We start from the raw sequence: 203,748 nt of genomic DNA on the forward strand, positions 1-203,748 counted from the left end.
GCCAAGAATTATGCTGAAAACGCCTCGCTTCTGGTGGAGCGGGGGCGGCTGGAAGAGGTGACGGAGAACCTCAGGCGTATTTCAGGCCTCATCGACCGCATGGCGTCCATCAGCAAGCACCTCAGGAATTTCGCCCGCAAGCCCAACGAAAAAATGGCTGCGGTCAGTCTGGATACCGTGCTTCGTGACACGCTCGAAATCGTCGGCGCGCGGCTGAAGGCCGCCGATGCGGTTCTGGATGTCGATCTTGGTTTGGTGCCGCTTGCGGTGAAAGCCGGGCCGGTGCGGCTGCAGCAGGTGCTGGTCAACATCATCTCCAATGCCGCAGATGCGGTGGAAGGGCGCGAGGACCGCCGCATCGCTTTGAAAGCCGTGCTGAAGGGTCAGACGGTGTCGATTTTCATCCGCGACCGTGGTCCCGGCGTTCCGCCGGCAATTTCGGAACGCATCTTCGATCCCTTCTTCACCACCAAGGGTGTGGGGCGCGGCCTCGGTCTCGGCCTTTCCATCACCTACAATATCATCAAGGATTTTGGCGGCCAGCTGCGCGTCAGAAACCATGAAGACGGCGGGGCGGAATTCGAGATCGAATTGCCGGCAGCTGCCTATCGCGTGGAGGTGGCGGCGGAATGACCATGTCGCGCGTTCTGTTGATCGATGACGAGGAGGAGCTGCGCTTTTCCACCGCGCAGGCGCTGGAGCTTTCCGGTTTTGCCGTCACCATGCTGGCGAGCGCCGAACATGCGCTCGAACTCATCGGCTACAGCTTCGATGGCGTCGTGGTCAGCGATATCAGGATGCCCGGCATGGATGGCATGACGTTGTTGCAGAAGGTGCGGGAGCTTGATCCGGAAATACCTGTCATCCTGATGACCGGCCATGGCGATGTGCAGCTGGCTGTCAACGCCATGCGCAACGGTGCCTATGACTTCATCGAAAAGCCCTTCACCCCGCAATATCTCGCCGGCATCATAAAAAGGGCTAATGACAGGCGGGCGCTGGTGCTGGAAAACCGCCGCCTGAAGGCGGTGGCGGGCAAGCATGACGATCTCGAGACGCGTCTGCCCGGCCGAACCCAGATCATGGTCGATCTGCGTTACCGCATCCGCGCCATCGGTGCGACGGATGCCGACACGCTCATCGTTGGCGATACCGGCGCCGGCAAGGAGGTGGTGGCGCGGGCGCTTCACGATATCAGCGCCAGAGCCAACCGACCCTTCGTTGCCATCAATTGCGCCGCCCTGCCGCAAACGCTGATCGAAAGCGAGCTGTTCGGCCACGAGGCGGGCGCCTTTCCTGGCGCACTGCGCCCGCGCTACGGCAAGTTCGAGCACGCCCGCGGCGGCACCATCCTGCTGGATGAAATCGGCTCCATGCCGTTTGAATTACAGGGCCGGTTCCTGCGCGTGTTGCAGGAAAGGGTTATTACCCGCCTTGGCTCCAATGAGACAGTGGAACTCGATGTCCGCTTCATCGCCACCAGCAAGGTGGATCTGGAGCAGGAGGTTGCGGCCGGTCGGTTCCGCGCAGACCTTCTCTACCGCCTGAATGTGGCGACGCTTCTCGTCCCCTCCCTGTCGCAGCGCAGCGCCGACATTCCCTTGCTTTTCCTGCATCTGGTGCGGGAGGCCGCTGCCCGCTACGGGCGGGAAGACATGGAGGTTCCTCAGCAACTGCTCTCGGCGATCTCCCTGCGTGAATGGCCGGGCAATGTGCGGGAATTGCGCAATGCGGCGGACCGCTTCGTGCTCGGTCTGGAAAGCGATGTTGCCGAACCATCACTGCCGTTCCCGGACGATGGCAGGGCAGCACTTGCCGCGAAGGTCGCCGCTTATGAAAAGAGCCTGATTGCGCGCGCGATAGCCGTCCATGGCGGAAATCTGAAATCCGTCTATGAGGCGCTCGGTATCTCGCGCAAAACACTTTACGAAAAAATGCAGAAATACGAACTGCACCGTCATATGACCGAGGTGTAATGGGTGGATTTCCACCCATGGACGAGGCCTCATGGGTGGAAATCCACCCATTGCCATCAGTGATAGCGATAAAACCGCACCTCATTTGCAAGACCGCCATTGCTGAACGCTGATCCCGGATCGCAAATAGCTCACCCCGGCCGCCATAGAGGAGTATGCGCGGCTGAAGTGGCGAACATTTTCATCCGGGAGGAATCGATGAAAATACTGAAGACAGTTACCGGCCTTGCTGCCGCCGCTGCCGTTTCCCTTTTTGCGCTGTCCGCATCCGCTCAGAACTATCCAGAGCGCAACATCACCATGGTCGTGCCTTTTGCCGCCGGTGGTCCGACGGATACGGTTGCGCGTCTTGTCGCTGAATCCATGTCGAAGGATCTCGGTCAGCAGATCATCGTTGAAAATGTCGGCGGTGCGGGTGGCACACTGGGTGCAGGCCGCGTGGCGGCAGCCGATCCGGACGGCTACACCGTTCTCCTGCATCATATCGGCATGGCGACGAGCGCCACGCTCTATCGCAAGCTCGCCTATGACACGCTGAACGCGTTCGAATATGTCGGCCTGGTCACGGAAGTTCCGATGACCATCCTGTCGCGCAAGAACCTCGAGACCAAGGATCTCAAGGGTCTGATCGATTATGCCAAGGCGAACAAGGACAAGGTAACCGTCGCCAATGCCGGCATCGGCGCCGCTTCGCATCTGTGCGGCATGCTGTTCATGAGCGCCATTGAGACACCGCTCGTCACCGTTCCCTACAAGGGCACAGGCCCGGCCATGACCGACTTGCTCGGCGGCCAGGTTGACATCATGTGCGACCAGACCACCAACACCACCAAGCAGATCCAGGGCGGAACCGTGAAAGCCTATGCCGTGACCTCGGCCAAGCGGCTTGATGTGCTGCCGGATGTACCCACGGTCGCCGAAGCGGGCTTGCCGAAGCTTGAGGTCGGCATCTGGCACGGCATCTACACGCCCAAGGGCACGCCTGCTGAAATCAACGAAAAACTCTCCAAGTCGCTGCAGATCGCGCTGAAGGACAAGAATGTCGCGGCTCGTTTTGCCGAACTCGGCACCACGCCTTCGCCGGAAAGCGATGCGACGCCCGCCGCCCTGAAAACCAAGCTTGAAAGCGAAATCGCTCGCTGGAAGCCGGTGATCGAGTCCGCCGGCCAATATGCCGACTGATGGTCAAAGCAATTGCCGGCGGCACCACGCCGCCGGCTTTTTGCCATCGATTTAAAGCGCGGATCGGTGTGTCACCGGCCGCAATGGAGGGGCATCTTTCATGAAGTCGTTATTTAATGACCCTGCCGAGGCAGTCTGCGGGGCAATTTTCATGGGACTTGGCGTCTTTTTCGCCTTGCAGTCTTATGGGCTGGAGATCGGAACCGCCTTTCGCATGGGGCCGGGCTATTTCCCGCTCGTTCTGGCAATCATCCTGATCCTGCTCGGTGGCGTCATATTTCTGCGGTCGGCCCGCCCCGCCGGGGAAGGTATCGGAGCGATCGCCTGGCGAGGCATATTTTTCATCCTGCCCGCGCCGATCTTCTTCGGTTTCACTGTCCGGGGCCTTGGCTTTGTGCCGGCGCTTTTTTTCAGCGCCCTTATCGCGGCCTTCGCCTCCCACAAGATGAGCCCGCTCATGGCGGTCATTCTCTCCGCAGCCATCACGGTCTTTTCCGTCGCTGTTTTCAATTACGGTCTCGGCCTGCCGTTCCAGCGCTTCGGCCCCTGGCTTAAATTTTGAGGTGCTGCGATGGATTTGCTCGATAATCTTGCTCTCGGTTTCGTCACCGCCTCGTCGCTGGCAAACCTGTTCTTCTGCCTGATCGGCGTGCTGCTCGGCACCCTGATCGGCGTGCTGCCCGGCATCGGCGCGACGGCGACTATCGCCATGCTGCTGCCGATCACCTTCCAGCTCGAACCCGTCTCATCGCTGATCATGCTCGCCGGCATTTATTATGGCGCGCAATATGGCGGCTCCACCACGGCCATCCTGATCAATATGCCCGGCGAATCGTCTTCTGCCGTTACCGCCATCGATGGTTACCAGATGGCGCGCAAGGGCAAGGCGGGTGCTGCACTTGCGATCGCCGCCATCGGTTCGTTCTTTGCCGGCACGGTGTCCACCTTTCTCGTGGCAATCTTCGCCCCGCCTCTGACGGCGATAGCGCTGGAATTCGGTGCGGCGGAATATTTCTCGCTGATGGTCGTCGGCCTTGTTTCGTCGATCGCACTTGCCCATGGCTCCATCGTCAAGGCGCTGGCCATGGTGGTGCTCGGCCTGCTGCTTGGCCTGGTCGGCACGGATATCTATAGCGGCACGCCGCGCTTCACCCTCGGCATCCGTGAATATGCCGATGGCCTGAACTTCGTTGCGGTCGCTGTTGGCGTCTTCGGCATCGCTGAAATCTTGCGCAATCTCGAGAATGAACGCACCCGGTCGGTGCTGATTGCCAAGGTCAGCAGCCTGATGCCGTCGAAGGAGGATTTCAAGCGTATGATCGGCCCGGTGCTGCGCGGCACGGCCATCGGTTCCGCACTCGGCATCCTGCCGGGCGGCGGCGCAATCCTCGCTGCCTTTGCATCCTACACCGTGGAGAAACGCGTCTCCAAGAACCCGGAGGAATTCGGGCATGGCGCGGTTGCCGGTGTGGCCGGTCCGGAATCCGCCAACAATGCTGGCGCCCAGACCTCCTTCATCCCGCTGCTCACCCTTGGCATCCCCGCCAACCCGGTCATGGCGCTGATGATCGGTGCCATGATCATTCAGGGTATCGTGCCGGGCCCCAACGTCGCGACCGAGCAGCCAGCGCTGTTTTGGGGTATCATCGCGTCCATGTGGATCGGTAATCTGATGCTCGTCATCCTGAACCTGCCCTTGATCGGGCTGTGGGTGAAGCTGTTGACGGTGCCCTATTACGTGCTGTTCCCCATCATCATGGCCTTCTGCGCCATCGGGGTTTACAGCGTCAATTCCAACGTCTTCGATCTCTATGCCGTCGCCTTTTTCGGTTTCATCGGTTACGTTCTGGTGAAATTGCGCTGCGAGCCGGCACCGCTGCTTCTGGGTTTCGTGCTGGGCCCGCTGCTGGAAGAGAACCTGCGCCGCGCCATGATCCTGTCGCGTGGCGATCCGATGACCTTCGTCACGCGTCCGATCAGCGCCACCCTGCTTTTTATTGCGCTTGCGGTGTTGATCGTCGTCTTCCTGCCAAGCGTGAAGAAAAAGCGTGAAGAAGTCTTCGTCGAAGAGGACTGAGCAAAATCAGGAAAAATTCAGACGCCGGTGATAGAAACGTCGCCGGCGTTTTTCGTTGAGTCGATCAATATGACGAATCCGGTTCACGAAAGCGGCGTATGGTTGACTTGAAGCCCGTAAGGCACAAGGAAGGGCGGGAAAGAGAGGTCGATATGACGTCGGAAACCGAAAAACGGATCATCGCGCTTGAGGAAACGATCGCGCATCAGGCCAAGGCCGTGGAAGAACTGTCCGATCAGCTGGCGGAGCAGTGGAAGGTGGTGGAACAGACCCGCGCCAAGCTCGACCGCTTGACGGAGAGGTTTCTGAGCCTGGAGGAGCAATCGCTGGACGCGCCTGCAATCACCCGTCCGCCGCATTACTGACAGGGAAGACCCAATGAAAAAAGACACAGCCGCACTTGCCGCCGATATCGTGGCTTTCTGGAGGAAGGCTGGGCCTGACAAATGGTTCGACAAGGATGCCGCCTTCGACAACCACTTCCACGACCGTTTCCGCGACGCCCATTTTGCCGCCGCAAGGCGTGAGCTGGATGATTGGCTGGAGAAGGCGGAAAGCAGTCTGGCGCTGATGCTTCTGCTGGATCAGTTTCCGCGCAACTGCTTTCGCGGCACTGCGCATATGTATGCGACCGATCCGCTGGCGCGGTTATTCGCCGACGAGGCGATCCGCCGGGGCCACGATCAGGCGCTGGGCGAGGATTTGCGCGTCTTTTTTTATCTGCCCTTTTCTCATGCGGAAGACCTCAAGGATCAGGAGCGTGCCTGCACTCTCAACCAGCCGCTTGGCGGGCTTTATCTGCACCATGCCGAAGAGCATCGCGATATCGTCCAGCGCTTCGGCCGTTTTCCGCACCGCAACGACATATTGGTGCGGGAAACGACGCCGGAGGAACGGCTATATCTTGATGAAGGCGGTTTTTCCGGCTGAGCCCGAAATGAAAACGCCGCCTGTCCCGAAAGACGGCGGCGTTTGTCATGATGAGTAACGACGATAATCAGCCGTCGAAGAATTCCTTCATCCGGGCGAAGAAGCCGGTCGATTCCGGATTGTTCTCCTTGGAGGATAGCTGCTCGAACTCCTGCAACAGCTCGCGCTGACGTTTGCTGAGTTTCTGCGGCGTCTCGATCTGGATCTGGATATAGAGATCGCCCGTCTGCGCCGAACGCAGCACCGGCATGCCCTTACCCTTCAGACGGAACTGCTTGCCCGGCTGGGTGCCTTCCGGAACCGTGACGCGCGACTTGGTGCCGTCGAGCGTCGTGACATCGAAAGTGCCGCCAAGTGCCGCCGTGGTCATGGAAATCGGTACGGTGCAATAAAGATCGGCGCTGTCGCGCTGGAAGAACTCATGCGGCCGGACCGACAGGAAGATATAAAGATCGCCCGCCGGGCCACCGCGCATGCCGGCCTCACCTTCGCCCTGCAGGCGAATGCGGGTGCCATCCTCGATGCCCGAGGGAATGTTGACCGAGAGCGAACGCTCTTCCGTCACACGGCCCTGGCCGTGGCACTTGCCGCAGGGGTCGGAAATCGTCTGTCCACGACCATGGCAGGTCGGGCAGGTGCGCTCCACCGAGAAGAAGCCCTGCGCCGCGCGCACGCGGCCGGACCCCTGACAGGTGGCGCAGGTCTTGGGCTGCGTGCCGGGTTTGGCGCCCGAGCCGGAACAGACGTCGCAGGTGATCGAGGTCGGAACCCTGATCTGCGCCGTCTTGCCGGCAAAGGCTTCCTCCAGCGTGATTTCCATGTTGTAGCGAAGGTCGGCGCCGCGCTCACGCCCGCCGGAAGAGCGGCGTGCGCGTCCACCACCCATCATCTCGCCGAAAATGTCCTCGAAGATATCGGAGAAGCCGCCATTGGCGAAACCGCCGCCGCCCATGCCACCGCCGCCCATGCCGCCATTTTCAAATGCGGCGTGGCCGAAACGATCATAGGCCGCGCGCTTCTGCGGGTCCTTCAGCGTTTCGTATGCTTCGTTGATTTCCTTGAATTTCTGCTCGGATTCGGCGTTATCCGGGTTCTTGTCCGGATGGTATTTCATCGCGAGTTTGCGGAAGGCGCTTTTCAGCTCTTTTTCGTCCGCGGTCTTGCTGACGCCAAGTGTTTCGTAAAAGTCTGCTTTCGCCATTAAGATAACAAGCCCCGCAAATGGATTTCCGGCTGCACGTCGGCAGCCGGATGTCTTGCATATGGTGTGAGGAGTAGGGAAGCCACGCGATTATGCGGACTTCTTGTCGTCCTTGATTTCTTCATAGTCGGCATCGACGACGTCGTCCTTGCCGCCTTCAGAAGCGTCGCCGGCCTCGGCCTGCTGCGCTTCATAGATGGCCTGACCGAGCTTCATGGAGACTTCCATGAGGGTCTGGGTCTTCGCCTGAATGTCGTCGGCGTCAGGTTCGGAAGCTTCAACCGCCGTCTTCAGGCTGGCAATGGCGTCTTCGATGGCCTTGCGGTCCGTCTCGGAAACCTTGTCGCCATATTCCTTCACCGACTTCTCGGTGGAGTGAATGAGGCTTTCGGCCTGATTCTTGGCCTCGACACCCGCACGACGCTTCTTGTCGGCTTCGGCGTTGGCTTCAGCGTCCTTGACCATCTTTTCGATGTCGGCGTCGGAAAGACCACCGGAGGCCTGGATGCGGATCTGCTGTTCCTTACCCGTACCCTTGTCCTTGGCGGAAACCTGCACGATGCCGTTGGCGTCGATATCGAAGGTCACTTCGATCTGCGGAACGCCACGCGGCGACGGCGGCAGGCCGACGAGGTCGAACTGGCCGAGCAGCTTGTTATCCTGCGCCATTTCGCGCTCGCCCTGCGAAACGCGGATGGTCACGGCCGACTGGTTGTCTTCGGCGGTCGAGAAGGTCTGGCTCTTCTTGGTCGGGATTGTCGTGTTGCGATCGATCAGACGGGTGAAGACGCCACCGAGCGTTTCGATACCGAGCGACAGCGGGGTCACGTCGAGCAGCAGAACGTCCTTGACGTCGCCCTGCAGAACGCCGGCCTGAATAGCGGCGCCCATGGCGACCACTTCATCCGGGTTCACGCCCTTGTGCGGCTCCTTGCCGAACAGCTGCTTGACGACTTCCTGCACCTTCGGCATGCGGCTCATACCACCAACGAGAACGACTTCATCGATCTCGGAAGCGGAAACGCCGGCATCCTTCAGCGCTGCCTTGCACGGTGCGACCGTGCGCTGCACCAGATCGTCCACCAGGCTTTCGAACTTGGCGCGGGTCAGCTTCAGCGTCAGGTGCTTCGGACCGGAAGCATCGGCCGTGATGAACGGCAGGTTGATTTCGGTCTGCTGCGAGGACGAAAGTTCGATCTTTGCCTTTTCCGCAGCTTCCTTGAGGCGCTGCAGGGCGAGCTTGTCGTTCTTCAGGTCGATGCCCTGATCCTTCTTGAACTCGCCGGCCAGATATTCGACCAGACGCATGTCGAAGTCTTCACCACCAAGGAAGGTATCGCCGTTGGTGGACTTCACTTCGAAAACGCCGTCGCCGATTTCCAGAACGGAAATATCGAAGGTACCGCCGCCAAGGTCGTAAACGGCGATGGTCTTGCCGTCCTTCTTGTCGAGACCGTAAGCGAGTGCAGCTGCAGTCGGCTCGTTGATGATGCGCAGAACATCAAGGCCGGCGATGCGGCCGGCATCCTTGGTTGCCTGGCGCTGGGCGTCGTTGAAGTAGGCCGGAACGGTGATGACGGCCTTCTCGACCTTTTCGCCGAGATAGGATTCAGCCGTTTCCTTCATCTTCTGAAGGATCATCGCGGAAATCTGCGACGGGGAATAATTCTTGTCCTGCGCCTTCACCCACGCGTCGCCATTGTCGCCCTTGACGATTTCAAAGGGAACGAGGGCCTTGTCCTTTTCAACGGTCGGGTCTTCATAACGACGGCCGATGAGGCGCTTGACCGCAAACAGGGTATTGGTCGGGTTGGTGACCGCCTGGCGCTTGGCCGGCTGGCCGACAAGGCGTTCGCCATCGTCGGAAAATGCCACCATGGACGGCGTGGTGCGCGCGCCTTCCGCGTTTTCAATTACTTTCGTGTCCTTGCCGTCCATCACTGCGACGCAGGAATTGGTCGTGCCAAGGTCGATACCGATTACTTTTGCCATGCTCTTCTCTCCTTGAAGCGAGCCGTCGGAACCCCGTGAGGCATTCCATTGACAACTCCTTGACTTGGATTTGCAGTATTCGCTGCAGTTATGCGGCGTATATAAGGAGCGATTTTTCCTGCTGCAAGGCGCAAGAGAGGGGGAAGCGCAGCAAAAAAGCGCAAGAAACCCCTGTCTGTGCAGAAGCATAGCCATCAAGGCTTGCGGAAGCGGGAAAACGCGACTTGGACATTATGCTGTCCCGCCATCAGATGCGATGGCGGCGGCGGAGAACGAGGTTCGATTCCGAAGCGGGTTTGGACCGCTTTCGCGATTATGGGGCTTATGCTGTGCCGGAAGGGGGCTCACGCCTCGCGAGGCATTCTCTCCTTAATCATGCTGCAAATGGCGTCGATAACCGTCTGGTCAAGTGCGCGCGGCATGTCGTGTCCCATTCCCTTGATCGGCAGATAAATCGCGTCTGGAATCGAAAGCGCCGTATCATAACCGTAGGCCGGCGGGATCAAGGGATCATCCGTTCCATGAATGACGAGCGTCGGCACCGTGATCGTCGCCAGACGTGAGCGCCGGTCCCCAGCCACGGCCATGCCGGCGATCTGCCGTGCCACGCCACCGGGATCATGGTCACGATACACCTCTTCCAGCAAAAGGGAGCGATGGGCGTCTTCGTTGAACGGATAACCCATGCCCGCAATCCGGTGCGCGAAAGCAAGACGTACTGCCAGAAACCCTTCCTGATTAATGGCGGGATCAGGGGCCGGCCGCATCATCATCGCCATGACATCGGGTGCCGCCTGTGGCAGGGCAGGATTGCCGGTGCTCGACATGATCGAGGTCAGGGAAAGGACACGGTCAGCGTGATCGCTAGCAAGAATTTGTGCGATCATGCCGCCCATGGAGCGGCCGACGACATGAGCCCGCGCAATGCCGAGCGCGTCGAGAAGGCCGACGGCGTCCTTCGCCATATCGCTGAGCGAATAGGGGACGTCCGGCCGGCGTCCCGCCATCAATTCGGCCGCAAGGGTGCCGAAATCCGGTGTGGGAGAGGCGCTGAAATGGGTGGAATATCCGGTATCCCTATTGTCGAAGCGGATTACGCGATACCCTCTCGCGGCCAGGTCCTCGCAGAAAGGCTTCGTCCAACGGATCATCTGTGTTCCCAGTCCGGAAATCAGCAGGATCGCCTCATTCGCGGCATCGCCGAAACTGTCCCACGCAAGTTCGATGCCATTGGATTTTGCAATGTTCACGGCTGCCCTCCATCGGCAATCATTGGAACGGCTTTCGTGACGGTGGCGGGAGACAGGGAGCGCGTCACGAATACGCAGGATCGGTCGGGCCGAATGCGAGACGCAGGGCGTAAGTCCTGATATCTGCGGGCCATGAGGCGAGCCGTTCTTCCAGCGCGGGGCGATCATCCGCAAAAAGGGCGCGTGTCGCCTCTTCGTAACCGGGCAGATTTCCCGCGATCGCCTGCATGAATCGATACGCGGCCTCCTGCGCCGCTCGCCTTTGCTGGTGCGAATCCATTGCCTTCCGGGCCTCTTCCACCAGACGCCGTAGAGTGGCAGAAGCGCCGCCGGGCTGGCCTGCCAGCCATTCCCATTGCCGTGGCAGCAACGTCACTTCGCGGGCGACAACTCCGAGTTTCGGCCGGCCGCGGCTTTTCTGATCCCGATCTTCCTCCAAAAGCGTCGCGTCGGAGGTGTCGGCCCTCGGGCGATACCGTCCCGCCAATGTCTTGAGAGGCTGAGACAGCCGTTCAACGACGTCCTTATCGGTACCGCGCAGATCGAGATCGACGACACGGCCCGTCGCATCATCGAACACAAGCACGGCGTCGTCGGTCTCGCCTGATCGGCCAATTGCAATGGCCACTTCGGCCAAAGGGCCGGTGAACAGCAATTTATTGCCGGAAAATGCGGTGCAAGTTTTGCTCGAAGAATTGGACATGTCGCGCTCGCCGAAATGGATGCGCGCTTAATACCCGGGTAAAATACGATTCGTCAATTATACCCGGGTAAAATTAATGCCGTTCGAAAAAGCTCGTCCAGCGAAGGTGGAATTGGAATTTACCATGGTCAGGGATTGGCACGCCGCAGCGCGAGAAACCTGCGCTGACGATTGCCCGTGAACTCTTCGAGGCCGTTCCAGATTATGGCGATGTCCTGATAACGATCCGCGATACCAACGCGTCCCCCCGTCGATGCAGCTGATAGGGACGCGGAAAAGAGCGCAGCCAGCCATGGTGGGCGTCGCGCAGCTGCTCGGTGATTTTTGATGACGCGCGGTGAAATGGCGGACAGGGTGGGATTCGAACCCACGGTACGCTTTCACGCACACACGCGTTCCAGGCGTGCGCCTTAAACCACTCGGCCACCTGTCCTTTTTCAAATCTGCATGTTTTGAAGAATGCAAATCACTGGAACGGCGCGATATATACCGATGAATTCGCAGGGATCAACACGAATCTGACAGTTTTTTGAAATGTCGGCAATTTCCTGCGTTCCGATGCGATTGCAAAGCGGTTTTCCCGCCTTTATCGATGCATTATAGATTTCAAAACATGGCTGCCCGACCGGCGGCTCGTAAGCGAGGTGTCCCCGATGAAAGCTTTTTTGCGGTTTTTGAGCTTTCTTTTCCTCGTGGCGGCGGTTTTTCTGGGTGTGCTCGATTCGGTCCGCTCGGTTTCCACATCCTCGGTCAACATCACCGGCATCCTGTCCGTCTGGAACTATCTTCTTCCTGCCTCGCGCACCATGGTGGAAGCGGCCATGGCTCACTATATTCACCCTGAAGCGTGGCGCTTCGTTGAAAATGCCCTGTCGACGGTGCCGGCATTTGCCGTTTCCCTGGCGCTTTCCCTGCTTTGCTGGATGGCGGGTTACAGGAAACACAAGGCGATGAGGCGTTTGTCGGCCTGACTTTTGTCTGTTGAATTGGGCGCGCCCGCAGATGTGAACCATGAGAAGCGGCGGAACTGGCCGCATGGAGGACCGAATGTTCCTGTTCGATACGCTTTCAAAAAAGACGACGATGCCGACCGAAGAAACCGCTTTGCCCGGACGCGAAGAGGCGCTTGCGGTGCCGGAAAACCATTTCGTCAATGGCCGGCCTTTGAAAGGGCCTTATCCCGATGGTCTTGAAACCATTTATCTCGGCATGGGCTGCTTCTGGGGTGCGGAACGGCTATTCTGGAAAACGCCGGGCGTGTGGGTGACGGCGGTGGGTTATGCTGGCGGCTTTACCCGCAACCCGACATATCAGGAGACGACGACCGGCCAGACGGGCCACGCCGAAGTGGTCAAGGTTGTTTACGATCCGGCTGTCATCTCGCTCTCGGGCCTGCTCAAGATATTCTTCGAGGAGCATGATCCCACTCAGGGAATGCGGCAGGGCAACGATGTCGGCACGACCTATCGTTCCGCCATTTACGCAACGACGGAAGGCCAGTTGCAGCAGGCGCAGAAGGCGCGTGACGCTTTTCAGGACGCCCTGGAGGCGGCAGGCCATGGCGGCGCCATCACCACCGAGATCGGGCCGCTTGAAACATTTTATTACGCGGAAGACTATCATCAGCAATATCTTGCCAAGAACCCGGGTGGCTACTGCGGCCTAAGGGGAACAGGCGTAAGCTGCAATATCGACTAGATTTTTTGCAGCTTTGGCCGGTGGAAAGACTAAAAAAGCGCCAGATTAAAGTTTTTCCACCGGGTCAAAAAAACCGGATGAATTTTTCATTGAGCCATGCAAGGATATGGGCCAAGCACAGCCGGGGAAACGGCTGGCGGTTCCGCAGACATTCCCGGTCAACGGGTTTGCGGGAGGACCCTAATAATATCAATTGCAACAACAGGGCTGCACAATGAAAAAATCCCTTCTGACACTTTTTGCGCTTGCCGCAATGTCGGCTTCTGCGCTCGCGGCGGATATCAAGCCGGCGCTGGTCTATGGCACGGGCGGCAAGTTCGACAAGTCGTTTAACGAAGCCGCTGCGGCCGGCGCTGAAAAGTTCAAGGCAGAAACGGGCATCGAGTTCCGCGATTTTGAACCGACCAGCGACACGCAGGGCGAACAGGCCATCCGCAACTTCGCCAGCAAGGGCTTCAACCCGGTCGTCGCCGTGTCCTTCGCCTGGACCTCGGCCATGGAAAAGGTCGCGGCCGAATTCCCCGATACCAAGTTCGTCATCGTCGATTCCGTCGTCGAACTGCCGAATGTCCGCTCCGTCGTCTACAAGGAGCATGAAGGCTCTTATCTCGTCGGTCTTCTGGCCGGCATGGCCTCCAAGACCGGCAAGGTCGGCTTCATCGGCGGCATGGATATTCCGCTGATCCGTAAGTTCGCCTGTGGTTATGCGCAGGGCGCAAAGGCTGCCAACGACAAGATCGAAGTCTTCCAGAACATGACCGGCACCACGGGTGCTGCCTGGAACGATCCGGTGCGCGGCGGCGAACTCACCAAGAACCAGATCGACCAGGGTGCTGACGTGATTTACGCGGCAGCCGGCGCGACGGGTATCGGTGTGCTGCAGACTGCCGCCGACAACAAGAAGTTCTCGATCGGCGTCGATTCCAACCAGAACCACCTGCATCCCGGTTCGGTTCTGACCTCCATGGTCAAGCGCGTCGATCTGGCCGTCTACAATGCCTATAAGGATGCCAAGGACGACAAGTTCACCCCCGGCATCGTTGCGCTCGGCGTCAAGGAAGATGGCGTCGCCTACGCCCTCGACGACAACAACAAGGCCCTGATCACGCCAGAAATGACCGCCGCCGTGGACAAGGCGAAGGCCGATATCATCTCCGGCGCCGTCAAGGTTCATGACTATATGGCGGATAATTCCTGCCCGAAATGATATGATATGTAACGAGGGCGCATGATGTTTTTCATCTTGCGCCCTTTTCATATCCAGCCTTCGGAAAGGTTTCGGTTTGAGTATGGACCCTGCAATCGAACTGGTGGGCATCGACAAGAAATTCGGTGCCGTTCACGCCAACAAGAATATCAATCTGACCGTCGCCAAGGGCACGATCCACGGCATTATCGGGGAAAACGGTGCCGGGAAATCGACCCTGATGTCGATCCTCTACGGCTTTTACCAGGCGGACGCCGGCGAAATCCGGGTCAATGGTGCGCCGATCGTGATCCGCGACAGCCAGGCCGCGATCAATGCCGGCATCGGCATGGTGCATCAGCATTTCATGCTGGTGGAAAATTTCACCGTGCTGGAAAACGTCATGCTCGGGGCAGAGGGCGGCGCATCGCTCGCCAAGGGCCGGGCGGCGGCCCGCAAGGAATTGCAGCGCCTCGAGGACGATTACGGTCTGGAAGTCGATCCGGATGCGGTCATCGAGGAATTGCCGGTCGGCCTGCAACAGCGCGTCGAAATCCTCAAAGCCATGTATCGTGGCGCCGAAATCCTGATCCTCGATGAGCCGACCGGCGTTCTGACGCCGGCTGAGGCCGATCACCTTTTCAAGATTCTCGGCGTCCTGCGCGAGCAGGGCAAGACCGTCATCCTCATCACCCACAAGCTGCGCGAGATCATGGCGATCACGGATTCCGTCTCCGTCATGCGCCGCGGTGAAATGGTTGCGACCCGCAAGACCTCCGAAACCAGCGTCGAGGAACTGGCCGAACTGATGGTTGGCCGCCGCGTGCTGCTCAGGGTGGAAAAGGGCGAGACGACACCGGGCGATGTTCTGCTCTCCATCCGTAATCTCACTGTCAAGGACAGTCGCGGCGTCACCATGGTGGATGATGTCTCGCTCGATGTTCGCGCCGGTGAAATCGTCGGCATTGCCGGCGTGGCGGGCAATGGCCAGTCTGAACTGCTCGAGGCCATCGCCGGCATCCGCAAGCCCTATTCGGGCGAGATATGGGTGGATGGCCAGAAGGTGGATCGCCCCGATCCGGCCATTCTGCGCAGGCTCGGCCTCGCGCATATCCCGGAAGACCGCCACCATATGGGGCTGGTGCTGAAGTTCGAAGAATATGAAAACTCCATCCTCGGTTATCACCATGATGAGAGATACGGCAAAGGACCGTTCCTCAACCCCGAGGCCATCCGCAGGGATGCGGTCGAAAAGATCGAGAAATACGATATCCGCCCGCCGAACCCGCAGCTGAAGACCGCCAATTTTTCCGGCGGCAACCAGCAGAAGATCGTCGTTGCCCGCGAAATCGAACGTGACCCCAAGATGCTGATCATCGGCCAGCCGACCCGCGGCGTGGATATCGGCGCCATCGAATTCATCCATCGCCGCATCATTGAAATGCGCGATGCCGGTAAGGCGATTTTGCTGGTTTCGGTCGAACTCGATGAAATCCGTTCCCTTTCGGACCGGATCATGGTCATGTTCGCCGGGCGTGTCGTTGGAGAGAAAACGGCGGAAGCCGAAGAACAGACGCTGGGCCTGATGATGGCCGGCATCGCCGCATGAGGCATGAATGAGTACCGCTTCCGTACCCCTACCAAACTGGATCAGCTACGGCCTTTTGCCGTTGCTGAACGTCGTCACCGCCTTTCTGATTTCCGGCCTCGTTGTCTGGTCTATCGGTGAAAACCCGCTGGCAGCACTTCGTCTGCTCATTGAAGGCGCGCTCGGCCGTGGTGATGCCATCGGCTTCACGCTGTTTTACACGACGAGCTTCATCTTCACGGGCCTTTCCGTCGCAGTCGCCTTTCATGCCGGCCTATTCAACATCGGCTCGGAAGGTCAGGCCTATATTGGCGGGCTGGGTGCCGCGCTGGTGGCGCTGGTGCTTGATCGCTACGTGCCATGGTATGTGACGATGCCTTTCGCCGTCATCGGTGCGGCACTTTTCGGCGCGGCCTGGGCCTTCATTCCGGCCTGGCTGCAGGCCAAGCGCGGCAGCCACGTCGTTATCACCACCATCATGTTCAACTTCATCGCGGCTGCGCTGATGGTCTATCTGCTGGTGAATGTGCTGATCGTGCCCGGCAAGATGGCGCCGGAAACGCGCACCTTTCTGCCGGGTGGGCAATTGCCGAAGCTGGACTGGCTGATGGCGCTGTTCGGCCTCAAGCTTGGGCCGGCGCCGTTCAACGTCTCCTTCATCATCGCGCTGGTCATGTGTTTCCTCGTCTGGGTGCTCATCTGGCGCACCAAGCTCGGTTATGAGATGCGCACGCTCGGCATCAGCCCGTCGGCCGCTATCTATGCCGGCATTCCCTATGCACGCACCGTCATCATCGCCATGCTCATTTCCGGCGGCCTGGCGGGCATGATGGCGCTGAACCCGGTCATGGGGGCTTCCGCCCGTCTGCAGGTGGAATTCGTCGGCGGTGCAGGCTTCGTCGGCATCGCCGTGTCGCTGATGGGACGAAGCCATCCGCTCGGCATCATCTTCTCGGCATTGCTGTTCGGCATTCTCTATCAGGGCGGCGCTGACCTTTCCTTCGAGATGCCGAACATTACCCGCGAGATGATCGTGGTGATCCAGGGTCTGGTGATCCTGTTTGCCGGTGCGCTGGAATATATGTACCGGCCGGCGGTCGTCCGCATCTATCAGCGTTTGGCAAAGGGGTGAGCTGATATGGATTTTTTCGATATGCTGGTCAGCATCCTCGGCTCGACCGTCCGACTCACCATACCGCTTCTCTTCACCGCACTTGCCGGGCTTTTTTCCGAACGCGCCGGCGTGTTCGATATTGGGCTTGAAGGCAAGATGCTGGCGGCGGCCTTTGCCTCCGCCTGTGTCGCCTATCTCACGGCAGATCCATGGGCGGGTCTGCTGGCGGGCATCACCGTCTCCATCCTCTTTTCGTTGATCCATGGTTTCGCCGTCATCACCAATCGCGGCAACCAGATTGTGTCGGGCGTGGCGCTCAACTTCATCGCCGCCGGTCTGACGGTCGTTCTGGGGCAAGCCTGGTTCGGGCAGGGCGGCCGCACGCCGCAATTGCCGTCCGAAGGCCGCTTTGCGCCAATCATCCTGCCGGGTGCGGATGCGATGCGCGAAGTGCCTTTCATCGGCCCGCTTTATGCCAATGTCATTTCCGGCAACAATATCCTCACCTATCTCGCCTTTCTGGCGGTGCCGCTGTCCTGGTGGGTGCTTTACCGTACCCGTTTCGGCCTGCGTCTGCGCGCCGTGGGAGAAAACCCGGGCGCGGTGGATACGGCAGGCATTTCGGTGACATGGATGCGCTTTCGCGCCGTCATCGTCGCCGGTTTCCTCTGCGGTTTCTCAGGCGCCTATCTCGCCGTTGCGCAATCGGCGGCCTTCATCGCCAACATGTCGGCCGGCAAGGGCTATATCGCGCTTGCAGCGCTGATCTTCGCCAAATGGAAGCCGGTGCCGGTCATGTTCGCCTGCCTGCTCTTCGGTTTTCTGGATGCCTTCGCCAACTTCATGCAGGGCAAATCCGTGCCCGGTATCGGCGAGGTGCCGGTGCAGATATTCCAGGCCATGCCCTATATTCTGACCTGCATCCTGCTTGCCGGTTTCATCGGCGTCGCCAAGCCCCCCAAGGCCGGTGGCGTTGCCTATGCGAAGGAGCGTTAAATCCATGTCCTCCAACCCGACATCTCATGCGTTGTTCGAGGCAGCGGTTGAGGCCATGGCCTTTGCCCATGCGCCCTATTCGAAATTTCCGGTCGGCGCGGCCATCCGCGCCGACGATGGAAAAATCTACAAGGGCGCCAATATCGAAAACATCTCCTTCCCGCAGGGCTGGTGCGCGGAGCCTTCCGCCATCAGCGCCATGATCATGGGCGGAGCAAAGAAGATCAGCGAAATTGCCGTCATCGCCGAAAAGCTTGCTCTTTGCCCACCTTGCGGTGGCTGCCGGCAGAAGATTGCCGAATTCGCGACGCCGGAGACGAAAATCTATCTCTGTGACGAAACCGGCGTCCAGAAGGTCATGACCATGGAAGAGCTCTTGCCTGCCAGCTTCAAGACCGAGTTACCCTGATGACGGACACCCTGATCGATATTCTGGTGGAGCGCCTGAACGGCCTGATGCCGCGTGTCGCCATCGTCCTCGGCTCGGGCCTCGGTTCGCTGGTTGAAGAAGTCAGCGATCCGGTCCGGGTACCCTATGCCGAGCTTCCCGGTTTTCCCGCAAGCGGCGTTTCCGGCCATGCGGGCGAGCTGGTGGCCGGTTATCTCGGCGGCGAGCCTGTCATGATGCTTTCCGGCCGGGTGCATTTTTATGAAAAGGGCGATCCGGCGGCCATGCGGGTCGTCATCGAAGCGCTGGCCGGTCTCGGCGTGCAGTCGCTTATCCTCACCAATTCGGCAGGTTCGGTCAGGCAAGATATGCCGCCCGGCTCGGTCATGCAGATTACCGATCACATCAACTATTCCGGCATGAACCCGCTGATCGGCGAGGAAAGCGATCGCCGCTTCGTCGGCATGACCACCGCTTATGATCCTGATCTGATGATTGCCATGCGCAACGCCGCCATCCGTGCGACGGTGCCTTTGTTCGGCGGTGTCTATATGTGGTTTTCCGGCCCGAGCTTCGAAACGCCGGCGGAAATCCGCATGGCGCGGCTGCTGGGGGCGGATGCTGTTGGCATGTCCACCGTGCCGGAAGTCATCCTTGCGCGCTTTTTCGGGATGCGCGTCGCCGCCGCATCGGTTATTACCAATTACGGTGCCGGCATGACCGGCGCGGAACTGAGCCATGAAGAAACCAAGGATATGGCTCCCGTGGGCGGCAAGAGGCTTGCCGCTGTCTTGAAGGAAATGATCGCAGGAGGAGCGTGACCATGGAACTCCAGCGTCCGCGCGAAGCGGCTGCCCTCACCCTGTCCTTGCTGGACCTGACCAATCTCAAGGAAGACTGCACGCCCGAGCAGATCGCCGCTCTGTGCCAGCGGGCGCATACGGAATACGGCAATACGGCCGCGATCTGCATCTGGCCGCGTTTCGTGGCGCAGGCCCGTGCTGCTTTCGGAAAAGACCATGCTATCCGCATCGCCACGGTCGTCAATTTTCCTTCGGGCGATCTCGACATCGCGACCGTGGTTGCGGAAACCGAGGCGGCAATCCGCGACGGCGCTGACGAAATCGATCTCGTCATTCCCTATCGCAAATTCATAGCAGGCGATGAAACGGCGGTTTCCGGCATGGTGGCCGCCGTGCGCAAGGCCTGCGTTGCACCCGTGATGCTCAAGGTCATTCTTGAAACCGGCGAGTTGAAGGACAAGGCGCTGATCCGTCGCGCATCCGAACTCGCCATTGCCGAAGGGGCCGATTTCATCAAGACCTCAACCGGCAAGGTCGCGATCAACGCCACGCTGGAGGCAGCCGACATCATGTTGCAGGCGATCCGCGACAGCCGGCAGAAGGTGGGTTTCAAGCCCGCCGGCGGTATCGGCACGGTGGAGGACGCCACGCTTTACCTCAGGTTGGCGGAAACCATCATGGCGCCCAACTGGGCCATGCCGTCCACCTTCCGGTTTGGCGCCTCGGGTGTTCTCGATGATGTGTTGAACGTGCTGGCCGGCGGTGAGCCCGCCAAGGCCGCCAGCGGGTATTGAGCTTGATCCCGCAGGAAATCATCCGCCGCAAACGCGATGGCCTGTCACTTGAGCCTCGTGAGATTGCCGCTTTCATAGAGGCGCTTTCGAAAGATGGCATCTCGGAAGGCCAGGCGGCTGCCTTTGCCATGGCGGTGTTCTTTCGCGGCATGAGCCGGGATGAGATGGTGGCGCTGACGCTCGCGATGCGCGACAGCGGCGATATCCTCTCATGGAGCGATCTCGGCAGGCCGGTGGCGGACAAGCACTCCACCGGCGGTGTTGGCGATAATGTCTCCCTGATGCTCGCCCCCATCGTTGCCGCCTGTGGTCTCGCCGTGCCGATGATTTCCGGCAGGGGCCTTGGCCATACCGGCGGCACACTGGACAAGCTGGAAGCGATTCCCGGTTACAATGTCATGCCGGACGAGGCGTTGTTTCGCCGGACGGTAAAGACGGTCGGCTGCGCCATCATCGGCCAGACGGGCGATCTCGCCCCCGCCGATAAACGCCTTTATGCCATTCGCGATGTGACCGCCACGGTCGATTCCATACCGTTGATCACCGCTTCCATCCTGTCGAAAAAGCTTGCAGCCGGGCTGCAAACGCTGGTTCTGGATGTGAAGGTCGGCAGCGGTGCTTTCATGCAGAGCGTCGAGGATGCCCGCAATCTGGCCCGCGCGCTGGTCGATGTGGCGAATGGCGCAGGCCTGCCGACAACGGCGCTGATAACCGACATGAACCAGCCGCTTGGCGATGCCGCCGGCAACGCGGTCGAAATCATCAATTGTCTGGATTTTCTGGCCGGTCGCAAGGCCGGCACCCGTCTTGAAAAGGTGGTCCTGTCGTTTGCGGCGGAAATGCTGGTGCAGGCGAAAAAGGCGGCCACGCTGGAGGAAGGAGAGGCGCTGGCGTCAGCTGCGCTCTCCTCCGGTCGGGCGCTGGAAATCTTTGCACGGATGGCTTCGGCACTGGGCGGTCCATTGGACTTCGTTGAGCACCCGTCCCGCTATCTGCCGTCTGCTCCGGTCATTCTTCCGGTTCTGGCGGAGCGTAGCGGCTTGCTCGCCTCCTGCGCCACGCGTGATCTTGGCATGGTTGTCGTCGAGCTCGGTGGCGGCAGAAAAAAGCCATCGGACACGATCGATCCTTCCGTCGGTATTTCGGATATCCTGCCGCTCGGTGCGAAAGTGGAAAAGGGCGAGCCGATCGCCATTGTCCACGCCGCTTCCAGCGACGACGCAGAACGTGCGGTGAAAAGGGTAGCGGCCTGCTACGGAATTGCCGACAGCTTGCCAGAGATCGATGCGCCCATTCTCGAGCGGGTCACCTGACCAGCCGCATCTCGCCGCCCGATACCTTGAAAGACGATAGTTGTTTGAGGAAGCTCATGCCGATCAGCATGTTACCGAGCGCATTGTCCTTCAGCACCATGGCGTCGACATTCTGCACCCGGATAGCGCCGATCTCCACCCGGTCGAGCTTCACATAGGCTGCCATGGTCTGGCCATTGGCCGTTGAAATCGCGTATTTAAAATCGAGGCTGTTGACGCCGTAACCGAGCCGGCGCGCAATCGTCTCGTTGATGGCGACCATGGAAGCGCCGGTATCGACAAGTCCGTCGAAGGATTTGCCGTTGATGCGGAAGGTGGCGTTGAAGTGGCCGCGGGCATCCGCTTTCAGATTGACACCGCCAAGGGAGACGGACTCCGGTTTGGCTGCTTCGGGTCTGGCTTCCGCTTTCTCAATGCTTGCTTCCGGGCGCGGCTGAAATTTTTCCACCAGCGCCGGAATTTGCGTGGCACCGACCGAAAGGCCAACAAGCAGAAAAATCGCGCGCGTCAGCAAGCCTTTGCTCCTCCAGGGGCAGGTTATTCTTGCCCAGAATAGACGGAAAACATGCTGAAACCTTAAAAGAAAAAGCCATTCGCCGCTGGTGGAGGCGGCGAATGGCTCAAACGGTTAAGCAATGATGAACGGGTTTATTTGGTGCCGTACATGCGGTCGCCGGCATCGCCGAGACCGGGAACGATATAACCCTTCTCGTTCAGATGGCTGTCGATCGCGGCGGTGTAGATATGCACATCGGGATGCGCTTCGCGGAAGTTCTTGATACCCTCAGGTGCCGCCAGCAGACACAGGAAGCGGATATTCTTCGCACCGCGTTCCTTCAGCTTTTCCACCGCGGCGATGGAGGAATTGCCGGTTGCCAGCATCGGATCGACAACGATGATCAGGCGCGCATCGAGACTTTCTGGAGCCTTGAAGTAATATTCGACAGCTTCCAGCGTGTCATGATCGCGATAAACGCCGATATGGGACACACGCGCCGAAGGCACGAGTTCAAGCATGCCTTCCAGCAGGCCGTTGCCGGCGCGCAGGATGGAGGCGAAAACCAGCTTCTTGCCTTCGAGCACGGGGGCCTCGATGGTTTCGAGCGGCGTATCGATGGTTTCCATCGTCATTTCAAGGTCGCGCGTCACTTCATAGCAGAGCAGCGTTGAAATTTCCCTGAGCAGGCGGCGGAAGCCGGCCGTGGAAGTTTCCTTCTTGCGCATGATGGTAAGTTTGTGCCGCACCAGCGGATGTTCGATGACTGTGACGCCGTCCATGAAACTGGCCTTCCTTTTTATCTTATGCCCTGTAATTCACCGAAAGTGCGTTTTTCGCAAGCCTTCTTCGCGGTTTTACCCCCGCGAACCGCAGCGTCAGGCGCCATCGAGTTTCGCAAGCAGTCGCGCGCGTGTTTCCTCGTCCACGAAGGCGCATTCCAGTGCGGTCCGTGTCATACGGTTGATCTCGGCATCGCTGAAGCCGAACTCATCCGCAGCCAGCGCATATTCCCGCGCAAGCGAGGTAAAGAAGAATGGCGGGTCGTCGGAACTGATGCACACACGCACTCCGGCATCGCTGAGAGCTTTCAGCGGGTGGCTGGCAAAATCAGGATAGACGTTGAGCGCGATATTCGAGCCGGGGCAGACTTCCAGAACCGTTCCCACCTCGGCCAGCCGGGCGACAAGACCGGCATCTTCGATGGCGCGCACGCCATGGCCAATACGCGCAGGCTTGACGAGGTCGAGCGCGTCGGCAACGCTTTCCGGGCCGCAAACCTCACCGGCATGGATGGTCAGCCCGAGGCCCGCATCGCGGGCAATGTCGAAGGCGCGGGCATAGTCTGCAACCCGCCCCATGCGCTCTTCGCCGGCCATGTTGAATCCGGTCACCAGCGGGTGCCGGGCGCGGGCCGCATATTCGGCCGCCGCGATCACCCGGTCAGGACCGAAATGCCGCTCGCCGGTGACGATGATGCGGGTTTCGATGCCGGTTTTTTCCTTTGCGACGCGGATGCCTTCGGCAATGCCGGCCAGATAGGCGTCGGCACCGAGCCCGATGCGGTCGCCATGATCGGGCGAAATGATCAGCTCGCTATAGATCGTATTGGCTTCGGCAAGTTCGGTCAGATAGGTTTCAGTCAGGACGGCGTAATCCTCATCCGTCTTGAACACCTGCGCCACCGCGTCATAACAACGGATGAATTCGGCGAAATCCGACCAGACATATTGGCCGTCCCGCAGAAAACCGCTGGTGTCGATGCCGTATTTCTCCGCCTGTTTCGCGACGAGGGCGGGCGGGGCCGCACCTTCGAGGTGGCAGTGAATTTCCGCTTTCAGCAAATGCGATGTCAAATGAAGCTCCTGCCGTGAGAACCGGCCTCGATGCCAAGATGGTGGGCGATGCTTTCGCCTATATCGGCGTAGCTTGAACGGATGCCGACGTCGCGCGAGCGGATGCCCGGTCCGAATGCCATGATCGGCACCCTTTCGCGTGTATGGTCCGTGCCCCGCCATGTGGGGTCGCAACCGTGGTCGGCGGTGAGAAGGGCGATATCTCCCGGTTTCATCTTGCGATGGATTTCGGGAATACGGGCGTCGAAAGCCTCAAGGGCGGCGGCATAACCGGCAACGTCGCGGCGATGGCCATAAAGCATGTCGAAATCGACGAAATTGGTGAAGACGAGATCGCCATTTTCGGCTTCATCGATGGCCTGCAACGTCGCATCCATCAGAGCACTGTTGCCATTTGCCTTGATGATGCGCGAGACGCCCTGATGGGCGTAGATGTCGCCGATCTTGCCGATGGCATGCACCTTGCGCTCCGCCTCCACCAGCCGGTCAAGCAGGGTCGGCTCGGGCGGCAGAACGGAGAAGTCGCGGCGGTTGCCGGTGCGTTCGAAGGTGGCGGCGGTCTCGCCGATGAAGGGGCGCGCAATAACACGGCCGATATTGAGCGGATCGAGCAGCTTGCGCACCGTCTCGCAGAGCGAGATGAGCCGCTCCAGACCGAAATGCGTTTCGTGCGCGGCGATCTGGAAAACGGAATCGGATGAGGTGTAGCAGATCGGTTTGCCGCTTCTGATATGGTCTTCGCCGAGCTCGGCGATGATCTCGGTGCCGGAAGCATGGCAATTGCCGAGAATGCCGGGGATATCGCCTTCCCTGCAGATCGCTTCCACCAGTTCCGGCGAAAAGGCCTCGCCCTCCGTCGGGAAATATCCCCAGTCGAAGGTTACGGGCGTCCCGGCGATCTCCCAGTGGCCGGACGGGGTATCCTTGCCTTTTGAGATCTCGCTGGCGGAACCGTGCAGGCCGAAAATGCGCTCCGGCGGTTCCATGCCGGCGGGAATGTCGCCGCTTGCCTGCCGCGCGATCTCCAGCAGGCCGAGCGAACACATGTTCGGCAGTTTCAGCGGGCCGGAGCGAAGCCCCGCTTTGTCGGCAGCGCCTGCTGCACAGAATTCCGCGATATGGCCGAGTGTGTTTGCGCCAAGATCGCCATAACGCTCCGCGTCGGGGGCGCCGCCGACGCCAAAGGAATCCAGAACGAGAAGAAATGCTCTTGCCATAACTCACCGAAACAAAATGCGCCGACGGGCAATGTCAGGCCGAACTGTCGTTATAGATCAGCAAAACGTGAAGAAGAAAGTGATTTTATGAACCATCCGGTAAAACCGGCTGCTCAATCCTTGTCCCGTTTCGGTTTCGGTGCATTGAGATTGCGCAGAACGTACCAGCCGGCAGCAACCACCATGGCCGCCAGAATATACCACGTTATGGCATAGGACAGGTGGTTATTGGGGAAGGTCAGCATGGTTTTGCCGCCGATCGGCAGGCCGCCCGGATTTGGCGTCGCATCGGCATCAATGTAAAACGGTGCCACGTTGGAAAGGCCGGATGCCTGCGATATCTGCGGGATGTTACGGGAGTACCAGCGGCCATTTGCCGGATCGTTGGTTCGAAGGAAAAGCCCGCCGGTTTCCGGCGCACGCATCAATCCGACGATCTCGACATTTCCGGCGGGTTCGCCTTCCCGTCTGGAGGATGGGTCCCGTTTGTCGGAAGGCACGAAGCCGCGATTGACGATAACGCTTGAACCGTCTTCGCGTCTGAGCGGCGTCATCACCCAGTAGCCGGGGCCGAGATCGCTGACCGTATAGACCTGAACTTGCCTGTCGTTGAGGAAGGTGCCGGATAGTTTCACGCGGCGATATTCATAGCCTGCGGGATCGGCAAGGGCCGGCCACTCGGCGGCGGCAGGGGCCTCGACAGGGACCGCATGGGCGCGGGCCTCGATGCGTTGGATGAGATCGAGCTTCCAGGAAAGACGTTTGACCTGCCATGTTCCGAGTGCCAGCAGAGAGCCTGTCAGGACGATGGTTAAAAACAGGACGACGATTGCCGCGGGGCGGATACGGCGCTTCTGCAGGGCGGTTGTCGATGGATCGGTCATGATTTTACAGTCCTTGCAAGGCCATGCGGCTTGCCGCGGCAGCGCTTTCGGCCGCAGGCATCCGGTCTTCCAGCAAATAACCCCATAAATCGCACCACGTTTGATGGGGTTATGTGTTGGTGCGTTAGCCGGCCCGCCGGAAACCCGGCAGGCCGTTGATTTATGCTGCTCAGGGCAGGTTTTTCACATCTTCGATGTGCAGCGGCATCATGTTCTTGTTCATGTTGTACATGACCCAGAGCGAGCCGGAGAGCGTGATCAGGAGCACCACGACGGTGAAGATCAGCGCCATGAAGGTCCAGCCGCCTTCGGACTTGGTGTCCATGTGCAGGAAGTAGATCATGTGCACGAAGATCTGGATGACGCCGAGACCCATGATCGCGATGACCAGCAGGGTCTTGTTTTCAAGAACGTCGCCCATGACCAGCCAGAAGGGGATCGCTGTCAGGATAACCGACAGGACGAAGCCGATCATATAGCTCTTGAAGGTGCCGTGGCTCGCGCCATCATGGTGATGGTCGTCGCCATGCGCGTCGTGGTGTGCGTGTGCTTCGGAACTCATCAAAGAACTCCCATGAGATAGACGAAGGAGAAGACGCCGATCCAGATGACGTCAAGGAAGTGCCAGAACATCGAAAGGCACATCAGGCGACGCTTGTTTGCCGCGATCAGGCCGTGCTTGGAGACCTGGAACATCAGCGTGACGAGCCAGATGATACCGAAGGTGACGTGCAGGCCGTGCGTACCGACCAGCGCGAAGAAGGCTGACAGGAACGCCGAACGCTGCGGACCGGCGCCTTCCGCGATCAGGTGATGGAACTCGTAAAGTTCCACGGCGAGGAAGGCGAGGCCGAACAGGCCGGTGACACCAAGCCATACCAGTGTCGACTTCACCTTCTTCTTTTCCATTTCCAGCATGGCAAAGCCGTAGGTGATGGAGGAGAAGAGCAGGAAGCCGGTATTGATCGCCACCAGCTTGAGATCGAACAGGTCGGCGCCCGAAGGGCCGGCCGCATAGTTGCGGCCGACAACGGCATAGGTGGCAAACAGGGTCGCGAAGATGAGGCAGTCGCTCATCAGGTAGAGCCAGAAGCCCAGCGAGGTGCCGTTCTCCGGGTGGTGGTCTTCCTTCAGGTAGAAGACCGGTGGTTCAGCGCCGTCGACGCTTTGTGCAGGTGCATGAGCCATATTCGTTACGCCTGTTCAGCAAGCAGCTTCGTACGTTCCGCCTCGACTGTCGAAACATCGGAAGCCGGAATGTAGTAATCGCGGTTGTAGTTGAAGGTATGGGCGATCGAGACCGCGATGATGGCGAGCATGGACAGAGCCGCCAGCCACCAGATGTGCCACACCAACGCAAAGCCGAGCACCACGCTGATGGCGCTGATGATCACGCCCGCACCAGTATTCTTCGGCATATGGATCGGGATGTAACCTTCAAGCGGACGGACATAACCGCGCTTCTTCATATCCGCCCACGCGTCGACGTCATGGACGACCGGCGTGAAGGCGAAGTTGTAGGCCGGCGGCGGCGACGAGGTCGACCATTCCAGCGTACGCCCATGATAGGGATCGCCGGTAACGTCGCGGAGCTGATCGCGCTTGAGGAAGCTGACGATGAGCTGGATGACGAAGGAGGCGATGCCGAGCGCGATCAGGAAGGCGCCGAAGGCCGCGATCACGAACCAGATCTGCAGCGAATTGTCCTCGAACTGGCTGATGCGGCGGGTCACGCCCATCAGGCCGAGAATGTAAAGCGGCATGAAGGCGAAATAGAAGCCGATGAACCAGAACCAGAAGGACAGCTTGCCCCAGAAAGGATCGAGGCGGTAACCGAAGGCCTTCGGGAACCAGTAGACGATACCCGCGAGCACACCGAACACAACGCCGCCGATGATGGTGTTGTGGAAGTGGGCGATGAGGAACAGCGAGTTGTGCAGCACGAAGTCCGCCGGCGGAACGGCAAGAAGAACGCCGGTCATGCCGCCGATGACAAAGGTGATCATGAAGCCGATCGTCCACAGCATCGGCACATCGAACTTGATGCGGCCCTTATACATGGTGAAGAGCCAGTTGAAGATCTTGGCACCCGTCGGGATCGAGATGATCATCGTGGTGATGCCGAAGAAAGCGTTCACGCTTGCGCCGGAACCCATGGTGAAGAAGTGGTGCAGCCACACGACATAAGCGAGGATGGTGATGACGCCCGTGGCGTAGACCATCGAGGCATAACCGAAAAGGCGCTTGTTGGAGAAGGTCGAGACGATTTCCGAGAAGACGCCGAAAGCCGGCAGCACCAGAATGTAGACTTCGGGATGGCCCCAGATCCAGATGAGGTTGACATACATCATCGGATTGCCGCCGAGATCGTTGGTGAAGAAGTTCGTGCCAACGTAGCGGTCGAGGGTGAGAAGCGCGAGCGTGCCGGTCAGGATCGGGAACGAGGCCACGATCAGGATGTTCGAACACAGCGACGTCCAGACGAAGATCGGCAGGCGCATCATGGTCATGCCCGGCGCGCGCATCTTGATGATCGTCACGATCAGGTTGATGCCTGAGAGTGTCGTTCCCACACCGGCGATCTGCAGACCCCAGATGTAATAGTCCACCCCGACGCCCGGACTGCCATCGATGCCAGAAAGCGGCGGATAGGCGAGCCAGCCGGTCTGCGCATATTCACCCACGAACAGCGAGATCATGGTGATGACGGCGCCGGCCGTGGTCATCCAGAAGGAGAAGTTGTTGAGGAAGGGGAACGAAACGTCGCGTGCGCCGATCTGCAGCGGCACGACGAAGTTCATCAGACCCGTGATCATCGGCATGGCCATGAAGAAGATCATGATGACGCCGTGGGCCGTGAAGATCTGGTCGTAATGGTGCGGCGGAAGGTAACCTTCCGATCCGCCGGAGGCGATCGCCTGCTGGACGCGCATCATGATGGCATCGGCGAAACCGCGCAAAAGCATGACCAGCGCCAGGATGATGTACATGATACCGATCTTCTTGTGATCGATGCTCGTGAACCATTCATTCCAGAGATAGCCCCAGAGGCGGAAATAGGTGAGGGCGCCGACGACGGCGATACCGCCCAGAGCCACGGCCGCGAAGGTCGCGACGAGAATGGGCTCGTGAAGCGGGATGGACTCCCATGTCAGCTTCCCGAACAGGAACGACGTTTGATCGGAATTGACGATCATTTTTAGCCTCTTGCGATTCTAAGACATAAGATCGGCGCAGCCATTGGCCGCGCCGCATAATGCCGGGACGTATCCGTCAGCCAGCGACTTGTTTCGTTTCCGGCAGCGCCGCAGGCTCGAAAGTCTGACCTTCGATCGCAGCCGGAGTGGATTGGGGACCGCTGGCAACGCCATAGGGCGCAAGCGGCGTGCAGACGACGGAGTTCAGCGCCTTGGCGATGTCGATGCCTTCCTTGCCGCCGCCGCCCTTGGCGTCGATATGCATCATGTCGCGCATGCAGAGCTTGTTGGGCTCGACACAGCGGTTGAGGATGGCGCTGTAGAGTTCCGGATCGACGGAGGCGAAATACTGAACCGGCTCACGCTCCGACGGCTTGGCGAATTCGAGATATTCCTGACGGCCGAAGCCCTTGCCGCCTTCCTTCGCCTTCGCCACCCACTGGTCGAAGCCCTGCTGGCTCAGGCCATGGAACTTGAAGCGCATATGGGAGAAGCCGGGGCCGGAGAAGTTGGCCGAGAAGCCGTCATAGACGCCTTCCTTGTTGATGACGGCGTGCAGCTTGGTCTGCATGCCGCCCATGGCGTAGATCTGGCCGGCAAGTGCGGGAACGAAGAAGGAGTTCATCGCCGTCGTGCCGGTGATCTTGAAGTTGATCGGGACATCGACCGGAGCGGCGAATTCATTGACACTGCCAATGCCCAGTTCGGGATAGAAGAACAGCCACTTCCAGTCCATGGCCACCACTTCGACCGTGATCGGCTTGGTCTCGGCGGTGACCTGGCGGTTCTCGTCGATACGCTCCAGCGGACGATAAGGGTCGAGACGGTGGGTGGAAATCCAGGTGACCGTGCCGAGCATCAGGATGATGGCGACCGGGGCCGACCAGATCACCATTTCAAGGCGCGTCGAGTGATGCCACTCGGGATCGTAATCCTCCGCCTTTGCCGATTCGCGGTACTTCCATGCGAAGAACAGCGTCAGGACGATGACCGGAACGATGATAAGCAGCATCAGAACCGTGGACGTGATGATGAGGTCGCGCTGCTGGATGGCGATGTCACCCGAAGGATTCATCACCACGAGGTTGCAGCCGCTGAGCAGCAACAGTGCCGGGATTGCCAGAAGGGCGGACGGGAGTTTTTTGATCATGCGCACGTTCTTTGGACTCGTACAGTTTGGATTATGCCGCGATTAATTGCCGAACATCATTTTTGAAATGAGGTATATTGTCGCGGTGCAGCGAAACCTTCGCGATGCACCATGTGCGGGCAGAGCTGCGTTTGAAGACGGAGCGGGTGCATTATCGCATAGCGAGCTTCCCGGGCAAGCCTTTCTTGCCAAACTTCAATTGACGTTACGGAGGGTGCGTGTGACAATCCGTCGCATCGTAACGCAACGGAAGAGGAGCCGGCGCGTTACAGGAAATGGTTCGTCCATGACGCAGGAGGAATATTATGAGTTATAGCAATGCTGCTCCATCTTTTGGGCAGGCGCCGGAAGCAAACGGTCATGGAACCGATCCGGTCAAGGTCGATCCGGATCGCATCACAATTGCGGTCATTCTTGCGAGAATGACTGAGTTTTTCGACTTCTTTATCTACGCCATTGCCTCCGCGCTCGTTTTTCCGCACGTTTTCTTCTCCTTCGTCGACCCGCTGACGGCTACACTTTATTCCTTTGCAGTCTTCTCTCTGGCCTTTATCGCAAGGCCGATCGGCTCGCTGATCTTCCTCCAGATCGACCGAAAGTTCGGCCGTGCCGTCAAGCTGATGGCCGCGCTGTTCACGCTCTGTGGTTCAACGATGGCGATCAGCTTTCTTCCCTCCTATGCGGAAGCCGGCGTGCTTGCCCCCTGTCTTCTGGCGGTGTTCCGCATCGGTCAGGGCCTCGGTCTTGGCGGCGCATGGGATGGTCTCGTCTCATTGCTCGCCATGAATGCACCGCCGAAGCAACGCGGCTGGTACGCCATGATGCCGCAGATCGGCGCGGCGATGGGCTTCGGTCTCGCAAGCGCGTTCTTCATCGTTTTCGTCACACAGCTTTCCAATGCGGAATTCCTCGCCTGGGGCTGGCGTTTCCCCTTCTTCGTGGCGCTGGCGCTCAACGTTCTCGCGCTCTTTGCCCGCCTGCGCATGATCGTGACGCCGGAATTCCAGGCCATGCTTGAACAGCACGAGCTGGAGCCGCGCCCCATGTTCAAGATGTTGCGCTCGCAGTTTCCGGTCGTGGTCACAGGTGCATTCGTGCCGCTGGCAAGCTTCGCGCTCTTCCATCTGGTCACGGTTTTCCCGCTGAGCTGGGTTTCCCTCAACACCACCCAGCGTGTTTCGGACTTCCTGTTCGTGCAGTTTGTCAGCGCCATCATCGCCGGTGGCATGATCGTGGTTTCAGGCATTCTGGCCGACAGGATCGGCCGGCGGAAGCTTCTGGCTGTCGCAGCAGTGCTGATCGGTCTGTTCAGCCTTGTTGCACCCGTCCTTCTGAGTTCGGGTGATATCGGCCGCTATCTCTTCGTGTTGATCGGCTTTTCGCTGCTTGGTCTGTCCTTCGGTCAGGCGGGCGGTGCGCTCGCTTCCCGCTTCAGCCGCGAATACCGTTATACCGGCGCATCCCTCACCTCGGATATTTCCTGGCTGATCGGTGCCGGTTTCGCCCCGCTTGTCGCACTTGGATTTTCGTCCAAATTCGGACTGTTTGCGGTCGGAATTTACCTGATGTCCGGTGCGGTCTGTACCCTGGTCGCGCTTTGGTTCAGCCGCACGCTGGACATGCCGTCGGAGTGAACAGGGCAATTTAACAACCTCTGCAGCCATTGCGCCGCGGAATCCTGTCGGATTTCGCGGCGTTTTTGTTTTTTTATTGCGCCGGATCGATTTTAATCTTGACTCGGTCCTTCATGAAATATTATGTAAGCAATACTGACGTAATTCAGTGTGTCTCATTGCCGGAAATGCCGGCCTTCAGGGAACGCGATGCGAACGACGACGATCATTATTTGCGAAAAAGCGGCCATCGCCGCCAAGCCGTTTGACGGCCGCAAAACGACCGTTCGCGCCATTAAACGCCGATAAGCAGAAGAATGAGGAGCAGCCAGGTCGCCTGCGGCTCCGCCCGCAGAGTGCCGGCTGACGCGCCGGGTTTCGGGAAAGAGGGCGATGCCGCGCGAAATGCGCAACGAGAGGAGAGTGCCTTGAGTGTGACGGAGCAAAAATTCGGCCTTTATGATGCGGCTTTTGAAAAAAGCAGCTGTGGCGTCGGTTTCATCACCCGCAAGGACGGCGTGCAGACGCATGATGTGCTGAAGCGCGGTCACGAGGCGCTCTGTGCCGTGCCGCATCGCGGCGGCATGTCGGCGGAAGGTGTCGGCGATGGTGCCGGCGTGTCGCTGGATTTGTCGCTCTCCTTCTTTCGGGAATTGACCGGTGAGGCCGGCTTGCAGGCCGGTCGCTTCGGCGTCGGCAATTTTTTCCTGCCGCAGAATCCCGCTTTCCACGGTGAGGCGGTCGGTATCATCGCAAACGCCCTCAAGGAGCAGGGGTTTTCGGTCCTGCTTGCCCGCGATGTACCGGTGAATGACGCGGCCATCCGTCCTGCCGCGATCCCCTACCAGTTGCCAATCCGCCAATGGGTCTTTTCGGCTCCGGCCGAATGCGCAACCCTCGCCGAATTCGACTGGCGCATCCACAAGGCGCTGCTGGCCATTGAGTCGCTTGCCTATACCGTACCGGAACTTGCCGGCTTTTATCCGTTGTCACTCAGCGCCCGCACGCAGGTTCTGAAAGGGCGTCTGAACTCGCATGAGGTCATGCCCTATTTCTGTGACCTTACCGATCCGCGCCATGAAGTGCATACGATGTATTTCCACACGCGGTTTTCCACCAATACCGATCCGCACCCCTCCATGGCGCAGCCCTTCCGCCTGATGGCGCATAATGGCGAACTCAATACCGACAAGAAGAACCGGCTGTCGGAAGCGGCCGTGGCGCTGGCGAAGAATGCCAGCATCATCCGGCCGAAGGGCCAGTCGGATAGCTGCCGTCTGGATCAGACCCTGCAGGCACGGGTAATGGAAGACGGTCTCGACCTCGTCACCGCCGTGGTCTCGATGATGCCGCCAGCCTGGGAAAATGACGATACCCTGTCACCGGCCGTGAAGGCGATGCTGGAATATTTCTCGCTTTATGAGGAAAAGAATGACGGCCCGGCCGCGCTGATCTTCGGCGATGGCACCATCATCGGCGCGCGGCTTGATCGCCTCGGCCTGCGCCCGCTGCGCACCGTCGAGACGCAAGATTATCTCTGCGTCATGTCGGAGGCCGGGCAGATCGCGTTTCCGGCGGAAAGCGTCATCCGCCGCGGCCGCATCGAGGCGGGCGGCATGCTTTATTACGATCACGCCGAGCGTCGTGCTTTTTCCACGGTCGAGGCGCTGGAGCTTCTGGCTTCGCAGCGGGACTATTCCTCGCTGCTATCTGCAGCGCGCGTGATGCTTGGTGATCTGCCGGAGGTGCCCGCCGACAAGCAGGGCTCGCCGCTGCGTTACAACGGCGATCTGGAACGCCACCAGCGTTATGTTGCCTATTCGCATAATCAGGAAAGCTTCAAGTTCCTGATGGACCCGATGCTGGCCTCCGGCGCGGAAAAGATTTCGGCGATGGGTTACGGCAATGCCATCAATGCGCTTTCCGATCAGGAAGGCGGCGTCGCGAAGTATTTTTCACAGCGTTTCGCGCAGGTCACCAATCCGCCGCTCGACAGTATTCGTGAGGCCGATGGCATGACGTTGCGTGTCGCCCTCGGTGCGAAGCCGAACAGCGGCGCGAAGAAGGCCCGCCAGATCGTCGTGCGCTCTCCGATCCTGACCCATCTCGATATGCTGCGTATTCGCGAACAGTCGGAGACGCCCCTTCGCCGTTTCGAAATGCTCTATTCGCCGGTCTTCGATGTTGCGGAGGCCAATGAAACGGCCCTGCGGCAGGCAATTGATGGTCTCTGCGATGAGGTTGTGGCTTTCGCAGCAGAGGAAGGCGGCATCGCCGTCATCACCGACCGGCATGTCTCGGCTGGCCGCGCCGCTCTGCCGATGATCATGGTCGTTTCCGCCATCAATCAGCGGCTGATCGAGGAAGGTCTGCGGCTGCGCATTTCCCTGATCGTGGAAAGTGGCCAGTTTTCTTCCTCGCATCACATAGCAGCCGGCCTCGGCTTCGGCGCTTCTGCCGTCTATCCGCTTGGCGTGCAGTTCCGCGCCGAGGAGAAATTCGGTGCTGATGCCGACAAGGCCTTCAAGCGTTTTGCCAAGGCGGCGGAAAAGTCGCTGATGAAGACCATGGGCAAGGTCGGCCTGTGCACGGCGGAAAGCTATATCGGCGGCGAGTTCTTCGAGCCAAACTTCCTTGATACCAATGATGCGGTGCTGAAGCGCTATTTCCCGAATGTGAAGACCCCGGTTGGCGGCGTCAACTTCGCCGTCATCGCGCAGGCCGTGGCGGACTGGCACCGCAAGGCGCTGTCCGTGAAGGGCGAAAACGACATTCCGCTGCTCGGTCTCTTCAAGGAGCGCGCGGAAGGCGCCGGCCATTCCTATGGCACGACGGCGGTGCGCGGTTTCGTGGATATGACGGAGGAAAAGATCGGTTTCGACAAGGGAACCGAAAACGAGGAGGCGTTGCGCCTGCTGCCGCTCAACCGGCTGGAAGATGCCTTCGGTCTCAACGATGCCGCCTATTATCACAACAGCTTCGACCGGCTGACCCCTGACGCCATCGACAAATTCGAGGTGACGCCCGGTTACCGCGCTTTCGCCCGCATGATGGCAGAGGAAAGGGCGCGCCGCCCCGCCGCCCTGCGCGATGTTCTGGAATTGCCGGCCGACGTCACATTCGCCGGTTCCGCAGAAGAATTCCGACGGGAAATGGGCCGTTTTTCCCGACAGGGCAATAACAGCTTCATGGTGCGCGGATTGCGTTGCGAAGAGGCGGGAGACGGCGCATTCCGGCTGCAGCTGACCGGCCCGCATGGTCATGAGCTTGCCCGGCTTGCCGCACTCGGCCAGTCGCTGCTCGACCGTTTCGGTGCGGATATTCCCGGCCACTGGCTGGAAGGTGGCGCGCTCATGGTTCAGGCGAAGGGCGAAGCCTCCGCCTATCTCTCGCTTATCCGCACCGCGCCGGAAAGCATTCCGCTCGATGCCGTTCAGAAGGCGAGCGAGATCACCAGGACCCTCGCATCGGGCGCCATGAGCCATGGCGCGCTGGTTGCCGCGGCCCATGAGGCGGTTGCCCATGGCACCAACATGGTCGGCGGCATGTCGAATTCGGGCGAGGGCGGCGAGCATATTTCCCGTTATGGCACCATCCGTGCCTCGCGCATCAAGCAGTTCGCCTCCGGCCGTTTCGGCGTCTGGGCCGGTTATCTTGCCGATCCGATGCTGGAGGAAATCGAGATCAAGATCGGCCAAGGCGCAAAGCCGGGTGAGGGCGGGCAGTTGCCGTCTCCCAAGGTGACGGTGGAAATCGCTGCCGCACGCGGCGGCACGCCGGGCGTCGAGCTTGTCTCGCCGCCGCCGCATCACGATACCTATTCGATCGAGGATCTGGCCCAGCTCATCCATGACGCCAAGGCAGCGCGCGTGCGCGTCATCGTCAAGCTAGTCTCGTCGGAAGGCATCGGCACGATTGCGGTCGGCGTTGCCAAGGCGGGTGCGGATGTCATCAATGTCGCCGGCAATACCGGCGGCACGGGTGCGGCGGCCGTCACCAGCCTCAAATATACCGGCCGTGCGGCGGAAATCGGCATTGCCGAGGTGCATCAGGCGCTTTGCGCCACCGGCCTGCGCGCCAAGGTGCTGCTGCGTTGCTCCGGCGCGCACCAGACGGCGAGCGACGTGGTGAAGTCAGCACTCCTCGGCGGCGACAGCTTCGAATTCGGCACGACGGCGCTGATGATGCTGAAATGCGTCATGGCCAAGAACTGCAACATCAAGTGCCCGGCCGGTCTCACCACCAATCAGGAGGCCTTCAACGGTGATCCCCGCGCGCTGGCGCAATATCTCATGAACATTGCCCATGAAACGCGCGAGATTTTGGCCGGGCTTGGGGTTGCCTCGCTGCGCGAGGCACGCGGCCGTTCCGACCTTCTTCATCTCCTCGATCATCCAGCGAGCGTCGGCCAGCTTGACCTCCGGGCAATGCTTGCCGTGGTCGAAGAGGTGAAGATCGACAGCCCCGTCTATATGGAAAAGGACTTTGCACTGGACGATGCCTTCATCGAACTCGTGCGCTCGGCCCTGGTCGACAGCAGGCGCGAGAACATCGAGCTTGGCGGCAATCGTTTCCTCAACAATTGCAACAAGAGCGTTGGTGGCCAGCTCGCCGTCGATATCGAGCGTATGCTGAACCATGAGCTTTCCGATGAAGAGGCGGATGCGCTGCCGGCCGTGAAGCGGGACAGCCGCGGCCGCCGGTTCCTGGAGGCGGGTTCGGTGCGCATCGACACCTCCGGTTCCGCCGGGCAGTCTTTCGGCGCTTTCTGTAATGACGGCATGGTCATGGTCCATACCGGCACCTGCAATGACGGCGTCGGCAAAAGCGCCTGCGGCGGCACCATCGTCGTGCGCTCCCCCGGCGGCGGTTCGGAAGAGGCGGGCGGCAATGTGCTGGTCGGCAATTTCGCGCTGTTCGGCGCCACCGGCGGCCGCACCTTCGTGGAAGGGCAGGCGGGCGACCGTTTTGCCGTGCGTAACTCCGGAGCCACCGCCGTGGTCGAAGGCGTGGGTGATTTCGCCTGCGAATACATGACCAACGGCGCGGTGCTGAACCTGGGCAGCTTCGGCAAGGGTTTCGGCAACGGCATGAGCGGCGGCTTTGTTTATCAATATGATCCCTATGGCGATTTGCCGAAGAAGGTCAGCCATGATTCCATCCTGCTCGGCGCGATCACGGGAGGGGATGAGCAGGCCGCGATTCACAATCAGGCAGTCCACCAGCTTCTGACCTTGCATGTCGCGGAGACCGGCTCGGCCAAGGCGACATGGCTGTTGGAAAACTGGGAAAGTGAACAGCATAATTTCGTCTACGGCATGCCGCGTGCCCTGCTGCTTTATCAGGACAGCGATGAGATCCTCAAAGCCAAGCCCCGCAAGGAGTTGCTGGAGGAACTTGCATCCGCGCTTGCCGCCCACCAGCTGCGCAAGTTCAAGCTCGCCTATCGCGACCGCAAGGCCGTCCTGAACGGAACGGTGCCCGGTTATGGCGAGACGGATACGGAAGACATGTATGCGCTGCTCAACAATTATACCGTGTTGAGCATGGCGCAGGCCATCGCTTTGCAGCGGCTGCCGCTGGCCTCGGGCCCTTCCGATCCCGCCATCGAAAAAGCCGTGCGCAATCTCATCCTCACGGAAGATTATGCGCTGATGCAACGGCTGCTGAAATATGCCCGCGAGGCGCTTTCAGACCATAGCGATGAACAGCTTGCGGTGATGATCGCCGCCAAGCGGCTTGACGACTACAAGCAGGCGCTGGCGCGCCGGAACATCTGGTCGGTGGACAGCCCCGGCACCTACGGCTGGATCATTCAGCAGAACCGGAAAAACATCGAGAAGATCGGCCGACTGCCGGGCTTTGAGGAGCTTTTCGCAGCCCGCGCCATTCCCGACCTTGCCACCGCATCCAGCCACAGGGCAGCATGATGAAGATACCTTACATTCCGCAGGACGCGCCCTTCAGCGGTGATCAGCGCGCATGGCTTTCCGGTTTTCTGGCGGGGCTCCATTCCCGCGCCGCCATCGGTCTGGAGGCATCGGTTGCCGCCGCTGCTCCCAGGGCGGCCACCAGCGTGCTGAATATTCTTTTCGGCACCCAGACTGGCAATGCCGAGGCGCTGGCGATGGATATTGCCGCCGCCGCCCGCGCGCAGGGCATGCAGCCGGTGGTGACGGCACTTGATGATGTCTCGATGGACGGTCTCGGCGCCATGAAGCGGGTCATCGTCGTCACCTCGACCTATGGCGAAGGTGAAATGCCCGACAACGCCCAGCTTTTCTGGGAAGCGCTCGCCGCTGACAGTGCGCCGCGTCTGGACGAGATGAATTTTGCCGTCCTCGCGCTCGGCGATACCGGTTATGACGGCTTCTGCCAGGCGGGCAAGCTCATCGATACGCGGTTCGAACAACTCGGCGGCAAGCGCATGAAGACGCGTATCGACTGCGATATCGACTTCGAGGACGCCGCCGCTGCATGGATCGGTGAGGCCCTGCCGCTTGCGCTCGCCGTCGATGGCGGCAATCCGGCCTCAACCACCCTTCCTGTCACCGAGTCGGCGGCAAGAGCAAAACAGGGCTGGAACCGCAAGAACCCCTATTCGGCCCGGGTGAACGTTAATCGCCTTCTTTCTGGCCCCGCCTCGTCCAAGGAAATTCGTCACTATGAATTCGATCTCGGCGAAAGCGGTCTGGACTATGAGGCGGGGGATGCTCTGGGCGTCGTTCCCCTCAACGACCCGAAACTGGTCGAAGCGCTGATCGATCGGTTCGACGTAACAGCGGATGGCGAAGTCGCCGGCCTCGACCGGCCGATTGGCGATGCGCTTCTGAATATGTTCGAGATTTCGACACCCTCGCGTGAGCTGGTTGCCGAAATCGGCAAGCGCGCAGGACATGACGAACTCAGCCACATTCTCGCAAACGGAGACAGGGAGCAGCTGGCCGCCTTTCTCTGGAGCAAGGATATTCTCGACCTCATCAATCTCGGCGGAAAGCCGCTATTTGATGTTGCCGAATTCGTGACTTTCCTGAAACCGTTGCAGCATCGCGCCTATTCCATCTCCTCCAGCCCCCTCGTCGCGGAAAACAGCGTGCATTTGACCATCGCCAGCGTGCGTTATCGCGCTGACGGCCGGGAGCGCGGCGGCGTGTGCTCCACCTATCTCGCCGACCGGGTGGAAGCGGGCCAGAATAGCGGAATTTTCGTCTCGCCGAACAAGGCGTTTCGTGTGCCCCAGGATAATGACGCGCCTATGATCATGGTGGGACCAGGCACGGGTATCGCGCCTTTCCGGGCATTTTTGCAGGAACGGCAGGCGAGGGGCGCAAAGGGCAGGAACTGGCTGTTCTTTGGCGATCAGCACCGGCAGTCGGATTTCATCTATGAAGATGAACTTGGCGACATGAGCCGCGATGGCGTGCTGACCCGTCTCGATCTCGCTTTTTCACGCGATCAGGCGGAAAAGATCTACGTCCAGACCCGCATGCAACAGAACGGCAAGGCGCTCTATCAATGGCTTGAAGAGGGTGGCTATTTCTACGTTTGCGGTGACGCAACCCGCATGGCGAAGGATGTCGACGACGCCTTGCACCGGATCGTTATTGACGAGGCCGGCATCTCGGCGGAAGCGGCAAGTGAGTATGTAAACCGGCTGAAGCGCGAAAAGCGCTATCTGCGTGATGTCTATTAAAGGCAGGCGATGATGTGGGAATCACCTCCCCGCTCCAGATGCCTCAGCAATTGGAGCAGGTGGTCTCCGCGTCGCGCTGCTTGAAGAAGTAATCGCGCCCGATCGTGATCGACTTTACACCGGAGGAGGAGATGTCGGTCATGAACATCAGCAATTCATGCGGGATGGAAAGCTCGACGTGGATGAGGAAGCTGTTCTCTATCAGCAGGCGAGTTGGAACCGTTACAGTCGATCCAACGGCATAAGGCCTCTGATCTTTCTCATTCCAGGACCAGGCGATTTTCGCCTGTTTCTGCTTGTCGATCGTGATACCGCTGATTTTCAGCTGCAGACCTTTGGTGCTGTAAGGCGCAAAGACAGCTGCCGCGACGTTCTGCATGTTCTTGAGATAGGTCTTGTCGACGGAGCCCGTTTTCGAGATCAGATCGTTGATTGTGGCGGCGGCGCTGCTTGACCGCTTAAAGGTATTGTAGCCGAGCGTGAGCTCGAAGGACGTCACATACAGCGCGAGCAATATCGGGAAAAGGATAGCAAATTCCACAGCACCCACGCCGCGGCGATCTTTTGCGAAGCGTGTAATGAGCGCGATGAAACGCAGTTTGCCGTTCGTGACGGCAGACGCCAACCCTGCCATTATGAGCCCCCGCTTGTGGTGTATTTCTCGTTCATGAAAGCATCGGTCGCGACAATGAGGAAATGCGAGGGCATCGATCCGTCAGCCGGGCGTATTTTGGTAAGATATGGCCGGATGATGTCGGCGATAACGCGCCAGCGATAATAGACGCGCAGCATGTTGATCGTTTCCGGACCGCCCGGCTTGAAGCCAAATTGCGAGGTGTCCAGATCGTAATATTGGCCGTAGGGCTTCAGGGGTATCGTGGTTGGAATATCCTTGAAGGCGGTAAAGGAGCGAAGGTCGATATAGAGCTTCTGTTCCTGTTTGATCTCATCTGCCGAGCAGGTGATCATCACTGAAACTTCATTGCAGAAACTCTTGCGAAAATCCTCTTTCGAAATTGAACTGCTGATCTGCCCGGTACGCAAACGCCGCGCCATGTTCTCCGTGGCATTAACGACAACCTGTTCCGCCATCATGGCGATGAAGGTCTCGATGATTGCAAATACAACGAGGAAATAGGGAATCGCGAGGATCGCGAATTCGATGGCCGCTGTCCCGTCGCGCGAGACGCCGAATTTTTCCAGCAATGGCTTCAGTCTGGCCAGTCGCATATGGTTGTTTCGATCTCTAGAATATGCGCCAGGCGCAACCGTTGAATTTGTTGCGGACCATAACCAGCCGGTATTTACATTCAGTTACCTCGATATTTTATACTTTATTGATTCACAAAAGTGGCACAGTCTATAAATGCAAAAGGCCCGGCATATTGCCGGGCCTTTATTGAACATAGAAAAATGGCAGCTTATTCAGCGTCCGCTTTCGACAGAACCTCAAGGGTGGGCGTCGAGGTGATGTTGTAGCCGCAATCCACGTAATGGCATTCGCCGGTAACCCCGCGCGACATGCCTGACAGCAGGTAAAGCGCCGATCCGCCGATATCATCAATATCTGCCGTCCGCCGTAGCGGCGCATTTTTCTGGTTCCAGGCGTAGATCGCACGCGCATCGGAAATGCCGGCACCCGCCAGCGTGCGGACCGGGCCGGCCGAGATGGCGTTGACGCGAATGTCACGCGGGCCGTAATCGGCGGCTAGATAGCGAACGGACGCCTCAAGTGCCGCCTTGGCGACGCCCATGACATTGTAGTTCGGGATAACGCGCTGCGAACCGTTATAGGTCAGCGTCAGCATGGATCCGCCATTCGTCATCAGTTCTGCGGCGCGTTTGGCGATTTCCGTGAACGAGAAACAGGAGATGACCATGGTGCGGCTGAAATTCTCACGGGTCGTATCCGCGTAAAGACCTTTCAGCTCGTTCTTGTCGGAAAAGCCGATGGCGTGCACGACGAAATCGAGCGAGCCCCATTTTTCGCGGATCGTCGCAAACAGGGCGTCGACCGAGGCGATATCTTCGACATCGCAAGGCACGATGAAGTCGGAGCCGAGCTCGGCGGCCAGCGGCTTCACACGCTTGCCAAGCGCCTCGCCCTGATAGGTGAAGGCCAGTTCCGCGCCCTGTGCCGCAAGCGCCTTGGAAATGCCCCAGGCGATGGAGTGATTGTTTGCGACGCCCATGATGAGGCCGCGTTTACCCTGCATGATGCCGTTCATGGGCAATTATCCGTTATGACGCTGGAAGACGAGCGTGGCGTTGGTGCCGCCGAAGCCGAAGGAATTGGAAAGGATGGTGTCGATCTTGGCGTTATCGATGCGGCTGCGAACGATCGGAACGCCCGCAAATTCCGGATCGAGTTCGGAAATATGCGCGCTTTCGCCGATGAAGCGTTCCTGCATCATCAACAGGCCGTAGATCGATTCCTGAACGCCGGCAGCACCCAGCGAGTGGCCGGTGAGCGACTTGGTCGACTGGATATGCGGGATTTTGTCACCAAAGACTTCCCGGATCGCGCCGATTTCCTTGCTGTCGCCAACCGGCGTCGAGGTGCCGTGGGTATTGATGTAGTCGATATCGCCCTTGACGGTGGAAAGGGCCTGACGCATGCAGCGGATCGCGCCCTCACCGGAAGGAGCCACCATGTCGTAACCGTCCGATGTGGCGCCGTAGCCGACGATCTCGGCGTAAATCTTCGCACCACGCGCCTTGGCATGTTCCAGTTCTTCAAGAACCAGCACGCCAGCGCCGCCAGCGATGACGAAACCGTCACGGTTGACGTCATAGGCGCGCGAGGCGACGCCGGGCGTTTCGTTATATTTGGACGACATGGCACCCATGGCATCGAAGAGGTTGGACATCGACCAGTCCAGATCCTCATGGCCGCCCGCGAACATCACGTCCTGCTTGCCCCACTGGATCATTTCGGCGGCGTTGCCGATGCAATGCGCCGAGGTCGAGCAGGCAGACGAGATGGAATAGTTGACGCCGTGAATCTTGAACCAGGTGGCAAGCGTCGCCGAGGCGGTCGAGGACATGGCCTTCGGCACGGCGAAGGGGCCGATGCGCTTCGGGCTGTTGTTCTTGAGCGTGATATCGGCTGCTTCGACGATGGTGCGGGTGGAAGGACCACCGGAGCCCATGATGATGCCGGTGCGCTCATTGCCGCTGATGTCGCTCTCTTCCAGACCGGAATCGGCGATCGCCTGCTTCATCGCGACATGGTTCCAGGCACCGCCCTGCGACAGGAAGCGCATGGCGCGGCGGTCGACCAGTTCCGTCGGGTCGAGAGACGGCTTGCCCCAGACCTGGCATTTGAAACCGTGTTCGGCAAAATCCGGCGAAAATGAAATGCCGGATTTGGCATTGCGCAGCGATGCGGTGACTTCAGCGGCATCACCGCCGATGGAAGAAACAATACCGAGGCCGGTGACAACAACTCGTCTCATGAAAGGGACCTTTTCTTAAGATTTCGGCTGGACGACCGAAGCCGCCCGGCTTTTGCCAGGACTTATTCCGTCTGCTTCAGGCGGTCTTTTCCTTCGATAGCCCTACACGAAGGTCAGTCGCTTGATAAATGGTTTCTCCATCCGCCTTCAGCCATCCGTCTGCGGTTCCAAGCACAAGACGACCGCGCATCACGCGCTTGAAGTCGATGCCATATTGCAGGAGCTTCGTGTTCGGGCGGACCATGCCCTTGAACTTTACTTCGCCGGTCGACAGCGCCATGCCGCGGCCCTCTTCACCCAGCCAGCCGAGGAAGAAGCCGGTCAGCTGCCACATGCCGTCAAGGCCAAGGCAGCCCGGCATGATCGGGTTGCCCTGAAAGTGGCAGGGGAAATACCAGTCGTCGGGGCTCACATCATATTCGGCACGGATGAAACCCTTGTCGAAAGCGCCGCCGGTTTCGGAGATTTCGGTGATGCGGTGAACCATGAGCATGGGGGGCAATGGAAGCTGGGCATTTCCCGGACCGAACAATTCGCCGCGACCGCAGGAAAGGATCTCCTCATAATTGTAACTTGATTGCCTCGTTGCCATACCGCTTTCACTTCCCCAATTACTGGTGTTGATTGACTTCACTAGAGCAAGTTAGGTTCAAAATGAAGCGCTGCAAGGGCAGAGGCCGCTAAGCCCCCATATCTTTGTCTTCGAACCTTCTTTGCAGAAGTCATTACCTCAATATGCCGTCCGCATACAGGAACCATCCGGCAGGAACCAGAGGAAATTTGCAGGAATGGCCGGTTTGCGGCCATTTGCGACACACGACGGCGCTGAAACTATTGAAAGCATTCGCTGCAAAAGATATATGCTAATGCAATTGGCAAGTTTCACCCCTGTGCTTGGAATGGGATTGCATGGCATTTGACGCCACATTGGATATCGGAACGAGGCTGCGGCGCTCGGGGCTGCGGCCCACGCGCCAGCGCGTGGCGTTGGGCGATCTTCTTTTCGCAAAGGGCGACCGGCACCTGACGGTCGAGGAACTGCATGACGAGGCGGTCACCGCCGGCGTGCCGGTTTCTCTTGCCACAGTCTATAATACGCTGCATCAGTTCACCGAAGCCGGCCTGATCCGCGTTCTGGCTGTCGAGGGTGCGCGCACCTATTTCGATACGAACGTGTCCGACCACCACCATTTCTTTGTTGAGGGCGAGAACGAGGTTCTCGATATCCCCGTCAACAATCTCCAGATCGGCAATCTGCCTGAGGCGCCCGAAGGCATGGAAATTGCCCATGTGGACGTGGTCATCCGCCTTCGCCGCAAGCGCAGCTGAGGCCTTGGCCGGAAAAATTGATTAGAAATGGCGCCTTCCGGGCGCCATTTTTGTTTCAGGCCTTTGCCGCCTCATTTCAATATATCTTCCGGCCGTCTGCCGGGTTTGGCCTTGTAGGGCGGAAAGGTCCATCCGAAAATTAATGCGCCGGAGCGGACGCCAAACGCCGTCAGCACGCCAATGCCTGAGGCGACATAAAGCGGCGCGCCGAGGAAATAAGCGCCGGTGAAGATGGAAGAGCCCAAAAGGGCACAGGTGATATAGACTTCCGGGCGCAGCAGCACGGATGGCTCCCCGGCGAGAATATCACGCAGGACCCCGCCGAACGTCGCCGTCAGAACTCCGGTGACGATGGCCACGGTTGCCGAGCCGCTTGCGGCCAGCCCCTTGGCCGCTCCCATGACGCAATAGGCGGAGAGGCCGATGGCGTCGAGCCAGATCAGCACCCGGTAACGGGATTCGAAAAGATGTGCGGTGAAGAAGAGCAGAACCGCAACTGAGACACAGACGAGAATATAGGTCGGGTTCACTACCCAGAAGACCGGCGCCCTGCCTAGCACGAGATCGCGCACCGTTCCGCCGCCGATCCCTGTCGCGGCTGCGAAAAACAGGAAGCCGATCAGGTCGAGCTGCTTGCGCGAAGCGGCCAATGCGCCGGTTGCGGCAAAGACGGCGACGCCAGCATAATCGAGAAAACCCAGCAGTGTCATGAAAAGGTTCCCCCCGGAAACACGGGCTGCGAACACGTCAGTGTCGCGCAAGCACTAAACTCTAGGCTGGCCGCCCGGATGATCGCAACATCCATAACCGAAACGGATGCAAAGGAAAATGCCGTGCGAATCGCTCTCGTTGCCGCTCTTCAGGCGCTGGTCCTTTTGATGTTTCCGGCGGCGCTGTCGGCACAGCAGCAGCTGGTGAACGATCCCGAGATTTATGAGAAGGACCATTTCCGCAAGGAGTGCAAGGTTGCGGCCTTCGGCGACGATTTCGTCACGCGGCTGGATATCAATAATGACGGCCTGATGGATGCGGTCGTCAATCACGGTGTTCTGGATTGCGATGGTGAAAAAGGTCGCAGCTGCGACGACGAGGGATGCCCCTATAATTTCTACGTTCAGGTGAAAGAGGGCGGTTATCTGATGATCGCCACAGCCCGCATCTACGGCTACGATTTCATCAAGCGTTTCGGCAACATGGTCTTCGGGCTGAAGATGCACCCGCGGTATTGCGAGCGCACGGACAAGGAACCTTGCCTGATGACGGTGCGGGTGCGCGGCACGAAGTTCGTCACCATTTCGCGCAAGTAACGGCGAAGCCGGTGGCGGCAAGGGCGGTCACGGCACGATGCGCCTGATTTTGACCCTCTGATTATAGCGGTGACGAAGAGAGCGCGGAATGACGAGGGTAGCAGTCGCGACGGCAAAAACCGTTGCCGCCACCACCCACAGGGCATCCGACTGGAGTGTGGAACCCAGCACCGCGCCGCAGATCGCCCCGCATATCATGCCAAGCCACGGTACGATTTGAACACCCCAATCGAGGCTCCGCTCGCCCAGGAGAAAACGGCCGATGCCGCGGCCGAAGCGGGAAAGAGCACCGGTCACATAGGTAAGGCCGATCGGTAGCCCCTCAATATGCTCGACGGCGGCATTGACCATGCCCATGGCGAAAACGACGAGATAAAACTGCGCGAGGGCGGCCTCATTGCGCAACAGCGCTGCAATTGCCATCAGTGCCCCCACGCCCATGAGAACGGCAAAGATGCGCCGGTCGAACTTATGGGCGACCACAATGCCCCCGGCATTGCCCGCCACGAAGGCAACGATTGCGAAAAGCAGTTTCACGGCATGGGAGTATGTGCCGGCCTCCATCGAGACGGCGGCGCGCGTGGTGTTGCCGGTCATGAACGAGACGAAATCTCCGGAAATATAAAGACCCACGGCATCCGTCATGCCGGCGATGAAGGAAATGGCGGCCACCAGCGCGATGCCGGTTCCGGTGCGTCTTGCCCTGATGATGCTGCGACGTCTTTGTCTGGTCATGGAAGGCTCGATATGAAAAGCGACGGCCGATACGCCGTACCGTGCTACCTATGTCTAGAATGCCGGGAGGCCCGTTTGCAATCTTTCCTGATGCGTTACCAGTCGCGCCATTTTGTCTAGACAAGTATAAAATCCCTGCCTACCATGCCTCAAATAAAGCGATAAAAAATGTCGCACAAAAATAAATCAAAATGGGGTTCAGATCATGAAAAAAACGTGGGTTCTCGCCACAATCGCAGCGCTTGCTTCATCCGCTTCCGCCTATGCGGAAACGTCGGTGACCATTGGCATGTCCGGCTGGACCGGCTTTGCGCCGCTGACACTTGCCAAGCAGGCGGGCATTTTTGAAAAGAACGGCCTGAGGGTCGATATCAAGAAAATTCCACAGGCCAGCCGGCATCTGGCTCTCGCTTCCGGCGACATTCAGTGTGCCGCGACCACGGTCGAGACATGGATCGCGTGGAATGCCAATGGCGTGAAATCCACCCAGATATTCCAGATGGATAAATCGCACGGCGCCGATGGTATTGCGGTGCGCAGTGACGTTTCGAAAGTCGCGGACCTGAAGGGCAAGACGGTTGCCGCTTCCGCGCCGGGCACGTCCCCCTATTTCTTCCTTGCCTGGATACTCAAGGAAAACGGCCTCACCCTGAAGGACGTCAAGGTCGTCAACCTTGAGCCGGGACCGGCCGCGCAGGCATTTGTGGCTGGCCAGAACGATGCGGCCATGACCTATGAGCCCTATCTGTCCACCGTGCGCGCCGCCCCCGACAAGGGAAAAATCCTCGCCACGACGCTCGAATATCCCGCCGTTATGGATACGTTCGGTTGCACACCGGATTTCCTGAAGGCCAATCCGCAGGCGGCGAAAGCCCTGGCGGACAGCTATTTCCAGGCGCTCGACCTCATCAAGGCCGAGCCTGAGAAGTCCTATGCGACGATGGGCGCGGATGTGAAGCAGGCAGGAGAGGCATTCGCAGCCTCGGCAAAGTTCCTCGAATGGCAGGACAAGGCCGCCAACCAGAAGTTCTTCGAGGGCGAATTCAAGACCTTCTCCGAAAAATCGGCCGATCTGCTGCTGGAAATCGGCGTGATAAAGTCGAAACCGGATCTTTCGACCCTCGCGGATACATCCTTCATCAAATAGCAGAAAAAAGGCGGCCACATTTCGGTAGGGAATGTTGCCGCCAAAGTTAAGCGAGAGCGTCGATTGTGCGTCACGAAAGGCGCAGGGCGCTGCGATGGCGCGGCGAAAATGCCGCGCCGGTTTTCCGGACAGGCGACAGATGCAACCTCTTCAACCCATAAGGAACAGTACGAGGATTATCCTCGGCATCCTGTTCTTCGTGCTGTTTTTTTCCGCCTGGGGCTTTGCCACGCTGGGCGGTTTCGTGTCGCCAACCTTTCTGGCCGACCCCATTACCATGCTGAAGGATGGCATCTATCTGCTCACCGATCAGGGGTTTGCCAGCGATATCGGCATGACGATCTGGCGCGTGGTGGGCGGTTTCGTGCTGGCATCGCTCGTTGCCGTGCCGGTCGGCATCGCCATGGGGGCGTACAAACCCATTGAGGCGTTGCTCGAGCCTTTCGTCTCCTTCGCGCGCTATCTGCCGGCTTCCGCTTTCGTACCGCTCCTCATTCTCTGGGCCGGCATCGGCGAGATGCAGAAGCTGCTGGTGATCTTCATCGGCGCGGTGTTCCAGATCATCCTGATGGTGGCCGTGGCTGTCGCCGGCACGCGGCGTGATCTGGTGGAGGCGGCCTATACGCTTGGCGCGAAAGACCGGGGTGTGGTGCGCCGTGTTCTCATTCCCGCCAATGCGCCCGATATTGCCGAAATCCTCCGTCTCGTTCTCGGCTGGGCCTGGACCTACGTTATCGTTGCGGAATTGATCGGCGCCTCCTCGGGCATCGGTTATATGATCATCAACAGCCAGGCGCTGATGGCGACCGGGCAGATCATCTTCGGTATTATCGTCATCGGCATTATCGGTCTTATTTCGGACTTCGCGTTCAAATCGCTGAACCGGAAGCTTTTCGCCTGGAGGCTTGCCTGATGAGCGAACTCGTTATTAGGGGCGTCAGCCGCACCTTTCCGGGTGTGCAGGGCGGGCAGCCGACGCTGGCCCTCCAGCCCACCGATCTGGAAATCCCCCGCAATGATTTCGTCACAATCCTCGGCCCGTCGGGATGCGGAAAATCGACCCTGCTGCGCATCATCGCCGGTCTCGACCGCCCGACGACGGGCGAAGTGCTGCTGTCCGGCAAAGCGGTAACGGGGCCGGGGGCGGATCGCGGCATGGTGTTCCAGTCCTATACGCTATTTCCCTGGCTGACGATCCGCGAAAACGTCGCCTTTGGCCTGCGTGAACGCGGCGTTGCCGAGAAGGAAAAATGGGAGATCGTCGACAGCTATATCGACAAGGTCGGCCTGCGCGGTTTCGAGAACCATTGGCCGAAACAATTGTCCGGCGGCATGCAGCAAAGAACGGCCATCGCCCGTGCCTTGGCCAACGGCCCGAAAATCCTGCTGCTCGATGAACCTTTCGGCGCTCTCGACAACCAGACGCGCGGGCTGATGCAGGAATTGCTGCTCGGCATCTGGGAGCGGGAGCAGAAGACGGTCATTTTTGTGACCCATGACATTGAGGAGGCGGTGTTCATGGCGTCGCGTGTGGTGACCATGTCCGCAAGGCCGGGTCGCATCAAGTCGATCACGCCGGTCGACCTGCCGCATCCGCGTCACTACACCGTCAAGGCCAGCCCGGAATTTTCCGAGCTGCGTGCGAAGTTGACGGAGGAAATTCGCAGTGAGGCGATTGCCGCCGCTGCCCATGGATAGTTGACCCATCAAAACGGGAGGATGGAAGCATCGGGATGAGGAGCACAGGCGCCGATCTTCAGGAAAAATCGCTGCACGAGCGCATCCGCAATGATGTCGAGCGTCATATCATGTCGGGCGAGTGGCCGCCGGGATACCGCATTCCCTTCGAACACGAGATGACCCGTCAATATGCCTGTTCTCGCATGACGGTGAACAAGGCTCTCGGCGAATTGGTGCAGCGCGGACTGATCGAAAGACGCCGCCGTCTCGGCACCTTCGTTCGCCAGCCCCATGCGCAATCGGCCGTTCTGGAAATTCACGATATCGAGCGGGAGGTGCAGACGCTGGGTCTGGTCTATGGTTACCGTCTCGACAAACGACGGCTGCGCCCTGCGGGGGAAGAAGACGGCGCATCCATGGCGCTTGCCGCGGACGCCCGGGTTCTGGAACTTACCTGCACGCATTTCGCCGGCGGTATTCCCTTTTGCCTTGAGGAACGCATCATCAATGTCACCGCCGTTCCGGAAGCGGAATCTGCCGATTTTTCGCAGATCGGCCCGGGAACCTGGCTGCTGAAGATGGTTCCATGGAGCGCTGCCGAACATCGCATCAGCGCCGTTTCCGCCGACCGTAAAAATGCGGCAGCGCTCGGCATAACCTCCGGTGCGGCATGTCTGGTCATCCATCGCCGCACCTGGCATGGGGCGGACTACGTCACCAGCGTCCGGGTGACCTATCCCGGTGACCGCCACGCCCTCGTGGCGCAATTTTCGCCCTCTCAAAACGCCTGAGGGCGCTCCGACGGTCAATTTTTTGTAAAGAAGAGTTTACGGGTGGTCTTTTGACAATATAATAGTTGTCAAAAGAACTCAGGTTTATTATCGGAACGTCAAGCTTTCACGACGGTATCCGTTCATGACCCCGGTTTTCAGGAACCGGTCAATCTGCGGATGAGTTCATCGACGGAAATCCGGGATAAAAATTATGTCAGCTGAGACCTCAACTTCTTCCGCGTCCTTCACCAAGGCAAACAAAACACGGCACATCTCACTTGCCATGACGGTCACCTTGCTGGCCGGCTTGAGTGCCGGAGCGGTTTTTGCTCAGTCGGCATCTGACACCCAGACACAGTCCGCCCCGGGAACGGAAACGGTTCAGCCTGCGCAGCAGCCGGCGGAAACGCCGAGCGCTCCGGCAATCCAGCCGGCACCGCCTTCCGCTGCTACACCGGAGCAGCCAGCCGCTGCCGCGCCTGCGCCGCTGCAGCCTGCGCCTGCCGCAGGTAACTCCGCGCCGGCGGCTGAAGGTCTCGCACCACAGCCGACACAGACTGAACAGCCCGCACCTACGAACGCAACAGCCGCGCCGAACGAAGTCTCGACGCCGGTTGAACCCGTAAGTGCCGAGCCTGCGAGTGCTGAACATCGTGCGGACATTCCGCACAACCTGTCCCCCTGGGGCATGTTCATGGCGGCGGACTGGGTCGTGAAGGGTGTCATGATCGGTCTTGCCTTCGCATCGCTCGTCACCTGGACAGTATGGGTTGCGAAGTCGATCGAACTTGCCGGTGCCCGCGTACGCGCCGGTTCGACGCTTAAGGTCATCCGCCGGGCAAAGACCCTGAACGAGGCGACTGAGGCCGTCGAAAAGAAGGGCGGGCCGGCAGCGCTGATGTTGCGCATGGCGACCCACGAAATGCAGCTTTCCGATGCGGTGGTCGAACATACGGATGGCGGCGGTATCAAGGAGCGTGTCTCTTCGGCGCTGTCGCGTATTGAAACCCATGCCGGTCGCCGCATGTCACGCGGAACGGGCGTTCTCGCGACCATCGGTTCCACCGCTCCCTTCGTCGGCCTGTTCGGCACTGTCTGGGGCATCATGAACTCTTTCATCAGCATTTCGGAATCGCAGACGACCAACCTTGCCGTTGTTGCGCCGGGCATTGCCGAGGCGCTGCTCGCCACCGCCATCGGTCTCGTCGCCGCCATTCCGGCCGTGGTGATCTATAACGTCTTCGCCCGCTCGATCACCGGTTACCGCCATCTGCTGGCGGATGCAGCAGCCGGCGTGGAACGCCTCGTCAGCCGCGACCTCGATTTCCGCCGTATTCCGCCGGGCAGCGCCAGCAAGCCAGCAGTATCGCTGGTTGGACGGTGATCGGTCATGGCTGGCGGTATTCGCGAAAATAGCGGAGACGATCTCTCCGAAAACCACGAGATCAATGTCACGCCCTTCATCGACGTGATGCTGGTTCTGCTGATCATCTTCATGGTCGCCGCGCCGCTGGCGACCGTGGATGTGAATGTCGATCTGCCCGCCTCCACGGCCAAGCCGGCGGAGCGTCCGGAGGAGCCGCTCTATCTGACGGTCAAGGACGATCTCTCACTCAATCTCGGTAATGACGCGGTTGCCCGCGAAGCCTTGGCGGCCGCCATCGACAGGCAGACCGGCGGCAAGAAGGACACGCGTATTTTCCTGCGTGCCGACAAGGCCGTCGACTACGGCCACTTCATGGAAATCATGAACCTGCTGAGAGATGCCGGTTATCTGAAGATCGCCCTGGTGGGACTGGAAAACGCGGCTGCGGCGTCGCAGCCCGCCGCTGCTGGCCAACCCGTGGCGCCGGCAGCGCAGGGAACCGCGCCATGACTGAAAACGGCTACCCGCAGGCCCGGCATTCCCGTCTCGGGGAAGTGACGCTGTGGTCCGCCGCGGCGCTGCTCATGCTGGGCGTTCATGCCGGTTTTGCCTATTATCTGATGCAGGAGTCCGAGGAGCAGGAAGCCGGCGGGCCGCCGCCTGCCGCGATCATGATCGAAATGGCGGCGATACCGGAAGCCGTCAAGACGGAAGAAACGACGCCGGCGCAGGATGTCGAAGACGCCGAAGAGGTAAAGAGCGACAGCAGCGAACCGGTGGAGGAAGCCGCCCCGGAAGAGCCGCCGCCACCGGAGCCCGTTGCTGAAACGCCGCCACCACCGCCGGAGCCGGTGCAGCCGCCTGAGCCGCCGGTCGAGGAGATCGTCGAACCGCAGGAAATTCCCGAACCCGTGGAACCCATCGATCCCGTTCAGGAGCAGATGATGGCGGAACTCGAAAATGTCGAGGTTCCCTTGCCAGTCGTAAGGCCTCCGCCGCCACCCGTCGAAAAGAAGGTGGAAAAGAAAGAGCCGGAAGAGAAAAAGAAGGTCGAGCGCCAGCGCCCCAAACCGCAGCAGGCATCGGAATTGCGCGAAACCGCAAAGGCGGAAGCCCAGCAGTCCGATCGGACGGCGGCATCACGCAGCAATGCCGGTTTCTTCTCGTCCTCGTCCATGTCAAATGCCGACTGGGGTGCGAAAGTGCGCTCGGCGATGCAACGGCGACTGGTTCGCTCGGCTGGAAAATCGGGAATGACCATTACGGTTTCGTTCAAGATTGATAGCGGCGGATCCGTCGGCGGTGCGAGGATTGTTTCATCCACCGGCGACTCGGCGATGGACCAGAAGCTTCTGGCCGTCATACAAAAGGCGTCCGTCTCGCCGCCCCCTCCAGGCGCAAATACGAGTTTTACCTTGCCGATTCTTTTCAAGTAGGCTGGAACTGAACGATTATCTCAGGCATCCCAGCTCCGGAAAGGATGGGATGCCTGATTTATTTTCCATGTTGATTTGCAGCGGTCCTATGCCGCAAAGTAGGACCAATCCGTCCCATCGCATGCAAGCCAACAGGAATCACGAAAATCATGAAATTCTCAATCGCAGAGGCGGAGGATCTCGTATCCTCTATCTTTGAGCGCAATGGCGTTCTGCCGCAAAACGCCCGCTCGGTGGCAAAGGCGCTCGTCGCCTCCGAGGCGGCCGGTCAAGGCGGTCACGGTTTTCGTCGTATCCCTGTTTATATTCGCCAGGCGCGGGTTGGAAAGGTCGATGGCAAGGCGCGTCCCGTAGCGGCGCGGGTAAAGCCGGGCGTCCTGTCAGTCGACGCCAATCACGGCTATGCCTATCCGGCGATCGATTGCGCCCTTGAGGAATTGCCTGACATGGTCCGGCAGCAGGGCATCGCGCTTGCCGCGATCCACCGTTCCCATCATGCGGGTGTCATGGCGCTGACGGTCGAGCGGCTCGCCGAAATGGGCTTTGTCGCGCTCATGTTCGCCAATGCGCCGGCATCCATGGCGCCCTGGGGCGGCAGCAAACCGCTTTATGGAACCAATCCAATCGCCTTCGCCACCCCCGTCGGCGGCGCCGATCCGCTGGTGATCGATCTGGCCCTGTCCAAGGTCGCACGCGGAAAGATCATGGCGGCCCGCCAGAAGGGTGAAACCATCCCCGGCGACTGGGCTCTGGACCGAAACGGCCGGCCTACGACCGATCCCGAAGAGGCCATAGAGGGAACCATGGTGCCCGCAGGCGAGGCTAAGGGCGCTGCCTTGGCGCTGATGGTGGAGATCATGGCAGCAGCGATTACCGGCGGAAACTTCGCATTCGAGGCGTCTTCCCTTCTGGATGACAAGGGTGCTCCGCCGTCGCTCGGCCACACGATCATCGCCATAGATCCGGTATCGTCGGGCGGTGCCGCTTTTACTAAGCGACTGGCGCTCATCGCTGGCGAAATAGAAAAGCAGGAGAATGTGCGTCTGCCCGGCCGGCGCAGCCAGGGCGTTCGCAGGCAGGCTCTGGAAAGCGGGATCGTCGTCGAAAGCGATATTCTCGCTGAAATCCGGTCGCTTTGACGACCCGAAAAATAAAAACCCGGCAGACCGAGTGATCCGCCGGGCAAACCGTTTATGGCTGCTTTGCAATGCGTCGATGTGGTTCGGAAATCATTTCCGAACCACCTCTGGTCCGCCATCCTTCCATTGAAAGGAAGGATTCTGACGCAGAAAGCCGCTCATCCGGTTTTGGCTTACGGGAAGGGGACGATTTCGCGTAAGCTGTCGTAGCGGGTCATGGGCGCCGGTCGGCCTTGGTCCGGCGGCGATTAGGCATCCTGTTCGATTAGGCCGCGCAGCAGCGCGATGCTGACCGCATTCAGCAGATTGGCAGCACCCAGCCTCTGGCGCACCCGCTCCAGCGTATCCTTTACGTCCGCTTCGTCCGCACCGGTCATCAAGGCGACGTGTGAGGGATGTTTGCCCCGTGCCACCAGCCCCAGATACTGTCGTTCACGGTCCGAAAGGACGATTTCACGTGTTTGGCGATGTTCATGCGGCGTTTTCGAAGACATGTTCTTTCAGCCTCAAAAGAGATCGACCTTCCCGCAGCACGATCAGGGTCTGTTATAGTTCCAATCCCTTAAACCGGCCGGCAAACCGCTGCGTCTGCTCTTGAACAGCAACGCCAATCTCGGCCAGGAGTTTCGTCAGGCATCAGGAATTCTGCAATAAATGGTCACTTGCGCACCAGCCGGTCCCGGCATCATCCCTTGGCAATGGAAAACTGCTCCATTATTTCTCCAAGGGACCGGAATCGGTTCCTTTAGAGAACAATAAAAAATTCAAAGCTTTGGAATGTTTTCGTTATACCCGAAGGGACACGCGGCGCTCTATTAGGCGATATCCCATATCAAGAGAATAACATCTCGCGCCAAGTTCTGCGTCTTTATTGTTATGTTTCGATACAGAAGCCGATAAACATCGATATATTTTACAAATTTATTTAATGATTACGAAACATTGATGCAGAAAACGGGTCTTATCTGGTGGAATGATGCGCGTGTTTTCTGCGAATATCCGTCGGCGTTGCCCCGAACCAGCGGGAAACGGAGCGCGAAAACGCCCCCGGCGTTGAATAACCGAGCCTGTAGCTGATGTCGGAGACCGGAAGGTCGCTTTCCACGAGAAGCTTGAAGCCGGCATTTTTGCGAATGGCGTCCTTTATCTCGTTGAGATTGGTTCCAAGCTCGGCAAGCCGCCGCTGAAAACTACGCTCCGACAGGTTGAAATAGGGTGCGATTTCGCCGAGCGACAGTTCCGCATCAGAGAGCCGCACCTGCATGTATCGTTTCACCTGATCGATGAAATGTGTTGCATCCGCCGATGTTTCCGGCCGCAGCATCCGGCACTGCAAGTTCATCAGCTCGAACAGCCGCTCATCCGCATTCGGATTGACGACATCGAGAAGCGATGTTGGAAGGCGCATGGTATGGATAGGCTGGGAAAAGCTGACGCGTCTGGTCATTTTTTCTTTAAATAGCTGAATATTATTCGGTTTCTGCCGTTCCAGACCGATCTCTATCTGGTTGATCCGCTCCCCTAGAATATCGCGAAGGCGCTGGATCAGAATAGCAAGGGATAAATCCACATATTGATCGCGCTTGGCAATTACCGGCGCAAAGGACCATGACAGGGTAACCTGCGCGGCATCCGCCACCATGGTGAAGTTGCTGTTATTGGTCGCGTAATAAACGTGATCCTGAAGAAACCGCAGAAAGGCCCGCACCGTCGGCGCGCTGATCAGGCCATATCCGAATGCGCCGGACGCGCCGGCTGGAAAGGTGGAAGCGCATTGCAGACCGAAGGCATCGTCACCGGAGATCAGTGCGCAGGTCTCCAGCAGGCGGCACAATCTGTCGAGGCTGATACGCTCCGTGAGGCTGTCGAACGTGGCGGGATTTATATCGAGAGCCTTGCAGATGGGGGTGATATCAATGCCCCGCGACCGCGCATAATTGCCGACGCCAGCGGCAAGACCGGCCACCACAGTTATCTCGTCGCTGACCCTCTTGTCGGGCATCCCTCGCCTTGGCGTACCATGTTTGGAAATTGTCGCCTGATGGTAAGCTTTGTAAGGCCTCTTGTCGAGCGGTTAGGCCGGGGGATTTTAGAGGCGGGCAGGGCGGGCGTTCTGCTCTAGCACCTGCATGATGGTTTTCCCCGCATCTTCGATGGCACCACTATTGTCCACCGTCGTTACGTCGAAATCCCCGGCGACCGCAAGCGAGCTGCGTTCCAGCCGCAGGAGGATTTCCTCCCGGCTTTCCCGCCCGCGCTGCTCCAGCCGCCGCGCCAGCACCTCCGGCCGTGCAACGATGTTCACCACCTTGAGGCGTGAAAAGGCGGCGCCAAAATGGGGTAACGCCGAGCGCGAGCCGTTAGCGATCACCACCTCTCCCGCATTGAGATGGTGATGGACGGCGGCTGGAATGCCGTATTTCAGCCCATGCGCCTGCCAGGAGACCGCAAAGGCGCCCTCATCCTGTAAGCGGTTGAACTCGGTCATGGACACGGCATCGTGGTTTTCGCCGCCCGCATCGCCGCTACGGGTAATGACCCGGCGGGTAAAGTGGAAGCCCGGCCGTCCGCACAATTGTGCCGCCGCATACTCCATCAGCGTGTCCTTGCCGGCCCCGCTCGGGCCGACAATCACGATCATGGTTCCGGGCGTTGCGCCGGCCCGCCGATTATCCTGTTCGCCACCGGTCATGCGACACGTTTGCCCTGACGCCAGACGGAACGGGCAACGGGGACGCCGTCTTCGCGGTGAACCCTGACGAGATCGGCCCGCAATCCCGACGCTATGCGGCCGCGGTCATGCAGGCCCACCGTTCGTGCCGGTGTAGCGGTGACCATGCGGAGCGCTTCCGGCAGGGTGATGGCTTCCACCTGGTCGGCGAGCAGGAACGGCGCGTAAAGCAGGCTGAACGGCACATAGTCGGAAGAAAGAACATCCAGCACGCCGAGCTCGGCGAGATCGCGCGCAGCGATGTTGCCGGAATGGGACTTGCCACGGACGATGTTCGGCGCACCCATCAGCACGCTCATGCCGGCACTGTGCGAGGCTTTTGCCGCCTCGACGCTGGTGGGGAATTCCGCCAGTTTCACGCCGTGTCCAATCGCTTCGCCCACATGGGCTTCGGTTGCGTCGTCGTGGCTTGCAACGGTTATGCCGCGCGCCGCGCAACGGGCGGCGAGATAGTCCCGGTGCTTGGCGGAAAATTCCGCCGATGCTTCCTGCCGCCGTCTGACAAATTCGGCGAAGGCCTCGTCGCTCAGTCCGCGCTTTTTCTGATAATAGAAGATGTATTGATCCATCGACTGGAACTGGCGCTGTCCCGGGGAGTGATCCATCATCGAAATCAGCCGCACGCGCGGATCGGTTTCGAAATCTTCGAAATGCTGCAGCACATCGGCGGAGGCGACTTCGCAGCGCAGGTGTAGCATGTGGTCTGCCCGCAGGCGGTTCTGATCGGCCGCAGCTTCGATAGCGTCGGCCATTTCCCGCATTTCGCCCTTCTTGAAGCCGCCATCTTCGTCGGAACCAAGCCGCAGGCAGTCGAACACCGTGGTGATGCCGGACGACGCCACCTGTGCATCATGAGCCTGAATGGCCGCGATCTTGTCCCAAAGCACGCCGGGGCGCGGCGAATAATGCTGTTCCAGATGGTCGGTGTGCAGCTCCACCAGACCGGGGATGAGGAAGTCGCCTTCGAGATCCTCTCCGGTTTTGGAGGCGCCTTCGCTGATATCGGCAATTTTGCCGTCACGGATCAGAACGGAACCCAGAATAATATCGTCTTCCAGAACGATACGGGCGTTGGAAAGGGCGTGCTCGGTCATTGGGTCGCATCTTTCTTTGGCTGCTGGCCAAGCGGGTGCCAGCGATGAACGGTAAAGGGCGCGCCACGCGTTTCTTCAATGAACAAAGCGAGGCCGGAAATGTGGAGGGGCTGATCTGTAAATTCGGCGAATTTCGCCGTGAGAATCTCATGCATGGCGGGCTGATCGCCCTCATCGATGCGGCCGGTCAAAGTCATGTGAAAACGGAAGTCATCCATGACATGCGGATAACCCCAGAGCGACAGGTTCTGCCGCTGGCTTTCCGTCAGCATTTGTGGCCGCCGCCGGGCAATATCGGTCTCGGACAGGGGCGCGCGAAACCGGTCGAAATGGTCAACGATCTCTGCGGCAAAATCCTGCAACGGCTGATGGATGCGGTCAGGGACCAGCGCAAAAAACGGTCCGAGTGCACCGACGACAATGCGCGGAACATCGAAGGCAGACTGGCTGGCGGCAAAGTCTTCCAGAGCGGTGATGAGGTCTGCCTCGCTGTATTTTTCAGCAAGCTCAAAAGGGGCCTTCAGCGTGGCGTGGAAACCGTAACGGCGTGGCTCTTCCGTCATTTCCGCATAGCTGTCGTGGTCGTCATGCAGAGTGCCGGAAAACGCATCCCGCCCAAGCCAGCGCGATGCTGCTTCGGTTAGCGGATGATCTTTAGCCGGAGAAAAATAGATGGCGTAGCGCACGGTAAGCACTCTTCAGTGTCATGGAAAACCAAGGATGAAAAGCTATTTGGCGTGACTCGCCCGCTTCCCGCAAGGTCAGGAGTGCGAGGTAATCGCTTTCCGTGACAGAATGATGATGCAGCCGGAAAAAACTGCATTCGAAATGCAGTCAGGCTCCAGAATACCGTGAAGATGCGCCACGATGTGAAGGCGTTTGCACGGCAAGAAAATTTGCTTCTGTGCCGGGTGAAAGCGGGAGGGCGAAAGCCGTGTGGCTTTCGCGTAAAATCCCGCTTCGGTGATGCGACTAGTGCTGCGTTTTCCCAATCAGGCGCGAGCGCAGGGAGTTCGAAATATGGTCGAACAGGAAAACAACGAACAGGATGAGCAGGACCATATAGGCGACCTTGTCCCAGTCGGCATTGGTGCCCATCGCTTCCAGGAGTTTCAGGCCGATACCGCCGGCGCCGACTGCGCCGATGATCGTGGCTGAGCGGGTATTGCTTTCCCAGAAATAAAGCGACTGTGAAATGAAGACTGGCAGGACCTGTGGAAGCACGCCGAAACGATTGACGGCAATCGGCGATGCACCGACCGACTTGACGCCTTCGCGCTGCTTGTCGTCCACATTTTCCAGCGCCTCGGCATAGACCTTGCCGAGCGCACCCGTATCGGTGAAAAAGATCGCGGCGATGCCGGGGATCGGTCCCGGGCCGAAGCTGCGGGTGAAGAACAGCGCCCAGATCAGCATGTCGATCGAGCGCAGGAAGTCGAACAGGCGCTTCATGCCCCAATTCGCCGCCTTGTTGGCGGTGATATTGCGCGCAGCGATGAAGGCGAGCGGCAGGGCAACGAGCGTACCGAACAGCGTGCCCACAAAGGCCATGACCAGTGTCTGCATCAGCTTGGAGAAGATATCGGCGTGCTGCCAGACGCTGTTGTCAAGGAAATCGTCGGCCATATGGCCGATATTGGAACGCTCCGGATCGAGCCTCTCTCCCCACAATGCCAGGGCAGCCAGTTCGCCGTAACCCTTGCCCCAGAATTCCGACTTGGTATCGAACAGGAAATTCGCCCATCCGAGAAAACGCCGCTGCACATAGACCTGGCTGGTGCGGATTTCCGCCTGACCGGCAAAACCGTAATGCACCAGAACCTTGTTGCCGTCCTGCTGGATTTCTTGCGGCAGACCTTCAGGCGCACGGGCCGCCTCACCATTGATGATGACGGGATAGTTCTTGCCGTCGACATAGACGTCCACCCGGGTTGGGGTGACATCGAGGCGATTTTCCGTACCCGCATAGATCACGCTATAACCGCCATCCGGCAGCGGCTGCAGCCAGTCGATCTTTGCACCGGCGGGATATTGCCCGCGGCTCGACCATTGTGCATCCACCTTGCCATCTTCGAAACGCAGCCGCGGCTGTGCCCGCCAGGAATACCAGTCCTGAATATAGCTGGAGGCGCGATCCCAACGACCCTGCGCGAAGGTCGGCCCGACATTGAAAAAGAAAAAGCAGGCGATGAGATAAACAACGACGGCGACAATGCCGGCGAGCAGACCGTATCGCTGCATGAAACCGCGATTGAACACTGCGGGATGTGCGGCTGTCAGCCTCTCGCGGTCAGCGGTGTTGAGAATGAAGCTGGACGACATCAGGCCGCTCCCCGTCCGAATTCAAAGGATTGATGACCAATCAGCCTGCGGCGCAGCCAGCCGGAAAACTGGTCGACGGCGATGATGGTGATCAGTAGCAGGATGATGATGGCATAGGTCTTGGAAGCATGATCGTTACCGATCGAAAGCCGGAAGACCTCGCCAATGCCGCCGCCGCCGACGGCGCCGATGATGGTGGAGGCGCGCACGTTGATTTCGGCGCGCAGCAGTGCGTAGGAAACGAAATTGGGCAGAACCTGCGGCACGATGGCGAAGCGTACCCGCTCCAGCCAGTTGGCTCCGGATGCGCGCAGGCCCTCATCCGGCTTCATGTCGGCATTCTCCACCACTTCGAAGAACAGCTTGCCCAAAGCGCCGATCGTGTGGACGGAAATTGCGATAATCGCTGCGATCGGCCCGATCGAGAGAATGGCGGTCAGCAATCCGGCGACGACGATCTCCGGAAAGGCGCGCAGCACTTCCATCACCCGGCGCACGACCCAGCGCACGACCCCCGAACCGACAAGATTGGTGGAAGCGAAGAAGCACAGCACGAAGGCGAAGCCTGTGCCAATGATCGTCGAGACCAGCGCGATATTGAGGGTAATGATCAGCTGATAGATGAAATGCGGTATGTAGAAACTGTCGGTGACGTAGACACGATCCGCAACATAGTTGTATTTCATCGAGCCGTTATCATAGGGCGACGGCAGGTCGAACATCGCCCGGAAGATTTCAAGCGGACTGTCCGGCACGAAAGTTTTCAGGAAGTCGAAAAAATACGGCAGCCGCTCGAAGAACTTGCCGGAATTCGCCTCATTGGCGAAATTCAGCGATGCCCCGAGAATGATCAGAAAGACCACGAGCGAAATGACGGTATAAATCCGTCGCGTCGCAAGCTGCTGTTGATAGTGACGCATGACCGTTTTGGACGATGCGCTCAATCCCTCGCGCGTGAGGGTACCAGGTTGCAGTGTGGTCGCCATGCCGCTTTTCCCTTATTGGCAAAAGCGGCGATGCCGCCAGGCACCGCCGCTTCCGGAACATGATGTCAGGATCAGCCGCCGATAACGGACTTACGGGCGTCGATGATCGTCTGGTAGAAGGACGGATCGACCTTGATGTAGGCAGTGTTCTTGCCCTGGGTATAACCCTGGAAGCAGGCGAGGTCCTTCTTCGGCAGTTCCATGAAGAAGGTCTCGACCTTCTGCTTCATGCTGTCGCCGATCTTGTTGGCAACGAGAAGCGGACCGTTCGGGATGAGCGGGGACTTCCAGACTTCGACGATATCGTCCATGTCGAGGTTGCCCTTCTTGACCATCTGATAGAGGTTGCCGGCCGTATAGCCTTCTTCCCACTTGCCGACGCCCGAACCGAAGGTGGTGCCGACATCAAACTTCTTGTCGAGAACGGCGAGAACCAGGTTTTCATGACCGCCACCGAAGCCGGTTTCGGCGAAATATTCCTTGACCGGAACGCCGGTTTCCTTGGGGATCGCCACGTTCGGGATGAGGAAGCCGGAGGTGGAGTCAGGATCGGCGAAGCCGATCTTCTTGCCCTTGGCGTCGGCCAGCGTCTTGATGCCGCTGTCCTTGCGGGCAACCATGATCGTGTAATAACCGGTCGAACCGTCGGCGCCGGCCGTGGTCAGGATCGGATCGACGGCCTTCGGATCGGCAAGAGCGATCTTGGCGTAGGAGGAGGCGCCCATGGAGGCGATGTCGATGGTGCCGCCAAGCAGGCCCTGGATCACGCCGTTATAATCCGGCGATGGGAAAACCTGAACTTCGGAAACGCCGGTCGCAGCCTTGAGGCCATCGGCAACGCACTTCGTGTTGCGGATCTGGTCAGCTTCGTTTTCGGAACCGTCGAGACCGATACGCAGGACCTTGACGTCCTGAGCCATGGCGGAACCGGCCAGAACGCCAAGGGCGACTGCCGAAAGAAGGATTTTCTTCAACATGGACTTTCTCCTGTTTCCCGGCGAGCCGGAGTTTGTTGTGAAGTATCGGCCCTTGACGCGGGCGCAAACGATGCTGAGCGGTTCCTCAGAGCCCGGCGAGAGCGAGCGGTTCGGGACCGGCAGATTGCTGCACCGGCCGCGCGGCAAGCTGCGCGCCGGGAATATTGATGCTGGTCGAGGTCATGGTCTCGTCGATGCCGGCGCCGTGCGAATCCGTACCGTAAATCTCCGTGACAGCTGCTGCCGTCAGCTCCGCCGGCGTTCCGTCGAAAACGACGCGGCCCTGCGACATGCCGATGATGCGTTCGCAATAATTGCGCGCCGTATCCAGCGTATGCAGGTTGGTGATGACGGTGATGCCTTCGCGCTCGTTGATGTCGCGCAGCGCGTCCATCACGATCTTGGCGTTCAGCGGGTCGAGGGAAGCGATCGGCTCATCGGCCAGAACCATCTTCGGAGATTGCATCAGCGCACGGGCGATGGCGACGCGCTGCTGCTGGCCGCCGGAAAGCGTGCCCGCCGCCTGCATGGCCACATGTTCGATGCCGAGCCGCTCCAATGCCGCAATCGCCATCAGGCGCTCTTCATCCGTGAAGATGTTGAAGAGGCTGAGCAGTGTCGAACGATGGTTGAGGCGGCCGAGCATGACATTGGTAAGCACGTCGAGGCGCGGCACCAGATTGAACTGCTGGAAGATCATGGCGCAGTCGCGCTGCCAGTTGCGGAGCGCCGCACCCTTCAGCGCCGAGACTTCCGCGCCGTTGAAATGAATGGAACCCGAGGAGGGGTCGACGAGGCGGTTGATCATGCGCAGCAGCGTCGATTTTCCGGCACCCGAACGGCCGATCACGCCAACCATCTGGCCTTGCGGTATCTCGACATTCACGGCATCGACCGCAGTGTGGTTGCCGAAACGGCGCGTGACTTGCTTCAGGTGAAAGCTCATTTCCCCGTCCAATCTTCTTGTTACGGGGTTCGACCTAACAGGGGTCCGTGAAGTGTGGATGTCAGTTTGATGAATAAAATATTACAGAATTCGCAGATGAGACATCCGAGTGTTCGCCGACAAACCTTCCCGGAGAGTTTTCAGAGGATTGAAACTCTTCCCGGCAGCCTCGTTCCTCAAAACGCCACCGCGCAGATCCCGGAATATGCTTCCGGAATCTGCGATTGCTTCGGTTCTGGATGGAGTTTAGCCGGCGTATTTTGCGACGAAATCCTCTGCCGCTAGTGTCCGGAAATCATCGAGCGCGCCGCGCAGCGTTGCGTGGTCCCAGTCCCACCATTTCAGAGCGTCCATGCGGCTTCCGAGCTCCGCCGGGAAACGCTCCCGGATCAGCCGGGCGGGAACGCCGCCAACGATGGTATAGGGTGCCACATCTTTAGAAACGACTGCACCGGCCCCGATCACCGCGCCGTTCCCGACAGTGACGCCGGGCAGGATGGTCGCGCCATGGCCGATCCAGACATCGTGGCCGATCACCACCCGCTTGGCGCGGCGGGCCGCGAAGAAGTCCTTTTCATCCTCGGCATCGTCCCAGTAGCTGCGGGCGCGATAGGTGAAATGATGCAGCGTCGCCCGCGACATCGGATGATTGGTGGCGTTGATGCGCACGGAAGCGGCGATGTTGACAAATTTGCCGATGCTTGCGCACCAGATCGCGCCATCCTGCATGACATAGGAATAATCGCCCATCTCCACTTCCTCGATGCGGCAGCGCTCCGAAATTTCGGTATAGCGGCCGATCGATGAGCTGGTGACGCGGGCACTTTCGTGGATGACGGGTTCGAGACCGACCTTGACGCTCATGCCGCTGCCTTCCGGGGAGAAAATTGCGAGACATCAAGAATGCGGTCGGCCACGGCTTCCCGCACTTCCTCGTCATGAAAAATGCCAAGCAGCGCCATGCCCTTCGTCTTTTTCTCGACGATCATGTCAACGACCACGCGCCGATTTGTGGCGTCGAGCGAGGCTGTCGGCTCGTCGAGAAGCAGGATTGCATGATCGGTGATGAAGCCGCGGGCAATATTCACGCGCTGCTGCTCGCCGCCCGAAAACGTCGCCGGCGGGAGTGACCAAAGTTCCCGCGGCAGGTTGAGCTTCGAAAGCAGCATGGCTGCATGATCGCGGGCTTCATCGGCGGCAACCTTGCGTGCCAGAAGCGGTTCGGCAACGACATCGATGGCAGCGACACGCGGCACGGTGCGCAGGAACTGGCTGACATAACCGATGGTGCGGTGGCGGATCTCGAGGATCGTGCGCGGCGAAGCATTGCCGATGTCGACGACCTGGTCCTCATGACGGATGAGAATCTGCCCGCTGTCGATGGCATAATTGCCATAGAGCATTTTCAGGATCGAGCTTTTGCCGATGCCGGACGGGCCGCCGAGCACGACGCATTCGCCGCCGCAAACGGAGAAACTCACATCGCGGACAACGGGCAATTCGATACCGTCGCGAAGATGCATGGTGAAGCTTTTGAAGACTTCCGAAACGATAAGAGGCGTCGGCATGGCGTCAAACCTGCAGAATAGAGGAAACAAGCAATTGCGTATAGGGCTCGCGCGGATCGTCCAGCACCCGGTCGGTCAGGCCGTGCTCAATGACGTCGCCGCCCTTCATCACCATCATACGGTGGGAAAGCAGCCGCGCGACGGCCAGATCATGGGTGACGACGACGACGGCAAGACCGAGATCGTTGACGAGACCGCGGACCAGATCGAGCAATCGCGCCTGCACGGAAACATCGAGGCCCCCGGTCGGCTCATCCATGAAGACGAGACGTGGAGAGGTGACGAGGTTGCGGGCGATCTGCAGGCGCTGGCGCATGCCGCCGGAAAAGGCGCGCGGCTGATCGTCAATGCGGTCGGTGCCGATTTCCACCCGCTCCAGCCATTCGCTGGCCGATTGCCTTATGTTGCCGTAATGCCGGTTGCCGACGGCCATCAGCCGCTCGCCGACATTGGCGCCGGCCGAAACCGCCATGCGCAGCCCGTCCGCCGGGTTCTGGTGCACGAAGCCCCAGTCGGTCCGCATCAGGAAACGCCGTTCGGCCTCGCCCATATGATAGAGGTCACGCACCGAGCCGTCGCGCATGCGATATTCCACGCTGCCCGCCGTCGGCATCAGCCGGGTGGAAATGCAGTTGAGGAGCGTGGTCTTGCCGGAACCGGATTCGCCGACAATGGCCAGAACCTCGCCTGGATAAAGCTCGAAGGAGACGTTGCGGCAACCGGCCCGCTCGCCGTAATATTTGGAAACGTCCCTGACTTTCAGAAGCGGTGCGTCGCTCATTCTGCGGCCTCCTTCACATCCGCCAGCAGGTGGCCTTTATGGCCATGGGCGCGGCGGTCCTCGCAATGGTCGGTATCGGAGCAGACGAACATCCGCCCGCCCTTATCATCAAGCACCACCTCGTCAAGATAGACATTCTCCGCGCCGCACAGCGCGCAGGGTTTGTCAAAGCGCTGGATTTCGAAGGGATGATCTTCGAAATCGAGGCTGACGACGTCCGTATAGGGCGGCACGGCATAGATGCGCTTCTCACGTCCGGCGCCGAAAAGCTGGAGGGCGTCCGAGAGGTGCATTTTCGGATTGTCGAATTTCGGGGTAGGCGATGGATCCATCACATAACGCCCGGCAACCTTCACCGGATAGGCATAGGTGGTGGAGATGCGGCCGTTGCGGGCGATATCCTCGTAAAGCTTGACGTGCATCAGGCCATATTCCTCCAGCGCGTGCATGACGCGCGTTTCGGTCTCGCGCGGCTCAAGGAAGCGTAAAGGCTCGGGAATGGGAACCTGATAGACGAGGACCTGACCCGAATGCAGTTCTTCTTCCGGAATGCGGTGCCGCGTCTGGATGATGGTTGCATCCTTGGTGCGGGTGGTAACGGCAACATTCGCCACCTTCTGGAAGAAGGCGCGGATGGAAACCGCATTGGTCGTGTCGTCGGCGCCCTGGTCGATGACCTTCAGCACATCCTCTGGACCGAGGATGGAGGCGGTCACCTGCACGCCGCCGGTGCCCCAGCCATAGGGCATGGGCATTTCGCGGGAAGCGAAGGGCACCTGATAACCGGGAATGGCGATGGCCTTCAGGATCGCCCGGCGGATCATGCGTTTGGTCTGTTCGTCCAGATAGGCGAAGTTGTAGGCAGCCAGCCCGTCGTCGAATGAAACTTCTTTAAGCATTGCGCGTTAACCTTGCGAAAAAAGGAGTACAAGCTCATGGAGATTGGAATTCTTGCAGCCGTGTTCTTTGCTGTCTTTGCAGCATCGACCGTCTTTTGCGCCCTCTGGTTTGGCGAGCACGGCAGCCGCTGAGCTATTCGGCTGCATCACCCATCCATTCCGCGCCATTGGAATTGATTGCGTCGAAATCGGCGCGCATTTTCCTCACCAGACCGAGTTCGGCCTGGAAATCCACGTAATGCGGCAGTTTCAGATGTTCGACGAAACCCGTCGCCTGCACGTTGTCGGCGTGTGAAATGACGAATTCCTCGTCCTGCGCGGGGGCCACGACGTCCTCGCCGAATTCGCCTGCCCGCAGCGCGCGGTCGACCAGCGACATGGCCATGGCCTTGCGCTCGCTCTGGCCGAACACCAGACCGTAGCCACGGGTGAATTGCGGCGGCGCTTTTGCCGAACCCTTGAACTGGTTGACCATCTGGCATTCGGTGACCTGTATGTCGCCCAGCGAGACGGCAAAGCCGAGTTCCGGCACGTCCAGTTCAATCTCCACTTCACCGATGCGTATTTCACCGACAAAGGGGTGCGTGCGGCCATAACCGCGCTGTGTTGAATAAGCGAGCGCCAGAAGGAAACCCTCATCACCACGCGCCAACGATTGCAGGCGCAGGTCACGCGGCATTGGAAACTCCATCGGCTCCCGCGTCAGATCGCCGGCAATATGATCATCAGGCATATCGCCGTCGGTCTCTATCAGTCCCTCTTGCGCCAGAATGTCGGAGACGCGCATGACATATTCCGGCTCGCCTTCACGCCGGGCAGCGGTTTCGACGGTCTCGTCCTCGAGAAGAGAGGGGTCAAGCAGGCGGTGGGTGTAATCGAAGGTCGGCCCCAGCAATTGCCCGCCCGGCAAATCCTTGTAGGTCGCGGAAACGCGCCGGTGCACCGTCATCTCAGCGGTATCGACCGGAACCGAATAACCGAAACGTGGCAGCGTCGTGCGGTAGGCGCGCAGCAGAAAGATGGCCTCGATCATGTCGCCGCGGGCCTGCTTGACCGCGAGGGCTGCAAGCGACTGATCGTAAAGAGACGCTTCCGCCATAACCCGGTCGACGGCGAGCGAAAGCTGCGAAACGATCTGCGACACTGTCATCGCGGGCAGGTCGCGGTCTCCGCGCCGCTTGTCGGCAAGAAGCCGGTGGGCGTTGGCAATGGCGGTTTCCCCGCCTTTGACAGCAACATACATCTTATGCCTCCACGGGTTGGATGCGCGTCGTGCGCGGCAGGCAGACAAATCTGTCGGCGGATGTCAGGATGACGTCGACGCCGCGCGGGAAAATGGCATTGTTCTCCGCCCACAGCCGCGGGAATATGTCCGGCAGGCCGGTGGGGCTGATGATGTTGACGTGGCGGATACCGGGGCCGGAGAGCAGCAATTCCCGCCCGCCATCCAGGCCAGGCAACTCGATGATGAGCGTGGTGGAGCGGTCCGGATATTCCTGACTTCCCTGGGCGAAGAGACCGAAGGAAGCTATGGCGCTGCCCGCTTCGATGACGGCGAAATGCGCCGCATTTTTTTCATCCGTCGCGACCGCGCCGGTATGAAATGCAACCCAACCGGGGACGGTGGTTTTTCGTAGCGCGCCGCTCAGCCACACCGGCGTATCGTGATCGCAGAGCGCCAGCAGAACCGCGCCGGTGGCGGGGGCGAGAGGCGATGGCGGGGCGACCGCGGTTTCGATTGTCTGCGGCGTGCCCGGCCGGGCCATGCCATCCATGAGTTTCTTGAAAATCCGTTGGGAATCGAAGACGGCGTCGGAGAAGCCGCCCGTCAATGCTTCGGCCTTGACGCTCATCAATCTTCTCCTCGAACCATGGTGAAGAAATCGACCCGTGTTGCGGCGGTTTCTTTTGTTTTCCTGTCCTTCTCCTCGATCAGTCGTTTCTCGACCGGTGAAAGAAGCTCGGTCTCGACAAAGCCGCGGGTCGGGCTTTCCTGCCAGAGCGCATCGAAAACGGCGGCGTACCAGGCCTTCTTGCGGCCGGTGCCGAGAACATGCGCGTGACCGACGGTGCCCGAGGCAAGCTTGACGGTTGCCCGGGTAACGGTCGTCTCACCCAGATTGAAGGGCGCGCCGCCGCCGCCGATACGGCCTTTGACCATGACGAGGCCGGTTTCCGGCCCACGCACATTTTCCGTCCGGGGGCTTTCATCCTGCCGGTTCCAGACGGTTTCAAGTTCCTGAACCGTGGCGCGGGCAAGAAGCGCCGCCACCCGCTTTTTGTCTGCATGCAAATCTGCAGTTTCGTGAATCATCGCTTGACCTCTAATGTCTATTGATATAGACAACTATACAATATAAGGTACATTTAACGTTAGTGAATGACAAGCGTGTGACATGGGCCCTTCGGCAGCGATGAAAAGAAAGAACGGCGTGGCGCTCTGGCGGCAGATCGCCGACAGGATCAGAGGCGAGATCGCGGCGGGCGATCACGATGAAACCGGCATGTTGCCGCCGGAAATGACGCTGGCTGAAAAATTCGGCGTCAACCGCCATACCGTCCGAAGCGCCATTGCCGCACTCGCCAGCGAAGGCATCCTCGAGCCGGTGCAGGGGCGCGGCACGATAATCGCCCGCAAGGAGCGCCTGAGTTTTCCGATCTCACGGCGCACGCGATTTACGGCGGGGATCGCCGATCAGGTCAAGGAAATGGAAGCGCTGCTTCTGTCCCACACGACCGAGCCGGCAAATGCCGATCTGGCCACACGGCTGCAACTACCGGCCGGTGCGCCGCTCATACGTCTCGAAACGCTGCGCAAGGCGGATAACCGGCCGGTGTCCCGCTCAACCACATGGTTTCCGGCCGATCGTTTCGCCGGAATAGGCGAGGCCTACCAGAAGAGCGGCTCGATTACCGCTGCCTTCAATATGCTGGGCGTGGCGGATTACGTGCGTATTTCCACCGTCATTTCCGCCAGCCATGCGGACACGCAGGATCTGGCCGATCTGGAACTGTCGCCGGGCGCAATCCTGCTCGTCACCCAGGCGCTGAATGCCGATATGGATGGCGTGCCGGTACAATATGCCATCAGCCGCTTCTCGGCTGATACGGTCGAATTCACGGTTGAAAATTAAGGTGCAGGCTTATTCCGGCTGCGAAAGCCCCAGCACATCCAGCATGGAATAAAAGCCCGGCTTTTTGTCTAAGGCCCAAAGTGCCGCGACAATTGCCCCGCGTGCGAAGATGGAGCGGTCACCGGCGTAGTGGGAGAGCTCGACGCGCTCTCCCTCGCCAGCGAAAATGACAGAATGTTCGCCGATCACCGAACCGCCACGCAGCGTGGCAAAACCGATGGTGCCCGCCTCACGCGCGCCCGTATGCCCGTCGCGTACGCGCACCGAGGAGGCGGTGAGATCGACCTTGCGGCCCGCCGCCGCCGCCTCGCCGAGCAGAAGGGCGGTGCCCGAGGGCGCATCCACCTTATGTTTGTGGTGCATTTCAAGGATTTCGACATCCCAGTTCTGCGCATCCAGCGCCTGCGCCGCCTGCTGCGTTAAAACGCTGAGCAGGTTGACGCCGAGGCTCATATTGCCCGACTTGACGATGCGGGCATGGCGCGACGCCGCCTTGAATTTTTCCTCGTCTTCCGCCGAGCAACCCGTGGTGCCGATGATATGCACGATGCGGGCCTGTGCGGCGAGGCCGGCAAAGGTGAGGCTGGTTGCCGGCGAGGTGAAATCGATCACCCCTTCCGCATGCAGAAATGCCTGCAGCGGATCGCTGGTGATTTCGACGCCGATCGGGCCGAGACCGGCGATTTCGCCCGCATCGCGGCCGACAAAGGCAGAGCCCTCGCGCGCGACGGCGGCGTGCAACTGGACGCCGGGCGTCTGGTGAATAAGGCGGATCAGCGCCTGTCCCATGCGGCCCGCCGCGCCGACCACCACCAGTTTCATGCCGCTGCTGCCCATGCTTTTACTCACTTTTCATGTCGGGCGGATCGAGACCCGCCGGTATCGGACGATTGATGTTGCCGCGGTGACGTTAAAGACCGTCCGGCCGCTTCGCAAGCATCACATCAAATGGTCGACCGCTGGAAACGCGATCACGCCCTCCAGCGTCGTCCATCGAGTGAAAGGCCGAAATCGGAAGGCGTTCTCGCATAGGTTGCCAGCCCGGAAAGGGCAGCCTGCGGATGGGTGACGACGAAGGTGGGGATGGTCCGCATCAGCGCGCTGTGCGGCGCCTTGTCCTCGAACGCGGCCCGGAATTCAGGGCTTTTCAGCGCCGGAATGATTTTCTGCGAAATGCCGCCGGCCAGATAGACGCCGCCCTTGGCCATGAAGATCAAGGCCAGATCGCCAGCCAGGCGGCCGAGATAGGTGCTGAAAAGCGAAAGCGTTTCTTTCGCCTGCGCATTCTGGCCGGAAAGCCCGTGAGAGGTGATGTCGGCCGGATCGGAAAAGACGGGGTCTATGCCATCGGCTTTGCAGACGGCGCGATAAAGATTGACAAGTCCACGCCCGCACAGGATCTGCTCGCCGGCGACACGGCCCTCAATGGTTTCAATATGCGGAAAAACCGCATAGTCACGCGCGCTTCTGGGGCCGATGTCGACATGGCCGCCTTCACCCGGTACCGGGAACCACATGTGGCGGGCGTAAACCAGCCCGGCGACGCCAAGGCCCGTGCCCGGCCCAAGAACCACACGCGACGCCAGCACGTCTTTTTTGCCGGCGCCGATGGGCTCGCGATTGTCATCGTCGAGCGCTGCAATCGCCAGAGCCTGCGCTTCGAAGTCGTTGATGACGATGACATCCTTCAGGCCGAGTTTCGCCAGCATATCCTTCGGCTTCACGACCCAATGGCAATTGGTCAGCGGAATTTCGTCGCCTTCGATGGGGCCAGCAATCGCAAGGATGGTCGAGACCGGCTGCAGCGAGGTCTTGTCCAGAACCGCCTGCTGAATGGCGTCGTCAATCGTCGGATATTCCGCTGTTTTCACGGTGGTGAGGTGCACGGGTTCCGCAAAGGAATCGATCAGAATGGAAAAGCGGGCATTGGTGCCGCCGATGTCGCCAAGCAGGATCGGAAAGGACAGATATTCGGTATCGGACGTCTTCGGCATTACCTGTTCCATGTTGGCGCGTCATTCGGCGAGGTTGAAGTCGATGAGGTTTTCTGCGGTGGCGCGGTTGAGCGCCATGGGAATATCGTAAACCGTGGCAAGCCGGGTCAGTGCCTTCACATCCACATCATGCGGCATCGCCGTCAGCGGGTCGGTGAAGAAGATCAGCATATCCACCTCGCCGGTCGCAATCATCGCGCCGATCTGCTGGTCGCCGCCGAGTGGGCCGCTCTTGAGGCGAATGACATCGAGCCCCGGACAGGCTTCCTGAACCCGCCCGCCGGTCGTGCCGGTGGCGACGATCTTGAATCCGGCCAGCGCCTTTTGATGGTGACGTGCGAAATCCGCCATATCGTCTTTTTTCTCGTCGTGAGCGATGAGTGCGATACAGCGTTGCCCTGCCATGTCCCCAGCCTGTTCCCGGTAAAGAATTAAATCGATTTGAAGCCTTCTATAACAGCTTGCAGCCATTTGAAAAGGGAAGCTGTTGAATGCCGCATTTCTGTATCAGTTCAATGTCGGACGCTGGGTCGGAAGCGGAATATCTGAAGGCGGCTGAATGGCCGGAGCATTCTGGATGACCTGTTCGACGCTCTGTTGCCGCACGGCCTGGGCCGGGGAATAGGCCTGGGCGGCAAAACCCTCCGGATTGGCGGAAGGAGCGGCAGCCACGGCAGCGCAGGCCGATGGCAGGTCGGAAACCATGACGGGGCGGGGTTTAACCGGCTTGGCGTTGGGATCCTTTTTCGGAGGCGCCCAAGGCTCCTTGCTGAACCACCAGGCCAGCGACTTGTCGCAGCCATCACCCTTGCCCACGGCCGCCTGCGGTTTGCAGTTGGGCGCGCCGGGCGGGCATTCGAGCCTGACGTGGAAATGCTCGTCGTGACCGTAAATCGGCCTGATCTTGCCCATGAAAGTGCGGTCGCCCGTCCAGGTCTGGCAGAGTTTCTGCTTGATCGCCGGGTTGACGAAAATCCGCTCCACCTGCGGATAGCTTGCGGCCATCATCACCAGCCGGGCATTGAGCGGTGACCATTTGCGGTCGTCCACCGTCAGAAACTTGCTTTTGTCCAGCATGGATACGAAAGGCACCGTTTCACGCTGCTCCACGCTCAGCCGGGGCGTGGGCATCGGCCGCCACCAGATATCGACATCGAGACCGATCTGGTGCGAGGCATGGCCTGTCAGCATCGGCCCGCCGCGCGGCTGGGAAATATCGCCCAGCAGCAGCCCCGGCCAGCCGATTTTCTGGGCGTCCTGCGAAAATTGCTCGAGGAAGGAAATCAGCTGCGGCTGTCCCCAGCGCCGGTTGCGGGAAAGGCGCATGGCCTGCCAGCCTGGACCATCCGTCGGCATGGCGATCGCGCCGGACTGGCATCCCTTGGCATAGGAGCCGATCGGCTGCGAGCTCGCGGCGGAAGGCAGAGCCATGTGGCCAAACACTTCTTTTGCGGGCCTGTCTTCAGCCGATACGGTTTGAACCTGCAGCTGCACCGCGGAAACAACCGAAATCGCCAGCATGGCCGCCTTGAAAACTCTGGATGATCCCGCCGTCATATAGTCGTGCCCGTCCGATCAGATGATTCTCTTCTCCTCAAGATAAACTGGAACGGGATTTTGTTGAAACCATGTTTCGACCGCTGGCGCCAAAGCATGAGGATAAAGACGCCGATAAAGAGCTTGTGAGGCGGCGCATCTGTTTTTTGCCAATCTTTGTTTTATGCTCTCTCCAACAAACACGAAAACAGGGACATTCCCCCAATGATATTGGCACCACTGAAATCCCGCTGCCTCATCGCTCTTGCGGCATCCGCCCTGCTGATACCGGCGGCGGCCTCCGCACAATCGGCCGATGTATGGCGAAAGGGGATTTCGACGGTCGGGGAACTGAAACATCCCGATGGCTTCGATCATTTCGACTATGTGAACACCAAGGCGCCGAAAGGGGGCATCCTTCGCCTGTCGACGGCGGGCACCTTCGATACGCTCAATCCGCTGCTCGCCAAGGGCGAGGCGGCGACCGGCCTTTCTCTTGTTTTCGATACATTGATGAAATCGACGGAAGAGGAGCTGTCGGCCTCCTACGGTCTTCTGGCCGAGGGCGTGAGCTATCCGAACGATATTTCGAAAGCCACCTTCCGGCTGCGCGCCGAAGCGAAATGGGCCGATGGCAAGCAGGTGACGCCGGAGGATGTCGTCTTCAGCTTCGAAAAGGCCAAGGATCTGAGCCCGCAGCTTGCGACCTATTACACCCACGTCACCAAGGCGGAGGTGAGTGGCGAAAGGGACATTACCTTCACTTTCGATGAAAAGAACAATCGCGAATTGCCGCAGATTGTCGGGCAATTGCTGATCGTTCCCAAGCACTGGTGGGAAGCCGCCGGCCCGGATGGCAAGCCGCGCGACATATCGCGTGGCACGCTGGAGCCGGTGATGGGTTCCGGCCCCTACAAGATTGCCTCAGTCTCTCCCGGCTCGACAATTACTTATGAACGCCGCGACGACTACTGGGGCAAGGACGTCAACGTGAATGTCGGGCTGAACAATTTCAAAACCATCGCCTACACCTTCTTCGCCGATCAGGATGTCGAATTCCAGGCCTTCAAGTCCGGCACCGTTGATTTCCGGCAGGAAGCCTCCTCCAGCCGCTGGGTCACGGGTTATGATTTCCCAGCCGTTAAGGAAGGCCGCGTCAAGAAGGAAGAACTGCCGAATATCTATCGTTCCGTCGGCATCATGCAGGCCTTTGTGCCGAACCTGCGCCGCGAAAAATTCCAGAACCCGAACCTGCGCAAGGCACTCAACTACGCTTTCGATTTCGAGGAGCTGAACCGAACGCTGGCTTACGGCCAGTTCCAGCGCATCAACAGCTTCTTCATGGGCAGCGAGCTGGCCTCTTCCGGCCTGCCCACCGGGCGAGAGCTGGAAATTCTTCAGGAACTGAAGGATCAGGTTCCGCCGGAGGTCTTCACGACAGAATATCGCAACCCCGTGGCAGGCGATCCCGCCAAGCAGCGCGACAATCTGCGCGAGGCGGTTAGGCTGATGAAGGAAGCCGGTTACGAGCTGCGCGGCAACCGCATGGTCAATGCGAAAACCGGACAGCCGCTCGATATGGAGTTTCTGATCGATTCCGCCGGCATGGAAAGAACCATCCTGCCCTATGTCCAGAACCTCAAGAAGATTGGCATCAACGCGACGATCCGCACAGTCGACGCCTCGCAATATACCAACCGCACCCGCAGCTTCGATTATGACGTCATCGTCAAGCTCTGGGCGACTTCCGCCAACCCCGGAAACGAACAGGCGGATTTCTGGGGCTCGGCCGCCGCCGACCGGCAAGGGTCCAACAATATTGCCGGCATCAAGAACCCCGCCGTCGATGCGTTGGTCAGGAAGGTCATATTTGCGCCCAACCGGGATGAACAGGTCGCCGCCGCACGCGCGCTCGACCGGGTACTTCTGGCAAACAGCTACGTCATACCGCAATTCTACCGTGGTGAGATGTTCATCGCTTACTGGAATACGCTCATCCGTCCGGAAAACCTGCCCCAATATGGTGTCGGTTTTCCGGAAGCATGGTGGTCCAGCCAGGCCGCGAACTGACGCTGGCCTTGCTTTCGTGCCGAAGGCTTGATTCACATAGGGCGAGACGAATCGCTTAAAGCGCAGGCAGCGCTTTCAGGAAAGGACCGGGTTTGACAGAAACGAAAACCGCTGACGTATCGGCCGGGAGCAGAGGCTGATGGGCGCCTATATCCTCAGACGTCTGGCGCTGATGATCCCGACCATCATCGGCATTATGGGCATTTCGTTTCTCGTCATCCAGTTCGCGCCGGGCGGGCCGGTGGAACAGGTCGTCGCGCAATTGACCGGGCAGGGCGACAGCGCCTCCGACCGGCTCTCGGGCGGCGGCGATCTCATGGGCCAGTCCGGCGGTTTCGATGACAGCGGTTCGAAATATCGCGGCGCGCAGGGTCTCGATCCGGAACTGATCGCCAAGCTCGAAAAGCAGTTCGGTTTTGACAAGCCGCCGCTCACCCGTTTTCTCGAAATGATGTGGAATTATATCCGCTTCGATTTCGGCGACAGCTTCTTCCGCAATTCCTCCGTCATCGATCTCATCATCGACAAGCTGCCGGTGTCCGCATCGCTCGGCTTCTGGATTCTGATCATTTCCTACATCATCTCCATTCCGCTCGGCATCAAGAAAGCCGTGTCCGACGGCTCGACCTTCGATGTCTGGACCTCCGGCATCATCATCATCGGTTATGCCGTGCCGAGCTTCCTGTTCGGTATCCTGCTCATCGTCCTCTTTGCCGGTGGATCCTTCTTCGACTGGTTTCCGCTCCGCGGTCTGGTGTCGGATAATTTTGATCAGCTGAACTGGTGGCAGAAGATCATCGACTATTTCTGGCACCTGACCCTGCCGCTCATTGCGCTGTCGCTTTCGGCCTTTGCGACGACGACGCTGCTGACCAAGAACTCCTTCATCGACGAGATCAAGAAGCAATATGTCATCACCGCCCGCGCCAAGGGGCTCACGGAGCGCAAGGTTCTTTATGGTCATGTGTTCCGCAACGCGATGCTGATCGTGATCGCCGGTTTTCCGGGCGCCTTCATCTCGGCCTTCTTCACCGGATCGCTGCTGATCGAGAATATCTTCTCGCTCGATGGCCTTGGCCGCCTCGGTTATCTCTCGGTCGTCAACCGTGACTATCCGATCGTGTTCGGCACGCTCTTCATCTTCTCGTTGATGGGCCTCGTGGTCGGCCTCATTTCCGACCTTATCTATACATGGATCGATCCGCGCATTGATTTCGAGCGGAGGGACGTGTGATGACGCTTGCCCATACCGCCGCAGCCGAAACGATAGAAAAGCCGAAGCGCCCGTGGTTTTCGCCGACCACCAAGCGCCGCTGGCAGAATTTCAAGGCTAACCGGCGCGGTTATTGGTCCTTCTGGCTGTTCCTGATCCTGTTTTTCCTGAGCCTGATCGCGGAATTCATCGCCAATGACAAACCCGTCCTTGCCTCCTACAAGGGCGAGCTGCTGGTGCCCGTCATGGTGGATTATCCGGAGGAAAAATTCGGCGGCTTCCTTGCCCAGACCGATTACAAATCCTCCTTCATTCAGGACGAGATCAACGCCAATGGCTGGATGATCTGGCCGCCGATCCGTTATTCCTATCAGACGGTCAATTCCAATATTCCCCATTCGGCACCTACCGCGCCGTTCTGGCTGATGGACGAAAAAGACCGCTGCTCGGCCTATCCGCAAGGCAATGCCGATCCCGGCTGCACTCTCGGCAACCTCAACTGGCTCGGAACGGACAATCAGGCGCGCGATGTCACGGCGCGGATGATCTACGGTTTCCGTATTTCCGTGCTGTTCGGTCTGACGCTGACCATCGCGTCGGCCCTTGTCGGCGTCACCGCCGGCGCGATTCAGGGTTATTTCGGCGGCTGGACCGACCTGCTGTTGCAGCGTTTCATCGAAATCTGGTCGTCCATGCCAGTGCTTTATATCCTGCTCATCATCGCGGCCATCCTGCCGCCGGGTTTCTTCGTGCTGCTCGGCATCATGCTGCTCTTTTCATGGGTCGGCTTCGTCGGCATCGTGCGCGCCGAATTCCTGCGGGCCAGAAACTTCGAATACGTCCGCGCCGCCCGCGCCCTTGGCGTCGGCAACTGGACGATCATGTTCCGGCATCTTCTGCCCAACGCCATGGTGGCGACACTGACCTTCCTGCCTTTCATCCTCTCCGGTTCGATCACGACGCTCACCTCGCTCGATTTCCTCGGCTTCGGCATGCCGCCGGGATCGCCGTCGCTGGGCGAGATGATCGCGCAGGGCAAGAACAACCTTCAGGCCCCCTGGCTTGGCCTCACTGCGTTTTTCACCATGTCCATCATGCTCTCACTGTTGATTTTCGTCGGTGAAGCGGTGCGCGACGCCTTCGATCCACGCAAGACGTTCCGGTGATCGCCATGACGGAAACAAAGACCCAACCGCTTCTCTCCGTCCGCGATCTCTCCGTCGCTTTCCACCAGGGCGGCGCGACCAGCATAGCCGTTGATCACGTTTCTTTCGATCTGATGCCGGGTGAGGTCGTCGCCCTCGTTGGCGAGTCCGGTTCCGGCAAGTCCGTGACGGCGAACTCCATTCTCAAATTGCTGCCCTATCCGGCGGCAAGCCATCCATCGGGAAAAATCCTGTTCGACGGCAAGGACATGCTGACTTTGCCGGAACGCTCCCTGCGCGCGGTCCGCGGCAACGACGTCACCATGATTTTTCAGGAGCCGATGACTTCGCTCAATCCGCTCCACACCATCGAGCGGCAGATCGGCGAGATTCTGGAGCTGCATCAGGCAATCACCGGAGCGCTGGCGCGGGCGCGCACGCTGGAACTGCTGCTGCAGGTGGGTATCCGCGAACCGGAAAAGCGCCTGAAGGCCTATCCGCATGAATTGTCCGGCGGCCAGCGGCAGCGCGTGATGATTGCCATGGCGCTTGCCAACCGGCCGAAACTGCTGATCGCCGACGAACCGACGACGGCGCTCGACGTGACGGTTCAGGCCCAGATCCTCGAACTTCTGAGCGACCTCAAGACCAAGCACGGCATGTCCATGCTGTTCATCACCCACGATCTCGGCATTGTCCGCAAATTTGCCGACCGCGTCTGCGTCATGACCAAGGGCAAGATTGTCGAGACCGGCACCGTGGAGCAGGTTTTCAACGATCCGCAGCACGCCTATACCCGCCATCTTCTGGCGGCGGAGCCAAAGGGCGAGCCTCCCCATTCCGACGCCAGCAAACCCGTGGTCATGCAGGGCGACGATATCAAGGTCTGGTTCCCCATCAAGGCGGGGCTGATGCGCCGTGTGGTCGACCATGTGAAGGCGGTCGATGGCATCGATATTACCCTGCGCGCCGGGCAGACGGTTGGTGTGGTGGGCGAATCCGGTTCCGGCAAGACGACGCTCGGCCTGGCGCTCTCGCGGTTGATTGCGTCTGAAGGGCGTATCAGCTTCATCGGCCAGTCGATTGACCACTATTCCTATGAAATGATGAAGCCGCTCAGAAACCGGCTGCAGGTGGTGTTTCAGGATCCTTACGGTTCGCTCAGCCCGCGCATGTCGGTAGGCGAGATCGTCGCCGAGGGCTTGAAGGTGCATGAGCGGTCTCTGTCTGCCGACGAGCGCGATACGCGTGTCGCCACCGCGCTGGAAGAGGTCGGTCTCGACCCCGCGACGCGCTGGCGGTATCCGCACGAATTTTCCGGCGGCCAGCGCCAGCGCATCGCCATTGCCCGCGCCATGGTGCTTAAACCCCGTTTTGTCATGCTGGACGAGCCGACATCCGCGCTCGACATGAGCGTGCAGGCGCAGGTGGTCGATCTGCTGCGCGATCTTCAGGCCAAGCACGAACTCGCCTATCTCTTCATCAGCCACGACCTGAAGGTGGTGAAGGCGCTTGCCAACGATCTGATCGTCATGCGCCATGGCAAGGTGGTGGAGAGCGGCCCGGCGGCGAATATATTCGCTGATCCGCAGCAGGAATATACCAGGGCGTTGCTGGCGGCGGCCTTTAATATCGAGGCTGTCGAAACCAAAGCGGTAAGCCAGTAGGCGTGTCGCTATTTCTATTAAGGCAATGATTTTTCTGTTGCTTTGCAAAAAATGCCGACCCATGTTGCGCAGGACGTGACGCGGAAACGGATTGATTGCAATGGCAGCGGATGTGATCGTTTTGGGGGCGGGTATCATCGGGGTTTCGGTTGCCCTGCAACTGGCTCGCAGGGGCAAGTCGGTGGTGCTGGTGGACCGGCGCGGACCGGGTGAGGAAACTTCCTTCGGCAATGCCGGGCTTATCCAGAGAGAAGGCGTCGTTCCCTACGCCTTCCCGCAGGACCTTGCTCTGCTGTTGCGCTATTCCCTGAACAACAGCATCGATGCCCGTTATCACCTCTCCGCTTTGCCGAAGATCGCGCCCTTTCTCGGCCGTTACTGGTACAATTCCGCAGCCACGCGGCACGCAGCGATTGCCCGCGCCTATGCGCCGCTGATCGAGCATTCGGTTTCCGAACACAGCATTTTGATCGATGAGGCAAAGGCCGCCGATCTCATCGTCAAGAACGGCTGGATGGAGGCCTATAGAACCGCTGCAAGGCGGGATGCAGACTATGCCTTCGCCGAGCGTCTGGCGCGTGACCACGGTATTTCCCACACGAAACTCGGGGACGAAGAACTCGCGACTGCCGAACCGCATCTAAGCCGCGATTTCGTCGGTGGTCTGAAATGGGACGATCCCTGGTCGGTGCGTGATCCGCACGCGCTGACACTGGCCTATGTCAAACTGTTCGAAAGTCTCGGCGGAACCTTTGTGCGGGGCGATGCCTCCACCCTCAGCCAGACTGTCGCGGGCTGGACGGTGCGCACCGAAACCGGCGCGGTCGAGGCCGAACATGCCGTCGTCGCACTTGGCCCCTGGGCGGATACGGTGACGGAACGCCTGGGTTACCGCTTTCCGCTCGGTGTGAAGCGTGGCTATCACATGCACTATGCGCCGCAGGAGGGCACGAAGCTTAACAACTGGCTGATCGATGCGGAGCGTGGTTATTTTCTGGCGCCGATGCGAAAGGGTATCCGCTTGACGACGGGCGCGGAATTTGCCGAACGCGATGCGCCGAAATCTCCGGTGCAGATCGAGCGGGCGGAACGGGTGGCTCGCACGGTCTTTCCTCTTGGCGGCAGGCTGGATGCAGAACCGTGGATGGGTGCGCGCCCCTGCACGCCGGATATGATGCCGATCATCGGAAAGGCGCCAAGGCATAGGACATTGTGGCTCGCCTTCGGGCATGCCCATCACGGCCTCACACTCGGGCCCATCACCGGCCGCGTGCTGGCGGAAACCATGCTGGGGGAAACGCCTGTTATCGCCATCGACGCCTATCGCCCGGAAAGGTTCAATCCCTGATAGCCGAATCCGCTGGCCTTCCTGCGGCGGGCCACGTAACATGGGCTTATCCAAGGGGAAAAGGGGCAAGCGTCATCATGACGGCGAGGTTTCTCATCTATCAGCAGCAGGACGATTTTCGTTAGCGAAGCGCTTCCGCGCGCGAAACAGAAGAGAAACGGCCTGCTGGTGCATGATGGATGATATTGAAAACGCAAAGAAATTCTTCGCCGATAACCCCGATATCGAAATTCTCGAAGCTTTTGTCATAGATGCGAACGGCGTGCCGCGCGGCAAATGGATTCCGCGCGAAAGGGCCATCGACGTTCTTGAAAAGGGAATGGCGATCCCACGCTCCGTTTATGCGCTGGATATCTGGGGTCGCGATGTGCACGCCGCAGGCCTCGCCGAAGGCACGGGTGATCCGGATGGGTTCTGCTTTCCTGTTCCGGGCACGCTGTCGCGAGTGACGTGGCTCGGCCGGCCGACCGCGCAGGTCCTGCTTGCGATGAAGAACCCGGATGGAACAGGATTTTACGGCGACCCGCGCAATGTTCTGGCGCGGGTTCTGGAAGCATACAAAAAAGCCGGTCTCACGCCGGTCGTGGCGACGGAACTCGAATTTTACCTGATCGACCCGGTCCGCTCCGCGCTCGATCCCGTTCGTCCGCCGCATAGTCGCGAAGGCCGGTGGCATACCGGCCAGACACAGGTTCTGTCGATTTCCGAATTGCAGGATTTCGAGGACGTCTTCCACGATATCGCCACGGCCTGCCGGGCCCAGGGTGTGCTTGCCGATACGACACTGCGGGAAAACGGCCCAGGACAATATGAGATCAACCTCAATCATGTACCGGACGCGTTGCAGGCTGCAGATTTTGCCGTCTTCCTGAAGCGCATCGTCAAGGGTGTGGCGCGGCGGCATGATCTCGATGCCACCTTCATGGCCAAGCCTTACGGGTTGCAGGCCGGTAATGGCATGCATGTCCATTTTTCCGTCCTCGATAAGGACGGCAGGAATATCTACGCCGGAGAAAACGGCCCGTCGGATGCGCTGATGCATTCGGTTGGCGGCCTGTTGGAAAACATGGGGGAGAGCATGGCGATCTTCGCTCCCCATGCCAATTCATATCGTCGCCTGACGCCGAGCGAACATGCGCCCACCTACGCCTCCTGGGGCATCGACAACCGCTCGGCGGCGGTGCGCGTCATCGTCGCCAGCAAGGCCGCAACGCGTATCGAACACCGCGTGGCCGGCGCCGATACCAATCCCTATCTCGTCGTCGCGATGATCCTGAGCGCGGCACTTGCCGGCATGAAGGAAAAACGCCAGCCCGGCGGGGCGATTTCCGGCGACAGCCATGCCATCAATCACGAACCTTTGCCCACCAACTGGGACTACGCCCTGCAGCGTTTCACACGCTCCAGCTTCGCTTATGCGACGCTTGGCCAGCGCTATCGTACGCTGTTTTCCGCCTGCAAACAGCAGGAGCTTTCCGAATTTTCCCTGCGTGTAACCGACGTCGAATATGACGCCTATATCAGGACGGTGTGAGATGGCTGAGGTGACGAACATACCCAATCCCGGCCACACCTCCTCCTGGTATGCGGCCTCCGCCAATGTCAAATCCGTGCGGCCCTCGCTTGAGGGCGCACTGGAAGCGGATGTCTGCGTCATCGGCGGCGGCTTTACCGGCATTTCCGCCGCTCTCGAACTTTCCGAACGTGGCTATTCGGTCATCGTGCTGGAAGGCGTGCGGGTCGGTTTTGGCGCTTCGGGCCGCAATGGCGGCCAGATCGTCAATGGTTATAGCCGCGATCTCGAAACCATTGCCGGTCGCTACGGGCATGAAAAGGCGGTGAGGCTCGGTGAAATGTCGCTGGAAGGCGGCGCGATCATCCGCAGCCGCATCGCGAAATACGCCATCGATTGTGATCTTGTCGATGGCGGCTTCTTCGCAGCCTTTACGCCAAAACAGATTCGCGAGATGGAGGCCCATAAGGCCCATTGGGAAAAACACGGCCATGGCGGGCTTGAAATGGTCGCCAAGGCCGATGTCGGAAAATACGTGCAGACCGATCGTTATGCCGGCGGCATGATCGACCGTTTCGGCGGCCACATCCATCCGCTCAATCTGGTGCAGGGGGAAGCGGCGGCGGCCGAAAGTCTCGGTGCGCGCATATTCGAGAATTCGCGGGTTATTTCGGTGGAGCAGGGCGCAAATCCGGTTGTGCGCACGGCGACGGGCAGCGTGAAGGCGAAATATGTTCTCGTCTGCGGCAACGCCTATCTCGGCAAGTTGCTGCCGGAAATCGGTGACCGTATGATGCCGGTCTCAAGTCAGGTCATGGCGACGGAGCCGCTCGATGCCGACCTGATCGAGGAACTTCTGCCCGCAAATTATTGCGTGGAGGATGCGAATTACATTCTCGATTATTATCGCCGCACCTCCGACAATCGCCTGCTTTATGGCGGCGGTATCGGTTATGGCGGCAGCGATCCGGCGGATCTGACCGGCGTTATCCGCCCGAACATGCTGAAGACCTTCCCGCAACTTGAAAAGACGAAGATCGACTTCGCCTGGAGCGGCAATTTTGCGCTGACGCTGACGCGCATCCCGCATATGGGCAAGCTATCGGACTATGTCTATTTTTCACACGGCGACAGCGGCCACGGTGTCACCACCACGCATTTGCTGGGCAAGATACTGGGCGAGGCCGTTGCGGGCCACGCCGAGCGTTTCGATGTCTGGAGTTCCCTGCCGAACTATCCGTTCCCGGGCGGCAAGACCTTCCGTGTGCCGCTGACCGTGCTTGGTGCGTGGTGGTACGGCATGCGCGACAGGCTCGGATTTTAAAACGTCACCGCTTTCAAACCGGCAAGTGCGTTGTTCGCAATATCCTCAGGTGTGGCGTCGATGCTGACGGTCACGACACCCGGTTCGCCGGTCGGCACTTCCAGCGTGGCAAGCTGGGTCTGGAGCAGCGAGAGCGGCATGAAGTGGCCCTTGCGTTCGCCCATGCGCCCGCTGAGGAGTTCGAGGCTGCCATCCAAATAAACGAAAGCGAGCGGGCCGCCGGTAGCCTCGCGAAGGCGGTCGCGGTAGATTTTCTTGAGCGCCGAGCAGGAAACGACGACACCATTGTTTTCATAGCCCTTGCGCAATTCTGCGCCGATCACGTCCAGCCACGGCCAGCGATCGTCGTCGGTCAGCGGAATGCCGTCGGACATTTTATCGATATTGGATTTAGGGTGAAGCTTGTCGCCCTCAATAAAGGCAACGCCCAGTTTTTCCGCCAGTTCCTCTGCGACCGTGGTCTTGCCAGAGCCGCTCACTCCCATCACGACGATTGCCTGTGTCACCCGAACCTCGAATGTTTCTGTTTCGACGGTCAGCCCCTAACATGCGAGGCGGATGTCGGGAACATAAAAATGCAGTGGCTCCTCATGTCAGTGCCCGGTTTTGCGGGCCGCTGCTCTTTCCAGTGCAGAAAAGGCAGCGTGAATCAGGATCGCGAGTGCGGCAACGATCAACCCGCCCTGAAGGATAAAGGCGAGATTGTTGGATTGCAGGCCCGCAATAATGACTTCTCCGAGCGTGCGGGCCGCGACCGTCGAGCCTATGGTCGCGGTTGAAAGGCTGATGACTGCCGAAAGCCGGATGCCCGCAAGGATCGCCGGGAGGGCAAGAGGCAGTTCCACTTTGACAAGCCGTTGCCAGCCGGTCATGCCGCTGCCTCTGGCAGCATCCATCACGGCCGCCGGCAGGGTCGTCAGTCCCGTCAGCGTGTTTTCGAAAACCGGCAGCAGCGCATAGAGGAACAGTGCGATGAGCGTGGGTTTCTCGCCAAAACCGATCATCGGCACCGCGAGCGCCAGAACCGCCACCGGCGGAAAGGTCTGGCCTATGTTGACGATGCTGCGCGACAGCGGCAGAAAATCCGCTCCGAAGGGGCGGGTGACGAGAACCGCGAGCGCTCCGGCCACCAGCGTGGCAAGCCCCGTGGCAATCCCGACAATGGCGAGATGCGACAGTGTGAGTGAAAACAGGTCGGCCTGGGTGTAGATCGCCGGCGCATTGGCCTGCACGAGAGGGCGGAACAATGGCGCAAAGACCTGCGGCGTTGCGAGAAAGACGATTAGCGCCACTACCAGAAGGCCGGGGGCGAAAAACGAAGCGGCATTCTTCATGGGGTTCCGGCAGCACGCTGGAGGAGAACATCGCGCCGCACCCGGCCCGCCGGCTGGCCGTCGTCTTTCAGCACCGGAAGGGCATCGCAGCCCGCCCACAACATTGCCGACAGGGCATCGCGCTGGCTGGTATGCTCGTTCAGCGGTTTGCCTTCAGCGCTTCCCGGCTCCACGACCTCTGCAACGGACAGGACCGACAGCAGTTTCAGCGCGCGTTCGTTTTCGCCAATCATGGTACGCACGAAATCCGTTGCCGGTTTCAGCACCAGCTCGGCTGGCGGGCAATCCTGAACGATACGGCCCTTGTCCATCACGGCGATGCGGTTCGCCAGATGGAAGGCCTCATCCATATCATGGGTGACGAGAACGATGGTAACGCCGAGCTTTTTCTGGATATCGAGAAGATCGTTCTGCGCCTTGGCGCGGATCACCGGGTCCAGCGCACCGAAAGGTTCGTCCATCAGAAGAATGTTCGGCTCTGCCGCAAGCGCGCGTGCCACGCCGACGCGTTGCTGCTGCCCGCCCGAAAGCTCATGCGGAAAGCGGTCGGCATAAAGCGCCGGATCGAGCTGGAAGAGATGCATCAGCGCATCGATTTTCGCATTGATGCGCTTTCGGTCCCAGCCGATCAGCTGTGGAACGGTCGCGATATTCTCCGCCACGGTGCGATGCGGAAACAGACCATGGCCCTGAATGGCGTAGCCGATCTGACGGCGCAGCTTGTAGCCCGGAATAGTGCTCACATCCTCTCCGTCGATACGGATCGTGCCGGATGTCGGCTCCACCAGCCGGTTTATCATGCGCAGCAGGGTGGTTTTTCCCGACCCGGAAGTGCCGACGATGACGGTAACGGTGTGCGGCGCCACGGTCAGCGATACCTGATCGACCACGGCCGCATCGCCATATCGTTTCGTGATGGTGTCGATCTCGATCATGCCTTTTGCCTTCCGCCTGCGCTGAAGAGATTGCTGTCGATGATGGCATCGAGCGCGATCGCAGCGGCAAAGCCGATGAGAACGGTCGGCACGGTGCCAAGCAGCACGAGGTCCATCGCCGTCTGTCCGATGCCCTGAAACACGAAAACGCCAAATCCGCCGCCGCCGATCAATGCCGCGATGGTCGCAAGCCCGATATTCTGCACCAAAACGATGCGGATACCGGTGAGAATGACCGGCATGGCCAGCGGAAATTCCACCCGCAGCAGTCTTTGCACAGGTGTCATGCCAAGCCCGCGCGCGGCCTCCCGCACGGCCTGCGAGACGCCGGAAAGACCGACAACCGTGTTGGAAACGACCGGCAGCAGCGAATAGAGAAACAGCGCCACGAAGGCGGGCGCCATGCCGATGCCGGCGATGCCGATCTTCGCCGCGCCGGGCACATTGGCTGCGATCCATCCGAGTGGTGCAATCAGAAGACCGAAAAGGGCAATGGAGGGAATGGTCTGGACGATGTTGAGCGCGTTCAGCACACCGGCGCGCAACCGCTCGACCTTATAACAGAGAATGCCGAGCGGGATACCAGCCACGGTCGCTGCAACCAGCGAGCCGATGGCAAGCTCCACATGCCGTAGCGCCTCGGTCCAGAAGATATCCGCCCGGCCGGTATATTCCTTGATGATGGAGAGATCGTCCCAGAGGCCGCTTGTCAGAACCGCCGCGAGCGTCGCGATTGCCCCCAGCAACAGCAAAATCCGTATAGACGGTTTCGGCTGGAGACGTGCAATGCAATCAGTAGTGAGCAGCGCAAGCCCTGCAAACATCAGCCAGAAACCGCTGGCGGGCGAAACGCGGGCAAAACTGTTGCCTTCAGGCGTCAGCGCAGAGGCCGCCTGCCCGACGAAGATCGCCAGCACTGCCAGGCCAACCAGCGCGGCTGCGAGTTTCAGGCGCGTCGGAAACCGAAAAAAGGCGATGAAGGCGGCGACGAGAATGATGGCGGCGAGGAGGGTAGCAGCAGGGACCGGAAGGGCTTCGAAGATCGTGCGCGTTTCGCCCTGAATGATCCGGTTGGCGCGGAATGTCATGAAGGGGGATGCAAAAAGCGCGTAGAGAAGCAGGCACGAAATCAGCACGCCCACCTTGTCAGGCCATTTCGTCAAATTCCGCTCCCCCGGATCATAGGTTCGTACGGGATGGTGAAAACCGCGCATGGGTTTCCGCCATCCCGCTTCCCAAAGGCTGTTATTTGAGGAAACCGTTCTTCGTCAGGAAGTCGGCGGCAACTGCCTTGGCCTGTTCGCCACCCACCTGCACGCGGGCGTTCAGGTCCTGCAGGGTCGCGAGATCCAGCTTTTCGAATACGGGTTTCAGCAACTCCTCGATATTGGGATACTTTTTCAGCACCTCTTCGCGGATGATCGGTGCGGGCTGGTAGACGGGCTGCACATGCTTGTCGTCTTCAAGAACGACCAGACCGGATGGGGCGATGCCGCCATCGGTGCCATAGACCATGGCTGCATTGGCATTGTTCGTCTGATTGGCGGCAGCGGCGATGGTGGCCGCGGTATCGCCGCCGGACAGCGTGATCAGCTGATCCGGCTTCATGGTGAAGCCGTAGGTGGTCTGAAATGCCGGCAGGGCAGCAGCGGAATTGACGAATTCCGAGGAGGCGGCAAGAACCACCGCACCGCCACCAGCGATGTATTTTCCGAAATCCGACAGCGTTTTCAGATTGTTTTTGTCGGCGACATCCTTGCGAAGCGCAATCGCCCAGGTGTTGTTTGCGGGTGATGGCGTCAGCCAGACGATCTTGTTGGCGTCATAATCGAGCGTTTTCGCTTCCTCATAGCCCTTTGCGGCATCCTTCCAGAGTGGATCGTCCGCCTTGGAGAAAAAGAAGGCGGCATTGCCGGTATATTCCGGATAGATGTCGATCTCGCCCGCAGTGATCGCTTTTCTCACCACCGGGGTGGCGCCGAGCTGGATGCGATCCGTCGTCTGGATATTGTTTTTGTTCAGCACGGCAAGGATGATGTTGCCGAGAACGCCGCCCTCCGTGTCGATCTTCGACGACACGACCACCTGCGCCTGAGCGATGGAACCATAAAGTGCAAGCGCCAATCCGACGCCTGTCAACATCATCACGCGTTTCATGAAAATTCCTCCGGTGGGTCAGCCTGTCGAACACGCGAAAATTGCCGTCGCAATTGCGGAGAAACAGGAACGGCCAGAAGAACAAATGGTTGCAACACCACCAGCTTTTTTTGCGGGAATGGCAGGCGCGCTGGTCCCGCTCAGGTTTTGTCGTCCTGCTTGCGTGCGTCCTTGCCCATGACGAGCGGCATGAGGACGGACAGGAACAGAAGCCTCAGAACATGATGCGACCCGACATAGGCGGTATCGGCATGCATCATCACCGCCATGGCCGCCATGGTTTCAAGGCCGCCCGGCGAATAGGCGATCATCACGGCATTGAGCGGAACGCCGGTGATGCCGGAAATCATCCAGGCAATGCTTCCGGCGATCACCATCACGGCGATGGTGACGACGAAACCCGCCAGAAAGCCTTTCCGAACGTCCATCAGGGATACATTCGAAAAGCGCGTACCGATGAGACAGCCGATCAGCACATAGACCGGCAGGCTGAGCCAGGTCGGAACACCGCCCTCGGTGAGGCCGGTAATATGGGTGCCGATGGACACGGCAACACCGCCGAGCAGCAGGGCTGCCGGAAATTTCCATCGCAGGAAGAGCCATCCCATAGCAAGGGATGCGCCAATGGTCAGCGCCAGTGTGAAAAGACCCATCGGCGGGTTGACGATGAGCGGCTCCGTGCTGACGAGGTCGAAATATTCGACGATCAGCGGCACGGAAAGGGTGAGCGCCAGCACCCGCACGCTTTGCACGATACTGACCGTCGCAAGGTCACTTTTTGTCTCCGCGCCAAGGCTGATGATGTAGCTGAGGTGCCCGGGCGAAGCGCCGAGCATCGCCGTGGTGCGGTCGTATCCGAAGCCGTAATGCAGGATCCAGTAGGCGACATAAAGCATGATGACGACGGCGACGAGCACGACGACGAAGCTCAGGGGCCATGTTTTTGCAGCATCGATGACCGAAGGCGTGACGCTCGTTCCCATCGAAATGCCGACAACGACGAAACAGGCATTGCGGATGAAGGCGGGAATTCCGAGCCTCACGCCGGCCAGTCCCGTGATCGTCACGGCGAGTGCCGGGCCGGAAAGAAAGGGGGCCGGGATATTGAGGAGGCTGGCGACGAGCGCACCCATGCTGCCGACAAGCGCGGTAAGCGCAAATGTATGGAATTCAGGCTTGATGATCATTGCGACGCTGATGGGTTGCTTCAGAAAAGCTCGCGACCAAATGCGCCGCTTCGTCTTGCGACGTCAACATGCGGGGCCAAAAATATTATATTTCAAGAGCGATTTTATAAAAGAAAAGCCCGTGGCCTGCGGACACGGGCTTGGCGACTGCCGATAGGCAGGGACGATCAGGCAGCCGGCAGAGGAGCGGCAACTTTCGGCATTTCCGTATCGATCCCGAGCAGGAAGTTGATCTGCGGCCGTGCCTTGACGAGATCGTCGATCGAATATTCCGTCAACACGTCAAAGAAGGCATTGAGCGCCTTGCGAAGTGCTGAGTTCAGCCCGCAGCTGTCCACAAGCGGACATTCCACAGCGCCATCCTCGAAGCATTCCGCCATCGCAAAGCTGTCTTCCGTCACCTTCACCACGTCAAACAGGCTGATCTTTTCTGCAGGCTTGCCAAGACGCACGCCGCCATTGCGGCCGCGCACGGTTTCCACCAGGCCGGCCTTGTTGAGCGGCTGCAGAATTTTGAAAAGGAACAGCTCAGAGACGCCGTAAGCCCGTGCAATCTCCGGAATGCGGCTCAGCTTACCTTCATTCGCGGCGCAATACATCAACATGCGAACGGCATAGTTGGTCTGTTTGGTCAAACGCATGCTGGTCTCCTAACTCTCAATGTGGAGTTATATAGTCTCTTTTTCAGTTTAGAACAATTCCAGAAACTGAAAAAACTGGCATCCATCCGATATTTCTCGAACGGCCTTGTTGACCGGCCCGATGATTCATGAACAAACAAGTCAAGAATCTGAATGTAATGGAGGCATTCGTAATGGCAAGCTTGAAATCATGTTTTTCCGCTGCCGTTTTTTCCGGGTTGACGATGGTTCTGGCCGCGCCCGCCGCTTTTGCGGAGGGTGAGGTAAACGTCTATTCCTATCGACAGCCGGAGCTGATCCAGCCGTTGCTCGATGCCTTCACGAAAGAAACGGGCATAGAGACCAACGTTCTTTTCCTCGATAAGGGACTGGTGGAGCGCATTCAGGCCGAGGGGGTCAATTCGCCGGCCGATATTCTGCTGACGGTCGATATTGCCCGTCTCGTCGAGGCGAAGGAAGGCGGTGTCACGCAGCCGGTGCTGAACGATCCCGTCATCGAGAAGGATATTCCGGCCAATCTGCGCGATCCGCAGGGCGAATGGTTCGGCCTGACGACGCGTGGCCGGGTTGTTTATGCTTCCAGGGAACGGGTGACCCAGAAGGACATCACCTATGAGGAGCTCGCCGATCCGAAATGGAAGGGCAAGATCTGCATTCGCGACGGCCAGCATTCCTACAATATTGCGCTGATCGCCTCGATGATCGCCCACCACGGCGTTGATTATACCCGCACATGGCTGACCGGCCTGAAGAACAACCTGGCGCGCAAGCCTGACGGAACCGACCGCAGCCAGGCAAAATCGATCTTTTCAGGCGAGTGCGATATTGCGCTCGGCAATACCTATTATGTCGGCCTGATGCTGACCAACGACCGCGAGCCGGAAGAAAAGGAATGGGCGGGATCGGTGCGGGTGATCTTTCCCAATGCGGGTGATCGCGGCACGCATGTGAATATTTCCGGCATGGCGCTGACGAAATACGCGCCCAACAAGGACAATGCGCTGAAGCTGATGGAATTCCTCGCCTCGCGCGAAGCACAGGAAATCTATGCCAAGCAGGTCTTCGAATATCCGGTCCTGCCCGGCGCGGAGCCTTCCGATGTGGTGAAGGGCTTCGGCCCCATTAATCCGGACAAGCTGCCGCTGACGGATATCGCCGCCCATCGCAAACAGGCATCCGAGCTGGTGGATGAAGTCGGTTTCAACGACGGCCCAACCAATTGAGGCCTTTCTTCATGCCTGAGATCGGTTGAGGATCGGGATACCGGCGGGTCAATTTCCCGCCGGCTTTTCGTCCAGAGACGCATTGTAGTCGAGGATAGCCTTGCGCCTTTCCGGCGTACCGGGATGGGTGGACACGATGCTGGTGCCGCTCTTGTCGCCGAGTTTTTCCTCAAGAAGCGCAAAGAAACGCTCTATCGCGGTGGGATCCAACCCGGCCTTGCGCATCAATTCCACGGAGCGCTGGTCGGCCTGCCGTTCGGCGTCGCGCGAATGCGATAAAGCCAGAAGGCCGCCGCCCTGGGTGAGAATATCTTCCATGGCCGAACCGACATCGCCGGCAATCAGCATGACGAGACCGGCGACGCCGGCGGCGCGATAGAGCTGCCGCAGGCTGTGTTGATATTCGACATGGCCGATTTCATGCGCAAGAACCCCGATGATCATCTGCCTGTCGTCACCGGCCAGCTCCACCAGCTCATCCGTCAGAACAATGGTGCCGTCCGGAAGCGCAAAAGCATTGGGGCCGATATAGCCGCCTTCGCGAAAATTCAGCTTGTAGTCCTCGGGCGAGCCTTCAGCATGGGCGACGATCTTTGCGAAGTCTGAACGGATCGCGTCCTGTTCCGGCTGCGGCAGGGCGCTCGGAGAAAACACCGTCTTGTCGAAGGCCTGCAGCGTGCTGGCCGACATGACCTGCGGAACGATTGGCGGCGTGACGGCAACCGCCACTTCCACGAGGGCCGGAAGAGCAAGCTTGTAGGTACTGTAGGCGAGAAGAACGGCCGCGGCCGCGATGCCGACCAGCCGCGGGCGAAATTGTTCCAGCCAATGCACAAAGCCGGCACGTTTCGTGATGTGCCGGCCGAGCAGCCGGTCCACGCCATCATTGTCGCGTGTTTCAAAGAGCGAGCCGTCAGGAAAGTGCAGCTCGCGGGGAATGGCCCCGACCCGATGGCTGATCTCAACCGTATTTATCTCGGCCTGGGTTCTGACATGGTTGTCCCCGGCGTCGAGCACGAGAAGGACAGTGCCGCCAAGTTTTAACCTGGCGGCGCTCGAAAGGTTTGAGCGAGCGGCATGCCACTCGCCCGAAACGGTTTCTCCGGTATCAGAAACCAAATTCGAAACCTTCCATATCCATATATTCGGCGCTGACGGCCGCACCCGTCGCCTCCATGGAGGAGAGTACCTCGCCCACATCGCCGTTGAAACGGATTGCCGTGCGCTCGACGGTGTAACGCGCCTCGCGCACCGCCGCCCAAGGCCGCATCAGGCCGAAGGTGAAAACGGTGACGATCAGGTTGGAGATGACGATCCAGAGGTAACGGCCGCGGTGAAGGTCGCTGTGCAGGTCGTGCTTTCCGTCAAGCAACATGGACGAGATGACGACGTTGCGAACACCGGTGCGATAAACCACGCCGGCAAGGCCATAGACGAGAAATGCGCCAAAAAGACCGATATAGAGAGAGGCAAGCGCAGTCACCATGGCAGTCGTCTCATCTTCGAGCATCGCGCTGTTGGCGGCAAAGGCAGCAATGCCGAAGAAGCCGACCACGACGCTGCCGATCACCACCATGATGGCGGGAATGATCCAGACCCGGTAAAGCGCGCCGATCTTGGGATCGGCAGTGAACGGGCGATCACCATAACGCAGATTGCTGAAAATGTAGCGGTTCGCCCAACGGCTGGCCAGAGGCGCCAGAATGCCGAAGGAAAAGAGCGCGACCAGGCCGCCGAGCAGAATGGAAACGAAAGCCCCGCCGGCGGTACCGACGAAATCGAAGCGCACATTGCGATAGCTCGTCACCCGCGCATTAAAACGGATGCTGCGTGTGATCAGCCAGGGAAAGAAGATCATCAGCAGGATCAACGGCAGGAAGACCAGAAACGGATGGATGAGGCCAACAAGCTGCGAGATGACGATGAAGGCAAAGGCGATCAGGCGGCCCTTGAAGATTTGTCCGCCGGTGGCGTGATAACCGAAGGCGCGGCCGGCAAGCACGGTATTGCCGTTGAAGTAACGCTTGCGGCGCACCTTCGCCCAGGCGGAATAGATGCCGATGGTGATGATCGTCAGAAGGATATTGACGATCCAGATTCCGAAATATTCCTTCGCGTTTCCGGTGAAGGAGCCGCGTTCGATCCCGCGCTGATCCGCACGGACAGAGATGTCACTCATAAATAATCCCTCATGGCATGCCCCTCTCCGGGCAGATTGAGTTTGCAAGCTTCCCCGTTATTCGTCGGTTGGCAGCGTCCCCACGCCGCAACGGCACTCTTACGCGATAACAGCTTTAAGTGGAATTATTTTGACAGGAGAAAACTTGATTTTTCTAGTTATCTTTTTAATCAAAAAAGCCCCGCTGTGAAAACAGCGGGGCTTTTTAGCATTTCGGGGCGTGTCGGCTTATTTCATCGTCGGCATGACGAATTCAGCGCCCGATTTGATACCGGACGGCCAGCGCGAGGTGATCGTCTTGGTCTTCGTCCAGAACTTGATCGAATCCGTGCCGTGCTGGTTGAGGTCGCCGAAGCTCGAAGCCTTCCAGCCGCCGAAGGAGTGATAGGCAAGCGGAACCGGGATCGGAACGTTGATGCCGATCATGCCGATATTCACGCGGCTTGCGAAGTCGCGGGCGGCATCGCCGTCGCGGGTGTAGATCGCGACACCGTTGCCATATTCATGCTTCATCGGCAGTTCCAGCGCGTCTTCGTAGTTCTTGGCGCGAACGACGGAGAGAACGGGTCCGAAGATTTCCGTCTTGTAGATGTCCATATCAGGAGTGACGTGGTCAAACAGGCAGCCGCCGACGAAATAGCCGTCCTCATAGCCCTGCAGCTTGAAGTCGCGGCCATCGACCAGAAGCTTCGCGCCCTGTTCGACGCCGCTGTCGATCAGGCCCTTGACGCGCGTCTGCGCTTCTTTGGTGACGAGCGGGCCCATATCGGCCTTGTCGTCGGTATAGGGGCCGATCTTCAATGCTTCGATCTGGGGGATAAGTTTTTCAACGAGACGGTTTGCCGTCTCTTCGCCAACCGGAACCGCAACGGAAACGGCCATGCAGCGCTCGCCGGCCGAACCGTAACCCGCGCCCATCAGTGCGTTCACCGCCTGATCGAGATCGGCGTCCGGCATGATGATCATGTGGTTCTTCGCGCCGCCGAAGCACTGCGCGCGCTTGCCGTTCATGGCGGCTGTGCCGTAGACGTAGCGGGCGATCGGCGTCGAGCCGACGAAGGATACAGCGCCGATATCCGGATCGGTCAGGATGGCGTCGACAGCGCCCTTGTCGCCGTTGACGACGTTGAGAATACCAGCCGGAAGACCGGCCTCGATCATCAGTTCGGCAAGACGGATCGGCAGCGACGGGTCGCGCTCGGAAGGCTTGAGGATGAAGGCGTTACCGCAGGCAATCGCCGGCGCAAACATCCACATCGGGATCATGCCGGGGAAGTTGAACGGCGTAATGCCTGCGCCAATGCCGACCGGCTGGCGGATCGAATACATGTCGATGGCCGGGCCGGCGCCTTCGGTGAACTCACCCTTCTGCAGATGCGGAATGCCGCAGACGAATTCGCAGACTTCAAGGCCGCGCACGATATCGCCCTTGGAATCCTCGACGGTCTTGCCGTGCTCGCTGGAGAGCAGCACAGCCAGCTCGTTCATGTCGCGGTTCAGAAGTTCGACGAACTTGAAGAAAACGCGGGCGCGGCGCTGCGGGTTGGTGGCCGCCCACTTGGGCTGCGCCGCCTTGGCGCTTTCAACGGCGGCGCGCAGTTCGGCGTCGCTGGCAAGCGCAACGGTTGCCTGCACTTCGCCGGTGGCCGGGTTGTAGACATTCGATGTGCGGCCGCTGGTACCGGGCACATGCTTGCCGTTAATGAAATGACCGATTTCCTTCATGGGTTTTCCTCCAGAATGTGATGGCGCAGCATTACCTTTCGATTTGCACAAATCAATCGCCTGAAATAAGCATCCATTGTGCAAAAATAGACATAAAGAGGGTGCCGTGAACTGGGATGATGTGCGTTTGTTTCTAAGCGTTGCGCGAAGCGGCCAGTTTCTTTCGGCAGCGAGAAAGCTTGGCGTCAACCATGCCACCCTCAGCCGGCGCATTTCCGCACTGGAAGCGGCCATCGGCACGCAGCTGTTTTTGCGAAGCACCAATGGCTGCGAGCTGACGGAAGAAGGCCAGCGCCTTCTTGCCGGGGCCGAGCGCATGGAAACCGAAATGCTGAACGCCCAGGCAAATCTCGGCCGGGTCGATACGGCTGTGGCGGGAACGGTGCGTATCGGCGCACCGGATGGTCTCGGCGTGTCCTTTCTCGCGCCTCGGCTTGGCAGGCTCACGGCACGGTATCCCGAGCTGAAGATCCAGCTTGTGCCGGTGCCGCGCTCATTCTCCTTGTCGCAGCGCGAGGCCGATATCGCCATCACCATCGAAAGGCCGGAGCAGGGCAGGCTGATGTTTTCAAAACTCACCGACTATTCGCTGGGGCTGTACGCATCGGAGGCCTATCTCGCTGAATACGGAGCGCCGGCGGATGTCGAGGCACTGAAGCGCCATCGCCGCATCGGTTACGTGGAGGACCTGATCTTTTCACCCTCCCTGAACTACACCGGCGAGATCATGCGCGATTGGGATGCCGCCTTTGAAATCTCCAGCGCCACAGGCCAGACGGAGGCGGTGCGCTCCGGCGCCGGTATCGGTATCCTGCATAATTACATCGCCGGGCAATATCCCGAACTTCTGCGGATCATGCCACATCTCGGTATCAGCCGGTCCTACTGGACGGCCTATCACGAGTCCGCCCGCCAATTGGTTCGGGTCCGCACCGTGGTCGATTTTCTTCAGGAACTCGTAGCCGAAGAACGGCGAATCTTCACCTGAAACCGACGTTCCCGATCTATTAGTAATATTATTGTGTGAGTCCGATGGCTCCGGGCTTGACAAGGCATGGTTGGGTGAACGACCAATGCAGCCATTGGGAGAAATCGGAATCTGACATGTCGAATATGATAAGAAAGCTGTCGCCGACTGGCCTTGGCGTGGCCGTCATGCTGCTTGGAATGCTGCTTTTTGCATTGAACGATGCCATGGGAAAATGGCTCGTCTCCACCTATAGCCAGGGTCAGGTTATCCTGATCCGAAGTGCTGCGGCCCTTGTCATCCTCGTTCCGATTGTCTGGCGAGCCGGTCTTCCCGGCCTCGTGAAAATCGAGCGGCCATTTCTCCAGGTGGCCCGCGTATTTTTCTCGACAGCCGAGCTTTTCTGTTTCTATTTCGCCGTTGCGAGCCTGCCGCTGGCCGACGTCATGACTTACTGGCTTGCGGCCCCGATCTATGTGGCGGCGCTCTCGCCGTTTCTGCTTGGGGAAAAGGTGGGCTGGCGTCGCTGGACGGCCATTGCCATTGGTTTTGTCGGCGTTCTTATCGCGCTGAAACCAAGTTCGGCAAGCCTCACCTCCGCCGCGCTGTTCTCCATTCTCGGCAGCGCCGCATTTGCCTTCATGATGTTGTCCGGACGCCAGCTGCGCAACACGCCGGATACCGTACTCGCCTTCTGGCAGATCATCGGCGCCGCCCTTGCGGGCATTGTTGCGGTGTTCGTCACGCCATCCGGCTGGTTGCCGGTCCAGTCCAGCTTCGATCTGGCGTTTCTCGGCCTGCTCGGCGTGGTCGCCATGGCGGCGCATGTACTGGTCAACCGGGCCCTGAAACTCGCGGACGCCGCCACTGTCGCGCCGCTGCAATATACATTGCTGCTCTGGGCGGTGATTTTCGGCTGGCTTTTCTTCGGTGATGTGCCCCAGACGAGTATCGTCGTCGGTGCGGGCCTGATTGTTCTCTCCGGCCTCTATATCTTCTTCCGCGAAAATACGCTCAAACGCCGTCGCGAAACCGCCGAAGGACTGGCTGCCGAGCAGGTTTGATCTTTCTTGTCCGCCGTTGTTACACTCACGGGACTTGACGAAGGCGTGATCTTCAGGGAGTAAGAAGGGGCCCTGCGATGATTTGTCTCGCAAGGGCAGAGGAAACAAAGGTGCCGGGCCCCTCTGGCGAGAGTTTTACGGCGCTCTCGCGATGTCGGTACCGCCTGCAAAAATTGGCCGGCGGATTAAAAACTATGAAAAACCTGAATGTGCTTCGCGCGCGTACTTTCTGCGTGCGGCCTGACGCCTCGCGTCGGTCCGCTATCGCTCTCGTTACCGGAGGTAACCGGACATGAGCGCCGCCCAGAAAACCACGCTGTCCTACTTCAAGTGGGCTTTTATCGTCACCGTCGTCGGTCTCATCCTCGGCGGCTATCTCGGCTGGGAAATGACCGGAACGGTCAGCGGCACGGCGACGATCTTCTTCATCTGTGCGGTGCTCGCCGTGCTGGAAATCTCGCTTTCCTTCGACAACGCCATCGTCAACGCCAACAAGCTCAAGGAGATGACGCCGGTCTGGCAGCATCGCTTCCTGACCTGGGGTATTCTGATTGCCGTTTTCGGCATGCGTATCGTCTTCCCGCTGCTGATCGTGGTCGTTGCCGCGAATGTCGGCCCCTGGACGGCGCTCGTCATGGCCGCCACGGAGCCGGAACGTTATTCCGAGATCATGCGTGACGCCCATCTGCCGATCGCTGCTTTCGGTGGCACCTTCCTGATGATGGTTGGCCTCAACTTCTTCTTCGACCATGAAAAGGACGTGCACTGGGTGCGTTGGATCGAGGAAAAGGCTGCGGTCTATTCCTCCGTCAAGGGCATCGAGATCGCCTTCGTGCTGGTCGTCATGCTGATCTTCTCCCGCATCATCGGCGCCAGCGACAATCCGGAGCTCGGTCCGGTCGCGGCCAATACCTTCTTCCATTCGGCGATCTGGGGTCTTCTGACCTTTCTGCTGGTGGAAGTCGTCGGCGGTATTCTCGATCGCAGCCAGGAAGTGCTGGAAGGCGCTGCAAAGGGTGGCTTCGGTGCGTTTCTTTATCTCGAAGTGCTCGATGCGAGCTTCTCCTTCGATGGCGTTATCGGCGCCTTCGCGCTTACGCAGAACCTGTTCATCATCGCCATCGGCCTCGGTATCGGCGCCATGTATGTGCGCTCGATGACGATCATGCTGGTGGAAAAGGGAACGCTTGCCGAATACCGCTATCTGGAGCACGGCGCTTTCTACGCGATCCTTATCCTGTCGGTCATCATGTATGTCCAGACCATGTTCCATATACCGGAGGTCATTACCGGCCTTGGTGGTGCGACCCTGATCGGCATCTCGCTCTGGTCGTCGATCCGGCATAACCGGCAGCAAAGCGCCGATGCGGTTGACGCTGCACGCGGCGCAGAAATCTGATCAGCGATGATCCCTGCCTTCCGCCGCTGAGGCGGAAGGCAGTTTTTAGGCATTGAATCTTGCGTTGCCTATTTTTGTTGCCATTTATTCTTTGCGTAAAATTTAAACTGTAAAGCTGATTTGCCTTCTAAAGGCCTGTTTCTGCTCTCTTTTGTGCGCCGCAATAAAACTGGCACGCTTCCTGCATCTCACATTGCAAGTCCAGAGGGGACACTAAAGCCCGGAAAACGGGTCGATAAATACCGCCGCGCCGCGCGACCTTAAAGGTTTGCGAAGGCGCGGCGGTTTTGTTTGTGCGGTATGGTTCTTGAGTTTTGCTTCCGGTTGAATGAAAACGGTGGGACAACGACTGGAAGGTTTAGCCTTTTGCCTGCAGAACTTTCGCCTACGGAGGCCCTTGGGCTTTGGCATCGTGTATCCACGGCGCAGGTAACGGCCGATGCGCCGGATTTGACCTTGCGTCAGACCGCGATCCTGCTGCAGATTTACCTCGTGCCGCCGCCCCATACTGTTCGTGGACTGGCCGCGATGCTGGGCGTGACCAAGCCGGTCATCACCCGCGCACTCGACAGTCTCGGGGCGCTGGGATTGGTTGACAGGGTGCGTGACGAGCGGGACAAGCGTAATGTTGTGATAAAACGCACGGTGGCAGGTGCGCTCTATCTGGAAAAATTCGGCGATCTGATTATTGATCAGGCGCGCAAGATCTAACCCCTGGATGTGAACCCATGATGCTCGACCGCCGCCTGAATGTCTTCCGCTCCGATCTGGCCGACGAGAAACTGCAAGGTTTGGTCCAGGCCGAACGTTTTGTAACCGGCACCGCGGCACAGATTACCGCCCCCGTGACCGGTCTGCGGCCAACGCCCGACCTTGCTGCCGGTATCGATACGGAGCTCCTCTTTGGCGAAACCGTGCGCGTTTTCGACCGGGCGAATGGCTGGGCCTGGGTGCAGGCGGATGCGGATGGTTATGCCGGTTATGTGCCCGAGACGGTGATCGGCGATGTGGTCGCCGCTACCCATCGGGTGGTTGCGCCGCGCACCTTCCTCTATCCTTCCGCCGAATTGCGCAAGCCGCCCGTTGCTGCCTTGTCCATGGGAAGCCTGATCCGGATCGTCGGTGAGGCGGAAACACGCGGCACCCGTTATCTGTTGACCGAAAAAGGCGAGGGTGTCATCGCCGCCCATTGCCGGGAAACCGATGCGGCTCTTGAAGAAGACTATGTGGCGGTGGCGCTACGTTTTATCGAAACGCCTTATCTCTGGGGTGGACGCTCCGGCTTCGGCATTGATTGTTCCGGCCTCGTGCAATTGTCCATGGCGATGACGGGCCGCCGGGTTCTGCGCGATACCGACATGCAGGTGAAATCGCTTGGCCTGGAGATCGAACGTGATGAATTGCGCCGCGGCGATCTGGTCTTCTGGAAGGGCCATGTCGGCCTCATGGAGAATGAGGAAACGCTGCTGCACGCCAATGGCCATACGATGAATGTCGCGCGCGAAAATCTCGATGCGGCCATCGAGCGTATCGGCTGGCTTTATGAAAAGCCGACGGCTTTCCGGCGTCTGGAAAGCTGAGGGGAAGCTTTTCACGAAATTGTGCCTGCCTCGCCCTTTGTGCGAATGCTGCCGAGAGCCTACATCGAATGTGTGATGGTACGGGACCGGCATCGATGAAAACAAAAACGGCAACACGATTGGCAGCGGTTATCGCGGCGGTTCTCTTGAGCGCTTCCGCCGAGGCGCAGACTGTTTATCAGAACGGTTTTGCTCCCGCGCCCGACGCCTACGCGAATTTGCCCGGCGTGAAGGACCCGCGAACGCTGCAACCTAAAGTCCGTTACACCTGCCACAGCGAACTTGGAGTGACTGGATATGCCAGGGGTCCGCACCGTGATGTTTTCGGCAGCCGTGGGCTTCCCGTTCAGGGTTACCGCTGCACCGATGAAAACGGCATTTCCAGCTTTGGCGGCAGAAATCCCGTCTCCAAAGACTGGTATCCTGGCATCAATCCCGTCGACCCGACCTTCTGAAGTAATATGACTTAAAGCGGCGTTTGCGACGCCCGCACTCTGGACTTGTTGTCGCTTTTTCAGATAAATCTTTGACATGACAGGCTGATAATAGCTGTCGAGGTGCGGGGTGACGTCGGCCCTGCCGATGTTCTGGGCCGATGCTGGGGAATGCAAGCATGACGAAGACCGATATAGCAACCCGTGTCCACAATCACACCTGGAAGCTCGATCCGATCGTCCGCAGCCTGATCGATACGGATTTCTACAAACTCCTGATGTTGCAGATGATCTGGAAACTCTATCCGGAAGTCGACGCGACATTTTCCCTGATCAATCGCACCAAGACTGTGCGGCTGGCCGAAGAGATCGACGAGATGGAACTGCGCGAGCAGCTCGATCATGCGCGCACCCTGCGGCTCTCCAAGAAAGAAAACATCTGGCTCGCGGGTAATACATTCTACGGCCGTTCACAGATTTTCGAGCCGGAATTCCTCTCCTGGCTTTCGAGCTATCAATTGCCGGAATATGAGCTTTTCAAACGCGACGGGCAGTATGAGCTGAATTTCCATGGTCGCTGGATGGACACGACGCTCTGGGAAATCCCGGCGCTGGCGATTATCAACGAGCTGCGCTCGCGCAGCGCCATGCGCTCACTTGGTTATTTCACGCTGGACGTCCTTTATGCCCGTGCAAAGGCCAAGATGTGGGAAAAGGTCGAGCGGCTGCGGGAACTGCCAGGCCTGCGCATATCCGATTTCGGCACTCGCCGCCGCCACAGCTTCCTGTGGCAGCGCTGGTGTGTCGAGGCGCTGAAGGAAGGCATCGGACCCGCTTTTACCGGCACGAGCAATGTTCTTCTCGCCATGGATTCCGATCTCGAAGCCGTTGGCACCAATGCGCATGAATTGCCGATGGTGGTTGCGGCGCTGGCGCAGACCGACGAGGAACTGGCCGCCGCTCCCTATCAGGTTCTGAAGGACTGGAACCGTCTTTACGGCGGCAACCTGCTGATCGTCTTGCCGGACGCCTTCGGCACGGCGGCGTTTCTGCGCAACGCGCCGGAATGGGTAGCGGACTGGACGGGCTTCCGTCCCGACAGCGCACCGCCCATCGAAGGCGGGGAAAAGATCATCGACTGGTGGCAGAAGATGGGCCGCGACCCACGCAAGAAGATGCTGATCTTCTCGGACGGGCTGGATGTCGACGCCATCATCGACACCTACAGGCATTTCGAAGGCCGGGTGCGCATGAGCTTTGGTTGGGGCACCAACCTCACGAATGATTTTGCCGGCTGCGCGCCCAAGACCATCGCCAGCCTCAAGCCGATCTCCATCGTCTGCAAGGTCAGCGACGCCAATGGCCGGCCTGCGGTGAAGCTTTCCGACAACCCGCAAAAGGCGACGGGCGAGCCGGCCGAAGTGGAACGTTATCTGAAGTTCTTCGGCGAAGAAGATCACAAGGAACAAAAGGTCCTGGTGTGATCGAGACCGGGCGCTCCGCTTCACGAAGCGCCCGCAACTGTTCAGATCAATAGTGTAACAGGCTCACTTCGCAAACTGGTGGGCGATGTAATGGAAGAGCGCTCTGATACCCTGCGCTTCTCCACCGATCGACGAGTGATGCCGCTCGCTGAGCGACCAGCCGTAAATATCGAAATGCGCCCAGCGCTTTGTGTTGGTGACGAAACGCTTGAGAAACAGGGCGGCGGTGATCGATCCCGCCATGCCGCCTGAGGGCGCATTGGTAATATCGGCCGCGCGTGAGCGGATATCCTTGTCGTAGCCCATGTAGAGCGGCATGCGCCACAGGGGATCGTCGGTATCGATGCTGGCTTCGGCGATATCATGGGCCAGATCACTGTCGTCGGTATAGAATGGCGGCAAATCCGGGCCGAGAGCGACGCGGGCGGCGCCTGTCAGCGTTGCCATGTCGATCATCAGGTCCGGTGCATCCTCGTCGGCATAGGCCAGCGCATCCGCCAGAACGAGACGGCCTTCCGCATCCGTATTGTCGATCTGTACCGTCAACCCCTTGCGGCTTTTGTATATGTCGCCAGGACGGAAGGCATTGGAGGAGATGGAGTTTTCAACGGCGGGCACGAGCACGCGCAGATCGATCGGCAGCTTCGCATCCATGATCATCAGCGCGAGGCCAAGAACATTGGCAGCACCGCCCATGTCCTTCTTCATCAGGGCCATGGAAGCGGCAGGCTTGATATCGAGACCGCCGGTATCGAAGCAGACGCCCTTGCCGACGAGCGTCAGGCGCGGATTGCCCTTCTTGCCCCAGTTCATCTCAAGAAGGCGCGGCGCACTTTCGCTGGCGCGGCCAACGGCGTGAATCAGCGGGAAATTTTCCTTCAGCAGATCGTCACCGGTGGTAACGCTCACCTTCGCCTTGTAATGGGCCGCAAGCGCACGGAAAGCGATTTCAAGTTCGTCCGGCCCCATGTCGTTGGCCGGAACATTGATGAGATCGCGGGCCAGGAAAACGCCCGCCAGAATGCGCTTGATCTCGCCGTCTTCGGCATCCTGCGGAATGAGAAGTTTTGCCCCGCTGGTCTTGGTGGTCCTGTATTTGTCGAAGCGGTAGCTGCCAAGGCCGAAGCCGAGCGCCAGACGATTGGCCGTCAATGGCGCGGTCTCGATATGCCATTCACCTTCCGGCAGTTCGCGGGCGAGTTTGCCGGTGATGAAGGGGATTTCGGACGGATTGCCGCCAAGCCCGAGAAGGACGCCGCCCAGCGAACCATCGGAGGAGGGAACGAGCAAAATGGCGCCTGCCTCTGCCTTGAAACCCGCTTTTTTCGCCCAGTCCAAAGCAACAGGATCAATGGCACCCTGTTCGATATGGGCTGGCGTGACGGCGAAAACCGGCAGGGTGCTGCCGGCTTTTGAGCTGAAAGGGGTCGGGCGTTCGATGAACTGATAGGGCGCCATGGTCTGCTTTCGTAACTGTCGAGAATCGGTGCGATTAACGCTCTGTTAGGGTTAACAGATTATTGCTTTAGCGAAAGTTGCGTCATGTGAGTCTGTCGTATGTCGGGCGCAAGATCGATAATTCTCGGGCGGGGGCGCTGCCATGACTGCTTTTTCTTTGGGTGAGACAGGCCGGACAGGGTTGCTGCGGAGTGTATGTCTCGCAGCGCTTGTTTTAACCGTCTCCGGATGCGCAAGCACCAACAAGCCGGACCGCATGTCGACCGGCTCCATTCCCGCGGCCACGCGCTCCTATGACCAGATGAACATGGACCAGCTGCGGCAGGCGGAAGAGAGCGCCGGCAAAGCCTATGAGCGCAGCCCCAAAGACAAATCCATCGGCATGAATTATGCCAATATGCTGATGATGACCGGCAAGAACACGCAGGCCCTTGCCGTGATGCAGCAGATTGCCATCGCCAACCCGGCTGACCGCGAGGTGCTTGCCGCCTATGGCAAGGCGCAGGCCGCTTCAGGTCAGCTCGAACAGGCCCTTTCGACCATCCAGAGAGCCCAGACGCCTGACCGCCCCGACTGGCGGCTCTATTCCGCCGAAGGCGCCGTGCTTGATCAGCTTGGTCGCTCCAACGAAGCACGTGCCAGATACCGGCAGGCGCTCGACCTGAAGCCGAACGATCCTAGCGTGCTTTCAAACCTCGGCATGTCCTATGTTTTGTCGAGTGATCCCCGCACGGCCGAGACATATCTGCAATCCGCCATCGCACAGCCGGGTGCGGACAGCCGCGTCCGCCAGAACCTCGCGCTCGTCGTCGGTCTCCAGGGCCGCTTTGCCGAGGCCGAGCGCATCGCGGTTCAGGAACTTTCGCCGCAGCAGGCGCAGGCAAATCTGGGCTATCTGCGCGCGATGCTGTCGCAGCAGAATTCCTGGCAGCAACTGGCGAAGAAAGACAATAAGCCAGCCGGTTGATCCGCTCTTATGTGCCTCAATCCGTGTGCTGGCCGACAACAGATCGCCGCTCAATTTGTTGGGCGGCCTTTGTTTTTCAGAATGTGTCGAGAACCCGTATGATCGCCGGGCCGAGAATGACGGCGATAAGCACCGGCAGGAAAAATATGATCATCGGCACGGTCAATTTCGGCGGCAGAGCCGCAGCTTTCTTTTCGGCTTCGTTCATACGCTCGTCGCGGCCTTCCTGTGCCAAAACGCGCAGCGCCTGAGCCAGCGGCGTGCCGTATCGTTCCGCCTGGATAAGCGCCTGCACCACGCTTTTGACACCGTCCAGCTGCGTGCGCATGCCAAAATTTTCAAGTGCAATTCGCCTGTCCTGCAGGAAGGAAAGCTCGGCTGTCGTCAGCATCATTTCCTCCGCCAGTTCGGGGGATTGCTCGCCCATCTCTTCCGCGACACGGCGCATCGCGGCCTCCATCGATACACCGGATTCGATACAGATCAGCATCAGATCCAGCGCATCCGGCCAAGCGCGCCGGATCGAACCCTGCCGCTTTGACATTGCGTTGGAAACGTAGATATTCGGCGCGTAAAAACCGATGTAACCGAAGAGTAGAACAGCCATCAGCCTGACGACAAAAGCCTTCTCGGCAAGGTTTCCGAGAACGAAAACCCAGATGAAGGCCACGACAAGAAAAGCAAATGGCAGCAAGAATCGCGCGGCAAGAAAGGTGTTGAGTGCATTCTGTGAACGAAAACCTGCTGCACGCAGCTTGTTCATCGTATTCTTGTCGGCAAGTGCTTCCTGAAGGTTGAATTTTTCGACAATGCGGCGTGCGGACTGGTTGTTATTGCCACGCAGGGAGGCCTTGCCGTCTCTGGTGCTGGTCGCGAGACGCTCGCGCTCGCGGCTGCGGATGAAATCGCGTTCTGACGATACGGCCTTCATGCGTTTGGCAAAGTCTTTCCGCTCGAAGAACGGCATGATGAGCGTGTAGAGGGTCGCAAAAACAGCAAGCGTCACCAAAATGGCGATGATCGTTTGCGGATTTGTCAGGCTTGCAAAAAGGTTTTCTGTCATCGCGCGCCCTCAGATATCGAAATTGATCATTTGGCGCATGATGAATATCCCGATAAGCATCCATATGCCGGATGCGCCGAGGATGATGTGCCCCCGCAGGTCGGAGAAGAGAATCGACAGATAGTCGGGCGACGTGAAATGCACCAATAGCATAACGATGAAAGGCAGCGCGCCGATGATGACTGCCGACGCTTTTGCCTCCATCGAAAGGGCATTTACCTTGGCGCGCATCTTCTTGCGGTCGCGCAAAACTTTCGAAAGGTTCGACAATGCTTCCGAAAGATTGCCGCCCGCCTGCGCCTGAATGTTGATGACGGTGCCGAAGAAGCTGACCTCGAAGAGCGGCATGGTCAGCATCATGCGCTCGATTGCCTGTGGAATACTGATGCCGACCTGCTGCGCATCGACCACGCGCTGGAACTCTGCTTTCACCGGTTCCTGACCATCTGATGCGATCAGTCGCACGGCGTCGTTCAGTGGCAGGCCGGATTTGATCGACCGGCACATGACATCCAGTGCATTCGGAAACTCCTCAAGGAACTTTTTCTGCCGGCGCTTGAGTAGAAACGCCAATACCCACCGCGGCAACCCAAGTGCCACGACCGCTCCCAAAAGCAGGGCGATGAGCAATGACAACCCGTAAAGAATGGACATAAGGCAAGCGAAGATTGCCGCGCCCAGGCTCAGTAAATGAAATTGCCGGACCGAAATCTGCAGACCGGCTTGAACAAGCCTGTCGCGCAAGCTGACATTCTTTGCCTTTTTTGCTTTTTCATCCTGCTTTTTTTCCATGTCGCGCAGGCTGTCCTGCATGGACTTGCGACGCTTGCTGAGTTCTTGAACCCGGTCACGCGCGGCTTTGATACTCGTATGATCGGTTTCGGCCGCCTTTACCCTTTTGACGCGGTTTGTGGTTTTCTTCTCGACCTCTATCTGCTGGAAAAGGAAGGCGTAAGCCAGCGCTCCCGCCGAAATGGCGACGAGTACGGCCAGCAATACGATTGTGGGGTCCATGGCGTTCGCCTTCCCTTAGGATGTCTTTTCCATTTCATCGAGCGCGGCCGCCAGACGTTTTTCCTCACCGTAGTAACGCGCGCGATCCCAGAAATGGGGCTTGCTGATACCCGTGGATACGTGTTTGCCAATCAGCTTGCCGTGAGCGTCTTCGCCTTCGATTTCGTATCGCATCAGGTCCTGGGTCACGATGACGTCGCCTTCCATGCCGATCACTTCGGTGATCTGCGTTATCCGACGTGAACCGTCGCGCAGGCGCGCGGCCTGAACGACGATGTCGATCGAGCCTGAAATGATTTCGCGGACGGTTTTCGCCGGCAAAGTGAAGCCGCCCATGGCGATCATCGATTCGATACGGCTGAGGCATTCGCGCGGCGTATTGGCGTGGAGCGTTCCCATCGAGCCGTCGTGACCGGTATTCATGGCCTGCAGAAGGTCGAATACCTCCGGTCCACGCACTTCGCCCACGATGATGCGTTCAGGACGCATACGAAGGCAGTTCTTTACCAGATCACGCATGGTGATCTCGCCTTCGCCTTCGATATTCGGCGGACGTGTTTCCAGCCTCACCACATGTGGCTGCTGAAGTTGCAGTTCGGCGGTGTCCTCGCAGGTAATGACACGTTCATCCCTGTCGATGAAGCTTGTCAGGCAGTTGAGAAGTGTGGTCTTGCCGGAGCCTGTGCCACCCGAGATAACGACATTGCAGCGGACGCGACCGATGATCTTGAGCAATGTCGCGCCTTCGGGTGTGATCGCCCCGAAGCGCACGAGCTGGTCAAGCGTCAGCTTGTCCCTCTTGAATTTTCGGATGGTGAGCGCCGGACCGTCAATGGCGAGCGGCGGCGCGATGACGTTGACACGCGAGCCGTCCGGCAGGCGGGCGTCGCAGATCGGGCTCGATTCATCCACGCGTCGGCCAACCTGACTGACGATGCGCTGGCAGATGGAGAGCAGCTGACTGTTGTCACGAAAGCGAATGTCGGATTCGATGGTCTTGCCGCCAACTTCGATGAAAGTCTGGCCGGAACCATTGACCATGATATCGGCAATATCGTCGCGTGCGAGAAGCGGCTCCAGCGGTCCGTATCCAAGAACGTCGTTACAGATGTCTTCGAGCAGTTCTTCCTGCTCGGCGATGGACATCGCGAAACTCTTGATCGTGATGATGTCATTGACAATATCACGGATTTCCTCGCGCGCGCTCTCCGCATCGAGCTTGGCGAGCTGCGAAAGGTCGATCGTGTCGATGAGTGCGGAAAACACCTGGCTTTTGGTGTTGTAATAATCTTCCGTACGGGCACGTTTTTTCTGCGGCGACTGTGCGGCCGCCTGTGCCTGTCGCGTTGCTGGCGACTGGCCCGGCTCCAGAGTATCTATCGCCAAAGGTCGCGGCTCGGATACAGCCGACACCTGCGCAACGGCGGGTGCAACAAAATCCGGCTTTGTGGTTCTGGCTGGGCCTTCAGGCCCCCGTTTTCCGAACATCGGCGTTTCCGTCTATAGGCGCGAAAGAGAAGACCTATTTGCGCTTGAGAATACTCTTGAGCTTGTCCAGGCCGCCGCGCCTGCTTTTGCGCAGGACGGCACGGCCGGTGATGGTATGGGCGATCTGCGAGAAAGTTTCCGCGATCTGGGATTTCTCATCCATCTCGCTGATCATGCGCCCGCTATTGGCGGCATTTCCGAACAGCTGGGTATCGAATGGAATGATTGCGATCGGCTCGATTTCCAACGGATCGAGAAAATCCGCCGGAGAGATTTCCGGACGTTTCGGCATGCCGACCTGATTGAGAATGAGGTGGGGCAACTTGTCGTTAGGCCTCAGTTTTATCAGCGCGTCGAACAGGTTCTTCGTATTGCGCAGATTTGCGAGGTCCGGAACGGCCGTGATCACGACCTCGTCGGCTTCCGCCAGCACTGCCCGCGTCCAGTCGCACCATTGGTGGGGAAGATCGAGAACCGCGACCGGCGCACTGCGCTGCAGAACCTCCAGGATCGGCAGAAAAGCCTGACGATCGAGATCATAGGTCCTGTCGAGGAGAGACGGTGCCGCCAGCAGTGACAGATGGTCGGAACATTTCGTCAGAAGACGGTCGAGAAACACCTCGTCCAGCCGTTCTGGCGAAAACACCGCTTCCGCCATGCCCTGGGCGGGATCCTGATCGAAATCGATATTGGCCGTGCCATAGGCAAGATCCATGTCTGCCAGAATGGTCTCGGTGGAAAACAGGGTGGAGATTCCAAAAGCGCAATTGTGCGCGATCGTCGACGAGCCCACCCCGCCTTTGGCGCCGATGAAGGCGATGTTGCGACCGAGCGGTTCGGCCTCCGGATCTACGAAGATCGTCGCAATCGAGGCCAATAGATCGGCCATGTTGATTGGGGCGACAAGATATTCTGAAATGCCGTTACGGATGAGATCGCGATAAAGCGTGATGTCGTTGTGCCGGCCGACGATGATGACACGGGTGGAGGGGTCGCAAACCTCGGCCAGAGGGGCGAGATCGTCCAGAAGCGAAGCCGGTGGACCTGCCGTTTCGAGAACGATCAGATTGGGAGTGGGCGAGGCAGAAAACATCGTCGCCGCTGCATTGATGTCACCTTTGGTCACCCGCAGGGTAACCTTGCTCATGCGCCTGTCGCCGGACAATGCGTCCATGACACCCTGCATGCTGTCGCTGACGCAGAAAGCGTGAATGGATATACGCGGCAGCGGCCGCAGGCGATCCATATCCGCAGCCCGGACCGACTGCTGTGGCTCTGCTCCGTCGCTTGATTTTATATCGTACTCTACCGCGCTCATCGTCTTTCCTGCCGTGACCATTGTTGGAATAGCATCAGTTCGACGCCGTATTCTTGCCTTGCCGATAGTTGTCGATGACCACCGCACGACGCTCCGCATCGATCGGGCTCATGCCACGCGGACCAACGAGGTCCATGGGATTGGCCACCTGTGCCGCAAGATTGCTCTGGGAGGCGCACCCGAAATTGTACCAGTTCTTGTTGGCGAAAGTGTTATCCGAGAGGTCTTCGGGCCACTGGCCGCATTGCCCGGTCATGGCGGTGACCGCCACATAGCTCAAACGAATGGGGGCAGCGTCGCCGTTCGGAGATGCGGCGTAACGTGTCTCCACGATCTTGCCCGAGGACACGCCGGCGCCTGAAAGCGTCGAGCGGATTTGTTTCGCCATCCTTGAGGCTGCCGCCGAATTGGCTGATCCCGATGGTGTCTGGATATTGATAACGCCCGTCGACATCGACGCATAATTCTGCGCGAAACCGCGGACATTGTCCGCCATTGCCGTGGTCAGCCGGCTGTCGCCCGCCGAAACCGGAATATCCAGAGAATGTTCGGCTTCCGACAGGGTGATCGGATGGCGTGTACGGTAGTCGTCGGGGATGGCATTGGTCGTCAAGGGATCGCGTGCGCAGCCTTGCAACAACCCCGCAGCGAGCGCGATGATGGCGACGAGACCGGCGCGTCTACCGGACAGGTTAAGGGAAAAAGAGGAAGAGGTTTCCTGCATGATGTTTCCTGCCACCACCGGGCTTGTTCTGAAGAGGGGATTTAGCGCGCGTGCCGTCATTTGTAGATGAACCCCACTGAACCCTGATAAGGGGCCGCCTGAACCTGATCTTTCCGGCCATAGACCTTGTTGACACGGTTCATGAAATACATGGCGGCGTCATTTTCCGGGTTGAAGTTGTCGTCCGGCCGGGCGATCTGGTTGCGCGCGACAGGTCGCACCAGATAGGGCGTCGCGATGATGACCAGTTCCGTCTCGTTACGGAGAAAATCCTTGCTGCGGAAAAGCGTGCCGAAAATCGGGATTTTCGATATGCCCGGAAGTCCCGACATGGCCTGACGGATATTGTCCTGAACCAGACCGGCGATGACGATTGAGCCACCTGATGGAAGCTCGACCGTTGTGGAGGTCTCGCGCTTGCGAATAGACATATAGGTGGTGCCCGGGATGTTACGGCCCGCATTTCCGGTCACAACATTGCCTTCATAGGTTGGTTCGGAAACATTGGTCTCGATTTTAAGGCTGATCCGCCCGGGCGACAGCACAACCGGCCTGAAGTTCAACGTGATGCCATAGTCAACCGTATCGGTCGTGCGCGTTATGGTCTGCTGGTTTGTGTCTTTGTCGATGGAGACTTCCTGGTCCGCGGGCAGACGGAAATCTCCCCCCACATAGAACTTTGCCTGTTCGCCGGAGATGGCGGTGAGGCTGGGTTCGGCAAGGGTGCGCACGACGCCCGCCTGCTCCATGGCGTTGAGATAGCTAGCAAAGTTGAGCGAGCCGGAACCGATCGAACCACTGGCTATTCGCGAGGCAGTGCTAATTGCATTTCCAAGATTGGACGGATTTGAGAACTCGAAGCCGTTATTGCTTGTCGAGATGGAGCCGTTGAAGCCGAGTTGCTTCAACACCTGTCGGCTGACTTCGGCGACGGTCACCTTCAGTGTCACCTGATCTTCGCCTTCGATCGTCAGCATATTGACGATTTGCGATACTTGACGGTTTTCAGCAAAAATCGCCGCATCTCCGCCGTTGTCACCACCGGTCAGCGATATATTGCGTGTGGTGGCTTCGCCGCCTTTCAGAAAGGCTTCGGCAAGCTGTACGGCGCGCGCTGAATCCTGCGGCGTGCGCACACTACCGGTCAGAACGATGTTATCCGAAACGATTTCTACCTTGATGTCGGATTCGGGAATAAAGCGACGAATATTGGCTTCCAGCCCGACAATATCTCGTTCCACCTCGAGGTCGAGGCTGACAATTTCGCGACCACCCTCACCGAAAATGAAAATATTGGTCTGTCCTACGGCTTTGCCGAAGAGATAAATCCGTCTGGACGTGCGAGTGACGGCATCAGCGAGACTCGGATCGGCAACAAGAATGTCGTGAGCATCCTCCGGCAGGTCAATGACCAGCGCCTTGTTGAGGCCGAGTTTCAGGCGTTTACGAATACCTGTGCCGCTTTCGGTGATCCGTACGATGCTGGCGCTTTGTGCCACAGCCTCGCCGAGACGCAGGAATTCAGGCGAATGCCTTCCCGGAATGCCTGAAAAAGCCACGCAGAACGCAAGCCCACCCACCATTGATGAACGCAGGTGTCTTTTTAAGTGTCTCGCCATGAACCCCTCGGTCATTGTGACGCTCCCTGATTGCCCTTGACGATTGAGCCGGATTTGATCACCTGAATTTCCGGCTGGCCGGAGCCGCCGTTGAGGAGATAGTCCGCTGAAAGCGTATCGTTTTCCTGTGCATCTGCGATCGAGCGCAGAGCAAGCGTGAGGCGATCGGCCATCTGCTGCGCCACAGTGATGATCTTCGCCTGCTCAGGCGTCAGTTCCAGGGTTGCAGTCGCACCCACGACGGCGGAAATACCGTCTTCGCCCTCTTTGATCTGTTGGTCGATTGCCAGAACGCGGACATTGTTCAAGACGTTCTCGGTCAGGAAGTTGCCGTTATCGCCCTTGCGAACCATGATGACGTCAACCCGGTCATTCGGCAGCACGAAGCCGCCCGCGCCGGTCGAGACGGAAATTTCCGTGGCTACGGCGCGTTTGCCGGCTGGCAAAAGCGAAGACATAATGCGGGTGCTGGAGTCTACGACCTTTTCCGGACGCACCGGTTCGCCCTCGAACAGAGGTAACCGCACGACGGCGCCCGTGAGTTCGGTGATCGCGTTCGGGCTTTTGGTTTCGGTTATGAAGCTATCAACGACATTACCCTGCGGCCAGGGCGTCCAGCGCATAGAACTGTCATTCAGGCGGCTACCGACGGGAAGATTGACCGAGGAAACGAGAACGTTGACCGTCGGCTCCTTCTGGATGATCGTTTCCGCTTTTTCAATGACCTCCTTGGTGCCGGAAATCTGCATGGCGACAAGACCTGCAAGACCGGCAGCGACAAGGGCAACGGAGAGAATGACGATACGCGACGGTTTCATGCCCGATCCTTGAGGGAATCAAATTTTCTCCCCTCAGGATGGCGTGCGATTGGTATAATTATGGTTAATATTATGCTTGGATTTGTAGTTAACAGGCCTTTAACCTGGCTTCGCTCAAGAAAGACTGGCGATGGCTGCTTTTACAAGTGGTGCTTCACCATAGGTCAAAAGCCCAGCTATAGCGATGCCGATACCATAGGGGATTTTTTTTGCTACCAGGAGAGAATCCGGGATCGGAATACCCACCGCCATTATTTCCTGCGATCGCGATCGCAAGAGCAGGATGCCCAGTGTTAACACACCGCCAATAAAAGTTACCGCTAGCAGAAACTCAGCGAGTGCGGCGTTGAAGCCGAACCACACAGCCGCAGCCGTGAGTAGCTTTGCGTCTCCACCGCCCATGACGTTGGCGGCAAACAGCGCAAAACAGGCGAAGAGGACAGCGGCGCCCGCCACGAGGCTCATTGCGAAAGTTTGCCAGTCCATGCCCGATAACGGTGCGACCACGATAAAAGACAATAGAAGTACAAGCGATATTCTATTGGGTATGGTCATGCTGAAGAGATCGTTCAGCGCGGCAAAGGCGAGGCACAGAGGCAATATCAGGAAAATTGCGGCTACGATCATGTGGTTAATTCCGTCAGGGATTTAGCATTTACGGTAGTGGCAAATGTTGGAACAACCATAGTGACAAACGGCTAAGGTGGCCGCTCGGTTCAGGAGCGGCCACCAGATTAAGCTAAATAGCTCTTACTTTGCCGCTTCGGTCGCAGCAGTCGTCATCTTCGTTCCGATGCTGGTGAAGAGCGCATTCAGACGGGTGCCAACGGTTGTGGCGCCGCCAATGATGGCAACGGAAAGCAGGGCGGCGATCAGGCCATATTCAATTGCCGTGGCGCCAGATTCGTCCTTGAGGAAACGAGCAAAAATCTTGGTCATGAGTATCTCCTAACTCTTGTTTGGTTCAGCACGCCGACAACTGTTTTCCGTTGTTCGGTTGGGTTCAAACTACAGCCGAGCAATTTCCAAGCGCTTAAAAAAAACGATTAATCCAAAGTAAACGTCGGGATGAGTTTCTTTTGGTAAATAAAGATAAAAAGTATTTCTTGTATTTTTATATTTCCTGAGAAACAAATATATGCCGCGACAAGTTGTTTTCCATTTCGGGAAAAGCGCTCTCTCAATGATACATATGTGTTCAGTTTTGACGCGAGATGGACGGGGTCGAAAATGACTTCAATTACACATGGTTACCGCCCGTATCGCACATTTTCGTCATTTAACGCTTCATTCACTAAAACCCCGCATCCTATGTGGCATCAGAGTGCGGGTAGTGAGCAGGGGCCAAACGAGTGTCATCCGGAAAACTGGCGAAAATTGTGGTCGGCGTGTCCGTCATTCTGGCAGGGGCGCTGCAACCCGTTTTTGCCCAGGAGGACATATTGCGTGTGTCGATGAATCACGCCCGTGTCCTTCGCCTCGATCGTCCCGTGAGCAAGGTTATCGTCGGCAACTCGAAGGTCGCCGATGCAACAGTTGCCGACGCCACCACGATCGTTCTTACCGGCCGTAGTTTCGGCACGACAAATCTCGTTCTTCTCGATGCGGAAGGCAATCCGATCGTGGATGAACGCATTCTCGTTTCCATCGATGAGGGCAACACGGTTCGCGTGTTTCGCCAGACCGAGCGGACAGTGCTTTCCTGTACGCCAAATTGTGAGCAGCACTCGCAAAACAGCGGCGACAAAGACGCCCAGCCGTAACGGGTCTCGAGTTCCGTTTCAAAGCTGAACTGGTCAATAATGCCCCATCCGGGGATGGCACGCATCATGTCAAAATAGCAGAGGCCTGGCGCTCGCTATCAGCAGCATTTTTTGCAGGGAAAATTGGTGCTGATCGTCAGCAAAACGAAAAACCGCAACATGTTCTCCGGCGTTTTGCAGGAGGACTATATGTTGCAGTTTTTTCGTTTAAGTATTTGATCTGGCTAAGATCAAAAATGGAATGGTGCCCAGAAGAGGACTCGAACCTCCACACCCTTTCGAGTACCAGCACCTGAAGCTGGCGCGTCTACCAATTCCGCCATCTGGGCGACGGAGAGCGATGTACGAGGGCAGCCGCCCGGTGTCAACAGACTTTTTGAACTTTTATGACGATCATTGATTTTAAAGGGAAAAAACTTGGTTGCGGGCTGTTGAAACATTTTGCCGCGTCAATTGTCGAGCCCTTCATGCTTCGTCCGGTCGACGTGACCGAGGTCGCGCTCCGGGTCGATGACATCGCGGATTCTCTGTTTGAGTTCTTTTGCGCCGGGAAAACCACCATCGCGTTTGCGCTCCCATATGGTTTCGCCGTCGACGGCGATCTCGAACTGGCCACCCGTTGAAGGAACAAGGCTGACTTCGCCGACATCGGAAGCGAAGGTCTGTAAGATTTCCTGTGCCATCCAGCCTGCACGAAGCAGCCAGTTGCATTGCGTGCAGTAGCGAATGCTGATTCGGGGTTTGGTCTCGGTCATCATCATGTCTCCTTCAACGCCCGGTCACGATAATGTCAACTATAATACTCATGTTTTTACCGGGCGCACGCTTGTTCTTATCATGCTGCTTTGCAAACAGATAAGCCATCGAAGGCTGAAACGTGGAGATCCTATGGCCCAGTTCGATAATAATCGTGAGCGTCTTTTCGTTCCGGCGGTCGCACCGCTCTATAACTCGACACATGACCTGGTGGAGACCATCCTGCGTGTCACGGCCGGGCTTCTGCTTGTCACCCATGGCTTTGGCAAGATCGTCAATCCTTTCGGGGCGGTCGGCATGGTGGAGAGCCTTGGTTTTTATCCCGGCATATTCTGGTCGCCCCTCTTGGCCGCCACGGAATTTTTCGGTGGCATTCTGGTGGCTATCGGTCTGTTCACACGGCCGGCGTCATTTGCCGCCATGATCGTCCTTTTGGTAACGGTCTATTTCCACGGCATCGTAAAGGCGGAAGGCCTGGGCGGTGCGGAAAAGTCGATTCTCTGGGCGGCGATCTTCCTGTTCTTTGCCGTACGCGGTGGCAACAGGCATTCCGCCGATGCGAGACTGTCACGGGAGTTCTGAGGCGGATCAGGCCGGGCCTATTGTCCTGTTGACGATGTAGCGCCACTTGAAAAACCGGTTTTCTCATGGTGAAGGTGGGTTCACTCGGTTATCTGCGCCGATTGAACCCACCTTTGTCGAAAGAGGCCCCATGCGCGTTGCAATTATCGAAAACATGGCGGGCACGCCGCATGGCCAACTCGGCGTCGCTCTGCAAGAGGTAAAGGCAGATGTACATGTCATCCACGCCTATGCGGGTGAGCCTCTTCCTGCCGGTGCGCATGATCATGATGCACTTATCGTTCTGGGCGGCGAGCAGAACGCCCTTGATGATACACTTTACCCCTATCTTCCGGAACTTGCGCTTCTGATGAAAGCCTTTGGCGATGCGAACAAGGCCGTGATGGGCGTCTGCCTTGGCAGCCAGTTGCTGGCGCGCGCCTATGGGGGAGAGAATATTCTGGCCGGGCCGCCCGAATTCGGCTGGGAAGACGTATCGCTCACGGAGGAGGGCATGTCCGATCCTCTATTGGCAGGGCTCAAAAAGACATTCTCCATTTTCCAGTGGCATTGCGATACATTCACCCTTCCGCCCGAGGCGACACGGCTTGCCACCAATGATGCGACGCGAAATCAGGCCTTTCGTATCGGCCGGGCCGCCTATGGCACGCAATTTCATTTCGAGGCATCGACCTCCGTGGTCGATGGATGGTGCCAGTCATTCCCGGCTTCCATCGAGAAAATGGCGCCCGGCTGGCTTGAAAATTACCGTGACCATCGAGGCCAGCACGCAGATACGGCCGACGCGGCCGGTCTGGAAATTGCCCGTGCCTGGGTAGGCCTCATCTGACGGAGCAATTATCGGTTGCGAAAAGAACGGAGGCCGCTCAGAATTGCCGCCGTCCATCATCATTCGCAAACGGGGCGTAACGTCATGTATAAATTCGAAATCTATCAGGACAAGGCCGGGGAATATCGCTTTCGCTTCAAGGCATCCAACGGGGAAACGATGTTTTCATCCGAAGGATACAAGGCGAAGGCATCGGCCATTCACGCAATTGAGTCGATCAAGAAAAATTCCCCCGGCGCCAATACCGTCGATCTGACGACAATGACCGCCTGAACAGACCCGTTTTGTGAGACCTCCCTGCTTTCGGCCTGCCAGAATTGACGGGCGCATTGGCAGGTGCCGGCGTAAAGATAAGATTCAGTCTTTTTTGATAATCTTCCGTTAGCAATTGTATTTCGAGGTCTCCGGGCGGCGTCAGAGTGCCCCCGATTGTTTTGCGTACGGGTTCTCATGCGTTCATCGGCTGTGCCAGCACTTCTCTTCGGTTGCCTTCTGCTTGGTGGCTGTACGTCCAGTTCCGGGCCGGAAAGCCTGATGGCCGGTTTGCCCTCGAAGGAAACGACGAGTTCGGTCACACCGTCCGCGCCGGTGCCGCAGGCGAGCGTCGGCACCCAGGCCATCGCCGCCCAGCCAAGGCAGGAGGTCCTGGCATGGGGTGGGCCGGTGCCTGAAGAGCCAAGAGCCTTTTCCGCTGTCACACCCAAAGCACCCCTGTCGCAGAATGCACCTGAAATCCGTTTGCCTGCCCCGTCTCAGGCCGGAATGGTGCGGCCGGCGGAGCGCCCCACGATCAACCAGATGGAGCGCCCGGTACAATTGGCCATGGCTGCAGCCCCGGCGGCCGGCGCTGGCGCCCAGATTCGCTCGCGCATCTTCCGCTCTAGCTTCAGCGATGCAAAACCGATCAATTTCGGCAGGGTCCAGCCGCGCCATTTCCAGGTCCATGGGGTGGATGTATCCCGCTGGCAGGCCAATATAAATTGGCCGCAACTGCGCACGCGCGGCGCCAATTTCGCGTTCATCAAGGCGACGGATGGCGGCGATCATCTCGATCCGATGTTCCGCACCAACTGGCAGCGTTCAAAGGAAGCCGGCATCCGCCGTGGCGCCTATCACTTCTTCTATTGGTGCCGTTCTGCCAGCGAGCAGGCAGACTGGTTCATTCGCAATGTTCCGCGCGATCCCGATGCGCTACCGCCTGTCATCGACGTGGAATATAACGGCGAATCGAGCTGCAAGATGCGCCATTCCCGCGAACGCGTTCTGGAAAAGATGCGCGTATTCATGGACAAGCTGGAGCGCCACTACGGGCAGCGGCCGATCATCTACACGGCCCCTGATTTCTATAAGGACAATCTGACCGGCGAGTTCCAGGATTATCCCTTCTGGCTTCGTGCCGTGGCGCAGCACCCGTCCGTTGTTTATCCGGGCCGCAAGTGGCTGTTCTGGCAATATTCCGGCTCCGGCCTGTCGCACGGCGTCGATGGCCGCATCGACCTCAACGTCTTCAACGGCAGCGAGGATGCCTGGCATCGCTGGGTGGACCGCCGCTCGAGCTGAGGACGACGGACGTCAGCGTGCGAATTTTCTGGCGCCTGCAACGCACAGCACCACCACAAGCGTGATGCCGACCATTGCCGGGCTGACATCCTCGTGCAGCAGAGTTGCCGCGAGCACCAGCCCGAAGAACGGCTGCAGCAATTGCAACTGGCCCACGGCGGCGATGCCGCCCAGCGCCAGCCCGCGATACCAGAAGATAAAGCCGATCAGCATGCTGAACAGCGAGACATAGGCAAGGCCGCCCCAGGCCTGCGGATCGATGCCGGCAAGGGTTTCCGGCCCTGTGAAAAAGCTGAGTGGCAGCATTACGGGCAGGGATAGAACCAGCGCCCAGGAGATAACCTGCCAGCCACCCAGTTTGCGGGAAAGGGCTGCACCTTCGGCGTAACCAAGCCCGCAGACGACAATTGCGCCCAGCATCAGAAGATCGCCGGCAAGAGAGCCCCCAATCCCGGCGGCAAGCGAATTCCACAATGAATAACCCGCCACCAGAGCGCTGCCCAGGCAGGAGAACAACCAGAAGACAGGGCGAGGTCGCTCTCCACCGCGCAACACGGCAAAAATCGCGGTGGCGAGTGGCAACAATCCGACGAAGACGATGGAGTGCGCGGATGTCACATGCCGCAGCGCCAATGCAGTCAAAAGCGGAAAACCCACCACCACGCCGAAGGACACGATGAAAAGCGATGTCAGATCATCGCGCACCGGCCGTTTTTGCTTGAACAGAAAAAGCAAAGCGAGCGCCAGAAGTCCGGCAATGGTGGCGCGGGCGACGGTCAGGAACACCGGGTCAAAACCCGTTACCGCGACGCGTGTGGCGGGCAGGGAACCGCTGAATATCACCACCCCGATAAGGCCGCTCAGCCAGCCGCTTGTCGTCTTGTCCATGATTGTCTCCTGTATCTCCTGCCTTTCTTGATCCGGAACAGCTGGTGACAACAGCGACAATCATGTACAATTTCAAGAAACTGTTATGGTGGTCCAGGCGGTACGGCTGGAGGAAATTGTGGACGGGCAGGTTGTTGCGGGCACGCGCATAGAAAAGGTGATGGCAAATGTGCGGCAACGCATCGCCTCGCGCAGCCTCGTCCCGGGGGGCAGATTGCCGTCTGTCAGGGCGCTGGCAAAGGCCATGCAGCTCTCCACCTCCACCGTTGTCGAGGCCTATGACCGACTTGTGGCGGATGGCACCATAAGCTCTCGCCCGGGCTCCGGTTTTTTTGTGGCAGGTCCACTTGCGCCCCTGTCTCTGGCCGATATCGAGCCGCAGCTGGACAGGGCGGTGGATCCGCTATGGGTGTCGCGGCAGGCGCTGGACGAGGGGGCGGCTCTTGCCAAGCCCGGTTGCGGCTGGCTTCCCGCATCATGGATGCCGCAAGAGGCGCTGAGGCGGGCGATGAGAGGGCTTGCCCGGGCAGATGCCGTGTTGCTGACGGACTATGCGAGCCCGATGGGGCTGTTACCCCTGCGCCAGCTTTTATCGCGCAGGCTTGCCGAACATGGTGTGCAGGCGGGCGTCAGCCAGATCATGCTCACCGATTCCGGCACGCAGGCGATCGATCTTCTGTGCCGTTTCCTGCTGCAGCCGGGAGATACGGTGATTGTTGATGATCCCTGTTATTTCAATTTCCACGCCCTGTTGCGGGCGCATCGGGTGAAGATCGTCGGGGTGCCCTATACACCGACGGGGCCGGATTTGCCGTTATTCGAGCAGGCGCTGAAAGAGCACGCGCCGCGTCTTTATATTACCAATTCGGCTATCCATAATCCGACAGGCGCCAGACTTTCCGCGGTTTCCGCCCATCGCCTGCTGATGCTGGCCGAACAGGCGGGGCTGACCATCATCGAAGACGATATTTTTGCCGATTTCGAAACGCAAGCGGCACCAAGGCTCGCCGCTTTCGATGGTCTGAACCGTGTGGTTCAGATCGGCAGTTTTTCGAAAACGCTGTCCGCATCCGTCCGGTGCGGTTTCATCGCGGCGCCTGTGGCTTGGGTGGAAGCCTTGACCGATCTCAAGATTGCCACCGCTTTTGGTGGGGCGCATTTTTCGGCGGCGCTGGTCCTGTCGCTTTTGACGGATGGCAGTTATCGCAAGCATGTCGAGGCTCTCAGGCGACGTCTCGCCGCGGCGGTGCCGGAGGTATCGGCGCGTTTGAAGTCGATTGGATGCGTGCCCTGGATCGAGCCGCAGGCGGGCATGTTTTTGTGGTGCCGCCTGCCGGAAGGCGTCGATGCCGCCGATGTGGCGCGCCGGGCGCTTGCGCAGCAGGTGGTGCTGGCCCCCGGCAATGTTTTCAGCTCCTCGCAGAACGCATCCGGTTTCATGCGTTTCAACGTGTCGCAAATGGCTGATCCGCAGGTTCTGGCAACGCTGGCGCAAGCTCTCCGATAAGGGCGAACAGTGCCGTTTCCAGGCATGTTGCCACAAATCGGAACAAAATCCCGTGAACGCCGTTTTCTCCTCAGAATGAAGAGGAGGAATACCATGACATTCGATCCCAACAACCCGCGCCCGGACCGTGATCTTCGTCCGGAAGTGAATATCAGCAATGATCCGCGTGTCCGCACGTCTCCGTCCTGGATGCCGTGGTTGGCGATTATCGTTGTTGTTCTGGTCGGCGTCTTCGCTTGGTCGCAGATGAGTGGCCCGACAACAGATCCGGCAACGACATCCTCGACCACGCCGCCCGCAGTAACGGATCAGGCGCCGGCCCCCATGACACCGACGACCCCGGCAACGCCGCCTGCCAACAACACGGCACCGGCCAGCCCGAATACCGGCGGCACGCAGACCCAGCCGTAACGGCTTTAATGATCTGATAAAACCGCCTGCCTATCGGCAGGCGGTTTTCATTGCGATAAGGCTCAAAGCTGCTCCATGGCGGAGGGGTGATTGGAAAGCCTGGACCAGCGGGCGATCGATTCTTCGGCGAGCGCTGAAAGCGTAATACTTCCAAACCGGGAGAGAAGAATTGTCTCCGCCTCCCTCATGGCATCGAAAAGCGCTGCATTGACGGCCTGCTCGATGACACAGTTGGGATTGTCGCCGGCCAGACCGATTGAGAAGAGTTCGGGAGTGCCAAGTGCCCGATAGATATCGAGCAGCGTGATTTCGCTGAGCGGCCGCGCCAGCACCCAGCCGCCGCCATGACCCTTTTCAGAGGAAACGTAACCGTGCTCCCGAAGGCCCGCCATGGTTCTGCGCACCACCACCGGATTGGTCTGAAGCATGGCGGCGATACTCTCGGAGGTCGCGGCGCCCTCATGTTTTTCCATATGGATCAGAATATGCAGCACCCGTGAGAGGCGCGTGTCGTGTCTCATTGCTGAAGCCCGCCTGTTTTGCGCGACGCTACCAGTTTTAGAATGACGTAACAATATAAGTTGCATGACTATTGACTCCAAAAATCACGTAACAATATAAGTATCGTGAAATCGAGCGAGCGCTTCCGGCTCGGCTTTGAAACGATAGGTGCATCATGAAATACGACGTCATCATCATTGGCGGCAGCTATGCCGGCCTCTCCGCCGCCTTGCAGCTCGGCCGCGCCAGAAAAAACATCCTGGTGGTGGATGCAGGCGAGCGAAGAAACCGCTTCGCCAGCCATTCCCACGGGTTTCTCGGACAGGATGGCAAGGCTCCGGGAGAAATCATCGCCGAGGCGCGCCATCAGATCGAGCGCTATCCGACGATAGATTGGTTACAGGGCAGGGTGACGGATGCCGCAGGGGTCTTTGACGATTTCGTCGTCGAGATCGATGGCGACCGTCGCGAGAGGGCAGCCCGCCTTATCCTTGCCATGGGCGTTACCGACGAGTTGCCTGATATAATTGGGCTGAAAGAGCGCTGGGGCAGCACCGTCTTCCATTGCCCCTATTGCCATGGGTACGAACTGAACCAGGGCAAGATCGGCGTCATCGCGGCCTCGCCGCTTGCCATCCACCATGCGCTGATGCTGCCGGACTGGGGTGAGACGACCTTTTTTACCAATGGTGCCTTCGCACCTGATGCGGAACAGAATGCACTGTTGTCGGCGCGCCGGGTGCGAGTGGAAAAGGACCGCATCAAGGAAATCGCAGGACATGCCGATGTCGTTCTCGCGGACGGACGCAGCATCGCATTGGCTGGCCTTTTCACTCAACCGAGCTTGAAAATTCCCGCCGGCTGGATCGAAAAGCTCGGCTGCACGGTGGAAGAAGGCCCGATGGGATCGAGCATCGTGACGGACGCTATGAAACAGACCACGGCCCGCGGCGTCTTCGCCTGCGGCGATGTGGCAAGGCCTGCCGGCTCGGTCGCCCTTTCTGTGGGCGACGGCGCAATGGCAGGGACTGCGGCTCACAGGTCGATCATGTTCCCGGAGTGATCAGTGCGAAACAAGGCTCAGCCAGCGCCCCGGAGGAATGCCGTAAGCATTTTTGAAGTGGCGGGTAAAATGCGCCTGATCCGCAAAGCCGCAGGCAAATGCCGTCTCCGCAAGACCCGCACCCGCCCGCATCATGCCCTTGCATTTTTGCAGCCGCCGCATGATGAGATAGCGGTGCGGGCTCGTGCCTAACAGGCAACGGAAGTGCCGAAAGAGGGTAAAGCGATCAAGCCCGCTTATTTGCTCCAGCTCCTCCGAACCCACGGCGGTGGCGCTGTTTTCAAGCAGATAGTCCCGGCAACGAAAAACGGCGATCCGGTCAGGCCGCTTGATGGTTGTCGCGCCTCCGTTTGAATGTTTCCAAAGCAAATCCGCCAGTCTCGATTGCCAGTCAATCAATAGCAGATTGTCCGGCTCCCCTTCGAGATTGGCGAGAGCCTCTGTCAGGCATTGCCGGAACTCATCGTCCTCGATGACCGGATTTTTTGCAAAGGGCAGTGAGCGCAAGCCGGTCGTCGCCTCGCTCGTTTTTTCCGGCGGAAGGTAGAGCATGCGGTAGCGCAGACCTTCATCGGTGCCCGCGCCGCCGTCGTGAATTTCATCCGGATGAAGCACGATCACCTTTCCGGGCGTGCTGAAATGCGATGTGCCGCGATAGGAAAAAGTCTGGACGCCGGCAAGCGTGACACCCAGCGCATAGGTGTCATGGCGATGCGGCGCATAGGCATTGCCATGAAAACGCGCTTCGATACGCTCGATGCCCTCGCTGGAAGGTGCCTGCACGATCCCCTCGAATCTGCACGAACGTTCAAGATCACTGACGCCCTGGGGCTTTATGATCGCTTCTCTCTCAAAACCACAGCCAGATTGAGTTCGCATGTTTGATACCAAGATCGCCATCATCCTTCGCGATGACCTTGCCGTGTGGCAAAAACTGAACGTCACCGCATTCCTTATGTCCGGTATTGTCGCCCAGACCGGAGAAATCATCGGAGAACCATACCGCGACGGGGCGGGCAACGTCTATAATCCCCTGTCCGTCCAGCCCGTTGTCGTCATGGCCACGGATCAGGAGGCGCTGCGTAAAATCCATCAGCGATCCCTCGAACGCGATGTTACGACGTCGCTCTATATCGAAGAAATGTTCTCCACCGGGCACGATGTCGCCAACCGTCAGGTATTCTTGGAGTTTTCTCCTGACAACGCCAGAGTGGTCGGCATGGCGCTGAGGGCGGATAAGAAGATCGTCGACAAGATCACCAAAGGCGCGAAGTTACACGATTGAGAATCGTGTCGCCAAACAAAAAGGGAGGCCGAAAGCCTCCCTTGTAAAAAACAATGCGATGGAGCCGCTTATTCGTCGTTCATCTTCAAGGCGGCGATGAAGGCTTCCTGCGGAATTTCCACCTTGCCGAACTGGCGCATGCGCTTCTTGCCTTCCTTCTGCTTGTCCAGAAGCTTGCGTTTGCGCGTCGCATCGCCGCCATAGCATTTCGCCGTCACGTCCTTGCGCAGCGCGCGTACGGTTTCGCGGGCGATGACCTTGCCGCCGATGGCTGCCTGGATCGGGATCTGGAACATGTGCGGCGGAATGAGTTCCTTCAGCTTTTCGCACATGCCGCGTCCGCGCCGGTCGGCCGCCGAGCGGTGCACCAGCATCGACAGCGCATCCACCGGATCGCCGTTGACGAGGATCGACATCTTGACGAGATCGCCTTCGCGATAGTCGATGATGTTGTAGTCGAACGAGGCGTAACCCTTGGAGATGGATTTCAGCCGGTCGTAGAAATCGAACACCACTTCGTTGAGCGGCAATTCATAGGTGATCATCGCGCGGTTGCCGACATAGGTCAGCTCCGTCTGCAGGCCGCGCCGGTCCTGACAGAGTTTCAGGATGCCGCCGAGATATTCGTCCGGCGTCAGGATCGTCGCCTTGATCCACGGCTCGCGGATTTCCTTGATCTTCACAACGTCAGGCATGTCGGCCGGGTTGTGAAGTTCCTTCTCCGTGCCATCCGTCAGTGTCATTTCATAGACAACCGAAGGCGCCGTGGCGACGAGATCGAGATTGAACTCGCGCTCGAGGCGTTCCTGAATGATCTCGAGATGCAGCAGGCCGAGGAAGCCGCAGCGGAAACCGAAGCCGAGGGCGGCGGAGGATTCCATTTCAAAGGAGAAGGAGGCGTCGTTGAGGCGAAGCTTGCCCACCGCCGCGCGCAAATCTTCGAAGTCGGCCGCGTCGACCGGGAAGAGGCCGCAGAATACCACGGGCTGCGCCGGCTTGAAGCCGGGCAGGGCCTGCGCCGTCGGGCGCTTGTCGTCGGTGATGGTGTCGCCAACACGCGTATCGGCGACTTCCTTGATTGAGGCGGTGATGAAACCGATCTCGCCGGGGCCGAGGCTGTCGACATTGACCATCTTCGGGGTCAGCACGCCAACGCGCTCGATGCCGTATTTCGCGCCGGAACCCATCATGCGGATCTGCTGGCCCTTGCTCAGCACACCGTCGATGACGCGCACGAGAACCATGACGCCGAGATAGGTGTCGTACCAGCTATCGACCAGCAGGGCTTTCAGCGGTCCGTTTTCGCCGACTTCGCTCTTCGGCGGCGGCAGACGGTGGACGATGGCTTCCAGAACATCGGGAATGCCAAGACCGGTCTTAGCGGAAATCATCACGGCGTCAGAAGCATCGATGCCGATCACTTCTTCGATCTGTTCCTTGATGCGGTCGGGCTCGGCCGCCGGCAGGTCGATCTTGTTCAGTACCGTGACCAGCTCGTGATCGTTGTCGATCGCCTGATAGACGTTGGCGAGCGTCTGGGCTTCCACGCCCTGCGATGCGTCCACCACCAGCAGCGAACCTTCACAGGCCGAAAGCGAGCGGGACACTTCATAGGCAAAGTCGACGTGGCCGGGGGTGTCGATGAGGTTCAGCACATAGGTCTCGCCGTTATTCGCCTTGTAATGCAGGCGCACGGTCTGGGCCTTGATGGTGATGCCGCGCTCGCGTTCGATATCCATCGAATCGAGAACCTGTTCCGACATGTCGCGTTCGGCAAGGCCGCCCGTCGACTGGATCAACCGGTCGGCCAGCGTCGATTTGCCGTGATCGATGTGGGCAACGATCGAGAAGTTGCGGATATGGTCCAGGGGCGTGCGGGTCGAATTTGTGCTCATGTCCCGCGCTATAGCAGGGGCTTGTCACACCGCAAAGCGGGAATTTGGTTAAAAGCCTTTTAAAATGGGCTTTTCAGATCGCAAATTGCTCCGGCCAGTCGCGGCGGGTGGCCACCTGTCCTTCGGTTCGGAGCCTTGCGACGGCGGCAAGATCGATATCGGCAATCAGAAGCGTGCTCTGTGTCACCGCATCGCTTTCGCTTTCCGCGACGATACCGGATGCGGGCATGCCGTAGTCGGACGGCACGTAAAGGGCGGCGCGGCCGCGATTCTCATCGACGGCGGGAGACCATGGGGCCTCCCCCGCCGTGGGGGCGGAAAGAACGGCATATTGATTTTCCAGCGCCCGTGCCTGCGCGCCAATCCGCACCCGGTAAGCGCCCGCCAGCGTGTCGGTGCAGCTGGGGGCGAGAACGAGTTCGACGCCCAGCTCCGCCAGCCTGCGGCCCAGCATCGGAAACTCGTTGTCGTAGCAGATGAGAATGCCGAGCCTGCCGATTGGCGTCGCGAAGGCTTTCAGACCCTCGATGCCGGCATCAATGTTCCATTGCTCCCGCTCGAAACGGGTCATGATCTGCTTGTCCTGATAACCGATCAGCCCATCCGGGCCGAACAGCCATGCGCGGTTGCGGAACTTGCCGTCGGGGTCCTTCACCGGCGCGCTACCCGGCTGGAAGAGGATTTGATGTTGCCGCGCCAGTTCCTCGCAAAGCTCCACCCAGGAGGGGATCAGTCGTTGAAGTTCTTCAATGGAACGATGCAGATCGGCCCGGATATCTGGCGGCAATTGCCCGGTCAGCGTCATCGCCGAATATTCCGGCAAAAGCAGCAGCTCGGCACCCTTTTCCTTCGCCTCGCGGACAATGGCGGAAAGATGTGCGGCGTAAGCCTCCCATGTCTCGATCAGTTCGATGGCATATTGGCTGGCGGCAACTCGGGTCATCTGTTTCCGTCTCCTGCGGCGATGTTCTTCATCCAGAAGGACAGGGGTTTCGGGCTTTCGGCGCTTTCGTCGAGGTCCTGCCATGTGAAACTGGTGCGCAGTTCCGGGTGATGGCGATAACCGCGCTTTTCCCAGAAGGCGTTCAGCGGAACGTAGTCCGCCGGCCGGCGTGGATGGTCTGCGGGCCGCTCCACCGCACAGAAAGTGCACCGCTCGAAGCCGAGCCGCCTTGCATGCGCCTCCCGTTCCTCGAAGAAGCGCACGCCGACGCCATGGCCGCGATAGCCGGGCAGCAGCACGCTTTCACCGAAGTAGAATATCCGGTCCGGATCGTAACCCGCTTTGACGAAAGGCGTCTTTACCTCTTCGGTCTCCGACACCATCGGCATGCCGGTCGACATGCCGACCACTTTGCCGCCATCGAGCGCCAGAACGAAAACCGCGCCGTCCGTATCGGCATAGGTCGCGAGATAGTTGCGCTCATAGTCCAGCGAGCCATCATAGAGATAGGGAAAGGCGCGGAATACTTCGATCCGCAGCCGCGCCAGGTCATCGAAATAGGGGACGGCGTCGATGCCGGAAAGAGACTTGATTTCGACGGTCATGGGCATTTTCACTTTCGGTTGCACTGGTTATACCGTCATGGAAAACCCGCGCAAGCATTGAACGGAGAAGACGATGACCGCCACAGAGACCATCCGCGCTTACTACGATGCCTTCAACCGTCAGGACATGGATGCCTTTCTGGCCCTTCTTCACGATGAGGTGGTGCATGACATCAATCAGGGCGAGCGCCAGACCGGCAAGGCCGCTTTCGCCTCCTTCATGGACCACATGAACCGCTGCTATAAGGAAAATCTCACCGACATGGTGATCATGGCGAGCGACGACGGCAAGCGTGCTTCCGCGGAATTCATCGTGAACGGCGAATATCTCGCAACCGATGAAGGTTTGCCCGAAGCCGATGGCCAGAAATACGTCCTGCCAGCCGGTGCCTTCTTTGATCTCAAGGACGGGAAAGTTAGTCGAGTAACGAACTACTATAATCTGAACGACTGGATTGCCCAGGTTGGCGCCTGAGACACGCATTTTGCTGCCAAACAACCGGCGGCAAACACGATGATCAATTTCCACTGTCATGGATATTGACTCCATCATATGAGAGTGCAATTCTCATATGATGGAAAACGAAGATCATATTCTTGAACGCTCTATCGGGGAGCGGATCAAAACATTGCGGGCTGAAAACGGCCTGACGCTGGACCGGCTTGCGTCCGAATCCGGCGTCAGTCGCGCCATGATTTCCCGGATCGAGCGTGGTGAGGCGAGCCCCACGGCCTCGCTGCTGGCCCGCATCTGCGCAGCCCTTGGCCTTTCGCTCTCCGGTTTCTTCGCCGAAAACGAAGAGGCTGTTTCCCCGCTCATGAAAAAGCGTGATCAGCAGCTCTGGAAAGATCCGGAGACCGGTTATGTCCGCCGCGCCATTTCCCCGCCGCGTGTGGGATCCGATGTCGATATCGTTGAAGTCGAATTTCCGGCTGGTGCGCGCGTGGGTTTCCCTCCGCATGCGGCGAGCCGGGGGATGACGCAATATGTCTGGCTTTTCGAAGGTGTGCTGGAAATGACGAGCGGCGGAGACGTTCACCGGCTGGAACCCGGCGATTGCCTTTTCATGCCGGTTGGCGAGGGGCATGTTTTCCACAATCCTACCGAAAAACCCGCCCGTTATGCCGTCGTACTGGATCAAAGACAGCGCTGATTTTCCCGACAGGAGTTCATATGACCACCATCCGCGTGTTGAACGGGCAAGAGACCATCGATGTCTTGCCCGAACTCTGTGAGGTTCTGGCTGCCTGTGTGAACGGCGGCGCATCCGTCGGTTTCATGTTGCCTTTTTCGCCGCAGGATGCGCAGCCTTTCTGGCAGGCCGTTGCAGAAGCGGCAGGCGAGGGCAGCACCATTCACGTGGTGGCGGAGGTGGATGGCAGGGTGGTGGGCACTGTTCAGGTCGGCCTTGCCTCCAAACCCAACCAGCCGCATCGCGGCGATCTGATGAAGCTCCTCGTGCACCCGTCCGCGCGGGGCCTCGGGCTTGCCCGCAAACTCATGCAAAAGGTGGAAGAGGAGGCGGCGAAACGTGGTCGTACCCTTTTGGTGCTGGATACGGCCACGGGCAGCGACGCCGAGGCGATTTATCCTCGCCTCGGCTGGGAGCGGGTCGGCGTCATCCCCGATTACGCTTTGTTTCCGGATGGACGCTTTTGCGGCACGACCCTGTTTTACAAGCGGATCGGCTAGGCCTCTCAGTCTGCCGCCTTACTGACCCGGCTTAAGCGTGCGGTTGAAGGCGGCAGCGATCATCGTCTCCAATTGTGCGTGAATATCCGCACGGTCCCGTGGTCCGGCCGGTTCGCAGATCGGATCGCGCTCGCCGACGGATTTGAGAAAGGCGTCGGCACCCGGTTTGCACAGCGGCAGGAAGCTGAAATGATTGGCCTCATCTACCTGCTGATAGGTCGCGCCGGGCACTTCGTCCGCGAGTTTATCCGCAAGCACGGCGGGCGGAATTTTGCCCCTGCTGCCCAGATTGATGAAGGTCAGCGGAATATCGATCTGCTTCAGGCTATCAGGCTGAAAGGCGAGCGCCAGACCGGGATCAACCAGCACTGCGGAACGGATGCGGGGATCGCGGTTCTGCTGCTCGAAACGGGCCTTGTCGAGGGTTCTGAGATCGAGCTTCGGCACGTCGACCGCCTCGTCATTGAGGTAACCCCGGCCACCGGCGAACCATTGGCAATCCATCATCGTGGAATAGTCTTTGCAATAGCGCGCATAGGCATCGAGATCGGCGCGCGCACCCGAAATCTCCATCGCCGCGCTACCGCCGAGCGAAAAGCCGAGCACGCCAATCCTTTGCGCGTCAATCGCGCTCGACCATTTGCCCTTCGCCGTTAGAACAGTGACAATCGTGGAGAGATCGTCCTTTCGCTCCCAGATTTTCGGCGTGTCGGCGGGTGTGGAATCGCCGCTAGTCGTGCCGGGGTGGTTGGCTCCCGCCACAATGAAACCTTCGCTCGCAAGTCTTGCGGCTATCCACGCCATGCCGGACACTCGTGAACCCGAGCCGTGGGATAGAAGCACAAGCGGCAGGCGCCCCGGTTTCACGGCGCCATCCTTGACCATTGGCGTGCCCTGAAAAATCCGGTCATCGCCGGAAAGCGTCTGCGTGCCCTTTCCGTCGGATGGGTACCAGATTGTGACGGCAAGGTCCTTGCCGCGTGCTGGCGAATGGATGGTGGTTTCGCTGACGCCGACAGCCTCGCCTGCAAGAACAGGCTGGGTGACGAGAGCTGAAAACAGGATGGTCGTGATGGTGGTGATAGGGCGCATGAAAACCTCGTGCGGTTGGAAAGAACGGGGTTCAATCTGCGCCGCGACATGTTTTTTGCGTCCTTGATCGTGTTAAAGGTCGTCCCGAAACGCGATCTGGTCCATGAATTGGCGATATAGGCCGTTGTTCCGGGGATATTCATTCGTGCTGTTCATTCCGCTGCCTTTCGTCGTGGCGCTTCTGCTGGTTGTCATGTTCATCGTTTTCTTGCGAGGCGGAGACGATGTGCGAACCAATCGGGCCTTTCTGACGCTGATCACGCTTTGTGCCGTGCAATCTGTCCTTGTCGGCCTGCGCTGGGGGTATGGCGTCAGCGAAACGCGTTATGTTTTGCCGGTCCTCGCCGCCTGCCTGCCGCCGCTCGTCTACATCGCTTTTCGTGGGCTGATGAGAGTGGCGGCCGAGAGCAGGATAGCGATGCTCGCCAACCTCGTCCTGTCGCCTTTGCTCGTCGTCATCATGGAATTCACCTGGCCGATGGCGATTGATCTTGCGCTGATTGTCATCTTTGTCGGCCACGCCATTGCCCTGCTTCTTCTTGGCAGAAAGGGCCCAGATGGGCTGGACGAGGCGCAATTTGCCAGCGTCACCTCGGCGCACCGGGCGCTTATTATCGCTGCCATCGCTCTTTGTGTTTCTGCCCTGTTTGATCTTCTGGTGTTTTTCGATTTCGAATGGGCGCATGGGCAGAATGTTGCAGCGCTGGTCAGCAACGCCAATCTTTTCGGCCTGCTGCTGATTGGCCTCATGGCCGCGCTGGCCGGCAGGAGCAAGGCGCCGCAAACAGCCATAGAACCTATCGCGGAATTGTCAGCGTCGGCGGAGCCATCGGAACAGGATTGGGATATCGTTGCAAGGGTTGACCGGCTGATGGAGACGCAGGCGCTTTACCGCGACGAGAACCTCAACCTGTCGCGGCTTGCAAGACGCCTCGGCCTGCCGAGCCGGCAGATATCAGGCGCGATTAACCGCTCGCTCGGCGTCAATGTCTCGCAATATGTCAACCAGTTGCGCATCCGCGAAGCCTGCCGGCTGCTGGAAGAGACGGAGCAATCGGTGACGGCGATCATGCTATCCTCCGGCTTCCAGACCAAGTCCAACTTCAACCGCGAATTTCGCCGCGTCACCGGCATGAGCCCGGTCGACTGGCGGGAGCGTGAAGTGTGGAAGCTGGTCTCGCCAAACAAAACGGTCACCCGGCCGATACCGGATGACCGTCTCAAGATCGTCGGAAAATGATGGGGGATCAGAGCGTGCCGTTGCGCTGCTGGATCATCATGTAGGTGTCATAGGTATATTCGGCGATCTGCGCCCAGAGATAGGCGTCCTTCTTGAAGGCCTGCTGGCTCTCGTAGATCTTCTTGAAGCTTTCGTTCTTGGCCGAAATCTCCGCATAGGTGTCCTGGGCCGCCTTGTGGCAGACATCGAGGATTTCCTGGCTGAAGGGGCGCAGGATGGCGCCCTGCGCCACGAGTTCCTTCAGTGCCTTGGGATTGCGGGCGTCGTAACGTTCCAGCATGCTGGCGCTGCCAGCGGCGCAGGCGTCTTTCAGGATGCGCTTGTAGTTCTCCGGCAACTCATTGAACTTCTGCAGGTTCACGAAGGCATGCACGGCCGGGCCGCCTTCCCACCATGCCGGGTAGTAGTAATATTTCGCGACCTTGTAGAAGCCGAGCTTCTGGTCGTCATAGGGGCCGACGAATTCGGTGGCGTCAATCGTGCCCTTTTCCAGAGCCGCATAGACATCGCCGCCGGCGATCTGCTGCGGTGTCACGCCGACCTTCTGCATCACCTGGCCGGTCAGGCCGGCAATGCGCATCTTCAGGCCCTTGAGGTCATCGATGGTGTTGATTTCCTTGCGGAACCAGCCACCCATCTGGGCACCGGTATTGCCGAGCAGGATCGAGTAGATATTGTGCTGCGCCAAGAACTCATTGAGCAACTCGTTGCCGCCGGCCTGATTGAACCAGGCATTGGTCTGGCGTGCATTGAGGCCGAAGGGAACCGAGGTTCCGAGCGCGAAGGTCGGATCCTTGCCAACGTAATAATAGGCGCAGGTATGCGCCATTTCGACGGTCCCGGCCGTCACCGCATCTGCCGCCTGCAGCGCCGGCACGATTTCGCCGCCAGCGAAATGCTGGATGACAAAGTTTCCGCCAGAAGCTTCCTTGACATGATCGGCAACCATCTGGCCGGAGCCGAAAAGAATGTCGAGGCCCTTGGTGAAGGACGATGTCATGCGCCAGGTGATCTTGGGGTTTTCCTGCGCGATAGCCGGAGCGGCCAGTGCCGTTGCGGTAACACCGGCGCCAAGAGCGCCTGCCTTGCGGATAAATGATCTGCGATCCATGTCGATGAGCCCTGCTATGTCTGCATATTACAGGCGAACCGCACGGTACGCCTCCCGCTGGCTACTAAACATTTATCCTTGTTACCATCAAGGGGAATGTTTCAAACTCGCGCGCTCTTCTGCGACGCTTGCCGATTGTTGCTTTGGCACCCTATCACGCCCTTCTTGTGACCATGCCTCAGATGTATTTATGGCTGCGCGCGATTTAATGCGGGGTCATCCAGCGCGGGGTTGTAAAATAACGAAAGCGTCAGGCTTCTGGCGATGCGTTCGGCCGTTTCCATGAACCAGTCATGGGCCTGTCTGCTCGGCGCGATATCGTCGAGCGTGGTCGAAAATAGCGCGAGCCATTGGGGGAAAAGTTCGGCAGTCATATCTTTTACGCCCAGATGGGCCTGCACGGGCTTGCCGCCGTAACCGCCATTCTTGAAGGCGACTGCCGACCAGAACTGTTTCATCCTGGCCATGTGTTCCGGCCAGCGTCCGGCAAGCCGCGCGTCAAAGACTGGCCCGAGCGTCGGGTGTTGCAGAACGCGAGCGTAGAATGTCTCCACCAGCAGATCAACGAAACCGGCATCGACGCCGATCTCTGCCATGGCTTTTTCCGCCCTGTGCTGAATTTCCGCGCTGTGGGCGGCTCTGGCCGTAACGTCATTCTGCATGGTGTTTCCTTTTTTGCGAATTTACCCCGCTGCGATGTGGCCTGCAATGCGACCCTTTGCCTTATTAGAATTATTCTAAGAAGGCTTGATCCCGGTGCGATGCGGATGTATTTAGAATTATTCTAAAAAGGTTTTCAACCATGTTTCGCAGTCTTTTTTCCCTGTCCAAACGTCCCTTTTCCTCCCTCGGCGAGCAGGAAATCCTCGCGCTCGCCATTTCCTCAGAAGAAGACGATTCCCGTATCTATCGCTCCTATGCCGATCATCTGCGTGCACAATATCCGCAGTCCGCAAAAGTCTTCGATGATATGGCCGAGGTCGAGCAGCAGCATCGAAACGTGCTGATCGACATGCATCGCCGCCGCTTCGGAGAAACCATCCCACTGATCCGCCGCGAACATGTGCGTGGTTTTTATGAGCGCACCCCGGACTGGCTGGTGAAGAACCTGTCGCTCGAAAAAATCCGCGCCCAGGCCGAATTGATGGAAGCCCAGGCGATCCGCTTCTACGATGAGGCTCTCAAGCGCACCAGCGATGCCTCGACGCGCAAGCTCCTCGGCGATCTGGCCGAGGCGGAGCGGGGTCACGAAGACATCGCGCAGATGCTGGAAGAAAAACACCTCGATGAAAACGGCAAGACCGAAGAGGCGGAAACCGCAAAACGGCAATTTCTTCTGACCTATATTCAGCCGGGCCTTGCGGGGCTTATGGATGGCTCCGTCTCGACGCTCGCGCCGATTTTCGCGGCAGCCTTTGCCACGCAGGATACCTGGCAGACCTTCCTTATCGGCCTCTCGGCCTCTGTCGGTGCGGGCATCTCCATGGGCTTTACCGAGGCCGCCCATGATGACGGCAAGCTTTCTGGCCGCGGTTCTCCGGTAAAGCGGGGCCTGGCCTCAGGCATTATGACGGCCATCGGTGGTCTCGGCCACGCATTGCCCTATCTCATTCCGCATTTCTGGACGGCAACGGCAATTGCTGCCGTCGTCGTTTTCGTGGAACTCTGGGCCATCGCCTTTATTCAGAACCGCTTCATGGAAACGCCGTTCCTGCGGGCAGTGTTTCAGGTGGTGCTTGGCGGCTCGCTGGTACTCGCGGCCGGTATCATCATCGGCAACGGGTGAGAGCTGGAAAGGCTGCGAGAATAATGACCGAGGCTTGTCGGATAACGGCCTTGCCTAAAACGCGACGTCATTCTCGGGCTTGACCCGAGAATCCATAAGCCACTGAAATTGTGGATCCTCGGGTCAAGCCCGAGGATGACGGAGGCAAGGTTCTCCAGCCGATCAGCGCAATGCGCCAACCAGAACGTCGCGGCCATCCTCGATGGAGACCCAGCGGCCCGTATTGAAGGACGCCTGCCGCTTCAGATAGGTATAGTTGGTGTCGGTCCAGAGCTTCACGTCGTCGGTGAGATTGTCGAGAATGTAGTCACCGTCGGTCGTCCTGAGCGTCAGCACGGCATGGCCTTCGCCGTCCGGTTTGCGCACAACGGTGATCAGCAGGTCGGCGACGGAGAAACCGCGCTCGATGAGCTTCTTGCGCTTCAGCAGCACGAAGTCTTCACAGTCGCCGGCGGTCGTCGGATATTCCCAGACCTCGTCCTTGCCGTAGATTTCCTGATCGGTCATCGCGACGACGGTGGCATTGACGGAGGTATTGATTTCGCGAACAACACCCCAGCCATAGTCCGTGACGCGCGGCGGCGGCGTCATCTTGCTGCGAATATTGCACTCGTCCGCATATTTCTGACAGAATTCATAATGACCGATCGGCTGGGATGTAATTCCGCCCGTCACCATGGAAGGGCTTCCCTTGGTTTCCGCCATGGCGGAAGCAGCAGTCATTAGCCCGGCGGCAACTGCAGACAGCAGCGCACGCGCCAGCGGTGCGTTCATCATGAAACCCGTCCCTTAAATTCTTAACGAAAAGTTAAGAGGGATAGGGGGTTTGAGTCAATCGCTAGCAAACGGCGGTGCGCAAGACTCGTTGAATATGGTTAAGAGCGTTGCGCAAATGCCTATATTGCAAGGGCTTTGACGGCTGCCAGCATTCTGTCGATATCCTGGGGCCGGGAAAGCCGGTGGTCACCGTCACGGATCAGGGTCAGGACGACATCATCGGCGGGAAGATGTTCCATAAGCTTCAGCGCATGCTGATAGGGAACATCGGGATCGCGCATGCCCTGCAGGATGTGAACGGGGCAGCCGGTCGTGATGATGCCCTTGAGGACCCGGTTCTGCTTCCCGTCTTCCATGAGCGCACGGGTGAAGATGTTGGGCTCGGGGCTGTATTCCGAATGTTCCTCGAAGTAGCCCTTTTCCTCGAGCGACGCCTTTTCAGCATCGCTCAGGCTCGGCTCTATCAGTTCTGCAGTGAAATCGGGCGCTGGCGCAATCAGGACCAGCCCCGCGACGGATGGCGCGTCGCCGCTTTTGCGCAACTCCTCGACCATGCGCAGTGCAATCCATCCGCCCATTGAAGAGCCGATGAGGATGACGCGCGATGGCGCCTTCGCCCGCACCACGGCAAGCGCTTCTTCCAGCCATCTTGAGATCGTGCCCTTCTTGAAGTCGCCGCCGGAAGCGCCGTGGCCGGAATAATCGAGCCGCAAACAGGAAAGGCCGTTTTCCGCCGCAAAGCGATCGAGTTCGACCGCCTTGGTTCCGGTCATGTCGGAACGATAGCCGCCCAGCCAGACCAGCATGGGCGTGTTCGCGCCCGAAGCCGCCGGGCGATGAAGAAAGGCGATATCGCGGGCATCGTCGCCCGCCCCTACGTGCAGGAATTCAGCGGCTTGTTCGGTCATGTATATGCAATTCTCCTGATTTTCGTGCAATATCGGCGGCGTATTTGCAAAAACCGTGGCAACAGGTGATCTTTTCGGGCAGATATGCTATTGACTTCGCCACGGCAATAACGACATTTCCGCCGCTTGTACCAAACAAGCTGTTTTTTGCTGACGTGATCCAGAAACAGATCAGGAGAATACGACCATTCGCAGACCTTTCAAAGCCGATGCCCCCGTCAAGGAGGGGCCGCGCTCCAACCGGGAAATTCGGGTTCCCAGAGTTCAGCTTATTGATGAAGAAGGCCAGAACCTCGGTAGCATGCCGACGGATCAGGCTTTGAAGATGGCGGAGGAGGCTGGTCTCGATCTCGTTGAGATTTCGCCGAACGCTGAACCGCCGGTATGCAAGATCCTCGATCTCGGCAAGCTGAAATACTCGACCCAGAAGAAGGCGGCCGAGGCGCGCAAGAAACAGAAGATCGTTGAGGTCAAGGAAATCAAGATGCGCCCCAACATCGACACGCATGACTATGACGTGAAGATGAAGGCGATGAACCGGTTCTTTGACGAAGGCGACAAGGTGAAGGTAACGCTGAAGTTCCGTGGCCGCGAAATGGCCCACCAGGAACTTGGCATGAAGCTTCTCCTTCAGGTGAAGGAAGACACCCAGGCAATTGCCAAGGTTGAAGCCGAGCCGAAGCTGGAAGGCCGTCAGATGATGATGGTTCTCGCCCCGAAATAATCTTTTTACGCGTTCACATCACTGGCGCGTATCCCACCGCAAGGGGAAATTCTCATTCCCCGTTGCGCTTTTAGCCGACTGCGGTTATAAGCGCGCGTCCGAACGGTCCGGCAGGGCATGCCGAGGCCGTTCCTGAATAGCTTGAAATAGGCCTCGTCTGCCTGTTTCGATACAAAAAACGGAGTAGCAAAATGCCCAAGATGAAGACGAAGTCCGCTGCAAAGAAGCGGTTCAAGATCACCGCTACCGGCAAGGTTGTTGCAGCCGCCGCCGGTAAGCGCCACGGCATGATCAAGCGTACCAACAAGTTCATTCGCGACGCGCGTGGAACCATGGTTCTCGCCGAAGCTGACGGCAAGAAGGTCGTCAAGAACTACCTGCCGAACGGTCTCTGAGACTTTTCCGCACTTTTGGACACTTTAAGGAGATCATGACATGGCACGCGTAAAACGTGGCGTAACTTCCCGCGCCAAGCACACCAAGACACTCAAGGCAGCCAAGGGCTTCTACGGCCGCCGCAAGAACACCATCCGCGCAGCAAAGGCTGCCGTGGATCGTTCCAAGCAGTACGCTTACCGCGACCGCAAGGTCAACAAGCGCAACTTCCGCGCTCTGTGGATCCAGCGTATCAACGCTGCTGTTCGCGAATTCGGCCTGACCTACGGCCGCTTCATCGACGGTCTGAACAAGGCTGGCATCGAAGTCGACCGCAAGGTTCTGTCCGACATGGCTATCCATGAGCCGGCAGCATTCGGCGCGCTCGTTGAAGCAGCGAAGAAGGCGCTTGAGTACCTCAAGGATGCTGGTACGGCCAACGAGTTTGAAACCGCTGTAAAGTAATTACGGCGCGGACAATCTGTTGTTCATTTGAAACCCGCGCCGGTTCTCCGGCGCGGGTTTTTTATTTTTGGAATCCACGGCAGTTCCTGCAGGGCGTGCAAGCACCGTGCATACGGATCAAAGAAAAAGGGTGGAGCATCTGGCCGGGTTTCGGTCGGCAAATTCCTGGGGGTAAAAATGGTGGTTGCCGCAAGCGAGGCGGAAAAAGTGAAGGGTTTCCACGTCCATCTTGAAGATGGCGATATCGCGGCCCTGATGCAGGCTCTGCTCAAGAGTGAGCGACGGGTGCAGAAACTCGAGCTTTCCACAACGACCGTCTGGATCAAGCGTCAGGGCACGGAAACGCCGTCCTGGTGGATAAAGCTGCAGACATTTCTCGCCAAACTGCTGCCCTATACCTTCATGCGACCTTCTCCGCCGCTTGATGGCGCAGGCCTGATGCGCCGCGAACTTGAAACGCTTCACGTCTTCAAGGCGCGGGGTTTCCTTGTGCCTCCCGTCATCTATTCCTCGCTGACGGCGGTCGTGCTGGGAGATGTCGGCCCGACCGTGATGGAGCGCATGGACGCGATGAAGGTCGCAACGCCCGTGGAGCATGACGCCTTGCTGGTGAAATCCGCCGAAGCGCTCGGCGAGTTGCATGCGGCGGGCCTTTGCCACGGACGGCCGCATGTGCGCGACTTCTTTATCCAGGATGGGCGCATAGGCTTCATGGATTTCGAGGAGCGCCCGCAGGAGGTCATGCCGCTTGAGACGGCGCAGGCGCGCGATGTCTGGCTGCTGTTTTTACAGGTCGCGACCCGGGCCTGCGATGCGCCGAAAACCTGCGATGCGGCCTTTGCCCGCTGGCGCGAAAACGCCCCGCCACGGGCGCTGGAAGAATTGTGCCGTCTGACCGGCATTCTGGGGCGTTTTTTACCGGTTGCCCGGTTGATCGGGCGCGTGCGGATGGGTAGTGATCTGCGACGCTTTATCATGGCGACCGACTATCTGATGAATGCTGTGAACCCCGAAGCCGCTGTTAAAAATACCGGCAAGGCAGGAAAAGATGACTGAACTTGATACCTTGAAATCGCAACTGATGTCGGAGATCGCCGCCGCTGCCGATGAGCCGGCCATCGAAGCCGTGCGCGTCTCCGCGCTTGGCAAGAAGGGCTCGGTTTCAGAACTTCTGAAGACGCTGGGATCGATGACGCCGGAAGAGCGCCAGACCCGGGGCGCTGCCATCAACCAGCTGAAGACCGAAATCACCGACCTCATCGGCGAACGCAAGAACGGCCTGAAGGATGCCGCCATTGCCGCGCGCCTGAAGGCGGAAACGCTGGATGTCAGCCTGCCGGTTCGCCAGTCGCCGGCCGAGCGCGGCCGCATTCATCCCATCAGCCAGATCGTCGACGAGATCACCGCGATCTTCGCGGATATGGGTTTCTCGATCGCCGAGGGTCCGGACATCGAGACCGATTACTACAACTTCACGGCGCTGAATTTTCCCGAAGGCCATCCGGCCCGCGAGATGCACGACACGTTCTTCTTCCAGCCGGATGAAAACGGCGAGCGCAAGGTGCTGCGCACTCACACCTCGCCGGTGCAGATCCGCACCATGGAAAGCCAGAAGCCCCCGATCCGCATCGTCATTCCCGGCAAGACCTACCGTCAGGATTCCGACGCCACCCACTCGCCGATGTTCCATCAGGTCGAAGGCCTTGTCATCGACAAGAAGGCGCATGTCGGCAATCTGCGCTGGATTCTGGAAGAATTCTGCAAGACCTTCTTCGAGGTCGACAGTGTCGTCATGCGCTTCCGCCCGTCCTTCTTCCCCTTCACGGAGCCGAGCTTCGAGGTGGATATCCAGTGTGATCGTTCCGGCCCCATCGTCAAGTTCGGTGAAGGCAACGACTGGATGGAAATCCTCGGCTGCGGCATGGTGCACCCGAATGTGCTGCGCGCCGGCGGGCTGGACCCCGATGAATATCAGGGCTTTGCCTGGGGCATGGGCCTCGACCGCATCGCCATGCTGAAATACGGCATGCCGGACCTGCGGGATTTCTTCAACGCCGATGTCCGCTGGATGAACCACTACGGCTTCCGCCCGCTCGACATTCCGACGCTGTTCGGCGGTTTGAGTAACTGATATGAATCAAATACTTATCACAACATCGTTGGCATTGCTTAGTGCTATCATCGGTGGTGTGATAGGTTCTTATGCCACTCATCGTTTTTCGTCTTACAGAGAGCAAAGCAATAAGCGACGCGAGTTGATCGTGAAGTATCTGCTCGAGTCTTATGACGCGATTGCCGCTGTCTCGTTCCTAGACCCTAAGGATGAAGCGCAGGCAATTGAAAGAGCCGTCGATAGAATACAAATTTTTGGTGAGCCTGAGCTTCTCGCCCTGACGAAGAGATTTGCCGAAGAAATCAGGCTTTCTGGCCAGTCGAATACGAATGAGTTGATGATGAATCTGCGGGCACAAATTCGTCGCGAGCTAGGGCTTAAGCCCGTGTCAAACGAATTTACGATCTTACGGTTTCACGAGTTGAAAGAAGCAAAAAGATGAAATTCACACTTTCCTGGCTGAAAGAGCATCTCGAAACCGATGCGACACTGGACGAGATTTGCGAGCGGCTGACGGCGATTGGCCTCGAGGTCGAGGACGTCGACGACAAGGCGGCATACAAGCCCTTCGTCATCGCCAAGGTGGTTTCCGCTGAAAAACATCCTGAGGCCGACCGCCTCAAGGTGCTGATGGTCGATGCCGGTGACGGCAAGCCGGTGCAGATCGTCTGCGGTGCGCCGAATGCACGCGCCGGCCTCGTCGGCGCGCTCGCGCGTCCGGGCATGTATGTTCCGGGCATCGATGTCACGCTGGCCATTGGCAAGATACGCGGCGTCGAAAGCCATGGCATGATGTGCTCCGAAAAGGAGCTGAACATTTCCGACGATCACGACGGCATCATCGACCTGCCGGAAGACGCGCCGGTCGGCACCTCTTTCGCCACCTATGCCGGGCTCGACGATCCGGTCATCGAAATCAACCTGACGCCGAACCGCCCGGATTGCACCTCGATCTACGGTATTGCCCGCGATCTCGCTGCTTCCGGTCTCGGCAAGCTGAAAACGAGACCCCTGCCGTCCTTGAAGATCGAAGGCGCAACCCCGGTCAACGTGAAGCTTGAGCTGGACGATGCGGCGCTCTGCCCTGGATTTTCGCTGCGCATCGTGCGCGGCGTGAAGAATGGCCCTAGCCCGAAGTGGATGCAGCAGCGACTGCTGGCAATCGGCCTGCGTCCCATCAATGCACTTGTCGACATCACCAACTACATGACCTTTGATCAGGGCCGGCCGATGCACGTCTTCGACGCCGCCAAGGTCAAGGGCGATCTTACGGTTCGTCGTGCAAAAGAGGGCGAGACGATCCTCGCGCTCGACCAGCGTGAATATAAGCTCGGCCCGAACAATGTCGTCATCGCCGACGAGAAAGGCCTCGAATCCATCGGCGGCGTCATGGGCGGTGAACATTCCGGCTGCGACGAAAACACCGTTGACGTATTGATCGAGTCTGCCCTTTGGGATCCGATCAACATCGCCAAGACCGGCCGTTCGCTCGGCATCATCACCGATGCGCGTTATCGTTTCGAGCGTGGCGTCGATCCGGAATATATGGTTCCGGGTCTGGAACGCACCACCGAACTGGTTCTGGTACTGTGTGGCGGCGTCGCCGGCGAAGCCAAGGTCGTCGGTTACAAGGGCCATCAGGCCAAGGTCGTTGATTTTCCGCTGGCGGAAGTGAAGCGCCTGACGGGTCTGGAAGTCTCGGCGGAAGAGAGCCTCACCATTCTCAAAGGCCTCGGTTTTGGCGTGGAGGGAACGGGCGAACGCGTATCCGTCACCGTGCCGTCGTGGCGTCCGGATGTTGATGGCAAGGCCGATCTGGTCGAAGAAGTCATGCGCATCCATGGCGTCGACAATATCAAGCCGGAACCGCTGGAAAGCTTTGGCGCGGTCAACGGCCGCATTCTGACGACGCTGCAGATCCGCACCCGCACTGCGCGCCGTGCCTTGGCAAGCCGTGGCATGCTGGAAGCCGTCACGTGGTCCTTCATTCCTGAAGCCCAGGCGAAGCTTTTCGGCGGCGGTTCCCCCGCTCTGAAGCTGGCCAACCCCATCGCAGCCGATATGTCGGACATGCGTCCTTCGCTGCTGCCGGGCCTTCTGACCGCAGCACAGCGCAATGCCGACAAGGGCCATGGCGACGTGGCGATCTTCGAGGTCTCCGGCACCTATGAGGGTGATACGCCGGAAACCCAGCGCCGTGTGGCCGGCGGAGTTCGCCGTGGCACGGCCTCGCTCGCAGGCAGCGGCCGCATGTGGTCCAACACTGTCAAGGGCGGTGGCAAGCCTGTTGATGTCTATGACGCCAAGGCCGATGCGCTGGCGGTGCTGGAAGCCTGCGGCCTGCCCATGGCCAATGTGCAGATCGAAGCCGGCGGTCCCGGCTGGTATCACCCCGGCCGCTCCGGCACCATCAAGATGGGTCCGAAGGTCGTGCTCGGTTATTTCGGTGAATTCCACCCGAAGACGCTGTCAGAGCTGGATGTTTCCGGTGTCTATAGCGGTTTCGAGATCTATCTCGACGCCATGTCGGAGCCGAAGAAGAAGGCGACCCGCACCAAGCCCGCACTTGAACTCTCGCCTTTCCAGGCGGTCAAACGCGACTTCGCCTTCGTCGTCGACAAGTCGGTCGAAGCGGGCGCCATCATCAAGGCCGCAACAAGCGCCGATCGCAAATTGATCACCGGTGTCAACGTCTTTGACGTTTTCGAAGGTGCATCGCTTGGCGAAAACCGCAAGTCCATCGCCATTGAGGTTCAGATCCAGCCGGTCGATAAGACGCTGACCGATGAGGATTTCGAGGCCTTGACGGCCAAGATCGTCGGCAATGTCGAGAAATCCACGGGCGGCGTTCTGCGCGCCTGAAAACGGGTGACGGAATGAAAAAAGCCGCGGCAACTGCCGCGGCTTTTTGTTTTATCGGTTGGCCATCCGTGACATCTGTTCTGGATAACGTGCGCCGGCGACTTTTGCAGGCGAAAGCAGCGCCCCGAGGCTGGCGGCTTCTTCTGCTGTCAGCGACACCTCCGCTGCGGCAACGTTCTTCTCCAGATTGGCGATTTTTGTCGTGCCGGGAATAGGAACAATGAAGTCGCCCTGCGCCAAAACCCAGGCCAGCGCCAGTTGTCCGGCGGTCACGCCCTTCTCAGTCGCCATGTCCTCCAGAAGCTTGATGAGCGCCAGATTGGCGTCGAAGTTTTCGCTCTGGAAGCGCGGCAGGCCGCGGCGGAAGTCGTCGGATGCGAGGCCGTCGAGCGTCTTTAATGCGCCAGTCAAAGCGCCGCGCCCGAGCGGGCTGAAGGGGACGAAGCCGATGCCAAGTTCGCGGCAGGTTTCCAGCACGCCGTTTTCCTCCACGTCGCGGGTCCACAGCGAATATTCGCTCTGTATGGCCGCGATCGGATGAACGGCGTGCGCTTTGCGAAGTGTCTCGGCGCTCGCTTCCGACAGACCGAGATGTTTCACTTTGCCCTGCTGGACCAGCTCGGCCATGGCGCCTACCGTATCTTCGATCGGAACATTCGGATCGACGCGATGCTGGTAGAACAGGTCGATCTCATCGACGCCAAGGCGTTTGAGAGAGGCCTCGGCGACGGCGCGCACATTTTCCGGGCGGCTGTCGGTGCCTACCATCATCTGGCCAGCGGGTTTGCTGCTGTCGATTTTGAAGCCGAACTTGGTGGCAATAACCACCTTGTCGCGATAGGGCTTCAAACCCTTGCCGACAAGAATCTCGTTATTGTAAGGCCCGTAAACCTCCGCCGTATCAAAAAAGGTGACGCCGAGTTCGACGGCGCGGTGCAGCGTTGCAATTGCGCTGCTCTCATCGCCGGTCGGGCTATAGGCATGGGTCATGCCCATGCAGCCGAGGCCGAGCGCCGAAACGGAAAGGTTGTTTCCAAGGGTTCTTTTTTTCATCTGTTCGTCCTTCCAAAGGAACCGCCCGTCATCAGGGCGTGATGAGAAAATAGCGTCTCGTGGCGGCAAAAATAATCACTGCAAATCCGTTTGGCTTGTTCTATCATTTAGAACAATGAACCGTGTGCAACTCTCTCAACTGGCCGTTCTCGCCGCCGTTGCCGAAGGCCGCAGCTTTCGCAAGGCCGCCGCCGAACTTGCCATTGCCCCTTCCGCAGTCAGTCATGCGGTGTCGTCGCTGGAGGTAAGCCTTGGCCTGCGGCTGCTTCATCGTACCACCCGCAGCGTTTCACCGACAGAGGAGGGCAAGCGGCTGCTCGAGACGCTTGGCCCGGCGCTTGCCGATATAGACATGGTCATCGAGACACTTGCCGAACAGGGTGGGAGGCCGGCCGGCCCCCTGCGCATCACCTTGCCACGGCTTGCCGCCGAGGACCTCATCGTGCCCCGGCTGGGCGAGTTCCTGCGACTCTATCCCGATATTTCACTCGAAATTTCAACGGATGATCGCTTCGAAGATATCGTTGCGAAGGGTTTTGATGCTGGCCTGCGGCTTGGCGAGCACCTCGAGGCGGATATGATTGCGGTGAAAGCCAGCGGCGCATGGCGCGGTGCGATTGTTGGCGCGCCCTCCTACTTCGCAGAAAATCCACCGCCAATAGACCCAAGGGATCTCATCCGGCATCGTTGCATCCGCCGGCGTTTCGCCAGCGGCTTCATCTATCGCTGGGAACTGGAGAAGAATGGCAAGCCGCTGGTGGTTGATGTCCAAGGGCCGCTGATCCTGTCGGACCAGAGCCTCATTCGCCGGGCAGCGATTGACGGCGCAGGGCTGGCCTTCGTTTTCGAGCAGCGTGTCGAGGACGATATCAGGGAGGGAAGGCTGATCCGTGTGCTGGAGGACTGGTGCGCGCCCTTCGATGGCTTTTATATCTATTATCCCTCGCGCCGGCAGATGCGGCCGGCGCTGAGGGCTTTTGTGGATTTCTTCCGTTTCCGGGGCGATCAGAACTTGATGCGATAGCGGATATGGCCGTCGCTTTTCACGTAGCTGTCATAGAGCTTCTGGGCGCGGTGGTTATCCTCGCCGGTGTGCCAGTACAGCCGTGACCAACCCTTGTCCTTGCAGATGGCGACGAGATCATCCATCAGCGCCCGGCCCGTTCCCTTGCCGCGGATTTCGCCATCGACGAACAGATCTTCCAGATAGCAGTCGGGCGTCTTCACCCAGGTGGAATCATGGAAGTGGTGAATGGCGAAACCGGCCATGCGGTCGCCGAGCAACGCCACCCGCATGGAGACGCGGGATGCGGGGTCAAGGATACGCGCCCAGGTATGAGCGGTCACGTCATCGGCAAGATCGACATCGTAAAAGGCGAGGTAGTCGTTCCACAGGCGCAGCCATTCCGTCCGGTCAGCCGGCTGCGCGTCGCGAATTGTGAGCTCCATGTTATGCGCCCGCCTTGTCGAGCAGCGTCATCATCTCATCCGTCAGCTTTAACTCGACGGCGCGTTTGAAGCTTTCGAGCTGGGACAGGCTGGTGGCGCTGGCAATCGGTGCGGTTATCGCCTTCTTTCGCAACAGCCAGGCCAAGGCGATATCCGCAAGCTTCGCGCCAGTTTCCACTGCCACCGCATCCATGGCGCCGAGGACGGCAAGACCGCGCGTATTGACATATTCGCCTACACGGTAGCTGCGGGCGACGCCTTCCGTATCGGCCTTGGCACGATATTTCCCGGTCAGGAATCCGGCGGCGAGGCTGTAATAATTGATGACGCCGATCTCTTCCTTCTGGCAAAGTTCAGCAAGCGGGCCTTCGAAATCCGCGCGGTTATAGAGATTATATTCCGGCTGCAGCACGTCATAACGGGGAAGATTGTTCTTCGCAGCCGTATCCAGCGCCTCCTGAAGCTGGCTTGCCGAATAGTTGGAGCAGCCGATGGCGCGGATTTTTCCCTGTTCCTTCAGCTTTGCGAAGGCGGTGAGTGTTTCCTCCAGCGGCACCTCCGCATCCGGCTTATGGGCGAGGTAAAGGTCGATATAGTCGGTTTGCAGCCGCTTCAGCGAGGCATCGACAGCTTCTGCGATCCATTTGGCGCTGAGGCCGGTCTTCTGGCCGCGATTGTCAAAACCGACCTTGGTGACGATTACCGCATCTTCGCGCTTCACGCTCGACTGCTTCAGCCATTTGCCGATGATGGTTTCGGACTCGCCGCCCTCATGGCCATCCACCCATGCGGAATAGACATCCGCCGTGTCGATGGCGTTGAACCCGGCATCGAAAAAGGCATCGAGCAGGGCAAAGGAAGTCTTCTCGTCCGCTGTCCAGCCGAACACGTTGCCGCCGAAGACGATCGGGGCGATGGAGAGGCCGGTGCGGCCAAGGCTTCGTTTTTCCACGGGGAATGCTCCTGTTGCTGTCATTGTGGCAAGGTTAGCAACTGCTCATCCGCATAACCATTCAATTCCTTTGATGGCATTCATCAGGCAAAGGGAGAAAGCTGGCGAGGTCAGGCCTGAAAGCCGCGATAGTGGCTGGGCGGAAGGCGATTATGCTGTTGCCACACGCGCCGCAAATGCCGGGCGGAGGCAAAGCCCGCCCGCTCGGCGATGGCTTCCATATCGAGACGGCTGTTGGCAAGAATGTCGCGCGCGAGATTGACCCGCATCAGGTTGACGTAGTCGATGACGCTGATGCCGGTATGCTCGCGAAACAGACGCGATAAATGCCGTTCACTCAGCGCGGCGATATCCGCCAGCCGTTCCAGCGACCAGTCGCCTGCCGGTTCCGCCATCACCCGGTCCTGAACCCGGTGAATGGCAGGGTGGATGTGGTTGCGGCCGGTGAGCCAGGGGGAAATCTGTGGGTCGTTGCCGCTGCGCCTGAGATAAACGACCATGGTTTTGGCAATACGTGCAGCGACCGCCGGGGAGGTGAGCCGGGAAACCACATGCAGCATGAGGTCGATGCCGGTCGAAATGCCGGCACTTGAGAAACGGTTGCCATCCTCGACGAAAAGGCGGTTCTCCGCCACCTGGGATAGAGGTGCGATACGGCGCAGCGCTTCGACGCAATCCGCATGCGTCGTGCAGTTCCGCCCGTCGAAAAGTCCGGCCTCCCCCGCCAGCAGTGCACCTGAGCAGATGGAAACGACCGTGGTGTCGGCGCGCACCGTGTGACGCAGCCACGCCGCCAGCGCCTGCCGTTCCCGGCGCGTTTCCGGCTCGTAATCGAAGCGTGAGGTACTGCCGGAAATCAGCAGGAACGCATTTTCCGGAAGGGTCGTGGGCAGGGCTTCCAGCCCGCAAAGCCCAAGACCGATGGAGGATTGCTGCTGGTCATGCGCTGCGATGTAGCGGCAATCGAAACGGATATCCTTCTGCTCCCCGTTGGCATAACGGATAACTTCCAGCGGGCCTGCAATGTCGAGCAGCAGCGCGTGCGGCGGCACAAGCGTATAAAACGGAATGATGCGTGTGCCGCCTTTGTCCATCAGGCGGCCTTTTTAACGGTTGCAAGCACGTCGTCGACGGTAGCGATGCGTGCAAAGCGGCCTGCCAGCACCAGTTCGGTCCGTTTGCGGATATCGTCCGGGCTGAACACGGTGCCCGAGGCGTGTGTCATCGGAAAGGTAAGCGTCGCCTCGGTAACGTAGTCGACGCTATAGCCGAAGTCAGAAGCATGCCGCGTCGTTGTTTCGCAGCATTGTTCGGTGCGAATGCCGGAGACGATAAGCCGGTTGATGCCCTTCTGCGTCAGCCAGATTTCGAGGCCGGTGCCGGCAAAAGCGGAGTGACGGTTCTTGTGGAAGGTGACATCAGGGCTGATCCGCACACCTTCCAGCGCGCGGATGTAACCGCTTTCCTTTGCAAAGGCCCGGTCACCATCGACATGGAAGATCTGCACGACGGGTATTCCCGCAGCCTTGGCACCGTCAATCAGCGCCTGCTGTTTTTCCAGATAGGCAGCCAGTCCGCTTTCCTCGAAATAGGGTGCGTGCCGGAAGGATTCCTGAACGTCGATGACAAGAAGGGCTGTCTGAGAAGAGGACATTTCATGGTTCTCCATTGGGTTCATGCTTAGCATAATTCACCTTCAAAAGAACGGATGAAAGCAGGAAAACCGACAAAGGCAGGACAGATTCGGCCATCGTTCTTGCGGGGTCTGCAACGCGTGGCTTGCCAGGCTGCCCGACAATGATAAGTTTCGGAGAGATTGCAGAATGGGAGAACGGGATGCTGCGCTTCGGAATAATGTCTACGGCAAAAATCGCTCAGGATCATGTCATCCCGGCGATACAGGATGCCCAGAACTGCGTGGTCAGTGCCATCGCCAGTCGTGATCACGCAAAGGCCCGCGCGGTCGCGGACCGCTTTTCCGTACTCCACGCCTTCGGCTCCTATGAGGCGATGCTGGCATCGGACGTGATCGACGCTGTTTATATTCCGCTTCCCACTGCGCAACATGCGGAATGGACCATAAAAGCCGCTGATGCCGGCAAACATGTTCTTTGCGAAAAGCCGATTGCCCTGAAAGCCGGGGAGATCGACGCCCTCATCGCCGCGCGTGACCGCAATGGCGTCGTCGTATCGGAGGCCTTCATGGTCACTTATTCCCCGGTATGGGCCAAGGTGAAGGAGTTGCTGGCCTCCGGCGCGATCGGAACGCTGAAACATGTGCAGGGCGCTTTCAGCTATTTCAATCGCGATCCCGGCAATATGCGCAATATTCCCGAACTGGGAGGCGGCGCGCTGCCGGATATCGGTGTCTACCCGACCATCGTGACCCGTTTTGCCACCGGCGCCGAGCCGAAGCGCGTGCAGGCGAGCGTGGAGCGCGACAGGGAATTCGGTACGGATATCTATTCCAGCGTCAGGGCCGATTTCGGTGGTTTCGAGCTGAGCTTTTATCTGGCAACCCAGCTTGCCGCCCGGCAACTGATGGTCTTCCACGGCACGGACGGCTACATCGAGGTCAAATCCCCCTTCAACGCCAATCGCTGGGGTGCGGAAGAGATCGAACTGACCAATCAGGCCCATAACCAGTCGCAAATCTTCCGGTTTCAGGACAGTCGTCAATACAAGCTGGAGGCGGAAGCCTTTGCCCGTGCAGCGAAAGGCGAGGGGGAAGTCGTTACGCTGGAAAACTCGAGGAAGAACCAGCTTTTCATCGATGCCATTTATCGGGCGGCCGAAAAGGATGGCTGGGAGCCGGTCTAATCCCGATCCAGCCGCTGCCTTCGAAGCCGCCTGTAGCCGTAAAGAGCCAACGCCAGTGCGGCGAGTGCCGAAAAGGCAAGCGGGATGAGAGGCTGCACCAGCGGGTTGCGCCATTGCAGCAGGGAAAACAGCCCGACGCTCACGATGCGGGAGGTGAGTGTGACGGCTTTTGCCAGAAATCCGCTTACCTCGCCGGACGCATCGCGCCTCGAGCGGCCCATCTGCCAGCTTGCCGCAAGGCCTGCCGCAGCGCCGGGCAGGCGGGCGGCAAGCGGCTCGATACCGATGTAAAAAATCAGCAGACAGGTGACGGCAAGGTCAACGGCCAGTCCGTAAATCTCGCTCAGTGCAAAGCGGGAAAACCTCAAAGCCGTCAGCTTTTAGAGGGTCGGCTGAGTGGAGCGCGGGCGTTGCAGCACCAGCAGGCCGATGACGACACCCACAACGCCGAAATTGTAACCGGCGAGCGCAAGCAGCAGCGACATCAGCGGCACGGCCGTGGAAGAAAGCGCCATTGCCACACCATAGGCGCCGATAATCATCATGCAGATGAAAATAATGCTGAAAACCGAACGCAACGCAACTGCGGTAACGCCGAGTATTGTGGCGGTAAGAAAAATCATGATGCCGCCTCCTCTTTGGTTGCCGGGCCTTGGGAGAAAACCTAGCGTCTTCACCCCTAACGAACCCTTGTTTTCTCCTCCATTCCCTCTTTTCCTAACTCGTTAGTTGAGGATATGGTTTCATCACCGTTAAAATTGGGCAGACCGGTGCCAGCATTTCCGAATCGACGGGTTTTGGTTACAAACGGGCATGAGCGATATCTTTTCCCACGCCGCATTGAGCAATCTTGCCGAATTCTCGGTGTCCGAACTGTCGGGTTCCATCAAGCGAACGGTGGAAACGGCTTTCGATCAGGTACGGGTGCGCGGTGAGATTTCCGGTTATCGCGGTCCCCACTCATCGGGACACGCCTATTTCTCGCTGAAGGACGATCGCGCCCGCATTGATGCGGTGATCTGGAAAGGCACGTTTTCGCGGCTGAAATTCCGTCCGGAAGAGGGCATGGAAGTCATCGCCACCGGTAAGGTCACCACCTTTCCCGGCTCGTCGAAATATCAGATCGTCATCGAAAGCCTCGAGCCGGCCGGCGCCGGCGCGCTGATGGCGCTGCTCGAAGATCGCCGCAGACGTCTGGCGGCGGAGGGGCTGTTCGATCCGGAACGCAAGCGCCGTCTGCCCTTCATGCCGCATGTCATCGGTGTCGTTACCTCGCCCACCGGCGCGGTCATTCGCGATATTCTGCACCGCATTTCGGATCGTTTTCCGGTCCACGTCGTCGTCTGGCCGGTCAAGGTGCAGGGTGAAGGCTCGGGCGAGGAAGTGGCGAACGCCATTCGCAGCTTCAATGCGCTGCAACCCGGTGGGGAAATTGCGCGGCCCGATGTGCTGATCGTCGCGCGTGGCGGCGGCAGTCTGGAGGATCTCTGGAGCTTCAACGACGAAATCGTCGTGCGCGCCGCAGCCGAGAGCGAAATCCCGCTGATTTCCGCCGTAGGGCATGAGACCGATACGACATTGATCGATTACGCCGCCGATGTCCGTGCGCCGACACCGACGGGAGCCGCCGAAATGGCCGTGCCGGTGCGGGCCGAACTGGAAGCGCAGCTTTCCGGCCTTGCTGCACGCCTTTCAGGTTCGGTCTCGCGGCAGATGGACAATCGCCGTCAGGGCCTGCGGGCGCTGGTACGGGCGCTGCCTTCACTGGACCAGCTTCTGGCCCTGCCGCGCCGCCGCTTCGATGAGGCCGCAGGCGGTCTCGGTCGCGGGCTTGAAATGACGACGCTCAACAAGCGCCGCGCCTTCGAACGCTCCGCGTCGGGTCTGAGGCCCGAAACCCTGCTGAACGGTCTCAAGCACCACAGGCAGCGTATTACCGAGCGGATGCACCGCGCCGAGACTCTGGTGGAACGTCGTCTGTTGCAGGGAAAAGGCCGTGTCGATGCCTTCGATTCCGCGCTGCGTTCGCTTCCCGCCCGCCTGCTCGGCCAGCTGGAGCGGCAGAACGAGCGGGTCGTTACCGCAGCTCGCCGGGCTGATACCGCCGTGCTGCATCGTATGGCGCAGAACCGCTCGGGCCTTGCCGCGCATAATCGCGTTTTGGAATCGCTGTCCTACAAGAACGTGTTGAAACGCGGCTATGCCGTTATCCGCGACGAGGAAAACCGGCCATTGACCCGCGCTGCCGCTGTTGCCTCGGGTGTTGTCGTATCCATGGAGTTTGCCGATGGCCGCGTTTCCGCCATCACAACAGGGGAGGGCGCGCCTCCTCCCGATACTCCCGCCACGCAAAAAAAGAAGCCGGCAAAACCGGCTTCTTCTGGTCCGAGTGATCAGGGCGACCTGTTCTGATCAGATCGACGTCGCATCCGAGAAACGGCGGCTGACGGTGAAGCTCTTTTCGATATCGGGATGCAGCTCCATGCCGAGGCCGGCGCCCGGCGGCACGGTGATCATGCCGTTTTTCACTTCCGGCAATGCGGTGACGAGATCGCGATACCAGGTCTTGTAGAAGGCGCGCACGCTTTCCTGCACCAGTGCATTCGGCGCGTTGAGCGACAGGTGCGTGGAGGCGCAGAGGACCACCGGGCCGGTGCAATCATGCGGCGCGACGGGCAGATGCCAGGCTTCCGCCATCGAGGCGATCTTGCGCGCCTCGGAGAGCCCGCCGCACCAGCTGATGTCAAGCATCACCACGCCGGCAGCGCCCGTTTCCAGCAGATCGCGGAAAGCCCAGCGGGAACCCAGCGTTTCCGATGCGGAGATGGGTGCCGGCGAAACGGCGGCATACCGCGTCAGGCTGGAAAGGCTGTCCATCTTGATCGGGTCTTCATGCCAGAAGGTCTGGTAGGGGGTGAGCGCCTTGGCGATTTGCATGGCGGGCAGAAGCTGCCACATGGAGTGAAACTCCACCATGATGTCCATCTTGTCGCCCACGGCCTTGCGGATTTTCTCGAATGGCTCGAGCGCGCTTTTCAGGTCCGGCATCGAGATATATTGCCCGCGCGTCTTTTCCGCCGCTGCATCGAAAGGCCAGATCTTCATGGCCGTGATGCCGTCTTCCAGCAGCGAATGGGCAAGCTCGTCGGCCCGGTGCAGGAAGCCGTTCAGGTCGTCATAGTCCTTGCCACCGGAGAGGCCATAATTGGCCGTCTGCTGGCCGGTCGCCTTCTTGATATATTCCGTGCCCGCGCAGGTATTGTAGGTACGGATTTCCTTCCGGCTGAAACCGCCGAGCAATTGGGCGATAGGCTGATTGGTTGCCTTGCCGAAAATATCCCACAGCGCGATATCGAAGGCCGAATTGCCGCGCACTTCCGCGCCCGATGAACGAAAGCCGAGATAACCGACGAGGTCCTGCGCGAGAAGGTCGATCTGCATCGGATCGCGGCCGATCACGCGGGGTGCGATATATTCATGCACGTAGGTTTCCACCGTCTCGGCGCCGTAGAAGGTTTCGCCAAGCCCGGTAATGCCCTCGTCGGTGTGGACCAGAACCCAGAGCAGGTTTGCCCGTTCCGCCACACGGACGGTCTCAAGTTTCGTAATTTTCATGAAGTGTCTCCTCCAGAGGCAGGTCGTGTTCCGTCTGGAACTGCGTTGAAAAAATCAGGCGATGCCGGCGGCCAGAAGCGCATGCACGCTTTCATCGAAATGCCGCGCCATCAGCGTTGAGGCCGTTTGCGGGTCGCCCGCCGCAATGGCCTGTCCGATGGCGACGTGAAGTTCACCTGCGGCATGGCGCTGCGCATCGGATGTGCGGCTCTTCCAGCCGATCGGCCAGGTCTGGCGCGTCACATTCTGGAAGGCGCCGAGAATGAGTTCGAAAACCGGGTTTTTGGATGCTCTGGCAACGGCAAGGTGAAAGGCAAGGTCATGCTCCATCACCTTGTCATTGTCGCCGAAATCCCGCTCCATATTATTGGCGTGATCGAGAATGGTAAGCGCTTCAGCATCTGTTCTCCGCAGCGCCGCGAGCGTCACGGTTCTGACTTCGATGGTGCGGCGCACGTCATAAATCTGCTGGATGTTGATCTGCTCGGTGTGAATGCCATGTTCGAACATCAGCGACATCGCACCATGATCCAGCGTCGCCACCGTGGCGCGCTTGCCGGCGCTGACATCGATCAGCCGCATGGCCGACAGGGACCGGAAGGCCTCGCGAACGACAGTGCGGGAAACACCGAGTTGCTGCGACAGCGAAAGTTCGCTCGGCAGTTTCGCACCGGGGGCAAGTTCATTTTCCCGGATGTGACGGGTTATCGCGCCGATCGTGCTACTGACGAGACCGGTTTCATGGGAAATGGCGTTATACATTTTTCCTCCAACCTGTAGTACAGGTTTATGGAAAATTGCTTACAAGATTTTTTTCAAGGAAACAAGCGCGATTGCGGTCCAGAACGCAGTGCAAGCCTATTCTTCGAAGTCCCGCAAAAACCGTTTCAAAAGCCGGTTCAGCATTGTTCGTTCCTCTTCGCTGAGAGTGGCGACCAGCCGTTGCTGGTTTTCGACATGGGCGCTGACAGCATCCTCGACAATGGCAAAGCCGCGTTCCGTCAATGATATCAGCACACTGCGCCGGTCCTGCGGGTTGTGGATGCGCTCCACCAGCCCGGCTTTTTCCAGCTGGTCGATCCGGTTGGTCATGGTGCCGGAACTCACCATTGTCATCGCCAGCAAGTCGCCAGGGGAGAGCCGGTATGGCGAGCCTGCGCGCCGCAATGTCGCCAGCACATCAAAAGCAGAAGATGAAAGGCCGTGTTTCAGCAGCACTGCCTCCACCTCGCGGCCGAGATGTGTGGTGAGCCGGTTCAGGCGCCCGAGCAGCCCCATCGGGCCGACATCGAGGTCCGGTCTTTCCCTGCGCCATTGCGCCAGAATGTGATCGACGTGATCAAGCGGTTCTTTGCTCATGACAAAGGCATAGCAATTGATATCTTGACGTCAAGATAAAATCGGCTAGATTGCATTTATCTTGATATAGAGATTCTTGAAATGAAGAAAAATACCACCTATGCAGCCGACGTGCTGGTAACTGCACTTGCCCCCGCCATCTGGGGAAGCACCTATTTCGTCACGACCGAATTTTTGCCGCAGGGATATCCATTCCATGTTGCCATGCTGCGCGCATTGCCGGCCGGTATCCTGCTGCTGCTTCTCGTCCGAAAGCTGCCGCAGGGCGTCTGGTGGCCGCGCAGCTTTGTTCTCGGCGCGCTGAATTTCTCATTTTTCTGGGCGATGCTTTTCGTTTCTGCTTACCGACTACCGGGTGGAGTCGCGGCGACGGTAGGCGCGGTCCAGCCCCTGATCGTGATTGGCCTCTCCCGGTTGTTTCTCACCACGCCGGTTCGACCGCTCGCCATCGCCGCCGGTCTTTTGGGCATTATGGGTGTCGCGCTTCTGGTCCTGGCGCCGGGTGCCGCGCTCGATGGTGTCGGCGTGGCCGCGGGTCTTGCCGGTGCCGTATCGATGGCGTTCGGAACCGTGCTGACCCGCAAATGGCGGCCGCCGGTTTCGAACCTCACCTTCACCGCCTGGCAATTGACGGCGGGTGGCATTCTGCTCCTGCCGGTCGCATATTTTCTGGAACCGGCCCTGCCTGCACCGACCACGGCCAATATTCTCGGCATGGCCTATCTGGGTCTCATCGGTGCTGCCTTGACCTATTTTCTGTGGTTTCGCGGCCTCGCCCGCATCGAACCCTCGGCGGCCGCATCGCTCGGTTTTCTAAGTCCGGTCGTTGCAACCCTGCTCGGCTGGCTGGCGCTTGGCCAAAGCCTCACGCCAGCGCAGATCGTCGGGTTTGTTGCGGTGCTCTTCAGCATCTGGCTCAGTCAGCGCAGCCAGTTGCCGAGATAGACTTTTATCAGGCCCATTCGCCCTTGCGCATAACGGGAACCGTGGAGCCGTCCGGCTTCACGCCATCGATATCCACCTTGTCGGAACCGATCATCCAGTCGATGTGGATCAGGCTGGAATTGCCGCCCTGCGCCTTGATCTGATCCTGCGACAGCGAAGCGCCATCGAGGAAGCATTTCGAATAGCATTGTCCGAGCGCAATGTGGCAGGAGGCATTTTCGTCGAACAGCGTGTTGTAAAACAGGATGCCGCTTGCCGAGATCGGCGAGGAATGCGGCACAAGCGCCACTTCACCCAGGCGCCGGGCACCCTCATCGGTATCCAGCACCTTGTTCAGTACGGCTTCGCCCTTCGAAGCCTTGGCCTCCACGATGCGGCCGGCCTCGAACTTCACCTGAATATTGTCGATCAGCGTTCCCTGATGCGACAGTGGCTTCGTGCTGGACACGTAACCATCCACGCGCAGCGCATGCGGCGTGGTGAACACTTCTTCCGTCGGGATGTTCGGGTTGCAGGTCACGCCGTTCTTGGCGGTGGAAGCGCCGCCGTGCCATTCATGGCCATCCGCCAGGCCGATTCTCACATCCGTGCCGGGGCCGGTGAAATGCAGCGATGCGAAGCGTTCACCGTTCAGCCATGCCGAACGTTTGGCGAGATTGGCGTTATGCTCCGCCCATGCCGCGACCGGATCGGCCAGATCCACCCGCGAGGCGGCGAAGATGGCGTCGGCAAGTCTGCGCACCGCTTCGTCTTCCGTCACATCAGGAAAGACCTGCTTTGCCCAGGAGGGGTTGGGATAGGAGATGATGTTCCAGTTGATATCGAAATTGGAAATCTTCTCCAGCGCCGGCTTGTAGGCGGTGGAGTTGGCCTTGTTGGCGCGCGCCACCTTGGCGGGGTCCTGCTCGGCCAGCAGCATGGGGTTGTCGCCGGCAATCGCCAGCCGCGCCGCGCCATTGGCATAGGCCTTCGCCATGCCCTCATAAAGCCAGCCGGAAGCCCGGTCGAAATTGGTGTCACTGGCATGCCGATAACGGGAAAGTGTGGTTTCCTCGTCGGAATAGAAGGTGGTGACCAGTCCACCGCCGGCAAGATAAGCATGTTTTGTCAAAAGCCGAACCAGCGGCAGCGCTGCCAGCGGAGCAGTGATCACCAGATCCTGATCCTTCTGCAATTGCAGGCCGACTTTGACGGCGACTTCGGCCAGTTTTTCGAGTTTGACGGGATCGATGGGAGAAACGGTCATGATCTGCCTTCGCATATTTCAATTGGAGGCGCCGACCATAGCCCATTCCTTTCGAAAGCCAAATGCTTTCAAAAGCTGGATTGAAGCCTCAGTCGGCCACCAGCGGCGCAATGATGGCCTTTAGTGCTGTCTGGGCGTCGCGGGGTGAAAGCCGCACCTGCAAGCCTCGCTGTCCGCCATTCATGTAAACATAATCATGCGCCATCGCCTCAGCCTCAATGGCCGTCGGCACCTGTTTCTTCTGCCCGAAAGGGCTGATGCCGCCAACATGGTAACCCGTGGCGCGTTCCGCATCGGCCGGTTTCATCATGCTGGCGGATTTGCCGCCGAAAGCCGCGGCGAGCTTCTTCATGCTCACTTCGCGATCGGACGGGACAACGACGCAGATCGGCTTGCCGTCCAGCTCAGCCATCAGCGTTTTCAACACCAGATGCGGCGGTTCGCCGATCGCCTCAGCCGCCTGCAGGCCGATCCTGTCGGCATTTGGATCGTAGTCATAGCTGACGGTGGTGAAGGCGACGCCAGCCTTGGCCAGCATTTGGGTAGCGCGGGTCGTTTTGGACATTGGGAACGACGTTCAGGCAAAGAGGGTCTGGTAGGTTTCCGGTTTGAAGCCGACGGTGATCTTGCCCTTCGCTTCCAGCACGGGGCGCTTGATCATTGAGGGCTGCTCCAGCATCAGCCCGATGGCCTTTTCGCGGTCAAGATCGGCTTTCTGGCCGTCATTCAGTTTCTTGAAGGTCGTGCCGGCCCGGTTGAGAACCGTTTCCCAGCCTGCGGCATCACACCATGTTTCGAGATGGGCGCGGTTAATGCCGGTCGCTTTATAGTCATGGAAAGAATAGTCGACGCCATTGGTTTCCAGCCAGCTTCTGGCCTTCTTCATCGTGTCGCAGTTCTTGATGCCGTAAATCGTGATCGTCATGCTGCCAGCCCCTTTGTCTTCAAGCTCTCCGGCATAACAAAATATACGCCTTATTCAACCGTCCGCTGAAGTGCCCTGCCTCGTTTGAGAACTGCGGCACCCAAGCAATGCAAAATCGCGATGGCTGATATCCAAACGAGCGCGAGCAAAGCTGCATGGCTTCCCTGCTACATCATGAGTTGTAGAACTGGCCCGAAATGCCCATTATCTGGGCATCAAAGATGGAGAGAAAAATGCGTCAGGTTGCAAAGACATCGCGTAACTTCTTCGGCGAAACTTTCGCCGTTCTGGGTGCAGCACTTTCGGTTTCGGCCGCTGTTCGCGCACACCGCAAGCCGGCCCGCGCCGACCTCGAAGCCCTCGGCATCGACGGCAAGGCTTTCGACAAGGTTCAGCTCTAAGCTGGTCATTATCCGTTGCGAGGCGGTATCGCCTCGCTTGCGCCTGGGACTGAAACCGGATTGGTTTTCGACGGGCGTGGTGGATGTCAGGATAATTCGAAGACCGTCATTGTGTTCGCACAACGACGTGCAGCGTGGCTCTAAACAGCAGATGCGGAACAATTGCGGCGTGTGAGCTTGGCATGCCGCTTCGCGCAGGCATTATCGTCCCGCCACCCTTTGCGTCGGCCGCTTCGAGGGACCGATCACTTTTTCTGGCAGATATAATTGGCTCTCAGGCCGCTCGTAACGGTCCGCTTTCGCCGAAAGTGCGAAGCGCCCGAGAGGCTCGTGCCGTGTTTCGCCATTATGGCTGAAAACAAGCTCGAAACTACCCGCCAGCCAGCTATAGGGTTTTCCAGCCGGCATTGGCTCGATTTTCCCGCAGCCGTAAATCATGGTGAGATGCGGCGTAAACGACGGTGCGGCGATATAGGGAAGATTTGCCCGCCACAGCGCGCGCTGCAACATCTTCACCAAAGCCTTGAGTTCCGGCATCTCGCGGCTGCTGCTTAGCACCAGACTGTTGCGATTGCCGAAAAGCGACGTTCGATCGAATGTGATTGGAACGGGTCGCGCTTTTATCTCCTCCAGCGCCGCCTTCAGCCTGTTTACCAGCCCGTGAGGCACAGTCTCGAAACATCCGATACAGAGCAGGGTTATATGCAGAAGCTCTGCCGGATAGGCCTCGCGCTTTGTCCGTCCTGCCGCATGACACGATGCATCGGCAAAAATTCTTTCCGCCAGAGCTGCCGGCGGCTTTAATAATAACAGGACCTTGTTGCTAAAACGCGGATTGAAGCGTCGTATTTTCTGCGGCTCCAGCCCATCAAAGACAAGCTGCCTCAAAGCGCCTTTTTCCGTCAACTCGAAACCCATGACGATGCTCCACGGCCTTTTGCCAAGACCGAGATACTATCATCGCCAAAAAAAATTAAAAGAACAAAAAGAGAACATTTGGCTGTTTAGAGCTTACCTGATGCCGCGGAGCAGAGCCGCCCACGAACCCAATAAGAGCCATGCAATGATTGGCGCGATCCGATAGCATGTTGGCGCGTTCCGATACTGACACTGAAAAACCAATCACATAAACCATCGCTTATTTTGAAACGGGATGCGCAAAATGACTGGAACGGTCCTTATTACCGGAACTTCGAGCGGCCTTGGCCGTGCCACGGCCAAGCTCTTTCAAGCGAAGGGATGGAACGTCATCGCGACAATGCGCGACCCAGAGTCCGAAAAAGAACTGACGAAGCTTGCAAACACCCTCGTCATCCGCCTCGACGTTCAGGATTTGACGTCGATCACCGCCGCGCTGGTAGCCGGTTTGGCAAGGTTCGGTCGTATCGACGCCCTCATCAACAATGCGGGCTACGGCGCTTACGGCCCCCTCGAGGCAACGTCCTTTGAAAGCGTGCGCCGCCAGTATGATGTGAATGTCCTTGGCCTCATAGCAACAACCAAAGCTCTGCTGCCACATTTTCGGAAAAACCGCAGCGGCGCCATCGTCAACATCTCATCGATGGGTGGACGCGTCGCCTTTCCGATCGGCACGCTCTATCACGGCACCAAGTTCGCGGTGGAAGGCTTTTCTGAAGCGCTGCAATATGAGCTTGCGCCACTCGGCATCCGTGTGAAAATCGTCGAGCCCGGCGTGATCAACACGGATTTTTCCGGTCGGTCCTTCGAATTCAACGACGATCCGGCCCGTCCTGAATATCAACCCGTTATCCAGGGTTTGTGGAACCTTGCGAGTTCGATGAGGGACCACACATCGTCGCCAGAGGCGATTGCGGAAGTCGTTTACGAGGCGACAACGGATAAGAGCGACCGGCTCCGCTATGTCGCTGGCGCCGATGCAGAGCAACTCCTCGCCGCCCGCCATGCGACAAACGACGCAGAGTTCTTCGCCGGTATGAAGGCGCAAGTCGGGATCGCTTAGGTCGTCGCGCCTGCTGCCCGCCGATGTTTTGAATTGATCGGCGCAGATTATAACCCGTAGCAAAGCAGGTGTATTTTGACGACTTGGACGCAAGGTTATGTAGACGGTCTGGACTATACGTTCGATTTTTACCGGGAGTTGACGCCTTCCCTGTTGGGCTTCGCAGCCCTTTGCAGGGGACAGAAATTTGCCCTGGAAGGCCGGCCGTTGAAATATTGCGAACTTGGCTGCGGCCAGGGCTTTTCGACCAATCTTCTTGCCGCCGCCAATCCTGACATCGAATTTTATGCCAATGATTTCAATCCCGCCCACATTGCCGGCGCACGATCGCTGGCCGGTGACGCCGCACTCGCCAATATCCACTTTTACGAGCATGCCTTTGCAGATTTTGCCGACGAACCCTCGCTTCCCGATGGTTTCGATATCATCGCCCTCCACGGGGTTTTCAGCTGGATATCGGCGAGGAACCGCGGCCAGATCATGGACTTCATCTTTCGCAAGCTGAAGCCCGGTGGTCTTGTCTTCATCAGCTACAACACACTACCCGGCTGGGCGTCGGCCCTGCCTTTGCGGCGCATTCTTATCGATCAGGCAAATCGGCGTTCAGGACCACTGCAGCTGCGCATCGAGGAGGCCCTCGCGTTTGCGGACACGCTTCTCAAATCGGATGCGGGATATTTCAAAAACAATCCCTCGGTGAAAACGCATTTTGGTCAGATGCAACCGATGTCGCGCAACTACCTCGCGCACGAATATTTCAATGAGGATTGGCATCCCATGTATTTTGCGGATGTCGTCAGGGAACTGTCTGCCGCGAAGCTCTCATTTCTCGGTTCGGTCGATTTGCTCGATTCGGTAGAGAGCCAGTTACTCACCTCCGAACAGCTGGCCTTATTGGGGGCAGAGGTGGATCCGATACAGCGCGAGACGCTGAAAGCCTTCATGACGAATGAGCAGTTTCGTCGGGATCTGTTCGTAAAGGGCGCAATCCCCCATTCGGTTCGAAGTTCGGCAGGCGGTTGGATCGATGCCCGGTTTGCGCTTTCCAGGCCGCGCGACGTCGTTGCCGCAGCCCTGAAAAGGCGTTTCTCAAATCAGCAGCTTCAAGAGGCGATTTACGAGCCGCTGCTGAATGTTCTGTCCGGCGGTCCCGTCACTGTGCGGGAAATTTTGAGCGATAGTATCGTTGGCCGTTCTCTGTCCTGGGGGCAGGTGACGGATACGCTGAGCGCGCTCGTCGGTGCGGGATATCTCCAGCCATGCCTGCGGGAGGAGGGGCAGGCGAGGCGTGAGAAAAGCTGCGGCGCGTTCAACGCTTCTGTTTGCAGGAGCGCGAAGGACGGTGAAACTCTACAGTTTCTCGCTTCTCCAGTGACCGGTGGAGGTGTCAGGCTGGACAGGTTCGAGCAGCTTTTTCTTCTGGCGATCGGCGACGGTAAAGAGTGGCCGGAAGAATGGGCGCATTATGCCTGGTCAGTGCTTGCTCCCCAGGGACAGAAATTGTTGAAGGAGGGAAGAATGCTCGAAACTGATGAAGAGAATTTGACCGAGCTTGTTGCACGGGCGAACGCATTTGCCGACAATCTGCTTCCAGTATGTCGCTCCCTGCGCATCGTGCAATAGATACGTAAAACATCCGGTCGGCATTGCTGAAAACTGCGGGCAATGTTCTTCTCCATGAAACATGCGCCGCAAGTGGATGGCTTAAGTCGTCACGCGCGAGAAACCTAAATGGCCCAATCGCACACCTACGCACTCGACACGGCAACATGGCGGATGGTCTTCAAGGACCTCGGTATCTCCGCGGCCAACGCCCTGCGGCGCGCCGGCCTGTCGGACGATCTTCTGCAGCATCCCTCGGTTCGCCTCCTGCCCGATCAATACCACCGCCTCTGGAACGGTATGGAGGCCGAAGCGGGAGATGGACTTCTCCCGCTGCGGGTGTGCGAAGCGATCCGCAGCGAAGCCTTTTCGCCGCCGCTCTTTGCTGCCTTGTGCAGCCCGAACCTCGTAACGGCCATCCGCCGCATCGCCCAATACAAGCGGTTGATCGCGCCAATGCACCTTGAGGTGTCCGAGGAGCATGATCGGATGACCTTGGAACTCTCATGGACCTGCGCGGCCCAGCCGCCCGATTCCCTGATCCTGCTGGAACTGATCTTTTTCGTTGCGCTCGCTCGCATGGCCACGCGCGAGGCGGTAATTCCAGTCGCAGTAACGACGACCGCCCTGCCTTCGCCGATCGCCCCCTATGAAGCATTTCTGGGGGGCAGCCTAAAACAGGGAGCGCGCCACCGGATTGTATTCGGCGCGGCCGATGCGATCCGCCCGTTCCTCACCTCAAATGCGCAAATGTGGGCAACGTTCGAGCCACATTTACGTCAGCAGCTTGCCGAACTCGATAGAGAGGTCACAACGTCGCAACGCGTTCGTGCAGCCCTTCTCGAGGGAATCCCCAGCGGCCGTATTTCCATTGAGGCGATCGCCGGGAAACTCGTGATGAGCAAGCGGACCCTGCAACGGCGCATCGAGACCGAAGGTACCAGCTATCAGCAGCTCTTAGCGCAGGCGCGAGAAGCACTTGCGCATCACTACCTGCGCAAGACGACCCTTCCCGTGGCGGAAATTTCTTTCCTGCTCGGTTTTGATGAGCCGAATTCCTTCTATCGGGCCTTTCGGGCGTGGACAGGAAAGACCCCGGATAGTGTCAGGTATAAACAGTAAGCACAGCCGCTAGGCCCCAAGGGGCGCGGCGGCTCAGGCCGGCGTTTTGGCAGGCTATATTATTCCCACTCGATCGTGCCGGGCGGCTTGCTGGTCACGTCGTAGACGACACGGTTGATGCCACGCACCTCGTTGATGATGCGGGTTGCCGCACGGCCAAGGAAGTTCATGTCATAGGGATAGAAATCCGCCGTCATGCCGTCCACGGAGGTCACGGCGCGCAGCGCACAGACAAAGTCATAAGTGCGGTAGTCGCCCATGACGCCCACGGTCTGTACCGGCAGCAGAACGGCGAAGGCCTGCCAGATGGTGTCGTAGAGACCGGCCTTGCGGATTTCGTCGAGATAGATCGCATCCGCCTTGCGCAGAATATCGAGCTTCTCGCGGGTAATCGCGCCGGGGCAGCGGATCGCCAGACCCGGACCCGGGAAGGGATGGCGGCCGATGAAGCTTTCCGGCAGGCCGAGTTCGCGGCCAAGCGCGCGGACTTCGTCCTTGAAAAGCTCACGCAGCGGCTCGACGAGCTGCATGTTCATGCGCTCGGGAAGACCGCCGACATTGTGGTGGCTCTTGATGGTGACCGAGGGGCCGCCGGAGAAAGAGACGCTTTCGATGACGTCAGGGTAAAGCGTGCCCTGCGCCAGGAAATTCGGTGCGCCCTTGCCGTCGGCGGCGATCTTGGCCGCTTCGGCTTCGAAGACCTCGATGAACAGGCGGCCGATGGTCTTGCGCTTCACTTCCGGGTCAGAGACGCCCGACAGTTCGCCGAGGAAAAGATCGGCGGCATCCACATGCACCAGCGGAATATTGTAATGGTCGCGGAACATGCCGACGACCTGTTCGCTTTCGCCAAGCCGCATCAGGCCGTGGTCGACATAGACGCAGGTGAGCTGGTCGCCGATCGCTTCATGGATGAGGATCGCCGCAACCGAGGAATCGACGCCGCCGGAAAGGGCGCAGAGCACACGACCGGTGCCGACCTGGTCGCGGATCTTGCGGATCATCTCGGCGCGATAGGCAGCCATTGTCCAGTCGGATTTGAGGCCAACGATCTTGTGCACGAAGTTGGAGAGCAGCTTGCCGCCGTCAGGCGTGTGCACCACTTCCGGATGGAACATGGTGGTGTAATAATGGCGTGTCTCGTCGGCAGCGATGGCGAAAGGTGCGTTTTCCGACGTCGCAATGACCTCGAAACCTTCCGGCAGCTTCGTCACGCGGTCGCCGTGGCTCATCCAGACCGGATAGCTCTTGCCCTGATCCCAGAAGCCTTCGAAAAGCGGGCTCGCCTTCTTGATGTCGATATCGGCGCGGCCGAATTCCGCCGCGTGACCGCCCTCGACAACGCCGCCGAGCTGCGTGCAGAGCGTCTGCTGGCCGTAGCAGATGCCGAGGATCGGAACCTTGCTGTCGAACACCGCCTGCGGCGCGCGCGGGCTTCCTTCCGCCGTCACGGATGCGGGGCCGCCGGAGAAGATCACGCCCTTGGGCTGAAGCTTCTCAAACGCCTCTGCGGCATTCTGGAACGGATGGATTTCGCAATAGACCCCGGCTTCGCGGATGCGGCGCGCAATGAGCTGCGTCACCTGGCTGCCGAAATCGATGATGAGAATGCTGTCGGGATGGGCTATCTGGGTCATGGCGAGCCTTTAAAGAAAATGGCGGCTTTAGGCAACCCGCAAGCGGGCCTCAACCGGTAGAAAATCGCGAAAATCGCAAGGTTTCAAAGGGCGATCGCACCATCCTCGATCGCGCGGCAAAGCCGATCGACGGCATCCGCCAGCTTTTCATCGATGATGTGCAGATACTCCGTCCAGTCGTCCACATGGTTCACATCGGCCTTGCCATCGGAAATACCGCGCAGGCCGATGAGCGGCACGCCGAAGCGCTGGCAGGCTCTCAGGATGGCAAAAGTCTCCATTTCCACCATATCGGCGTCGATTAGCCCATAGGCCGCGCCGGAGACAACGTTGGCGCCCGTGGAGAGCCGCGCCTCGGCTATTTCGGGTATCCGCAAAGGCAAGGCCACCTCGGCCGGCAGATCAAGCAGCGGCGTGCAGCCCTTTTCGAAACCGAAGGCGGAGGCGTCCATGTCGCGATAGGAAACTGAAGTCGCCTGATAGATACCCGTCTGTTCCAGCGTTCGCGAACCGGCAGAACCGAGCGAAACGACCAGGTCAGGCAGATGGTCGGCGGCATCGAGACCGGCAAGAACGGCCGTGACTGCAATCGCCGCCTCCACCGGGCCGATGCCGGTCATCAGCGGCGCGATGCGAGCCTGGAGATGGGGACCATATTCGGGGGAAGCCGCCATGATAAAAAGAACGGATTTATCCGCAACCTGCGAAAGCCGGTAATTCATCCGGTAATATCCTCGCGACCCTTCATCACCATCATTGTCCCCGTCATGGAAGCGATCAGCTTCGCGGGCCCGTCCGACAGTGCGTAGGCGCGGCCATCGGCGACGATGAGATTGTTTCCGGGCTTGATGATTTCGCCACGAAACAGGAACCGCTCGCCGCGTCCGGGCGACATGAGGTTGACCTTGAATTCGATGGTCAGCAGCGAGGCTTCCGGCTCGATGATCGTGTAGGCGGCGTAGGTGCAGGCGGTGTCCAGACCGGCGGCAATGACACCCGCATGCAGGATGCCGTGCTGCTGTGTCAGCTTCTCATGAAAGGGTAGTTCGATTTCCACCAGCCGGTGCTCGATGCGGCTGATCTGCGCATCGATTGCCTGCACCACACCCTGTCGCGCAAAGCTTTTTTCTATCCGCTGACGAAAATCGCCGGGATCCGTGATCTCCATGGCCTACCTGCCTGCTTTTAGTCCCCATCGCAAACTGACATGGCGCGTGGCGGCGGGCAAGGCAAGGGTTGCGCGGGCAAAATTTAGTTCAGCCAGTCAATACTTGCATTCAGCAGGGTCGCAAAGGCGACCCAAACGGCATAGGGCACAAAAAGCCACATCGATGCCCTGTCACGGCTATAGGTGAGCGTGACGAAGGCGATGATGCAGATCAGCATTGGAATGATGATGACCAGTGCACCCGTTGGGCTTTGCATGCCGAAAAAGATCGGCGACCACAGGAAATTCAGCACCATCTGGGTGAACCAGAGGCGCATGCGCGTTCCCATCGGCTTGCGGATCCATGTCCGCGCGCCGGCGATGCCGATCAGCACGTAAAGCGTCGTCCAGACCGGCCCGAAGATCCAGCTGGGTGGATTGAAGAATGGTTTCTGGAGTGATTGATACCACTCGCCGGGCACATTGTTGACACCGATCAGTGCCCCAATGGCAACAACTGCAACCACGAAAACAATGTACACGGCAAGGTTTTTCATGACCCATCCAATGCGCTGGCCATGCTTTTGTTCCCTTGCCTTTTCAGTATTTTAGCCAGAAATCCGCACGATGTGCTGATCCCATGCCACGTCGCTGCGAACGGCCTCGAAAAATCCGTCATAGGAAGAAACGGCAATGCCGCTCGCCGCCGGGGCGACGCCCGCTGCCTCCCGCACGGATGTCTCTGCTACAACACGCCCGGTTTTAGCGTCCAGCGTCACCGCAGCATTGCCATTGGGGGAGGTCAGGCCCACCAGCCCTTCATGCCGGTTGACCGCGATGGCCCCGACATAATTGGCAAGACGCACCGTCGTTTCCTCCGGCAGATCGATGAAAGACAGGTCCTCGCCCTTCGAAAAATGGCCGACAAGCGGTGGAAGATCGTTGCGCGGCCCCTCATATTGGCAGGCGAACCAGATGCGCCCGTCATCGCCGAGATCGACATGGCGGGTGGAAAGTTGCCGCAGTCGATCCGGCATCGCGTGTTTCTGGACCAATTCGCCGCTTGCAGCATCCAGAAGCACGAGAGACGGTTCCATGCTGTCGATATTGAGCTTCGTCCGGCCGAAATCTGGGTGAGTCTCGATGCCGCCATTAGCGATGACGATCAGCCGCCCGTCATCGCTCACCGTCATGTCATGTGTACCGACGCCGTGGGCGTCATACTCGCCGATGCGGGCAAATCCGTTACGCGCGTCGTATAGCCCGATAACGCCGCGATTGCCGTCGAAGTCGTTTTCGCTGGCATAAAGGATCGCCCCATCGGGGGAAAATTGCCCATGGCCGTAAAAGTGACGGTTCGCCGGCGTGTGCATCACGACAGGCTCGCGTCGCCGCGCAGGATCGAAGGCCATGAAGAACGTTCCGGGCCGACGCGCAAAGGCCACCGTCATGCCCGTGGCGTGGCTTGTCGCCATTCCATGGGCGCGCGCGGGGAGCGCAACGCGGTCGATGATCTCGCCGCGCTCACTTACTGTCGCAATGCCGTAGGACCCGTCACGGGCGCGGAAGGCGGAAGCGAAGACGGCGTCGGCGCGTTCGAGCGCATGGAGTGAACGGGGAGCCAGCGCTGCGACAAAGGGAATACCCGCCGCCTTGATGAAGCTGCGCCGGTCTATCAGCATCCGCTTCTTGCCTGCTATCATCGGTTCAGTCTCCGTCGGCGAAGGAAAAGCCGGAGCTGAGACCGATCGCACCGCCATACTGGTCGTTGAGGCGGTAGATCAGGTCTTTGCCGTTGAGCAGCAGGTAATCCACCTTGGCGCGCTGATCATCCTTGTCCAGCGCCTTTTCCACATCCGTATCGATCGTTCCCGCAATACGGATCATCGATTTGGCGATGAAGTCGATGGAATTGACGATGGAGCGTTGGTCGGGAGGCACGAGTTCGACCATATCTGCCGTGTGCAGCAGGGTTTGAACGGCCTTGATATTGGCCGAGATGCTTTTCCAGGTCAGGCCAGAGCGCCAATAAATGGCGGTGCGGGGAAATTTGGCCTTGTCCGGCCCCTTGTAGAAGGTTTCGATCCGCTGGTCGCGGATTGCCTCGGAGCCGTGCACGAGAATGCCGAGCAGGGCAACCAGCGCCTCGCGCTCGTCGCGAAAGACGGGATTGTCCGGTCCCGGCTTGGTCCAGTTTTTCTGTGCGCCATCGGGCGCGTTCCAGCCATCGGAAAGCTCCGCCGCCACATTGGCGATATTGCCGGCGATGGCCGCGCCGAAGCGGCAGCGGAAATCACCTTCCTTGCCAAGCAGTTCATCCGCGCCGGTGCCGTAGAGCACGAATTCCAATGCCCCGAGGCCCTGCGCTGCAACGCTTTTACCCTTCAGGCCGTCGGCGCTTGTAACGCTTTCGTCCTTTTCCGCAAGATAACGCTGCACCTGCTTCAGGCCGAGGCCCTTCTTGTCGGGGTAATAGAGCACACGTTCGAAGCGGTTCTGCTCGATCACCGGGCCAATCCGCACGATTTCAATTGTGGACCAGCTTGTGACCGTATCGGCAAAGGCTGCCTTGGCCGCCTCATCCGCCGTTTTTGAAGGGGCGGCGCAGAAAGCCTTCATGCTGTCTTGCAGATTCTCTGCCGATTGCCGGAAGTGGTCGTAACCGGGACGAATGAAACCGTTCACCGCCTTTTCCATGACGCTCCGCACCTGTGCGGGATCGAGGGGCGGCGGCGGCATCAACTCCACATCCTGCGCCATGGCGGGCTGATGGGTCATAAGCAACAGCACGGACATGAGGCCGGAGATTTTTCGCATGGCATTTTTCATCAAAGGGACTCCAGAAAAGCCAGCAAAGCCTGCCGGTCGGTTTTTTGCAAGGCGGCAAAGGCGTCGCGCGCTTTTTGCGCTTCGCCGCCGTGCCATAATATCGCTTCCGTCAGGCTGCGCGCCCGGCCGTCATGCAGGTAAAAACTGTTGCCGTTCACCCGTTGCGTCAGGCCGATACCCCAGAGCGGCTGGGTACGCCATTGCCGCCCGTCTGCTTCGCCCACCTGCTGGCCGTCGGCAAGCGCCTCTCCCATGTCATGCAGAAGGAAATCCGAATAGGGCCAGATCAGCTGGGAAGAATGCATGGGGTCGCTCGCATCGCGACGGGTGACGAATTTCGGCCTATGGCAGGCGGTGCAGCCGGATGTGTAGAAAATCTGCTTTCCCTTGAGGACGGTCGGATCATCGACATTGCGGCGCTGTGGCACGGCAAGATTCTCGGTGTAGAAGGTCACGAGATCGAGGACAGGGTCCGGCGCTTCCACCGGCCCCAGCCGTGGCTGCACGCCGGTCGGCATGGCAAGACAGTCCTTCTGGGCATCGGTGCAATCGCCATAGGCGTTCGGCGCGTCCGGTGTAGAGATGCCGATATCGTGGGAAAAGGCGCTGGCGCTTTGATCGCGCACACTCGCATTCTGGGCCTTCCAGCCAAACCGGCCAAGCTTGACCTCGCCCGTGCGATGATCCCGCACAAAGGCCGGACGCCCGGAAATGCCGTCGCCATTTTTGTCATCGGGATCAGCGCCTGCCACAATATCGGCCTCGGCAATCGCCTCGATCAGCCCAAGTCCGAGGGTGGGCATGGCAATGCGGGCCGAAAGCAACGTGTCGGGGCCGAGGGGACCATATTGCAGCTCGGCCACGGCATAATCGGGCTTGCGCAGCATCACCACTTCGCCATCCAGAAGGCGCACCGGCTTTTCGGTATAGGTGACGACCGGCTTGCCCTCGGCGGCGAGACCGGGAATGGCGAGGTTCTGCAATTGCCGGCCATAGGTTTCATCGGGAAAATTCAGCACCTCATGGCGTGCAATCGCGGCCCGTTCTGCCTCGTTGCGGGCCGGTCGGGCCAGCCGGAGAAACAGGGAGACCGCATCTTCCCCGGCAAGCGGCGGGCGACCCCTGCCGTCCTTCACATGGCAGGTCTGGCAGGATCGGGCGTTGTAGAGCGGCCCCAGCCCGTCCGAGGCCTGTGTGGAGGAGGGGGAAGACACCCAGAGTTTCTGGAACAACGCATTGCCGAGCTTGAAATCCAGTTTCCGCTCGAACGACATGGTGGCGGAAGGATGTGAAAACGCGCGGCTATCGGCCTTGCTGGTGCTGGTCGTCGCCCCGCCGGACATGGCCTCGAAGGGTTCCGGCCCGGTAAAATCCGTCGCAGGCGCGGTCATGGTCTGGCGGCTGTTCCGGTCTTTCTCGGTCAGATCGTCCCGCAGCGGTTCGGCAAGCGTCATCGATGCCACAAGGCAGGCTGCCCCGGTGAAGAAGAACGGCTTACGGATCGGCGGCAGTGAAAATCGCATGGGCGTAACGGGCCGCAGCAATCTGCGGCCCGCCTTGGCACTTACTTGGAGACGGCGCTCGGATTGTCGAGGCTGTCGGATCCTTCAAGCTCGATCTTGCCGAGATCAAGCGCGGCGATGACACGCTCGACGGTCTTCGTCTGGTCGATCAAGCCGTCAATGGCCGCCTGCACCACGGCGTTGCCTTCCTTGTTGCCTTCACCGATCATCTGGTCATAGGCCTCGACGGTCTGGGCGCGCTTTTCCATCGCATGCATGGCGTCGAGCGTCTTGTTCAGCTTCGCCGTCATCTCGTCGTTCAGCGCCTTGTCCTTGGCGCCCACAAGTTCCGCCAGCGAGGCACCGGTCATCTTCGTGCCGTCCACACGGGTATAGTTGCCTGTATAGGCCGAAGCGATGCCGATGGCGTCGTTGAGATGCGAATTATAGGTGTTGTCCGAGAAGCAATCATGCTCCTCTTCCGGGTCGTGCAGCAGAAGGCCAAGCTTCATGCGCTCTCCCGCCAACTCACCATAAGAGAGCGAGCCCATGCCGGTGAGAATGGCGGTGAGGCCGGCTTTCGGATCGGCTTCCACCGCCTTCGTGGCTTCACCCTCCGGCGCCCAGGCATCCACCATCTCCTGAAGATCCTTGATCAGCAGGGTGGAGGCGGATTTCAGGTAATCGGCGCGGCGGTCGCAATTGCCGTTCGTGCATTTCGCCTTGTCATAGTCGGTATAGGGGCGGTTGCCCGCGCCGGGTCCGGTGCCGTTCAGGTCCTGGCCCCAGAGCAGGAATTCGATGGCATGGTAACCGGTGGTCACATTGGCTTCGACATCGCCCGCCTCGTGAAGGCTTTCGATCAGCTCCGGGGTGATCTTCGAGGCATCGACCTCTTCACCGCTGATCTTGATCTTCGGATTGGCGATGATATTGGCGACATAAAGCTCGTTCTCGTCGCTTTCCGTGCCATAGGAACTGTCGACATAATCGATCAGACCCTCATCCAACGGCCAGGCGTTCACCTTGCCCTCCCAATCGTCAACGATCGGGTTGCCGAAACGATAGACTTCCGACTGCTGGTAGGGAACACGCGCCTTGATCCACGCTTCGCGGGCGGCCTTCAGGGTTGCTTCGCTCGGCGTTGCGATAAGCGCATCGATCGCCTTGTCCAGCGCCTTCGCCGTGGTGAGCGAATCCTCGTATTTCGCGTGCGCGACATCGGCATAATGCTTGATCACGGCGGCGGCGTCGGTCGCGGCCTGTGCGGGAAGCGCGGTGAAAGCCGCCGATGCGGCAAGAAGCGCAAAAGACGCGCTGAGAATGGTTTTGCGGATCATGATCCCTCTCCTTGGGCAGGCATGAAAAGACTTCACGCTGCGGCAAGCGAGTTCTGACCCAATCACAAACTTGTGTCAAACATTCTAGTTTAGAATGTTTTGAAACAAGTTTGATCAGCATTTTCCAAGTAAAATCGCTGCGTGCAAATCCGGTTTTATGCTTTGCGTTTCATCAAGCAGAAGAAGAAACCGTCCGTATCTGTGGTTGCAGGCGTCAGCGTCACTGTCTGTCCGTCGGAGGAATGCGGTTTTCTGGCATTGTCGCCGAAAGTCGTCTGCCAGCGTTGCAACGCGGAACTGATGGAGAATTCCGCATTTTCCTCGCAGAAGCGCCTGACCTGCTGTTCGTTTTCTTCAGGCAAAACGGAACAGGTCACATAAAGCAGTTCACCGCCCGGGCGCACGAAACCCTTTGCCTGCGAAAGCGCTTCGCCCTGCTGCTGCACGCGCTCTTCAAGATTGCGCGCGGTCAGCCGCCATTTGGTGTCGGGGCGTCGGCGCCATGTTCCCGTGCCGGTGCAGGGCGCATCCACCAGGACGCGGTCGAATTTCTCATGGAAGGGGACTAACCCGGCTGCGCGGTCATGAACCTGGACATTGCGTGTGCCGGCCCGCTTCAGCCGCTCGATGATTGGTGCGAGACGCTTGCGGTCGGCATCGAAGGCGTGAACCTGGCCCTTATTGTTCATGCTGGCCGCCATGGCCAGCGTCTTGCCGCCGCCGCCCGCGCAATAATCGAGGACCTGTTCGCCCTCATGGGCGCCGGCGAGATCGGCGACGATCTGCGATCCCTCGTCCTGCACTTCGAACCAGCCCTTCTGGAAGGACAGTTCGGCGGTCACATTCGGCAGGCGGGAAGGACCCTCACCGGCGGGGATGCGTACACCCTGCCGGGCGATATGTGTGGCTTCCGCGCCGCTTTCCTCAAGCGCCTTCAGCACCTTGTCGCGGGTTGCCTTCAGCGTGTTGGCGCGCAGATCGAGTGTCGGTCGCTCGTTCAGCGCCTGCGCCTCGGCGAGCCAGCCCTCTCCGAATGCCGCCTCAAAGGAAGGCTGCACCCATTCGGGGATGTCGCCCTGAATATGGGCTGGTGCATCGGCTAGTGAGCGGGAGAGAAAGGCTTGCTGCCTCTGTTCGTCGGGCGCGGCGGGGGCGAATTTATCGCCATCAAATTCCGCCGCCAGTTCCGAAAAGCTTTTGCCCCATTGGCGCAGCAGCACGGCATAACCAAGCGAGGCGGCGCTATCGTCATCCATCAGCCAGGCGTGCGACAGTTTCATGCGCAGCGCGTCATAGACGATGTTGCCGATTGCCGCCCTGTCGCCGGAACCGGCGAAACGATGGGCAAGGCCCCAATCTTTCAGAGCATCGGCGACGGGGCGCCTGCGTCCCTCAATATCCGCCAATACTTCGATTGCTCCGGCCAAACGCCCGCCTAAACGCATTGTCTACCTCATCTTGCTGATAAGCCGGTTGGTAGACGCGAATGGCGGCAAGGGCAAGGCTCAATCGGCTTTGACGATCTCGTAGCAGACCTTGGCGGTGCCGGAGCTGATCATGCCGATGTTCTTGGCGGCTGCCTTGGAGAGATCGAGAACGCGGCCCTTGATGAACGGACCGCGATCGTTGATGCGCACCACCACGGCCTTGCCGTTGCGGGCATTCGTCACCTTGACCTTGGTGCCGAACCGCAGCGAGCGGTGGGCGGCGGTCAGGTTGGCGGCGTTCATGCGCTCGCCAGAAGCAGTCTTGGAGGTCAACGCATACCACGATGCGCCTCCACAACCATTTGCCGCATTCGCCTGAAGAGGCGCGATGATGGAACAGGCGGCTATAGTTGCAGCGGTGAAAGTTATACGACGGATATTCAACAAACTGTGCTTCCCTGAAAACCGGCCCCGCGCCGGTTGTTTGTGCCCTTGCTAAACGGCCATTTGCTGGCCTGAACGCCTTTTGATGCGAGATTGTAGGGCGAGGGAAAAATGGCGAAAAAAAGCTGAGCTCAAATCACGAACTGTTACAGTCTGTAATATTTGTGATCATTAGCCGGAAAGGCGCCTCCGGGCCCCTATTGTCACAATTCGGAAAAAATAATGCAGAATCAAGGCTCAATGGAAATGCTATTGCAAGTCACTGCTTCGCGAATCCACTTCACGAAATGTCACTGAAATATTTTTCTAATGACTATGATTTTAGCGATTTTTGTTTGGTTAATAAAATCCTAATTGACTGAAATGCGACGAAAACCATCCGCAAAAGTGGGTTTGGAAGGATTTTTCATCGCTTTCCATGGGAGGATTTTCAGCCCCGCCAGAGGCCGTTTTTCCACAATTGGGCCAGCGACATTTTGTAGTCCGGGAAGCCGAAATCAAAGCCAAGGCGTCTGATCCTGGCGTTGGAAACGCGTTTGTTCTCGCCATAAAAGGAGCGGGCCATGGGCGTCAGATCGGCGGTCTCGAATGGCTGTTCAGGCGGCGGTTCAATGCCCATTAGCGTGGCGGCATAGCTCACCACGTCCTGCGGCGGGCCGGGTTCGTCATCCGTCACGTTGAAGACGCCGCGTTGGTTTCCCTGTGCCAGGAAAGCCAGGGCCGCGCCGATATCCTCGACCCGGATGCGATTGAACACCTGATCCTTCTTCACCAGTCTTCGCGCCGTTCCCTTTTCGAAATTCATGAAGGCATTGCGTCCGGGACCGTAGATTCCGGAAAGACGCAGGATGGCAAGCGGCACATCCGCCCTTTGAGCGGCTGTAGCCCAAGCGGTCTCAGCGGCAACCCGTTCCACGGACCGGGCGGAAACCGGGCGGCAGGGCGTATCCTCATCTACCCAGGCGCCGTCATGGTCGCCATAAACGCCGACGGTGGAAAGATAGGCCAGCCATTTCAGATTGGGTAGCAGCCTTTTCAGATCATCGCCAAGCAGTGCAAGCAGAGGGTCGCCTTCCTTGCCCGGTGCAATGGATTGCACCAGATGTGTGACATTACCCATGGAAGTGATGAGCTCGTCATTGAGATGCGCACCGTCAAACAGGAAGGGCGTCATGCCTGCGGCGGTCAGGCTTGAGAATTTGTCTTCGCTGCGCGTGGTACCGGCAATGGTCGCGGCTTCGGTTTTCAGCGCGTTTGAGATGGCCTTGCCTGAATATCCCGCGCCGAAAATCATCACATGCATGGTTCACGCCTCTGCCAGTTGCCATTCCATTTCCGCTTCCGGATCAGTCTCCGGTGCGCGTGTGGCAGAGTATGTACGGAATTCCTCCCTGTCCATAAGCCGCGACAGGGCCCATGCGGCCATGCCGCGCACCTCCGGCGAAGGATCTCTCTCGGCGAGCGTCTTGCATTGCTCGAGGAATTGCCGGTCGTGGGAGTTTCCCGCCGCGATCAGGACATTGCGAATAAAACGGTTGCGGCCGATACGCTTGACGGGCGAGCCGCTGAAGAAGCTGCGGAAGGCGGCATCGTCAAGCGTCAGGAGGAAGGCGATGGAGGGTTCCTTTAAATCCTCACGCGCCTGCAACTTCATCTCGGAGGCGCTGGCCGCGAACTTGTTCCAGGGACAGGCGGCAAGGCAATCGTCGCAGCCATAGATGCGGTTACCGATCATAGGGCGGAATTCGTGCGGGATCGGCCCCTTGTGCTCGATGGTGAGGTAGGAAATGCAGCGGCGAGCGTCCAATTGATAGGGGGCGGGAAAGGCAGCCGTCGGACAGACGTCCAGACAGGCACGGCAGGAACCGCAATGATCCTTCTCGGCCTCATCCAGACAGAGTTCGGCGGTGGTGAACATGCTGCCGAGAAACAGCCAGGAGCCATGGGTGCGGCTCACCAGATTGGTGTGTTTGCCCTGCCATCCGAGACCGGCTGCTGCGGCAAGCGGCTTTTCCATGACAGGGGCAGTGTCGACGAAGACCTTCACATCCTCGCCGGCGCGCGCTGCAAACCGGGTGGCGATTTCCTTCAGCCGCCCCTTGATAACGTCATGATAATCACGATTGCGGGCATAGACCGAAATGGCGGCCTTGTCCGGTTTCGAAAGTACGCCGCGTGGGTCTTCCTCGGGACCATAGTTCAGCCCGAACATGACGATGGAGCGCACGTCACCCCACAGCGTTTTCGGCTCTGCCCGGCGGGCCTCGGTCTCTTCCATCCACGCCATCGTGCCGTGGTAGCCCTTGTCGAGAAACTGCCTCAGCCGTTCCGGCGCGAGCGGAATGCTGTCGGGCGCCGTGATGCGGCAGAGATCAAAGCCAAGCGAAAGCGCCTCCTGACGAATGAAATCCGTCAGTTTGCGTGCGCGTATCCGCTGCTTGTCGCTGGCGACGTCGATAGCCGTTTCTCCCGCAGGTTATTCTGCGACATATATATGCCTGGTGCGCGCCGCAGCAAATAACCGGAAGACCGGAACCTAGAAATCCAGATCGGCGTAGTGGGAGGAGGGGGCAAGGCGCGGAATGCGCTCGCTCAGGAACGGCCGGAAGGACGGCCGCGATTTCAGCCGCTGGTACCATTCCTTGGCGATGGGTGCTTCAAGCCAGTTGATTTCACCGAGATAGTCCAGCACCGAAACGCCGGCGGCGGCGGCAAGATCGGCATAGCTCAGCCGGTCGCCGGCAAGCCAGGTGCGCGAGCCCGCCAACCATTCCAGATATTTGATGTGCTGGCGGATGTTGTTGCGGGCGGTGCGTAAAAGCTTGGAGTCCGGCGGCCCGCCACCCTGTGCGGCCGTCATCTGCAATTTATAGACACGCTCCCGCACCAGCGGCCGGGTCACGTCATTTTCCATCTTCTGCAGGAACCATTCCGTCAGGCGGCGGATTTCCGCGCGCTGAAACGGGTCTTCCGCCAGCAACCGCCTGTCGCGCTTCAAGACCCCGTGCGTCTCGTCGAGAAACTCGGCAAGCACGTAAGGCCCACTGAGCGATCGCATATTATCATCAAGATAGACCGGAAGGGTGCCGGCCGGATTGAGCGCCAGAAACTCCCGCCGTCTTTCCCACGGCTGCTCCTCGACGAGATCGGTCTGGAACCCGTATTCCGAAAGGATCAGACGAACGAACCGGGATGCGGTCGACATCGGAGAATGATAGAGAGTTGGCATCGGTACTCAATTTTTACGATTGGTTGTCATGATCGGCATTTGCCGGAAAACTTTTTCAGTTTCGCTTCATCAAGACGCTATAAGAGCTTGGCTACTTTAAAACAAGTTTAACGCAATTGCTTTCCATTGCCGCTTTCCCCTGAAAAAAAGGATACCTCATGGGTGACCAATCGATCATCAGCGCGCTTCTGCTGGGCATTATCGAGGGTCTGACGGAGTTCATTCCCGTTTCCTCAACGGCGCATGTGCTGCTGGCCGGCCATTTCCTTGGCTTCAAATCGCCGGGCAACACCTTTGCCGTCCTCATCCAGCTCGGCGCGATCCTTGCCATCCTTCTTGTGTATTTTCAAAAACTTGTGTCGATCGCGCTCGCTTTGCCGACAAGTGCCAAGGCGCGCCGTTTCGTGCTGGCCGTCGCTCTCGCCTTCCTGCCGGCAGCGGTTATCGGGGCGCTGGCGCATGATTTCATCAAGACCGTGCTGTTCGAAACGCCGATGCTCATCTGCGTCGTCCTGATTATCGGCGGCGTCATATTGCTCGCGGTGGACCGGATGCCGCTGAAACCGAAATATACCGACATCATGGACTATCCGCCGTCGCTTGCCTTCAAGATCGGCCTCTTCCAGTGCCTTGCCATGATTCCCGGCACGTCCCGGTCCGGGGCCACGATCGTCGGATCGCTGCTGATGGGCACCGACAAGCGTTCCGCCGCCGAATTTTCGTTCTTTCTGGCGATGCCGACCATGCTCGGCGCTTTTACTCTCGATCTCTACAAGAACCGCGACGCGCTGAGTTTCGATGATGGCGCGCTGATTGCCGTCGGCTTCATCGCCGCATTCGTCTCCGGCCTCTTCGTCGTTCGCTCGTTGCTGGACTTCGTCTCGCGACGGGGTTTTGCGCCTTTTGCCTGGTGGCGCATCGTCATCGGTTCGCTCGGCCTGATAGCACTTCTGATCTTTGGTTGAGCCGATTTTAGAAATAGCCGGCCATTTTGAATGGCCGGACTGAAAACGAAAAAGCGCCCCGGAGAACCGGAGGCGCTTTTTCTTTGAAACTCTCAAAGGCCGATCAGTTGGTGCTGATCGAAGCCGTTGCGCAGGGGTCGACGCCATAAGCGGGAGCGCAACCGCTCTTGCCCGCTGCCACCGTTCCCGGCGCCATGAAAGAACCCGCCAGAACCACCAAAGCCGCACACGCAAAAAAGAGTGCGATAGATCTGCCCATTTTATTATTGCCTTTCAGACGTTCGTTCGCGCGGATTACGCCGCCGTGTGTGAAGTGAGGGTTCTGGATATGTTTGGAATGTGGCCATTATCAATAAAGCGGCTTGCTGAATACCGGGTTAATGCGAAGTCTTTTCCACAGTTGCGCTTGTGCCACGCTTGCGTGTGGAGGCCAGATGGCCGCTAAATTTTACCCGGCTTTTCAAAGCAGCTTTAGTCGATTGTACACATCCCCTTTAGTTGAGGGGGAAATGCACAAATAGCGGTTTGGTTGCGATTGAATTGCGCAAAAACAAAAAGCGGGAATGGCTCCCGCTTTCGTTTAGATCGCTGGTATCCGAGGGAGCCTCAGGCCGCCTTGCCTGCGTTTGAGAACTGGCCGTGCGGACGATATTGCACCATGTAGGACGGCAGGACGGAAGCGACACGAACAGGTGTGATGCCGATACCTTCCAGCGTCAGGCCGTTCTTTTCCGCGTCTGCGGAAACGACATTGTCCTTTTTCAGCATGGTTACCTGATCAACCGTCAGCGGCGGTGCGATGAGCGGCACCAGCGATGTGACCTTGGCGATCATTGAGGCAATGCCGAAAGGCAGATTGACGAAAGGACGCTGGCGATAGGTTGCAGCGAGAACCGCCTCGAGACAGTCGCGGAATGTCATCACATCCTGACCGCCGAGTTCGTAGATGGCGCCGGGCTTTAGCTTGCCATCGACGCTGCGGGCCACGGCCACGGCGACATCCTCGACATAGACCGGCTGGAACTTTGTTTTTCCCTCGCCGATCAACGGCAGGAAGGGTAGGCCACGCGCCATCTTGGCGAATTTGTTGAAGAAATCGTCTTCAGGGCCAAAAATGATCGATGGACGCAGGATAACCGCGCCGGGCAGGATGGAATGAATGGCGGCTTCTGCGCGGCCTTTGGTGCGGCTGTAACCGGTCGACGAGCCCGCTTCCGCGCCGATAGCGGAGATATGAGTCAGCGTAGCGCCTGCATCGCGGGCGGCTTCGGCAATGGCCTTCGCACCGAATTCCTGCACGGCGTCGAAGGTGTTGCGGCCGCTTTCAGTCAGAATGCCGACGCAATTGACCACATGGTCGGCGTCTTCGACGGCTTTGACGATGGAATCGCGATAACGCAGATTGGCCTGCGCAAAGGAAATCTGACCGACATTGCCGAGCGGCTGCAGGAAGCCGGCAAGATCGGGACGGCGCACGGCGACACGGATGCGGTAGCCGCGTTTGGCGAGCATTCTCACGACATGGCGCCCGACAAAACCCGAACCGCCGAAAACGGTGACGAGGGGTGGAAGGTTGGCCAAGGTCATGGGAGGCTCCTCAGAAGCTGTCGATAAAGCGTTTTTCAGTCTCTTAGCCCAAAGCCGGGCGCAGGTGAAGAGACGTTGTCGTGCAGCCCGGGTCTAGTTTTGGGGCCGGTTTTGGAAATGCGGTTGACGACCGTCAAATTCCTTCGACAATCATCATCTCCGCATCCGCAATTTCCTGGCGGATTTTGGCCGCGGCCTGGTATTCGGGCGAATTGTAGCAATCGATGGCGTGTTGCACGGAGGGGAACTCGATGACGACATTGCGCGCACGCGCCTTGCCTTCCAGTTCGGTCAAAGCGCCGCCACGGGCCAGGAAATTGGCGCCGAACCGCTCGAAAGCGGGTTTCGCCGTCGTGACATAATCCTTGTAGCGCTCGCTGTCGCGCACATCGACGCGGGCGATCCAATATCCCTTGGGCATGTCATCTCCTCCTGTCGTTATTGATTGGCCGGAAAGCTGGCGCGCAGCATGTCATCCAGAATGGCGCGGGCTGCTGCCTTCGGGTCCTCCGCCCTGACGATCGGGCGGGCGACGACCAGATGGCTCGAACCGGCCTTGATGGCGTCGTAAGGCGTCATCACCCGCTTCTGATCGCCGAGATCCGCGCCGGCAGGGCGAATGCCGGGGGTGACGACGGCAAGATCAGGGCCGAGGATTTCACGCACGGCGGTCGATTCCTCCGCCGAACAGACGATGCCGCCCATGCCCGCTTCGCGCGCCTGTTGCGCCCGGCGCAATACGAGCGAACGGGCATCCGCGGCGTAACCGGCCTCAGCAAGGTCGGTGTCGTCCATAGAAGTCAGCACGGTGACACCCAGCAGGCAGAGACCGGAGCCTTCGGCAGCCTTGACAGCGGCGCGCATCGCTTTGGGATAGGCATGCAGGGTCAGCATCGACATGCCCATGCGGGCGATGTTTTCGACGCCGGAGGCGACGGTATTGTCGATATCGAGCAGCTTCATGTCGAGAAAGACCTTCTTGCCGCTCTGGACAAGGTCACGCGCGAATTCGAGGCCGCCAGCGAAAACCAGCTGATAACCGATCTTGTAGAACAGAACCTCGTCGCCGATTTTCGACACGATGTCTTCGGCCTGCTGCACAGTCGGAACATCGAGCCCGACGATGAGTTTTTCGCGCGCGGTCATTGTCTTATCCCTGCCATGTTTCCATTGCCGTCCAGTCGCATGTGGGGGACGCGGCTGCAAGAGAAAAGTCGGCGATGGAAAAGCGGAAAAGATTACCGCCGCCGGGCGGCTGGTCCTTGCTGCGGCTGATGCCGCGGCCTTCTATATGGCATTTGAGAAGTGTGCCTACGCCACCATGGCCGACAAAGGCGATCGGCTGCTGCGGGTCGTGCCGGTCGAGAACGGCTCTGACAGCATCGACAATCCGCGCTTGCGCATCGATTGCCCTTTCCCAGCCGTGAAAACTTTCCTGCGGATGGGCGAAGAACCAGTCAGCCGCCTTCTCGAACTCCGGCGGTGGCAGGAAACCGGTGGCCGACCGGTCGTTTTCATGCATCGTCTCAATGATGTCTATTGCCGCACCGGATGTATCGGAAAGGATGCGGGCGGTTTCGATCGCCTTGGTTTCGGCGCTGGAGACGATGCGCCGTAACGCCTGCGCCCAGGGCAGGCGGCTTGCCTGCCGCACCCGCTCGGCACCGATGTCAGAAAGTCCCCACTCGGGAACGGGAACCGCCGGGTCGATCCTGACCTGGGGATGGGTGATGTAGAGCGCATGCATTAAAATCGGTCCTTGATGGCGATGGAAAGGGTAACTCAAAACCCTAACCATCCGTCACGACCGGGAAATGACGGTCTTGCCCATTCTGCCGCGCGGTCAGGCCCGCGTATAGGTCCACAATTGCGCCGGCGGAATATTGCGCACGATGAAATCGAAATGGCGGATATGGTAGAGATGCGGCTGCGCGACGATCGGGGAAATGGCGCCGTAGGATATCTGCACGACGGGGCGGCCATGCGGCACGCGCTTCAGCAATTCGTCGAGAAGCTTGATGCGGGCGGCCATCGGGAAATTCAGCATCGGCACGGCGGAAATCACGCTGTCGAACATCTGCCCCTTGTGCTCGCCGAGTGTCGCGTCGAGATCGAAGGCGTCGCCATTGACGAAATTGACGCCGGGATAGCTTCTGAGCAGCTGATTGTAGAAATCGGTCGAATATTCAATGGCGGTCAGGTTCTCCGGTTTGATGCCGCGCGCCAGAATAGCCTTGGTGATGACGCCGGTGCCCGGGCCGAGCTCAAGAACCGGCAGGCCGGAATGGGGATTGATGACGCTCGCCATTTTTTTTGCCGTGATGGAGGAGGTCGGGACGATGGCTCCCACTTTTTTCGGTTGGCTGACCATGCCCTTGAAAAAACGGATTTCTTCCTCGAATTTCTGTTCAAGGCGTCGCTTCAGGTTAAGTGCCATGATTCCCCTCGGATAAATTTTGGTCATTGTCAAAAAACGGTTACGTACTGTTGATCCCATTTGGCGCAAAAACAAGGCAAAATGTCGTAACTGGAAAAATTCACTTAAGGTTTGAAATGCGCAGCCGCCGAATCAAAAAACGCCGGTGAAGCGATCCACCGGCGTTTTTGATTAAATTGAAGAAAATGGAGGCGGTTTAGACGCGCATCGGCATCAGAACGTAAAGCGCATCGTCACCGGCCGTGTCGCGAACGAGTGTCGGCGAGCCGGCATCCGCTAGAAGGAAAATCGCGTCGTCGCCGGATAGCTGCGAGGTGATGTCGAGCAGATATTTGGCATTGAAGCCGATTTCCATCGAATCATTATCGTAGCCCACAGCCACTTCTTCGGTTGCGCTGCCCGAGTCGGGATTGTTGACCGTCAGCGTCAGCTGGCCATCTGTCAGCGCCAGTTTCACGGCGCGGCCGCGCTCGGAAGAAATGGTCGAGACGCGGTCGACAGCCTGCGCGAAGGTCTGGCAATCCACGCGCATTTCCTTGTCGTTGCCGGTGGGGATGACGCGCTGGTAATCGGGGAAGGTGCCGTCGATCAGCTTCGAGGTCAAAACGACCGAGCCGATGGTCAGGCGGATTTTCGCATCCGAGACTTCAACGGTGACTTCCAGTTCCGGATTGTCCATCAGCTTCTGCAATTCGCCGACGGTCTTGCGCGGGATGATGATGCCGGGCATGCCCTCGGAACCGGAGGGCGCATCCACATCGGCGCGCGCCAGACGGTGGCCGTCCGTCGCAACCGCACGCAGCTTAAGCTCGCCATTGCTTTCGATGGTGTGGAAGAAAATGCCGTTCAGGTAATAACGTGTCTCTTCGGTCGAAATCGCAAATTGCGTCCGGTCGATCAGCATCTTCAGATCGGTCGCCTTCAGTTTGAAGGTGTGGCTGAAGGTGCCGGCGGTCAGATCCGGGAAATCGGTTTCCGGCAGGCACTGCAGCGAGAATTTCGAACGACCCGAGGCAACCGTCATCGTGGAGCCGTCCGGATTGGTCGCCAGAAGCACTTCGGAACCATCAGGCAGCTTGCGAACGATTTCATAAAGCAGGTGCGCCGGCACGGTGGTGGCGCCCGCCTGCTCCACCATGGCCGGTGTCGCTTCGGTGATTTCGAGATCGAGGTCGGTCGCCTTCATGTCCAGATTGGCGCCGGATGCGCGCAGGAGGACGTTGGACAGGATCGGGATCGTGTTGCGACGCTCGACAACCCTGTGGACGTGGTTCAGCGATTTAAGAAGGTTCGACCGCTCAAGAGTAATACGCATGGACGCTACCGCTTTCAACCGTTGCGAACCGGCCACCGCCGGATCGGCAAGAAGAGTCTTGACCGGCCCAAAAGCCGGATAATGTGGACGGGCAAAATGGCAGAGTTATTGCAGAAAATGCAAGAGCCGAGTGCATCTGCTGGAGGTCATTTTGCTGCTATACAGCATGATCCACAGGCTGCGGCAGCCCGCAGACCTTGTTCGCCGCTTCCCTATTGCCCATAAAGGGGCGAAAATGGAGCGACCGGCCGTCAATGATCGGCCAGAATGATTGGAAGCCGCGTGACGGAAGAAATAGCGAACAGGGACCCCAAACCGACGAACAGGGAGTTCAGGATCGGCACTGCCACCATTCCGGCGCGGCCACTGGAGCCGGCGCTTTATCTCGTGGCCACCCCCATCGGCAATCTGGGTGATATCACCATCCGGGCGCTGGAAACGCTGGCATCTGCCGATGTTCTCGCCTGCGAGGATACCCGCGTCACCCGCATCCTGCTCGAACGTTACGGTATTCGCACGCGCCCGCTTTCCTATCATGAGCATAATGCGAACGAGGCTGGTCCCAAGCTCATAGCGGCGCTTGAGGCTGGAAAGTCCGTGGCATTGGTGTCGGACGCCGGAACGCCGCTCGTCTCCGATCCCGGTTATCGTCTCGGTCAGCTTGCGCTCGAGGCCGGTCATCGCGTCGTACCGGTGCCGGGTGCGTCCGCACCGCTTGCCGCCCTCGTCGGATCGGGCATGCCGAGCGATGCCTTTCTGTTCGCGGGCTTCCTGCCGGTGAAGGATCGTGGCAAACGGGACCGATTTGCGGAACTTGCGAAAATTCCCGCGACCTTGATGTTTTTTGAATCGCCGCACCGCATCGGCGCCACCGTCAGGGTTGCCTCGGAAGTGCTCGGTCGCGACCGCCGCGCCGTGGTCTGCCGCGAATTGACCAAGACTTTCGAGGAGTTCCGTCGCGGCACGCTCGGCGAACTTGCGGATTATTATGACGGTGACCGCGTGGTGAAGGGCGAGATCGTGCTTCTGGTGGAGCCGCCCTCCTATGATGAAATTCCCGATATCGAGGACGTCGAGAAGCTGTTGAAGGATCTCATCACAACGATGCCTGCCGCCAGGGCTGCCGCCGAGGCGTCGAAGCTGACCGGCCTGCCGCGCAAGGAGCTTTATCAGCGGCTGCTGGATATGAAGGACGCGGATGGCCGCTGACGGGCGAAACAACAAAAGACGCAAGGCCGAGCGACGCGGCCACGCCGCGGAATATTGGGCCGCGCTTTATCTGCTGTTGAGAGGCTATCGCATCCTCGCCATTCGATACCGCACCCGACTCGGGGAAATCGATCTCATCGCCCGCAAGAAGGATGTCGTCGCCATCGTCGAGGTCAAGGCGCGATCATCCGCCGAAGGCGCGGTCGACGCCGTCGGCTGGCGTTCGCAGCAACGCATTCGGGCGGCGGCCGATCTCTGGCTGTCCCGGCGCAGGGATGCAGGGCGATTTTCGCTGCGTTTCGATATCGTCGCCGTTCTGCCGCGACGCCTGCCGCAGCATTTCATCGACGCATTTTGAAGGGGAGGGACGATGATGCCGACCGAGCGGGAAAAAATGGCCGTGGGCGAATGGTACAGCTGCATGGACGCCGAACTGGATGTGTTGCGTTCCCGCGCCCGGCGCGCGGTTCACCAGCATAATACCATGCCGCCGGATGAGCGCGGAGCCATGGCGCCATTGCTGGGAGCGCTTTTCGCCGCCAGCGGGGAAGGGGTATTTATTGAAGCGCCGTTTCATTGTGCCTACGGCTTCAACATCACCCTTGGTAAAAACGTCTACCTCAATACCGGCTGCACGATCCTGGATTCGGCAAAGGTGACGATAGGCGATGGCTCGATGCTGGGACCCGCCGTGCAGATCTATTGCGCCGAGCACCATCTGGACCCGGTTCCGCGTTCGCAGGGCATTGAAATCGCAAAGCCGGTGACGATCGGCCGTGATGTCTGGATCGGCGGCGGAGCGATCCTTCTTGCGGGCGTCACCATCGGCGACGGCGCAATCGTCGGTGCCGGTTCGGTGGTAACCAGGGATGTGCTGCCGGGCACGACCGTGGTGGGAAATCCGGCCCGTCCGATAAAGCGTAGGGACCCGTGAGGCATGCGTTTTTGAGGGAGCGGCCTCCATTCGCAGGCGCTGTAACAAATCTGACATCAAACTGTTAAAGAGGCGTCATGGAACGTCTCTATTCGCATCCTCACCCCACTAACTGGCGGAGAGGACAAAATTATGTTGAAGAAGATTTCCATGGCCGCGGTGGCCGTCAGCATTTCGGCTACATCTTCCATGGCGGCGACCAACATCACCTGGTGGCACGGCATGGGCGGCCGCAACGGCGAAGTCATCAACGAAGTTGCCCAGAAGTTCAACGAAGCCCAGAAGGAATGCGCGCTGACGCCGGTTTCCAAGGGCTCCTACGAAGAAGCGCTGGCAAGCGGCATCGCCGCCTTCCGTTCGGGCGAGCAGCCGAACATTCTCCAGGTTTTCGATGCTGGCGCTGCCACCATCATCAACGCCAAGGGCGCTGTCATTCCTGCGGAAGACCTCATCAACAAGGCCGGTTACAAGTTCGACCGTGACGCCTTCATCAACGGCGTGCGTTATTTCTACGCTGCCGCTGACGGCAAGTTCGTCGGCATGCCGTTCAACTCTTCCGCACCGATCATGTATGTCAACGACGAAGCCCTGAAAAAGGCCGGCGTCGAAGCTCCGAAGACCTGGGAAGACTTTGAAAAGGTCGCTCCGAAGCTGAAGGAAGCTGGCTACATCCCGCTCGTCCAGTCGCAGCTGACCTGGCAGTTCACGGAGAACTTCTTCTCCCGCAACAATATCCAGTTCGCAACCAACAATAACGGTTACGACAGCGTTGCCGACACCAAGCTCAAGGTCACCGACCCGAACCTCGTCATGATGTTCGACAAGCTGAAGGACTGGAAGGACAAGGGCCTGTTCGCTTATTATGGCGCTGGCTGGAACGACAACCAGAAGCCCTTCGAAGAAGGCAAGGTTGCTTTCTGGATCGGTTCTTCGGGTTCGTTCGGCGGCCTGCAGAAGACGGCGACCATGCCGTTCTCGGCAACCTTCCTTCCCTACTGGGGCTCCATCAAGGGTGCCGGCACCAACTCCTTCATCGGCGGTGCAGCCCTCTTTGCAATGTCGGGCAAGTCCGAAGCCGAAAACAAGTGCGTGGCTGACTTCTTCCAGTTCCTGACCTCGCCGGAAATCCAGGTCTTCTACCACAAGGCAACCGGTTACGTCGCCATCACCAAGGCTGCTTACGAAAAGGCCAAGGCTGAAGGTTTCTACAAGGAAAAGCCGATTGCCGAAGTTGGTATCCAGCAGCTGTCGCTGCCGGGCGGCGAATGGTCCAAGGGTTACCGTCTCGGTTTCTACCCGCAGATCCGCGCCATCATGGAACGTGAATACAACCGCATCTTCTCCGGCGAAGTCACGCCGAAGGACGCCTTCGACATCATCGAGAAGGAAGGCAACGACCTTCTGGCCCGTTTCGCCAAGACGGCCGGCTGATCGATCTTTTCGAAACCAATGATCGTTGTCGAGCCTCCTTTCCAACGGAAGGGAGGCTCGCTTCTGGATAAGGAGGCGCAAGCGTGGCCTATACATCGTCTCAACCGCGTCTGGCCCGGTTTTTGTCCGGCCGGTCCGCAAAGGCTGGAAAACCCGTCAGCGCCGCCGAAGCCGGCATGAAGCGCGTGCAGTTCTCCTCGTCCTTCGTGCCCTATCTGTTTCTGGCGCCGCAACTGGCGGTGATTTTCATCTTCTTTTACTGGCCTTCCGTTCAGGCCGTGCATTCATCGTTCTATATTGAAGACCCCTTCGGCTTCGGCGCCTCTTTTGTCGGGTTCGCCAATTATTCGGACGCGATATTCAATCCGGAATATCTCAGCATCGCCAAGTTCACGGTCATCTTCACCGTGCTGGTGACCTTCTTCTCGCTGGCGCTTGGGCTGCTGCTCGCCGTCAAGGCCGATGCCGTCATTCGCGGCAGTTCGACCTACAAGACGGTGCTTATTTCCGTCTATGCCATTGCGCCGCCGGTCGCGGGCCTCATCGGCATGATGTTCTTCGACCAGCATATCGGGCCTTTCGTCAAGATGGCCGCGATGCTCGGTTGGGACATGAAAGTCGGGCTCAATTATTTCGATACTGCTTTCGCCATGGTGGTCGTCGCTGTCTGGAAGCAGATTCCTTACAATTTCATCTTCTTCCTGTCCGGCTTGCAGGGTGTCTCCGTCGCCGTGCGTGAGGCTGCCGCCATCGACTGCCGCTCGGGTTTTCGCCGGTTCTGGACGGTCATCATGCCGTTGCTGGCACCCACCGCCTTCTTCCTGCTCATCATCAACATCACCTATTCCCTGTTCGATACGTTCGGTGTCATCGACGTGATGGTGAAGGATAAGGCGGCCAACAACCCGATCACCCTGGTCTACAAGGTGTTTCTCGACGGTTTCCGCGGCAATGACATCGGCGGTTCCTCGGCCCAGTCCGTCATTCTGATGCTGGTCGTCTTCGTCCTCACCATCATCCAGTTCCGCTTCATCGAGAAGCGCATCCATTACAATTGAGGGAAAAGACGATGTACAAGACAAAACCCCTCGATCACCTGGTGCTGATCATCGGCGCGCTGTTCCTGATCTTGCCGGTCGTCGTGGCCTTCATGACCTCCACCCATACAGCGGCGGAAATTCACCGCAGCGGCCTGACGCTGGTTCCCGGTGATAATTTCATCGAGACCTATGAAAAGGTCCTGACGCAGAAGGGTGGCTTCACCGGGCAGATCACCGGCATCAACATGGTGATCAACTCGCTCATCCTCGGCATCGGTTTTGCCGTCGGCAAGATTATCCTGTCGATGACGGCGGCCTATGCGATCGTCTATTTCCGCTTTCGCTTTGCGACGCTTGCCTTCTGGATCATTTTCACCACGCTGCTTCTGCCGCTCGAGGTGCGCATCATGCCGTCCTACGAGGTGATGAGCAAACTCGGGCTCCTGAACTCCTATACCGGGTTGATCGTGCCGCTTCTGGCGTCTGCGACAGGCACCTTTTATTTCCGGCAATTCTTCAAATCCATTCCGGAGGAACTGCTGGAAGCCGCCCGCATCGATGGTGCCGGTCCGGTCAAGTTCTTCATCGATGTCATCATTCCGCTTTCCCGTACCATGATGGCGGCGATCTTCATCATCATGTTCGTTTATGGCTGGAACCAGTATCTCTGGCCCATGCTGATGACGACGGATGAGAGTTTCTTCACCCTGATGCGCGGCATCAAGTCGATCCTGCAGGTCTGGGTCGGTTCGCAAATTCCCGATTATAACGAAGCTTTCGCGCTTGCCGTCCTGGCCATGCTGCCGCCTGTGCTGATCGTCGTGATCTTCCAGCGCTGGTTCATCAAGGGCCTCACCGAGAGCGATAAATAAGGAGACCGAAATGGCCGCGATAGAAATCAGTCAGGTCTGCAAGGATTATCATGGCGGCGTACGCGCCGTACATCGCGTCGATATCGACATCAGGGACGGTGAGTTCATCGTTCTGGTCGGCCCCTCCGGCTGCGGCAAGTCCACGCTTCTGCGCATGGTGGCCGGCCTTGAGGATATCTCCGAAGGCACGGTCAAGATCGGTGACCGCTTGGTCAACCAGGTCGATCCGGCCGACCGGGATATCGCCATGGTGTTTCAGAACTATGCGCTTTACCCGCATATGTCGGTGCGGCAGAACCTGGAATACGGCTTGAAGAACCGCAAGACGCCGAAGGCGGAGATTGATGCGCGTGTTGCTGAGGCCGCCCGCATGCTGCAGCTCGAACCTTATCTTGACCGCAAGCCGCGTGCTCTTTCCGGCGGTCAGCGGCAGCGAGTCGCCATGGGTCGCGCCATTGTGCGCAAACCGGCGGCCTTCCTGTTCGATGAGCCTTTGTCCAACCTTGACGCCAAGCTGCGTGTTTCGATGCGCGGCGAGATCAAGCGCCTGCAGAAGCGCCTTGGCACAACCTCCATCTATGTCACCCATGACCAGCTGGAAGCCATGACCCTGGCCGATCGTCTGGTGGTGCTGAATGGTGGCCGCATCGAGCAGATCGGCGCGCCGCTCGAGGTTTATCACACCCCGGCTTCCACCTTCGTCGCGAGCTTCATCGGCTCTCCCGCCATGAACCTCCTGAACGGCGAGTTGCACGGGGATGGCCTTGCCATCGGGCCGTCGCTGGTCTCGCTTGGCGGTTTCGCGCCGACCTCCGGTCCGGTCACGGTCGGTATGCGGGCGGAAGATTTCCGTCTGGCGGCGGAAGGCGAGCAGGGTTTCGTGCTGCGCGTCGATTATATCGAGGAGCTCGGCTCCCAGCGTCTCATCCACGGTATGATCGGCGATCAGAACCTCACAGTGGCGTTTTCGCCCGAGGTTGAGGTTCCGGCTACCCTGTCGGTTGCCATATCCCCGGACAAGCTGCACTTCTTCTCCAGCGAAACCGGCAAGCGGATTTCCGGCAAGGCGGAGCAAGCTGTGGTGCAGCCGTCTGAACTGGCAACGGCCTGACTATATCGGGAGAAATCGGCGCGATGGCTAAAATTGCGCCGATTGTCAAAACCGGTTTGTTACGATCCCGGTGATAGAAGACCTCCAATATCTCACGGGGGTTTTCTGGCATGTCTTTCAAAATGATGTTCGCGACAGCGGCAACCATGGCGATCCGCTCGGTGCCGATATTGCCGGCCTCTTTGCGCCGGGCAAAAGACGAAAGTGTCGTCAGCGCATCGTGCACGGATTTGCGGCTTCAGCCGGCCCCCATCAACCCTGACTGGATTATTTCCGGTAATCCCCAGGCGCGCGCGGCGGATCACTCCAGAAGCGGCGACCGCGCCTCCAGTACCGCCATGTGGGATTGCACGGCGGGTGAATTCCGCTGGTTCTTCGGCTGGGACGAGACCGTCTATATTCTCGAAGGCGAGGTGCATGTGACCGCCGAAGACGGCTCGGTCAGCATCCTGCGGGTTGGCGATGTCGCATATTTCCGTGCGGGGACCTGGGCCACCTGGCGGGTGGATGAATATGTCCGCAAGGTCGCTTTCATGCGCCGCCCATTTCCCACGGCATTGGCTCTGGCTTACCGGGTCAAGAACAAGCTGTTTGCCGGTCGCTCCTACAAGCTCGCGGCCTGAAACGATAAAACCTTCCGGCCGACGAGCCTGCCGGGCTCCGTCGGCCGAATTGTGAAGGTTCAATAAAACTCACAAAAAGCACCCCTCGCAGCAGTTGCGTTTGAATGGTCGCTGCCCTACATCTTCAGGGTTTTCTGAAGCATTTCCGGGTCACTTCCGGTCCTGCCGGGAATCGGGAAAAGACGAGGCAATGGGCACGGTGGACCGGCAAAGCGTCCGCATGCTGCAAGAGGAACATGCGCATGGCGAAGATCAAAAACGTCGCGATCCAGATGGATCATGTCTCCGGCATCAACATCGCCGGTGACTCCACCTTCGCCATGAGCCTTGAGGCGCAGGCACGCGGATACCGGCTGTTCCACTACACGCCTGACCGTCTCTCCATGCGCGACGGCAAGATTTACGCCACCGTCGAACAGATGGAGCTGCGCGACATCAAGGGGGACCATTTCTCGCTTTCCGCGCCGGAGCGTGTCGATCTCTCGACCATGGATGTCATCCATCTGCGTCAGGATCCGCCATTCGACATGGCCTACATCACCTCGACCCACCTGCTGGAACGCATTCATCCGAAAACGCTGGTGGTCAACGATCCCGCTTGGGTCCGCAACTCGCCGGAAAAGATTTTCGTCACCGAATTCGCCGATCTGATGCCGAAAACGCTGATCACCAAGGACGTCGCCGAGATCGCCAGATTCCGCAATGAAATGGGCGATATCATCCTCAAGCCCCTTTACGGCAATGGTGGTGCCGGCGTCTTCCATTCGGCACGCGATGACCGCAATTTCTCCTCGCTGCTGGAAATGTTCGGCCAGATGTTCCGCGAGCCTTACATCGCCCAGCAATATCTTCCCGATGTTCGCAAGGGCGACAAGCGTATCCTGCTGGTGGATGGCGAGCCGGTTGGCGCAATCAACCGCGTGCCGGCGGAAAATGATGCCCGCTCCAACATGCATGCCGGCGGCCGCCCGGAACCGACGGAACTGACAGCGCGCGAAAAGGAAATCTGCCGCCGCATCGGTCCTGCCCTGCGCGAGCGTGGTTTCCTGTTTGTCGGCATCGATGTGATTGGCGATTATATGACGGAAATCAACGTCACCTCGCCGACCGGCATTCGCGAAGTGCAAAAATTCGGCGGTGCCGATGTTGCAAGCCTGTTGTGGGACGCGATCGAGAAAAAGCGCGAAGCGCAGGATTTCTGAGGCGCGCCACCGGCCTCCCTTTGTTCCATGCGTACAACTCGGTGCAACTAAAATACACCGATCGCGTGAAATTGTTCCTTCGATGTTCTTGTTTTATTCTTTGCTGCATGGCACGTTGCTTATGGGTGGCGCGCCATGGAGCATGAAGCTCTGATGTCGTGGCCGGTTTGCGGGGGCAGGCCATGGTGGCACGGGTCAATACGGTTGCATTTCAGGGCATAGAGGGTGTGCCGGTCGAGGTGCAGGTCATGGTCGCACCTGGAAGGGTCGGAATCCAGATCGTTGGCCTGCCGGACAAGGCAGTGGCCGAAAGCCGGGAGCGGGTGCAGGCCGCCCTGCATGCCTCGGGTCTGGCGCTGCCGGCAAAAAAAGTCACAGTCAATCTGGCCCCTGCCGATTTGCCGAAGGAGGGGTCGCATTTCGATCTTCCCATCGCTTTGGGTCTCATGGCCGCTTTAGGGGCCATACCGGCGGAAGCGCTGGCAAAATATGTGGTTCTCGGCGAACTCAATCTCGATGGCACCATCGGTATGGTTTCGGGCGCTCTGCCTGCTGCCATTGGCGCCAATGCACTTGGCAAGGGACTGATCTGCCCGGCCGAAAGCGGACCGGAGGCAGCCTGGGCCGGAGCCGGTATCGATATTCTCGCCCCGCGCAGCCTCATTGCGCTCGCCAATCATTTTCGCGGCACCCAGCTCCTGTCGCGCCCGACGCCCGCTATCCGCGCCAATCCCGTCAATCTGCCTGATCTTGCCGATATCAAGGGGCAGGAGAGCGCGAGACGGGCGCTGGAAGTAGCGGCGGCCGGCGGCCATAATCTGCTCATGGTCGGTCCGCCCGGGTCGGGCAAATCCATGCTCGCGGCGCGCCTGCCTTCCATCCTGCCACCGCTCGAGGCGGCGGAGTTGCTGGAAGTTTCCATGGTTCATTCCATCGCCGGCCAATTGTCCGGCGGCAAGCTTTCGGACCGCAGACCGTTTCGCACGCCGCACCATTCCGCCACCATGGCAGCGCTGATTGGCGGAGGATTACGTGCCAAACCGGGCGAGGCCTCGCTTGCCCATCACGGCGTTCTTTTTCTCGATGAGTTCCCGGAATTTTCACCACAGGTGCTGGATGCGCTTCGCCAGCCGCTGGAGACGGGCGAATGCATCATTGCGCGGGCCAATCACCGCGTCAGCTATCCGGCGGAAATCCAGCTCGTCGCGGCAATGAATCCCTGCCGCTGCGGTATGGCGGGAGAGCCGGGTTTCACCTGCGCCCGCGGCCCGCGTTGTGTGACGGATTATCAGGCCCGCATTTCCGGCCCGCTGCTGGATCGCATCGATATCCGTATCGACGTTCCCGCTGTCTCCGCCGCCGATCTCATTCGCCCCGTGGCGGCCGAGCCGAGTGCCATGGTGGCCGCCCGTGTCGCCCGGGCGCGCTTTGCGCAGCAGGAACGCTATGCGGCGGCAGGATTTCCCGCCATTCGCACGAATGCCCGCTGCACGACGACCCTGATAGAAAAATATGCCGAGCCGGATGCGTCCGGGCTGCAATTGCTGCGCGACGCGGCCGAGAGGCTGAAATTTTCCGCGCGCGGTTATCATCGCATTCTCAAGGTTGCCCGTACCCTGGCCGATCTGGATGGCAAACAGACGGTCGGCCGCATCCATGTCGCCGAGGCCGTGTCCTATCGTATCGCGGGCGAAAGGCTGACGGCGGCGGCCTAGAGCATCTCCGTTGAAAGTGCGAAGTAGTTCTAAGTCCGGGCTCGGCGACTCCGTCTAAACCGAATGTGCACTAGAAGGCCGCCCTTCGTACGCGGCCTGAAAAACAATGTGCCGCCAGCGGGGCCAGCGGCACATTGGAATATTTGCTAATCTGGCACGCGATTAGACCGCGCCTGAAAGCGTGGCTTAAAGCCCAAGCCCTTCGAAAAGCGCCGTCGAAAGGTAACGTTCCGCGAAGGAAGGAATGATGACGACGATGTTCTTGCCGGAATTTTCTTCCCGCGCGCCGACCTTGATCGCCGCCGCCAGCGCAGCACCGGAAGAGATGCCGACAGGCACGCCTTCCAGTTTCGCCACCAGACGTGCTGTTTCGAAAGCCTCGTCATTGGTAACGGTGACGATCTCGTCATAGATTCCGGTGTCGAGGATAGCGGGTGCAAAGCCTGCGCCGATGCCCTGAATCTTGTGGGGGCCGGGATTTCCGCCGGAAAGCACAGGGCTGTCGGCGGGCTCGACCGCAATGACCTTTACCTCCGGCTTGCGGGATTTCAGTACCTGGCCCGTGCCCGTAATCGTGCCACCTGTGCCGATGCCCGAGACCAGAATGTCTACGGTGCCGTCGGTATCGTTCCAGATTTCTTCGGCTGTCGTCCTGCGGTGAACATCCGGATTGGCGGGGTTTTCGAACTGCTGCGGAATGATGGCGTCGGGCAGTGTTTCTGCCAGTTCCTGCGCCTTGGCGATCGCGCCCTTCATGCCCTTGGGGCCTTCGGTCAGGACCAGCTCAGCGCCAAGCAGGGCCAGCATTTTCCGGCGTTCGACCGACATGGTCTCTGGCATGGTCAGGATCAGCCTGTAGCCCTTGGCAGCGGCGGCAAAGGCGAGCGCGATGCCGGTATTGCCTGATGTCGGCTCCACCAGCGTCGTTTTGCCGGGCGTGATCTTGCCCTGCGCTTCCAGAGCCTCGATCATGGCGACGCCGATGCGGTCCTTCACGGAGGCGATGGGATTGAAAAATTCGAGCTTGGCGAGAAGATTGGCCTTCACGCCCTTCTCCTTCGCCAGCTTGTCCAGCCGCACGATCGGCGTATCGCCGATTGTTTCCGTGATGGAGGAATAGACGCGTCCGCGTCCGGGCTTTCTGGCTTCGGGCATGATGCTCTCCTGTATGAAGGCCACAGAATAGTGACCGCAAGATTTGAGCGGCAGAATAGGAGCAATCGCCGCGTCAATCTAGCGAACGTTCATCCTTATATGGCTGGTTTAATGGAAAAATTTCACGATAAAACAGCCGAATGCACGAATTTATTTTAGGTGCTGCGGATCGCGATCATGGTCGCCGTTCCGGCCAGAATACCGGCCGCGGTGCGGTTAAGGATCGTCAAGGCGCTCGGCCGTTTAAGCAGGTTACGTGCCTTGGCCGCGAGCAGGATGTAAGGCAGCAGAACCGCCATCAGCACGGCGAAGGTGATGGCGAGAAGTGTCGCATATTCCGACGGCCCGATCATGCGGATATCGATCAGCGTCGGCACCAGCGCCACGTAAAACAGCATGGTTTTGGGATTGCCAAGCGTGATCAGCAGGCCGGACAGGAAGGACATGGGCATGCTGGTGCTCTTTTTAGCCTTCAGGTCCTGCGGCAAAAGGCCGGCGGTCCAGAGCTTCCAGGCGATGTAGAGGAGATAGGCCGCGCCCGCGAATTTCAGGACCATGAAGGCCTCCTGAAAGGTCTGCGCCACAAAGGCGAGGCCCAATATCACGCCGGTCAGGTAGATCATGTCGCCCAGCACCAGCCCGAGGCCCATGAAGAAGGTTTCCCGGAAGCCTGATCCCAGCGCCCGCGCCACGATTGCCGTCATGCCGGGACCAGGAATGGCGGCGGCGATGAAGAGGGCGGTGGCATAGGCAAGCAGGGTCGTCAGCGTCATAGTCGTCTTTCCCGGAAATCCGCTAAATCCATAGCGAAATCGCCGGGTAAAAACAATCGGATCATAGAGGCCCGCTGGTCAGATTCCTGTCGAACCGAAACCGCCGGCGCCGCGCGCTGTCTCGGATGTCTCGGTTACTTCACTGACGACAACCTGCGTTACGGGAGCGATCACCATCTGGGCGATGCGCATGCCGCGCTCGATGACGAAATCATCCTGCCCCAGATTGGCGAGAATGACCTTCACTTCGCCGCGATAATCGCTGTCCACCGTGCCGGGGGAATTGAGGCAGGTGATGCCGTTCTTGATGGCGAGGCCGGAGCGGGGGCGGATTTGCGCTTCATAACCTTGCGGAACTTCGAAAACGAAGCCTGTCGGCACGAGCGTCCGTTCGCCGGGTTTGAGGGTCAGCGGTTCACCCAGAGGCACCGCCGCGCGCAGGTCCATGCCGGCCGCGCCACGGGTTTCATAGGAAGGCAATTCGAGGTCTGCGCCATTGGCGAGACGGACGAGCCGGAGGAGGGGTCTATTGTCGTTTTGAACGGTCATGGGGCATTAGTTTGCCGAGATCGCGGCAAGGTCAATTGCAAAAGCGGGCCTGAAACGCTAGATACCCCGCAATTCCACAGGATTTGTCAGATGGCCGAAACACTTGCCGAGGCGGTCTCCCGCCGCCGCACCTTTGCTATTATTGCGCACCCGGACGCGGGTAAGACCACGCTTACGGAAAAACTGCTGCTGTTCGGCGGAGCGATCCAGCTTGCCGGTGAGGTGAAGGCGAAGAAGGATCGCATCCAGACCCGTTCGGACTGGATGAAGATCGAGCGTGAGCGCGGCATTTCGGTCGTCACGTCGGTCATGACCTTCGAATATAACGACCGCGTTTTCAACATTCTCGATACGCCCGGCCACGAGGATTTCGCCGACGATACCTACCGCACCCTGACGGCGGTGGATGCGGCGATCATGGTCATCGATGCCGCCAAGGGTATCGAGCCGCGCACGCTGAAGCTCTTCGAAGTCTGCCGCATGCGCGACATTCCGATCATCACCTTCATCAACAAGATGGACCGCGAAAGCCGCGATCCCTTCGAGATTCTGGATGAGGTGGAAGAGAAGCTGGCGCTGGATACTGCGCCGATCACCTGGCCGGTCGGGCGGGCGAAGACTTTCTGCGGCGCCTATAATCTCGCTAAAAACACCTTCCGCGGCAACGATACCCAGGTGGACGGGCTGCCGGTAAACGGCCCCCGGGCTGTTGCCGACCGCCTGCCGGAAAATGAACGCCACCTCTTTGTCGAAGAAACCGAACTGGCGCTGGAAGCCTGCCGTCCTTTCGATCGTCAGGCATTTCTCGAAGGTCACATGACGCCGGTTTTCTTCGGTTCGGCGCTGCGCAATTTCGGTGTGCGCGATCTCATCAATGCGCTTGGTGACTTCGCGCCGCCGCCGCGCGATCAGGTGGCGGATACCCGCACCGTCCATGCGGCTGAAGAGAAAATGACGGCCTTTGTCTTCAAGATTCAGGCCAATATGGACCCGAACCATCGTGACCGTATCGCTTTCGCCCGCATCTGCTCGGGCAAGCTGGAGCGCGGCATGAAGGCGCGGCTTGCTCGCACCGGCAAACAGATGGGCCTTACCGCGCCGCAATTCTTCTTCGCCTCGCAGCGCCAGCTGGCCGATACGGCCTTTGCGGGCGACGTGGTCGGCATCCCGAACCATGGCACGCTGCGCATCGGCGATACGCTGACCGAAGGTGAAAACCTCGTCTTCCAGGGCGTACCGAACTTCTCGCCGGAAATCCTGCGGCGTGTACGTCTGGAAGACGCCATGAAGGCCAAGAAGCTGAAGGAAGCCCTGCAGCAGATGGCGGAAGAGGGCGTCGTGCAGCTCTTCTCGCCGGAAGACGGTTCGCCCGCTATCGTCGGCGTTGTCGGCGCGCTGCAGCTCGACGTGTTGAAGGAGCGTCTGATGGGCGAATATGGCCTGCCGGTCTCCTTCGAAATGTCGCGCTTTTCCGTCTGCCGCTGGATTTCTTCCGATCAGCCGGCGGAAATGGACAAGTTCCTCAACGTCAAGCGCGGCGATATCGCCCGCGATCTGGATGGCGATCCGGTGTTTCTGGCGCAGGACGCTTTCTCGCTCCGCTATGAGTCCGAGCGTTTTCCGGCGATCAAGATGGTCGCGATCAAGGAATATCACGTCGCCAAGGCGGCGTGATATCAGCCGGATTGCACTTTGTATGCCAAGGGCCGAGCATTTTCAGGAAAAGTGCGCAGCGGTTTTCCGTCCGGAAATGCGGAAAAACAAAGAGCTAGAGCATTGAAGGTGATTACGTTTTCACCGGAAATGCTCTAGTTTCCCCGTTAAACGGGAAACTGGTCCGGTATCATGACGCTTTCAGGCAAACATATTCTTCTCATCATCTCCGGCGGCATCGCGGCCTATAAGAGCCTTGATCTCATCCGCCGCCTGAAAGAGCGCGGCGCGAAGGTGACGCCTGTGATGACGAAGGGCGCCCAGGAATTCGTCACGCCGCTTGCCGTCGGCGCACTGTCCGCCACCCACGTTTTCACCGAGCTTTTTTCCAGACAGGACGAGCAGGATGTCGGGCATATCCGGCTTGCGCGCGACTGTGACCTCGTGCTGGTCGCGCCCGCCACTGCCGACCTGATGGCAAAGATGGCGCATGGGCTGGCTGACGATCTTGCCTCCACGATCCTTCTGGCGACCGATCGCAAGGTGCTGGTCGCACCTGCAATGAACCCGAAAATGTGGTCCGCCAGGCCGACAGCGCGCAATGTCGAAATGCTGAAAAAAGACGGCGTGTCTTTCATCGGCCCCATGGCGGGCGAGATGGCGGAAAAGGGTGAGGCGGGTCTTGGCCGCATGGCGGAGCCGTTGCAGATTGTCGAAGCCGTGGCGGCGCTGCTCGACGCTGGGCCGAAGCCTCTGAAGGGCAGGACGGCCATCGTCACCTCCGGCCCCACCCATGAGCCGATCGATCCGGTCCGTTACATCGCCAATCGCTCCTCCGGCAAGCAGGGCCATGCCATCGCAGCGGCGCTGGCGGAACTGGGAGCCGAGGTCACGCTGGTCTCCGGTCCGGTCACTATTGCCGATCCGGCGGGCGTTGCGACAATCCACGTTGAGCGCGCCGAGGAGATGCGCGATGCGGTGATTTCGAGACTGCCGGCGGATATTGCCGTCATGGTCGCGGCCGTCGCCGACTGGCGGGTGGCAGGCGCGTCGGAACAGAAGATCAAGAAGCAGCCGGGCGATGCCCCGCCTGCGCTGCAACTGACGGAGAATCCCGATATTCTCAAAACCGTTGGCCACCATGAAAAGCGCCCGAAACTGGTGGTGGGTTTCGCCGCCGAAACGCAGGATGTCGAAAAGAATGGTCGGGCCAAGCTGGAACGTAAGGGTGCAGATTATATCGTCGCCAATGATGTGTCCGCCGAAACCGGCATCATGGGAGGGGACCGCAACAGCGTGAAGATCATTTCGGCTGACGGTGTCGAGGCTTGGCCGGATCTGGACAAGGCAGACGTCGCAAAACGCCTGGCAGCCCTTATCGCGGAGAAACTGGCATGAGCCTGTTCGATCAAAAGACCTTCGACCGGTTGCTCGGCGAATGGCCGGGCGTGCGTTTTGTCGATCAGTGGGATTCCCATGTCGCCAAGGTCGGAGACAAGGTCTTTGCGGTGCTGGGAGAGCGAGTGGATTGGCGGCTTGTGGTGAAATGTTCGGAGGAAAGCTTCGAAATCCTCACCTCACTGGAAGGCATCGGTCAGGCGCCCTATTTCGCCAAACGCAAATGGGTGTCGATTGCCGACCATTCGCCGCTGGAGCAGGAAGAGCTGGAGCATTATGTGCGCCGCTCCTATGAGCTTGTCGCAGCCGGCCTGACGAAGAAGCTGCGGGGCGAACTGGGCATAGTGATCGACACTGCGCCCACGATATAGTTTCTCGTTTCAGTTGACCTTCTTGTCTTTGCCGATGATCTGGCGGACGCCTTCCTTGGTGAAGGGTTGCAAAAGCTGAGGCACAAATCCCTTCGCGATCTCACCCTTGATGCCGATATCGGTGGAAGAGGGCCGATCCGGATTGTGGTAGGAGCCGAAGATCACATCGAAGATGACGAGATTTTCGCCGTAATTGGTGTTTCCTTCCGGAAGCTGCTTTGAATGGTGCCACCGGTGCAGCCGCGGCGTGCTGAACACGTAGTCGAGCAGGCCGGTTTTCATGTCGACATTGCAGTGGGTCAGAATGCCGATGAAGGCGGTAACGGCCCCAAGCCACCAGAAAACCTGCAAAGGCGCGCCCATGAAATAAAGCGGTATCTGGCTGAGCGCGATCTTGAAAAGCGAGTCCGCCACATGAAAGCGGCCCGTATTGACCACCCACAGCCGCACAACGCTGTGGTGCAGGGCATGGAAACGCCAGAAGAACACGGTTTCATGCGCGATGCGGTGGGCCCAGTAGAGACCGAATTCGGCGATGGTGACCGCAAGTGCGACCTGAACCACCATCGGCAGATCGGAAGGCCACATGTCGAACCGCATGGCTGCAAGCGGTTGCAGCACATTGGCGGTGACCATTGGAAAGATCGCCCCCGCAACGGCGGCAAGCTGGACAAGACCCTTGGTCAAAAGTGTGTGGCCAATGCTGGTTGCGGTTTCACCGTCACCCTCAAGCCATTCGACCTCATAGGGAATATAGCGTTCAAGAAGAAACAGAGCCATCACCGCACAGGCATAGACGGCGAGGAACCCCATTATCGGGTGGCTGCTCGTGAAGGCGACATAGGAGCCGGCAAGGCCGGAGAAAAACACCATCGGCCACGAAGCGTAGGTAAGGGCCTGTTTTATTGCCTGAGTTTTTGCCATGAATCTCAATTCCCGTCCGGCAATCATCTAACATCCAACCAGCGGCGCAGCTCCTCGCAGGATCGCGGTTGCCCGTCGCTGAAGCGCCCGTCCCGGCAGGGATCGGTTCGCATTGGCCGCGTCGGCCGATAATAGTCCCATTCCCTGCGGCCATGCCTCTCGGTGCGCCGCAGTTCACGCTTCAGCTCGCCGCAACTGCGCGGTTTGCCATCACTCATGCGACCATCCTTACAGGGGTCGTAAAACATATGTTCCGCCATCGCTTCAGGCGCTGACACCGGCTGAAGGCTGAGGAATATCGAAGCCGCCAGAAACGTGAGCAATCTCATCGGTCACCTGTTCCGTTAAAAGATCAGGTGACTATTCCTCGTTAGATTGCATGAGCATGGCATGCTTCGATCATATTGGTCGGGCAGAGGCTTCCGGAGTGTGCGTGCTGCCCCCACGTTCGGCTCATTCTTAACTGATTCGGATTGCAATATAGAGAAGCGTCAGCGCAATCACCCAGAGCGCTGCCCGTCCCCATCTGGTATGTCGCGCTTCCGCCTTGCCGATGGCTTCCGCCGTCTGTGCGTCGAAACGCAGGCCGTTTTCGCTCATATACATCAGGTCCGAATGCAGCTTCTCCGTCTTGGCGGCGATCTCGGGTGCTGCCTCCGCAAGCTTGAGAGCCGCCTTCACGCCGTCCTTCAGGTCGGTGACGATGCGTTTCGGCCCGAGATTATCCCTGATCCAGCCGCCGACGACCGGATCAGCCGCCTTCCACATGTTGAAGCGCGGATTGAGCATGCGCGACACGCCCTCCACCACCACCATGGTCTTTTGCAGCATCACCAGTTCCGGGCGCGTTTCCATGTCGAAGAGTTCGGTTACTTCAAACAGCAGCGTCAAAAGCTTGCCCATGGAGATCGTCTCGGCCGGCTGGCCGTGGATCGGTTCGCCGATAGCGCGGATCGCCTGGGCGAAGCTGGCTTTATCGTGATGACCCGGCACATAACCGGCCTCGAAATGCACTTCCGCCACGCGCATGTAATCGCGGGTGATGAAGCCGTAGAGGATTTCGGCGAGGAAACGGCGCTCCTTTTTGCCAAGGCGTCCGGCAATGCCCATATCGACGGCGACGATCTCGCCTTCAGCATCCACGAAGAGATTGCCGGGATGCATATCGGCATGGAAAAAGCCGTCGCGCAGCGTGTGGCGCAGGAAAGACTGGATCAGCGTGTCGGCGAGCTGGTTCAGGTCGTGACCGGCGGCCTTCAGCCCCTCGATATCCGACATCTTGACGCCGTCGATCCATTCCATGGTGACGACATCGCGGCCGGTGCGTTCCCAGTCGACCTCGGGAACGCGGAACCCGGGATCGTCCTTGGTGTTTTCCGCAAGTTCGGAAAGCGCGGCGGCCTCAAGCCGCAGATCCATCTCGATCTTGGTGGTCTGTTCCAGAGTGCGCGTCACTTCAACCGGGCGCAGGCGACGGGCGGAGCGGACGAAACGCTGTTGCAGGTCGGCGATCAGATACATCGCCTCGAGATCGTTCTGGAAGCGCTGGCGCACACCGGGGCGGATGACCTTGACGGCCACCTTGCGTGGCCCTTTCGGCGTATCCACTATGGCCGGGTGAACCTGGGCGATGGAAGCGGCGGCGATCGGATCGCCGAATTCCCTGTAAAGCTCCGAAACCGGGCGCCCGAGTGAACCTTCGATATTGGCCTTCGCCGCGGCTGCGGGAAAAAACGCCATGCGGTCCTGAAGGCTTGCGAGATCATCGGCAAAATCGGCGCCGACGACATCAGGCCTTGTGGCCAGAAACTGACCCATCTTCACATAGGAAGGGCCAAGCCGCTCGACAGCCGTGGCCAGCCGGTCACTGCGCTGCGCCCGCTTGGCCTTGCTGCGGGCGAAGGGCTTCAGCACCGCTTTCAGCAATTGTGCTGGTGCAGGCAGGTCATCGGACGGCAGTGCCAGCACAACGCCTTCGCGCACGAGAACCCAGCCAACCCTTGTGAGGCGGAAATATGCGCCCAAAGTGCTCATGCTTATGCCTGTCTCCTGCTCTTGCCGGCCATTATCTTATAGCTTCCAGCCGGAATGCAGGGCGGCGATGCCGCCGGTGTAATTCGTATAGGTCACGCGGGAAAAGCCTGCGGTCCGGATCATCGCCGCGAAATCCTCCTGATTGGGGAATTTGCGGATCGACTCGACCAGATATTGATAGGGCTCTGCATCACCGGTGATCATCTTGCCGAATTGCGGAATGGCGTTGAACGACCATGCGTCATAGACGCGGTCGAGCAACGGCATTTCGACTTCGGAAAATTCCAGTACCAGCAGACGCCCGCCACGCTTGAGCACACGGTGAGCCTCCTTCAGCGCCACATCGATGCGCGGCACGTTGCGAATGCCGAATGCGACCGTATAGGCATCGAATGTGTTTGCCTCGAAGGGCAGCTCCTCGGCATTCGCCTCCACGAAGGTCAGATTGTCGGAAAGCTTCTTTTTCGCCGCGCGCTCCTCGCCAACCGCCAGCATAGAGCCGTTAATGTCGAGAACGGTGGCATGCGCCAGACGATTGGAGGCTTCGACGATGCGGAAGGCGATATCGCCGGTGCCGCCCGCCACGTCCAGAACCTTGTAGGAGGCATCCTTGCGCGGCGAAAGCGAGGAGACCATGGCGTCTTTCCACAACCGGTGCATGCCAGCCGACATCACGTCGTTCATGATGTCGTAACGCTTGGCCACCTTGTGGAAGACCTCGTTGACCAGCCCCTGCTTCTTGCCTTCGTCCACCTTGTGGAAGCCATAGGACGTTTCCATGCCGCCTTGGGCAGTGGTACGGGCGTCGGTCATCGTCTGTCTCCATATTTATTGCGTGGCGGACCATAGCGGAAACGCCATGGCGACGCTATCTGTTGCCGCATCGCCTGGGCGCGACATTTCGCGTGCACTGTATAGACCACATGGTCCTAACGATAAACTGCCGGATAAGCCAGATGCCAGAATTGCCAGAAGTCGAAACCGTCAGACGCGGCCTTGCACCAGCCATGGAAGGAGCAAGCATCCGCAGGCTCCATCTCGGCCGTCCCGATTTGCGCTTTCCGTTCCCTGAGGATTTCGCGGCGCTGATCGAAGGCAAGACAATCATATCGCTCGGGCGCCGGGCGAAATATCTTTTGATCGAACTGGAGGACGGGCTGACCATCGTCGCTCATCTGGGCATGTCCGGCTCATTTCGTATTGAGGCGGAGATCGATGGGGCCGGTGACAGGGACGCGCCCGGCGCGTTTCATTATGCCCGTTCGAAAGACGGCAAGCATGACCATGTCGTCTTTCATCTCGACAAGGGAGAAGAGCGCGTCTGCGTCATCTATAACGATCCGCGCCGCTTCGGTTTCATGCATCTTGTCGAGCGCAACAAGCTCGACCTTTACCCTGCCTTTGCGGAGCTCGGCCCGGAGCCGACCGGCAACGCGCTCAGCGCTGATTATCTGGCGAGCCGGTTTGACGGCAAAAGCCAGCCTTTGAAAAGCACGCTGCTGGATCAGAAGATCATTGCCGGTCTCGGCAATATCTATGTCTGCGAGGCGCTGTGGCGCGCGCACCTTTCACCCTTGCGGGCGGCGGGAACGCTGGTCACGAAAACCGGCAAGCCGAAACCGCAGCTCGTCGATCTCACCGAAAAAATCCGCGACGTGATTGCGGACGCGATTGCCGCTGGCGGTTCTTCCCTGCGCGACCATATACAGACGGATGGAACGCTTGGTTATTTCCAGCATTCCTTTTCGGTCTACGATCAGGAAGGCCAGCCTTGCCGGACACCCGGCTGCGGGGGTACGGTTGAAAGGGTGGTGCAGGCTGGTCGTTCGACCTTCTATTGTGCCGCCTGCCAGAAATAGCTGAGTTGGAATAGCGGAGAAGGGGAGACTGCCGTGGATTATGAAACGATACTGGTGGAGAAACGCGATGAGGTGGGCGTCATCACGCTCAACCGCCCCAAGGCGCTCAACGCTCTCAATTCGGTGCTTCTGAAAGAACTGCGGCACATTCTTTCCTCATTTTCCGCTGACGATTCCATCGGTGCGATCATCATCACCGGATCGGAAAAGGCATTTGCCGCAGGCGCCGACATCAAGGAAATGCAGGGGCTGGATTTTGTCGACGCCTATGTCGGCGACTTCCTCGGCGGCTGGGAAGAGGTCGCAGCGACACGCAAGCCGGTCATCGCCGCAGTCTCAGGCTTTGCATTGGGCGGTGGGTGTGAGCTGGCGATGATGTGCGATTTCATCATCGCTTCGGACACGGCGAAATTCGGCCAGCCGGAAATCACGCTCGGCGTCATTCCCGGCATGGGCGGTTCGCAGCGGCTGACGAGGGCCGTGGGCAAGGCGAAGGCCATGGATCTGGTTCTGACCGGCCGCATGATGGATGCGGCGGAGGCCGAGCGCGCCGGTCTCGTGTCGCGGATCGTGCCGGCTGCAAATCTCATGGATGAGGCAGTGGAGGCAGCGACACGCATCGCCTCGCTGTCGCGCGCTTCCGTCCTCATGGCCAAGGAAAGTGTCAATCGCTCCTTCGAGGTCCCTCTGGCAGAGGGGCTCAGATATGAAAGACGATCCTTCCAGTCGCTCTTTGCAACGGCGGATCAGAAGGAGGGCATGGCGGCCTTCGTCGAAAAGCGCAAACCCGCTTTCCGGAATCGCTAAGGATTCGGAATATCGGCGCTTTTAAGCGTTTTGCGCGTTGACGGGCGTAAGCTTTAGCGGTATATGCCCGCCCACGGTTAAGGAAAGCCATCCGGCTTGTCCGAAATTACTCCCGCATTCTTGGGTTACGTGAGGTCGTAGAACGACCCGATCCTGTGGTTGCGGAATTTGGTTTGAATTCGAAGAGAGGCATACATGGCCAATACAACTTCGGCGAAAAAGGCGACCCGCAAGATCGCTCGCCGTACCGCAGTCAACAAGGCTCGCCGTTCGCGCGTTCGCGGCTTCATCCGCAAGGTCGAGGAAGCGATTGCTTCGGGCGATCTGGCAGTAGCCACCGAAGCTCTGAAGGCAGCTCAGCCCGAGATCCAGCGCGCCGCCACCCGGGGCGTTCTGCATGGCAACACCGCATCCCGCAAGGTGTCGCGTCTCGCACAGCGCGTTAAGGCCCTTTCCGCCTAATCCGGCTAATCACAAATAATTATTCTAAAAGCCTGGTCTTTTGACCGGGCTTTTTGTGATTCTAACCACCTGTTAAGCAATCCTGCCGTAACGTGACAAACGCGTGTCAGATGGACGACAGGAAATATTGAATAAAAACAATATCTTGCCGGAGGTGTCTCTGGAAATGGGAGGCTTTCTCTACGGAAGTCCCGACGAGTTTTGAGTCAAGAAGATTTTTATTTTTTTGCCAAAATCGCCTCTTAAAAAATGCCAAAATTGAATCTCATTGATTCATAAGCGATTCTGCTTCGGACCTTGCCCGTGATGCAAAACGGTCTTTGCGAGTCAATGGCCGATCTGAGTTTTTGCAGAAAAAACGCCATTGATCTCTCCCCACGATCCTGCCTAAATGCATTTCAACAAGGGGTGCGGATCGCAGTCCACAGATTATCGTGATGATCACATCGACGGTATTCACCTTCTTGCTGGCGGGTCTTTCGAGGTCCGTTTTCTCAGGTCATGGAGCTTTTTGTGCCGTTTCGGTCTCGGAACGGGCGGGAGCTTTTTGTCCTCAAGAATGCGCCTTTAGGTTGTGATGAAAGGAGCGTCTTTAGCGTGTCGCAGGCCTCTCCATGAGGGGGAGGGAAATGGGATAACCGGCTCGCAAACGAGTAGAAGCCTTTGACGTTCTTTCGAGGGGAGCGCTGAAGGCAAGAATAATACGAGGGGGATCCCTGGCGATCGATTTTTGGTCGTCAGGCTATGATTGGCAATTTGAAAGGCGGCAATATGCAATTGAATTTGGCGATGGGTGCGGTGGCTGATGGGGACCGCGCACCGAAGGCTTGTGATGCAGCTTGCTCAGATGCGGCAGGGGACAAATCGGCA

At 59.0% G+C, this 203,748-nt stretch carries 203 protein-coding genes and 2 tRNA genes (1 of these 205 cut by a window edge); 92 read left to right on the plus strand and 113 right to left on the minus strand.

Features of this window, described 5'->3' with window-relative positions; all coding sequences use genetic code 11:
* From FY152_13025 to FY152_13055, 7 genes are all read left to right on the plus strand, one after another.
* Positions 1-633, plus strand: the final stretch of a protein-coding gene (locus FY152_13025; GenBank protein ID UXS32972.1) for a sensor histidine kinase. The gene continues 1,170 nt to the left of window position 1, outside the view; the window shows 633 of its 1,803 coding nt (coding positions 1,171-1,803); the start codon falls outside the window, past its left edge; its stop codon occupies positions 631-633.
* Entirely contained in the window at positions 630-1,976 is a 1,347-nt protein-coding gene (locus tag FY152_13030; GenBank protein ID UXS32973.1) for a sigma-54-dependent Fis family transcriptional regulator, read from the plus strand. Before FY152_13025 ends, FY152_13030 begins: the two co-directional genes overlap by 4 nt.
* A gap of 198 nt (positions 1,977-2,174) precedes the next feature.
* Positions 2,175-3,158 carry a tripartite tricarboxylate transporter substrate binding protein BugD gene (locus FY152_13035; GenBank protein ID UXS32974.1) on the plus strand — a complete coding sequence of 328 codons (984 nt, stop codon included), beginning with the start codon at positions 2,175-2,177 and terminating at the stop codon, positions 3,156-3,158.
* Positions 3,159-3,258: 100 nt separating this feature from the next.
* Positions 3,259-3,720, plus strand: coding sequence for a tripartite tricarboxylate transporter TctB family protein (locus FY152_13040; protein ID UXS32975.1), 462 nt, complete (start codon positions 3,259-3,261; stop codon positions 3,718-3,720).
* A 9-nt stretch (positions 3,721-3,729) separates the two neighbouring features.
* Complete coding sequence (locus tag FY152_13045) at positions 3,730-5,235, plus strand: tripartite tricarboxylate transporter permease (GenBank protein UXS32976.1); 1,506 nt, start codon at positions 3,730-3,732, stop codon at positions 5,233-5,235.
* 152 nt (positions 5,236-5,387) lie between these two features.
* Positions 5,388-5,600: a protein SlyX gene (locus tag FY152_13050; protein UXS32977.1), complete on the plus strand. Its 213-nt coding sequence runs from the start codon at positions 5,388-5,390 to the stop codon at positions 5,598-5,600.
* Positions 5,601-5,613: 13 nt separating this feature from the next.
* Positions 5,614-6,165 (plus strand): DUF924 family protein, encoded by a 552-nt coding sequence (locus FY152_13055; protein UXS32978.1) that lies wholly within the window; start codon positions 5,614-5,616, stop codon positions 6,163-6,165.
* A gap of 67 nt (positions 6,166-6,232) precedes the next feature.
* Here FY152_13055 and dnaJ read toward each other — a convergent pair whose 3' ends face one another.
* From dnaJ to FY152_13080, 5 genes are all read right to left on the minus strand, one after another.
* Positions 6,233-7,366: a molecular chaperone DnaJ gene (gene dnaJ, locus FY152_13060; protein UXS32979.1), complete on the minus strand. Its 1,134-nt coding sequence runs from the start codon at positions 7,364-7,366 to the stop codon at positions 6,233-6,235.
* A gap of 90 nt (positions 7,367-7,456) precedes the next feature.
* Positions 7,457-9,358 (minus strand): molecular chaperone DnaK, encoded by a 1,902-nt coding sequence (gene dnaK / locus FY152_13065; protein ID UXS32980.1) that lies wholly within the window; start codon positions 9,356-9,358, stop codon positions 7,457-7,459.
* Between the two features lie 344 nt (positions 9,359-9,702).
* The gene (locus FY152_13070; protein ID UXS32981.1) at positions 9,703-10,608 is read right to left on the minus strand and encodes an alpha/beta fold hydrolase; all 906 of its coding nucleotides are present in this window, start codon (positions 10,606-10,608) and stop codon (positions 9,703-9,705) included.
* A 64-nt stretch (positions 10,609-10,672) separates the two neighbouring features.
* The gene (locus FY152_13075) at positions 10,673-11,311 is read right to left on the minus strand and encodes a DUF2239 family protein (GenBank protein ID UXS32982.1); all 639 of its coding nucleotides are present in this window, start codon (positions 11,309-11,311) and stop codon (positions 10,673-10,675) included.
* Between the two features lie 343 nt (positions 11,312-11,654).
* Positions 11,655-11,744: transfer RNA gene (locus tag FY152_13080), tRNA-Ser, on the minus strand.
* A 220-nt stretch (positions 11,745-11,964) separates the two neighbouring features.
* Here FY152_13080 and FY152_13085 point away from each other — a divergent pair.
* From FY152_13085 to deoA, 10 genes are all read left to right on the plus strand, one after another.
* Positions 11,965-12,282, plus strand: coding sequence for a hypothetical protein (locus FY152_13085; GenBank protein ID UXS32983.1), 318 nt, complete (start codon positions 11,965-11,967; stop codon positions 12,280-12,282).
* A gap of 76 nt (positions 12,283-12,358) precedes the next feature.
* The gene (gene msrA, locus FY152_13090) at positions 12,359-13,009 is read left to right on the plus strand and encodes a peptide-methionine (S)-S-oxide reductase MsrA (protein UXS32984.1); all 651 of its coding nucleotides are present in this window, start codon (positions 12,359-12,361) and stop codon (positions 13,007-13,009) included.
* A 214-nt stretch (positions 13,010-13,223) separates the two neighbouring features.
* Positions 13,224-14,216 (plus strand): BMP family ABC transporter substrate-binding protein, encoded by a 993-nt coding sequence (locus tag FY152_13095; protein ID UXS32985.1) that lies wholly within the window; start codon positions 13,224-13,226, stop codon positions 14,214-14,216.
* A gap of 82 nt (positions 14,217-14,298) precedes the next feature.
* Positions 14,299-15,804, plus strand: coding sequence for an ABC transporter ATP-binding protein (locus FY152_13100; protein ID UXS33283.1), 1,506 nt, complete (start codon positions 14,299-14,301; stop codon positions 15,802-15,804).
* Positions 15,805-15,811: 7 nt separating this feature from the next.
* On the plus strand, positions 15,812-16,915 hold the full coding sequence (locus FY152_13105; protein ID UXS32986.1) for an ABC transporter permease: 1,104 nt from the start codon (positions 15,812-15,814) through the stop codon (positions 16,913-16,915).
* 6 nt (positions 16,916-16,921) lie between these two features.
* Positions 16,922-17,893 (plus strand): ABC transporter permease, encoded by a 972-nt coding sequence (locus FY152_13110; protein UXS32987.1) that lies wholly within the window; start codon positions 16,922-16,924, stop codon positions 17,891-17,893.
* A 4-nt stretch (positions 17,894-17,897) separates the two neighbouring features.
* Positions 17,898-18,302, plus strand: coding sequence for a cytidine deaminase (locus FY152_13115; GenBank protein ID UXS32988.1), 405 nt, complete (start codon positions 17,898-17,900; stop codon positions 18,300-18,302).
* Entirely contained in the window at positions 18,302-19,102 is an 801-nt protein-coding gene (locus FY152_13120; GenBank protein ID UXS32989.1) for a purine-nucleoside phosphorylase, read from the plus strand. Before FY152_13115 ends, FY152_13120 begins: the two co-directional genes overlap by 1 nt.
* A 2-nt stretch (positions 19,103-19,104) precedes the next feature.
* Complete coding sequence (gene deoC, locus FY152_13125) at positions 19,105-19,878, plus strand: deoxyribose-phosphate aldolase (protein UXS32990.1); 774 nt, start codon at positions 19,105-19,107, stop codon at positions 19,876-19,878.
* A gap of 2 nt (positions 19,879-19,880) precedes the next feature.
* Entirely contained in the window at positions 19,881-21,191 is a 1,311-nt protein-coding gene (gene deoA, locus FY152_13130; GenBank protein ID UXS32991.1) for a thymidine phosphorylase, read from the plus strand.
* Here deoA and FY152_13135 read toward each other — a convergent pair.
* From FY152_13135 to cyoA, 9 genes are all read right to left on the minus strand, one after another.
* The gene (locus tag FY152_13135) at positions 21,184-21,705 is read right to left on the minus strand and encodes a TIGR02281 family clan AA aspartic protease (GenBank protein UXS32992.1); all 522 of its coding nucleotides are present in this window, start codon (positions 21,703-21,705) and stop codon (positions 21,184-21,186) included. The genes deoA and FY152_13135 overlap by 8 nt on opposite strands.
* A 134-nt stretch (positions 21,706-21,839) precedes the next feature.
* Positions 21,840-22,469 carry a uracil phosphoribosyltransferase gene (gene upp / locus FY152_13140; protein UXS32993.1) on the minus strand — a complete coding sequence of 210 codons (630 nt, stop codon included), beginning with the start codon at positions 22,467-22,469 and terminating at the stop codon, positions 21,840-21,842.
* A 96-nt stretch (positions 22,470-22,565) separates the two neighbouring features.
* Positions 22,566-23,543 carry an adenosine deaminase gene (locus tag FY152_13145; protein ID UXS32994.1) on the minus strand — a complete coding sequence of 326 codons (978 nt, stop codon included), beginning with the start codon at positions 23,541-23,543 and terminating at the stop codon, positions 22,566-22,568.
* Positions 23,540-24,760, minus strand: a complete 1,221-nt coding sequence (locus FY152_13150; protein UXS32995.1) for a phosphopentomutase — start codon at positions 24,758-24,760, stop codon at positions 23,540-23,542. Before FY152_13150 ends, FY152_13145 begins: the two co-directional genes overlap by 4 nt.
* 113 nt (positions 24,761-24,873) lie before the next feature.
* Positions 24,874-25,644 (minus strand): SURF1 family protein, encoded by a 771-nt coding sequence (locus tag FY152_13155; protein UXS32996.1) that lies wholly within the window; start codon positions 25,642-25,644, stop codon positions 24,874-24,876.
* Positions 25,645-25,813: 169 nt separating this feature from the next.
* Positions 25,814-26,206, minus strand: coding sequence for a cytochrome o ubiquinol oxidase subunit IV (gene cyoD, locus FY152_13160; GenBank protein UXS32997.1), 393 nt, complete (start codon positions 26,204-26,206; stop codon positions 25,814-25,816).
* Complete coding sequence (gene cyoC, locus FY152_13165) at positions 26,206-26,832, minus strand: cytochrome o ubiquinol oxidase subunit III (protein ID UXS32998.1); 627 nt, start codon at positions 26,830-26,832, stop codon at positions 26,206-26,208. Before cyoC ends, cyoD begins: the two co-directional genes overlap by 1 nt.
* Positions 26,833-26,837: 5 nt before the next feature.
* Positions 26,838-28,841 carry a cytochrome o ubiquinol oxidase subunit I gene (gene cyoB / locus FY152_13170; protein UXS32999.1) on the minus strand — a complete coding sequence of 668 codons (2,004 nt, stop codon included), beginning with the start codon at positions 28,839-28,841 and terminating at the stop codon, positions 26,838-26,840.
* A 76-nt stretch (positions 28,842-28,917) separates the two neighbouring features.
* Positions 28,918-29,991, minus strand: a complete 1,074-nt coding sequence (gene cyoA, locus FY152_13175; GenBank protein ID UXS33000.1) for a ubiquinol oxidase subunit II — start codon at positions 29,989-29,991, stop codon at positions 28,918-28,920.
* A 305-nt stretch (positions 29,992-30,296) separates the two neighbouring features.
* Between cyoA and FY152_13180 the strand changes: the two genes are divergently transcribed.
* The 3 genes from FY152_13180 (at position 30,297) to FY152_13190 (ending at position 39,297) form a co-directional block, all read left to right on the plus strand.
* The gene (locus FY152_13180) at positions 30,297-31,625 is read left to right on the plus strand and encodes an MHS family MFS transporter (GenBank protein ID UXS33001.1); all 1,329 of its coding nucleotides are present in this window, start codon (positions 30,297-30,299) and stop codon (positions 31,623-31,625) included.
* 407 nt (positions 31,626-32,032) lie between these two features.
* Positions 32,033-37,534, plus strand: coding sequence for a glutamate synthase large subunit (locus FY152_13185; protein ID UXS33002.1), 5,502 nt, complete (start codon positions 32,033-32,035; stop codon positions 37,532-37,534).
* The gene (locus FY152_13190; GenBank protein UXS33003.1) at positions 37,531-39,297 is read left to right on the plus strand and encodes a sulfite reductase subunit alpha; all 1,767 of its coding nucleotides are present in this window, start codon (positions 37,531-37,533) and stop codon (positions 39,295-39,297) included. Before FY152_13185 ends, FY152_13190 begins: the two co-directional genes overlap by 4 nt.
* A 43-nt stretch (positions 39,298-39,340) precedes the next feature.
* Here FY152_13190 and FY152_13195 read toward each other — a convergent pair whose 3' ends face one another.
* From FY152_13195 to fabA, 5 genes are all read right to left on the minus strand, one after another.
* A complete protein-coding gene (locus FY152_13195) occupies positions 39,341-39,931 on the minus strand; it encodes a pilus assembly protein (protein UXS33004.1) in 591 nt (196 codons plus the stop codon).
* Positions 39,931-40,527: a pilus assembly protein gene (locus FY152_13200; GenBank protein ID UXS33005.1), complete on the minus strand. Its 597-nt coding sequence runs from the start codon at positions 40,525-40,527 to the stop codon at positions 39,931-39,933. Before FY152_13200 ends, FY152_13195 begins: the two co-directional genes overlap by 1 nt.
* Before the next feature lie 191 nt (positions 40,528-40,718).
* The gene (gene fabI / locus FY152_13205; GenBank protein UXS33006.1) at positions 40,719-41,525 is read right to left on the minus strand and encodes an enoyl-ACP reductase FabI; all 807 of its coding nucleotides are present in this window, start codon (positions 41,523-41,525) and stop codon (positions 40,719-40,721) included.
* A gap of 6 nt (positions 41,526-41,531) precedes the next feature.
* Positions 41,532-42,755 (minus strand): beta-ketoacyl-ACP synthase I, encoded by a 1,224-nt coding sequence (gene fabB, locus FY152_13210; GenBank protein UXS33007.1) that lies wholly within the window; start codon positions 42,753-42,755, stop codon positions 41,532-41,534.
* A 76-nt stretch (positions 42,756-42,831) separates the two neighbouring features.
* On the minus strand, positions 42,832-43,347 hold the full coding sequence (gene fabA / locus FY152_13215; GenBank protein ID UXS33008.1) for a 3-hydroxyacyl-[acyl-carrier-protein] dehydratase FabA: 516 nt from the start codon (positions 43,345-43,347) through the stop codon (positions 42,832-42,834).
* 317 nt (positions 43,348-43,664) lie between these two features.
* On the opposite strand from fabA, the gene FY152_13220 reads away from it, so the two are divergent.
* A complete protein-coding gene (locus FY152_13220) occupies positions 43,665-44,084 on the plus strand; it encodes a transcriptional repressor (GenBank protein UXS33009.1) in 420 nt (139 codons plus the stop codon).
* 71 nt (positions 44,085-44,155) lie between these two features.
* On the opposite strand, the gene FY152_13225 is transcribed toward FY152_13220, so the two are convergent.
* Positions 44,156-44,794 (minus strand): trimeric intracellular cation channel family protein, encoded by a 639-nt coding sequence (locus FY152_13225; protein ID UXS33010.1) that lies wholly within the window; start codon positions 44,792-44,794, stop codon positions 44,156-44,158.
* 78 nt (positions 44,795-44,872) lie between these two features.
* Between FY152_13225 and FY152_13230 the strand changes: the two genes are divergently transcribed.
* Entirely contained in the window at positions 44,873-45,391 is a 519-nt protein-coding gene (locus FY152_13230; protein UXS33011.1) for a hypothetical protein, read from the plus strand.
* A gap of 27 nt (positions 45,392-45,418) precedes the next feature.
* Here FY152_13230 and FY152_13235 read toward each other — a convergent pair whose 3' ends face one another.
* A complete protein-coding gene (locus FY152_13235; protein UXS33012.1) occupies positions 45,419-46,126 on the minus strand; it encodes a DUF1275 domain-containing protein in 708 nt (235 codons plus the stop codon).
* Positions 46,127-46,331: 205 nt separating this feature from the next.
* On the opposite strand from FY152_13235, the gene FY152_13240 reads away from it, so the two are divergent.
* The 8 genes from FY152_13240 to FY152_13275 all read left to right on the plus strand — a co-directional run bounded on the left by FY152_13240 (position 46,332) and on the right by FY152_13275 (position 53,667).
* Complete coding sequence (locus tag FY152_13240; protein UXS33013.1) at positions 46,332-47,273, plus strand: ABC transporter substrate-binding protein; 942 nt, start codon at positions 46,332-46,334, stop codon at positions 47,271-47,273.
* A gap of 139 nt (positions 47,274-47,412) precedes the next feature.
* On the plus strand, positions 47,413-48,186 hold the full coding sequence (locus FY152_13245; GenBank protein ID UXS33014.1) for an ABC transporter permease: 774 nt from the start codon (positions 47,413-47,415) through the stop codon (positions 48,184-48,186).
* Positions 48,186-48,971, plus strand: a complete 786-nt coding sequence (locus FY152_13250) for an ABC transporter ATP-binding protein (GenBank protein UXS33015.1) — start codon at positions 48,186-48,188, stop codon at positions 48,969-48,971. The genes FY152_13245 and FY152_13250 overlap by 1 nt, the downstream gene beginning before the upstream one ends.
* Before the next feature lie 35 nt (positions 48,972-49,006).
* Positions 49,007-49,744, plus strand: coding sequence for a histidine utilization repressor (gene hutC, locus FY152_13255; protein UXS33016.1), 738 nt, complete (start codon positions 49,007-49,009; stop codon positions 49,742-49,744).
* Positions 49,745-49,937: 193 nt separating this feature from the next.
* Positions 49,938-51,110 carry a tonB-system energizer ExbB gene (gene exbB, locus FY152_13260; GenBank protein UXS33017.1) on the plus strand — a complete coding sequence of 391 codons (1,173 nt, stop codon included), beginning with the start codon at positions 49,938-49,940 and terminating at the stop codon, positions 51,108-51,110.
* A gap of 6 nt (positions 51,111-51,116) precedes the next feature.
* Complete coding sequence (gene exbD / locus FY152_13265; GenBank protein ID UXS33018.1) at positions 51,117-51,602, plus strand: TonB system transport protein ExbD; 486 nt, start codon at positions 51,117-51,119, stop codon at positions 51,600-51,602.
* Positions 51,599-52,528, plus strand: a complete 930-nt coding sequence (locus FY152_13270) for an energy transducer TonB (GenBank protein UXS33019.1) — start codon at positions 51,599-51,601, stop codon at positions 52,526-52,528. Before exbD ends, FY152_13270 begins: the two co-directional genes overlap by 4 nt.
* Before the next feature lie 149 nt (positions 52,529-52,677).
* On the plus strand, positions 52,678-53,667 hold the full coding sequence (locus tag FY152_13275; protein UXS33020.1) for an Ldh family oxidoreductase: 990 nt from the start codon (positions 52,678-52,680) through the stop codon (positions 53,665-53,667).
* 248 nt (positions 53,668-53,915) lie between these two features.
* Here FY152_13275 and FY152_13280 read toward each other — a convergent pair whose 3' ends face one another.
* The 16 genes from FY152_13280 to phnG all read right to left on the minus strand — a co-directional run bounded on the left by FY152_13280 (position 53,916) and on the right by phnG (position 68,285).
* Positions 53,916-54,161: a transcriptional regulator gene (locus tag FY152_13280; GenBank protein UXS33021.1), complete on the minus strand. Its 246-nt coding sequence runs from the start codon at positions 54,159-54,161 to the stop codon at positions 53,916-53,918.
* Positions 54,162-54,628: 467 nt separating this feature from the next.
* The gene (locus tag FY152_13285; GenBank protein ID UXS33022.1) at positions 54,629-55,669 is read right to left on the minus strand and encodes an AraC family transcriptional regulator; all 1,041 of its coding nucleotides are present in this window, start codon (positions 55,667-55,669) and stop codon (positions 54,629-54,631) included.
* Positions 55,670-55,756: 87 nt separating this feature from the next.
* Positions 55,757-56,359, minus strand: coding sequence for a phosphonate metabolism protein/1,5-bisphosphokinase (PRPP-forming) PhnN (gene phnN / locus FY152_13290; protein ID UXS33023.1), 603 nt, complete (start codon positions 56,357-56,359; stop codon positions 55,757-55,759).
* A complete protein-coding gene (locus tag FY152_13295) occupies positions 56,356-57,492 on the minus strand; it encodes an alpha-D-ribose 1-methylphosphonate 5-triphosphate diphosphatase (GenBank protein UXS33024.1) in 1,137 nt (378 codons plus the stop codon). The genes phnN and FY152_13295 overlap by 4 nt, the downstream gene beginning before the upstream one ends.
* Positions 57,489-58,187 (minus strand): DUF1045 domain-containing protein, encoded by a 699-nt coding sequence (locus FY152_13300; protein ID UXS33025.1) that lies wholly within the window; start codon positions 58,185-58,187, stop codon positions 57,489-57,491. The genes FY152_13295 and FY152_13300 overlap by 4 nt, the downstream gene beginning before the upstream one ends.
* A 277-nt stretch (positions 58,188-58,464) precedes the next feature.
* Complete coding sequence (gene phnE, locus FY152_13305) at positions 58,465-59,814, minus strand: phosphonate ABC transporter, permease protein PhnE (GenBank protein UXS33026.1); 1,350 nt, start codon at positions 59,812-59,814, stop codon at positions 58,465-58,467.
* On the minus strand, positions 59,814-60,800 hold the full coding sequence (gene phnE / locus FY152_13310; GenBank protein ID UXS33027.1) for a phosphonate ABC transporter, permease protein PhnE: 987 nt from the start codon (positions 60,798-60,800) through the stop codon (positions 59,814-59,816). Before phnE (FY152_13310) ends, phnE (FY152_13305) begins: the two co-directional genes overlap by 1 nt.
* A 71-nt stretch (positions 60,801-60,871) precedes the next feature.
* The gene (gene phnD, locus FY152_13315) at positions 60,872-61,777 is read right to left on the minus strand and encodes a phosphonate ABC transporter substrate-binding protein (protein UXS33028.1); all 906 of its coding nucleotides are present in this window, start codon (positions 61,775-61,777) and stop codon (positions 60,872-60,874) included.
* Positions 61,778-61,862: 85 nt separating this feature from the next.
* Positions 61,863-62,723 (minus strand): phosphonate ABC transporter ATP-binding protein, encoded by an 861-nt coding sequence (gene phnC, locus FY152_13320; protein ID UXS33029.1) that lies wholly within the window; start codon positions 62,721-62,723, stop codon positions 61,863-61,865.
* A 246-nt stretch (positions 62,724-62,969) separates the two neighbouring features.
* Entirely contained in the window at positions 62,970-63,587 is a 618-nt protein-coding gene (locus tag FY152_13325) for an acetyltransferase (GenBank protein ID UXS33030.1), read from the minus strand.
* Complete coding sequence (phnL, locus tag FY152_13330; GenBank protein ID UXS33031.1) at positions 63,584-64,291, minus strand: phosphonate C-P lyase system protein PhnL; 708 nt, start codon at positions 64,289-64,291, stop codon at positions 63,584-63,586. The genes FY152_13325 and phnL overlap by 4 nt, the downstream gene beginning before the upstream one ends.
* 4 nt (positions 64,292-64,295) lie before the next feature.
* A complete protein-coding gene (gene phnK, locus FY152_13335; protein UXS33032.1) occupies positions 64,296-65,072 on the minus strand; it encodes a phosphonate C-P lyase system protein PhnK in 777 nt (258 codons plus the stop codon).
* On the minus strand, positions 65,069-65,971 hold the full coding sequence (locus tag FY152_13340) for an alpha-D-ribose 1-methylphosphonate 5-phosphate C-P-lyase PhnJ (protein UXS33033.1): 903 nt from the start codon (positions 65,969-65,971) through the stop codon (positions 65,069-65,071). The genes phnK and FY152_13340 overlap by 4 nt, the downstream gene beginning before the upstream one ends.
* A gap of 133 nt (positions 65,972-66,104) precedes the next feature.
* Positions 66,105-67,214 (minus strand): carbon-phosphorus lyase complex subunit PhnI, encoded by a 1,110-nt coding sequence (locus tag FY152_13345; GenBank protein UXS33034.1) that lies wholly within the window; start codon positions 67,212-67,214, stop codon positions 66,105-66,107.
* A 1-nt stretch (position 67,215) separates the two neighbouring features.
* Positions 67,216-67,824, minus strand: a complete 609-nt coding sequence (gene phnH / locus FY152_13350; GenBank protein ID UXS33035.1) for a phosphonate C-P lyase system protein PhnH — start codon at positions 67,822-67,824, stop codon at positions 67,216-67,218.
* Positions 67,824-68,285, minus strand: a complete 462-nt coding sequence (phnG, locus tag FY152_13355; GenBank protein UXS33036.1) for a phosphonate C-P lyase system protein PhnG — start codon at positions 68,283-68,285, stop codon at positions 67,824-67,826. The genes phnH and phnG overlap by 1 nt, the downstream gene beginning before the upstream one ends.
* 82 nt (positions 68,286-68,367) lie before the next feature.
* On the opposite strand from phnG, the gene phnF reads away from it, so the two are divergent.
* Positions 68,368-69,105 carry a phosphonate metabolism transcriptional regulator PhnF gene (gene phnF, locus FY152_13360; protein ID UXS33037.1) on the plus strand — a complete coding sequence of 246 codons (738 nt, stop codon included), beginning with the start codon at positions 68,368-68,370 and terminating at the stop codon, positions 69,103-69,105.
* A gap of 9 nt (positions 69,106-69,114) precedes the next feature.
* Here phnF and FY152_13365 read toward each other — a convergent pair whose 3' ends face one another.
* The 4 genes from FY152_13365 to mepA all read right to left on the minus strand — a co-directional run bounded on the left by FY152_13365 (position 69,115) and on the right by mepA (position 72,656).
* Entirely contained in the window at positions 69,115-69,942 is an 828-nt protein-coding gene (locus FY152_13365) for a 4-hydroxy-tetrahydrodipicolinate reductase (GenBank protein UXS33038.1), read from the minus strand.
* Positions 69,943-70,076: 134 nt separating this feature from the next.
* Positions 70,077-71,099 carry a glucokinase gene (locus tag FY152_13370; GenBank protein UXS33039.1) on the minus strand — a complete coding sequence of 341 codons (1,023 nt, stop codon included), beginning with the start codon at positions 71,097-71,099 and terminating at the stop codon, positions 70,077-70,079.
* 21 nt (positions 71,100-71,120) lie between these two features.
* A complete protein-coding gene (locus FY152_13375; GenBank protein ID UXS33040.1) occupies positions 71,121-71,504 on the minus strand; it encodes a methylglyoxal synthase in 384 nt (127 codons plus the stop codon).
* Between the two features lie 102 nt (positions 71,505-71,606).
* Positions 71,607-72,656 (minus strand): penicillin-insensitive murein endopeptidase, encoded by a 1,050-nt coding sequence (mepA, locus tag FY152_13380; protein UXS33041.1) that lies wholly within the window; start codon positions 72,654-72,656, stop codon positions 71,607-71,609.
* A gap of 204 nt (positions 72,657-72,860) precedes the next feature.
* Between mepA and FY152_13385 the strand changes: the two genes are divergently transcribed.
* From FY152_13385 to FY152_13415, 7 genes are all read left to right on the plus strand, one after another.
* Positions 72,861-74,705 (plus strand): ABC transporter substrate-binding protein, encoded by a 1,845-nt coding sequence (locus FY152_13385; GenBank protein ID UXS33042.1) that lies wholly within the window; start codon positions 72,861-72,863, stop codon positions 74,703-74,705.
* A gap of 139 nt (positions 74,706-74,844) precedes the next feature.
* Positions 74,845-75,939 carry a microcin C ABC transporter permease YejB gene (locus tag FY152_13390; protein ID UXS33043.1) on the plus strand — a complete coding sequence of 365 codons (1,095 nt, stop codon included), beginning with the start codon at positions 74,845-74,847 and terminating at the stop codon, positions 75,937-75,939.
* The gene (locus FY152_13395) at positions 75,939-77,084 is read left to right on the plus strand and encodes an ABC transporter permease (protein ID UXS33044.1); all 1,146 of its coding nucleotides are present in this window, start codon (positions 75,939-75,941) and stop codon (positions 77,082-77,084) included. The genes FY152_13390 and FY152_13395 overlap by 1 nt, the downstream gene beginning before the upstream one ends.
* On the plus strand, positions 77,081-78,730 hold the full coding sequence (locus FY152_13400; GenBank protein ID UXS33045.1) for an ABC transporter ATP-binding protein: 1,650 nt from the start codon (positions 77,081-77,083) through the stop codon (positions 78,728-78,730). The genes FY152_13395 and FY152_13400 overlap by 4 nt, the downstream gene beginning before the upstream one ends.
* Positions 78,731-78,830: 100 nt before the next feature.
* Positions 78,831-80,078: an FAD-binding oxidoreductase gene (locus FY152_13405; protein UXS33046.1), complete on the plus strand. Its 1,248-nt coding sequence runs from the start codon at positions 78,831-78,833 to the stop codon at positions 80,076-80,078.
* 172 nt (positions 80,079-80,250) lie between these two features.
* Positions 80,251-81,612, plus strand: coding sequence for a glutamine synthetase (locus tag FY152_13410; GenBank protein ID UXS33047.1), 1,362 nt, complete (start codon positions 80,251-80,253; stop codon positions 81,610-81,612).
* Between the two features lies 1 nt (position 81,613).
* On the plus strand, positions 81,614-82,915 hold the full coding sequence (locus tag FY152_13415) for an FAD-binding oxidoreductase (protein ID UXS33048.1): 1,302 nt from the start codon (positions 81,614-81,616) through the stop codon (positions 82,913-82,915).
* On the opposite strand, the gene FY152_13420 is transcribed toward FY152_13415, so the two are convergent.
* The 7 genes from FY152_13420 to rirA all read right to left on the minus strand — a co-directional run bounded on the left by FY152_13420 (position 82,912) and on the right by rirA (position 89,169).
* Complete coding sequence (locus FY152_13420; GenBank protein UXS33284.1) at positions 82,912-83,400, minus strand: gluconokinase; 489 nt, start codon at positions 83,398-83,400, stop codon at positions 82,912-82,914. The two genes, FY152_13415 and FY152_13420, sit on opposite strands and share 4 nt — an antisense overlap.
* A 108-nt stretch (positions 83,401-83,508) precedes the next feature.
* Positions 83,509-84,249 carry an ABC transporter permease gene (locus FY152_13425; protein UXS33049.1) on the minus strand — a complete coding sequence of 247 codons (741 nt, stop codon included), beginning with the start codon at positions 84,247-84,249 and terminating at the stop codon, positions 83,509-83,511.
* Entirely contained in the window at positions 84,246-85,184 is a 939-nt protein-coding gene (locus FY152_13430) for an ABC transporter ATP-binding protein (GenBank protein UXS33050.1), read from the minus strand. Before FY152_13430 ends, FY152_13425 begins: the two co-directional genes overlap by 4 nt.
* Positions 85,181-86,347, minus strand: a complete 1,167-nt coding sequence (locus FY152_13435) for an ABC transporter permease (protein UXS33051.1) — start codon at positions 86,345-86,347, stop codon at positions 85,181-85,183. The genes FY152_13430 and FY152_13435 overlap by 4 nt, the downstream gene beginning before the upstream one ends.
* A gap of 82 nt (positions 86,348-86,429) precedes the next feature.
* Positions 86,430-87,341, minus strand: a complete 912-nt coding sequence (locus FY152_13440) for an ABC transporter substrate-binding protein (protein UXS33052.1) — start codon at positions 87,339-87,341, stop codon at positions 86,430-86,432.
* A 140-nt stretch (positions 87,342-87,481) separates the two neighbouring features.
* The gene (locus FY152_13445) at positions 87,482-88,528 is read right to left on the minus strand and encodes an AbrB family transcriptional regulator (protein ID UXS33053.1); all 1,047 of its coding nucleotides are present in this window, start codon (positions 88,526-88,528) and stop codon (positions 87,482-87,484) included.
* Positions 88,529-88,695: 167 nt separating this feature from the next.
* Positions 88,696-89,169 (minus strand): iron-responsive transcriptional regulator RirA, encoded by a 474-nt coding sequence (gene rirA / locus FY152_13450; protein UXS33054.1) that lies wholly within the window; start codon positions 89,167-89,169, stop codon positions 88,696-88,698.
* Between the two features lie 158 nt (positions 89,170-89,327).
* On the opposite strand from rirA, the gene FY152_13455 reads away from it, so the two are divergent.
* Positions 89,328-90,392 carry a Fe(3+) ABC transporter substrate-binding protein gene (locus tag FY152_13455; protein ID UXS33055.1) on the plus strand — a complete coding sequence of 355 codons (1,065 nt, stop codon included), beginning with the start codon at positions 89,328-89,330 and terminating at the stop codon, positions 90,390-90,392.
* 48 nt (positions 90,393-90,440) lie between these two features.
* Here the strand turns inward: FY152_13455 and FY152_13460 are convergent, their stop codons facing one another.
* The 3 genes from FY152_13460 to FY152_13470 form a co-directional block, all read right to left on the minus strand.
* On the minus strand, positions 90,441-91,511 hold the full coding sequence (locus FY152_13460) for a M48 family metallopeptidase (protein ID UXS33056.1): 1,071 nt from the start codon (positions 91,509-91,511) through the stop codon (positions 90,441-90,443).
* On the minus strand, positions 91,501-92,571 hold the full coding sequence (locus tag FY152_13465; GenBank protein UXS33057.1) for a DUF898 domain-containing protein: 1,071 nt from the start codon (positions 92,569-92,571) through the stop codon (positions 91,501-91,503). Before FY152_13465 ends, FY152_13460 begins: the two co-directional genes overlap by 11 nt.
* Positions 92,572-92,799: 228 nt before the next feature.
* On the minus strand, positions 92,800-94,296 hold the full coding sequence (locus tag FY152_13470) for a CoA-acylating methylmalonate-semialdehyde dehydrogenase (GenBank protein ID UXS33058.1): 1,497 nt from the start codon (positions 94,294-94,296) through the stop codon (positions 92,800-92,802).
* A gap of 106 nt (positions 94,297-94,402) precedes the next feature.
* Here FY152_13470 and FY152_13475 point away from each other — a divergent pair, with 106 nt between their 5' ends.
* The 7 genes from FY152_13475 to pncB all read left to right on the plus strand — a co-directional run bounded on the left by FY152_13475 (position 94,403) and on the right by pncB (position 101,224).
* A complete protein-coding gene (locus tag FY152_13475) occupies positions 94,403-95,284 on the plus strand; it encodes a LysR family transcriptional regulator (protein ID UXS33059.1) in 882 nt (293 codons plus the stop codon).
* A 125-nt stretch (positions 95,285-95,409) separates the two neighbouring features.
* Complete coding sequence (locus FY152_13480) at positions 95,410-96,327, plus strand: DMT family transporter (GenBank protein UXS33285.1); 918 nt, start codon at positions 95,410-95,412, stop codon at positions 96,325-96,327.
* Positions 96,328-96,619: 292 nt separating this feature from the next.
* Positions 96,620-97,726, plus strand: coding sequence for a DUF475 domain-containing protein (locus FY152_13485; protein ID UXS33060.1), 1,107 nt, complete (start codon positions 96,620-96,622; stop codon positions 97,724-97,726).
* A 366-nt stretch (positions 97,727-98,092) separates the two neighbouring features.
* Entirely contained in the window at positions 98,093-98,437 is a 345-nt protein-coding gene (locus FY152_13490) for a winged helix-turn-helix transcriptional regulator (GenBank protein ID UXS33061.1), read from the plus strand.
* Between the two features lie 17 nt (positions 98,438-98,454).
* On the plus strand, positions 98,455-99,306 hold the full coding sequence (locus FY152_13495) for a C40 family peptidase (GenBank protein UXS33062.1): 852 nt from the start codon (positions 98,455-98,457) through the stop codon (positions 99,304-99,306).
* A gap of 95 nt (positions 99,307-99,401) precedes the next feature.
* Positions 99,402-99,761, plus strand: a complete 360-nt coding sequence (locus FY152_13500; protein ID UXS33063.1) for a hypothetical protein — start codon at positions 99,402-99,404, stop codon at positions 99,759-99,761.
* 158 nt (positions 99,762-99,919) lie between these two features.
* A complete protein-coding gene (pncB, locus tag FY152_13505; protein UXS33064.1) occupies positions 99,920-101,224 on the plus strand; it encodes a nicotinate phosphoribosyltransferase in 1,305 nt (434 codons plus the stop codon).
* A 63-nt stretch (positions 101,225-101,287) separates the two neighbouring features.
* Here pncB and FY152_13510 read toward each other — a convergent pair whose 3' ends face one another.
* The gene (locus tag FY152_13510) at positions 101,288-102,682 is read right to left on the minus strand and encodes a leucyl aminopeptidase family protein (protein ID UXS33065.1); all 1,395 of its coding nucleotides are present in this window, start codon (positions 102,680-102,682) and stop codon (positions 101,288-101,290) included.
* Positions 102,683-102,938: 256 nt separating this feature from the next.
* Between FY152_13510 and FY152_13515 the strand changes: the two genes are divergently transcribed.
* Positions 102,939-103,649, plus strand: coding sequence for a tetratricopeptide repeat protein (locus tag FY152_13515; GenBank protein ID UXS33286.1), 711 nt, complete (start codon positions 102,939-102,941; stop codon positions 103,647-103,649).
* Positions 103,650-103,725: 76 nt separating this feature from the next.
* On the opposite strand, the gene FY152_13520 is transcribed toward FY152_13515, so the two are convergent.
* The 9 genes from FY152_13520 to FY152_13560 form a co-directional block, all read right to left on the minus strand.
* Entirely contained in the window at positions 103,726-104,712 is a 987-nt protein-coding gene (locus tag FY152_13520; GenBank protein UXS33066.1) for a type II secretion system F family protein, read from the minus strand.
* A 9-nt stretch (positions 104,713-104,721) separates the two neighbouring features.
* A complete protein-coding gene (locus tag FY152_13525; protein UXS33067.1) occupies positions 104,722-105,726 on the minus strand; it encodes a type II secretion system F family protein in 1,005 nt (334 codons plus the stop codon).
* Between the two features lie 15 nt (positions 105,727-105,741).
* A complete protein-coding gene (locus FY152_13530) occupies positions 105,742-107,214 on the minus strand; it encodes a CpaF family protein (GenBank protein ID UXS33068.1) in 1,473 nt (490 codons plus the stop codon).
* A 34-nt stretch (positions 107,215-107,248) separates the two neighbouring features.
* A complete protein-coding gene (locus FY152_13535; protein UXS33069.1) occupies positions 107,249-108,532 on the minus strand; it encodes a CtpF protein in 1,284 nt (427 codons plus the stop codon).
* Positions 108,533-108,566: 34 nt separating this feature from the next.
* Positions 108,567-109,256: a pilus assembly protein CpaD gene (locus tag FY152_13540; GenBank protein ID UXS33070.1), complete on the minus strand. Its 690-nt coding sequence runs from the start codon at positions 109,254-109,256 to the stop codon at positions 108,567-108,569.
* 56 nt (positions 109,257-109,312) lie between these two features.
* A complete protein-coding gene (locus FY152_13545) occupies positions 109,313-110,890 on the minus strand; it encodes a type II and III secretion system protein family protein (GenBank protein UXS33071.1) in 1,578 nt (525 codons plus the stop codon).
* Complete coding sequence (cpaB, locus tag FY152_13550) at positions 110,887-111,693, minus strand: Flp pilus assembly protein CpaB (GenBank protein ID UXS33072.1); 807 nt, start codon at positions 111,691-111,693, stop codon at positions 110,887-110,889. Before cpaB ends, FY152_13545 begins: the two co-directional genes overlap by 4 nt.
* A 114-nt stretch (positions 111,694-111,807) precedes the next feature.
* Positions 111,808-112,320 carry a peptidase gene (locus tag FY152_13555; protein ID UXS33073.1) on the minus strand — a complete coding sequence of 171 codons (513 nt, stop codon included), beginning with the start codon at positions 112,318-112,320 and terminating at the stop codon, positions 111,808-111,810.
* A gap of 123 nt (positions 112,321-112,443) precedes the next feature.
* Positions 112,444-112,632 (minus strand): Flp family type IVb pilin, encoded by a 189-nt coding sequence (locus tag FY152_13560; protein UXS33074.1) that lies wholly within the window; start codon positions 112,630-112,632, stop codon positions 112,444-112,446.
* A 413-nt stretch (positions 112,633-113,045) separates the two neighbouring features.
* Here FY152_13560 and FY152_13565 point away from each other — a divergent pair, with 413 nt between their 5' ends.
* Positions 113,046-113,456, plus strand: coding sequence for a hypothetical protein (locus tag FY152_13565; protein ID UXS33075.1), 411 nt, complete (start codon positions 113,046-113,048; stop codon positions 113,454-113,456).
* Positions 113,457-113,698: 242 nt separating this feature from the next.
* On the opposite strand, the gene FY152_13570 is transcribed toward FY152_13565, so the two are convergent.
* Together FY152_13570 and FY152_13575 are read right to left on the minus strand one after the other, a co-directional pair.
* Positions 113,699-113,785, minus strand: a tRNA-Leu gene (locus FY152_13570).
* Positions 113,786-113,905: 120 nt separating this feature from the next.
* Positions 113,906-114,211, minus strand: coding sequence for a SelT/SelW/SelH family protein (locus tag FY152_13575; GenBank protein ID UXS33076.1), 306 nt, complete (start codon positions 114,209-114,211; stop codon positions 113,906-113,908).
* Between the two features lie 133 nt (positions 114,212-114,344).
* Between FY152_13575 and FY152_13580 the strand changes: the two genes are divergently transcribed.
* The 4 genes from FY152_13580 (at position 114,345) to FY152_13595 (ending at position 117,183) form a co-directional block, all read left to right on the plus strand.
* Positions 114,345-114,794 carry a DoxX family protein gene (locus FY152_13580; protein ID UXS33077.1) on the plus strand — a complete coding sequence of 150 codons (450 nt, stop codon included), beginning with the start codon at positions 114,345-114,347 and terminating at the stop codon, positions 114,792-114,794.
* 130 nt (positions 114,795-114,924) lie between these two features.
* A complete protein-coding gene (locus FY152_13585; GenBank protein UXS33078.1) occupies positions 114,925-115,623 on the plus strand; it encodes a type 1 glutamine amidotransferase in 699 nt (232 codons plus the stop codon).
* An 84-nt stretch (positions 115,624-115,707) separates the two neighbouring features.
* Positions 115,708-115,896, plus strand: coding sequence for a YegP family protein (locus tag FY152_13590; protein ID UXS33079.1), 189 nt, complete (start codon positions 115,708-115,710; stop codon positions 115,894-115,896).
* Positions 115,897-116,073: 177 nt separating this feature from the next.
* Complete coding sequence (locus FY152_13595; GenBank protein UXS33080.1) at positions 116,074-117,183, plus strand: glycosyl hydrolase; 1,110 nt, start codon at positions 116,074-116,076, stop codon at positions 117,181-117,183.
* Positions 117,184-117,195: 12 nt separating this feature from the next.
* Here FY152_13595 and FY152_13600 read toward each other — a convergent pair whose 3' ends face one another.
* Positions 117,196-118,071 carry a DMT family transporter gene (locus tag FY152_13600; protein UXS33081.1) on the minus strand — a complete coding sequence of 292 codons (876 nt, stop codon included), beginning with the start codon at positions 118,069-118,071 and terminating at the stop codon, positions 117,196-117,198.
* A gap of 118 nt (positions 118,072-118,189) precedes the next feature.
* On the opposite strand from FY152_13600, the gene FY152_13605 reads away from it, so the two are divergent.
* Entirely contained in the window at positions 118,190-119,578 is a 1,389-nt protein-coding gene (locus tag FY152_13605; GenBank protein UXS33287.1) for a PLP-dependent aminotransferase family protein, read from the plus strand.
* Between the two features lie 93 nt (positions 119,579-119,671).
* Positions 119,672-119,989, plus strand: a complete 318-nt coding sequence (locus FY152_13610) for a hypothetical protein (protein ID UXS33082.1) — start codon at positions 119,672-119,674, stop codon at positions 119,987-119,989.
* 62 nt (positions 119,990-120,051) lie between these two features.
* Here FY152_13610 and FY152_13615 read toward each other — a convergent pair whose 3' ends face one another.
* Complete coding sequence (locus FY152_13615) at positions 120,052-120,510, minus strand: Rrf2 family transcriptional regulator (protein UXS33083.1); 459 nt, start codon at positions 120,508-120,510, stop codon at positions 120,052-120,054.
* 155 nt (positions 120,511-120,665) lie between these two features.
* On the opposite strand from FY152_13615, the gene FY152_13620 reads away from it, so the two are divergent.
* The gene (locus tag FY152_13620) at positions 120,666-121,553 is read left to right on the plus strand and encodes an NAD(P)/FAD-dependent oxidoreductase (protein ID UXS33084.1); all 888 of its coding nucleotides are present in this window, start codon (positions 120,666-120,668) and stop codon (positions 121,551-121,553) included.
* On the opposite strand, the gene FY152_13625 is transcribed toward FY152_13620, so the two are convergent.
* Positions 121,554-122,336 carry an AraC family transcriptional regulator gene (locus tag FY152_13625; GenBank protein UXS33085.1) on the minus strand — a complete coding sequence of 261 codons (783 nt, stop codon included), beginning with the start codon at positions 122,334-122,336 and terminating at the stop codon, positions 121,554-121,556. It lies immediately after the preceding gene.
* A 94-nt stretch (positions 122,337-122,430) separates the two neighbouring features.
* Between FY152_13625 and FY152_13630 the strand changes: the two genes are divergently transcribed.
* On the plus strand, positions 122,431-122,838 hold the full coding sequence (locus tag FY152_13630) for a DUF2000 family protein (protein ID UXS33086.1): 408 nt from the start codon (positions 122,431-122,433) through the stop codon (positions 122,836-122,838).
* Positions 122,839-122,906: 68 nt separating this feature from the next.
* Here FY152_13630 and lepA read toward each other — a convergent pair whose 3' ends face one another.
* The 3 genes from lepA to FY152_13645 all read right to left on the minus strand — a co-directional run bounded on the left by lepA (position 122,907) and on the right by FY152_13645 (position 126,281).
* Positions 122,907-124,745, minus strand: coding sequence for an elongation factor 4 (gene lepA, locus FY152_13635; GenBank protein ID UXS33288.1), 1,839 nt, complete (start codon positions 124,743-124,745; stop codon positions 122,907-122,909).
* 61 nt (positions 124,746-124,806) lie between these two features.
* The gene (locus tag FY152_13640) at positions 124,807-125,676 is read right to left on the minus strand and encodes a carbon-nitrogen hydrolase family protein (protein ID UXS33087.1); all 870 of its coding nucleotides are present in this window, start codon (positions 125,674-125,676) and stop codon (positions 124,807-124,809) included.
* Positions 125,673-126,281: a GNAT family N-acetyltransferase gene (locus tag FY152_13645; protein ID UXS33088.1), complete on the minus strand. Its 609-nt coding sequence runs from the start codon at positions 126,279-126,281 to the stop codon at positions 125,673-125,675. Before FY152_13645 ends, FY152_13640 begins: the two co-directional genes overlap by 4 nt.
* 73 nt (positions 126,282-126,354) lie before the next feature.
* On the opposite strand from FY152_13645, the gene FY152_13650 reads away from it, so the two are divergent.
* The 3 genes from FY152_13650 to FY152_13660 all read left to right on the plus strand — a co-directional run bounded on the left by FY152_13650 (position 126,355) and on the right by FY152_13660 (position 127,974).
* A complete protein-coding gene (locus FY152_13650) occupies positions 126,355-126,756 on the plus strand; it encodes an isopropylmalate/homocitrate/citramalate synthase (GenBank protein UXS33089.1) in 402 nt (133 codons plus the stop codon).
* 97 nt (positions 126,757-126,853) lie between these two features.
* A complete protein-coding gene (locus FY152_13655; GenBank protein ID UXS33090.1) occupies positions 126,854-127,435 on the plus strand; it encodes an XRE family transcriptional regulator in 582 nt (193 codons plus the stop codon).
* 20 nt (positions 127,436-127,455) lie between these two features.
* Complete coding sequence (locus FY152_13660) at positions 127,456-127,974, plus strand: GNAT family N-acetyltransferase (protein UXS33091.1); 519 nt, start codon at positions 127,456-127,458, stop codon at positions 127,972-127,974.
* Positions 127,975-127,992: 18 nt separating this feature from the next.
* On the opposite strand, the gene FY152_13665 is transcribed toward FY152_13660, so the two are convergent.
* Positions 127,993-129,066 carry a dienelactone hydrolase gene (locus FY152_13665; GenBank protein ID UXS33092.1) on the minus strand — a complete coding sequence of 358 codons (1,074 nt, stop codon included), beginning with the start codon at positions 129,064-129,066 and terminating at the stop codon, positions 127,993-127,995.
* A 145-nt stretch (positions 129,067-129,211) separates the two neighbouring features.
* On the opposite strand from FY152_13665, the gene FY152_13670 reads away from it, so the two are divergent.
* Complete coding sequence (locus tag FY152_13670) at positions 129,212-130,306, plus strand: helix-turn-helix transcriptional regulator (GenBank protein ID UXS33093.1); 1,095 nt, start codon at positions 129,212-129,214, stop codon at positions 130,304-130,306.
* Between the two features lie 7 nt (positions 130,307-130,313).
* On the opposite strand, the gene FY152_13675 is transcribed toward FY152_13670, so the two are convergent.
* Both FY152_13675 and FY152_13680 read right to left on the minus strand, forming a co-directional pair.
* Complete coding sequence (locus tag FY152_13675; protein UXS33094.1) at positions 130,314-131,417, minus strand: TRAP transporter substrate-binding protein; 1,104 nt, start codon at positions 131,415-131,417, stop codon at positions 130,314-130,316.
* A 188-nt stretch (positions 131,418-131,605) separates the two neighbouring features.
* Positions 131,606-132,079, minus strand: coding sequence for a truncated hemoglobin (locus FY152_13680; protein ID UXS33095.1), 474 nt, complete (start codon positions 132,077-132,079; stop codon positions 131,606-131,608).
* Positions 132,080-132,219: 140 nt separating this feature from the next.
* Here FY152_13680 and FY152_13685 point away from each other — a divergent pair, with 140 nt between their 5' ends.
* Positions 132,220-133,203 carry a rubrerythrin family protein gene (locus FY152_13685; protein ID UXS33096.1) on the plus strand — a complete coding sequence of 328 codons (984 nt, stop codon included), beginning with the start codon at positions 132,220-132,222 and terminating at the stop codon, positions 133,201-133,203.
* A gap of 162 nt (positions 133,204-133,365) precedes the next feature.
* Here FY152_13685 and FY152_13690 read toward each other — a convergent pair whose 3' ends face one another.
* Together FY152_13690 and FY152_13695 are read right to left on the minus strand one after the other, a co-directional pair.
* Positions 133,366-133,980: a transglutaminase-like cysteine peptidase gene (locus FY152_13690; protein UXS33097.1), complete on the minus strand. Its 615-nt coding sequence runs from the start codon at positions 133,978-133,980 to the stop codon at positions 133,366-133,368.
* A gap of 119 nt (positions 133,981-134,099) precedes the next feature.
* Complete coding sequence (locus FY152_13695; GenBank protein ID UXS33098.1) at positions 134,100-134,888, minus strand: alpha/beta hydrolase; 789 nt, start codon at positions 134,886-134,888, stop codon at positions 134,100-134,102.
* 187 nt (positions 134,889-135,075) lie between these two features.
* On the opposite strand from FY152_13695, the gene FY152_13700 reads away from it, so the two are divergent.
* The 7 genes from FY152_13700 (at position 135,076) to FY152_13730 (ending at position 141,427) form a co-directional block, all read left to right on the plus strand.
* Complete coding sequence (locus FY152_13700; GenBank protein ID UXS33289.1) at positions 135,076-135,612, plus strand: translation initiation factor IF-3; 537 nt, start codon at positions 135,076-135,078, stop codon at positions 135,610-135,612.
* Positions 135,613-135,803: 191 nt separating this feature from the next.
* Positions 135,804-136,007 carry a 50S ribosomal protein L35 gene (gene rpmI, locus FY152_13705; protein ID UXS33099.1) on the plus strand — a complete coding sequence of 68 codons (204 nt, stop codon included), beginning with the start codon at positions 135,804-135,806 and terminating at the stop codon, positions 136,005-136,007.
* Between the two features lie 40 nt (positions 136,008-136,047).
* Positions 136,048-136,452 carry a 50S ribosomal protein L20 gene (gene rplT, locus FY152_13710; protein UXS33100.1) on the plus strand — a complete coding sequence of 135 codons (405 nt, stop codon included), beginning with the start codon at positions 136,048-136,050 and terminating at the stop codon, positions 136,450-136,452.
* Positions 136,453-136,629: 177 nt separating this feature from the next.
* Positions 136,630-137,508: a serine/threonine protein phosphatase gene (locus tag FY152_13715; protein UXS33101.1), complete on the plus strand. Its 879-nt coding sequence runs from the start codon at positions 136,630-136,632 to the stop codon at positions 137,506-137,508.
* Positions 137,501-138,583, plus strand: a complete 1,083-nt coding sequence (gene pheS, locus FY152_13720; GenBank protein ID UXS33102.1) for a phenylalanine--tRNA ligase subunit alpha — start codon at positions 137,501-137,503, stop codon at positions 138,581-138,583. The genes FY152_13715 and pheS overlap by 8 nt, the downstream gene beginning before the upstream one ends.
* Before the next feature lies 1 nt (position 138,584).
* On the plus strand, positions 138,585-139,007 hold the full coding sequence (locus FY152_13725; protein UXS33103.1) for a hypothetical protein: 423 nt from the start codon (positions 138,585-138,587) through the stop codon (positions 139,005-139,007).
* A complete protein-coding gene (locus FY152_13730; protein ID UXS33104.1) occupies positions 139,004-141,427 on the plus strand; it encodes a phenylalanine--tRNA ligase subunit beta in 2,424 nt (807 codons plus the stop codon). Before FY152_13725 ends, FY152_13730 begins: the two co-directional genes overlap by 4 nt.
* Before the next feature lie 51 nt (positions 141,428-141,478).
* On the opposite strand, the gene FY152_13735 is transcribed toward FY152_13730, so the two are convergent.
* Positions 141,479-142,480: an aldo/keto reductase gene (locus tag FY152_13735; protein UXS33105.1), complete on the minus strand. Its 1,002-nt coding sequence runs from the start codon at positions 142,478-142,480 to the stop codon at positions 141,479-141,481.
* Between the two features lie 115 nt (positions 142,481-142,595).
* On the opposite strand from FY152_13735, the gene FY152_13740 reads away from it, so the two are divergent.
* On the plus strand, positions 142,596-143,504 hold the full coding sequence (locus FY152_13740; protein ID UXS33106.1) for a LysR family transcriptional regulator: 909 nt from the start codon (positions 142,596-142,598) through the stop codon (positions 143,502-143,504).
* On the opposite strand, the gene FY152_13745 is transcribed toward FY152_13740, so the two are convergent.
* The 4 genes from FY152_13745 to FY152_13760 all read right to left on the minus strand — a co-directional run bounded on the left by FY152_13745 (position 143,486) and on the right by FY152_13760 (position 146,535).
* Positions 143,486-143,929, minus strand: a complete 444-nt coding sequence (locus FY152_13745; GenBank protein UXS33107.1) for a GNAT family N-acetyltransferase — start codon at positions 143,927-143,929, stop codon at positions 143,486-143,488. The two genes, FY152_13740 and FY152_13745, sit on opposite strands and share 19 nt — an antisense overlap.
* A gap of 1 nt (position 143,930) precedes the next feature.
* On the minus strand, positions 143,931-144,881 hold the full coding sequence (locus FY152_13750) for an aldo/keto reductase (GenBank protein UXS33108.1): 951 nt from the start codon (positions 144,879-144,881) through the stop codon (positions 143,931-143,933).
* Positions 144,882-144,991: 110 nt separating this feature from the next.
* Positions 144,992-145,975 carry a GlxA family transcriptional regulator gene (locus FY152_13755; GenBank protein UXS33109.1) on the minus strand — a complete coding sequence of 328 codons (984 nt, stop codon included), beginning with the start codon at positions 145,973-145,975 and terminating at the stop codon, positions 144,992-144,994.
* Positions 145,975-146,535: an isochorismatase family protein gene (locus FY152_13760; GenBank protein ID UXS33110.1), complete on the minus strand. Its 561-nt coding sequence runs from the start codon at positions 146,533-146,535 to the stop codon at positions 145,975-145,977. The genes FY152_13755 and FY152_13760 overlap by 1 nt, the downstream gene beginning before the upstream one ends.
* 182 nt (positions 146,536-146,717) lie before the next feature.
* Between FY152_13760 and FY152_13765 the strand changes: the two genes are divergently transcribed.
* Complete coding sequence (locus FY152_13765) at positions 146,718-147,701, plus strand: Gfo/Idh/MocA family oxidoreductase (GenBank protein UXS33111.1); 984 nt, start codon at positions 146,718-146,720, stop codon at positions 147,699-147,701.
* On the opposite strand, the gene FY152_13770 is transcribed toward FY152_13765, so the two are convergent.
* On the minus strand, positions 147,698-148,069 hold the full coding sequence (locus FY152_13770) for a hypothetical protein (protein UXS33112.1): 372 nt from the start codon (positions 148,067-148,069) through the stop codon (positions 147,698-147,700). The two genes, FY152_13765 and FY152_13770, sit on opposite strands and share 4 nt — an antisense overlap.
* 12 nt (positions 148,070-148,081) lie before the next feature.
* On the minus strand, positions 148,082-148,324 hold the full coding sequence (locus FY152_13775) for a hypothetical protein (GenBank protein ID UXS33113.1): 243 nt from the start codon (positions 148,322-148,324) through the stop codon (positions 148,082-148,084).
* Between the two features lie 190 nt (positions 148,325-148,514).
* Here FY152_13775 and FY152_13780 point away from each other — a divergent pair, with 190 nt between their 5' ends.
* Positions 148,515-150,113 (plus strand): exodeoxyribonuclease VII large subunit, encoded by a 1,599-nt coding sequence (locus FY152_13780; protein UXS33114.1) that lies wholly within the window; start codon positions 148,515-148,517, stop codon positions 150,111-150,113.
* Here FY152_13780 and FY152_13785 read toward each other — a convergent pair whose 3' ends face one another.
* From FY152_13785 to FY152_13795, 3 genes are all read right to left on the minus strand, one after another.
* A complete protein-coding gene (locus FY152_13785) occupies positions 150,114-151,316 on the minus strand; it encodes a mandelate racemase/muconate lactonizing enzyme family protein (GenBank protein UXS33115.1) in 1,203 nt (400 codons plus the stop codon). It lies immediately after the preceding gene.
* A gap of 54 nt (positions 151,317-151,370) precedes the next feature.
* Complete coding sequence (locus FY152_13790; GenBank protein ID UXS33116.1) at positions 151,371-152,078, minus strand: FadR family transcriptional regulator; 708 nt, start codon at positions 152,076-152,078, stop codon at positions 151,371-151,373.
* Between the two features lie 96 nt (positions 152,079-152,174).
* On the minus strand, positions 152,175-152,675 hold the full coding sequence (locus tag FY152_13795) for a MarR family transcriptional regulator (GenBank protein UXS33117.1): 501 nt from the start codon (positions 152,673-152,675) through the stop codon (positions 152,175-152,177).
* Between the two features lie 81 nt (positions 152,676-152,756).
* Between FY152_13795 and FY152_13800 the strand changes: the two genes are divergently transcribed.
* Positions 152,757-153,620, plus strand: coding sequence for an EamA family transporter (locus tag FY152_13800; protein ID UXS33118.1), 864 nt, complete (start codon positions 152,757-152,759; stop codon positions 153,618-153,620).
* Between the two features lie 7 nt (positions 153,621-153,627).
* Here the strand turns inward: FY152_13800 and FY152_13805 are convergent, their stop codons facing one another.
* From FY152_13805 to FY152_13820, 4 genes are all read right to left on the minus strand, one after another.
* Positions 153,628-154,866 carry an aminopeptidase gene (locus tag FY152_13805; protein ID UXS33119.1) on the minus strand — a complete coding sequence of 413 codons (1,239 nt, stop codon included), beginning with the start codon at positions 154,864-154,866 and terminating at the stop codon, positions 153,628-153,630.
* An 88-nt stretch (positions 154,867-154,954) separates the two neighbouring features.
* Positions 154,955-155,431: a Cys-tRNA(Pro) deacylase gene (gene ybaK, locus FY152_13810; protein ID UXS33120.1), complete on the minus strand. Its 477-nt coding sequence runs from the start codon at positions 155,429-155,431 to the stop codon at positions 154,955-154,957.
* 12 nt (positions 155,432-155,443) lie between these two features.
* Positions 155,444-155,791, minus strand: a complete 348-nt coding sequence (locus FY152_13815) for an ArsC family reductase (GenBank protein ID UXS33121.1) — start codon at positions 155,789-155,791, stop codon at positions 155,444-155,446.
* Positions 155,792-156,393: 602 nt separating this feature from the next.
* Positions 156,394-157,110 (minus strand): 2'-5' RNA ligase, encoded by a 717-nt coding sequence (locus FY152_13820; GenBank protein ID UXS33122.1) that lies wholly within the window; start codon positions 157,108-157,110, stop codon positions 156,394-156,396.
* 244 nt (positions 157,111-157,354) lie between these two features.
* On the opposite strand from FY152_13820, the gene FY152_13825 reads away from it, so the two are divergent.
* The 3 genes from FY152_13825 to FY152_13835 all read left to right on the plus strand — a co-directional run bounded on the left by FY152_13825 (position 157,355) and on the right by FY152_13835 (position 160,897).
* Positions 157,355-158,173, plus strand: a complete 819-nt coding sequence (locus FY152_13825; protein UXS33123.1) for an SDR family oxidoreductase — start codon at positions 157,355-157,357, stop codon at positions 158,171-158,173.
* Between the two features lie 75 nt (positions 158,174-158,248).
* On the plus strand, positions 158,249-159,796 hold the full coding sequence (locus FY152_13830) for a methyltransferase domain-containing protein (GenBank protein UXS33124.1): 1,548 nt from the start codon (positions 158,249-158,251) through the stop codon (positions 159,794-159,796).
* A gap of 108 nt (positions 159,797-159,904) precedes the next feature.
* Positions 159,905-160,897 (plus strand): AraC family transcriptional regulator, encoded by a 993-nt coding sequence (locus FY152_13835; GenBank protein UXS33125.1) that lies wholly within the window; start codon positions 159,905-159,907, stop codon positions 160,895-160,897.
* 59 nt (positions 160,898-160,956) lie between these two features.
* On the opposite strand, the gene guaA is transcribed toward FY152_13835, so the two are convergent.
* The 13 genes from guaA to FY152_13900 all read right to left on the minus strand — a co-directional run bounded on the left by guaA (position 160,957) and on the right by FY152_13900 (position 174,452).
* Positions 160,957-162,534, minus strand: a complete 1,578-nt coding sequence (gene guaA / locus FY152_13840; GenBank protein UXS33126.1) for a glutamine-hydrolyzing GMP synthase — start codon at positions 162,532-162,534, stop codon at positions 160,957-160,959.
* An 83-nt stretch (positions 162,535-162,617) separates the two neighbouring features.
* Positions 162,618-163,256, minus strand: coding sequence for a 5'-methylthioadenosine/S-adenosylhomocysteine nucleosidase (locus tag FY152_13845; GenBank protein UXS33127.1), 639 nt, complete (start codon positions 163,254-163,256; stop codon positions 162,618-162,620).
* Positions 163,253-163,702 (minus strand): PaaI family thioesterase, encoded by a 450-nt coding sequence (locus tag FY152_13850; GenBank protein ID UXS33128.1) that lies wholly within the window; start codon positions 163,700-163,702, stop codon positions 163,253-163,255. Before FY152_13850 ends, FY152_13845 begins: the two co-directional genes overlap by 4 nt.
* An 83-nt stretch (positions 163,703-163,785) precedes the next feature.
* On the minus strand, positions 163,786-164,238 hold the full coding sequence (locus tag FY152_13855) for a tryptophan-rich sensory protein (GenBank protein UXS33129.1): 453 nt from the start codon (positions 164,236-164,238) through the stop codon (positions 163,786-163,788).
* Between the two features lie 51 nt (positions 164,239-164,289).
* Positions 164,290-165,384, minus strand: a complete 1,095-nt coding sequence (locus FY152_13860) for a DUF1513 domain-containing protein (GenBank protein UXS33130.1) — start codon at positions 165,382-165,384, stop codon at positions 164,290-164,292.
* A gap of 4 nt (positions 165,385-165,388) precedes the next feature.
* The gene (locus FY152_13865) at positions 165,389-166,510 is read right to left on the minus strand and encodes a hypothetical protein (GenBank protein ID UXS33131.1); all 1,122 of its coding nucleotides are present in this window, start codon (positions 166,508-166,510) and stop codon (positions 165,389-165,391) included.
* Positions 166,510-168,033, minus strand: coding sequence for a c-type cytochrome (locus FY152_13870; protein UXS33132.1), 1,524 nt, complete (start codon positions 168,031-168,033; stop codon positions 166,510-166,512). The genes FY152_13865 and FY152_13870 overlap by 1 nt, the downstream gene beginning before the upstream one ends.
* A 41-nt stretch (positions 168,034-168,074) precedes the next feature.
* Positions 168,075-169,352, minus strand: coding sequence for a peptidase (locus tag FY152_13875; GenBank protein UXS33133.1), 1,278 nt, complete (start codon positions 169,350-169,352; stop codon positions 168,075-168,077).
* Between the two features lie 155 nt (positions 169,353-169,507).
* Entirely contained in the window at positions 169,508-170,797 is a 1,290-nt protein-coding gene (locus FY152_13880) for an RsmB/NOP family class I SAM-dependent RNA methyltransferase (GenBank protein ID UXS33134.1), read from the minus strand.
* A gap of 60 nt (positions 170,798-170,857) precedes the next feature.
* Positions 170,858-171,226 carry a septal ring lytic transglycosylase RlpA family protein gene (locus FY152_13885; GenBank protein UXS33135.1) on the minus strand — a complete coding sequence of 123 codons (369 nt, stop codon included), beginning with the start codon at positions 171,224-171,226 and terminating at the stop codon, positions 170,858-170,860.
* Positions 171,227-171,653: 427 nt separating this feature from the next.
* Positions 171,654-172,526 carry an SDR family oxidoreductase gene (locus tag FY152_13890; GenBank protein ID UXS33136.1) on the minus strand — a complete coding sequence of 291 codons (873 nt, stop codon included), beginning with the start codon at positions 172,524-172,526 and terminating at the stop codon, positions 171,654-171,656.
* Between the two features lie 3 nt (positions 172,527-172,529).
* Positions 172,530-173,681 carry a tRNA epoxyqueuosine(34) reductase QueG gene (queG, locus tag FY152_13895; protein UXS33290.1) on the minus strand — a complete coding sequence of 384 codons (1,152 nt, stop codon included), beginning with the start codon at positions 173,679-173,681 and terminating at the stop codon, positions 172,530-172,532.
* Positions 173,682-173,759: 78 nt separating this feature from the next.
* Positions 173,760-174,452, minus strand: coding sequence for a glutathione S-transferase family protein (locus FY152_13900; GenBank protein ID UXS33137.1), 693 nt, complete (start codon positions 174,450-174,452; stop codon positions 173,760-173,762).
* A 158-nt stretch (positions 174,453-174,610) separates the two neighbouring features.
* On the opposite strand from FY152_13900, the gene FY152_13905 reads away from it, so the two are divergent.
* Complete coding sequence (locus FY152_13905) at positions 174,611-175,417, plus strand: undecaprenyl-diphosphate phosphatase (GenBank protein ID UXS33138.1); 807 nt, start codon at positions 174,611-174,613, stop codon at positions 175,415-175,417.
* 606 nt (positions 175,418-176,023) lie between these two features.
* On the opposite strand, the gene FY152_13910 is transcribed toward FY152_13905, so the two are convergent.
* The 6 genes from FY152_13910 to FY152_13935 all read right to left on the minus strand — a co-directional run bounded on the left by FY152_13910 (position 176,024) and on the right by FY152_13935 (position 180,756).
* A complete protein-coding gene (locus tag FY152_13910) occupies positions 176,024-177,004 on the minus strand; it encodes a complex I NDUFA9 subunit family protein (GenBank protein ID UXS33139.1) in 981 nt (326 codons plus the stop codon).
* Between the two features lie 133 nt (positions 177,005-177,137).
* Positions 177,138-177,425 carry a DUF1330 domain-containing protein gene (locus tag FY152_13915; GenBank protein ID UXS33140.1) on the minus strand — a complete coding sequence of 96 codons (288 nt, stop codon included), beginning with the start codon at positions 177,423-177,425 and terminating at the stop codon, positions 177,138-177,140.
* A gap of 17 nt (positions 177,426-177,442) precedes the next feature.
* Entirely contained in the window at positions 177,443-178,150 is a 708-nt protein-coding gene (gene pyrF / locus FY152_13920) for an orotidine-5'-phosphate decarboxylase (GenBank protein ID UXS33141.1), read from the minus strand.
* A 4-nt stretch (positions 178,151-178,154) separates the two neighbouring features.
* Positions 178,155-178,751 (minus strand): histidine phosphatase family protein, encoded by a 597-nt coding sequence (locus FY152_13925; protein UXS33142.1) that lies wholly within the window; start codon positions 178,749-178,751, stop codon positions 178,155-178,157.
* Positions 178,752-178,847: 96 nt separating this feature from the next.
* A complete protein-coding gene (locus FY152_13930; GenBank protein UXS33143.1) occupies positions 178,848-179,441 on the minus strand; it encodes a methyltransferase domain-containing protein in 594 nt (197 codons plus the stop codon).
* Positions 179,442-179,637: 196 nt separating this feature from the next.
* Positions 179,638-180,756 (minus strand): DNA polymerase III subunit beta, encoded by a 1,119-nt coding sequence (locus tag FY152_13935; protein ID UXS33144.1) that lies wholly within the window; start codon positions 180,754-180,756, stop codon positions 179,638-179,640.
* A gap of 267 nt (positions 180,757-181,023) precedes the next feature.
* Between FY152_13935 and rsmI the strand changes: the two genes are divergently transcribed.
* From rsmI to FY152_13985, 10 genes are all read left to right on the plus strand, one after another.
* Positions 181,024-181,965: a 16S rRNA (cytidine(1402)-2'-O)-methyltransferase gene (gene rsmI / locus FY152_13940; GenBank protein ID UXS33145.1), complete on the plus strand. Its 942-nt coding sequence runs from the start codon at positions 181,024-181,026 to the stop codon at positions 181,963-181,965.
* Positions 181,955-182,323, plus strand: coding sequence for a YraN family protein (locus tag FY152_13945; protein UXS33146.1), 369 nt, complete (start codon positions 181,955-181,957; stop codon positions 182,321-182,323). The genes rsmI and FY152_13945 overlap by 11 nt, the downstream gene beginning before the upstream one ends.
* A 15-nt stretch (positions 182,324-182,338) precedes the next feature.
* On the plus strand, positions 182,339-182,899 hold the full coding sequence (locus tag FY152_13950) for a sugar O-acetyltransferase (protein ID UXS33291.1): 561 nt from the start codon (positions 182,339-182,341) through the stop codon (positions 182,897-182,899).
* Positions 182,900-183,031: 132 nt separating this feature from the next.
* Complete coding sequence (locus FY152_13955) at positions 183,032-184,330, plus strand: extracellular solute-binding protein (GenBank protein ID UXS33147.1); 1,299 nt, start codon at positions 183,032-183,034, stop codon at positions 184,328-184,330.
* Between the two features lie 176 nt (positions 184,331-184,506).
* A complete protein-coding gene (locus FY152_13960) occupies positions 184,507-185,388 on the plus strand; it encodes a sugar ABC transporter permease (protein ID UXS33292.1) in 882 nt (293 codons plus the stop codon).
* An 11-nt stretch (positions 185,389-185,399) separates the two neighbouring features.
* Positions 185,400-186,242 (plus strand): sn-glycerol-3-phosphate ABC transporter permease UgpE, encoded by an 843-nt coding sequence (ugpE, locus tag FY152_13965; protein UXS33148.1) that lies wholly within the window; start codon positions 185,400-185,402, stop codon positions 186,240-186,242.
* A gap of 10 nt (positions 186,243-186,252) precedes the next feature.
* Positions 186,253-187,353, plus strand: coding sequence for a sn-glycerol-3-phosphate import ATP-binding protein UgpC (locus tag FY152_13970; protein UXS33149.1), 1,101 nt, complete (start codon positions 186,253-186,255; stop codon positions 187,351-187,353).
* Between the two features lie 110 nt (positions 187,354-187,463).
* Entirely contained in the window at positions 187,464-187,976 is a 513-nt protein-coding gene (locus FY152_13975) for a cupin domain-containing protein (protein UXS33150.1), read from the plus strand.
* A 242-nt stretch (positions 187,977-188,218) separates the two neighbouring features.
* Entirely contained in the window at positions 188,219-189,178 is a 960-nt protein-coding gene (gshB, locus tag FY152_13980; GenBank protein ID UXS33151.1) for a glutathione synthase, read from the plus strand.
* A gap of 182 nt (positions 189,179-189,360) precedes the next feature.
* Positions 189,361-190,893, plus strand: coding sequence for a YifB family Mg chelatase-like AAA ATPase (locus tag FY152_13985; GenBank protein UXS33152.1), 1,533 nt, complete (start codon positions 189,361-189,363; stop codon positions 190,891-190,893).
* Between the two features lie 186 nt (positions 190,894-191,079).
* Here the strand turns inward: FY152_13985 and cysK are convergent, their stop codons facing one another.
* The 3 genes from cysK to dut all read right to left on the minus strand — a co-directional run bounded on the left by cysK (position 191,080) and on the right by dut (position 193,370).
* Positions 191,080-192,048, minus strand: a complete 969-nt coding sequence (gene cysK / locus FY152_13990) for a cysteine synthase A (protein ID UXS33153.1) — start codon at positions 192,046-192,048, stop codon at positions 191,080-191,082.
* Between the two features lie 155 nt (positions 192,049-192,203).
* On the minus strand, positions 192,204-192,821 hold the full coding sequence (locus tag FY152_13995; protein ID UXS33154.1) for a LysE family translocator: 618 nt from the start codon (positions 192,819-192,821) through the stop codon (positions 192,204-192,206).
* A 78-nt stretch (positions 192,822-192,899) separates the two neighbouring features.
* Positions 192,900-193,370 (minus strand): dUTP diphosphatase, encoded by a 471-nt coding sequence (dut, locus tag FY152_14000; protein ID UXS33155.1) that lies wholly within the window; start codon positions 193,368-193,370, stop codon positions 192,900-192,902.
* Positions 193,371-193,460: 90 nt separating this feature from the next.
* Between dut and FY152_14005 the strand changes: the two genes are divergently transcribed.
* The 3 genes from FY152_14005 to FY152_14015 all read left to right on the plus strand — a co-directional run bounded on the left by FY152_14005 (position 193,461) and on the right by FY152_14015 (position 196,792).
* Positions 193,461-195,044, plus strand: a complete 1,584-nt coding sequence (locus FY152_14005; protein ID UXS33156.1) for a peptide chain release factor 3 — start codon at positions 193,461-193,463, stop codon at positions 195,042-195,044.
* 171 nt (positions 195,045-195,215) lie between these two features.
* Positions 195,216-196,421, plus strand: a complete 1,206-nt coding sequence (gene coaBC, locus FY152_14010) for a bifunctional phosphopantothenoylcysteine decarboxylase/phosphopantothenate--cysteine ligase CoaBC (GenBank protein ID UXS33157.1) — start codon at positions 195,216-195,218, stop codon at positions 196,419-196,421.
* Entirely contained in the window at positions 196,418-196,792 is a 375-nt protein-coding gene (locus FY152_14015) for an MmcQ/YjbR family DNA-binding protein (protein UXS33158.1), read from the plus strand. Before coaBC ends, FY152_14015 begins: the two co-directional genes overlap by 4 nt.
* Before the next feature lie 9 nt (positions 196,793-196,801).
* On the opposite strand, the gene FY152_14020 is transcribed toward FY152_14015, so the two are convergent.
* The 3 genes from FY152_14020 to ubiE all read right to left on the minus strand — a co-directional run bounded on the left by FY152_14020 (position 196,802) and on the right by ubiE (position 200,563).
* Positions 196,802-197,716, minus strand: coding sequence for a sterol desaturase family protein (locus FY152_14020; protein ID UXS33159.1), 915 nt, complete (start codon positions 197,714-197,716; stop codon positions 196,802-196,804).
* A 459-nt stretch (positions 197,717-198,175) separates the two neighbouring features.
* The gene (gene ubiB / locus FY152_14025) at positions 198,176-199,750 is read right to left on the minus strand and encodes a 2-polyprenylphenol 6-hydroxylase (protein UXS33160.1); all 1,575 of its coding nucleotides are present in this window, start codon (positions 199,748-199,750) and stop codon (positions 198,176-198,178) included.
* Positions 199,751-199,786: 36 nt separating this feature from the next.
* The gene (gene ubiE / locus FY152_14030; GenBank protein ID UXS33161.1) at positions 199,787-200,563 is read right to left on the minus strand and encodes a bifunctional demethylmenaquinone methyltransferase/2-methoxy-6-polyprenyl-1,4-benzoquinol methylase UbiE; all 777 of its coding nucleotides are present in this window, start codon (positions 200,561-200,563) and stop codon (positions 199,787-199,789) included.
* Between the two features lie 143 nt (positions 200,564-200,706).
* Between ubiE and mutM the strand changes: the two genes are divergently transcribed.
* The 3 genes from mutM (at position 200,707) to rpsT (ending at position 202,878) form a co-directional block, all read left to right on the plus strand.
* Entirely contained in the window at positions 200,707-201,609 is a 903-nt protein-coding gene (gene mutM / locus FY152_14035; protein ID UXS33162.1) for a bifunctional DNA-formamidopyrimidine glycosylase/DNA-(apurinic or apyrimidinic site) lyase, read from the plus strand.
* A gap of 33 nt (positions 201,610-201,642) precedes the next feature.
* Positions 201,643-202,416 (plus strand): enoyl-CoA hydratase, encoded by a 774-nt coding sequence (locus FY152_14040; protein ID UXS33163.1) that lies wholly within the window; start codon positions 201,643-201,645, stop codon positions 202,414-202,416.
* A 195-nt stretch (positions 202,417-202,611) separates the two neighbouring features.
* The gene (gene rpsT, locus FY152_14045; GenBank protein UXS33164.1) at positions 202,612-202,878 is read left to right on the plus strand and encodes a 30S ribosomal protein S20; all 267 of its coding nucleotides are present in this window, start codon (positions 202,612-202,614) and stop codon (positions 202,876-202,878) included.
* Positions 202,879-203,748 lie beyond the last annotated feature (870 nt).

It is taken from the genome of Agrobacterium tumefaciens (genome assembly GCA_025560025.1).
Lineage (GTDB): Bacteria > Pseudomonadota > Alphaproteobacteria > Rhizobiales > Rhizobiaceae > Agrobacterium.

Bases quoted from the DNA above. Each gene is read 5' to 3' on its own strand.
- rirA (UXS33054.1), bottom strand. From the start codon at position 89,169: ATGCGTTTGACCAAACAGACCAACTATGCCGTTCGCATGTTGATGTAT.
- FY152_13480 (UXS33285.1), top strand. From the start codon at position 95,410: ATGATAAGAAAGCTGTCGCCGACTGGCCTTGGCGTGGCCGTCATGCTG.
- FY152_13455 (UXS33055.1), top strand. From the start codon at position 89,328: ATGGAGGCATTCGTAATGGCAAGCTTGAAATCATGTTTTTCCGCTGCC.
- FY152_13790 (UXS33116.1), bottom strand. From the start codon at position 152,078: ATGTATAACGCCATTTCCCATGAAACCGGTCTCGTCAGTAGCACGATC.
- FY152_13100 (UXS33283.1), top strand. From the start codon at position 14,299: ATGGACCCTGCAATCGAACTGGTGGGCATCGACAAGAAATTCGGTGCC.
- FY152_13660 (UXS33091.1), top strand. From the start codon at position 127,456: ATGACCACCATCCGCGTGTTGAACGGGCAAGAGACCATCGATGTCTTG.
- FY152_13485 (UXS33060.1), top strand. From the start codon at position 96,620: ATGAGCGCCGCCCAGAAAACCACGCTGTCCTACTTCAAGTGGGCTTTT.
- FY152_13155 (UXS32996.1), bottom strand. From the start codon at position 25,644: ATGACCGATCCATCGACAACCGCCCTGCAGAAGCGCCGTATCCGCCCC.
- FY152_13540 (UXS33070.1), bottom strand. From the start codon at position 109,256: ATGCAGGAAACCTCTTCCTCTTTTTCCCTTAACCTGTCCGGTAGACGC.
- FY152_13470 (UXS33058.1), bottom strand. From the start codon at position 94,296: ATGAAGGAAATCGGTCATTTCATTAACGGCAAGCATGTGCCCGGTACC.
- FY152_13535 (UXS33069.1), bottom strand. From the start codon at position 108,532: ATGAGCGCGGTAGAGTACGATATAAAATCAAGCGACGGAGCAGAGCCA.
- FY152_13270 (UXS33019.1), top strand. From the start codon at position 51,599: ATGACTGAAAACGGCTACCCGCAGGCCCGGCATTCCCGTCTCGGGGAA.
- FY152_13745 (UXS33107.1), bottom strand. From the start codon at position 143,929: ATGGAGCTCACAATTCGCGACGCGCAGCCGGCTGACCGGACGGAATGG.
- FY152_13645 (UXS33088.1), bottom strand. From the start codon at position 126,281: ATGACCGTCGAAATCAAGTCTCTTTCCGGCATCGACGCCGTCCCCTAT.
- rpsT (UXS33164.1), top strand. From the start codon at position 202,612: ATGGCCAATACAACTTCGGCGAAAAAGGCGACCCGCAAGATCGCTCGC.
- mutM (UXS33162.1), top strand. From the start codon at position 200,707: ATGCCAGAATTGCCAGAAGTCGAAACCGTCAGACGCGGCCTTGCACCA.
- FY152_13805 (UXS33119.1), bottom strand. From the start codon at position 154,866: ATGACCGTTTCTCCCATCGATCCCGTCAAACTCGAAAAACTGGCCGAA.
- FY152_13230 (UXS33011.1), top strand. From the start codon at position 44,873: ATGATCGCAACATCCATAACCGAAACGGATGCAAAGGAAAATGCCGTG.
- FY152_13855 (UXS33129.1), bottom strand. From the start codon at position 164,238: ATGAAAAACCTTGCCGTGTACATTGTTTTCGTGGTTGCAGTTGTTGCC.
- FY152_13910 (UXS33139.1), bottom strand. From the start codon at position 177,004: ATGACCTTGGCCAACCTTCCACCCCTCGTCACCGTTTTCGGCGGTTCG.
- cyoA (UXS33000.1), bottom strand. From the start codon at position 29,991: ATGATCAAAAAACTCCCGTCCGCCCTTCTGGCAATCCCGGCACTGTTG.
- FY152_13530 (UXS33068.1), bottom strand. From the start codon at position 107,214: ATGTTCGGAAAACGGGGGCCTGAAGGCCCAGCCAGAACCACAAAGCCG.
- FY152_13445 (UXS33053.1), bottom strand. From the start codon at position 88,528: ATGATCATCAAGCCTGAATTCCATACATTTGCGCTTACCGCGCTTGTC.
- cpaB (UXS33072.1), bottom strand. From the start codon at position 111,693: ATGAAACCGTCGCGTATCGTCATTCTCTCCGTTGCCCTTGTCGCTGCC.
- ugpE (UXS33148.1), top strand. From the start codon at position 185,400: ATGTACAAGACAAAACCCCTCGATCACCTGGTGCTGATCATCGGCGCG.
- FY152_13420 (UXS33284.1), bottom strand. From the start codon at position 83,400: ATGGGAGTGAGCGGCTCTGGCAAGACCACGGTCGCAGAGGAACTGGCG.
- upp (UXS32993.1), bottom strand. From the start codon at position 22,469: ATGGACGGCGTCACAGTCATCGAACATCCGCTGGTGCGGCACAAACTT.
- FY152_13680 (UXS33095.1), bottom strand. From the start codon at position 132,079: ATGCAGAATGACGTTACGGCCAGAGCCGCCCACAGCGCGGAAATTCAG.
- dnaK (UXS32980.1), bottom strand. From the start codon at position 9,358: ATGGCAAAAGTAATCGGTATCGACCTTGGCACGACCAATTCCTGCGTC.
- gshB (UXS33151.1), top strand. From the start codon at position 188,219: ATGGCGAAGATCAAAAACGTCGCGATCCAGATGGATCATGTCTCCGGC.
- FY152_13195 (UXS33004.1), bottom strand. From the start codon at position 39,931: ATGGCAGGGTTGGCGTCTGCCGTCACGAACGGCAAACTGCGTTTCATC.
- FY152_13950 (UXS33291.1), top strand. From the start codon at position 182,339: ATGCCGACCGAGCGGGAAAAAATGGCCGTGGGCGAATGGTACAGCTGC.
- phnK (UXS33032.1), bottom strand. From the start codon at position 65,072: ATGAGCGACGCACCGCTTCTGAAAGTCAGGGACGTTTCCAAATATTAC.
- FY152_13740 (UXS33106.1), top strand. From the start codon at position 142,596: ATGAACCGTGTGCAACTCTCTCAACTGGCCGTTCTCGCCGCCGTTGCC.
- FY152_14015 (UXS33158.1), top strand. From the start codon at position 196,418: ATGAGCCTGTTCGATCAAAAGACCTTCGACCGGTTGCTCGGCGAATGG.
- FY152_13610 (UXS33082.1), top strand. From the start codon at position 119,672: ATGACATTCGATCCCAACAACCCGCGCCCGGACCGTGATCTTCGTCCG.
- msrA (UXS32984.1), top strand. From the start codon at position 12,359: ATGTTCCTGTTCGATACGCTTTCAAAAAAGACGACGATGCCGACCGAA.
- exbD (UXS33018.1), top strand. From the start codon at position 51,117: ATGGCTGGCGGTATTCGCGAAAATAGCGGAGACGATCTCTCCGAAAAC.
- FY152_13495 (UXS33062.1), top strand. From the start codon at position 98,455: ATGATGCTCGACCGCCGCCTGAATGTCTTCCGCTCCGATCTGGCCGAC.
- FY152_13905 (UXS33138.1), top strand. From the start codon at position 174,611: ATGGGTGACCAATCGATCATCAGCGCGCTTCTGCTGGGCATTATCGAG.
- FY152_13220 (UXS33009.1), top strand. From the start codon at position 43,665: ATGGCATTTGACGCCACATTGGATATCGGAACGAGGCTGCGGCGCTCG.
- FY152_13190 (UXS33003.1), top strand. From the start codon at position 37,531: ATGATGAAGATACCTTACATTCCGCAGGACGCGCCCTTCAGCGGTGAT.
- coaBC (UXS33157.1), top strand. From the start codon at position 195,216: ATGACGCTTTCAGGCAAACATATTCTTCTCATCATCTCCGGCGGCATC.
- FY152_13105 (UXS32986.1), top strand. From the start codon at position 15,812: ATGAGTACCGCTTCCGTACCCCTACCAAACTGGATCAGCTACGGCCTT.
- FY152_13985 (UXS33152.1), top strand. From the start codon at position 189,361: ATGGTGGCACGGGTCAATACGGTTGCATTTCAGGGCATAGAGGGTGTG.
- FY152_13800 (UXS33118.1), top strand. From the start codon at position 152,757: ATGAAGAAAAATACCACCTATGCAGCCGACGTGCTGGTAACTGCACTT.
- FY152_13325 (UXS33030.1), bottom strand. From the start codon at position 63,587: ATGAGCGTCAAGGTCGGTCTCGAACCCGTCATCCACGAAAGTGCCCGC.
- FY152_13930 (UXS33143.1), bottom strand. From the start codon at position 179,441: ATGGCACTTAACCTGAAGCGACGCCTTGAACAGAAATTCGAGGAAGAA.
- FY152_13035 (UXS32974.1), top strand. From the start codon at position 2,175: ATGAAAATACTGAAGACAGTTACCGGCCTTGCTGCCGCCGCTGCCGTT.
- fabB (UXS33007.1), bottom strand. From the start codon at position 42,755: ATGAGACGAGTTGTTGTCACCGGCCTCGGTATTGTTTCTTCCATCGGC.
- FY152_13295 (UXS33024.1), bottom strand. From the start codon at position 57,492: ATGACCGAGCACGCCCTTTCCAACGCCCGTATCGTTCTGGAAGACGAT.
- guaA (UXS33126.1), bottom strand. From the start codon at position 162,534: ATGACCCAGATAGCCCATCCCGACAGCATTCTCATCATCGATTTCGGC.
- FY152_13285 (UXS33022.1), bottom strand. From the start codon at position 55,669: ATGCCCGACAAGAGGGTCAGCGACGAGATAACTGTGGTGGCCGGTCTT.
- FY152_13150 (UXS32995.1), bottom strand. From the start codon at position 24,760: ATGGCAAGAGCATTTCTTCTCGTTCTGGATTCCTTTGGCGTCGGCGGC.
- FY152_13390 (UXS33043.1), top strand. From the start codon at position 74,845: ATGGGCGCCTATATCCTCAGACGTCTGGCGCTGATGATCCCGACCATC.
- pheS (UXS33102.1), top strand. From the start codon at position 137,501: ATGACTGAACTTGATACCTTGAAATCGCAACTGATGTCGGAGATCGCC.
- FY152_13110 (UXS32987.1), top strand. From the start codon at position 16,922: ATGGATTTTTTCGATATGCTGGTCAGCATCCTCGGCTCGACCGTCCGA.
- FY152_13925 (UXS33142.1), bottom strand. From the start codon at position 178,751: ATGCATGCGCTCTACATCACCCATCCCCAGGTCAGGATCGACCCGGCG.
- FY152_13785 (UXS33115.1), bottom strand. From the start codon at position 151,316: ATGAAAATTACGAAACTTGAGACCGTCCGTGTGGCGGAACGGGCAAAC.
- FY152_13685 (UXS33096.1), top strand. From the start codon at position 132,220: ATGTTTCGCAGTCTTTTTTCCCTGTCCAAACGTCCCTTTTCCTCCCTC.
- FY152_13955 (UXS33147.1), top strand. From the start codon at position 183,032: ATGTTGAAGAAGATTTCCATGGCCGCGGTGGCCGTCAGCATTTCGGCT.
- rplT (UXS33100.1), top strand. From the start codon at position 136,048: ATGGCACGCGTAAAACGTGGCGTAACTTCCCGCGCCAAGCACACCAAG.
- FY152_13945 (UXS33146.1), top strand. From the start codon at position 181,955: ATGGCCGCTGACGGGCGAAACAACAAAAGACGCAAGGCCGAGCGACGC.
- FY152_13815 (UXS33121.1), bottom strand. From the start codon at position 155,791: ATGACGATCACGATTTACGGCATCAAGAACTGCGACACGATGAAGAAG.
- exbB (UXS33017.1), top strand. From the start codon at position 49,938: ATGTCAGCTGAGACCTCAACTTCTTCCGCGTCCTTCACCAAGGCAAAC.
- dut (UXS33155.1), bottom strand. From the start codon at position 193,370: ATGACCGTTCAAAACGACAATAGACCCCTCCTCCGGCTCGTCCGTCTC.
- FY152_13280 (UXS33021.1), bottom strand. From the start codon at position 54,161: ATGTCTTCGAAAACGCCGCATGAACATCGCCAAACACGTGAAATCGTC.
- FY152_13055 (UXS32978.1), top strand. From the start codon at position 5,614: ATGAAAAAAGACACAGCCGCACTTGCCGCCGATATCGTGGCTTTCTGG.
- FY152_13820 (UXS33122.1), bottom strand. From the start codon at position 157,110: ATGGGTTTCGAGTTGACGGAAAAAGGCGCTTTGAGGCAGCTTGTCTTT.
- FY152_13690 (UXS33097.1), bottom strand. From the start codon at position 133,980: ATGATGAACGCACCGCTGGCGCGTGCGCTGCTGTCTGCAGTTGCCGCC.
- FY152_13235 (UXS33012.1), bottom strand. From the start codon at position 46,126: ATGACCAGACAAAGACGTCGCAGCATCATCAGGGCAAGACGCACCGGA.
- FY152_13630 (UXS33086.1), top strand. From the start codon at position 122,431: ATGTTTGATACCAAGATCGCCATCATCCTTCGCGATGACCTTGCCGTG.
- FY152_13755 (UXS33109.1), bottom strand. From the start codon at position 145,975: ATGGACAAAGGCGGCACACGCATCATTCCGTTTTATACGCTTGTGCCG.
- FY152_13075 (UXS32982.1), bottom strand. From the start codon at position 11,311: ATGTCCAATTCTTCGAGCAAAACTTGCACCGCATTTTCCGGCAATAAA.
- phnE (UXS33027.1), bottom strand. From the start codon at position 60,800: ATGGCGACCACACTGCAACCTGGTACCCTCACGCGCGAGGGATTGAGC.
- FY152_13620 (UXS33084.1), top strand. From the start codon at position 120,666: ATGAAATACGACGTCATCATCATTGGCGGCAGCTATGCCGGCCTCTCC.
- phnF (UXS33037.1), top strand. From the start codon at position 68,368: ATGGGCCCTTCGGCAGCGATGAAAAGAAAGAACGGCGTGGCGCTCTGG.
- FY152_13825 (UXS33123.1), top strand. From the start codon at position 157,355: ATGACTGGAACGGTCCTTATTACCGGAACTTCGAGCGGCCTTGGCCGT.
- FY152_13970 (UXS33149.1), top strand. From the start codon at position 186,253: ATGGCCGCGATAGAAATCAGTCAGGTCTGCAAGGATTATCATGGCGGC.
- FY152_13665 (UXS33092.1), bottom strand. From the start codon at position 129,066: ATGCGCCCTATCACCACCATCACGACCATCCTGTTTTCAGCTCTCGTC.
- rsmI (UXS33145.1), top strand. From the start codon at position 181,024: ATGATTGGAAGCCGCGTGACGGAAGAAATAGCGAACAGGGACCCCAAA.
- cyoC (UXS32998.1), bottom strand. From the start codon at position 26,832: ATGGCTCATGCACCTGCACAAAGCGTCGACGGCGCTGAACCACCGGTC.
- FY152_13180 (UXS33001.1), top strand. From the start codon at position 30,297: ATGAGTTATAGCAATGCTGCTCCATCTTTTGGGCAGGCGCCGGAAGCA.
- FY152_13050 (UXS32977.1), top strand. From the start codon at position 5,388: ATGACGTCGGAAACCGAAAAACGGATCATCGCGCTTGAGGAAACGATC.
- FY152_13045 (UXS32976.1), top strand. From the start codon at position 3,730: ATGGATTTGCTCGATAATCTTGCTCTCGGTTTCGTCACCGCCTCGTCG.
- FY152_13865 (UXS33131.1), bottom strand. From the start codon at position 166,510: ATGAAAAATGCCATGCGAAAAATCTCCGGCCTCATGTCCGTGCTGTTG.
- pncB (UXS33064.1), top strand. From the start codon at position 99,920: ATGACGAAGACCGATATAGCAACCCGTGTCCACAATCACACCTGGAAG.
- FY152_13695 (UXS33098.1), bottom strand. From the start codon at position 134,888: ATGACCGAACAAGCCGCTGAATTCCTGCACGTAGGGGCGGGCGACGAT.
- FY152_13410 (UXS33047.1), top strand. From the start codon at position 80,251: ATGATGGATGATATTGAAAACGCAAAGAAATTCTTCGCCGATAACCCC.
- FY152_13250 (UXS33015.1), top strand. From the start codon at position 48,186: ATGAGCGAACTCGTTATTAGGGGCGTCAGCCGCACCTTTCCGGGTGTG.
- FY152_13515 (UXS33286.1), top strand. From the start codon at position 102,939: ATGTCGACCGGCTCCATTCCCGCGGCCACGCGCTCCTATGACCAGATG.
- FY152_13870 (UXS33132.1), bottom strand. From the start codon at position 168,033: ATGCGATTTTCACTGCCGCCGATCCGTAAGCCGTTCTTCTTCACCGGG.
- FY152_13875 (UXS33133.1), bottom strand. From the start codon at position 169,352: ATGATCCGCAAAACCATTCTCAGCGCGTCTTTTGCGCTTCTTGCCGCA.
- fabI (UXS33006.1), bottom strand. From the start codon at position 41,525: ATGAACGGCATCATGCAGGGTAAACGCGGCCTCATCATGGGCGTCGCA.
- FY152_13975 (UXS33150.1), top strand. From the start codon at position 187,464: ATGTCTTTCAAAATGATGTTCGCGACAGCGGCAACCATGGCGATCCGC.
- FY152_13375 (UXS33040.1), bottom strand. From the start codon at position 71,504: ATGGCAGGGCAACGCTGTATCGCACTCATCGCTCACGACGAGAAAAAA.
- mepA (UXS33041.1), bottom strand. From the start codon at position 72,656: ATGACGGCGGGATCATCCAGAGTTTTCAAGGCGGCCATGCTGGCGATT.
- FY152_13555 (UXS33073.1), bottom strand. From the start codon at position 112,320: ATGATCGTAGCCGCAATTTTCCTGATATTGCCTCTGTGCCTCGCCTTT.
- FY152_13120 (UXS32989.1), top strand. From the start codon at position 18,302: ATGACGGACACCCTGATCGATATTCTGGTGGAGCGCCTGAACGGCCTG.
- FY152_13115 (UXS32988.1), top strand. From the start codon at position 17,898: ATGTCCTCCAACCCGACATCTCATGCGTTGTTCGAGGCAGCGGTTGAG.
- FY152_13030 (UXS32973.1), top strand. From the start codon at position 630: ATGACCATGTCGCGCGTTCTGTTGATCGATGACGAGGAGGAGCTGCGC.
- FY152_13275 (UXS33020.1), top strand. From the start codon at position 52,678: ATGAAATTCTCAATCGCAGAGGCGGAGGATCTCGTATCCTCTATCTTT.
- FY152_13590 (UXS33079.1), top strand. From the start codon at position 115,708: ATGTATAAATTCGAAATCTATCAGGACAAGGCCGGGGAATATCGCTTT.
- FY152_13655 (UXS33090.1), top strand. From the start codon at position 126,854: ATGATGGAAAACGAAGATCATATTCTTGAACGCTCTATCGGGGAGCGG.
- FY152_13585 (UXS33078.1), top strand. From the start codon at position 114,925: ATGCGCGTTGCAATTATCGAAAACATGGCGGGCACGCCGCATGGCCAA.
- FY152_13835 (UXS33125.1), top strand. From the start codon at position 159,905: ATGGCCCAATCGCACACCTACGCACTCGACACGGCAACATGGCGGATG.
- phnN (UXS33023.1), bottom strand. From the start codon at position 56,359: ATGACCGGTGGCGAACAGGATAATCGGCGGGCCGGCGCAACGCCCGGA.
- FY152_13860 (UXS33130.1), bottom strand. From the start codon at position 165,384: ATGATAGCAGGCAAGAAGCGGATGCTGATAGACCGGCGCAGCTTCATC.
- cyoD (UXS32997.1), bottom strand. From the start codon at position 26,206: ATGAGTTCCGAAGCACACGCACACCACGACGCGCATGGCGACGACCAT.
- phnC (UXS33029.1), bottom strand. From the start codon at position 62,723: ATGAGCTTTCACCTGAAGCAAGTCACGCGCCGTTTCGGCAACCACACT.
- FY152_13640 (UXS33087.1), bottom strand. From the start codon at position 125,676: ATGACCCGAGTTGCCGCCAGCCAATATGCCATCGAACTGATCGAGACA.
- FY152_13960 (UXS33292.1), top strand. From the start codon at position 184,507: ATGAAGCGCGTGCAGTTCTCCTCGTCCTTCGTGCCCTATCTGTTTCTG.
- FY152_13240 (UXS33013.1), top strand. From the start codon at position 46,332: ATGAAAAAAACGTGGGTTCTCGCCACAATCGCAGCGCTTGCTTCATCC.
- FY152_13510 (UXS33065.1), bottom strand. From the start codon at position 102,682: ATGGCGCCCTATCAGTTCATCGAACGCCCGACCCCTTTCAGCTCAAAA.
- cysK (UXS33153.1), bottom strand. From the start codon at position 192,048: ATGCCCGAAGCCAGAAAGCCCGGACGCGGACGCGTCTATTCCTCCATC.
- FY152_13395 (UXS33044.1), top strand. From the start codon at position 75,939: ATGACGCTTGCCCATACCGCCGCAGCCGAAACGATAGAAAAGCCGAAG.
- FY152_13735 (UXS33105.1), bottom strand. From the start codon at position 142,480: ATGAAAAAAAGAACCCTTGGAAACAACCTTTCCGTTTCGGCGCTCGGC.
- pyrF (UXS33141.1), bottom strand. From the start codon at position 178,150: ATGACCGCGCGCGAAAAACTCATCGTCGGGCTCGATGTTCCGACTGTG.
- FY152_13795 (UXS33117.1), bottom strand. From the start codon at position 152,675: ATGAGCAAAGAACCGCTTGATCACGTCGATCACATTCTGGCGCAATGG.
- FY152_13880 (UXS33134.1), bottom strand. From the start codon at position 170,797: ATGCGTTTAGGCGGGCGTTTGGCCGGAGCAATCGAAGTATTGGCGGAT.
- FY152_13765 (UXS33111.1), top strand. From the start codon at position 146,718: ATGCTGCGCTTCGGAATAATGTCTACGGCAAAAATCGCTCAGGATCAT.
- hutC (UXS33016.1), top strand. From the start codon at position 49,007: ATGAGGAGCACAGGCGCCGATCTTCAGGAAAAATCGCTGCACGAGCGC.
- ybaK (UXS33120.1), bottom strand. From the start codon at position 155,431: ATGTCCAAAACGACCCGCGCTACCCAAATGCTGGCCAAGGCTGGCGTC.
- dnaJ (UXS32979.1), bottom strand. From the start codon at position 7,366: ATGGCGAAAGCAGACTTTTACGAAACACTTGGCGTCAGCAAGACCGCG.
- deoC (UXS32990.1), top strand. From the start codon at position 19,105: ATGGAACTCCAGCGTCCGCGCGAAGCGGCTGCCCTCACCCTGTCCTTG.
- FY152_13415 (UXS33048.1), top strand. From the start codon at position 81,614: ATGGCTGAGGTGACGAACATACCCAATCCCGGCCACACCTCCTCCTGG.
- phnL (UXS33031.1), bottom strand. From the start codon at position 64,291: ATGCCGACGCCTCTTATCGTTTCGGAAGTCTTCAAAAGCTTCACCATG.
- FY152_13440 (UXS33052.1), bottom strand. From the start codon at position 87,341: ATGAAACGCGTGATGATGTTGACAGGCGTCGGATTGGCGCTTGCACTT.
- FY152_14005 (UXS33156.1), top strand. From the start codon at position 193,461: ATGGCCGAAACACTTGCCGAGGCGGTCTCCCGCCGCCGCACCTTTGCT.
- FY152_13430 (UXS33050.1), bottom strand. From the start codon at position 85,184: ATGATCGAGATCGACACCATCACGAAACGATATGGCGATGCGGCCGTG.
- FY152_13760 (UXS33110.1), bottom strand. From the start codon at position 146,535: ATGTCCTCTTCTCAGACAGCCCTTCTTGTCATCGACGTTCAGGAATCC.
- FY152_13580 (UXS33077.1), top strand. From the start codon at position 114,345: ATGGCCCAGTTCGATAATAATCGTGAGCGTCTTTTCGTTCCGGCGGTC.
- FY152_13615 (UXS33083.1), bottom strand. From the start codon at position 120,510: ATGAGACACGACACGCGCCTCTCACGGGTGCTGCATATTCTGATCCAT.
- FY152_13520 (UXS33066.1), bottom strand. From the start codon at position 104,712: ATGACAGAAAACCTTTTTGCAAGCCTGACAAATCCGCAAACGATCATC.
- FY152_13730 (UXS33104.1), top strand. From the start codon at position 139,004: ATGAAATTCACACTTTCCTGGCTGAAAGAGCATCTCGAAACCGATGCG.
- FY152_13365 (UXS33038.1), bottom strand. From the start codon at position 69,942: ATGGGCAGCAGCGGCATGAAACTGGTGGTGGTCGGCGCGGCGGGCCGC.
- FY152_14020 (UXS33159.1), bottom strand. From the start codon at position 197,716: ATGGCAAAAACTCAGGCAATAAAACAGGCCCTTACCTACGCTTCGTGG.
- FY152_13340 (UXS33033.1), bottom strand. From the start codon at position 65,971: ATGCTTAAAGAAGTTTCATTCGACGACGGGCTGGCTGCCTACAACTTC.
- FY152_13575 (UXS33076.1), bottom strand. From the start codon at position 114,211: ATGACCGAGACCAAACCCCGAATCAGCATTCGCTACTGCACGCAATGC.
- FY152_13465 (UXS33057.1), bottom strand. From the start codon at position 92,571: ATGAGTGACATCTCTGTCCGTGCGGATCAGCGCGGGATCGAACGCGGC.
- phnE (UXS33026.1), bottom strand. From the start codon at position 59,814: ATGTCGTCCAGCTTCATTCTCAACACCGCTGACCGCGAGAGGCTGACA.
- FY152_13715 (UXS33101.1), top strand. From the start codon at position 136,630: ATGGTGGTTGCCGCAAGCGAGGCGGAAAAAGTGAAGGGTTTCCACGTC.
- FY152_13725 (UXS33103.1), top strand. From the start codon at position 138,585: ATGAATCAAATACTTATCACAACATCGTTGGCATTGCTTAGTGCTATC.
- FY152_13935 (UXS33144.1), bottom strand. From the start codon at position 180,756: ATGCGTATTACTCTTGAGCGGTCGAACCTTCTTAAATCGCTGAACCAC.
- FY152_13995 (UXS33154.1), bottom strand. From the start codon at position 192,821: ATGACGCTGACGACCCTGCTTGCCTATGCCACCGCCCTCTTCATCGCC.
- FY152_13385 (UXS33042.1), top strand. From the start codon at position 72,861: ATGATATTGGCACCACTGAAATCCCGCTGCCTCATCGCTCTTGCGGCA.
- rpmI (UXS33099.1), top strand. From the start codon at position 135,804: ATGCCCAAGATGAAGACGAAGTCCGCTGCAAAGAAGCGGTTCAAGATC.
- FY152_13095 (UXS32985.1), top strand. From the start codon at position 13,224: ATGAAAAAATCCCTTCTGACACTTTTTGCGCTTGCCGCAATGTCGGCT.
- FY152_13845 (UXS33127.1), bottom strand. From the start codon at position 163,256: ATGAATTACCGGCTTTCGCAGGTTGCGGATAAATCCGTTCTTTTTATC.
- FY152_13345 (UXS33034.1), bottom strand. From the start codon at position 67,214: ATGTATGTTGCTGTCAAAGGCGGGGAAACCGCCATTGCCAACGCCCAC.
- phnH (UXS33035.1), bottom strand. From the start codon at position 67,824: ATGAGCGTCAAGGCCGAAGCATTGACGGGCGGCTTCTCCGACGCCGTC.
- FY152_13850 (UXS33128.1), bottom strand. From the start codon at position 163,702: ATGGAGATCACGGATCCCGGCGATTTTCGTCAGCGGATAGAAAAAAGC.
- FY152_13650 (UXS33089.1), top strand. From the start codon at position 126,355: ATGACCGCCACAGAGACCATCCGCGCTTACTACGATGCCTTCAACCGT.
- FY152_13915 (UXS33140.1), bottom strand. From the start codon at position 177,425: ATGCCCAAGGGATATTGGATCGCCCGCGTCGATGTGCGCGACAGCGAG.
- FY152_13405 (UXS33046.1), top strand. From the start codon at position 78,831: ATGGCAGCGGATGTGATCGTTTTGGGGGCGGGTATCATCGGGGTTTCG.
- FY152_13600 (UXS33081.1), bottom strand. From the start codon at position 118,071: ATGGACAAGACGACAAGCGGCTGGCTGAGCGGCCTTATCGGGGTGGTG.
- FY152_13775 (UXS33113.1), bottom strand. From the start codon at position 148,324: ATGATTTTTCTTACCGCCACAATACTCGGCGTTACCGCAGTTGCGTTG.
- FY152_13370 (UXS33039.1), bottom strand. From the start codon at position 71,099: ATGCCGAAGACGTCCGATACCGAATATCTGTCCTTTCCGATCCTGCTT.
- phnD (UXS33028.1), bottom strand. From the start codon at position 61,777: ATGTTGAAGAAAATCCTTCTTTCGGCAGTCGCCCTTGGCGTTCTGGCC.
- FY152_13525 (UXS33067.1), bottom strand. From the start codon at position 105,726: ATGGACCCCACAATCGTATTGCTGGCCGTACTCGTCGCCATTTCGGCG.
- FY152_13890 (UXS33136.1), bottom strand. From the start codon at position 172,526: ATGCATGTGATGATTTTCGGCGCGGGATATTCAGGCAAGGCCATCTCA.
- FY152_13225 (UXS33010.1), bottom strand. From the start codon at position 44,794: ATGACACTGCTGGGTTTTCTCGATTATGCTGGCGTCGCCGTCTTTGCC.
- FY152_13560 (UXS33074.1), bottom strand. From the start codon at position 112,632: ATGACCAAGATTTTTGCTCGTTTCCTCAAGGACGAATCTGGCGCCACG.
- FY152_13900 (UXS33137.1), bottom strand. From the start codon at position 174,452: ATGCCAACTCTCTATCATTCTCCGATGTCGACCGCATCCCGGTTCGTT.
- FY152_13200 (UXS33005.1), bottom strand. From the start codon at position 40,527: ATGCGACTGGCCAGACTGAAGCCATTGCTGGAAAAATTCGGCGTCTCG.
- ubiE (UXS33161.1), bottom strand. From the start codon at position 200,563: ATGACCGACGCCCGTACCACTGCCCAAGGCGGCATGGAAACGTCCTAT.
- FY152_13595 (UXS33080.1), top strand. From the start codon at position 116,074: ATGCGTTCATCGGCTGTGCCAGCACTTCTCTTCGGTTGCCTTCTGCTT.
- ubiB (UXS33160.1), bottom strand. From the start codon at position 199,750: ATGAGCACTTTGGGCGCATATTTCCGCCTCACAAGGGTTGGCTGGGTT.
- fabA (UXS33008.1), bottom strand. From the start codon at position 43,347: ATGGCAACGAGGCAATCAAGTTACAATTATGAGGAGATCCTTTCCTGC.
- FY152_13780 (UXS33114.1), top strand. From the start codon at position 148,515: ATGAGCGATATCTTTTCCCACGCCGCATTGAGCAATCTTGCCGAATTC.
- cyoB (UXS32999.1), bottom strand. From the start codon at position 28,841: ATGATCGTCAATTCCGATCAAACGTCGTTCCTGTTCGGGAAGCTGACA.
- FY152_13675 (UXS33094.1), bottom strand. From the start codon at position 131,417: ATGGATCGCAGATCATTTATCCGCAAGGCAGGCGCTCTTGGCGCCGGT.
- FY152_13425 (UXS33049.1), bottom strand. From the start codon at position 84,249: ATGAAGAATGCCGCTTCGTTTTTCGCCCCCGGCCTTCTGGTAGTGGCG.
- FY152_13500 (UXS33063.1), top strand. From the start codon at position 99,402: ATGAAAACAAAAACGGCAACACGATTGGCAGCGGTTATCGCGGCGGTT.
- FY152_13245 (UXS33014.1), top strand. From the start codon at position 47,413: ATGCAACCTCTTCAACCCATAAGGAACAGTACGAGGATTATCCTCGGC.
- phnG (UXS33036.1), bottom strand. From the start codon at position 68,285: ATGATTCACGAAACTGCAGATTTGCATGCAGACAAAAAGCGGGTGGCG.
- FY152_13545 (UXS33071.1), bottom strand. From the start codon at position 110,890: ATGACCGAGGGGTTCATGGCGAGACACTTAAAAAGACACCTGCGTTCA.
- FY152_13040 (UXS32975.1), top strand. From the start codon at position 3,259: ATGAAGTCGTTATTTAATGACCCTGCCGAGGCAGTCTGCGGGGCAATT.
- FY152_13085 (UXS32983.1), top strand. From the start codon at position 11,965: ATGAAAGCTTTTTTGCGGTTTTTGAGCTTTCTTTTCCTCGTGGCGGCG.